General features: G+C 66.0%; 210 protein-coding genes, 2 tRNA genes, 1 other RNA gene and 1 riboswitch (2 of these 214 cut by a window edge). Of the genes, 91 read left to right on the top strand and 122 right to left on the bottom strand.

Going from position 1 to position 225,252, the window contains the following annotated elements; genetic code table 11:
* Window positions 1-2,919 carry the 3' portion of a DNA translocase FtsK gene (locus HWW87_RS37240; RefSeq protein WP_175822319.1) on the top strand. The gene continues 1,638 nt to the left of window position 1, outside the view, so the window shows 2,919 of its 4,557 coding nt (coding positions 1,639-4,557); its start codon lies beyond the left edge, outside the window; the stop codon is at window positions 2,917-2,919.
* A gap of 121 nt (window positions 2,920-3,040) precedes the next feature.
* Here the strand turns inward: HWW87_RS37240 and HWW87_RS23215 are convergent, their stop codons facing one another.
* Window positions 3,041-4,288: a lactonase family protein gene (locus HWW87_RS23215; RefSeq protein ID WP_175822318.1), complete on the bottom strand. Its 1,248-nt coding sequence runs from the start codon at window positions 4,286-4,288 to the stop codon at window positions 3,041-3,043.
* Window positions 4,289-4,454: 166 nt separating this feature from the next.
* On the opposite strand from HWW87_RS23215, the gene HWW87_RS23210 reads away from it, so the two are divergent.
* Window positions 4,455-6,284, top strand: coding sequence for a glycoside hydrolase family 15 protein (locus tag HWW87_RS23210; protein WP_174433025.1), 1,830 nt, complete (start codon window positions 4,455-4,457; stop codon window positions 6,282-6,284).
* A 212-nt stretch (window positions 6,285-6,496) separates the two neighbouring features.
* Complete coding sequence (phaZ, locus tag HWW87_RS23205; RefSeq protein ID WP_175822317.1) at window positions 6,497-7,987, top strand: polyhydroxyalkanoate depolymerase; 1,491 nt, start codon at window positions 6,497-6,499, stop codon at window positions 7,985-7,987.
* Window positions 7,988-8,096: 109 nt separating this feature from the next.
* On the opposite strand, the gene HWW87_RS23200 is transcribed toward phaZ, so the two are convergent.
* Window positions 8,097-8,729 (bottom strand): TetR family transcriptional regulator, encoded by a 633-nt coding sequence (locus HWW87_RS23200; protein WP_006478198.1) that lies wholly within the window; start codon window positions 8,727-8,729, stop codon window positions 8,097-8,099.
* Window positions 8,730-8,992: 263 nt separating this feature from the next.
* Between HWW87_RS23200 and rsxB the strand changes: the two genes are divergently transcribed.
* Window positions 8,993-9,898 (top strand): electron transport complex subunit RsxB, encoded by a 906-nt coding sequence (rsxB, locus tag HWW87_RS23195; RefSeq protein WP_175822316.1) that lies wholly within the window; start codon window positions 8,993-8,995, stop codon window positions 9,896-9,898.
* Complete coding sequence (gene nth, locus HWW87_RS23190; protein ID WP_006478196.1) at window positions 9,895-10,539, top strand: endonuclease III; 645 nt, start codon at window positions 9,895-9,897, stop codon at window positions 10,537-10,539. The genes rsxB and nth overlap by 4 nt, the downstream gene beginning before the upstream one ends.
* A 73-nt stretch (window positions 10,540-10,612) precedes the next feature.
* On the opposite strand, the gene HWW87_RS23185 is transcribed toward nth, so the two are convergent.
* A complete protein-coding gene (locus HWW87_RS23185; RefSeq protein ID WP_175822315.1) occupies window positions 10,613-11,542 on the bottom strand; it encodes a DMT family transporter in 930 nt (309 codons plus the stop codon).
* Between the two features lie 204 nt (window positions 11,543-11,746).
* Here HWW87_RS23185 and HWW87_RS23180 point away from each other — a divergent pair, with 204 nt between their 5' ends.
* Window positions 11,747-12,181, top strand: a complete 435-nt coding sequence (locus HWW87_RS23180) for a DUF1841 family protein (protein WP_174389113.1) — start codon at window positions 11,747-11,749, stop codon at window positions 12,179-12,181.
* Between the two features lie 100 nt (window positions 12,182-12,281).
* Here HWW87_RS23180 and HWW87_RS23175 read toward each other — a convergent pair whose 3' ends face one another.
* Both HWW87_RS23175 and HWW87_RS23170 read right to left on the bottom strand, forming a co-directional pair.
* Window positions 12,282-12,641, bottom strand: a complete 360-nt coding sequence (locus HWW87_RS23175) for a cytochrome c (protein ID WP_006490657.1) — start codon at window positions 12,639-12,641, stop codon at window positions 12,282-12,284.
* Window positions 12,642-12,681: 40 nt separating this feature from the next.
* The gene (locus HWW87_RS23170) at window positions 12,682-13,041 is read right to left on the bottom strand and encodes a cytochrome c (RefSeq protein WP_006478192.1); all 360 of its coding nucleotides are present in this window, start codon (window positions 13,039-13,041) and stop codon (window positions 12,682-12,684) included.
* Window positions 13,042-13,286: 245 nt separating this feature from the next.
* On the opposite strand from HWW87_RS23170, the gene HWW87_RS23165 reads away from it, so the two are divergent.
* The 5 genes from HWW87_RS23165 (at window position 13,287) to HWW87_RS23145 (ending at window position 18,414) form a co-directional block, all read left to right on the top strand.
* Window positions 13,287-14,129 (top strand): MoxR family ATPase, encoded by an 843-nt coding sequence (locus HWW87_RS23165; RefSeq protein ID WP_174433021.1) that lies wholly within the window; start codon window positions 13,287-13,289, stop codon window positions 14,127-14,129.
* A gap of 21 nt (window positions 14,130-14,150) precedes the next feature.
* Window positions 14,151-15,326, top strand: a complete 1,176-nt coding sequence (locus tag HWW87_RS23160) for a VWA domain-containing protein (RefSeq protein ID WP_175822314.1) — start codon at window positions 14,151-14,153, stop codon at window positions 15,324-15,326.
* 57 nt (window positions 15,327-15,383) lie between these two features.
* Window positions 15,384-16,595, top strand: a complete 1,212-nt coding sequence (locus tag HWW87_RS23155; protein ID WP_175822313.1) for a benzoate/H(+) symporter BenE family transporter — start codon at window positions 15,384-15,386, stop codon at window positions 16,593-16,595.
* Window positions 16,596-16,763: 168 nt separating this feature from the next.
* Window positions 16,764-17,717 carry a transaldolase gene (gene tal / locus HWW87_RS23150; protein ID WP_174389117.1) on the top strand — a complete coding sequence of 318 codons (954 nt, stop codon included), beginning with the start codon at window positions 16,764-16,766 and terminating at the stop codon, window positions 17,715-17,717.
* A 241-nt stretch (window positions 17,718-17,958) separates the two neighbouring features.
* Window positions 17,959-18,414 (top strand): VOC family protein, encoded by a 456-nt coding sequence (locus HWW87_RS23145; protein ID WP_175822312.1) that lies wholly within the window; start codon window positions 17,959-17,961, stop codon window positions 18,412-18,414.
* A gap of 88 nt (window positions 18,415-18,502) precedes the next feature.
* Here HWW87_RS23145 and HWW87_RS23140 read toward each other — a convergent pair whose 3' ends face one another.
* The 3 genes from HWW87_RS23140 to HWW87_RS23130 form a co-directional block, all read right to left on the bottom strand.
* Complete coding sequence (locus HWW87_RS23140; protein WP_175822311.1) at window positions 18,503-20,053, bottom strand: sodium:solute symporter family protein; 1,551 nt, start codon at window positions 20,051-20,053, stop codon at window positions 18,503-18,505.
* Window positions 20,050-20,292: a DUF3311 domain-containing protein gene (locus HWW87_RS23135; protein WP_175822310.1), complete on the bottom strand. Its 243-nt coding sequence runs from the start codon at window positions 20,290-20,292 to the stop codon at window positions 20,050-20,052. Before HWW87_RS23135 ends, HWW87_RS23140 begins: the two co-directional genes overlap by 4 nt.
* Window positions 20,293-20,491: 199 nt before the next feature.
* The gene (locus tag HWW87_RS23130; RefSeq protein WP_175822309.1) at window positions 20,492-21,409 is read right to left on the bottom strand and encodes a spermidine synthase; all 918 of its coding nucleotides are present in this window, start codon (window positions 21,407-21,409) and stop codon (window positions 20,492-20,494) included.
* Between the two features lie 145 nt (window positions 21,410-21,554).
* Between HWW87_RS23130 and HWW87_RS23125 the strand changes: the two genes are divergently transcribed.
* From HWW87_RS23125 to HWW87_RS23110, 4 genes are all read left to right on the top strand, one after another.
* Window positions 21,555-21,809: a hypothetical protein gene (locus tag HWW87_RS23125; RefSeq protein ID WP_175822308.1), complete on the top strand. Its 255-nt coding sequence runs from the start codon at window positions 21,555-21,557 to the stop codon at window positions 21,807-21,809.
* A gap of 229 nt (window positions 21,810-22,038) precedes the next feature.
* On the top strand, window positions 22,039-23,301 hold the full coding sequence (locus HWW87_RS23120) for a glycosyltransferase family 87 protein (protein WP_244107325.1): 1,263 nt from the start codon (window positions 22,039-22,041) through the stop codon (window positions 23,299-23,301).
* Between the two features lie 203 nt (window positions 23,302-23,504).
* Complete coding sequence (locus HWW87_RS23115) at window positions 23,505-24,200, top strand: mobilization protein (protein WP_011545877.1); 696 nt, start codon at window positions 23,505-23,507, stop codon at window positions 24,198-24,200.
* A 75-nt stretch (window positions 24,201-24,275) separates the two neighbouring features.
* Window positions 24,276-25,079: a hypothetical protein gene (locus tag HWW87_RS23110; RefSeq protein WP_175822307.1), complete on the top strand. Its 804-nt coding sequence runs from the start codon at window positions 24,276-24,278 to the stop codon at window positions 25,077-25,079.
* 109 nt (window positions 25,080-25,188) lie between these two features.
* Here the strand turns inward: HWW87_RS23110 and HWW87_RS23105 are convergent, their stop codons facing one another.
* The 4 genes from HWW87_RS23105 to HWW87_RS23090 form a co-directional block, all read right to left on the bottom strand.
* Window positions 25,189-25,665: a DNA-deoxyinosine glycosylase gene (locus HWW87_RS23105; RefSeq protein ID WP_175822306.1), complete on the bottom strand. Its 477-nt coding sequence runs from the start codon at window positions 25,663-25,665 to the stop codon at window positions 25,189-25,191.
* Entirely contained in the window at window positions 25,665-26,261 is a 597-nt protein-coding gene (locus tag HWW87_RS23100; RefSeq protein WP_175822389.1) for a chorismate lyase, read from the bottom strand. The genes HWW87_RS23105 and HWW87_RS23100 overlap by 1 nt, the downstream gene beginning before the upstream one ends.
* Window positions 26,262-26,269: 8 nt before the next feature.
* Complete coding sequence (gene htpG, locus HWW87_RS23095) at window positions 26,270-28,168, bottom strand: molecular chaperone HtpG (RefSeq protein ID WP_175822305.1); 1,899 nt, start codon at window positions 28,166-28,168, stop codon at window positions 26,270-26,272.
* A gap of 184 nt (window positions 28,169-28,352) precedes the next feature.
* The gene (locus HWW87_RS23090; protein ID WP_027806654.1) at window positions 28,353-29,813 is read right to left on the bottom strand and encodes a PLP-dependent aminotransferase family protein; all 1,461 of its coding nucleotides are present in this window, start codon (window positions 29,811-29,813) and stop codon (window positions 28,353-28,355) included.
* A gap of 230 nt (window positions 29,814-30,043) precedes the next feature.
* On the opposite strand from HWW87_RS23090, the gene HWW87_RS23085 reads away from it, so the two are divergent.
* From HWW87_RS23085 to HWW87_RS23055, 7 genes are all read left to right on the top strand, one after another.
* Entirely contained in the window at window positions 30,044-30,736 is a 693-nt protein-coding gene (locus tag HWW87_RS23085; protein WP_175822304.1) for a VOC family protein, read from the top strand.
* Window positions 30,737-30,790: 54 nt separating this feature from the next.
* The gene (locus tag HWW87_RS23080; protein ID WP_175822303.1) at window positions 30,791-31,699 is read left to right on the top strand and encodes a DMT family transporter; all 909 of its coding nucleotides are present in this window, start codon (window positions 30,791-30,793) and stop codon (window positions 31,697-31,699) included.
* A 166-nt stretch (window positions 31,700-31,865) separates the two neighbouring features.
* Window positions 31,866-33,047: a PLP-dependent aminotransferase family protein gene (locus HWW87_RS23075; protein ID WP_175822302.1), complete on the top strand. Its 1,182-nt coding sequence runs from the start codon at window positions 31,866-31,868 to the stop codon at window positions 33,045-33,047.
* A gap of 42 nt (window positions 33,048-33,089) precedes the next feature.
* Window positions 33,090-33,548 (top strand): RidA family protein, encoded by a 459-nt coding sequence (locus HWW87_RS23070; protein ID WP_006478174.1) that lies wholly within the window; start codon window positions 33,090-33,092, stop codon window positions 33,546-33,548.
* A gap of 13 nt (window positions 33,549-33,561) precedes the next feature.
* Window positions 33,562-34,446 carry a PhzF family phenazine biosynthesis protein gene (locus tag HWW87_RS23065; protein WP_175822301.1) on the top strand — a complete coding sequence of 295 codons (885 nt, stop codon included), beginning with the start codon at window positions 33,562-33,564 and terminating at the stop codon, window positions 34,444-34,446.
* Between the two features lie 216 nt (window positions 34,447-34,662).
* The gene (locus tag HWW87_RS23060; RefSeq protein WP_175822300.1) at window positions 34,663-37,002 is read left to right on the top strand and encodes an EAL domain-containing protein; all 2,340 of its coding nucleotides are present in this window, start codon (window positions 34,663-34,665) and stop codon (window positions 37,000-37,002) included.
* A 202-nt stretch (window positions 37,003-37,204) separates the two neighbouring features.
* On the top strand, window positions 37,205-38,413 hold the full coding sequence (locus tag HWW87_RS23055) for a chromate transporter (protein WP_175822299.1): 1,209 nt from the start codon (window positions 37,205-37,207) through the stop codon (window positions 38,411-38,413).
* A gap of 45 nt (window positions 38,414-38,458) precedes the next feature.
* On the opposite strand, the gene HWW87_RS23050 is transcribed toward HWW87_RS23055, so the two are convergent.
* A complete protein-coding gene (locus HWW87_RS23050) occupies window positions 38,459-38,905 on the bottom strand; it encodes a multidrug/biocide efflux PACE transporter (RefSeq protein WP_175822298.1) in 447 nt (148 codons plus the stop codon).
* A gap of 112 nt (window positions 38,906-39,017) precedes the next feature.
* Here HWW87_RS23050 and HWW87_RS23045 point away from each other — a divergent pair, with 112 nt between their 5' ends.
* The gene (locus tag HWW87_RS23045; RefSeq protein WP_027785082.1) at window positions 39,018-39,902 is read left to right on the top strand and encodes a LysR family transcriptional regulator; all 885 of its coding nucleotides are present in this window, start codon (window positions 39,018-39,020) and stop codon (window positions 39,900-39,902) included.
* Window positions 39,903-39,941: 39 nt separating this feature from the next.
* Here HWW87_RS23045 and HWW87_RS23040 read toward each other — a convergent pair whose 3' ends face one another.
* From HWW87_RS23040 to HWW87_RS23020, 5 genes are all read right to left on the bottom strand, one after another.
* Complete coding sequence (locus HWW87_RS23040) at window positions 39,942-40,400, bottom strand: CopD family protein (protein ID WP_006487629.1); 459 nt, start codon at window positions 40,398-40,400, stop codon at window positions 39,942-39,944.
* 247 nt (window positions 40,401-40,647) lie between these two features.
* Window positions 40,648-42,969, bottom strand: a complete 2,322-nt coding sequence (gene parC / locus HWW87_RS23035) for a DNA topoisomerase IV subunit A (protein WP_175822297.1) — start codon at window positions 42,967-42,969, stop codon at window positions 40,648-40,650.
* Between the two features lie 70 nt (window positions 42,970-43,039).
* Complete coding sequence (locus tag HWW87_RS23030; RefSeq protein WP_175822296.1) at window positions 43,040-45,022, bottom strand: DNA topoisomerase IV subunit B; 1,983 nt, start codon at window positions 45,020-45,022, stop codon at window positions 43,040-43,042.
* Window positions 45,023-45,242: 220 nt separating this feature from the next.
* Window positions 45,243-47,228, bottom strand: coding sequence for an ATP-binding cassette domain-containing protein (locus HWW87_RS23025; protein ID WP_175822295.1), 1,986 nt, complete (start codon window positions 47,226-47,228; stop codon window positions 45,243-45,245).
* 232 nt (window positions 47,229-47,460) lie between these two features.
* Window positions 47,461-47,865, bottom strand: coding sequence for a DUF4399 domain-containing protein (locus HWW87_RS23020; RefSeq protein ID WP_175822294.1), 405 nt, complete (start codon window positions 47,863-47,865; stop codon window positions 47,461-47,463).
* A 199-nt stretch (window positions 47,866-48,064) separates the two neighbouring features.
* Here HWW87_RS23020 and HWW87_RS23015 point away from each other — a divergent pair, with 199 nt between their 5' ends.
* Entirely contained in the window at window positions 48,065-48,247 is a 183-nt protein-coding gene (locus tag HWW87_RS23015; RefSeq protein ID WP_034190709.1) for a rubredoxin, read from the top strand.
* Between the two features lie 150 nt (window positions 48,248-48,397).
* Window positions 48,398-48,472 (top strand) — tRNA-Arg (locus HWW87_RS23010).
* Window positions 48,473-48,512: 40 nt separating this feature from the next.
* Here the strand turns inward: HWW87_RS23010 and HWW87_RS23005 are convergent.
* The 4 genes from HWW87_RS23005 to HWW87_RS22990 all read right to left on the bottom strand — a co-directional run bounded on the left by HWW87_RS23005 (window position 48,513) and on the right by HWW87_RS22990 (window position 50,538).
* A complete protein-coding gene (locus tag HWW87_RS23005; RefSeq protein WP_175822293.1) occupies window positions 48,513-49,229 on the bottom strand; it encodes a class I SAM-dependent methyltransferase in 717 nt (238 codons plus the stop codon).
* Window positions 49,230-49,336: 107 nt separating this feature from the next.
* Window positions 49,337-49,633, bottom strand: coding sequence for a 4Fe-4S dicluster domain-containing protein (locus tag HWW87_RS23000; protein ID WP_175822292.1), 297 nt, complete (start codon window positions 49,631-49,633; stop codon window positions 49,337-49,339).
* Between the two features lie 2 nt (window positions 49,634-49,635).
* On the bottom strand, window positions 49,636-49,944 hold the full coding sequence (locus HWW87_RS22995; protein WP_175822291.1) for a hypothetical protein: 309 nt from the start codon (window positions 49,942-49,944) through the stop codon (window positions 49,636-49,638).
* Between the two features lie 12 nt (window positions 49,945-49,956).
* Entirely contained in the window at window positions 49,957-50,538 is a 582-nt protein-coding gene (locus HWW87_RS22990) for a sigma-70 family RNA polymerase sigma factor (protein ID WP_175822290.1), read from the bottom strand.
* Window positions 50,539-50,712: 174 nt separating this feature from the next.
* Here HWW87_RS22990 and HWW87_RS22985 point away from each other — a divergent pair.
* Window positions 50,713-50,789 (top strand) — tRNA-Met (locus tag HWW87_RS22985).
* Window positions 50,790-51,006: 217 nt separating this feature from the next.
* On the top strand, window positions 51,007-51,339 hold the full coding sequence (locus HWW87_RS22980) for a hypothetical protein (RefSeq protein WP_175822289.1): 333 nt from the start codon (window positions 51,007-51,009) through the stop codon (window positions 51,337-51,339).
* A 53-nt stretch (window positions 51,340-51,392) separates the two neighbouring features.
* On the opposite strand, the gene HWW87_RS22975 is transcribed toward HWW87_RS22980, so the two are convergent.
* On the bottom strand, window positions 51,393-52,133 hold the full coding sequence (locus HWW87_RS22975) for an SDR family NAD(P)-dependent oxidoreductase (RefSeq protein WP_175822288.1): 741 nt from the start codon (window positions 52,131-52,133) through the stop codon (window positions 51,393-51,395).
* 116 nt (window positions 52,134-52,249) lie between these two features.
* Between HWW87_RS22975 and HWW87_RS22970 the strand changes: the two genes are divergently transcribed.
* Complete coding sequence (locus tag HWW87_RS22970; RefSeq protein WP_175822287.1) at window positions 52,250-52,864, top strand: TetR/AcrR family transcriptional regulator; 615 nt, start codon at window positions 52,250-52,252, stop codon at window positions 52,862-52,864.
* A 39-nt stretch (window positions 52,865-52,903) separates the two neighbouring features.
* Here HWW87_RS22970 and eco read toward each other — a convergent pair whose 3' ends face one another.
* On the bottom strand, window positions 52,904-53,404 hold the full coding sequence (gene eco, locus HWW87_RS22965) for a serine protease inhibitor ecotin (protein ID WP_175822286.1): 501 nt from the start codon (window positions 53,402-53,404) through the stop codon (window positions 52,904-52,906).
* 144 nt (window positions 53,405-53,548) lie between these two features.
* On the opposite strand from eco, the gene HWW87_RS22960 reads away from it, so the two are divergent.
* Window positions 53,549-53,917, top strand: coding sequence for a hypothetical protein (locus HWW87_RS22960; protein ID WP_175822285.1), 369 nt, complete (start codon window positions 53,549-53,551; stop codon window positions 53,915-53,917).
* Window positions 53,918-54,099: 182 nt separating this feature from the next.
* Here the strand turns inward: HWW87_RS22960 and HWW87_RS22955 are convergent, their stop codons facing one another.
* Window positions 54,100-54,504: a hypothetical protein gene (locus HWW87_RS22955; protein ID WP_175822284.1), complete on the bottom strand. Its 405-nt coding sequence runs from the start codon at window positions 54,502-54,504 to the stop codon at window positions 54,100-54,102.
* Window positions 54,505-54,621: 117 nt separating this feature from the next.
* On the opposite strand from HWW87_RS22955, the gene HWW87_RS22950 reads away from it, so the two are divergent.
* Complete coding sequence (locus tag HWW87_RS22950) at window positions 54,622-55,002, top strand: DUF5594 family protein (RefSeq protein WP_175822283.1); 381 nt, start codon at window positions 54,622-54,624, stop codon at window positions 55,000-55,002.
* A gap of 185 nt (window positions 55,003-55,187) precedes the next feature.
* Window positions 55,188-56,555: an MFS transporter gene (locus HWW87_RS22945; protein WP_175822282.1), complete on the top strand. Its 1,368-nt coding sequence runs from the start codon at window positions 55,188-55,190 to the stop codon at window positions 56,553-56,555.
* A 30-nt stretch (window positions 56,556-56,585) separates the two neighbouring features.
* Here HWW87_RS22945 and HWW87_RS22940 read toward each other — a convergent pair whose 3' ends face one another.
* The 3 genes from HWW87_RS22940 to HWW87_RS22930 all read right to left on the bottom strand — a co-directional run bounded on the left by HWW87_RS22940 (window position 56,586) and on the right by HWW87_RS22930 (window position 58,944).
* Window positions 56,586-57,182, bottom strand: a complete 597-nt coding sequence (locus HWW87_RS22940; RefSeq protein ID WP_175822281.1) for an AAA family ATPase — start codon at window positions 57,180-57,182, stop codon at window positions 56,586-56,588.
* On the bottom strand, window positions 57,175-58,596 hold the full coding sequence (gene otsA / locus HWW87_RS22935) for an alpha,alpha-trehalose-phosphate synthase (UDP-forming) (RefSeq protein ID WP_174387999.1): 1,422 nt from the start codon (window positions 58,594-58,596) through the stop codon (window positions 57,175-57,177). Before otsA ends, HWW87_RS22940 begins: the two co-directional genes overlap by 8 nt.
* Window positions 58,597-58,734: 138 nt before the next feature.
* Window positions 58,735-58,944 (bottom strand): hypothetical protein, encoded by a 210-nt coding sequence (locus HWW87_RS22930; RefSeq protein WP_082742018.1) that lies wholly within the window; start codon window positions 58,942-58,944, stop codon window positions 58,735-58,737.
* Window positions 58,945-59,232: 288 nt separating this feature from the next.
* On the opposite strand from HWW87_RS22930, the gene HWW87_RS22925 reads away from it, so the two are divergent.
* Window positions 59,233-59,784: a hypothetical protein gene (locus HWW87_RS22925; RefSeq protein ID WP_174429179.1), complete on the top strand. Its 552-nt coding sequence runs from the start codon at window positions 59,233-59,235 to the stop codon at window positions 59,782-59,784.
* Window positions 59,781-60,275, top strand: a complete 495-nt coding sequence (locus HWW87_RS22920; RefSeq protein ID WP_175822280.1) for a hypothetical protein — start codon at window positions 59,781-59,783, stop codon at window positions 60,273-60,275. The genes HWW87_RS22925 and HWW87_RS22920 overlap by 4 nt, the downstream gene beginning before the upstream one ends.
* Window positions 60,276-60,343: 68 nt before the next feature.
* Here the strand turns inward: HWW87_RS22920 and HWW87_RS22915 are convergent, their stop codons facing one another.
* The 4 genes from HWW87_RS22915 to HWW87_RS22900 form a co-directional block, all read right to left on the bottom strand.
* Window positions 60,344-61,030, bottom strand: a complete 687-nt coding sequence (locus HWW87_RS22915; RefSeq protein WP_175822279.1) for a hypothetical protein — start codon at window positions 61,028-61,030, stop codon at window positions 60,344-60,346.
* Between the two features lie 73 nt (window positions 61,031-61,103).
* Window positions 61,104-61,586 carry a tetratricopeptide repeat protein gene (locus tag HWW87_RS22910; protein WP_175822278.1) on the bottom strand — a complete coding sequence of 161 codons (483 nt, stop codon included), beginning with the start codon at window positions 61,584-61,586 and terminating at the stop codon, window positions 61,104-61,106.
* Between the two features lie 37 nt (window positions 61,587-61,623).
* Complete coding sequence (locus HWW87_RS22905) at window positions 61,624-62,961, bottom strand: nitrate/sulfonate/bicarbonate ABC transporter ATP-binding protein (protein ID WP_006497149.1); 1,338 nt, start codon at window positions 62,959-62,961, stop codon at window positions 61,624-61,626.
* A gap of 22 nt (window positions 62,962-62,983) precedes the next feature.
* Window positions 62,984-64,741, bottom strand: a complete 1,758-nt coding sequence (locus HWW87_RS22900; RefSeq protein ID WP_175822277.1) for an ABC transporter permease subunit — start codon at window positions 64,739-64,741, stop codon at window positions 62,984-62,986.
* A 505-nt stretch (window positions 64,742-65,246) separates the two neighbouring features.
* On the opposite strand from HWW87_RS22900, the gene HWW87_RS22895 reads away from it, so the two are divergent.
* Entirely contained in the window at window positions 65,247-65,513 is a 267-nt protein-coding gene (locus tag HWW87_RS22895; RefSeq protein ID WP_175822276.1) for a hypothetical protein, read from the top strand.
* Between the two features lie 42 nt (window positions 65,514-65,555).
* On the opposite strand, the gene HWW87_RS22890 is transcribed toward HWW87_RS22895, so the two are convergent.
* Entirely contained in the window at window positions 65,556-66,872 is a 1,317-nt protein-coding gene (locus HWW87_RS22890; protein WP_175822275.1) for an ATP-binding protein, read from the bottom strand.
* Entirely contained in the window at window positions 66,856-67,581 is a 726-nt protein-coding gene (locus tag HWW87_RS22885; protein ID WP_006493394.1) for a response regulator, read from the bottom strand. The genes HWW87_RS22890 and HWW87_RS22885 overlap by 17 nt, the downstream gene beginning before the upstream one ends.
* Window positions 67,582-67,805: 224 nt before the next feature.
* Here HWW87_RS22885 and HWW87_RS22880 point away from each other — a divergent pair, with 224 nt between their 5' ends.
* Entirely contained in the window at window positions 67,806-68,360 is a 555-nt protein-coding gene (locus HWW87_RS22880) for a periplasmic heavy metal sensor (protein ID WP_175822274.1), read from the top strand.
* A gap of 69 nt (window positions 68,361-68,429) precedes the next feature.
* Here the strand turns inward: HWW87_RS22880 and HWW87_RS22875 are convergent, their stop codons facing one another.
* Window positions 68,430-69,134 carry a pirin family protein gene (locus HWW87_RS22875; protein ID WP_175822273.1) on the bottom strand — a complete coding sequence of 235 codons (705 nt, stop codon included), beginning with the start codon at window positions 69,132-69,134 and terminating at the stop codon, window positions 68,430-68,432.
* A 366-nt stretch (window positions 69,135-69,500) separates the two neighbouring features.
* On the opposite strand from HWW87_RS22875, the gene HWW87_RS22870 reads away from it, so the two are divergent.
* The 4 genes from HWW87_RS22870 to HWW87_RS22855 all read left to right on the top strand — a co-directional run bounded on the left by HWW87_RS22870 (window position 69,501) and on the right by HWW87_RS22855 (window position 72,710).
* Entirely contained in the window at window positions 69,501-70,283 is a 783-nt protein-coding gene (locus HWW87_RS22870) for an ABC transporter substrate-binding protein (RefSeq protein ID WP_175822272.1), read from the top strand.
* A gap of 229 nt (window positions 70,284-70,512) precedes the next feature.
* Window positions 70,513-71,202: a histidine ABC transporter permease HisQ gene (hisQ, locus tag HWW87_RS22865; RefSeq protein ID WP_174389127.1), complete on the top strand. Its 690-nt coding sequence runs from the start codon at window positions 70,513-70,515 to the stop codon at window positions 71,200-71,202.
* Complete coding sequence (locus tag HWW87_RS22860; RefSeq protein ID WP_175822271.1) at window positions 71,199-71,912, top strand: ABC transporter permease; 714 nt, start codon at window positions 71,199-71,201, stop codon at window positions 71,910-71,912. The genes hisQ and HWW87_RS22860 overlap by 4 nt, the downstream gene beginning before the upstream one ends.
* Before the next feature lie 18 nt (window positions 71,913-71,930).
* A complete protein-coding gene (locus HWW87_RS22855) occupies window positions 71,931-72,710 on the top strand; it encodes an ABC transporter ATP-binding protein (protein ID WP_175822270.1) in 780 nt (259 codons plus the stop codon).
* Between the two features lie 64 nt (window positions 72,711-72,774).
* On the opposite strand, the gene HWW87_RS22850 is transcribed toward HWW87_RS22855, so the two are convergent.
* Window positions 72,775-73,272, bottom strand: a complete 498-nt coding sequence (locus tag HWW87_RS22850) for a GNAT family N-acetyltransferase (protein WP_175822269.1) — start codon at window positions 73,270-73,272, stop codon at window positions 72,775-72,777.
* A gap of 114 nt (window positions 73,273-73,386) precedes the next feature.
* Between HWW87_RS22850 and HWW87_RS22845 the strand changes: the two genes are divergently transcribed.
* Together HWW87_RS22845 and HWW87_RS22840 are read left to right on the top strand one after the other, a co-directional pair.
* Complete coding sequence (locus tag HWW87_RS22845) at window positions 73,387-74,340, top strand: LysR family transcriptional regulator (protein WP_175822268.1); 954 nt, start codon at window positions 73,387-73,389, stop codon at window positions 74,338-74,340.
* 552 nt (window positions 74,341-74,892) lie between these two features.
* Window positions 74,893-75,972, top strand: a complete 1,080-nt coding sequence (locus HWW87_RS22840; protein WP_174389131.1) for a porin — start codon at window positions 74,893-74,895, stop codon at window positions 75,970-75,972.
* 176 nt (window positions 75,973-76,148) lie between these two features.
* On the opposite strand, the gene HWW87_RS22835 is transcribed toward HWW87_RS22840, so the two are convergent.
* Window positions 76,149-76,487: a P-II family nitrogen regulator gene (locus tag HWW87_RS22835; RefSeq protein ID WP_006398637.1), complete on the bottom strand. Its 339-nt coding sequence runs from the start codon at window positions 76,485-76,487 to the stop codon at window positions 76,149-76,151.
* An 83-nt stretch (window positions 76,488-76,570) separates the two neighbouring features.
* Complete coding sequence (locus HWW87_RS22830; protein ID WP_175822267.1) at window positions 76,571-78,301, bottom strand: NAD+ synthase; 1,731 nt, start codon at window positions 78,299-78,301, stop codon at window positions 76,571-76,573.
* 109 nt (window positions 78,302-78,410) lie between these two features.
* On the opposite strand from HWW87_RS22830, the gene HWW87_RS22825 reads away from it, so the two are divergent.
* Window positions 78,411-79,589: a GNAT family N-acetyltransferase gene (locus tag HWW87_RS22825; RefSeq protein WP_175822266.1), complete on the top strand. Its 1,179-nt coding sequence runs from the start codon at window positions 78,411-78,413 to the stop codon at window positions 79,587-79,589.
* Between the two features lie 71 nt (window positions 79,590-79,660).
* On the opposite strand, the gene HWW87_RS22820 is transcribed toward HWW87_RS22825, so the two are convergent.
* On the bottom strand, window positions 79,661-81,916 hold the full coding sequence (locus HWW87_RS22820) for a glycoside hydrolase family 3 C-terminal domain-containing protein (RefSeq protein ID WP_175822265.1): 2,256 nt from the start codon (window positions 81,914-81,916) through the stop codon (window positions 79,661-79,663).
* Window positions 81,917-82,354: 438 nt separating this feature from the next.
* Here HWW87_RS22820 and HWW87_RS22815 point away from each other — a divergent pair, with 438 nt between their 5' ends.
* Together HWW87_RS22815 and HWW87_RS22810 are read left to right on the top strand one after the other, a co-directional pair.
* A complete protein-coding gene (locus HWW87_RS22815) occupies window positions 82,355-83,389 on the top strand; it encodes an AraC family transcriptional regulator (protein WP_175822264.1) in 1,035 nt (344 codons plus the stop codon).
* A gap of 49 nt (window positions 83,390-83,438) precedes the next feature.
* Window positions 83,439-84,284, top strand: coding sequence for a GIY-YIG nuclease family protein (locus HWW87_RS22810; RefSeq protein WP_175822263.1), 846 nt, complete (start codon window positions 83,439-83,441; stop codon window positions 84,282-84,284).
* A gap of 54 nt (window positions 84,285-84,338) precedes the next feature.
* On the opposite strand, the gene ppa is transcribed toward HWW87_RS22810, so the two are convergent.
* Window positions 84,339-84,866: an inorganic diphosphatase gene (gene ppa, locus HWW87_RS22805; RefSeq protein WP_011352863.1), complete on the bottom strand. Its 528-nt coding sequence runs from the start codon at window positions 84,864-84,866 to the stop codon at window positions 84,339-84,341.
* Between the two features lie 339 nt (window positions 84,867-85,205).
* Between ppa and HWW87_RS22800 the strand changes: the two genes are divergently transcribed.
* From HWW87_RS22800 to HWW87_RS22790, 3 genes are all read left to right on the top strand, one after another.
* Window positions 85,206-86,645 carry an aldehyde dehydrogenase family protein gene (locus tag HWW87_RS22800; RefSeq protein ID WP_175822262.1) on the top strand — a complete coding sequence of 480 codons (1,440 nt, stop codon included), beginning with the start codon at window positions 85,206-85,208 and terminating at the stop codon, window positions 86,643-86,645.
* An 85-nt stretch (window positions 86,646-86,730) separates the two neighbouring features.
* Window positions 86,731-87,489 carry an SDR family oxidoreductase gene (locus tag HWW87_RS22795; protein ID WP_027785122.1) on the top strand — a complete coding sequence of 253 codons (759 nt, stop codon included), beginning with the start codon at window positions 86,731-86,733 and terminating at the stop codon, window positions 87,487-87,489.
* A gap of 202 nt (window positions 87,490-87,691) precedes the next feature.
* Window positions 87,692-88,996 (top strand): MFS transporter, encoded by a 1,305-nt coding sequence (locus tag HWW87_RS22790; RefSeq protein ID WP_175822261.1) that lies wholly within the window; start codon window positions 87,692-87,694, stop codon window positions 88,994-88,996.
* A gap of 250 nt (window positions 88,997-89,246) precedes the next feature.
* Here the strand turns inward: HWW87_RS22790 and HWW87_RS22785 are convergent, their stop codons facing one another.
* The 3 genes from HWW87_RS22785 to hemC are packed head-to-tail and all read right to left on the bottom strand — an operon-like array spanning window position 89,247 to window position 93,411.
* Window positions 89,247-90,434, bottom strand: coding sequence for a heme biosynthesis protein HemY (locus HWW87_RS22785; protein WP_175822260.1), 1,188 nt, complete (start codon window positions 90,432-90,434; stop codon window positions 89,247-89,249).
* A gap of 2 nt (window positions 90,435-90,436) precedes the next feature.
* Window positions 90,437-92,407, bottom strand: coding sequence for a fused uroporphyrinogen-III synthase HemD/membrane protein HemX (gene hemDX / locus HWW87_RS22780; protein WP_175822259.1), 1,971 nt, complete (start codon window positions 92,405-92,407; stop codon window positions 90,437-90,439).
* The gene (hemC, locus tag HWW87_RS22775) at window positions 92,407-93,411 is read right to left on the bottom strand and encodes a hydroxymethylbilane synthase (protein ID WP_174429199.1); all 1,005 of its coding nucleotides are present in this window, start codon (window positions 93,409-93,411) and stop codon (window positions 92,407-92,409) included. Before hemC ends, hemDX begins: the two co-directional genes overlap by 1 nt.
* Before the next feature lie 207 nt (window positions 93,412-93,618).
* On the opposite strand from hemC, the gene ppc reads away from it, so the two are divergent.
* The gene (gene ppc, locus HWW87_RS22770; protein ID WP_175822258.1) at window positions 93,619-96,648 is read left to right on the top strand and encodes a phosphoenolpyruvate carboxylase; all 3,030 of its coding nucleotides are present in this window, start codon (window positions 93,619-93,621) and stop codon (window positions 96,646-96,648) included.
* 134 nt (window positions 96,649-96,782) lie between these two features.
* Here the strand turns inward: ppc and HWW87_RS22765 are convergent, their stop codons facing one another.
* Entirely contained in the window at window positions 96,783-97,535 is a 753-nt protein-coding gene (locus HWW87_RS22765; RefSeq protein ID WP_175822257.1) for a class I SAM-dependent methyltransferase, read from the bottom strand.
* A 216-nt stretch (window positions 97,536-97,751) separates the two neighbouring features.
* On the opposite strand from HWW87_RS22765, the gene HWW87_RS22760 reads away from it, so the two are divergent.
* The 3 genes from HWW87_RS22760 (at window position 97,752) to HWW87_RS22750 (ending at window position 100,854) form a co-directional block, all read left to right on the top strand.
* On the top strand, window positions 97,752-98,561 hold the full coding sequence (locus tag HWW87_RS22760; RefSeq protein WP_175822256.1) for a helix-turn-helix transcriptional regulator: 810 nt from the start codon (window positions 97,752-97,754) through the stop codon (window positions 98,559-98,561).
* Between the two features lie 105 nt (window positions 98,562-98,666).
* The gene (argH, locus tag HWW87_RS22755; RefSeq protein ID WP_175822255.1) at window positions 98,667-100,076 is read left to right on the top strand and encodes an argininosuccinate lyase; all 1,410 of its coding nucleotides are present in this window, start codon (window positions 98,667-98,669) and stop codon (window positions 100,074-100,076) included.
* A 94-nt stretch (window positions 100,077-100,170) separates the two neighbouring features.
* Window positions 100,171-100,854 (top strand): HAD family phosphatase, encoded by a 684-nt coding sequence (locus tag HWW87_RS22750; protein ID WP_175822254.1) that lies wholly within the window; start codon window positions 100,171-100,173, stop codon window positions 100,852-100,854.
* Between the two features lie 89 nt (window positions 100,855-100,943).
* On the opposite strand, the gene HWW87_RS22745 is transcribed toward HWW87_RS22750, so the two are convergent.
* The 5 genes from HWW87_RS22745 to apbC form a co-directional block, all read right to left on the bottom strand.
* On the bottom strand, window positions 100,944-101,759 hold the full coding sequence (locus HWW87_RS22745) for a lysozyme inhibitor LprI family protein (protein ID WP_175822253.1): 816 nt from the start codon (window positions 101,757-101,759) through the stop codon (window positions 100,944-100,946).
* Window positions 101,759-104,038 (bottom strand): arginine/lysine/ornithine decarboxylase, encoded by a 2,280-nt coding sequence (locus HWW87_RS22740; protein ID WP_175822252.1) that lies wholly within the window; start codon window positions 104,036-104,038, stop codon window positions 101,759-101,761. The genes HWW87_RS22745 and HWW87_RS22740 overlap by 1 nt, the downstream gene beginning before the upstream one ends.
* Before the next feature lie 81 nt (window positions 104,039-104,119).
* Window positions 104,120-104,689, bottom strand: a complete 570-nt coding sequence (gene dcd / locus HWW87_RS22735; RefSeq protein WP_006398615.1) for a dCTP deaminase — start codon at window positions 104,687-104,689, stop codon at window positions 104,120-104,122.
* A gap of 112 nt (window positions 104,690-104,801) precedes the next feature.
* A complete protein-coding gene (gene sodC, locus HWW87_RS22730; RefSeq protein WP_175822251.1) occupies window positions 104,802-105,338 on the bottom strand; it encodes a superoxide dismutase [Cu-Zn] in 537 nt (178 codons plus the stop codon).
* Window positions 105,339-105,471: 133 nt separating this feature from the next.
* Complete coding sequence (gene apbC, locus HWW87_RS22725; RefSeq protein WP_175822250.1) at window positions 105,472-106,563, bottom strand: iron-sulfur cluster carrier protein ApbC; 1,092 nt, start codon at window positions 106,561-106,563, stop codon at window positions 105,472-105,474.
* 352 nt (window positions 106,564-106,915) lie between these two features.
* Here apbC and HWW87_RS22720 point away from each other — a divergent pair, with 352 nt between their 5' ends.
* On the top strand, window positions 106,916-107,563 hold the full coding sequence (locus tag HWW87_RS22720; RefSeq protein ID WP_050012048.1) for an OmpA family protein: 648 nt from the start codon (window positions 106,916-106,918) through the stop codon (window positions 107,561-107,563).
* Between the two features lie 377 nt (window positions 107,564-107,940).
* Complete coding sequence (metG, locus tag HWW87_RS22715) at window positions 107,941-110,097, top strand: methionine--tRNA ligase (protein ID WP_175822249.1); 2,157 nt, start codon at window positions 107,941-107,943, stop codon at window positions 110,095-110,097.
* Window positions 110,098-110,186: 89 nt separating this feature from the next.
* Here metG and HWW87_RS22710 read toward each other — a convergent pair whose 3' ends face one another.
* Together HWW87_RS22710 and HWW87_RS22705 are read right to left on the bottom strand one after the other, a co-directional pair.
* Window positions 110,187-114,230, bottom strand: coding sequence for a translocation/assembly module TamB domain-containing protein (locus tag HWW87_RS22710; RefSeq protein ID WP_175822248.1), 4,044 nt, complete (start codon window positions 114,228-114,230; stop codon window positions 110,187-110,189).
* 40 nt (window positions 114,231-114,270) lie between these two features.
* The gene (locus tag HWW87_RS22705) at window positions 114,271-116,085 is read right to left on the bottom strand and encodes an autotransporter assembly complex family protein (protein ID WP_175822247.1); all 1,815 of its coding nucleotides are present in this window, start codon (window positions 116,083-116,085) and stop codon (window positions 114,271-114,273) included.
* Between the two features lie 248 nt (window positions 116,086-116,333).
* On the opposite strand from HWW87_RS22705, the gene HWW87_RS22700 reads away from it, so the two are divergent.
* The 4 genes from HWW87_RS22700 (at window position 116,334) to panD (ending at window position 118,931) form a co-directional block, all read left to right on the top strand.
* Window positions 116,334-116,522, top strand: coding sequence for a DUF3460 family protein (locus tag HWW87_RS22700; RefSeq protein ID WP_006478107.1), 189 nt, complete (start codon window positions 116,334-116,336; stop codon window positions 116,520-116,522).
* Between the two features lie 4 nt (window positions 116,523-116,526).
* Window positions 116,527-117,399, top strand: coding sequence for a ScpA family protein (locus HWW87_RS22695; RefSeq protein ID WP_175822246.1), 873 nt, complete (start codon window positions 116,527-116,529; stop codon window positions 117,397-117,399).
* Between the two features lie 261 nt (window positions 117,400-117,660).
* On the top strand, window positions 117,661-118,500 hold the full coding sequence (gene panC, locus HWW87_RS22690; RefSeq protein ID WP_175822245.1) for a pantoate--beta-alanine ligase: 840 nt from the start codon (window positions 117,661-117,663) through the stop codon (window positions 118,498-118,500).
* A gap of 44 nt (window positions 118,501-118,544) precedes the next feature.
* On the top strand, window positions 118,545-118,931 hold the full coding sequence (gene panD / locus HWW87_RS22685; protein ID WP_011545962.1) for an aspartate 1-decarboxylase: 387 nt from the start codon (window positions 118,545-118,547) through the stop codon (window positions 118,929-118,931).
* 195 nt (window positions 118,932-119,126) lie between these two features.
* Here the strand turns inward: panD and HWW87_RS22680 are convergent, their stop codons facing one another.
* The 4 genes from HWW87_RS22680 to HWW87_RS22665 form a co-directional block, all read right to left on the bottom strand.
* A complete protein-coding gene (locus tag HWW87_RS22680; protein WP_175822244.1) occupies window positions 119,127-119,786 on the bottom strand; it encodes a ParA family protein in 660 nt (219 codons plus the stop codon).
* Between the two features lie 147 nt (window positions 119,787-119,933).
* Window positions 119,934-120,347, bottom strand: a complete 414-nt coding sequence (locus HWW87_RS22675; RefSeq protein ID WP_175822243.1) for a DoxX family protein — start codon at window positions 120,345-120,347, stop codon at window positions 119,934-119,936.
* A 147-nt stretch (window positions 120,348-120,494) separates the two neighbouring features.
* Window positions 120,495-120,632 carry a hypothetical protein gene (locus tag HWW87_RS22670; protein WP_162838115.1) on the bottom strand — a complete coding sequence of 46 codons (138 nt, stop codon included), beginning with the start codon at window positions 120,630-120,632 and terminating at the stop codon, window positions 120,495-120,497.
* An 82-nt stretch (window positions 120,633-120,714) separates the two neighbouring features.
* Entirely contained in the window at window positions 120,715-122,217 is a 1,503-nt protein-coding gene (locus tag HWW87_RS22665) for a cobyric acid synthase (RefSeq protein ID WP_175822242.1), read from the bottom strand.
* Between the two features lie 75 nt (window positions 122,218-122,292).
* Between HWW87_RS22665 and cobU the strand changes: the two genes are divergently transcribed.
* Genes cobU through HWW87_RS22645 form a run of 4 tightly spaced genes read left to right on the top strand, consistent with a single transcriptional unit; the run spans window position 122,293 to window position 125,711 of the window.
* Entirely contained in the window at window positions 122,293-122,847 is a 555-nt protein-coding gene (gene cobU / locus HWW87_RS22660; protein WP_175822241.1) for a bifunctional adenosylcobinamide kinase/adenosylcobinamide-phosphate guanylyltransferase, read from the top strand.
* Entirely contained in the window at window positions 122,841-123,785 is a 945-nt protein-coding gene (gene cbiB / locus HWW87_RS22655; RefSeq protein ID WP_175822240.1) for an adenosylcobinamide-phosphate synthase CbiB, read from the top strand. The genes cobU and cbiB overlap by 7 nt, the downstream gene beginning before the upstream one ends.
* Window positions 123,778-124,797, top strand: a complete 1,020-nt coding sequence (gene cobD / locus HWW87_RS22650; protein ID WP_175822239.1) for a threonine-phosphate decarboxylase CobD — start codon at window positions 123,778-123,780, stop codon at window positions 124,795-124,797. The genes cbiB and cobD overlap by 8 nt, the downstream gene beginning before the upstream one ends.
* Window positions 124,794-125,711, top strand: a complete 918-nt coding sequence (locus tag HWW87_RS22645) for a cobalamin-binding protein (protein ID WP_175822238.1) — start codon at window positions 124,794-124,796, stop codon at window positions 125,709-125,711. The genes cobD and HWW87_RS22645 overlap by 4 nt, the downstream gene beginning before the upstream one ends.
* Window positions 125,712-125,819: 108 nt before the next feature.
* Here the strand turns inward: HWW87_RS22645 and cobC are convergent, their stop codons facing one another.
* From cobC to HWW87_RS22620, 5 genes are all read right to left on the bottom strand, one after another.
* Complete coding sequence (gene cobC / locus HWW87_RS22640; RefSeq protein WP_175822237.1) at window positions 125,820-126,404, bottom strand: alpha-ribazole phosphatase; 585 nt, start codon at window positions 126,402-126,404, stop codon at window positions 125,820-125,822.
* Window positions 126,389-127,141, bottom strand: coding sequence for an adenosylcobinamide-GDP ribazoletransferase (locus HWW87_RS22635; protein ID WP_175822236.1), 753 nt, complete (start codon window positions 127,139-127,141; stop codon window positions 126,389-126,391). Before HWW87_RS22635 ends, cobC begins: the two co-directional genes overlap by 16 nt.
* A 13-nt stretch (window positions 127,142-127,154) precedes the next feature.
* Window positions 127,155-128,210: a nicotinate-nucleotide--dimethylbenzimidazole phosphoribosyltransferase gene (gene cobT, locus HWW87_RS22630; RefSeq protein ID WP_175822235.1), complete on the bottom strand. Its 1,056-nt coding sequence runs from the start codon at window positions 128,208-128,210 to the stop codon at window positions 127,155-127,157.
* Window positions 128,211-128,271: 61 nt separating this feature from the next.
* Window positions 128,272-129,090 (bottom strand): ABC transporter ATP-binding protein, encoded by an 819-nt coding sequence (locus HWW87_RS22625; RefSeq protein WP_175822234.1) that lies wholly within the window; start codon window positions 129,088-129,090, stop codon window positions 128,272-128,274.
* Window positions 129,087-130,202 carry an iron ABC transporter permease gene (locus HWW87_RS22620; RefSeq protein WP_175822233.1) on the bottom strand — a complete coding sequence of 372 codons (1,116 nt, stop codon included), beginning with the start codon at window positions 130,200-130,202 and terminating at the stop codon, window positions 129,087-129,089. The genes HWW87_RS22625 and HWW87_RS22620 overlap by 4 nt, the downstream gene beginning before the upstream one ends.
* Window positions 130,203-130,243: 41 nt before the next feature.
* A riboswitch (cobalamin riboswitch) is annotated at window positions 130,244-130,493 on the bottom strand.
* Window positions 130,494-130,647: 154 nt separating this feature from the next.
* On the opposite strand from HWW87_RS22620, the gene HWW87_RS22615 reads away from it, so the two are divergent.
* From HWW87_RS22615 to HWW87_RS22595, 5 genes are all read left to right on the top strand, one after another.
* Window positions 130,648-130,998 carry an ATPase gene (locus tag HWW87_RS22615; protein WP_175822232.1) on the top strand — a complete coding sequence of 117 codons (351 nt, stop codon included), beginning with the start codon at window positions 130,648-130,650 and terminating at the stop codon, window positions 130,996-130,998.
* Complete coding sequence (locus tag HWW87_RS22610) at window positions 130,995-131,309, top strand: cell division protein ZapA (RefSeq protein ID WP_006478091.1); 315 nt, start codon at window positions 130,995-130,997, stop codon at window positions 131,307-131,309. Before HWW87_RS22615 ends, HWW87_RS22610 begins: the two co-directional genes overlap by 4 nt.
* Before the next feature lie 81 nt (window positions 131,310-131,390).
* Window positions 131,391-131,572: non-coding RNA, 6S RNA (gene ssrS / locus HWW87_RS22605), on the top strand.
* A gap of 111 nt (window positions 131,573-131,683) precedes the next feature.
* On the top strand, window positions 131,684-132,145 hold the full coding sequence (locus HWW87_RS22600) for an EVE domain-containing protein (RefSeq protein ID WP_124827290.1): 462 nt from the start codon (window positions 131,684-131,686) through the stop codon (window positions 132,143-132,145).
* Window positions 132,146-132,325: 180 nt separating this feature from the next.
* Complete coding sequence (locus HWW87_RS22595; RefSeq protein WP_175822231.1) at window positions 132,326-133,066, top strand: SIMPL domain-containing protein; 741 nt, start codon at window positions 132,326-132,328, stop codon at window positions 133,064-133,066.
* Between the two features lie 111 nt (window positions 133,067-133,177).
* Here the strand turns inward: HWW87_RS22595 and lgt are convergent, their stop codons facing one another.
* Both lgt and HWW87_RS22585 read right to left on the bottom strand, forming a co-directional pair.
* Window positions 133,178-134,074: a prolipoprotein diacylglyceryl transferase gene (gene lgt, locus HWW87_RS22590; protein WP_174429230.1), complete on the bottom strand. Its 897-nt coding sequence runs from the start codon at window positions 134,072-134,074 to the stop codon at window positions 133,178-133,180.
* Between the two features lie 89 nt (window positions 134,075-134,163).
* Window positions 134,164-135,081, bottom strand: coding sequence for a LysR substrate-binding domain-containing protein (locus HWW87_RS22585; protein ID WP_175822230.1), 918 nt, complete (start codon window positions 135,079-135,081; stop codon window positions 134,164-134,166).
* A gap of 134 nt (window positions 135,082-135,215) precedes the next feature.
* Here HWW87_RS22585 and ilvD point away from each other — a divergent pair, with 134 nt between their 5' ends.
* Together ilvD and HWW87_RS22575 are read left to right on the top strand one after the other, a co-directional pair.
* Window positions 135,216-136,889, top strand: a complete 1,674-nt coding sequence (gene ilvD / locus HWW87_RS22580; RefSeq protein WP_175822229.1) for a dihydroxy-acid dehydratase — start codon at window positions 135,216-135,218, stop codon at window positions 136,887-136,889.
* Window positions 136,890-137,017: 128 nt separating this feature from the next.
* Complete coding sequence (locus HWW87_RS22575; protein ID WP_175822228.1) at window positions 137,018-137,344, top strand: c-type cytochrome; 327 nt, start codon at window positions 137,018-137,020, stop codon at window positions 137,342-137,344.
* 145 nt (window positions 137,345-137,489) lie between these two features.
* Here HWW87_RS22575 and HWW87_RS22570 read toward each other — a convergent pair whose 3' ends face one another.
* The 3 genes from HWW87_RS22570 to HWW87_RS22560 are packed head-to-tail and all read right to left on the bottom strand — an operon-like array spanning window position 137,490 to window position 140,233.
* Entirely contained in the window at window positions 137,490-138,245 is a 756-nt protein-coding gene (locus tag HWW87_RS22570; RefSeq protein ID WP_175822227.1) for a DUF2486 family protein, read from the bottom strand.
* 25 nt (window positions 138,246-138,270) lie between these two features.
* Entirely contained in the window at window positions 138,271-138,687 is a 417-nt protein-coding gene (locus HWW87_RS22565) for a DNA polymerase III subunit chi (RefSeq protein WP_006484796.1), read from the bottom strand.
* A gap of 34 nt (window positions 138,688-138,721) precedes the next feature.
* Entirely contained in the window at window positions 138,722-140,233 is a 1,512-nt protein-coding gene (locus tag HWW87_RS22560; protein WP_175822226.1) for a leucyl aminopeptidase, read from the bottom strand.
* Window positions 140,234-140,355: 122 nt separating this feature from the next.
* Here HWW87_RS22560 and lptF point away from each other — a divergent pair, with 122 nt between their 5' ends.
* Genes lptF through HWW87_RS22545 form a run of 3 tightly spaced genes read left to right on the top strand, consistent with a single transcriptional unit; the run spans window position 140,356 to window position 143,013 of the window.
* Window positions 140,356-141,450, top strand: coding sequence for an LPS export ABC transporter permease LptF (lptF, locus tag HWW87_RS22555; RefSeq protein WP_175822225.1), 1,095 nt, complete (start codon window positions 140,356-140,358; stop codon window positions 141,448-141,450).
* A gap of 3 nt (window positions 141,451-141,453) precedes the next feature.
* Window positions 141,454-142,602, top strand: a complete 1,149-nt coding sequence (gene lptG, locus HWW87_RS22550; RefSeq protein ID WP_034208149.1) for an LPS export ABC transporter permease LptG — start codon at window positions 141,454-141,456, stop codon at window positions 142,600-142,602.
* Between the two features lie 27 nt (window positions 142,603-142,629).
* Entirely contained in the window at window positions 142,630-143,013 is a 384-nt protein-coding gene (locus HWW87_RS22545; protein ID WP_175822224.1) for a CbiX/SirB N-terminal domain-containing protein, read from the top strand.
* A 112-nt stretch (window positions 143,014-143,125) separates the two neighbouring features.
* On the opposite strand, the gene cobA is transcribed toward HWW87_RS22545, so the two are convergent.
* The 6 genes from cobA to HWW87_RS22515 all read right to left on the bottom strand — a co-directional run bounded on the left by cobA (window position 143,126) and on the right by HWW87_RS22515 (window position 149,325).
* Entirely contained in the window at window positions 143,126-143,878 is a 753-nt protein-coding gene (cobA, locus tag HWW87_RS22540) for a uroporphyrinogen-III C-methyltransferase (RefSeq protein WP_175822223.1), read from the bottom strand.
* Between the two features lie 60 nt (window positions 143,879-143,938).
* A complete protein-coding gene (locus HWW87_RS22535) occupies window positions 143,939-145,255 on the bottom strand; it encodes a sulfate adenylyltransferase subunit 1 (protein ID WP_175822222.1) in 1,317 nt (438 codons plus the stop codon).
* 22 nt (window positions 145,256-145,277) lie between these two features.
* Window positions 145,278-146,240 carry a sulfate adenylyltransferase subunit CysD gene (gene cysD / locus HWW87_RS22530; RefSeq protein WP_175822221.1) on the bottom strand — a complete coding sequence of 321 codons (963 nt, stop codon included), beginning with the start codon at window positions 146,238-146,240 and terminating at the stop codon, window positions 145,278-145,280.
* A gap of 76 nt (window positions 146,241-146,316) precedes the next feature.
* Window positions 146,317-147,066 (bottom strand): phosphoadenylyl-sulfate reductase, encoded by a 750-nt coding sequence (locus HWW87_RS22525; RefSeq protein ID WP_175822220.1) that lies wholly within the window; start codon window positions 147,064-147,066, stop codon window positions 146,317-146,319.
* The gene (locus HWW87_RS22520) at window positions 147,063-147,620 is read right to left on the bottom strand and encodes a DUF934 domain-containing protein (protein ID WP_175822219.1); all 558 of its coding nucleotides are present in this window, start codon (window positions 147,618-147,620) and stop codon (window positions 147,063-147,065) included. Before HWW87_RS22520 ends, HWW87_RS22525 begins: the two co-directional genes overlap by 4 nt.
* Window positions 147,621-147,645: 25 nt before the next feature.
* A complete protein-coding gene (locus HWW87_RS22515) occupies window positions 147,646-149,325 on the bottom strand; it encodes a nitrite/sulfite reductase (protein WP_175822218.1) in 1,680 nt (559 codons plus the stop codon).
* A gap of 216 nt (window positions 149,326-149,541) precedes the next feature.
* Between HWW87_RS22515 and HWW87_RS22510 the strand changes: the two genes are divergently transcribed.
* A complete protein-coding gene (locus HWW87_RS22510; protein WP_174432512.1) occupies window positions 149,542-150,483 on the top strand; it encodes a CysB family HTH-type transcriptional regulator in 942 nt (313 codons plus the stop codon).
* Window positions 150,484-150,616: 133 nt separating this feature from the next.
* Window positions 150,617-151,774 (top strand): ABC transporter substrate-binding protein, encoded by a 1,158-nt coding sequence (locus HWW87_RS22505; protein ID WP_175822217.1) that lies wholly within the window; start codon window positions 150,617-150,619, stop codon window positions 151,772-151,774.
* A 932-nt stretch (window positions 151,775-152,706) separates the two neighbouring features.
* On the opposite strand, the gene HWW87_RS22500 is transcribed toward HWW87_RS22505, so the two are convergent.
* The 22 genes from HWW87_RS22500 to HWW87_RS22395 form a co-directional block, all read right to left on the bottom strand.
* Window positions 152,707-153,423, bottom strand: a complete 717-nt coding sequence (locus tag HWW87_RS22500; protein ID WP_175822216.1) for a SprT family zinc-dependent metalloprotease — start codon at window positions 153,421-153,423, stop codon at window positions 152,707-152,709.
* On the bottom strand, window positions 153,423-156,575 hold the full coding sequence (locus HWW87_RS22495; RefSeq protein ID WP_175822215.1) for an HsdR family type I site-specific deoxyribonuclease: 3,153 nt from the start codon (window positions 156,573-156,575) through the stop codon (window positions 153,423-153,425). Before HWW87_RS22495 ends, HWW87_RS22500 begins: the two co-directional genes overlap by 1 nt.
* A gap of 28 nt (window positions 156,576-156,603) precedes the next feature.
* Window positions 156,604-158,283 (bottom strand): restriction endonuclease subunit S, encoded by a 1,680-nt coding sequence (locus HWW87_RS37235; protein ID WP_244107324.1) that lies wholly within the window; start codon window positions 158,281-158,283, stop codon window positions 156,604-156,606.
* A complete protein-coding gene (locus HWW87_RS22485; protein ID WP_175822214.1) occupies window positions 158,280-160,787 on the bottom strand; it encodes a type I restriction-modification system subunit M in 2,508 nt (835 codons plus the stop codon). The genes HWW87_RS37235 and HWW87_RS22485 overlap by 4 nt, the downstream gene beginning before the upstream one ends.
* Window positions 160,788-160,857: 70 nt before the next feature.
* Window positions 160,858-161,259 carry a helix-turn-helix transcriptional regulator gene (locus HWW87_RS22480; RefSeq protein WP_175822213.1) on the bottom strand — a complete coding sequence of 134 codons (402 nt, stop codon included), beginning with the start codon at window positions 161,257-161,259 and terminating at the stop codon, window positions 160,858-160,860.
* Between the two features lie 78 nt (window positions 161,260-161,337).
* Window positions 161,338-161,556 carry a DUF2274 domain-containing protein gene (locus tag HWW87_RS22475; protein ID WP_175822212.1) on the bottom strand — a complete coding sequence of 73 codons (219 nt, stop codon included), beginning with the start codon at window positions 161,554-161,556 and terminating at the stop codon, window positions 161,338-161,340.
* Window positions 161,553-162,842 (bottom strand): TrbI/VirB10 family protein, encoded by a 1,290-nt coding sequence (locus HWW87_RS22470; RefSeq protein WP_175822211.1) that lies wholly within the window; start codon window positions 162,840-162,842, stop codon window positions 161,553-161,555. The genes HWW87_RS22475 and HWW87_RS22470 overlap by 4 nt, the downstream gene beginning before the upstream one ends.
* A 2-nt stretch (window positions 162,843-162,844) precedes the next feature.
* Window positions 162,845-163,834: a P-type conjugative transfer protein TrbG gene (gene trbG, locus HWW87_RS22465; RefSeq protein WP_175822210.1), complete on the bottom strand. Its 990-nt coding sequence runs from the start codon at window positions 163,832-163,834 to the stop codon at window positions 162,845-162,847.
* Entirely contained in the window at window positions 163,831-164,535 is a 705-nt protein-coding gene (gene trbF, locus HWW87_RS22460; RefSeq protein WP_175822209.1) for a conjugal transfer protein TrbF, read from the bottom strand. The genes trbG and trbF overlap by 4 nt, the downstream gene beginning before the upstream one ends.
* A 23-nt stretch (window positions 164,536-164,558) precedes the next feature.
* Window positions 164,559-165,935: a P-type conjugative transfer protein TrbL gene (gene trbL / locus HWW87_RS22455; RefSeq protein WP_175822208.1), complete on the bottom strand. Its 1,377-nt coding sequence runs from the start codon at window positions 165,933-165,935 to the stop codon at window positions 164,559-164,561.
* Window positions 165,932-166,225, bottom strand: coding sequence for a hypothetical protein (locus tag HWW87_RS22450; RefSeq protein WP_175822207.1), 294 nt, complete (start codon window positions 166,223-166,225; stop codon window positions 165,932-165,934). The genes trbL and HWW87_RS22450 overlap by 4 nt, the downstream gene beginning before the upstream one ends.
* Before the next feature lie 11 nt (window positions 166,226-166,236).
* The gene (gene trbJ, locus HWW87_RS22445) at window positions 166,237-166,965 is read right to left on the bottom strand and encodes a P-type conjugative transfer protein TrbJ (RefSeq protein WP_175822206.1); all 729 of its coding nucleotides are present in this window, start codon (window positions 166,963-166,965) and stop codon (window positions 166,237-166,239) included.
* The gene (trbE, locus tag HWW87_RS22440; RefSeq protein ID WP_175822205.1) at window positions 166,962-169,412 is read right to left on the bottom strand and encodes a conjugal transfer protein TrbE; all 2,451 of its coding nucleotides are present in this window, start codon (window positions 169,410-169,412) and stop codon (window positions 166,962-166,964) included. Before trbE ends, trbJ begins: the two co-directional genes overlap by 4 nt.
* A 15-nt stretch (window positions 169,413-169,427) precedes the next feature.
* On the bottom strand, window positions 169,428-169,697 hold the full coding sequence (locus tag HWW87_RS22435) for a VirB3 family type IV secretion system protein (protein WP_175822204.1): 270 nt from the start codon (window positions 169,695-169,697) through the stop codon (window positions 169,428-169,430).
* A complete protein-coding gene (locus HWW87_RS22430) occupies window positions 169,694-170,077 on the bottom strand; it encodes a TrbC/VirB2 family protein (protein WP_175822203.1) in 384 nt (127 codons plus the stop codon). Before HWW87_RS22430 ends, HWW87_RS22435 begins: the two co-directional genes overlap by 4 nt.
* The gene (trbB, locus tag HWW87_RS22425) at window positions 170,074-171,102 is read right to left on the bottom strand and encodes a P-type conjugative transfer ATPase TrbB (RefSeq protein WP_175822202.1); all 1,029 of its coding nucleotides are present in this window, start codon (window positions 171,100-171,102) and stop codon (window positions 170,074-170,076) included. The genes HWW87_RS22430 and trbB overlap by 4 nt, the downstream gene beginning before the upstream one ends.
* Window positions 171,099-171,563, bottom strand: a complete 465-nt coding sequence (locus HWW87_RS22420; RefSeq protein ID WP_175822201.1) for a ribbon-helix-helix protein, CopG family — start codon at window positions 171,561-171,563, stop codon at window positions 171,099-171,101. Before HWW87_RS22420 ends, trbB begins: the two co-directional genes overlap by 4 nt.
* Window positions 171,560-173,560, bottom strand: coding sequence for a conjugal transfer protein TraG (locus HWW87_RS22415; RefSeq protein WP_175822200.1), 2,001 nt, complete (start codon window positions 173,558-173,560; stop codon window positions 171,560-171,562). Before HWW87_RS22415 ends, HWW87_RS22420 begins: the two co-directional genes overlap by 4 nt.
* A 221-nt stretch (window positions 173,561-173,781) precedes the next feature.
* Window positions 173,782-174,033 (bottom strand): EexN family lipoprotein, encoded by a 252-nt coding sequence (locus tag HWW87_RS22410; protein ID WP_175822199.1) that lies wholly within the window; start codon window positions 174,031-174,033, stop codon window positions 173,782-173,784.
* Window positions 174,030-174,974 (bottom strand): LysR family transcriptional regulator, encoded by a 945-nt coding sequence (locus HWW87_RS22405; protein ID WP_175822387.1) that lies wholly within the window; start codon window positions 174,972-174,974, stop codon window positions 174,030-174,032. The genes HWW87_RS22410 and HWW87_RS22405 overlap by 4 nt, the downstream gene beginning before the upstream one ends.
* Before the next feature lie 22 nt (window positions 174,975-174,996).
* Window positions 174,997-175,932 carry an alpha/beta hydrolase gene (locus tag HWW87_RS22400; protein ID WP_175822198.1) on the bottom strand — a complete coding sequence of 312 codons (936 nt, stop codon included), beginning with the start codon at window positions 175,930-175,932 and terminating at the stop codon, window positions 174,997-174,999.
* A gap of 11 nt (window positions 175,933-175,943) precedes the next feature.
* Window positions 175,944-177,131, bottom strand: a complete 1,188-nt coding sequence (locus tag HWW87_RS22395; protein ID WP_175822197.1) for an MFS transporter — start codon at window positions 177,129-177,131, stop codon at window positions 175,944-175,946.
* A gap of 23 nt (window positions 177,132-177,154) precedes the next feature.
* On the opposite strand from HWW87_RS22395, the gene HWW87_RS22390 reads away from it, so the two are divergent.
* The gene (locus HWW87_RS22390) at window positions 177,155-178,198 is read left to right on the top strand and encodes a LysR family transcriptional regulator (protein ID WP_244107323.1); all 1,044 of its coding nucleotides are present in this window, start codon (window positions 177,155-177,157) and stop codon (window positions 178,196-178,198) included.
* A 97-nt stretch (window positions 178,199-178,295) separates the two neighbouring features.
* On the opposite strand, the gene HWW87_RS22385 is transcribed toward HWW87_RS22390, so the two are convergent.
* Both HWW87_RS22385 and HWW87_RS22380 read right to left on the bottom strand, forming a co-directional pair.
* On the bottom strand, window positions 178,296-179,477 hold the full coding sequence (locus HWW87_RS22385; protein WP_244107322.1) for an MFS transporter: 1,182 nt from the start codon (window positions 179,475-179,477) through the stop codon (window positions 178,296-178,298).
* Window positions 179,478-179,492: 15 nt separating this feature from the next.
* Window positions 179,493-180,197 (bottom strand): type 1 glutamine amidotransferase domain-containing protein, encoded by a 705-nt coding sequence (locus HWW87_RS22380; protein WP_175822195.1) that lies wholly within the window; start codon window positions 180,195-180,197, stop codon window positions 179,493-179,495.
* Between the two features lie 154 nt (window positions 180,198-180,351).
* On the opposite strand from HWW87_RS22380, the gene HWW87_RS22375 reads away from it, so the two are divergent.
* Complete coding sequence (locus tag HWW87_RS22375; RefSeq protein ID WP_175822194.1) at window positions 180,352-181,260, top strand: LysR family transcriptional regulator; 909 nt, start codon at window positions 180,352-180,354, stop codon at window positions 181,258-181,260.
* 45 nt (window positions 181,261-181,305) lie between these two features.
* On the opposite strand, the gene HWW87_RS22370 is transcribed toward HWW87_RS22375, so the two are convergent.
* Genes HWW87_RS22370 through HWW87_RS22360 form a run of 3 tightly spaced genes read right to left on the bottom strand, consistent with a single transcriptional unit; the run spans window position 181,306 to window position 183,046 of the window.
* A complete protein-coding gene (locus HWW87_RS22370) occupies window positions 181,306-182,145 on the bottom strand; it encodes an MBL fold metallo-hydrolase (protein WP_175822193.1) in 840 nt (279 codons plus the stop codon).
* Between the two features lie 21 nt (window positions 182,146-182,166).
* The gene (locus HWW87_RS22365; RefSeq protein WP_175822192.1) at window positions 182,167-182,493 is read right to left on the bottom strand and encodes a hypothetical protein; all 327 of its coding nucleotides are present in this window, start codon (window positions 182,491-182,493) and stop codon (window positions 182,167-182,169) included.
* Window positions 182,486-183,046 carry a sugar ABC transporter gene (locus HWW87_RS22360; RefSeq protein ID WP_175822191.1) on the bottom strand — a complete coding sequence of 187 codons (561 nt, stop codon included), beginning with the start codon at window positions 183,044-183,046 and terminating at the stop codon, window positions 182,486-182,488. The genes HWW87_RS22365 and HWW87_RS22360 overlap by 8 nt, the downstream gene beginning before the upstream one ends.
* A gap of 158 nt (window positions 183,047-183,204) precedes the next feature.
* Between HWW87_RS22360 and HWW87_RS22355 the strand changes: the two genes are divergently transcribed.
* The gene (locus tag HWW87_RS22355; protein WP_175822190.1) at window positions 183,205-184,098 is read left to right on the top strand and encodes a LysR substrate-binding domain-containing protein; all 894 of its coding nucleotides are present in this window, start codon (window positions 183,205-183,207) and stop codon (window positions 184,096-184,098) included.
* A 30-nt stretch (window positions 184,099-184,128) separates the two neighbouring features.
* Here HWW87_RS22355 and HWW87_RS22350 read toward each other — a convergent pair whose 3' ends face one another.
* The 9 genes from HWW87_RS22350 to HWW87_RS22310 form a co-directional block, all read right to left on the bottom strand.
* Complete coding sequence (locus HWW87_RS22350; protein ID WP_175822189.1) at window positions 184,129-186,120, bottom strand: relaxase/mobilization nuclease and DUF3363 domain-containing protein; 1,992 nt, start codon at window positions 186,118-186,120, stop codon at window positions 184,129-184,131.
* A gap of 460 nt (window positions 186,121-186,580) precedes the next feature.
* Window positions 186,581-187,168 carry a S26 family signal peptidase gene (locus HWW87_RS22345; RefSeq protein WP_175822188.1) on the bottom strand — a complete coding sequence of 196 codons (588 nt, stop codon included), beginning with the start codon at window positions 187,166-187,168 and terminating at the stop codon, window positions 186,581-186,583.
* Complete coding sequence (locus tag HWW87_RS22340; RefSeq protein WP_175822187.1) at window positions 187,165-187,698, bottom strand: DUF2840 domain-containing protein; 534 nt, start codon at window positions 187,696-187,698, stop codon at window positions 187,165-187,167. The genes HWW87_RS22345 and HWW87_RS22340 overlap by 4 nt, the downstream gene beginning before the upstream one ends.
* Entirely contained in the window at window positions 187,695-187,946 is a 252-nt protein-coding gene (locus HWW87_RS22335) for a chromosome partitioning protein ParB (protein WP_175822186.1), read from the bottom strand. The genes HWW87_RS22340 and HWW87_RS22335 overlap by 4 nt, the downstream gene beginning before the upstream one ends.
* On the bottom strand, window positions 187,943-188,581 hold the full coding sequence (gene parA, locus HWW87_RS22330) for a ParA family partition ATPase (RefSeq protein ID WP_175822185.1): 639 nt from the start codon (window positions 188,579-188,581) through the stop codon (window positions 187,943-187,945). The genes HWW87_RS22335 and parA overlap by 4 nt, the downstream gene beginning before the upstream one ends.
* Before the next feature lie 253 nt (window positions 188,582-188,834).
* Window positions 188,835-189,668 (bottom strand): replication initiator protein A, encoded by an 834-nt coding sequence (locus tag HWW87_RS22325; protein ID WP_175822385.1) that lies wholly within the window; start codon window positions 189,666-189,668, stop codon window positions 188,835-188,837.
* A gap of 26 nt (window positions 189,669-189,694) precedes the next feature.
* Window positions 189,695-189,976, bottom strand: coding sequence for a helix-turn-helix domain-containing protein (locus HWW87_RS22320; protein ID WP_208449957.1), 282 nt, complete (start codon window positions 189,974-189,976; stop codon window positions 189,695-189,697).
* A gap of 125 nt (window positions 189,977-190,101) precedes the next feature.
* Complete coding sequence (locus HWW87_RS22315) at window positions 190,102-190,851, bottom strand: DUF2285 domain-containing protein (protein WP_175822183.1); 750 nt, start codon at window positions 190,849-190,851, stop codon at window positions 190,102-190,104.
* A 326-nt stretch (window positions 190,852-191,177) separates the two neighbouring features.
* On the bottom strand, window positions 191,178-191,528 hold the full coding sequence (locus HWW87_RS22310; RefSeq protein WP_175822182.1) for a DUF2958 domain-containing protein: 351 nt from the start codon (window positions 191,526-191,528) through the stop codon (window positions 191,178-191,180).
* A gap of 299 nt (window positions 191,529-191,827) precedes the next feature.
* Between HWW87_RS22310 and HWW87_RS22305 the strand changes: the two genes are divergently transcribed.
* Window positions 191,828-192,118, top strand: coding sequence for a helix-turn-helix transcriptional regulator (locus HWW87_RS22305; RefSeq protein WP_175822181.1), 291 nt, complete (start codon window positions 191,828-191,830; stop codon window positions 192,116-192,118).
* Window positions 192,119-192,167: 49 nt separating this feature from the next.
* Here the strand turns inward: HWW87_RS22305 and HWW87_RS22300 are convergent, their stop codons facing one another.
* From HWW87_RS22300 to HWW87_RS22290, 3 genes are all read right to left on the bottom strand, one after another.
* Entirely contained in the window at window positions 192,168-192,485 is a 318-nt protein-coding gene (locus tag HWW87_RS22300; RefSeq protein ID WP_175822180.1) for a DUF736 domain-containing protein, read from the bottom strand.
* Window positions 192,486-193,246: 761 nt separating this feature from the next.
* Window positions 193,247-195,409, bottom strand: coding sequence for a ParB/RepB/Spo0J family partition protein (locus HWW87_RS22295; RefSeq protein ID WP_175822179.1), 2,163 nt, complete (start codon window positions 195,407-195,409; stop codon window positions 193,247-193,249).
* A gap of 78 nt (window positions 195,410-195,487) precedes the next feature.
* Complete coding sequence (locus tag HWW87_RS22290; protein WP_175822384.1) at window positions 195,488-196,312, bottom strand: DUF932 domain-containing protein; 825 nt, start codon at window positions 196,310-196,312, stop codon at window positions 195,488-195,490.
* 739 nt (window positions 196,313-197,051) lie between these two features.
* Between HWW87_RS22290 and HWW87_RS22285 the strand changes: the two genes are divergently transcribed.
* From HWW87_RS22285 to HWW87_RS22270, 4 genes are read left to right on the top strand one after another with little or no spacing between them, the layout of a single operon-like run.
* Window positions 197,052-198,275, top strand: coding sequence for an ABC-three component system protein (locus tag HWW87_RS22285; protein ID WP_175822178.1), 1,224 nt, complete (start codon window positions 197,052-197,054; stop codon window positions 198,273-198,275).
* A complete protein-coding gene (locus tag HWW87_RS22280; RefSeq protein WP_175822177.1) occupies window positions 198,272-198,760 on the top strand; it encodes a three component ABC system middle component in 489 nt (162 codons plus the stop codon). Before HWW87_RS22285 ends, HWW87_RS22280 begins: the two co-directional genes overlap by 4 nt.
* Window positions 198,757-200,718: a DUF3732 domain-containing protein gene (locus HWW87_RS22275; RefSeq protein ID WP_175822176.1), complete on the top strand. Its 1,962-nt coding sequence runs from the start codon at window positions 198,757-198,759 to the stop codon at window positions 200,716-200,718. Before HWW87_RS22280 ends, HWW87_RS22275 begins: the two co-directional genes overlap by 4 nt.
* Before the next feature lie 19 nt (window positions 200,719-200,737).
* The gene (locus HWW87_RS22270) at window positions 200,738-201,550 is read left to right on the top strand and encodes an abortive infection family protein (RefSeq protein WP_175822175.1); all 813 of its coding nucleotides are present in this window, start codon (window positions 200,738-200,740) and stop codon (window positions 201,548-201,550) included.
* A 188-nt stretch (window positions 201,551-201,738) separates the two neighbouring features.
* Here the strand turns inward: HWW87_RS22270 and HWW87_RS22265 are convergent, their stop codons facing one another.
* The 4 genes from HWW87_RS22265 to HWW87_RS22250 all read right to left on the bottom strand — a co-directional run bounded on the left by HWW87_RS22265 (window position 201,739) and on the right by HWW87_RS22250 (window position 205,044).
* Window positions 201,739-202,857: a hypothetical protein gene (locus HWW87_RS22265; RefSeq protein ID WP_175822174.1), complete on the bottom strand. Its 1,119-nt coding sequence runs from the start codon at window positions 202,855-202,857 to the stop codon at window positions 201,739-201,741.
* A gap of 92 nt (window positions 202,858-202,949) precedes the next feature.
* The gene (locus HWW87_RS22260; protein WP_175822173.1) at window positions 202,950-203,270 is read right to left on the bottom strand and encodes a helix-turn-helix transcriptional regulator; all 321 of its coding nucleotides are present in this window, start codon (window positions 203,268-203,270) and stop codon (window positions 202,950-202,952) included.
* Window positions 203,270-203,632, bottom strand: a complete 363-nt coding sequence (locus tag HWW87_RS22255; RefSeq protein ID WP_175822172.1) for a type II toxin-antitoxin system RelE/ParE family toxin — start codon at window positions 203,630-203,632, stop codon at window positions 203,270-203,272. The genes HWW87_RS22260 and HWW87_RS22255 overlap by 1 nt, the downstream gene beginning before the upstream one ends.
* 35 nt (window positions 203,633-203,667) lie before the next feature.
* Window positions 203,668-205,044: a site-specific integrase gene (locus tag HWW87_RS22250; RefSeq protein WP_175822171.1), complete on the bottom strand. Its 1,377-nt coding sequence runs from the start codon at window positions 205,042-205,044 to the stop codon at window positions 203,668-203,670.
* Window positions 205,045-205,446: 402 nt separating this feature from the next.
* Between HWW87_RS22250 and HWW87_RS22245 the strand changes: the two genes are divergently transcribed.
* Window positions 205,447-206,661: an integrase arm-type DNA-binding domain-containing protein gene (locus HWW87_RS22245; RefSeq protein WP_138847304.1), complete on the top strand. Its 1,215-nt coding sequence runs from the start codon at window positions 205,447-205,449 to the stop codon at window positions 206,659-206,661.
* Window positions 206,662-207,275: 614 nt separating this feature from the next.
* Here HWW87_RS22245 and HWW87_RS22240 read toward each other — a convergent pair.
* The 7 genes from HWW87_RS22240 to HWW87_RS22210 form a co-directional block, all read right to left on the bottom strand.
* A complete protein-coding gene (locus HWW87_RS22240; RefSeq protein ID WP_175822170.1) occupies window positions 207,276-210,137 on the bottom strand; it encodes a DUF927 domain-containing protein in 2,862 nt (953 codons plus the stop codon).
* Window positions 210,138-210,264: 127 nt separating this feature from the next.
* A complete protein-coding gene (locus HWW87_RS22235) occupies window positions 210,265-210,591 on the bottom strand; it encodes a hypothetical protein (protein WP_175822169.1) in 327 nt (108 codons plus the stop codon).
* Window positions 210,592-210,600: 9 nt separating this feature from the next.
* Entirely contained in the window at window positions 210,601-210,948 is a 348-nt protein-coding gene (locus tag HWW87_RS22230) for a hypothetical protein (RefSeq protein WP_009908645.1), read from the bottom strand.
* Window positions 210,941-211,153, bottom strand: coding sequence for a hypothetical protein (locus HWW87_RS22225; protein ID WP_175822168.1), 213 nt, complete (start codon window positions 211,151-211,153; stop codon window positions 210,941-210,943). The genes HWW87_RS22230 and HWW87_RS22225 overlap by 8 nt, the downstream gene beginning before the upstream one ends.
* A complete protein-coding gene (locus HWW87_RS22220) occupies window positions 211,146-211,322 on the bottom strand; it encodes a hypothetical protein (RefSeq protein WP_175822167.1) in 177 nt (58 codons plus the stop codon). Before HWW87_RS22220 ends, HWW87_RS22225 begins: the two co-directional genes overlap by 8 nt.
* A gap of 329 nt (window positions 211,323-211,651) precedes the next feature.
* Entirely contained in the window at window positions 211,652-212,176 is a 525-nt protein-coding gene (locus HWW87_RS22215) for a hypothetical protein (protein WP_175822166.1), read from the bottom strand.
* Window positions 212,173-212,364 (bottom strand): AlpA family phage regulatory protein, encoded by a 192-nt coding sequence (locus tag HWW87_RS22210; RefSeq protein WP_175822165.1) that lies wholly within the window; start codon window positions 212,362-212,364, stop codon window positions 212,173-212,175. The genes HWW87_RS22215 and HWW87_RS22210 overlap by 4 nt, the downstream gene beginning before the upstream one ends.
* 765 nt (window positions 212,365-213,129) lie before the next feature.
* Between HWW87_RS22210 and HWW87_RS22205 the strand changes: the two genes are divergently transcribed.
* The 8 genes from HWW87_RS22205 (at window position 213,130) to tssF (ending at window position 223,926) form a co-directional block, all read left to right on the top strand.
* Entirely contained in the window at window positions 213,130-215,601 is a 2,472-nt protein-coding gene (locus HWW87_RS22205) for a type VI secretion system Vgr family protein (protein ID WP_175822164.1), read from the top strand.
* Between the two features lie 11 nt (window positions 215,602-215,612).
* Entirely contained in the window at window positions 215,613-216,365 is a 753-nt protein-coding gene (locus HWW87_RS22200; RefSeq protein ID WP_244107321.1) for a DUF4123 domain-containing protein, read from the top strand.
* A gap of 40 nt (window positions 216,366-216,405) precedes the next feature.
* Window positions 216,406-218,973 (top strand): T6SS effector BTH_I2691 family protein, encoded by a 2,568-nt coding sequence (locus HWW87_RS22195; protein WP_175822163.1) that lies wholly within the window; start codon window positions 216,406-216,408, stop codon window positions 218,971-218,973.
* Between the two features lie 3 nt (window positions 218,974-218,976).
* Window positions 218,977-220,062 (top strand): DUF6708 domain-containing protein, encoded by a 1,086-nt coding sequence (locus HWW87_RS22190; RefSeq protein ID WP_175822162.1) that lies wholly within the window; start codon window positions 218,977-218,979, stop codon window positions 220,060-220,062.
* A 9-nt stretch (window positions 220,063-220,071) separates the two neighbouring features.
* The gene (locus tag HWW87_RS22185; RefSeq protein ID WP_175822161.1) at window positions 220,072-220,563 is read left to right on the top strand and encodes a hypothetical protein; all 492 of its coding nucleotides are present in this window, start codon (window positions 220,072-220,074) and stop codon (window positions 220,561-220,563) included.
* Between the two features lie 69 nt (window positions 220,564-220,632).
* Window positions 220,633-220,893, top strand: a complete 261-nt coding sequence (locus tag HWW87_RS22180) for a PAAR domain-containing protein (RefSeq protein WP_175822160.1) — start codon at window positions 220,633-220,635, stop codon at window positions 220,891-220,893.
* Between the two features lie 11 nt (window positions 220,894-220,904).
* Window positions 220,905-222,044 (top strand): hypothetical protein, encoded by a 1,140-nt coding sequence (locus HWW87_RS22175; protein ID WP_175822159.1) that lies wholly within the window; start codon window positions 220,905-220,907, stop codon window positions 222,042-222,044.
* Window positions 222,045-222,048: 4 nt separating this feature from the next.
* Window positions 222,049-223,926: a type VI secretion system baseplate subunit TssF gene (tssF, locus tag HWW87_RS22170; protein ID WP_175822158.1), complete on the top strand. Its 1,878-nt coding sequence runs from the start codon at window positions 222,049-222,051 to the stop codon at window positions 223,924-223,926.
* A gap of 86 nt (window positions 223,927-224,012) precedes the next feature.
* Here the strand turns inward: tssF and HWW87_RS22165 are convergent, their stop codons facing one another.
* Window positions 224,013-224,345, bottom strand: coding sequence for a hypothetical protein (locus tag HWW87_RS22165; RefSeq protein WP_175822157.1), 333 nt, complete (start codon window positions 224,343-224,345; stop codon window positions 224,013-224,015).
* Window positions 224,346-224,871: 526 nt separating this feature from the next.
* Between HWW87_RS22165 and HWW87_RS22160 the strand changes: the two genes are divergently transcribed.
* Window positions 224,872-225,252 carry the 5' portion of a recombinase family protein gene (locus HWW87_RS22160; RefSeq protein WP_089468220.1) on the top strand. Its footprint extends 195 nt past the window's final position, so 381 of the gene's 576 nt are visible here — the first part of the coding sequence; it begins with the start codon at window positions 224,872-224,874; its stop codon lies off the right edge, out of view.

Below are 225,252 nucleotides of genomic sequence, written 5' to 3'. Positions count from 1 at the left end.
GGCGATGCAGCGGTTCGCGACCTCGGCACCAGCAAGCCGACCGGGTCCGTCGATATCGACGACGAGAACGACGCGCAACCTGCGGCTGCAATCGATCGCGCCGCACCGGCCTACTTGCGTCAAGAGGCTGCCGATGCGCACGCCGACGTGAAGCCGCCGGCCGACAGCATCGTTCCGTTCGCTGCCCTGCCCTCTTCGTCGATCGCCGGAGCGTCTGTGCGCGCACTTCCGGAGACCTCGTCGATTGCTGCGACCTCCGCACCGGCCGTATCGCCTCTCGCACCGGAAGCCGGCAAACCGGTCGAGGCGCAACCTGCGGCACCGCTGCCGGCCATCGCTCAAGGCGCGATGCCTGCCGCCACGTATTGGACACCTTCGACGGTGCAGCCCGCAGCGACACAGACAACCGTCGCCGCGGAATTGCCGAAATCGCCGACGGTTCAGCCGTTTGCCGCAGCATCGACGGCTTCGGCCGTCGCTGCATCGCCTCTGGCCGGCACGGCTCCTGATTCGACTGCCTCCGCATCGAGCATCGCACCCGTCGCCGCCGCAGTTTCGCCGGTCGGCGTAACCGGCACGGCGTCCGCTTCGCCGTCGCAACCGGCCGCATCGGCACCACCCGTTACTTCCGCCGCGTCGGCATCGCCGGCCGATGTCACGGGCATGACTGACGGTTCGCTGTCCCGCGCTTCGACGCCCGCATCGACCGATGCACCCGCCGTGACGCCATCGACGACCGGCGCGGCGGGTTCGACGTTCGGTTCGACTGCGCAGGCGCCGGTAACGCCGGCACCGGCCACCGCAACACCCGCGACTTTCACGTCCGCGCCCATCACTGCATCGTCTTCCGCGCCGGCACCGACGCTGCCAACCGACACAGCAACCACGTCGGCCGGTACGACGACCTTCGCTACTTCCGGCTCATCGGGCGCAGTCGCTCCGCAGCCGGCAATCAGCGTGCCCGTGTCGCCAACCGCGTCCGCCTCGGCGTCACCGTCCTTCACCGCGATCGCGCCGACGACCACGACCGCGGCCACTCCGACTCACCCGATCGCCGGCGCGCCTGCCGCTGCAGCCGGATCGCTGACGTTCATCGGTGCGGCCGCTGCGACGCAGGCTCCGTCGATCGCGTCCGTCCCTGCCGCAGTCGCAACCCAGACGTTCATGACACAGCCCGCCCCTGCCGCGTCGTCGGCGAGCGGGTCCATGTCGTATGACGTGAGCGCAACGCCGACCGCAGCACTGCCGGCAACCACCTTCCCCGGCGCAAACCTGCCGCCCACACCGGCAGCCGCCGTTTCCGCGCCGGCATCGCCCGCTACCCCGCCAATCGGCGCACCGGCCAGCGAGGCAATCGAGGCAACCGAACCGGCCCCAGTCGACACCCCCGCCCGCCCGCCGCGCCCGAACGCGTTCGAATTCCACGCACCCGCGTCGTTCAGCGTCGAACTGCCGACGCTCGACCTGCTCGAGCCCGCATCCGACGACGTCGAAACGATCACCGAGGAACACCTCGCGCAAACCGCGCAGGTGATCGAACAGCGGCTGCAGGAATTCAAGGTGCCGGTGACGGTGGTCGGCGCATCGGCCGGCCCCGTGATCACGCGCTTCGAGATCGAACCCGCGCTCGGCGTGCGCGGCAGCCAGATCGTCGGGCTGATGAAAGACCTGTCGCGCGGCCTCGGCCTCACGTCGGTCCGCGTCGTCGAGACGATTCCCGGCAAGACCTGCATGGGCCTCGAGCTGCCGAACGCGAAGCGCCAGATGATCCGCCTGTCGGAAATTCTTGCCTCGCGCGAGTACCAGCATTCGCCGTCGCAACTGACGATCGCGATGGGCAAGGACATCACCGGCCACCCGGTCGTCACCGATCTCGCGAAGGCGCCGCACATGCTGGTCGCGGGCACGACGGGTTCGGGCAAATCGGTCGCGATCAACGCGATGATCCTGTCGCTGCTGTACAAGGCGACGCCGGAAGACGTGCGGCTCATCATGATCGACCCGAAGATGCTGGAGCTGTCGGTCTACGAAGGCATCCCGCACCTGCTCGCGCCGGTCGTCACCGACATGAAGCTCGCGGCGAACGCGCTGAACTGGTGCGTCGGCGAAATGGAGAAGCGCTACCGGCTGATGTCGGCCGTCGGCGTGCGCAACCTCGCGGGCTTCAACCAGAAGATCCGCGACGCGGAGGCGAAGGAAAAGAAGATCGGCAACCCGTTCTCGCTGACGCCCGAGGACCCGGAGCCGCTGTCGAAGCTGCCGCTGATCGTCGTCGTGATCGACGAGCTGGCCGACCTGATGATGGTCGCCGGCAAGAAGATCGAGGAGCTGATCGCCCGCCTCGCGCAGAAGGCACGCGCGGCCGGCATCCACCTGATCCTCGCGACCCAGCGGCCGTCCGTCGACGTGATCACCGGCCTCATCAAGGCGAACATCCCGACGCGGGTCGCGTTCCAGGTGTCGTCGAAGATCGACTCGCGCACGATCCTCGACCAGATGGGTGCGGAGTCGCTGCTCGGGATGGGCGACATGCTGTTCCTGCCGCCGGGCACGGGTTACCCGCAGCGCGTGCACGGCGCGTTCGTCGCCGACGAGGAAGTGCACCGGATCGTCGAATATCTGAAGCAGTTCGGCGAGCCGCAGTACGAGGAAGGCATCCTCGACGGCCCGGCCGCCGACGGCGCGACGCAGGACCTGTTCGGCGATGCGCCGGATGCGGAAGCCGATCCGCTGTACGACGAAGCCGTCGCGTTCGTCGTGCGCACGCGGCGCGCGTCGATCTCGTCGGTGCAGCGGCAGTTGCGCATCGGCTACAACCGCGCGGCGCGCCTCGTCGAGCAGATGGAAGCGGCCGGCCTCGTGTCGGCGATGGGCATCAACGGCAGCCGCGAGGTGCTCGTGCCGGCCGCGGCCGACTGAGGCCGGCGGCCCGCCGGCCGCGATTCATCGATACGGGTACGCCGCGCAACCGGCCGCCTGAAAGACGAAGGGCGCTGCATCGGCAGCGCCCTTCTCGCATCGACCGGGAATCGACCGGGAGTTACTGCGCGACCGGCACCAGCTTGAAGTCGACCGGCTTGCCGACCGCGACCTTCTGCGGATTCGCGCCGAGCTGCCCCGTTTCGACATCGCGGCTGAACACGTAGAACGTGTCACTGTCCTGGTTGCCGACGATCAGCCACTTGCCGGTCGGATCGATCAGGAACTCGCGCGGCGTCTTGCCGAGGCTCGACTGGCGGCCGACGTGCTTCAGCCGGCCGTCGGCCTTGTTCACCGCGTAGATCACGAGGTCGTTCGCGTCGCCGCGGTTGCTCACGTACAGGAAGCGCCCGTCCGGCGACAGGTGGATCGCGCCGCCGCCGACCTTGCCCTTGAAGCCCGGCGCCGTCATCGGCACCGTTTCGACCGGCGTCAGCTTGCCGTCGTGATAGCCGAACACCTCGACCGACGCGTTGAGCTCGCTCGTCACGTACGCGAAGCGGCCGTCGGCGCCGAACACCATGTGACGCGGGCCCGAGCCGGCCTTCACCGGCGTGTAGCGCGTGTCGGTCGGGCCGATCAGCCCGCGGCTGCCGTCCACCGTGTAGCGGTAGCCGTAGATCTTGTCCGCGCCGAGATCCTGCACGAACAGGTAGCGGCCGTCCGGCGAAAACACCGTCGAATGCACGTGTGCGCCATCCTGGCGGCCCTTCACGGGCCCGGTGCCTTCGTGGTGGACCGTCAGCACGGCCGGGTCAACGGCGCCGCCGTCGCGGATCGGGAGCACCGCGAAGCTGCCCCCCGGATCGGCCGCGACCGAGTAGTTGGCGGTGACGAGGTACTTGCCGTCCGGCGACAGCGCGAGATAGCAAGGATCGTTCCCTTCCGACGACACGCGGTCGATGAACGTGAGCGCGCCCGTCTTCGCGTCGAAGCCGAACGCGCTGACACCGCCGCGCTGCGTCGCCGGTCTGTCGTCGCCGGGCAGTTCGTTGACCGCGTAGACGGTGCGACCGTCGCGGCTCGGCAACAGGTAGGACGGGTTCACGGTCTTCGCCGACGACACCGGCGCGACGCTGCCGGTCTTGGTATCGAAGCGGTAAACGTAGATCCCGTCGCTGCCGCCGCCCGTATAGGTGCCGACGAGCAGGTTGTAGACGCCGTCGGCCGGGGCGGACGATTGCTGCGCGAATGCGTGGGTCGCGGACAGGGAAAGCACGATCGCGAAACCTTTCATCCAGTGAGCGAACCTAAGCGGGAACCCTCGTGTCGAAGCGCGTGCGTCACGCTCCCGTAAACGGTTGGGCATTGAATCCTCCTTGCATCGAGTCGCTTCAAGTGTTGAGATAGGACGAAACGCCGGCCGTTCATGCGCTCCGCCGCCCGGCCGAGTATACGGGGCGCGGCGCCCGGGCGTGAAGTCCGGGCCGCCGACGTCCGCATTGTGAACTCGAATATCCAAGGATCGCCTGCCCATGCCCGCCCTGATCGAAGACTACGCCCTCGTCGGCGACGGCCACACGGCCGCGCTGGTTTCAAAAGACGGCTCCGTCGACTGGCTGTGCTGGCCCCGCTTCGATTCGGGCGCCTGCTTCGCGGCGCTGCTCGGCACGCCCGAGCACGGCCGCTGGCTGCTTGCTCCGGCCGCCGACGCCGCGATCACGCACACCACGCGCCGCTATCGCGGCGACACGCTGATTCTCGAAACCGATTACGAAAGCGCCGATGGCGCCGTCACCGTGATCGACTTCATGCCGCCCGGCAACGGCTGGTCCGAACTGGTGCGGATCGTCGTCGGCCGCCACGGCAAGATGAAGATGCGCATGGAGCTCGTGTTGCGCTTCGACTACGGTTTCTCGATTCCGTGGGTCACGCAACTGACCCGCGAGGACGGCATGAAGGCCATCGCCGGCCCGGATACCGTCGTGCTGCGCACGCCGGTGCCGCTCGCCGGCAAGAACCTCCATACGCTCGCGGAATTCACGGTCAGCGCCGACGAGCGCGTGCCGTTCTCGCTCGGCTACGCGGCGTCGCACATGCGGCTGCCGCCGGCGCGCGACCCGCTGTCGATGCTCGCGCGCACCGAGAACTACTGGCTCGAATGGTCGGGCCGCTGCCAGGTGCAGGGCCGCTACGCGGCCGCCGTGCGCCGCTCGCTGATCACGCTGAAGGCGCTCGCGTACGAACCGACCGGCGGCATCGTCGCCGCGCCGACCACGTCGCTGCCCGAGAAGATCGGCGGCAACCGCAACTGGGACTACCGCTACTGCTGGCTGCGCGACGCGACGATCACGCTGCTCGCGCTGATGCGCGGCGGCTACTACGACGAGGCGCGTGCATGGCGCACGTGGCTCGGCCGCGTGATGGCCGGCTCGCCCGAGCAGATCCAGATCATGTACGGGATCGCCGGCGAGCGCCGGCTGCCGGAAATGGAGCTCGACTGGCTGCCCGGCTACCAGGATTCGCAGCCGGTACGCGTCGGCAACGGCGCCGCGAACCAGCTTCAGCTCGACGTGTTCGGCGAGGTGATGGCCGCGCTGCACCTCGCGCGCGTGGGCGGCCTGCAGGCCGACGACACGGTCTGGTCCGTGCAGTGCGCGCTGCTCGACCACCTCGAGAAAATCTGGCAGGAACCCGACGAAGGGATCTGGGAAACGCGCGGCGGCCGTCGCCATTTCACGTTCTCGAAGGTGATGGCGTGGGTCGCGTTCGACCGCGCGATCAAGTCGGCGGAAATGTTCCGGCTGCCCGGCTCGCTCGACCGCTGGCGCGCGCTGCGCGAGCAGATCCATGCGGACGTCTGCGCCAACGCGTGGCACGAAGGCAAGCAGGCGTTCGCGCAGAGCTACGGCAGCGACGAGCTCGACGCGAGCGTGCTGCTGCTGCCGCAACTCGGCTTCCTGCCGCCGGAAGACCCGCGCGTCGTCGGCACGGTCGCCGCGATCGAACGGGAATTGCTGCACGACGGGCTCGTGATGCGCTACCGCACGACCGAATACGACGACGGCCTGCCGCCGGGCGAAGGCACGTTTCTCGCATGCAGCTTCTGGCTGGTCGACAGCTACGCGCTGCTCGGCCGGATCGACGACGCGCATCGGCTCTTCAGCCGCCTGCTCTCGCTGTCGAACGACCTGGGGCTGCTCGCGGAGGAATACGACCCGGTCGCCGGGCGGCTCGTCGGCAACTTCCCGCAGGCGTTCTCGCACGTGGCGCTCGTGCATACCGCGATGAACCTGATGCACCATGAAGACGCGATGGCGCGCGCGGCCGGCCAGCCGGCGCCGGCCGTGGCGACCGGGCGCTGAGCGGCAGCGCGAACCCTTGTTCATAGATCGTCAAATCGCAAAGATTTGATGAAAAAACCGGGAAATGTTGCATTGCACAACCGATCGTTGTCCGATATGATCGATGAGATTGTCCGGCTGCAATGCAACATGGCCGGCCGCTGACCCACACGGCACGCCGCGACGCCTCACGCCGCCCTTGCGCACCGTCCCCCCACGCGGGAGTAGCCTGCATGCTTTACCAACTGCACGAATTCCAGCGGGCAATGCTGAGCCCGCTCACGGCCTGGGCCCAGGCCGCCTCGAAGTCGTTCGCGAATCCGTCCAGCCCGTTCTCGCTGATGCCCGGCGCGCCGCGCATGGCAGCCGCCTATGAGCTGATGTATCGGCTCGGCAAGGATTACGAAAAGCCGGAATTCAACCTTCATCAGATCGTCAAGGACGGCCACAACATCCCGATCGTCGAGCAGACGATCATCGAGAAGCCGTTCTGCCGGCTGCTGCGCTTCAAGCGCTATTCGGACGACGCCGATGCCGTCACGCAACTGAAGGACGAGCCGGTCGTGCTGGTGTGCGCGCCGCTGTCGGGCCACCACTCGACGCTGCTGCGCGACACGGTGCGCACGCTGCTGCAGGATCACAAGGTCTACATCACCGACTGGATCGACGCGCGGATGGTGCCGGTCGAGACCGGCCCGTTCCACCTGCACGACTACATCGCGTACATCCAGGAATTCATCCGTCACATCGGCGCGCGCAACCTGCACGTGATCTCGGTATGCCAGCCGACGGTGCCGGTGCTCGCGGCGATTTCGCTGATGGCGAGCCGCGGCGAGGACACGCCGCTCACGATGACGATGATGGGCGGCCCGATCGACGCGCGCCGCAGCCCGACTTCCGTGAACTCGCTCGCGACGCAGCACTCGACCGCGTGGTTCGAGAACAACGTGATCCACACGGTGCCCGCGAACTATCCGGGCGAAGGCCGCCAGGTGTATCCGGGCTTCCTGCAGCACACGGGCTTCGTCGCGATGAACCCGGAGCGGCACGCGCAATCGCACTGGGATTTCTACCAGAGCCTGCTGCGCGGCGACGAGGACGACGCCGAAGCGCACCGCCGCTTCTACGACGAATACAACGCGGTGCTCGACATGGCCGCCGAGTATTACCTCGAGACGATCCGTGTCGTGTTCCAGGAATTCCGGCTCGCGGAAGGTACGTGGGACGTCGAAGGCGAGCGCGTGCGGCCGCAGGACATCAAGCACACCGCCCTGATGACGATCGAGGGCGAACTCGACGACATCTCGGGCAGCGGCCAGACGCACGTCGCGCACGAGCTGTGCACGGGCATCCCGCAAGACGATCGCCGCAGCCTGACCGCCGAGAAGTGCGGCCACTACGGGATCTTCTCGGGCCGCCGCTGGCGCACGATCATCTATCCGCAACTGCGCGACTTCATCCGCGAGCATGCGCTGGAGCCCAAGCCCGGCGCGACGAAGTTGCCCGTCGATGCCCAGGATGCGACCACGATCGGCCTCGTGCCGGCCGCCAAGCCCCAGCCGGAAACGACGGTGCGCGTCACCGCCGCGAAACGCACGCGCGCGAAGGCGCCGGCCGTGACGGTCGCGCCCGCCAGGACGCCCGCCTCGAAGGCCACGCCCGCCGCGAAACGCGCGGCAGGCAGCCCGCGCGCCAAAACCGTGCGGGCCCGCAAGGCCGCCTGACGCGCCGCGTTCCGACGCAAAAACGCCGCCGTTGCTTGGCGCACGGCGGCGTTTTCTTATCCGGCCGCGGCCGCGAGCGGCCGGCTCATCGGCCCGACCATTCGGCGCGTCAGCGCCGCAGCAGATACGCGAGCAGCACCTCGGTGTTCATCCGGACCATCTCCGCGCGCTCGTCGGTGTCGGTGAAGTCGCGGCCGAGCGTCGCCGCGAGCGTGAAGCGGTTCGACACGATGTAGTAGCCGAGCCCCGACAGCGTCACGTAGAAGCGCAGCGGATCGACGTCGCCGCGGAACAGCCCGGCCTTCTGGCCGCGCATCAGCACGTTGCCGAGCTTCGCGACGATCGGCGACATCATCTCGCGGATCCGCGTCGACTTGTGCAGGTAGCGCGCTTCGTGCAGGTTCTCGTTGTTGATGAGCCTGAGCAGCTCCGGATGGTCGCGGTAGTAGTCCCAAACGAAATGCGCGAGCCGCGTGACGGCTTCGACCGGCGCAACGCCGTCGAGATCCAGCACGCGCTCGGCCTCGGTCAGCGCGGAAAACGCGTGTTCGAGCACCGCCGTGAAGAGCTGCTCCTTGCTGCCGAAATAGTAATAGAGCATGCGCTCGTTCGTTTCAGCCCGGCGCGCGATCTGATCGACGCGCGCGCCGAACAGCCCTCCATTCGCGAACTCTTCGGCTGCCGCCATCAGGATGCGGCGGCGGGTACCTTCAGGATCTCTTTTGATTTTTGGCTGATTCATGGTGGCGTTTTGCTATGTGAGCCGCTTGATCCGGACCGGCACCCCCACCGCCTCGGCGCCGGCCGCCCTGGAACGGGCGCCCCGCGGACGGCCGCCCTCCTGCTGAGCCCCTGCAAAAAAGCGGTTCGATTATGCGCATAGACGGCGTCCAGCGCAATGCGGGAAATCGGCGATAATTGAGCTTTGGCATACCTTTCCGGCCGCACGCGACGCAGCCGAGAGCCATTCGGCGCCGCTGCGCCTGTTGTCAGCCTGTTGTCACCGTGACCGACTCCAAAACACTCGCGGATCGCATCGAAGATCTGCTTCCCCAGACGCAATGCACGAAGTGCGGCTATAACGGCTGCCGTCCGTACGCCGAGGCGATCGCCGCCGGCGACGCGAACTACAACCAGTGCCCGCCCGGCGGCGCCGAAGGCATCGCGCGTCTCGCGAACCTGCTCGGCAAGCCGGTGATTCCGCTGAACCCCGTCAACGGCAGCGAGCATCCGCGCGCGGTCGCGTTCATCGACGAAAACCTGTGCATCGGCTGCACGCTGTGCATGCAGGCGTGCCCGGTCGACGCGATCGTCGGCGCGCCGAAGCAGATGCACACGATCGTCGCGTCGCTGTGCACGGGCTGCGATTTGTGCGTGCCGCCGTGTCCGGTCGACTGCATCGCGATGCTGCCGGTGACCGGCGATCGCACGGGCTGGGATGCGTGGTCGCAGGAACAGGCTGACGCCGCGCGCGAACGCCACGACCTGCGGCTCGCGCGCCAGCGTCGCGAGCGCGAGGCCGCCGAAGCGCGCGCCGCCGCCCGCCGCGCGGCCAGCACCGCGAAACCGGCTGCGGAACCCTCCGCCGCGCAGCCAGATGCGCCAGCCGCCGCGCCGGCCGCCGACGACGCCGAAGCGAAGAAACGCGCGATCATCGCCGCCGCGCTCGAACGCGCGCGCAAGAAGAAGGAAGAGCTGTCCGGGCAAGGCGCCGGGCCGCAGAACACCGAAGGCGTGAGCGCGGCCGTCCAGGCGCAGATCGACGCAGCCGAGGCCCGCCGCAAGCGGCTCGCCGAACAGCAGGCACAGCGCGACGCCGAAGCGGCATCGGGCAACCACGACCACGACAACGACGCAGGCAACGACGATCCGGACGGCCCGTCCGCGCCGCCCGACCAGAACGCTCCATGAACGCCAGCAAACGACGCGCGATCTACGAAACGCTGCAGAGCCTCAATCCGCATCCGACCACCGAGCTCGAATACTCGACGCCGTTCGAACTGCTGATCGCCGTGATGCTGTCCGCGCAGGCGACCGACGTGTCGGTCAACAAGGCGATGCGGAAAATGTTTCCGGTCGCGAACACCCCGCGACAAATCGTCGCGCTTGGCGAGGAAGGCGTCACCGAGTACATCAAGACGATCGGTCTCTATCGCACCAAGGCGAAGAACGTGGTCGCGACGTGCCGGATCCTGCTCGAGCGCTACGACGGCGAGGTGCCGGCCGATCGCGAAGCGCTCGAAGGCTTGCCGGGCGTCGGCCGCAAGACCGCGAACGTCGTGCTGAACACCGCGTTCGGCCAGCCGACGATCGCGGTCGACACGCATATCTTCCGCGTCGCGAATCGCACCGGGCTCGCGCCGGGCAAGGACGTGCGGGCCGTCGAGGCCGCACTCGAGAAGTTCACGCCGAAGGAATTCCTGCAGGACGCGCATCACTGGCTGATCCTGCACGGGCGCTACGTGTGCAAGGCGCGCCGCCCCGAATGCTGGCACTGCGCGATCGAACCGCTGTGCGAATTCCGGCCGAAGACGCCGCCGCCCAACGAATAAGCGTCAGGCACGACAGACGCGCAGCGCGGGCCGGCTCCGCACGCGCCATCGCGACGCCTGCTTCCCTTTCCGACTACGCGTTGGATGTCGCCGTCGCGTCGTCCGCGGCCGCGCCGCCCGCGCGCACGAGCGCCAGCACGGCCGCGAGAATCGCGACACCGCCCGCCCACTGCAGCGGCGACAACGCTTCCCCGAACAGCAGCGCCGCGAGCGCGACCGTCACGACCGGTTCGAGCGTCGACAGCATCGACGTGCGCGCGGCCCCGAGCCGCTCGAGCCCGGCGAAGAACGCGAGCATGGCCGCGACCGTCGACACCAGCGCGATCGCGAGCATCGACGCCCAGCCGCCGGCCGTCGCGGGCCAGCGCGGCGGCGCGCCGAACGCAGCCGTTCGCACGACGGCGATCGCGACGAGCGTCGCGGTGGCCGACAGGCAGATGATCGCGGTGGTCGCGAGCGGATCGACGCCGCGCGTCGCCCGGGTGCCGCCGACGATGTACAACGAATAGATCACCGCGGCGGCCAGCGCGAGCGCGATCCCGAGCGGCTCGCCGTGCCCGCCGCCGACCATCAGCGCCGAACCCGCGACGCACAGCACCAGCGCGACGGCCTTCGCCCGCGTCAGGCGCTCGCCGAGCCACCACGCGGCCAGCAGCGTGACGAACGCCGGATACAGGTACAGCAGCAGCGCGACGAGGCTCGCCTGCGCGTGCTGCAGCGCGCTGAAATAGCAGAACGACTGCCCGACGTAGCCGAGCGCGCCCATCGCCACCAGCGGCGCGAGCGCCCGCCCACGCGGCCATGCGACGCGGCGGTGCCGTGCGATCGCGGCGAGCACCGCACCGCCGATCGCGAAGCGCACGATCAGCAACCCGAGCACGTCGACGCCGGCCGCATACGCGTAGCGGCCGAAAATCGCCATCGCGCCAAACGCGGCGGCGGACAACGCGACGTAGAGCGCGCCCTGCAGGGCAGCGGACGAGGGGCGAACGGTGGCGGTCATGATGAAACGGGCGAACCAGGCGCCGTGACGGAATCGTCGGAGTGTAGCGGCGCGGCGGCGGCGAGCCTAGCCCGCGCTTACCCGTTCCGCGGCAGGCGGCCGCAATGACCCGCACCGCGCCGCCCGCCGCCAGCGCCGCACGCCGCTCCGGCGTACAATGCGCGACGCGGCATGACGCCGCCCGAATCACGACGTTTCCCCACCATGTTCAATCCAAGCCGCGACGAAGTGCGTCGCTTTTTCACCGAGACCTGGCGCAAGCAGCGCGCGGGCGAGATCCTGACGCCGCTGGAAGCGATCGCAGCCGACTGGATCGTCGAGCATCCCGAATACCACGACGAACTGGCCGACGCCGACGGCGCGGCCGCGCGCAACTACACGCCGGAAGAAGGCCGGACCAACCCGTTCCTGCACCTGTCGATGCACCTCGCGATCAGCGAGCAGTTGTCGATCGACCAGCCGCCGGGTATCCGCGCCGCGCACGACAAGCTGGCCGCGAAGCTCGACTCGACCCACGACGCGCAGCACGCGATCATGGAATGCCTCGGCGAGACGATCTGGGAAGCGCAGCGCACGAACACGCCGCCCGATACCGACGCATACTTGCAGCGCATCCTGCGCCGCGCGTCGCGCGACTGAGCGCCCGGCCCGGCACACTCGTCTGCGCCGGCCGCGGCCAAAAAAATACCCCGCCGAGGCGGGGCATTCTTGCTGCGCGAGCCCGTGAGGCCCGTCGCGCTTACTTCTTGAACACGAGGTCGGTTTCCTTCAGCGACTCGATGTAGGACGCGATGTCCTTCATGTCGCTGACCGACAGGTTCTGTACCTGCGCCTGCATGATCGCGTTGTTGCGGCCGAGCAGCGGGTTCGTCAGCCCCATCTGGTACTGGCGCATCGCCCACACGAGGTAGTCGGCGTGCTGGCCGGCGAGGCGCGGGTACTCCGCGTTGATCGGCTTGTTCAGCTGCGCGCCGTGGCAGGCCGCGCAGTTGTGCGATTCGACCAGTTCCTTGCCCTTCGAGATGTCCGCGGCGTGCGCGGTACCGATCGCGAGGCCGGCCGCCAGTGCCACCGCCGCCGTCTTGAATGCGTTGTTCATGAATGCTCCTGTCCCGCCGGAGAGATCGGCGGCGCGCGCTTTACTTGTAGGGGTTGTCCTTCGTGTCGGCCTTCTGGGCGGCGTAGTACGCCGACAGATCCGCGATGTCCTGGTCGGTCAGCGAACCGGCGATCGCATTCATCGACGGGAAGTGACGATCCTTCTTGCGGTAGGCCTTCAGCGCGTTCTCGAGGTATTGCTGGTTCTGGCCGCCGAGGACAGGCACCCGGTAGACCTCCGGGTACGCCGCGCGGTAGTCCTGGATGCCGTGGCAACCGATGCACATGGCGGCCTTGCTCGCCCCGTCCTTCGGGTTGCCGACCACACCGGCCGCCTGCGCGCTGCCCGCGAGCGCCACGAGCGCTGCGACAACGACGTGTTTGCCGACGAATTTGTTCATAGCTCTTGTAACCTAGCTTGAGGGGAAACTGGCGCCGAAGCGGCAACGGCCCGCGCCGTTGTGCTTATCGGATCGCCACGCAGGCCAAAAAAAACGGCCAGATTGTACCGCGTCGGCGGGGAACGCGTCCATACGGCGCCCCCGGTTCGCCCCGCCGCAGCCCCGCAACGATACGCGGGCGCGGCCCAACCGGACAGCCCTTCTGACTTATACTGGGTTTTTTCCCGATGAAGAAGAGCGCCGCCATGCGTTTCGAAGGGTCCTCGCAGTACGTCGCCACCGACGATCTGAAGCTCGCGGTCAATGCCGCACTGACGCTGCAACGCCCGCTGCTGATCAAGGGCGAGCCCGGCACCGGCAAGACCATGCTCGCCGAGGAAGTGGCCGCCGCGCTCGACATGCCGCTGCTGCAGTGGCACATCAAGTCGACCACCAAGGCGCAGCAGGGCCTGTACGAATACGACGCCGTGTCGCGGCTGCGCGATTCGCAGCTCGGCGATGAGCGCGTGAAGGACATCTCGAACTACATCGTCAAGGGCGTGCTGTGGCAGGCGTTCGACGCCGAGCAGCCGAGCGTGCTGCTGATCGACGAGATCGACAAGGCCGACATCGAATTCCCGAACGACCTGCTTCGCGAGCTTGACCGGATGGAGTTCCACGTGTACGAGACGCGCGAGACGGTCCGCGCGAAGCACCGCCCGCTCGTCATCATCACGTCGAACAACGAGAAGGAGCTGCCCGACGCGTTCCTGCGCCGCTGCTTCTTCCACTACATCCAGTTTCCCGATGCGTCGACGATGCAGAAGATCGTCGCGGTCCACTTCCCGAACATCCGCGAGGAGTTGCTGCGCGCGGCGCTCGAGAGTTTCTTCGAACTGCGCGGCGTGTCGGGCCTGAAGAAGAAGCCGTCGACGTCCGAGCTGCTCGACTGGCTGAAGCTGCTGCTCGCCGAGAACATCCCGGCCGACGCGCTGCGCGGCGCGGACGCGAAGCAGATCGTGCCGCCGCTCGCGGGCGCGCTGCTGAAGAACGAGCAGGATCTGAGCCTGCTCGAACGGCTCGTCTACATGAACCGGCACAACCGGTAACCCATCCGCGAAGGCCCGGCCATGCTGCTCAATTTCTTCTACGCGCTGCGCGCAGCCAAGCTGCCCGTCTCGGTGAAGGAATACCTGACGCTGCTCGAATCGCTGAAGGCCGGGCTGATCTCGCCGTCGATCGACGCGTTCTACTTCCTCGCGCGGATGACGCTGGTCAAGGACGAGCAGTACTTCGACAAGTTCGACCAGGCGTTCGGCGCGTATTTCCACGGCGTGTCCGCGCTGCCGTCCGAGGCGTTCGACATTCCGCTCGACTGGCTCGAGAAGCGCCTCGAGCGTGAGCTATCGCCGGAGGAGAAGGCGCAGATCGACGCGATGGGCGGGCTCGACAAGCTGATGGAGCGTTTGAAGGCGCTGCTCGACGAGCAGAAGGAACGCCACGAAGGCGGCAACAAGTGGATCGGCACCGGCGGCACGTCGCCGTTCGGGCACGGCGGCTACAACCCGGAAGGCGTGCGCATCGGCGGCCCGTCGAACGGCAACCGCACCGCGGTGAAGGTGTGGGAGGCGCGCGCGTACCGCGACTACGACGATTCGGTCGAGATCGGCACGCGCAACATCAAGGTCGCGCTGCGGCGGCTGCGCCGTTTCGCGCGCGAAGGCGCGGCCGAGGAGCTCGACCTGCCCGGCACGATCCGCAGCACGGCCGCGAACGCCGGCTGGCTCGACCTGCGGATGGTGCCCGAGCGCCACAACAACGTGAAGGTGCTGATGCTGCTCGACGTCGGCGGCTCGATGGACGACCACATCAAGCGCACCGAAGAGCTGTTCTCGGCCGCGAAGGCCGAATTCAAGCACCTCGAATTCTTCTACTTCCACAACTGCGTGTACGACCACCTGTGGAAGAACAACCGCCGCCGCCACTCGGAACGCGCCGCGACGTGGGACGTGCTGCACAAGTTCACGCCCGACTACAAGCTGATCTTCGTCGGCGACGCGACGATGAGCCCGTACGAAGTGCTGCAGCCCGGCGGCTCGGTCGAATACAACAACCCGGAAGCCGGCGCCGTGTGGCTGCGCCGCCTCGCCGACCAGTTCCCCCATCATGCGTGGCTGAACCCCGAGCCCGAGCGGCTATGGGAGTACCGGCAGTCGGTCGCGGTGATCCGCGACCTGCTCGGCCAGCGCATGTATCCGCTGACGCTCGCGGGCCTCGAAACCGCGATGCGCGCACTCAGCAAGTAACGAAACCCACCCGCAGACACGAAGGCCGCATCCGAGCGGCCTCCCCCCGAAGATAGCATGAACCCTTCGCCCACCGCGAGCGCTGGCCGCGCCGGCGGCCGCCGCTTTTTCGCCGATACGTCCGTGTCCGCGCTCGTCGCCGGCTTCGTCGCGATGATGACCGGCTACACGAGCTCGCTCGTGCTGATGTTCCAGGCCGGCCGCGCCGCCCACCTCACCGACGCGCAGATCTCGTCGTGGATCTGGGCGCTGTCGATCGGCATGGCGCTGACGACCATCGGCCTGTCGCTGCGCTTTCGCGCGCCCGTCGTCGTCGCGTGGTCGACGCCCGGCGCAGCGCTCTTGATCGCGTCGCTGCCCGGTGTGCCCTACCCCGAGGCGATCGGCGCGTTCGTCGTATGCGCGCTGCTGTTGACGGCCGTCGGCGTGAGCGGGCTGTTCGACACGCTGATGAAGCGCATTCCGGCCGGCATCGCGGCTGCGCTGCTCGCGGGCATCCTGTTCGAGATCGGCATCGAGATCTTCCGCGCCGCGCAGTTCCAGACCGCGCTCGTGCTCGCGATGTTCTTCACCTACCTGATCGTGAAACGCCTCGCGCCGCGCTATGCGATCGTCACGACGCTGATCGTCGGCACGGCGGTGGCCGGCGGCCTCGGACTGCTCGACTTCAGCCGCTTCCACATCGCGCTCGCGCAACCCGTGTTCACGATGCCCGCGTTGTCGATCGCGTCGATCGTCAGCATCGGCATTCCGCTGTTCGTCGTCGCGATGGCGTCGCAGAACGTGCCGGGCATTGCGGTGCTGCGCGCGGACGGCTATTCGACGCCGTCGTCGCCGCTGATCGCGACCACCGGCCTCGCATCGCTGCTGCTCGCGCCGTTCGGCTCGCACGGCGTGAACCTCGCGGCGATCACGGCCGCGATCTGTACCGGCCCCGAAGCGCACGAGGATCATGCGAAGCGCTACACGGCAGCCGTGTGGTGCGGCACGTTCTACCTGATCGCCGGCATCTTCGGCGCGACGATCGCCGCACTGTTCGCGGCGCTGCCGAAGGCGCTCGTCGTATCGGTCGCGGCGCTCGCGCTGTTCGGCTCGATCATGAGCGGGCTCGCGAACGCGATGCAGGACGTGAAGCAGCGCGAAGCCGCGCTCGTCACGTTCATGGTGACCGCGTCGGGCCTCACGCTGCTGTCGATCGGCTCGGCGTTCTGGGGGCTCGTCGCGGGAATCGTCACGCAGGTGATCCTGAACGCGCGGCGCCCCGCGTGACGCGGCTCGCCGGCCGCCGCGGCGCACGCCCGGCACGCCAAAACGTGCTCGACACGAATCGGGCCTAAAATGATGGATCGGAAGCGGCGCCCGGCGCCGCTTCGCTTCGCCGCCGCGCTCGCGCGGCCCGTGAGAACCCGGCGCCCCGCGCGCTTCTTCCGAATCGCCATGACTACCGCACTCGACCAGTTGAAGCAGTACACGACCGTCGTCGCCGACACGGGCGACTTCCAGCAGCTTGCGCAATACAAGCCGCAGGACGCGACCACGAACCCGTCGCTGATCCTGAAGGCCGTCCAGAAGGATGCGTACAAGCCGATCCTCGAGAAAACCGTCCGCGATCATCGCAACGAAAGCACCGATTTCATCATCGACCGCCTGCTGATCGCATTCGGCACCGAAATCCTGAAGCTGATCCCCGGCCGCGTGTCGACCGAGGTCGACGCACGCCTGTCGTTCGACACGCAGCGCTCGATCGACAAGGGCCGCGAGCTCATCAAGCTGTACGAAGCGGCCGGCGTCGGCCGCGAGCGCATCCTGATCAAGCTCGCGTCGACGTGGGAAGGCATCCGCGCGGCCGAGGTGCTGCAGAAGGAAGGGATCAAGTGCAACATGACCCTGCTTTTCTCGCTCGTGCAGGCCGCCGCGTGCGCGGAAGCCGGCGCGCAGCTGATCTCGCCGTTCGTCGGCCGCATCTACGACTGGTACAAGAAGCAGGCCGGCGCGGAATGGAACGAAGCGAAGGACGGCGGCGCGAATGACCCGGGCGTGCAATCGGTGCGCCGCATCTATACGTACTACAAGACGTTCGGCTACAAGACCGAAGTGATGGGCGCGAGCTTCCGCACGACCAGCCAGATCACCGAGCTCGCCGGCTGCGACCTGCTGACGATCAGTCCCGATTTGCTGCAGAAGCTGCAGGAGAGCAACGAGACGGTCGCCCGCAAGCTGTCGCCGGAATCGCTGCAGGACAAGCCGGCCGAGCGCGTCGCGATCGACGAGTCGTCGTTCCGCTTCCAGCTGAACGACGAAGCGATGGCGACCGAAAAGCTCGCCGAAGGCATCCGCGTGTTCGCCGCTGACGCGGTGAAACTCGAGAAGCTGATCGACGCGCTGCGCTGAGCCACGCTGCGCGTCAGCGGCTGTCAGCAAGACTGACAATAGGCGTCAGCACGCACGCTGCAAACGGTCGCGAACGTGATGTTCGCGGCCGTTTTTATTTTCATTCCATCGTCAAGCACGCGCACTACAATCCACGTCACGGGTGCGACGGCCGCCTCCCGATGCGCCCTTTCCCCAGTCAAACTTGAACGACGCCACGCCAGCGCCGACGCGCCGGCACGGCTCATCCCAGGAGACAACGATGCAAGTCCAACCGTACCTGACATTCTACGGTCGTACCGACGAAGCCCTTCAGTTCTACGAAAAGGCACTCGGCGCGAAGACCATGTTCAAGATGCACTTCAAGGACGCACCGCCGAATCCCGATTACCCGATGTCGCCGGAGATGAGCGACAAGGTGATGCACGCGAGCTTCACGATCGGCGAGTCGATGATCATGTGCTCGGACGGCGATTGCAGCCAGCCGGCCGGCGCCGCGCACGCCGGCTATTCGCTGTCGCTGAACCCGGCGACGGTCGAGGAAGGCCAGAAGCTGTTCAATGCGCTCGCCGACGGCGGCGAAGTGACGATGCCGTTCGGCAAGACGTTCTGGGCGCTCGGCTTCGGGATGGCGAAGGATCGCTTCGGCGTGCACTGGATGGTCAACGTCGAGGATCTGTCGCAGCGCGAGGATCTCGCGAAACGCGCGCAGGGCTGACGCAAAAGAAACGCCCGCCACCTTGCGGTGGCGGACGTTTTCGTTGCTGCGCGGCGCGTGTGCGGCACACTGCCGCGCACGGCCCGTATCAGCCCTCGACGACGTCGAAATAATCCTCCGGCCGCGTGCGATCCTCGGCATGCGCCATGCCCATCACGCGCACCAGCACGCTCACCGCCACCGACACCACCAGGTTCACGATCAGCGACCACACGGCCGCATAGCCGGGAATCGCGAGACCGAACAGGTGGATCGTGAAGATGGAGCTCGCCAGCTTCAGCGAGATCGCCATCCACGTGCCGCACACGATGCCGGCCGCCCAGCCGGCCAGCAAGCCGCGATGGTCGAGCACACGCGTGTACAGGCCGAGCACGATCGCCGGCAGCGTCTGGATGATCCAGATCCCGCCGAGCAGTTGCAACTGGATCGCGTAGGTCAGCGGCAGCCCGAGGATGAACGCCACCGCGCCGACCTTCACGATCAGCGACACGAGCTTCGCGACGTGCGTCTCCTGGTCGTGCGACATGTTGCGGTTCACGAACTCGCGGTGGATGTTGCGCGTGTACAGGTTCGCGGCCGCGATCGACATGATCGCCGCCGGCACCAGCGCGCCGATGCCGATCGCCGCGAACGCGACGCCGACGAACCACGACGGGAAGTACTCGAGGAACAGCGCGGGCACCGCGAAGTTCGGGCCGAACGCCTTGAAGTACGGCGCGTACTGCGGCATGTCCTTCACGCCGGAGGCGAGCGCCATGTAGCCGAGCAACGCCAGCAGGCCGAGCACGAACGAGTACGCGGGCAGCATCGCCATGTTGCGGCGGATCGAGTTGCCCGACGACGACGACAGGATCGCCGTGACCGAGTGCGGATACAGGAACAGCGCGAGCGCCGAGCCGATCGCGAGCGTCGCATACGCGCTGTAGCCGTTCAGGCTCGCCGCGTCGGGCGCCTTCAGCAGCAGCTTCGCGGGCGGCACCGCGGCGAAGATGTGCCCGAAGCCGCCGAGCTTCGCGGGGATCACGATGACCGCGGCGGCGATCGTGACGTAGATCAGCACGTCCTTCACGATCGCGATCATCGCGGGCGCGCGCAGCCCCGACGTGTACGTGTACGCGGCGAGGATCGCGAACGCGATGATCAGCGGCAGGTCGCCGACGAAGCCGGTCGTGTCGAAGCCGAGCGCGCCGATTACCACCTCGATGCCGACCAGCTGCAGCGCGATGTACGGCATCGTCGCGAGGATGCCCGTCACCGCGATCGCGAGTGCGAGCATCCGGCTGCCGTAGCGTGCGTTGACGAAATCGGCGGCCGTCACGTAGCCGTGCCGCTTCGCGATGCTCCACAGCTTCGGGAACACGACGAACGCGAACGGATAGATCAGGATCGTGTACGGCAGCGCGAAGAAGCCCATCGCGCCGGCGCCGAACACGAGCGCGGGCACCGCGACGAACGTGTAGGCCGTGTAGAGGTCGCCGCCGAGCAGGAACCACGTGACGATCGTGCCGAAGCGGCGTCCGCCGAGGCCCCATTCGTCGAGATGGGCGAGATCGCCGCGCCGCCAGTTCGCGGCCAGGAAACCGATGATCGTGACGCCGATGAACAGCAGGACGAAGACGAAGGTCGCGCCGAGATTCATTGCGCACCTCCTTGCGTGCCGCTCGCCTTCCACGCGTTCTTGGTCTTGAGATACACGAACGCGGTGATCACCGCGCTGATGAAGACCCAAAGCAACTGGTACCAGTAGAAAAACGGAAAACCGAACCATTGCGGTTCGATCTTGCTGTACGACGGCACCCAGACCATTGCGATCAGCGGCAGTACCAGCAGCCAGAGCCAGCGCTTGGCGGCCCGGTTGGCGTCGGCATCGTGAGCCATGACGTCTCCTCTTCTATCCCGGTTATCGATCTTGTTGAGCGGGTACGGCACCGAGAGGAGCGGCAAAACGGGTAGGCCGCGGCTCCCCTGGCTTCGCGCCAGTATAGGAGCCGCGAGCACGCGGTCAAGCAGGGGCGAACCCGAGGTGATCCGCCCCTTGTCGCGGGGTTGCACCGGCCTGCCGCCGGTGCATCCGGCGTCAGATCGCGAACGCGGCGTCGCGTGCGCCGGTCGTTGCTTTCAAAGCTTTCACCCACTTGCGCGCGGGCAGCTTCAGCGTGTCCTCGATCAGCTTCGCGCGGGCGTCGAGCTGCGCGAACGGCACGTCGAGCGCGGGGCCGGAAAACGCGATCGCGATCCGGTTGCCGTCGTGCACTTCGGGCAGCGCGATCACGCGGTGATCGAATGCCGCGTTCAGGTGCTTCATGTTGCGCACGAAGCTCGGATGATCGCCGAACAGGTTGATCGTCGCGATGCCGGCGTCGGCGAGGCAGCCGCGCACAGCGCGGTAGAACGCGACGCTGTCGAGCACGGGGCCGCGCGCGGTCGCGTCGTACAGGTCGATCTGGATCGCGCCCGTCGTGCCGCGGTTGGCCGGGTCGTTGACGAAGTCCCATGCGTCGGCTTCGTGCACGACGAGGCGCGCGTCGTCGGGCGGCAGCGCGAACATCGTGCGCGCGGCGACGATCACGGCCGGGTTCAGCTCGACGGCCTCGACCTTCGCGTGCGGCAGGAAACGATGCGAGAACTTGGTCAGCGCGCCGGTGCCGAGCCCGAGCTGGACGACCCGCTCGGGCGTTTCGAGGAACAGCAGCCACGCCATCATCTGCTGCGCGTATTCGAGCTCGATATGCAGCGGTTTCGAGATCCGCATCGCGCCCTGCACCCACTCGGTACCGAAATGCAGGAAGCGCACGCCGCCTTCTTCGGAGAACGTAACGGGCGCGAAACGCGGCTTGCGCGGCGCTTCGAGCACCGGCACGTCGTCGTGTTCGTCGATGTCCGGGCGGCGCTTCACGCGCGGCGGCTGGAGTTTTTCGGAGCCGTTGTAGGCGGACGGCTTGCGTTGCTTGAACGCGCGTGCCTCGGCGGACGCGCGCTTGATCAGTCGGGTCATGATGGTTGAATCTCGCTGGGTGAGGCTGGATGAGCGGACGAGAGGATAGCATTGGTGGGAGGCGGAGGCCGCGACGCGAGTCCGGCCACGCGTGACGCCGAATCCCGTCGGCGCTACGCTGCAGTCGCGGATCACAGGAGCGCGCATGACTTCGAACGACAAGAAGATCTGGTTTCCAGCGAAGCGCTACGGCTGGGGATGGGGGTTGCCGGTGGCGTGGCAGGGCTGGGTCGTGCTGCTGCTGTTCGCGCTCGGCATCATCGTGAGTGCGTGGCTGCTGCCGCCGCAACGCTCGCCGGTTGCATACGGCGCGTGCATCGTGGCGCTGGTCGCGCTGCCGACCGCGGTGTGCTGGATCAAGGGCGAGAAACCGCGGTGGCGATGGGGCAAGGACGATTGAGCGTCGCAAGCGACAAAGCGCAACGGGCACCCTACACCGCAACGGCCGGTACGCCCCAAGGGCCCGGCCCATTCGACTGCTGATACGACGACCATCGAAATCCGCGAACCCCGCCGCCCGCCTGATCCGGGTACATACCGGTCATTGACTTCCTTGCAAATAAAAAGCCCGTTCGGTCGACCGAACCTATGCCAAACTGAAACGGCATTCGGGGAGGCTCGCAGCGGCCATGACTCATACAACGACGGACCACGCACCGCCAGATCGCCAGGGATGGCTCTCCAGGGAGCGGCTCGTCCTGTACAGCGCGGCGATCCTGTTGTTTCAGCTCGTGTTGCTGGGTATCTGGGCATTTTCGTACTGGGTGCTGCATCTCCCCGGCGTGCCGCCCCCGGGTATCGACTTCCGGGTTTTCTGGAGCGCGTCTTTCGTTTCCCTCCACAGCGGGCCGCTCGCCGCCTTCGACCTCCACCAGATGTTCGCGGCGGAAGCTCGATTGCTGCCGGATTTCCCGCCCGCGCAGATTTCCGCACCGTGGGTTTATCCGCCGACCTTCCAGTTGCTGGTTTATCCGCTGGCGTTGCTGCCCTACGCCGCTTCGTACGGCCTGTTCGTCAGCATCGGCATCGCAAGCGCGTTGGCGGCGTGCACGCTCGCGATGAAGGATCGCCCCCTGCCGTGGATCGCGCTCGTCGCGTTCCCCGGCATCTGGGTCGTGACGATCTGCGGCCAGAACTCCTTGCTGACCCTGGCGTTCGCTGCCGGCGCACTGGGATGGCTCGAACGACGTCCGGTCGTCGCCGGCGTATGCGCCGGCATGCTCGTCATCAAACCGCAGCTGGCGCTCCTGTTTCCCGTGCTGTTCCTCTGCGGCGGACATTTCCGCGCGGTTGGCGCGATGGCCGTCACGGCCGCGCTGTTCTGCGCGGTCAGCGCACTGGTGTTCGGCGTGCCGCTGTGGATGCGCTTTTTCGACACGCTGTCGTGGTTCAGCCACTTGATCCTGATGAACAATGCAGGCGGAATCTGGAACGCGATGCCGACGCCGTTCGCGATGTCGCGACGGCTGGGCGCCAGCCTGCCGACCGCCTTTGCCGTTCAGGCGGCCATCGCGATACCGGCCGTGATTGCGACCGCGAGTCTATGGGCGAGGAAGAAGCATGCCGACTTATGCGCGGCAGCGGCAATCGTCGCGACGCTGCTGACCCAGCCGTACCTCATCTACTACGATCTCGCGTGGCTGCTTCTCGCGATCATTTACGTATGCAAATACGACCGGACAACCCGCGCGCTCGGGTGGGCGGACCATGCGGTCATGGCGTTGGCGTGGGTGCTGCCGGGGCTCTCGTTTTTCCTCGTGTTCAAGCCCGCGATGGGACAACCCGGCGCCGTCCTGTTGCCGATCTTCCTGATGCTGATCGTCTACCGCGCATCGCGTCATCGCGCGGCTGACGCAAGCACATCGGTTGCCGCACGGCAATCGCCCGGCTAGCGCGGCGGCACGCCGAGCATCGCGCCAAGCAGCCGCCAGAACGGATTGCCATTTTGTTCAGTTTGACACCGGCGTTGATCAGACAGCATGCTGCTGCGGCGCATGCATTTTCTTTCGACGTGCCCGGTTGTACCGTAACGTCATCGAAGCCTGCCAACATCCGCTCCAGCCATACCTGTTCCATCACACGGGATTTCGTAAGCATGAGTCACATCCACTTCATTGGCGGGGAAAAAGGCGGCGTCGGCAAATCGCTCGCGGCCCGCGTGCTGGCCCAGTATTTCATCGATCGGAGCATGCCCTTCGTGGGCTTCGATACCGACCGATCGCACGGCGCGCTCCTGCGGTTCTATGCCGATTTTGCCGCGCCTGCCGTGCTCGACCAGCATGACAGCCTCGATCCGGTCATGGAATCGGCGCTCGAAGATCCGCAGCGGCGCATACTGGTCGACCTCGCGGCCCAGACGCGGCAGTCGCTCGCCAAGTGGCTCGACGATTCGGACGTAGTCGATTTTGCGGAAGAACACGGCCTCACGTTGACGTGGTGGCACGTGATGGACACGGGACGCGATTCGGTCGATCTGCTGCGGCAATGGCTGGACGAATTCGGCGGACGAATCAAGCTGGTGCTGGTGCTGAACGAAGTCCGCGGCGATCGCTTCGAGATTCTGGAGGCATCCGGCGAACGCGAGCGGGCCGAAGCCCTTGGTGCGAGCGTGATTACGCTGCGCCGCCTGCCCGATACGACGATGCAGAAGATCGATCGACAAAGCGCGAGCTTCTGGGCGGCGGTCAATCATCCCGACCGCGCCGCCACGGGGCTCGGCTTGCTGGAACGGCAGCGCGTCAAGGTCTGGCTGCATCGTACTTATGAGGAGTTGGGCACGCTCGCCTTGTAGCGCGGGCCCCCGCGACGGTGCGGAGGATGCGGCGAGTGGCTGGAATGGCTCATACCGGGAAAACTTGGAGGTTCAATGGCCGATCACGACAGACTGCATCCTCTACGTCCGTTCCTGAAAAACTGGATTTGGGAGCACGGTCGAATCGGGACGCGCTATCTCGACTGCGTCGATGGCGAAATCAAGTTCGACGAAGGCAAGAAATCGCATTTCGCTGCCGAGAAATATACCTACGTGCCCCTGGGCAAGGACGCTGACGACGACGCATCGGCGGAGGGTCCTGCGATCCACGAGGCGGGACTTGCCCGCTTTTTGCGGGCTGCGCAGTTGGGCACGCCCGGGGAAGCCGGTTCCGTGGCGGAGGTTCAGCGCGCCGTGCAGGATTGCCTGGAGATCGGCCTGTTCAGCGCGTATCAATGGGAGGCTCGACAGGCATTGGCCCGCTACGCGCAGGAACCCATGTTCGAGGACGAGATCCGCGCGGCGGTTGTCGACGACATCCGGCGAATTTACGTCGGCATGCGAGAGCAGCTGGCGCTGTACGATTTCAGCGTGCTCTACGGCTTGCCCACGCCGCTGCTGATCAGCGAGACACCCTTCATCGACTGGCGCGTGATCGCCAGCCCGGCACTTCCGTTCGTATCGCTTCCGCTGGGACCTTACTGCCTGCTGGTAGGCGCGCCGTCGGGCAGGAGTAGCCGAATCGGCCCGGTGGTCTGGAAGGCCGCTGCCGCGATGGGGCCGTTGAAGGACCACAACCGTCGGATCGAGGAGCATGCACGTCTGTGGCTGGTGGCGACCACCGACGATCAACTCGTCGCTGCACAAAGTCGCATGACCTCGGCCACGGGCGCCAGGCAAGGCGACGCGAAGCCCTGACCGGTGGAGTCGAGTGGCGGCGCAGTATCGTTGAAACTGCCTCTCGACTTGAACACCTGCTGCCGCCCACCCGATACCGCTTCACCGAATACTCGGAATCCAACGCGTCTCAGGCGCGAAGTGCGCGCCAGAGCACCAGTTTCTGTTCGAACGACAACGTCGCATTCGCCGGACTCGACGAAGGCAACACGAGCGTCTCGTATCCGGCCTGGCCGATCACGTCGGCGAACCGCCCCGCCGTCTTGCCGTTGAAGCACACGCGCTTCAGCAACGGCGCATGCTCGCGCAGCGAATCGAAGTCGTTCGGCTTGGCATTGCGGATCGCCGAATCGAGACTGCCCTGGCGATGACACGCATCGAGGACGTCCCAGATGCCGATGCCGTGCGACAGCACGCGCGACAGCCGCGCGTCGTACGGCAGTTCATGCAGCGTCGGCTCGCCGAGCACCGCACCGAGCAGCCGCCAGAACTGGTTGCGCGGATGCGCGTAGTACTGCGCGGCGTCGAGCGACGCCTCGCCCGGAAAGCTGCCGAGAATCATCGTGTGCGTATCCGGCGCGACGACCGGCGGAAAGCCTTGCAACATCACGCGTCTCCGTGCGGCTCGACGGATCGCGGCCCGTCGCCGTGCGCGGCGAGATGACGCCACAGCGCCGGCAGCATGCACTCGGTGACCATCAGCGGCTTGCCGTGACGCTGGAACACCGAGCGCCGCGCGGCAAACGCATGCGGCGCGCGCGCGCCCTGCAACGCATGGCTCGCGAGCGCATACAGCGGATGACCGGCGATCACGCGGCGGCTCACGAGCGCCGAGCGCTCGACCTGCGGATCGCTGTACAGCAGCTCCGCGAGCGGCCGCGTGCGCAGCTTCCGCATCGCCTGCCACACGCCCTTGCTGGCCGCGAGCGGCGCGATGCTGTGCGCGGCGACGTACGGCGTGCCGTCGACCGACAGGATCACCTCGCGCACCCACATCGGCGCGCGCGGCGAACTGACGAGCGCGTCCGGCTCGTCGAACCACGGCGCGTCGACGGCCTCGCGCGTCACGCGCACGTTCACGCGGCCGAGCCGCGCGAGATGCGCGGTCAGCGATCCGCCGCGCGTCAGCCAGTCGCGCTGGTCGAGCGTGCAACCGGGCCGGGGCGTTTCGCGCCAGCCCGCCTGTGCGGCGTCGAATCGCAGCCGTGCGTTCACGCGGCCCGCGACAGCAGCAGCGTGTTGGTCCGCTTCACGAAGCTCGCCGGATCGTCGAGCATGCCGCCTTCGGCCAGGAGCGCCTGATCGAACAGCAGATGGCACCAGTCGCCGAAATCGGCGCTGTCGGCGTTCAGCTGCTTCACGAGCGCGTGCTCCGGGTTGATCTCGAGGATCGGCTGCATCGCCGGCGCGTTCTGGCCGGCCGCCTTCAGCATCCGCTGCAGGTAGCCGCTCATGTCGTTGTCGTCCGCGACGAGGCACGACGGCGAATCGGTCAGGCGGAACGTGACACGCACTTCCTTCACCTTGTCGCCGAGCGCTTCCTTCATCTTGTCGACCACCGGCTTGATCGCCTCGCCGGCCTGCTCCTGCGCCTTCTTCTCCTCGTCGTTCAGCTCGCCGAGATCGAGATCGCCGCGGGCCACGCTCGCGAGCGGCTTGCCGTCGAATTCGTGCAGGAACGACAGCATCCATTCGTCGACGCGGTCGGTCAGCAACAGCACCTCGACGCCCTTCTTGCGGAACACTTCCAGATGCGGGCTGTTCTTCGCGGCCAGCCACGTATCGGCGGTCACGTAGTAGATCTTGCTCTGCTCGGGCTTCATGCGCGACACGTAGTCGGCGAGCGACACGTCCTGCGCGTCGGTGTCGCCGTGCGTCGACGCGAAGCGCAGCAGCTTCGCGATGCGCTCGCGGTTCGCATGATCCTCGCCGAGGCCTTCCTTCAGCACCTGGCCGAACGCGCCCCAGAACGTCTTGTACTTCTCCTTGCCGCCATCCTCTTCCGCGTTCGCGAGCTCCTCGAGCATCGACAGCGCGCGCTTGGTCACGCCTTCGCGGATCGCCTTCACGTCGCGGCTTTCCTGCAGGATTTCACGCGACACGTTCAGCGGCAGGTCGGCCGAATCGACCACCCCCTTCACGAAGCGCAGGTATTGCGGCAGCAGCTGTTCGGCGTCGTCCATGATGAACACGCGCTTCACGTACAGCTTCAGGCCACCGCGGTACTCGCGGTTCCACAGGTCGAACGGCGCGTGCGCCGGCACGAACAGCAGCTGCGTGTATTCGCTGCGGCCCTCGACGCGGTTATGCGTCCACGTGAGCGGATCCTGGTGATCGTGCGCGATGTGCTGGTAGAACTGCGTGTACTGCTCGTCGGTGACGTCGCTCTTCGAACGCGTCCACAGCGCGCTTGCCTGGTTGACGGTTTCGTCCTCGTCCTTCAGGACCATCTCGCCCTTTTCCTGATCCCACTCTTCCTTCTGCATCAGGATCGGCAGCGCGATGTGGTCGGAGTACTTCTGGATGATCGACTTCAGGCGGTGCGACGACAGCAGGTCGTCCTCGCCTTCGCGCAGGTGCAGCGTGATCGTCGTGCCGCGCTGCGTGCGCTCGATCGCGTCGATCGTGAAATCGCCCTCGCCGGCGCTTTCCCAGCGCACGGCTTCGTTCGCCGGCAGGCCGGCGCGGCGCGTTTCGACGGTGATCTTGTCCGCGACGATGAAGCCCGAGTAGAAGCCCACGCCGAACTGGCCGATCAGCGCCGCATCCTTCTGCTGGTCGCCCGACAGCTTCGTGAAGAATTCCTTGGTGCCCGAACGCGCGATCGTGCCGAGGTTCGCGATCGCCTCGTCGCGGCTCATGCCGATGCCGTTGTCGTCGATCGTGATCGTGCGCGCGGCCTTGTCGTAGCCGATGCGGATGCGCAGGTTCGGATCGTTCTCGTACAGCGCGTTGTTCGCGAGCCCTTCGAAACGCAGCTTGTCGGCTGCGTCGGACGCATTCGACACCAGTTCGCGCAGGAAGATTTCCTTGTTGCTGTAGAGCGAATGGATCATCAGGTGGAGGAGTTGCTTGACCTCTGCCTGAAAGCTCATCGTTTCGTGTGCCATGGATGCTGTTTCCTCTTACTTGAACTGAAAAGGGGTGACGCCGGCGCCCGGCGCGCGATGCCGGCGGACCCGTGAAGGACGGCCCGTGTGGGACGGCCTGCGGGACGACCGCCTGGCGCCAGCGGTTTGCGCGCGTATCTGGGGACGGCGCGCGGCATTTCAAGAGCCGGCCAGCCGCGCCGCGTCACGACGCGCGCCGCACCGCCGAGTCGATGTAGCCGGCAAGCAGCCCCGGCAGCGCCGGATCGCCACAGTTCGCAACATTGAAGCGCATCCACGTGGACGGCGATTGCTGCGGCGAGAACAGGCTGCCCGGCGTCAGCAGGAAGCCGGCTTCGTGCGCGACCGCCGCGAGCGCGTCCGAATCGACGCCCGTGTCGGCCCACAGGAACATCCCGGCCGCCGGCATCGTGAAGAGCCCGAGCCCCGTGCGCTCGAGCATCCGCGCGGTCTTGTCGCGCACGCCGTCGAGCCGCGCGCGCAGCCGCTCGACGTGGCGCCGGTAATGCCCTTCGGTCAGGATCTTGTACAGCACGCGCTCGTTGAGCTCGGGCGTGGTCATCCCGACCAGCATCTTCTGGTCGGTGATCGCCTTCGCGATCTCCGGCGCGCAGGCCACGTACCCGACCCGCAGGTTCGCCGCGAGCGTCTTCGAATAGCTGCCGAGATAGATCACGCGCTTCAACTGGTCGAGGCTCGCGAGGCGCGTGGCCGGATAGCTCGGCGGGCACAGATCGCCGTACACGTCGTCCTCGACGACGAGGAAATCGTAGGCCTCCGCGAGCTTCAGGATCCGGAACGCCTGCGCGGCCGACAGCGACGTGCCGGTCGGGTTCTGCAACACCGAGTTGATCACGAGCATCTTCGGCCGCCACATCTGCACCAGGGTTTCGAGCGCGTCGAGGTCGGGGCCGTCGGGCGTGTACGGCATCCCGACGAGCTGCGCGCCCTGCGCCGCGAAACGGCCGAACATCTGGAACCACGCGGGATCGCCGACGATCACCGCATCGCCCGGCCGCATGTAGATCCGCGAGATCAGGTCGATCGCCTGCGTGATGCCGGAAACCAGCACGATCTGTTCGGGCTTCGCGCCGATCTCGACTTCGGCGAGGCGCGTCTGCAGTTGCTGGCGCAGCGGCAGGAAGCCCTGCGCGGTGCCGAAGCCGAGCATCTGCGCGCCCGACTGGCGCCCGAGCGCGCGCAGCGCGCCGGTGATCAGCTCGCCGTCGAGCCAGCGGCCCGGCAGGTAGCCGAGGCCCGGGCCCTTCTCCGGGCTGACGGTGTGCAGCATGTTGCGCAGCAGCCAGACGACGTCGATCGTGTTGTGCACGGGCGCGGCCTCGGCCACGCGCGCGACGCCGTCGGCCGGCTGCGGGCCGGCGCCCGTGCGCTCGCGCACGTAGAAGCCGGAGCCGCGCCGCGAGTCGAGGTAGCCCTGCGCGACGAGGCGCTCGTAGGCCTCGACGACGGTGAAGCGCGACACGCTCTTGTCGAGCGCGAGCTTGCGGATCGACGGCATGCGCATGCCGGGACGGAACACGCGTTCGTCGATACGCCGCCGCGCCCACTGGACCAGCTGGTCGACGAGCGTGAGCGTGGCCGTGTCGTGCGGCGCGGGAATCTGGGCGAGTGGGACGGTGGACATGGGCGGCAGCTCCAACTGTACCGAAGGCTATCGCGCCGATTGTACCGTTACTGTGCCGGTAGCGACGATTACAGTTGACCGGAATGGCGATCGTGCGGCCGCCGCTCGGGCCCTGCCGCATCTGGCGCTGCGCCCGCCGGCCCGCCTCGCGGCCGGTACGCCGGCCGGTCCGGCCCCCGCCCGGCTCCTCGCCCGCTTACCATGACACTTTCGCTTCCCGACCCACGCTCATGCCAGCCCGCTCCCTGACACTCGACCACCTCGTGATTGCCGCGCGCACCCTCGACGAAGGCGTGCGCCATGTCGCCGACGCACTCGGCATCGAACCGGCCGGCGGCGGCCGCCATCCGCTGATGCGGACCCACAATGCGCTGTTCGGCGCGTGGGGCGGCCTCTACCTCGAAGTGATCGCGATCGACCCCGACGCACCCGCGCCGGACGACGGCGCAAAGCCGCCGCGCGCGCGGCTGTTCGGGCTCGACGATCCGGCGATCCACGCGCGGCTCGCGCAGGGCCCGTTTCTCGCGCACTGGGTCGCGCGCGTCGACCGCCCGCGCCAGCTTGCGCTGTGGCAGCGCCAGTATCCGGCCCGCATCGCGCCCGTCGTCGCGATGCGGCGCGGCGACCTGAGCTGGGGCCTCACAGTGCCCGACGACGGCAGCTTCCCCGCCTGGCAGGGTGCGGGCGACGGCCTCGTGCCGTCGCTGATCCAGTGGGACAACCCGCGCCATCCGGCCGAATCGCTGCCGGGCGACGGCGTCGCGCTGAAGGCGCTCAAGGGCGCGCACCCGCGCGCGGATACGATCCGCGAGCAGCTCGACTGGCTCGGCGCCGCCCACCTGCTCGACGTCGAATCCACCGACGGTCCGCCGGTGCTCGTCGCCGAATTCGACACGCCGGAGGGCGTGCGCACGCTGCGCTGAACGCCTGCCGACCCTTCGATTACATCAACCCTGCAAGACGGAGACACCCACGACATGAATTCGCGCGAAACCCGGGGCATGCTGCTCGGCCTCATCGGCGTGATGATCTTCAGCCTGACACTGCCGATGACGCGGATCGTCGTATCCGAACTCAACCCGCTGCTCAACGGGCTCGGCCGCGCGCTCGCCGCCGCCGTGCCGGCCGGCCTGCTGCTGTGGTGGCGCCGCGAACCGCTGCCGACCCGCGCGCAGCTGAAAAGCCTCGCGATCACGTCGGCCGGCGTGATCATCGCGTATCCGGTGTTCTCGGCGTGGGCGATGAAATCGGTGCCGGCGTCGCACGGCGCGGTGGTCAACGGGCTGCAGCCGTTGTTCGTCGCGCTGTACGCGGCATGGCTGTCGCACGAGCGGCCGTCGAAGGCGTTCTGGGCCAGCGCGGTGGCCGGCAGCGCGCTCGTGATCGCGTTCGCGCTGCGCGACGGCGGCGGCACCGTCCAGGCCGGCGACGCGCTGATGCTCGTCGCGGTCGGCATCGGCGCGCTCGGCTATGCGGAAGGCGCGCGCCTCGCGCGCCAGATCGGCGGCTGGCAGGTGATCTGCTGGGCGCTCGTCGTGTCGGCGCCGTTCCTCGTGCTGCCGGTCGGCTGGCTCGCGTGGATGCAGCACGCCGCGCATCCGGGCCCGCTCGCGCTGCGCACGTGGCTCGCGTTCGGCTACGTGACCCTCTTTTCGCAATTCATCGGCTTTTTCGCGTGGTACGCGGGGCTCGCGATGGGCGGCATCGCGCGCGTCGGCCAGGTGCAACTGCTGCAGATTTTCTTCACGATCGCCTTTTCCGCACTGCTGTTCGGCGAAACGGTCACGTCGACGACCTGGCTGTTCGCAGCCGCCGTGATCGCGACCGTGATGCTCGGGCGCCGCTCGGCGGTCGCCACGGCGCCGCGTCCCGCTCGCGCCGGCTGATGAGCTGCGCCATAATGGACGTTTTGCCTGATCGGTTTTGCCAGACTGGCCGTGCCTACCCAGCCGCGACGGCACGATCGCGCTCCCGCCCGCCCACCCGGCTGCGTCGACGCGCTCGGCCTGATCGACCTTTCTTGACTGACCACGCTATCCGAACGAGGAGACTATGAATCCGAGCGACCTGCATCCGCCGCACTGGCAGCTTTCCGAACGCGCCCGCAAGCTGACAAGCTCTGCGATCCGCGAGATCCTGAAGGTCACGGAACGCCCCGAGGTCATCTCGTTCGCCGGCGGCCTGCCTGCCCCCGCGACGTTCCCGGCCGAGCGCATGCGCGCCGCCGCCGATCGCGTGCTGCGCGACGCGCCGGCCGCCGCGCTCCAGTACAGCGCGACCGAAGGCTACCTGCCGCTGCGCGAATGGATCGCCGAGCGCTACAGCGTGCGCGTGTCGCAGGTGCTGATCACGACCGGCTCGCAGCAGGCGCTCGACCTGCTCGGCAAGGCGCTGATCGACCCGAACAGCCCGATCCTCGTCGAAACGCCGACCTACCTCGGCGCGCTGCAGTCGTTCTCGCTGTACGAGCCGCGCTACGTGCAGGTGCCGACCGACGAGCAGGGCCTGCTGCCGGAAGGCCTCACGCCCGAACTCACGCAAGGCGCGCGCCTGCTGTACGCGCAGCCGAACTTCCAGAACCCGACCGGCCGCCGCCTGCCCGTCGAGCGCCGCCGCGCGCTCGCCGCGTTCGCGCAGTCGAGCCCGTTCCCGGTGCTGGAAGACGATCCGTACGGCGCGCTGAACTACCAGGGCGAGCCGCTGCCGACGATGCTGTCGATGGCGCCCGACCACGTCGTGCACCTCGGCACGTTCTCGAAGGTGCTCGCGCCGGGCCTGCGGATCGGCTACATCATCGCGCCCGAAGAACTCCACTTCAAGCTCGTGCAGGCCAAGCAGGCCACCGACCTGCACACGCCGACGCTCACGCAGCGCATCGCGCACGAAGTGATCAAGGACGGCTTCCTCGACGAGCACATCCCGACGATCCGCGAGCTGTACAGCGCGCAGTGCGACTCGATGCTCGGCGCGCTCACGCGCCACATGCCGGAAGGCGTCACGTGGAACCGCCCGGAAGGCGGGATGTTCATCTGGGTGAACCTGCCCGCGCAGATCGACAGCATGAAGCTGCTCGCCGCGGCCGTCGACAATCACGTCGCCTTCGTGCCGGGCGCGCCGTTCTTCGCGGAGAACGCGCAGCAGAACACGCTGCGCCTGTCGTTCGTGACGGTACCGCCCGAGAAGATCGAGGAAGGCGTCGCGCGCCTCGGCAAGCTGCTGCGCGAGCGCCTCTGATCCCCTTTTTCCTGTCACGACTCTCTACGAGGAATCGAACGCATGGCTAACGTCTACGACAAACTGAAGTCGCTCGGCATCGAGCTCCCGACCGCCGGCGCCCCGGCCGCCGCCTACGTGATGAGCGCGCAAAGCGGCAACACGGTCTACCTGTCGGGCCACATCGCGAAGAAGGACGGCAAGGTCTGGGCCGGCAAGCTCGGCGCGGATCTGCAAACGGAAGACGGCAAGGCGGCCGCCCGCTCGATCGCGATCGACCTGCTCGCGACGCTGCACGCGCACACCGGCGACCTGAACAAGGTCACGCGCATCGTCAAGCTGATGAGCCTCGTCAACTCGACGCTCGACTTCACCGAACAGCACGTCGTGACGAACGGCGCGTCGGAGCTGATCGCCGAAGTATTCGGCGACGCGGGCAAGCATGCGCGCTCGGCGTTCGGCGTCGCGCAGATCCCGCTCGGCGCATGCGTCGAGATCGAACTGATCGCCGAAGTCGCGTAACGGGCGCATCGCGATGCCAGCCCGTCTCGTTCGCTTCAAGCAGGTCGACGTGTTCACGTCGGTGCCGTTCAAGGGCAATCCGCTTGCCGTGGTGTTCGACGCCGATTCGCTCGGCGACGACGCCATGCTCGAGATCGCCCGCTGGACGAACCTGTCGGAAACGACGTTCCTCTGCACGCCGACCGATCCGCAAGCCGACTATCGCGTGCGGATCTTCACGACGGGCGGCGAACTGCCGTTCGCCGGCCACCCGACGCTCGGCACCGCGCATGCGTTCCTGGAAAGCGGCGCGCGGCCGCGCACGCCGGGCCGGCTGATCCAGCAGTGCGGGGTCGGCCGGGTCGCGCTGCGCGAGCAGGACGGCGGCTGGGCGTTCGCCGCGCCGCCGGCACGCGTCACGCCGCTCGACCGTTCGGACTACGCGGTACTGGCCGCCGCGCTGCGCAGCGACGCGCTCGACCTGGACGCCGAGCCGTGCGCGGTGGACAACGGCGCGCCGTGGCTGGTCGTGCGGCTGAAGTCGGCCGACGCGTGCATCGGCCTGTCGCCCGACCCGGCCGCGCTTGCGGCGCTGACCCACCGCTACGGCGTGGACGGCCTTGCCGCCTACGCGCCGCACGCCGAAGGCGGCCCCGCGACGTTCGAGATCCGCTGCCTGATGACGGGCGGCAAGTTCGGCACCCCCGGCGAGGATCCCGTCACCGGCAGCGCGAACGCCGCGCTGGCCGGGCTGCTGACGCGGCAGGAACGCCGCCCCGGCCCGTCGTACACGGCCCGCCAGGGCACGGCGATCGGCCGCGACGGCCGCATCTTCGTCAGCTATGACGAAGACGGCACGACCTGGATCGGCGGCCACGTCGTCACGGTCGTCGACGGCACGTTCCGGTCACCCGACTGACATTTCGCGATGTGCGATGGCGCCGGCTCGTCCGGCGCCCCACGCTTTGCCCAACTATCGCAAAAACGTTCCAGACAGTAATATCGGGCCTAATCCGTTGTTTCGGAGGTCTGTCCATGGTTGCGCGTCCCGCGAACGAACAGACGTCGGGACAATCCGAACCATAGCCGGCCATCCAGACGGATGGCGCACGCGAGCAGGACGCCGCCCTCTTCGATGAGCTCCGCCCGGTCCAACCACACGCCGCCGAACCGACCGCTGCGCGCGCCGCGCAAATCGCGCCGGCGGGCGCTGTTTGCCATCCCGCTGCTCGGGATGCTGGCGCTCGCGCTGCTGTGGGCCGTGATCATCGCGCGTCTGTCCGTTGAAAAGGACAGCGCGTACAAGGAAGCGGCGGCCTCCGCGGCGATCCTGTCGTCCGCGCTCGAGCAACATACGGTCAAGGCGATCCACCAGGTCGACCAGATCACCCGCTTCGTCAAGTTCGAATTCGAGAAGTCGCCGGCGCGCTTCAATCTCGCGAGCGCCGTCGAGAAAGGCGTCGTGCCGAGCGACACGCTGATCCAGGTGTCGCTCGTCAACGCGAAGGGCATCCTGTTCGCGAACACCGCCGAACTCCATCCGCAGCCGATCAACCTGTCCGACCGCGAGCACTTCAAGGTCCACCTCGCGCACAACGACGACCGCCTCTTCATCAGCAAGCCCGTGCTCGGCCGCGTGTCGAGCCACTGGACGCTGCAGATGACGCGGCGCCTGAACAATCCGGACGGCAGTTTCGCGGGCATCGTCGTGGTGTCGGAAGACCCGAGCTACTTCACGAACGATTTCTACAACAACGCAGCCATCGGCAAGGAAGGCGTGATCGCGGTCGTGTCCGACACGGGCGCGGTGCTCGCGCGGCGCACGGGCTCGGTGAGCAACGCGCCGGGCGCGTTTTCGGCCTCGGGCGTCTACCCGATCGCGGAGCGCGTGACGGGCACGATCATCGATCCGATCGACGGCGTGACGCGCATCGTGTCGTACCGCCACCTCGACGGCTATCCGCTCGCGGTGATGGTCGGGCTGTCGCAGACGGAAGAGTTCGCGGACTACACCCATACGCGCAACGTCTACCTGCTGATGACGAGCTTCATCACGCTCGCGATGCTCGCGTTCTTCGGCGTCGCGACGGGCCTGATCGGCAAGCTGCTCGGCCGCGAGCGCGAAATGACGCAGCTCGCCGAATACGACCTGCTCACCGGCCTCGCGAACCGCTATGCAACGCTGCGCGGGCTGCGCAACGACGTATCGATGCCCGCGAGCCTGTCGCGGCTCGGCCTGCTGTTCATCGATCTCGACAACTTCAAGACCGTCAACGATACGCTCGGCCACAACGCCGGCGACATCGTGCTGCAGATGACCGCGTCGCGCCTGGCCGATGCGGTCGAGGACGAAGGCTCGCTCGCGCGCATCGGCGGCGACGAGTTCGTCGTCGTGATGAAGGGCGACGACGTCGAGCGGCGCGCGGTGCGGCTCGCGGAAGCGATCATCCAGATGTTCAGCGAGCCGTTCGACGTGCGCGGCAGTTCGTTCGTGCTGCACGCGAGCATCGGCATCGCGCTGCACACCGTCGCGAACGAAAGCGAGATCGACCTGCTGAAAAAGGCCGACCTCGCGATGTACAGCGCGAAGGACGCCGGCAAGAACTGCTACCAGTTCTATGCGCCGCACCTGTCGCACCGCGCCGACCACCTGATGCGCTGGGAACAGCAATTGCGTGTCGCGCTCGCCGAGGGGCAGCTGTTCCTCGCGTACCAGCCGAAGATCGACCTCACGCACCGCACGATCACCGGCTTCGAGGCACTCGCACGCTGGGACCACCCCGAGCACGGCGTCATCTCCGCGAACGAATTCATTTCGATCGCCGAATCGACCGGCCTGATCGTGCCGATCGGCGACTTCGTGATCCGCACCGCGTGCGAGCAGATCGCGCGCTGGCGCGATGAGGGCCACGACACGCTGACGCTCGCCGTCAACATCTCGCCCGTGCAGTTCTGGCGCGGCGACCTGATCGAGACGATCTCGCAGGCGCTGCAGGACACCGGCATCGACGCGAACCGGCTCGAGATCGAGATCACCGAAACCGCGATGATGGAATATCCGGAACTCGTGTCCGAGAAGATCGTCGCGCTGAAAAAGCTCGGCATCCGGATCGCGCTCGACGATTTCGGCACCGGCTATTCGTCGCTGTCGTACCTGCACCGCTTCTCCGTCGACACGCTGAAGGTCGACCGCTCGTTCGTGCAGGCGATTCCGACCGATCGCAGCGTGTGCGTGATGGTGTCGTCGATCGTGCATCTCGCGCGCTCGCTCGGGCTGACCGTCGTCGTCGAGGGCACGGAGACCGAGGAACAGATCACGTGGCTGTCCGCGCTCGGCGAAATCGAGGCGCAGGGCTTCCTGTTCTCGCGCCCGGTGCCGGCCGATGCAATTCCCGCGCTGATCGCACGCTTCGGCGTGCGCGGCGATCATCCGAACGTCGTCGCGCATCGCGCGACCGGCAGCACGGGCACCTGAGCGCCGCACCACGCAACCGTGGCGCGCGTTGCGCGCCGCCGCAATTATTACGTTTTCCGATCCGTTCGTTTAGTTCATTAACTAGCGTTTTCGCGCATGGCAGTGTCACGATGCGCGGCGGACAATCGGGAGGGCCTACGTGTCGGCGGGCCGCCGGCACAGCCATACGCGAGAGATCCGGCCCTGCGCCAACCACACAATCATGACAACCGTCGAAGTCGAAGCGACCGCTCGTGTCGAAGAGGCACCGGCATCCCTCTGGGCCTTGTTCAAGGTCGTCGCCGGCATTTCGGCCGTCTCGTGGGGCGGGCTTTCGATGATGGCGCAACTCGAACGCCATTACGTGGAGCGGCTGCAGCGCATCGAGCCGCACGTCTTCGGCGATCTCGTCGCGCTCGCGTGGCTCGTACCGGGCCCCGTCGGCTGCAATGTCGCCGTGCAGGTCGGCCAAGTGCTGCATGGTCGTGCGGGCGCATGGGTCGCCGGCATGGCGAGCGTGCTGCCGTTCTCGATCCTGATGACGCTGTTCGCGATCTTCTATCAGACGCCGCTCGTGCGCTCGCTTGCCGCGCCGATGCTGATCAATCACTTCGGGATGGTGCTCGCCGCGCTGATCGGCGTCACGTGGGTCAAGCAGGTGCGCTCGCTCGCGTGCACGCGGCTCGAACAGGCGATCGCCGCGCTATCGACGATTCTGCTCGCTTTCGCACATAGTCCGGCCGCTTTCGTCGGGATTCTGTTCGCTGCGTTTGCAGCGGGCTGGCTGACGGGGCCGTCGCAACGTGACGCGGTCGATTTCACGCTGTCGAAGCGCGACCGCAGCCTGCTCGTGCTGCTCGGCGTGCTCGTCCTGCTGTTCGCGGTGCCGCTGCCCGGCGATTACCAGGCGGAGCTGCTATGGCCGCGCCTCGCGGGCGCCGGCATGACGCTGTTCGGCGGCGGCTTCTCCGCGCTGCCGGTACTCAAGACGCTGTTCGTCTCGCCGGCGACCGGCATCTCCGATCACGACTTCACGCTGGCGTTCGCGCTGTCGCCGGTCGCGCCGGGGCCGTTGCTGAACGTCGTGCCGTTTCTCGGCTACCTGACCGACGGCTGGGTCGGCGCGCTGCTCGCCACGGCCGCGCTGTTCATTCCGTCGGGATGCCTCGTGGTGTTCGCGCAGAACCACCTGTCCCGGCTCAAGCGCCATTCGCGCTTCGAGTACGGGATGCGCCTGCTGCGCGCGGCGACGACGGGTTTTCTCGTGGTCGCCGTCGCGAAGATCCTGCATCGCGAGCCGGCCGACCCGGTTTACTGGCTGACGGGCGCCTTCGCGACGCTGTGCTTCACGCGCTTCAAGGTGCCCGTCTATGCCGTCTACGGCACGGTCGCCGTGGCGTGCAGCGTGTGGCTGTGGGCCGCCGCGCGCTGACGGGCGGCAGCCGCCGCCCCGCTTGAGTTAGCCTGCCTTACCGCCTCAACCTGCCTGCACCGCGACCCGGCGCGCCATCCAGCGGACGCGCAGCGCGTCGTATGCGAGGTTGAAGCAGAATGTGTAAGGCAGGAAGAACAGCACGATGCCGAGGTCGAGCAGCAGCGCCTCGACGAGGCTCACGTTCAGCCACCACGCGGCCACCGGCACCACCATCGCGACGAGGCCGAGCTCGAACATCACCGCGTGCGCGACCCGCATGCCGAGCGTGCGCGACAACCCGGCCCGCCGCTCGAAGCGATCGAACAGCGCGTTGAAGGTCATGTTCCACGCCATCGCGATCAGCGACACCATCACCGTCAGCACGCCGACGTGCGACACCGGCATGTCGAGCAGCCACGCGCCGATCGGCGCGCACAGCGCGATCGCCACCAGTTCGAACGTCAGCGCGTGCAGCAGGCGTTCCGTCACCGTTTTATTCATCTGTTTCATGATTCGCTCCAATGCATTACCTGATCCATGCCGGCCATTCTGATCGGCGATACCAGCTGAATCCAGTTTGATACCATCGGTTTTACCGATATAACGCCGCCAGGAGTACTGCATGCACCACGCTCCCGAAGCCCTGCTCGCATTCGCCGAAGCGGCGCTGCTCGGCTCGTTTACGGCCGCCGCACGCAAGCTCGGCAAGCGTCAGTCGACCGTGTCGGAGGCGATTGCGAACCTCGAAATCGATCTCGGCGTGCAGTTGTTCGATCGCTCGACACGCACGCCGACGCTCACCGATGCCGGCCGTGCGCTGCTGCCGCAGGTGCAGCGCGCGCTCGAAGCCAGCGCGGCGATCGACCGCACGGCCGCCCGGCTCGCGCACGGCGAGGAAGCGCGGCTCACGCTCGTCGTGTCGGATACGTACCAGTCGAAGCGCTACGAGGAGACGTTGATGGCGCTCGAACGGCGCTTTCCGGCGCTCGAGCTCGAATGCCAGATCGCCGAGCACGACGACGTGCTCGACCTGATCCAGCAGGGCCGCGCGCAACTCGGGCTGATGGCCGCGCGCGCGACCTACCCGGCCGATATCGGCGCGGCGACGGTGGCGGAGGAATCGGAGATCGGGCTGTTCGTCGGCCGCACGCACGCGCTCGCCGAATACGGCGACGCCGAGGTGCCGCACGCGGCGCTGCGCGACGTGCGCGAACTGCGCCTCAATACCTACGTGAAGACGGAAGGCCGCGGGACCGACGACCGGATCGTCGTCGGCACGCAGCACTGGCTCGCGCCGAGCTACCTGATGCTGCTGGAGATGGCCGTACTGGGGTTCGGCTGGGCGGAACTGCCGCGCTGGATGGTCGAGCACTTCGCGCGCGACCGCCTGTGCGAGCTGCGCTCGCGCGGCTGGCCGCGCCGCGTGCGGGTGGATGCGGTCTGGTCGCGCAACCGGCCGCTCGGACCGGCCGGTTCATGGCTGCTCGACGCGATGCTGGCCGCGTAGCGGCGCGTGCAGCCAGGCGTGCGGCCGAGGGCCGGCCGGTCAGAAACCGCGCGACAGCACGGCCGCGCCGATCGTGACGACGCCGAGCACGAGGTTCACGACGACGAGCAGGCGCACCGCGTTCACCGCGCGCGCGCCGTCCGGCCAGTTCTGCGCCTGCACCGCACGACGAATGCGCGGGAACAGCGCGAAGCGGATGTGCCCGAAGATCAGCATCATCACGACGCCGAGCCCGGCCATCGCATGCAGCGACCACGTCGCGTGCGCGCCGCCGAAGCTCGTCAGCAGGAAGCCGCCGGACAGCAGGATCACGATCACGGCCCCCGACACCCAGTTGAAGAAGCGGCCGAACACGCCTTCGATCAGCGGCAAGCGGAGTTGCGGCGACAGGTCGGACAGCGCCGGGCGCAGGCAGAAGTGCGCGAAGACCATCCCGCCCACCCACACGGCGACGGCCAGCAGGTGAAGAAACAGCGCGACGGCAACGGCGTGGGACATGGGGACGATCCTGTGATGAGTGAGGTGCAGCGAACGGCCGCGTCGCACGCGGCATCAAGCGACGTTCGACCCGCCAGCCGCGCCGCGGTTCAGGCCCTCGGCGCGATTTCACATTATTTTGCAAGTTCCGGGTGACAACGCCACGCTTGCTTACCCGAATCCCCACGCCAGAAAGAAAAAGCCGCACGCCCGCCGAAGCGGACGTGCGGCCTTCGATCGCGGCCGAACCGGGCGACCGCGCGCGGCGTCAGCCGAGCAGCGGACGCAGCTCGTTGACGACCTTGAGCTTCGTGTCCGGCGCGCGGCCCTTGCGTGCGCGCTTGCCGATGTGCGGCGCGAGCCCGGCATACGACAGCGTGTCGTCCTGCGCCTTGCCGCCGCGACCGGTGCCGATCAGCACGACGCCGGCCGGATCGATCGCCAGCGCCTGCACGAGCGTTTCCTTGTCGTCGAGCGCCATCAGGATCACGCCGCGCCCGCCGCCGGACAGCGTCTTCATCTCGTCCATCCCGAACACGAGCAAGCGCCCGCCGCTCGACAGGCACGCGACCTGCGTCGCGTTCGGCAGCACCGGCATCGGCGCGAGCGGCACCGCGCCCGCATCGATGGTCATGAACGACTTGCCGGCCTTCACGCGGCTCACCATGTCGCCGACCTTCGCGAGGAAGCCGAAGCCGTTGCTCGACGCGAGCAGCAGTGGCTGGTCGGCCGGCGCCGCGTAGTAGTGCATCAGGTGCGAGCCCGATTCGAGCTCGATCAGCGACGTGACCGGCACGCCGTCGCCGCGCCCGCCCGGCAGCACCGACACGTCGACCGAGTACACGCGCCCACTGCTGCCCCACGCGATCAGGCGATCCGGCGTGCGACACTGGAACGCCGCGTACAGGTGGTCGCCCGCCTTGAACGTGAAGCCGGCCGGGTCGAGCCCGTGGCCCTTCAGCGCACGCACCCAGCCCTTCTGCGACACGACCACCGTCACCGGCTCGTCGACCACCTTCGCCTCGAACGTCGCGCGCTTTTCCTGCTGGATCAGCGTGCGGCGATCGTCGCCGTACTGCTTCGCATCGGCCTCGATCTCCTTGATCATCAGCCGCTTCATCGCGCTTTCGTTCGCGAGCAGTTCCTCGAGCTTCGCCTTCTCGTCGCGCAGCGCTTCGAGTTCCTTCTCGATCTTGATCTTCTCGAGCCGCGCGAGCTGGCGCAGGCGGATTTCAAGAATGTCCTCGGCCTGCCGCTCGCTGAGGCCGAACGCGCTCATCAGCGCGGCCTTCGGCTCGTCCGCCTCGCGGATGATGCGGATCACCTCGTCGATGTTCAGGAAGACGATCATCCGCCCTTCGAGGATGTGGATGCGGTCGTCGACCTTCGCGAGGCGATGGCGGCACCGGCGCGTCATCGTCAGCTGGCGGAACTTCACCCATTCGTCGAGGATCGTCAGCAGGCCCTTCTGGCCCGGCCGGCCGTCGGCGCCGATCATCACGAGGTTCAGCGTCGCGTTCGATTCGAGGCTCGTGTACGCGAGCAGCGTGTTCACGAATTCCGTCTGGTCGATCGTGCGCGACTTCGGCTCGAACACGAGCCGCACCGCCGCTTCCTTGCCCGACTCGTCGCGCACAGCGTCGAGCAGGTCGAGCATCGCCTTCTTCGTGTTGAGCTGCTCGGGCGTCAGCGTCTTCTTGCCGAGCTTGAGCTTCGGGTTGGTCAGTTCCTCGATTTCCTCGAGCACCTTCTGGCCCGACGTGCTCGGCGGCAGCTCGGTCACGACGAGCTGCCACTGGCCGCGCGCGAGCTCCTCGATCTTCCATTTCGCGCGCACCTTCAAGCTGCCGCGGCCCGTTTCGTACGCGGCCGCGATTTCGGCGTCGCTCGAGATGATCTGGCCGCCACCCGGGAAATCCGGGCCGGGGATCAGGTTCATCAGCTCCGCGTGCGTGAGCTTCGGATTGCGGATCAGCGTGACCGCCGCGGCTGCGACCTCGCGCAGGTTGTGCGACGGGATTTCGGTCGCGAGGCCGACCGCGATGCCCGACGCGCCGTTCAGCAGCACGAACGGCATGCGGCTCGGCAGCGTCTTCGGCTCTTCGAACGAGCCGTCGTAGTTCGGCATGAAGTCGACCGTGCCCTGGTCGATCTCGTCGAGCAGCAGCTTCGCGATCGGCGTGAGGCGCGCTTCCGTGTAACGCATTGCCGCCGCGCCGTCGCCGTCGCGCGAGCCGAAGTTGCCCTGGCCGTCGATCAGCGGATAGCGCAGCGAGAAATCCTGCGCGAGACGCACGAGCGCGTCGTACGCCGACTGGTCGCCGTGCGGATGGTATTTACCGAGCACGTCGCCGACCACGCGCGCCGACTTCACCGGCTTCGCGTCGGGGCCGAGGCCCATTTCGTTCATCGCGAACAGGATCCGGCGCTGCACCGGCTTCTGGCCGTCGCACACGTCGGGCAGCGCGCGGCTCTTCACGACGCTGACCGCGTAGCTGAGATACGCCTGCTCCGCGTAGTTGCCGAGCGTCAGCGCGTCGCTCTCGGGCGCGTCGGGGCTGGCAAAGAGATCGGAAGTATTGTCGTCCATCTGAATTCCGTATTCGTAAGTGGCGTGAGGCCGGGCCGGGCGTCATGCCCGGCCGCGCGGAACGCTCCGCTTAAATGTCCGCTTCGACGTCGTTGCCCTTTTCCTCGAGCCAGCCGCGCCGCGCGGCTGCCTCGCCCTTGCCCATCAGCATCGTCATGCGCGCGACGGTCGCCTCGTAGTCGAGCTCGCCGAGCTTCACCGGCATCAGGCGGCGCGTATCGGGATTCATCGTCGTATCCCACAGCTGCTCGGCGCTCATTTCGCCGAGGCCCTTGAAGCGGCTGATGCTCCACTGCGTGTCGCGCACGCCGTCCTTGCGCAGCTTGTCGAGGATCGCTTCGAGCTCGCCGTCGTCGAGCGCATAGAGCTTCTGCGCGGCCTTCTTGCCGCGCGCGGGCGCGTCGACGCGGAACAGCGGCGGCCGCGCGACGCATACATGGCCGCGCTCGATCAGCTGCGGGAAATGCTTGAAGAACAGCGTGAGCAGCAGCACCTGGATGTGCGAGCCGTCGACGTCCGCGTCCGACAGGATGCAGATCTTGCCGTAGCGCAGGTTCGACAGGTCGACGGTGTCGTCCGGGCTGTGCGGATCGACGCCGATCGCGACCGAGATGTCGTGCACCTCGTTGTTCGCGAACAGGCGGTCGCGCTCGGTTTCCCACGTGTTCAGCACCTTGCCGCGCAGCGGCAGGATCGCCTGGTATTCCTTGTCGCGGCCCATCTTCGCGGAGCCGCCCGCCGAGTCGCCCTCGACCAGGAACAGTTCGTTGCGCGCGATATCTTCCGTCTCGCAGTCGGTCAGCTTGCCCGGCAGCACCGCGACGCCCGAGCTCTTGCGCTTCTCGACCTTCTGGCCGGCGCGCGTACGCGCCTGCGCCTGCTTGATCACGAGTTCCGCGAGCTTCTTGCCGTGCTCGACGTGCTGGTTCAGCCACAGTTCGAGCGCCGGACGCGAGAACGACGACACGAGCTTCACCGCGTCGCGGCTGTTCAGCCGTTCCTTGATCTGCCCCTGGAACTGCGGATCGAGCACCTTCGCGGACAGCACGAACGACACGCGCGCGAACACGTCTTCCGCGAGCAGCTTCACGCCCTTCGGCTGCAGGTTGTGCAGCTCGACGAAGCTCTTCACCGCCTGGTACAGGCCGTCGCGCAGGCCCGACTCGTGCGTGCCGCCGGCCGGCGTCGGGATCAGGTTCACGTACGACTCGCGCACCAGCGAGCCTTCCTCGCTCCATGCGACGACCCACGATGCGCCCTCGCCCTCGGCGAAGGTGTCGTCGCCCGAACGCGAATCGGCGAAGCGCTCGCCTTCGAACAGCGGGATCAGCAGCTCGCTGCCGTTCATTTCGTCGAGCAGGTAGCCGCGCAGGCCGTCTTCATACTTCCACGTCTGACGCTCGCCGGTCTTTTCGTTGACGAGCACGACCTCGACGCCCGGCAGCAGCACGGCCTTCGAGCGCAGCAGGCGCTGCAGCTCGCCGAGCGGCAGGTTCGGCGAATCGAAGTATTTCGGATTCGGCCACACCTGCACGCGCGTGCCGGATTTCTTCTCGCCGCGGCCTGCGCCTTGCGTCGACAGCGGCTTCACGACGTCGCCGTCGGCGAAGCCGAGCTCGGCGATCTTGCCGTCGCGCCACACCGTCACGTCGAGACGCGTCGCGAGTGCGTTCGTCACCGACACGCCAACGCCGTGCAGGCCGCCCGAGAACGTGTACGCACCGCCCGCGGCCTTGTCGAACTTGCCGCCCGCATGCAGGCGCGTGAACACAATCTCGACGACCGGCACGCCTTCTTCGGGGTGCATGCCGAACGGGATGCCGCGGCCGTCGTCTTCGACCGAGACCGACTGGTCGGTGTGCAGCGTGACCGTGATCTGCTTGCCGTAGCCGCCGAGCGCCTCGTCGGACGCGTTGTCGATGACTTCCTGGATGATGTGCAGCGGATTTTCGGTACGGGTGTACATGCCGGGCCGCTGCTTGACCGGCTCGAGACCCTTGAGCACCTTGATCGATGCTTCGCTATAGGCCGCGCTGGGTTTCTTTGTTGACATAGGCGCTGAATTTCGTCATTCATCGGGACGTTGTCCACACCTCGTGTGGATAACGTCGTGGACAAAACGTTGAGTTCCGTAAAAAAGCGAATCGAAACAACGGTGTGCTTGGACTGCTCCGAAAGCGGGCGCGCGGCGTGCGCTGCGCGACCCTGAACGCGCGGTATTCTACTGGTTCCGCGTGGCGCGCCAATCGCGGGATCGGCGCGCGCCGCACGCGTCATGCCGGCTTGCGCTTCGCCTCGAGCGTTTCCCACCGTTCGAGCGCGGCGAGCAGTTCGTCGTCGATCGCCGCGAACCGCTCGGTCAGGCGCGTGCCTTCCTGCGGATCCTTCGCGAAAATCGCGCCGTCCTCGAGCTGCGCATTGATCGTCTTCTGCTCCGCTTCGAGCGCGGCGATCTTCTCCGGCAGCGAATCGAGTTCGCGCTGCTCGTTGAACGACAGCTTCACCGTGCGCTGCGCGTTGCGGCCGGCCGCGCTCTTCGCCGGTTCATCCTTCGCGGGCGCCGCCTCCTTGACCGCGCGCTTCGCCGCTTCCTGCTGCGCGAGCTGCTCCGAGCGCTCGCTCTGGATCTGCCAGTCGGTGAAGCCGCCGACGTATTCGCGCCACTTGCCGTCGCCCTCGGCCGCGATCACCGACGTCACGACGTTGTCGAGGAACGCACGATCGTGGCTGACGAGCAGCACCGTGCCGTCGTAGTCGGCCAGCAGCTCTTCGAGCAGTTCGAGCGTCGGGATGTCGAGGTCGTTGGTCGGTTCGTCGAGCACCAGCACGTTGGCCGGGCGCGCGAACAGGCGCGCGAGCAGCAGCCGGTTGCGCTCGCCGCCCGACAGCGACTTCACCGGCGAACGCGCGCGTTCCGGCGCGAACAGGAAATCGCCGAGATAGCTCATCACGTGCTTGCGCACGCCGCCGATCTCGACCCATTCGCTGCCGGGGCTGATCGTATCCGCGAGGCTCTTCTCCTGGTCGAGCTGCGCGCGCATCTGGTCGAAATACGCGACCTGCAGGTTCGTGCCGGTGCGCACCGTGCCTTCGTCGGGCTTCAGGTCGCCGAGGATCAGCTTCAGCAACGTCGTCTTGCCGGCGCCGTTCGGGCCGACGAAGCCGATCTTGTCGCCGCGCATGACCGTCGTCGAGAAGCGGTCGACCACCGTGCGGCCGCCGTAGCGCTTCGTCACGTCGGTCAGCTCCGCGACGATCTTGCCGGACTTCTCGCCCTGCGCGACGTCGAGCTTCACGTTGCCCTGCGCATTGCGGCGCTCCGCGCGTTCGTCGCGCATCTGCACGAGCCGCGCGATGCGGCCGACGCTGCGCGTGCGGCGCGCTTCGACACCCTTGCGGATCCACACTTCTTCCTGCGCGAGCAGCTTGTCGAACTTCTCGTTCTCCACGCGCTCGACTTCGAGCTGCTGCGCCTTGCGCGTCTGGTACGCGGAGAAATTGCCCGGATACGACAGCAGCCGGCCGCGATCGAGCTCGACGATGCGCGTCGCGACGCGGTCGAGGAACGCGCGATCGTGGGTGATGAACAGCAGGCCCGCGCGCTGCGCGACGAGCAGCTCTTCGAGCCAGCGGATGCCGTCGAAATCGAGGTGGTTGGTCGGCTCGTCGAGCAGCAGCACGTCGGGCTGCAGCACCAGCGCCCGCGCCAGCGCGACGCGCTTCTGCATCCCGCCCGACAGCGCGTCGACGCTGGCGTCGCCGTCCGTCAGGCCGATCTGCGCGAGCGTCATCGCCACGCGCGTGCGCCAGTTCCACGCGTCGTGCGCATCGAGTGACGACTGCAGCGCGTTCATCCGCGCGAGCAGCGCATCGTGCTCGGCGCCCTCCGGTATCTCCGCGAGGCGGTGCGCGATCGAATCGTATTCTTCGAGCAGTTCGCGCGTATGCCCGAGCCCCGACGCGACCGCGTCGAACACCGTCGCGCCCGGCTCGAATTCGGGCTCCTGCGGCACGTAGACGGTCACGAGCTCCTGCTGGCGCGTGATCAGCCCGTCGTCGGGCTTCGCGAGATCGGCGACGATCTTCAGCAGCGACGACTTGCCCGCGCCGTTGCGGCCGATCAGGCCGACCCGCTCGCCGGCTTCCAGCGAGAAATCCGCGTGATCGAGCAACGCGACGTGACCGAACGCGAGCTGCGCGCCGGTAATGGAATAGAGCGACATGGGGAGACGGCGAAGAGAGAAATCGGAAGCGCCCATTGTACCGGGCGCGGCGGCCGGCATCGGCTCGGCTGGACGGACGAGTGCCGCGGGGTGCTCCTGGCGGGCGCCGACGCGGTATCGTGGACGCGGTGTGGCCGACCTCCGGTTTTCGGATGCCGGCTACGGTTTGCGTGCCCGCATGAGCACGCGAATGCCGGCCGGATGCCCGGGGCCGGCCGATCGGTAGATCCCGCGCGCGGCGCATCGGGCGCCGGCGCGGGATGCACGGTTATTTCACGTTGACCGTGATCGTCGAGCTCAGTTCGGAACCGTACGAACGGTGCGCGCCGTCACCGAATTGCAGCGTCAGCGTGTGCTGCCCGGGCGGCAGCTTGATGTCGGTTTCGTTCTGGGCCTTGCCGAAGTGCAGCGAACGCTCGCTCGCGGGAATCACGTCGCCCTTCGGTACCGGCTTGCCGTCGATCAGCAGGTGATGGTGACCGGTATTCGGGGTCATGTCGCCGGCCGGCTTCAGCGCCATGCCTTCGAGACCGAACTTCACATGCACCGGATTCGACACCGTCGCACCGTCGCTCGGCGCTTCGAAATACACGCGCGCCTCGGCCCGCGCGATCGTCGACACGGCCATCGCCGCGACGCATACCGCACCTGCGATCCACTTTCTGTTCAGCATCGCATTCTCCTTATGATTGGACAGCCTCGGAAGCATACACCGCACGAACAGCGGGCGTGTTTCAGTTGCGTTGTTCGCGATGCGTACGTTTAAAACGACGTTGCGCAGGCGTTCGGCGAAATTCCGGTACCATTGCGCCTTTCGTCCGCCGGCCAGGCCGCGGACGGCATCGCCGAATTTTCATTATCCCGAGCGCAACATGAGCGAAGTAACCGAATACCAGAGCTGGGTCTGCCTGATTTGCGGGTGGGTCTACAACGAGGCGGAAGGACTGCCCGACGAAGGCATCGCGGCCGGCACGCGTTTCGCCGACATTCCCGCCGACTGGCGCTGCCCGCTGTGCGACGTGGGCAAGGAAGATTTCGTCGTCGTCGATTTCTGATTTTCTGTTCCGATCGCGGTTGATTACGCGATACGCGCGTTGGGGCGGCGCATTCCGCCCCGCCGACGCGTCGCGCGTTTGCTATACTCTGCGCGCTGTCCACACCGCCGTCCGGCTCGCGTTTTTTCGCGCGATTGCCCGGACTTGGCTCTCCCCGTAGTTCAATGGATAGAACAAGCGCCTCCTAAGCGCTAGATACAGGTTCGATTCCTGTCGGGGGGACCAGCCAAGCTCTATGCCTCCCCGGATTCACGAGAAACTCCCCTCAAGCAACAACAACCGTAAACTCGACCCCCGACTCAAAATCCAGCGTCGTGGTCGAAAACCGCGGATCCTCGTCGAGGTAGTGCTTGTACGGTCGAACGGCGTCCTCGGCCGTATACATGTTGTCGGCAAGCACGACCGATCCTGGGCGTAGCAGGCCCTCGATCTGCTTGAACAGCTTCAGATAGGCGTCGGCCCATACGTCGATAAACACCATGTCGACAGTCCCGTCCAGTTCGGCAACCGTCTCGAATACATCGCCCTCCCGCAAATCGACATAGGCGTCGAGGCCGGCTGTTTCGACGTGGCCGCGCAAACGCGCGCACTTGAGCGCATCGCCTTCCGTCGCGATGACCACGCCACGGCCCAACGTACGCAGCGCGTCGGCGAAATACAGGGTCGACACGCCGCAGGAACTGCCGAGCTCAAGGATTCTGGCCGGCCGTTGCGACAGCACCATGTTGCGCAAGAATCTTCCCGTTTCCGCCGACACGGCTAACGATAGAGCACTGCCTTCCGAGGACTCGAAATCGTCGCTGAAGAGGCCGAACGTTTCGAGAAAACGCCCTCGCAGCCTCGGGGCGAGCGCTTCGTATTCGTCGACGAGCGTCGGAAACGCCTCGTTGGGCCCCTGGAACTGCGCGCGGGCGCGGGCGATGATTTCGCTCCGGCTTTCTTCATGAAGCCGTTGCAGAAGAACATGAGTAGTTGAAGTCAAGTGCGTTCCCTGATGAAGTTGATCACTTGGACGGCGTATCCAGCGACTGCCAATCCGTCGTCAGGCTTCCTGCGCTGCCGCTCCATCATCGGCGAGCACTGACGACGCTATGCCCTTCGGGCAAGCGTGATTGCGCGTTCAGGACACGCCGTCACGCAAAGCCCGCAGGACCGGCACGCGTCCGCATTCGGCGTGTACGCGACTTTCATTCCATGCACACGCAGCTTCAGGCGATGCATCAGACCAAGATCAAGATAATCGACCTGATCGATGCGCCGGACCTCGAACACGTTTTCAGGGCAAACGGCGACGCAATCCCCCTTGCCTTCGCAACGTTTCAGATCGACGACCGGCGCAATCACGCCCGCCTTCTGCTTGCAGTCGGCCGTTGATTTCTCGCGCATGTTCATTCCTCCGTGGGCCGCTTGCCGCGCGATCGCCATGCGGCCCGGAAATGCTCGCGCTCTTCGGGTGTCATGGCTTCCCACTTGCGCCAGTGGCGCCGGCCGTGCCAGCCGCGGTGTCCGCGGAATCCACCGAACAGGATGCGGCTCAACACGAGCAGCCCCAGCGCATGGGCGAAGTCGATCGTCCGCGCGCCGACGAATAGCGCCGGAATCACCCAGTTCCACAGCGTCATGACGACCCATCCGAGCACGCCGATGGCGACCACCACGAGCAGCGCTTTGCCCGCACATCTGATTCGAAAATTCATCCGTCGACTCCTCTAGATATCCAGTTCGTCATAAATCGGTTGCAGTCGGGCGCGCAGATGCAGGACCGCATAGCGTTTGCGCGCGAGCAGCGTATTGAGCGTGACACCGCTCTGCATGGCCATCTCCTTGAAGGACAGCCCTTCGAGTTCGTGCGCGATAAAAACCTCGCGCTGATTCGCCGGCAACTCGTCGAGCGCATCCTGCAACGCCTTGAGCAACAGCGTGCGAGCGTAGAGCGCCTCGGGGCCGGCATCGTGTGCCGGTAGCGCGAGATCCAGGCGATACTCGCTATCCGCTTCGTCGTCGGCATCGAGCAGATCGGTCAGCGGCTGCTCCTTCTTCTTGCGAAAACGATCGATGATGCGGTTGCGCGCGGTACGGAACAGCCACGCGCTCGCCTGTTCGATTGGCGCAGGAAGTCGATAAGCCTGTACGAATTCGTGAAACACATCCTGCAGAACGTCCTCGGCATCGTCCGGGTCGCGGATCCGGCGCCGAATAAAATTCCCTAGCCTCGTTCGTTCACGCATCACAGTCGCAGTGATGTCGCGGTCTGAGTCGGTCATCGTTTGCGAAGTGGGTGGCGGTTCCATGCGTCTGAAGACGTTTCAGGCGCGCGAATATTGTGGCGAGTGCGAAAAATTTGCGGCTGTACGCGTCGGCTTCACTGCGTTGCAGTCGTTTCAAGGAACCGGCCCGATATGGCATCGAACCGTCTTCGCACGAATCGATTGACTCTCAGCATCAACCCGAAGTACACTTCGCGCCGCGGGGTGGAGCAGTCTGGCAGCTCGTCGGGCTCATAACCCGAAGGTCGTAGGTTCAAATCCTACCCCCGCAACCAAATGCCGAAGCCCGCTTTGCGAAAGCAAGCGGGCTTTTTGTTGTCCAGGAGATGTTGCTTGCGCGTGCAGCGCAGCTGCAGCATACGAACGGCGATGCAATCGCGCGTTCACCACGACGTGCGACACGCGACCGCACCTCGCCCATTCGCCGCAGACATGCGCCGAACGTTGCGTAGAATTCCGAACCTTCTTCGGTTCAGCACACGGACTTCACCAATGATTCGAACGATCGCGGCGCTCGCCACCCTTTCGGCGATGACCGGCACGGCCAATGCCGCCGACACCGGCACGGCCTCCACCAAGCAACGCTACGTCAGCCCGGGCATCGCCAACGTCACTGCCTCGGCAGCCCCGCGCCCGGAAAGCACTGCCTCTAATGCCCGCTGCCGGGAACTAGCCGCCGGCATCGACGCAGTCACGCATTCGCCCGACCGCGGCCAGAAGGTCGTGCGCGGAATGGGCCCGGACGGCAAGCCGCGCAACGAACTGCGCGCCTACGACAAACGGGCCGACCTGGAAGCCGAGCATCAGCGCCTCGGCTGCCAGTAACGAACAAACGAACACGCACCTCCACCCGGTCAACTCACGCCGGGCATCGGCCTTTAAGCATTCGCCCCGCCGTCGATCGTCAACCCCGTCCCGTTGATCGACCGCCCTTCCGGCCCGACGACGAACGCCACGAGCGCGGCCACGTCATCGGCCTTGCCGTACTGCTGAATCGCCATCCGCGAACGCTGCGCATCGGCGTGCTCGCCATCAGCCGGGTTCATATCGGTATCGGTGGAACCCGGATGCACGATGTTGACCGTGATGCCGCGCGAGCCGAGATCGCGCGCGAGCCCCTGCGTCCAGCCGATCAGCGCGGCCTTGCTCGCCGCATAGAGGCTCATCCCCGCATCGGGCACGCGCGTCGCGAGGCAACTGCCGGTCGACACGATGCGTCCGCCCTCCCCGAGATGCCGCGCCGCCGCCTGCGACGCGACGATCACCGCGCGCACGTTCACGTTCAGCGTCGCGTCGATATCGTCGAGCGTGAGGTCGTCCAGTGCACCGGCCCGGAAAATCCCCGCGTTGTTGACGAGAATGTCGAGGCCGCCGAGTGCTTCCGCCGCACGATCGACCGCGTTGCGCACGGCAACCGGATCGGCGCTGTCGGCCTGGATTGCAATGGCTCTGCGGCCCAGCGCCTCGATGTCGGCGACGACGGCCTGCGCGCGCTCCGCCGATTTCTCGTAAGTGATCGCGACGTCCGCGCCGTCCGCCGCCAGCCGTTTCGCAATGGCCGCGCCGATGCCGCGACTGCCGCCCGTGACGAGTGCGCGCTTGCCCTGAAGTCGATTCATGAAAGCTCCTTTTGGTCATTTATGTAACGACCGACACAGAATGTGGCAGGTTGCGCGGCGCTGTCAATTGAATTATTTTATCGATCGATACAGATATCGACGAAGGAACGAACGTCATGGCTGAACGGGGCCGACCGAGAAGCTTCGACAAGGAAGCGGCGCTGGATCGCGCGATGGAGGTGTTCTGGCGCCTCGGCTACGAGGGGGCGTCGATGGCCGACCTGACGGCCGCGATGGGAATTGCATCGCCGAGCCTGTATGCGGCGTACGGCAGCAAGGAAGCGTTGTTCCGGCAGGCGATCGAGCACTACCGCGAAACGGAGGGGCGCGAGATCTGGGACGGCGTCGAACAGGCCGCCAGTGCGCACGACGCCGTCGAGAATTACCTGATGCAGACCGCGCGCGTGTTCACGCGCCGGTCGAAACCGGCCGGCTGCCTGATCGTGCTGTCGGCGCTGCATCCGGCCGAGCGGTCCGACACGGTCCGGCAAACGCTGATCGCGATGCGCGAGCAAACGGTCGCCGCGCTGCGCGCGCGGCTCGCCCAGGGCGTTGCAACCGGCGAAATCTCCGCGCGCGCGAACCTCGACGCAATCGCGCGCTACTACGTGACGGTGCAACAGGGGATGTCGATTCAGGCGCGCGACGGCGCGAGCCGTCGCGATCTGGAAGCGGTCGCGCAAGCCGCGCTGGCCGCGTGGCCGGCGCTCGCGGGCGCGAGCGGCGGATAACGGCGCAACGCGGAAAACCCGCGCACGTGCGCCGCTGCCTTACTGCGTCACGGCGTGCTGCACGTCCTTCGACGCATGCCACACGCGGTAGCGCACGTCGAAGCCGTCCGGCACGTACACGACGAGCGGCAGACGGCTGTTGTAGCGCAGCAGCTGGCCATCGCCGCGCACCTGCACGAATCGCTGCTGCGGCGCCTGGCCCGGGCAGGCCATCAGCGTCGATGCCGGCCCCTTCACGTCGGTCAGCCGATAGTACGGATAGCCCCAGCCCTTCACGTCCTCGGCGGTCAGTTCGCCGCCGAACCATTGCTGGTTGCAATCGGTCTGCAGTGTCTTGCCGATCATCAGTTCGACGCGTGCGTCGCCTTCATTCTCGAGCGCGGGCAGCGCGATCACGGCGCGCTGCTGGCCGGCCGCCGGCTGCGGGAACATCTTGATCGACTCGGCCGGCACGGCGGGCGCCGATGCAGGCCCTGCCGCGCAGGCGGCGGCGGTCGTCACGCAACAGGCGGCCAGGACGGCCCGGATCGCGAATTTCATCGATATGCTCCCGATAAACAAAATAGGCTCTGGATGCTAACACTTTCGTCGCAAGACCTTACGACGCTGTAATTTGACGACACAATTGCAAACAGCCGGCAATCCCCGCGCGCGGTACTTATATGGGAATCAACGGAGAACATCATGCTGAAGCTCATTGCGGCCGCCGGCGTCGCCACGCTGCTGGCCGGTTGCGTCGTCGGTCCGGACGCCGGATACGGCTACGGATCGACCTACTATTCCGATCCGGGCTACGCGTATGGCCCGGCCTACGCGCCGTCGCCGGTGTACGGCACGGTCAATATCTGGGGCGGTGGCGGCGGGCGCGACTGGGACCGTGGGCGCCGCGATTGGGATCGCCGCGGCTGGGATCACGACCGCGGCGGCTGGGATCGCGACCGCAGCGAGCGCGCCCGTCACGGCGGCTGGGGCCGCGGCGACGGACGCCGCGCCGACTGGAACGACGGCGGCGGCGGACGGGGCCAGGGCAACGGCGGCGGTCATCGCCATTGACGCAATTGCAACCGTTTGTATCCGCGTACGGTTCATACGCGATCGGTACGAACCGATAGACGACCGCCAAAAGACCAAGGCCCTCGCATCACCGCGAGGGCCTTTTGTCGTCCGCCCTACCGGGAGTCAGGCAGGTTCGCCGATGCAATGGCTAACCTGCCCACTCGTTATACGCGTGCCGCTTACCACCCGGCCGGCTGCGCATAGCCGCGCGACACGGGCGCTCCGCACACGTACGCGCGCTGATAACGGTCGTAGCAATAGTTCGGGCCATCGTCGTCCTGGTACTGCGCCTGCTGGTAGGTCGGATAAGCCGGCTGCTGATAGGCCGGTGCCTGGTAGTACGTCGGCGGCTGATAGGCCGGTGCCTGATACACGGGCGCCTGATACGCGACGGGCGGATTCATCGCCGACGTCACGATCGCGCCCAGCACCGCGCCGCCGATCAATGCGCCGATGACAGCGCCGCCGTCGCGGCCATGCGCCGACGCCGGGCCCGCGACCGCGAGCGAACCGGCAAGGACACACACTGCGGCAATCTTTTTCATGATGGACTCCCACGCGAAGTGGTACTGGATGAGATGCATTGTGGCGGTCCGCGGCCGTAATAGATGCAGCAAGTGGTAACGCGCGATTACCGGTATCGCACCCGTCGAAACGCGTCGTCGCCGTGCTACGATTTTCGGCATACAGGAGACGCCTTCATGCAGCCCGAAACCGCCCGCCGTTTCGATACCGAATTCGCGCCGCGCATCGCGCAGGCGATCGCCGCGGTCTTCGCCGATCACGTGCAGACCGATGTCGTCCCCTATGGCGGGCACGGGCACCCGACGCGCGTGCAGATCCGCAGCACACCGCACGAACACGTGAGCGGCTTCGTGCATCCGCTGAATCTCGAACTGACGTGGGACACCGACGAGATAGAGCGGCTGATGGAGCCGGACGGCCCGCAGCGCTTCGAGCACTACCTCGCCGCGTTGCCGAAAAAGCTCGGCGCATGGCAGGCCGCGCGCGACATCGATCTCGCGTCGCGCACGCAGGCCGACCCGCTCGTGCGGCTCGGCGGCCTGGACTTCGAAGGCTGAATGCACCCGCCGGCCGCCGGCCGGGCGCGCCGGCGTCGCGCGATGCGGCCCGGTGATACACTCGACCGGCCCCGTGCCGGTGCAGCCTCGCCGGCCGGGCCGTTCATCGCCGCCGCCACCCTTGCACATGGTTGCGCACGCAACCGGCAAGCGGGCACACGGACAACCACGCTCTCGCTCCCGTCATGAACGCCGATACCGGCCTGCCGCTTCCGCAACGCTACTGGGCGATCGTCTGCGTCGCCCTGGGCATCACGCTCGCCGTGCTCGACGGCGCCATCGCGAACGTCGCATTGCCGACCATCGCGCGCGACCTGCACGCGTCCGACGCCGCGTCGATCTGGATCGTCAACGCGTACCAGCTCGCGGTCACGATCACGCTGCTGCCGCTCGCGTCGCTCGGCGAACGCATCGGCTATCGCCGCATCTACATCGCCGGGCTCGCCCTCTTCACCGCGGCGTCGCTCGGCTGCGCGCTGGCCGGCTCGCTGCCGATGCTGGCCGTGATGCGCGTGATCCAGGGGTTCGGCGCGGCCGGCATCATGAGCGTCAACGCGGCGCTCGTGCGGATGATCTACCCGTCGTCGCTGCTCGGGCGCGGGCTGTCGATCAACGCGATGGTGGTCGCGTTGTCGTCGGCGATCGGGCCGACGGTCGCGTCCGCGATCCTGTCGTTCGCGTCGTGGCCGTGGCTCTTCGCGGTCAACGTGCCGATCGGCATCGCGGCCGTGCTCGGCAGCCTGCGCGCGCTGCCGGCCAACCCGCTGCACGATGCGCCGTACGACTTCCCGAGCGCGCTGATGAACGCGTGCGTGTTCGGCCTGCTGATCACGGCCGTCGACGGGCTCGGTCACGGCGAAGGTCATGCGTACGTCGTGGCCGAACTGGCGGTCGCGTTCGTCGTCGGCTACTTCTTCGTGAAGCGTCAGTTGTCGCAGCCGGCGCCGCTCCTGCCGGTCGACCTGATGCGCATCCCGATGTTCGCGCTGTCGGTCTACACGTCGACGGCGTCGTTCACGTCGCAGATGCTCGCGTTCGTCGCGCTGCCGTTCTGGCTGCAGCATTCGCTCGGTTTCTCGCAGGTCGAGACGGGCCTCTACATGACGCCGTGGCCGCTCGTGATCGTGTTCGCCGCGCCGCTCGCGGGCGTGTTGTCGGACCGCTATTCGGCCGGCGTTCTCGGCGGGATCGGGCTTGCGCTGTTTGCCGCCGGGCTGCTGTCGCTCGCAACGATCGGCGCGCACCCGGGCACGGTCGACATCGTGTGGCGGATGGCGCTGTGCGGCGCAGGCTTCGGGCTGTTCCAATCGCCGAACAACCGCGCGATGCTGTCGTCGGCGCCGCGCGAGCGCAGCGGCGGCGCCGGCGGCATGCTGAGCACCGCGCGCCTGACGGGCCAGACGCTCGGCGCCGCGCTCGTCGCGCTGATTTTCGGGCTCGCGCCCGACCGCGGGCCGACGATCGCACTCTATGTCGCCACGGTGTTCGCGGCGGTGGCCGCGGTCGTCAGCCTGCTGCGCATCGCGTCGCCGCAGCCGGACACGGCGGCCTGACACCGTCGCGCGCCGCACACGCGGCAGGCGTCATGCGGCGTCGAGCGTATCCATCACGAAGCGCACGCGCGCCTTCACGCTCACGCGCGGCAACTCGATCAGCCGATAGCCATACGACGTATAGCAATCGACCATCGCGTCATAGGTCCGCACCGCTTCCGCGAAATCCTGCCGGCGCTCGGTGTCCTGCGCATAGATGTCGGGCCACGGCGGCGCGATGAACACGCGCCGGTGATAACGGAAACGCCGCGCCGCGGCTTCCGCGTGTGCGGGTACCGCCAACCCGGTCAGCTTCAGATAGCCGATCACGTCCGGCACGCCGCGGTCGAAGAACACGGGCCCGCGCGCCTGCCGCGCGAGATGGTAGGACCGCATCTCCCAGCTCAGCATCAGCTCGGCGAACGCAGCCGGGTCGCGCCACGGCAGCGCAGGTCCGTCGACGGCCGCCTGGTCGCGGATCACGCCGCGCCCCGCCTCCTGCGAGCGAGCGAACCCGGCGCGCTCGAGCGCATCGAGCAACGTGCTCTTGCCCGAACCCGGGCCGCCCGTCACGACGAAGAAGCGGCCGGTCGTGTCGTCGGCCGCTTCGTCGTCGCTACCGGCGGCACCCGGCGCGCACTCACGCATGCGCAGCCCGCCGGCCCGCGCGCTGCGTGACCGACGCCGCCGCCGCGACGCTGCGCAAGTCGGCGACGAACGTATCGCGCCAGACCGACAGGTCGTTCTCGCGCAGCCGCGCGAGGTTCTCGTCGTGACGCGCCTGCCGCTCCGCGAGCGGCATCGACAGCGCGCGTTCGAGCGCCTCGGCCATCTGCGACAGGTCGTACGGATTGACGAGGAGCGCGCCGGTCAGCTCGGCCGCCGCGCCCGCGAACTCCGACAGCACGAGCACGCCCGGATCGGCCGGATCCTGCGACGCGACGTATTCCTTCGCGACGAGATTCATCCCGTCGCGCAGCGGCGTCACGTAGCCGACCTGCGACATCCGGAAGAACGCCATCAGCAGGTTGCGCTCGTACTTGCGGTTCAGGTACTGGATCGGCGTCCAGTCGAGCTGCGAGAAGCGGCCGTTGATGCGGCCGGCCTCGCCTTCGAGCGTTTCGCGGATGTGCTGATAGGTCTGCACGTCGGAACGCGTCGGCGGCGCGATCTGCAGGAGCGACACGCGCCCCTGCCAGCCCGGCGCATTCGCGAGCATCCGCTCGAACGACTGGAAGCGCTCGACGAGCCCCTTCGAGTAATCGAGGCGGTCGACGCTCATCACCAGCTTGCGATCGCCCAGCGCCTCGCGCAGCATCTTCACCGGCTTGCGCGTGCCGTACTGGACGGCCGCCTGCGCGATCGCGTCGGGATGCACGCCGATCGGATAGGCGGCGACCTTCACGACGCGGCCGTGCGCATGCAGCATCCCGTCGTCGCTCGCCGCGCCGATGCCGCGCCGCTCGATGTAGTCGGTGAACGCCTGCTTGTCGGTCTCGGTCTGGAAACCCGCGACGTCGTACGCGCACATGAACTTCACGAGCTCCTCGTGCGGCGGCACGAGACGCAGCATGTCGGGCGACGGAAACGGGATGTGCAGGAAGAAGCCGATCGGGTTCTTCACGCCGAGCTCGCGCAGGCAGTGCGCGAACGGCAGCAGATGGTAGTCGTGCACCCAGATCAGGTCGTCCGGACGCAGCAGCGCGGCGAGCTGCTTCGCGAGCATCGCGTTCACGCGTAGATAACCGGCGTACTCCTGCCGATCGAAGCGCGCGAGATCGCCGCGGTAATGGAATACCGGCCACAGCGTCGCGTTCGAGAAGCCGCGGTAGTACTGGTCGTAGTCGCGCCGGGTCAGGCCGACCGTCGCGTAGGTCACGTTGCCGTCCCGCTGGATCGCGGGTTCGGCATCCGGCGCACCGACGATCTCGCCGTTCCAGCCGAACCAGACGCCGCCCGTTTCCTTCAGCGCGTCCATCACGCCGACGGCCAGGCCGCCCGCGCTCGGGCGCGTGTCCTCGCCGGCGGCGACACGATTCGATACCACGATCAATCTGCTCATGCGACTTCCCCTCCTCGATTCGATTGGCTGGCGCGCGACGCGCGCCGAAGCAGGCGCGGCGGCCCGAAGGCGGCCGCGCGGCGATTCAGTTCCGAGAATTGCAATGAAATACGGCGGTGGAATGCGGCGACGACCGTATCAAGCGTCCTGCTCCTGACCGAGGTCGCGTTGATAGTCGAGCCCTTCCGGGCGAGCCCCACCCTGGTTGTGATCGCCGTCCGACGGCGTCTCGTCCGGCGCGCCCGCAGGCGGTGCCGAGGGCGCGTCGGTCTGCGGACGCGGGCGGTCTTCCGGATGGCCGGCCGCCGCGTCAGGCGGCCGGTGTGACAACCGTTTCGAACGGCGCATGGCTGGGTGTCTCATATGCGGCGCGGCTCGAGGCCGTCGTAGAAACATTCCATAACAAAACAGTCTAGGTCGCTTGGTCGCATCCGAAGGTAACAATTACCTTCAATTTGTAACGTTTCGACCCCTCGTCAATCATCTATCCGACAATAACGCCGCCCGCGCGCACGCGGCCTGCCGCACGGCGATTTGTCAAAGCTTTGCAGTTTTCCTATGACAATTGCGAAACAATGATGCGGCATCAGGGCGTGCACGCGTCGCCGCTCACCCAGACAGGACTTGCACTCAGGGATGAACATTCGTTTCGAATCGCCGCGCCGGGCCACGCCGGCGCGCGTCGTGCTGGCCGTGATCGCCACGGCCGCACTGCTGTCCGGCTGCAATTCGCTGTACAGCGAAGGCTCGACAGCCGGCGCCGGTATCGCGGGCGCCGCGATCGCCTCCAAGGTCACCAACAACGCCGCCGTCGCGACGGGCATCGGCCTCGGCGCCGTCGCCGGCGCGCGGGCTGGCGTCCAGTACACGCAACGCGTCGCGCACCGCTACACGCAGGAGCAGATCGCGAAGGCGGCCGGCCCGCTCGACGTCGGCGGCGTCGCGCCGTGGTCGACGCATCATTCGTTCCCGATCGAGGACGACGAGCAGGGCCGCGTGACGGTCAGCCGGATGATCAGCGTCGGTCCGCTCGACTGCAAGGAAATCGTGTTTGCCGTCGACACGCCGGCGAAGGGCGACAAAGCCGCACAGTCGGCGTTCTACGTCGCCACCATCTGCCGCGACGGGCCCGCATGGAAATGGGCGTCGGCCGAACCGGCAACTGAACGCTGGGGCGCGCTGCAATGAGCGTCGCGATCCGTATCGCGGCGGTCGGCGCGCTGTGCACGGCGACGGTCGCGCTGTCGGGCTGCGGTTCGGTCGGCGCGGCGAGCGGCGCGCTGGCCGGCGCGGCGACCGGCCTCGTCACGGCGAACCCGGCGGTCGGCGTCGGCGTCGGGATTGCCGTCCAGGCCGCGACCGACGAAGCCGTCAACCGCACGATGAAGCAGCTCCATCAGAACCAGCAGGACGCGATCGCGAAGACGGCCGGCGGTCTCGCCGTCGGCGAAGTGAAGCCGTGGAAGGTGAAGAACACGCTGCCGCTCGAAAACGGCGAAGGCGAAGTGCGCGTCACGCGCGCGTACTCGTCGGCGCTCGCGCTGTGCAAGGAATTCGCGTTCTCGGTGAAGGACGGCGACAAGGCCGACTGGTATTTCGCGAATGCGTGCCAGCAAGGCACGCACTGGAAGTGGGCTTCGGCGGAACCGGCCGTCGATCGGTGGGGGAATTTGCAGTAATCGCGCCATACGCCGCGCATCGGTCAATCAATGCGCGTCGCGCATCGGGCACACTGGTGGCCGGGCGATCAGATCGATGCGCCTGTACGTCGATTGAACGCAGCCCGCATGACATCCGGGGCGATCATTTCCATTCGACTCAGCTCGGCAAGCACCGCCGCAAGCATGCCATCGACATCAGGATCCACCGCCCTCATCTGCTTCAACAATGCAGGCCGGAAGGCTTCGTCTTCGTTGATACCCGACTCCCCCGTCTGGCGTCGCGCACGATACAGCACGCCCACCCAATAACGAGTGCGCTCGATTGCGCTCCATCCCGCATACGTATTCGGGAACTTCGCTCGTTCGATCGCCTGCCGAACGACCGTCTCGGGTTCGTCCGGAAACCGCACAAAGAACATCTGTTCGCCGACTGCAAGCTTCGACGACGTCACAGGATCGTATACGGTATAGGTTTCGTAGCGAACGTCGGTGTCGGCCTCGAGCCTATTGCCTACGTGCACGCGGATCCCGTCTTGCAGCACCATCTGACGCTCCGGCGGAAATTGCGCTTCGCGCTCGCCGCGCGACAGCAGACGCCCTAGCCTCGGCGAAAACTCGATTTCGTGCTGACGACCGATTTGCTCGTCCGAGTACCAAACGATGACCGTTTGCGACTCGGCATTCTCGAACGCCTTCAGAAAAACTGTCTCGGGGATCAGCGCTGCCAACGATAACGGCAGCGCGGAATACGGCAAGCTGTCCCGCGTCAACATCACAACTCCCCCAAGCCATTCGCCCGGATTCTTCCGGGCCGGGTGCCGCACATCTCACCTCCGGAGACAGCCGTTACAGACGCGCGCGAAGCTGCGCCACCCTTTCCTTGATCTTCGCGGACAGCGCATCGTCCGGGTTGTAAGTCAGGCAGCGCTCCAGATCGGCAATCGACGCCTTGATATCGCCCAGCGTCTCGTATGCCCTGGCGCGATTGAAATAGACGAAAGGCTGGTCGGGATTGAGCTTCAGCGCCTGGTCGAAGTAATCGAGCGACTTCTGGTAGGCACCGCCTTCGAGGTAAATCGTCGCGAGCGTGCAATACGCCGACGGATCCGTGTAGCCCAGCTCGATGGCCCGGTTCAGATCGTTCAGCGCGAGATCCGTCTTCTTGATCATCGCGAAGGTCGTGCCGCGATCGGCATACGTCGCCGCGTCTTCCGGCGCAACTTTCAGGATGTCGCCGTACAACCCGAGCGCGTCCTCGATGCGCCCCTGCGACACGAATCCGCGTGCCCGCATGCGCATCGGTGAAAAATCGGGATTCTTATCGGTCATTCAATTCAGTTCCAGGAACCTCGCCGTTCCATCAATTTCAGGACTCGACATCCTCCAGGCTGAAAATCTCGGTCTGATCGTTGTACGAAAAGATCTCGCCGTACCGCCCCCAGTCGATCACCGCGTCGAGCGTTTCCTCGGCCGCGCCGTCCGACAGGAAATCCTCGAGCTCCTGCTCGAAGCGCACGCGCGGCGCGCGGTGGCCCGGACGCTCGTTCAGCACCTTCTTGATCCGCGCGGCGAGCGGTACGTGCTTCAGCAGGTGATCGGCGAACATCAGCTTGCGCTCCTGCGTGCCGAATTCCGCGAACACGCGCCCCGGCGGCGTCAGGAACACGTCGCCTTCACGCACGTCCGCGAAGCCGAGGTACTGCAGCACTTCCGCGATCGGGAACAGGTCGTCGACCTCGAGGTGCAGCGTGCGCGCGATTTCCGGCATGTCGGCGCGGCCGTGGTACGGCGCCATCGCGAGCGTCTCGATCAGGCCGGCCATCAGGTTGGTCGACACCTGCGGCAGCCAGCTGCCGAGCTCGAGCCCCTTCTTCGTCGCTTCGCCGGTCTGACGCGCGGTCATCTTCGCGTAGATGTCGTCGACCAGCTTGCGGAATGCCGGGTCGAGACGATTGCGCGGATGCTTGAACGGCACCTTGATCTCGGCGATCACGCGGCCCGGGTTCGACGACAGCACGAGAATCCGGTCGCACATGAACACCGCTTCCTCGATGTTGTGCGTGACGATCAGCACCGACTTGATCGGCATGCGGCCCTGCGTCCACAGATCGAGCAGGTCGGTACGCAGCGTCTCGGCAGTCAGCACGTCGAGCGCGGAGAACGGCTCGTCCATCAGCAGGATCGTCGGATCGACGACGAGCGCGCGCGCAAAACCGACGCGCTGGCGCATCCCGCCCGACAGCTCGCGCGGATATGCGTTCTCGAAGCCGTCGAGACCGATCAGGTCGATCGCGGCCAGCGCGCGTTCGCGCCGCTCGCGCGCGCCGACGCCGAGCGCTTCGAGCCCGGCTTCCACGTTCTGCAACACGGTGAGCCACGGGAACAGCGCGAAGGTCTGGAACACCATCGCGACGCCTTCGGCCGGGCCGCGCAGCGGCTGGCCGAGATAGGTCACTTCGCCGCCGGTCGGCTCGATCAGGCCGGCAATGATCCGCAGCAGCGTCGACTTGCCCGAGCCCGAGCGGCCGAGCAGGCCGACGATCTCGCCTTCGCGCAGCGACAGGTTCGCGTCGTCGAGCACGAGCAACTCGCCCTGCGTCTTGTTGAAGCCGCGGCAGACGTGATCGACGCGCAGGATCTCTTCACCGAGGCGCGGCGGCTGGGACGTCTGGACGGGGGCGTTTACAGCATTCGGATTGTGCATCGCGTTTCGCTCTCAATCGGTCTCAGTCGAGCCGCAGCTTCGCTTCGGCGAAGGCATACAGCGGGCGCCACAGCAGGCGGTTGAACAGGGTGACGAACAGGGACATCACGGCGATGCCCAGGATGATCTTCGGAAAATCGCCGGCGGCGGTGGTCCGCGCGATGTAGGCGCCGAGGCCGTGCGCCTCGATCCGGGTGTTGCCCCACTGCACGGCTTCCGACACGATGCTCGCGTTCCACGCGCCGCCCGATGCGGTGATCGCGCCGGTCACGTAGTACGGGAAGATGCCGGGCAGGATCGCCTGACGCCACCACTGCCAGCCGCGGATGCGGAAGTTGGTCGCCGCTTCGCGATAGTCGTTCGGGTAGGACGTTGCACCGGCGATCACGTTGAACAGGATATACCACTGCGTGCCGAGCACGATCAGCGGCGACAGCCAGATGTCCGCGTTCAGGTGGAAGCGCGCGATCACGATCACGAACACCGGGAACAGCAGGTTCGCCGGGAACGCGGCGAGAAACTGCGCGAGCGGCTGCAGCTTCTCGGCCAGCTTCGGGCGCAGCCCGACCCACACGCCGATCGGCACCCAGATCACGGAGGCGATCGAGATCAGCACGACCACGCGCAGCAGCGTGATGAGGCCGAGCACGAGCACGTGGCCGACCTCGGCCATCGTCACGCCGGTCGCGACGAAGCTGACGACGCGCCACACGATATAGGCCGTGCCGAGCAGCACGAGCCCCGCCCACACGATGTCGACCGTGCGCGACCCCTTCTTCTCGACGCGCGGCAGCGTGAAGCGCATCGCGCCCGACAGCGGCAGGCGCAGCGGGATCCGCGCGGCCTTCGCGAAGAACCAGCCGGCCGGCACGAGCAGCTGATGGATCAGCCGCGTGCGGCGCACGAGGTCGAGCAGCCACGATTGCGGCGCATCGCCCGATGCGGTGTTCTCCATCCGGAACTTGTCGGCCCACGCGATGAGCGGGCGGAACAGCAACTGGTCATACGCGAGGATCACGACCGTCATCGTCAGGATCACCCAGCCGATCGCACCGAAGTTCTTGTCCGAGATCGCCTGCGCGAGATACGCGCCGATGCCCGGCAGCGTGATCGTCTGGTTGCCGACGGTGATCGCCTCCGACGCGACGACGAAGAACCAGCCGCCCGACATCGACATCATCATGTTCCAGATCAGGCCCGGCATCGAGAACGGTACCTCGAGCTTCCAGAAGCGCTGCCACGACGTCAGGTGGAAGCTCCGCGCCACTTCGTCCAGGTCGCGCGGCACCGTGCGCAGCGACTGGTAGAAGCTGAACGTCATGTTCCACGCCTGGCTCGTGAAGATCGCGAAGATCGCGGCCAGCTCGGCGCCGAGCACGCGGCTCGGGAACAGCGCGAGGAAGAACGTGACCGTAAACGAGATGAAGCCGAGCACCGGCACCGACTGCAGGATGTCGAGGATCGGGATCAGCACCATGCCCGCGCGGCGGCTCTTGGCCGCGAGCGTGCCGTAGACAAGCGTGAACGCGAGCGACGCGACCATCGCGGCGAGCATCCGCAGCGTGGTGCGCAACGCGTATTCGGGCAGGTTCGACGGATCGAGCGAGATCTTCTGCGTCTGCAGCACGCCGATCGGCGCCATCGTTTCGTGAAAGCCGACCACCGCCATCGCGATCAGGCAGATGATCAGCGGAAATGCGATGAAGTCCCACCGGTTCGGCAACACGCGCCACGCGGATGCGTTGGCGGTCCGGTTCGGATTGAAGAATCCGACGTTCATCAGGCGCCCTCCCCGGTAAGGCCGATCGAAGCCGGCAGTCGATGTTGATTCATGGCAAAGCGCACGGGCGCGGTAATTCGATTGACTGGCGATCTCGCGCACACGCGGCGCGCCGTGCGCGCATGCGCTGCCGCGGCCGGTCGAGCCGGACCGCGACGGCACGACACTACACCAACCTGTATTTCAGGTACAACCGTCCGGGGACGGCGCAGGCAGCGCATGGATCGTGCCCGGCGCATGGGCGAATGGCGGGCGCGCGGTACGGAATAGCCCGGCCGCGGTCCTGCGGCCGGTACGCAGGCCCGAATTATGCCGTGATCCGGCCCGGCCGTGAACCCGCCACCCGCACGCGGGCACAAACCGTGTCCGGCATCAGCAGCCGGATACGGCGAAGCAGGTATGATCGGGGCTAGCCCCCGGGGTTCGTTTCGGCCGTGTCGCGGCAATGCGCACGCGCCCTGTGTCAACCGGCCCCGGGGATCGACCGACGAGCGGGAGGAAGGGAATGGCAGGAAACTTGGTGATCGTCTGTCGCGATCAGGATGCCGACGCGTTCTATGAACTCATGCAGGAGTACGGGTCGTTCCAGGTGCGGCTGTCGTCTACGGCGTGGTACCTGAACATGAACGTCGTGCCGGAATCGCTGCAGGAGGAAATCCTGGAGCGGCTCGGCCGGTATACGACCGTCTACATCTTCGAGGCCACCACGGTGACCTACAACACGATCGACAGCAACGCGGCCGAGACGCTCGGCACGCTGTTCGGCGAATGACGCCGCGCGGCGGCTGCCCGGCCGGGCAGGCGCCGCAACCGCTCATGCGGCCTGTGCGTGAGGTTCGTCCTTCGGCACGGCCTCGAACGGGAACGTCATCGACACACGCAGGCCGCCTTCGGGCCGATTGCCGATGTCGCACGTGCCCCCCAGCCTGAGCACGAGCCGCTCGACGATCGCGAGCCCGAGCCCGCTGTGGCCGTTCCCGCCGCGCGCGGGGTCGAGCCGCACGAACGGCCGCGTGGCGGCGGCGAGATCGCGCGGCGCGATCCCGCCGCCGCTGTCGCTGACCGACAGCACGTAGCCGGCCGGCGTACGCGCCGTCTCGACGAACACGGGCGGCGCGCCATACGCATGCGCGTTGTCCAGCAGGTTCGACAGGATCCGGTCGAGCGTCGCCGTCGGCAGCCGGAAGCCGGGATCGGCCTCCAGCCGCGTCTGGACCGTCGGCGCGTTCGGCGCGACCGCACGATAGCTGCGCGCGATCCGCTCGCACGCGTGGTCGACCGGCACCGGCTCGCTGCGGTCGGCCCCGCCATGCGCAAACACCAGGAACTGGTCGACGATGTGCGACATCGAGTCGACGTCGCGCACGACGCCGTCGCGCAGCCGCGCGTCGTCCATCATTTCCGCCCGCAGGCGCATCCGGGCGAGCGGCGTGCGCAGGTCGTGCGCGACACCGGCCAGCATTACCGCGCGATCGCTCTCGGCCTGCGACACCTGCTCCACCATCTGGTTGAAGCCGTGCGTGAGCTGGCGCAGCTCGCGCGGCCCGCGTTCGCGCAGCGGCGGCACCGGCTGCCCGCGGCCGAAACGCGCGACCGCGCGCGCGAGCGAGCGCAGCGGCTGCTGCAACTGCCAGGCCGCGAACAGCGCGGCGATCACGCCGGCCGAGAAGATCGTGCCGAGCCACAGCAGCATCCGGTCGAGCGAGCGCGGCGGCCGCAGCGGCTGCACGGGCACCACGATCCAGTTGCGGTCGGCCGGCTCCTTCACCCACAGCACGGGCGGATGGCCGGGCGTGCCGATCTCGACCTGCGTGCCGGGCGGCATGCGGTCGCTCACGTCGTCGCGGAACCGCTTCAGCGGCGGCGGCAGCCCCGAATCGCCGCCCTTCGGCACGTCGGCACTGTCCGGCGACACGAGCCGCACGCGCGACGGCAGCGGCTGGTCGGGCGTGCGCGCGACGTGCTGGCGCACCGCGTCGACGAGGAACGCGGCCTCCTCGACCGCATAACGCGTCTGCATCTGGTTGCGCTCGAGCCGCATCGCGAAGAACCACGCGAAGTGCGACAGGAGCAGGACGCCGACGACGAGCAGCGCCAGCCGCCCGAACAGTGAATCAATGGGTTTGCGCATGGGCCTCGCCGTCGGGCACGAACACGTAGCCGCGCCCGCGGACCGTCTGGATGAAGCGCGGCGTCGACGGATCCGTTTCGAGGATGCGGCGCAGGCGCCACACCTGGACGTCGATGCCGCGGTCGGTGCCGTCGTACTCGGGCCCGTGCAGCAGCTCGAGCAGCCGCTCGCGCGTGAGCGTGCGCAGCGCATGGTTCACGAAGATCTTCAGCAGCGCGAATTCGCTGCTCGACAGCGTGGCCGGCTTGCCGTCGACCGACAGCGTGCGCGCCTGGAAGTCGAGCAGGAAGCGGCCGAACGCGAACGGCTCGCGCTGCTCGGGCGCGGCCGCCGACGGCGTCGCGCGGCGGCGGCGCAGCACGGCCTGCACGCGCGCGAGCAGCTCGCGCGGGTTGAACGGCTTGCCGAGGTAGTCGTCCGCGCCGAGCTCGAGCCCGACGATGCGGTCGACGTCATCCGCCCGCGCGGTCAGCATGATCACGGGGATGTCGTCGCCGGCCGCGCGCAACTGGCGCAACGCGGTCAGGCCGTCCACGCCCGGCATCATCAGGTCCAGCACGATCAGGTCGGGCCGCTCGCGCTCGAGGCGCTTCTCGAGCGTCGCCGCGTCGTGCAGCACGGACACTTCCATCCCCTGGCGCACGAGATAGTCGCGCAGCAGGTCTCGGAGTTCTTGGTCGTCGTCGACGATGAGGATCTGGGTAGTCATGGCTCGAAGTTTACCGCGCGAGGGCGGAGTCGAAGAACGAAACAAAGGGACGAAAGGGTTACTGCGGGTTACCGCGCAAGGGAACTGTAATGCGCGGTAACCGGGCCGCCACCCCGCGTAACACCCGCCGCGGCCTGCATCGCTAACCTGCGTCTTACCGGATGCGGTACCCGACTTTCCCGGCGCCGCATCGCCGGACCCTTTGGATACAAGGAGTTTCTGAAATGTATAAGAAGACTTCCCGCGTGGCCATCGCGGCCGCCACCGTGCTCGCTCTCGCATTCGGCGCCGCGCATGCCGCGCAGCCCGACGACATGCCGCCGCCGGGCGGCCCCGGCATGCACCGGATGCATGACGGGCACGAAGGCGGCCCGTTCGGCGCAATCATGAAACTGCACGACCAGCTGAAGCTCAACGCGTCGCAGGAACAGCAATGGCAGGCGGCCGTCAACACGATGAAGCAGAACCGTGACGCGATGCGCAAGAGCCACGAGCAGATGCGCGAGCAGTTCAAGGCGCAGCAGAACCAGCCGATCCTCGACCTGAGCGCGATGCATTCGGCACGCCAGCAGGCGGAGGCGCAGAACGCGCAACTGCGCGAGCAGACGTCCGCCGCGTGGCTCACGTTCTACAACGGGCTGAACGACCAGCAGAAGACGATGGTCAGCACGGCGCTCAAACAGCAGTTCGCGAAGATGGAACAGCGCCACGAGAAGATGAAGGAGCGCTGGGAGCAGCATCGCGCGGCTGCCAAGGGCGCGTCGGCGCCGGCGCAGTAAGCCGGCGGGCCGCTCCCGCAGCGGCATCGAAGGGGGATGCAGGCACCGGCCTGCGTCCCCTTTTTCGTTTCAGGCGACGTCGAACAGCAGCACCTCTGCCGTGCGGCCTCGCGCGAACGCCACCGCGTCCACGCCGCCGATCCGCGCGCCGTCGCCGGCCGCCAGCGCGCGGCCGTTGACCTCGACCTCGCCGCGCGCCACGTGCACGTAGAGGCTGCGTCCGGCCGGCACGTCGAACGCCGTCGTCTCGTCGCCGTCGATCAGCCCCGCGAAGATGCGGGCGTCGGCCCGCATCGACAGCGCGCCGTCGCCGCCGTCGGGCGCCGCGACAAGCTTCAACCGGCCGCGCTTCTCGTCGTCGGCGAAGCGCCGTTCCTCATAGCCGGGCCGCCCGCCCCGCTCGGCCGGCTGCAGCCAGATCTGCAGCAGATGCAGCGGCCGGTCGCGCGACGCGTTGGTTTCGCTGTGCATGAGCCCCGTGCCGGCGCTCACTCGCTGGATGCCGCCGGTCCGGACGATTGCGCCGCAGCCGAGGCTGTCGCGGTGCGCGAGCGCGCCATCCAGCACGTACGTGACGATCTCCACGTCGCGGCGCGGCTGCATCCCGAAACCGCGGGTCGGCGCGATCAGATCCTCGCTCAGCACGCACAGCGCACCGACGGGCGGACGCACCGGCGCATGCGCGGCGTGGCAGGCAGACGAAAAACTGTGACTCGATTCGAGCCAGCCGTGACGCGTGTGCCAGCGGTCTTCGGCGCGCAGGATCTGGAACATTGGGGTGGACGCTCGGGGGCGCAGATGTTCTGTTCGGGTTTACCTCCACTGTAAGGGGAGGCCGACAGCGCCACAATCCGCCGCCCGCGCACCGCATCGTTGCACCCGCGCAACCAATTGCCGAAATATTTGTTGCGAATACCACGATTGCCGCAACAGCCGAATCGAGGAATCGGTCGACCGTGCCGGATTGCCGTTTTCCGGGTATCGCGTTCGGGTAAAATACCGCCCTTTTGGCGTTCGCCGTTCCGGCGGCCGTCAACGCCAGAGCGCCGATCGGCGATTTTTGGCCGTCTAGAATACGCCGCGGCGCCCGGTCCGACCGGCCGCGAGCGCCCCCGGAAAGTCAGCAACAGAAGGATGGAAATGAAGAAGGCCGCCCTGTGCGCCGCCCTCGCCCTCGTGGCGGGCAGCGCCTTCGCGAAGGAGTGGAAGACCGTGCGGATCGGCGTCGACGCCAGCTACCCGCCGTTCGAGTCGACCGCGCCGAGCGGCGAGATCGTCGGTTTCGACGTCGATCTCACCAAGGAAATCTGCAAGCGGATCAACGTGAAATGCGTGTGGGTGGCGCAGGATCTCGACGGGATCATTCCGGCACTGAAGGCGAAGAAGTACGACGTCATCGTGTCGTCGCTGACCGTCACGGACAAGCGCCGCGAGCAGATCGACTTCTCCGACAAGGTGTACGACGCGCCCGCGCGGATGATCGCGAAGACCGGCTCGCCGCTGCTGCCGACGGTCGCGTCGCTGAAAGGCAAGCGCGTCGGCGTCGAGCAGGGCTCGACGCAGGAAACCTACGCGAAGGCTTACTGGGAACCGCAGGGCGTGACGATCGTTCCTTACCAGAACCAGGACCAGGTCTATACCGATCTCGGCTCGGGCCGCCTCGACGCGACGCTGCAGGACGAGCTGCAGGCCGACTACGGCTTCCTGCGCACGCCGCGCGGCAAGGGCTTCGCGTTCGCCGGGCCGGAAGTGAAGGATCCGAAGACGATCGGCGACGGCACCGCGATCGGCCTGCGCAAGGAAGACACCGACCTGAAGCTCAGGATCAATCAGGCGCTGGCCGACATGCACAAGGACGGCACGTACGACCGGCTGTCGCACAAGTACTTCTCGTTCAGCGTCTATTCGGCGGCGGCCCGCTGAACGCCGACAAGCAGCAGCAGCGGATGCGGGGGCGGCCCCGCGTCCGGGCAGTACAGGCAGTCAACCACGCGCCGCCCGCTCCCTTGCCCGCCGCTCGCGCGACGGGCGGGCCCGGCCCCGTTGCCGGGGCGGACGGTCATGATACGCACGGGGCGTTCCGCGCAGCTTGGCGGGCGCGTCTTTCGCGGCGCACTGCGTGCGCCCTCAGGGACCACACCAGGGACCCCATATGTTTCTACAAGGCTACGGCCCGCTGATCCTCGCCGGCACCTGGCAAACCGTCAAGCTGGCGGTGCTTTCGCTTGCGCTGTCGTTCCTGCTGGGGTTGCTCGGCGCCGGCGCGAAGCTGTCGCGCAACCGCGTGACGCACGGCGTCGGCACCGTCTACACGACGCTGATCCGCGGCGTACCCGATCTCGTGCTGATGCTGCTGCTGTTCTACAGCCTGCAGATCTGGCTGAACATGGCGACCGACGCGCTCGGCTGGGACCAGATCGACATCGACCCGTTCCTCGCCGGCGTGCTCGTGCTCGGCTTCATCTACGGCGCGTACTTCACCGAGACGTTCCGCGGTGCGTTCCTGTCCGTGCCGCGCGGCCAGCTCGAAGCCGGCAGCGCCTACGGGATGACGAACTGGCAGGTGTTCACGCGGATCATGTTCCCGCAGATGATGCGCTTCGCGCTGCCGGGCATCGGCAACAACTGGCAGGTGCTCGTGAAGTCGACCGCGCTCGTGTCGATCATCGGCCTGGCCGACGTCGTGAAGGCGTCGCAGGACGCCGGCAAGGGCACGCTGCGGTTCTTCTTCTTCACGCTGATCGCGGGAGCGGTCTACCTCGCCATCACGACGATCTCGAACTTCGTGCTGATGTGGCTCGAAAAGCGCTACTCGACCGGTGTCCGCAAGGCTGACCTATGATCGAACTCATCCAAGAATACTGGCGCAACTATCTCTACACCGACGGCTATCGCATCACCGGTGTCGCGATCACGCTGTGGCTGCTGGTCGTGTCGATCGGCCTCGGCTTCTGCCTGTCGGTGCCGCTCGCCGTGGCGCGCGTGTCGAAGAAGAAGTGGCTGTCGGGCGCCGTGTGGCTGTACACGTACGTGTTCCGCGGCACGCCGCTCTACGTGCAGCTGCTGCTCTGCTACACGGGCCTCTACAGCCTGCAGGCCGTGCGCGGCACGCCGATGCTCGATGCGTTCTTCCGCGACGGGATGCACTGCACGCTGCTCGCGTTCACGCTGAACACCTGCGCGTACACCACCGAAATCTTCGCGGGTGCGATCAAGGCGACGTCGTACGGCGAGATCGAAGCCGCGCGCGCATACGGGATGTCCTCGTTCACGATGTATCGCCGCGTGATCCTGCCGTCGGCGCTGCGCCGCGCGCTGCCGCTGTACAGCAACGAAGTGATCCTGATGCTGCACGCGACGACGGTGGCCTTCACCGCGACCGTGCCGGACATCCTGAAGATCGCGCGCGACGTGAACTCGGCCACCTACATGTCGTTCCACGCGTTCGGCATCGCCGCCCTGCTCTACCTCGTGATCTCGTTCACGCTCGTGTGGCTGTTCCGCCAGGCCGAGCGCCGCTGGCTCGCGTATCTGCGCCCGCAAGGCAAGTAAGTTTTCGCAGGAATATTGATGAATTCCCAGACCCAGAAGCTTTTCGTCGACGATCTCCACAAGCGGTACGGCGACAACGAGGTGCTCAAAGGCGTGTCGCTGAGGGCGAACTCGGGCGACGTGATCAGCGTGATCGGCTCGTCCGGCTCCGGCAAGAGCACGATGCTGCGCTGTATCAACTTCCTCGAGCAGCCGAACGCGGGCCGCATCTTCGTCGACGGCGAGGAAGTGCGCACCGCGCTCGACAAGGCGGGCGCGCTGCGCGCGGCCGATCCGAAGCAGCTTCAGCGCGTGCGCACCAAGCTGTCGATGGTGTTCCAGCACTTCAACCTCTGGTCGCACATGAACGTGATCGAGAACGTGATGGAAGCGCCGGTGAACGTGCTCGGCATCCCGAAGAAGGAAGCCGAGGACCGTGCGCGCGAATACCTCGAGAAGGTCGGCCTCGCGCCGCGCGTCGAGAAGCAGTATCCGTCGCATCTGTCCGGCGGCCAGCAGCAGCGCGTGGCGATCGCGCGTGCGCTCGCGATGCATCCGGACGTGATGCTGTTCGACGAGCCGACCTCCGCGCTCGACCCGGAACTCGTCGGCGAAGTGCTGAAGGTGATGCAGAAGCTGGCCGAGGAAGGCCGCACGATGATCGTCGTCACACACGAGATGGGCTTCGCGCGCAACGTGTCGAATCACGTGATGTTCCTGCACCAGGGACGCGTCGAGGAACAAGGCGTGCCGGCCGAGGTATTCGCGAACCCGAAGAGCGAGCGCCTGCGCGGCTTCCTGTCGGGCAGCCTCAAGTAACGCCCGTCACCCGCCATACTCGAACGGGCGCCCCGCGGTTCGCCGCGCGGCGCCCGTTTTGCGTTTACGCGGCGCTCACCGGTGCGCCGTCGGCGAACGCGTGCAGCTCGTCGCCCGCCAGCCGGTAACGCACCCATTCGCTCTGCGGCGCCGCGCCGACGTTCTCGTAGAAGCGGATCGCCGGCTCGTTCCAGTCGAGCACGCTCCATTCGAAACGCCCGCAGCCCGACTCGACCGCGATCCGCGCGAGCGCCTTCAGCAGCCGCAGCCCCGCGCCGGCGCCGCGAAAACGCGGCGATACGTACAGATCCTCGAGATACAGCCCCTGCCGCGCGAGCCACGTCGAATACGAGAAGAAATACACGGCGAAGCCGGCCGGCTCGCCGTCGACCTCGCACATCAGCGCACGCGCCGGCGAGCCTTCGCCAAACAGGCTGCGCTCGAGCGATTCGGACGTCGCGACGACTTCGTGCTCCGCCTTCTCGTAGACGGCCAGTTCGGTGATGAAGCGCAGGATCAGCGGCACGTCGGCGACGGTGGCGGAACGGATATCGATTTGCACGGTGGGGAGCCCTCCTTCGGCCCGGACGGAAAATGGAATACGGCGCCCGCGCTCTCCTCTCGCACCTGGCGTCGGTCAGATCGACATGCTACGTTCACGACACAACTGCAGGAAGTGCAGTTTCTTCATTCGGACCTGAATATCATGCATCCCGACCTGCGCCGCCTCGACCTGAACCTGCTGCTCGTGTTCGACGCGCTGTACCGTCACCGGTCGGTCGTGGCGGCCGCGCATGAGCTCGCGCTGAGCCCGTCGGCGTTGAGCCATGCGCTCGCCCGGCTGCGCGACGCGATCGGCGATGCGCTGTTCGTGCGCCTCGGCAACGAGATGCAGCCGACCGTACGCGCCGACGACATCGCCACGTGGGCCGGCGATGCGCTCGACGCGATGTCGAAGGGGCTCGCCCGCGCGCGCCGCTTCGATCCCGCGCAAAGCGACCGTACGTTCGTGTTCGCCGCGACCGACTACACGGCGTTCGCGGTGCTGCCGGCGTTCCTGGCCCGCATCCAGCACGTGGCGCCGCACCTGCGGATCCGCGTCGTCCATTCGGACCGCAAGATTTCCGTCGACGAGCTCGCGGCCGGCCGTATCGACTTCGCGCTCGGCTACCACGAGGAATCGGCGGCCGACGCGCCGGGCATCGAGGATTTCGACTGGTTCTCCGACGACTACGTCGTGATCGCGAGCGCCACGCATCCGGCCATCCGCCGGCGGCTGACGCTCGACCAGTACCTGGCGGCCCGCCACGTGGTCGTCACGCCGTGGAACGAGTCGCGCGGCGTCGTCGACCACGTGCTCGACCGGCTCGGCCTTGCGCGGCATGTGGCCGTGCAATTGCCGACCGTGCTGGCCGCGCCGTTCGTGATCGCGGAGTCGGCACTCCTGATGACCGTGCCGAACCGCGCCGCGCAGGCGCTGCGGCACGCGGCGCCGATCCGCCTCTTCCCGGCACCGTTCGAGATCCCGCGCTACACGGTGAAGGTCTACTCGCATGCGAAGCATGCGCGCACCGATGCGCATCGCTGGATTCGCGCCCAGTTGCTCGACGCACGACCGAGCCCGGATTAACCCGGACTACGCGCGGCGCGTTGCAGGACGGGCGTTTCAGGCGTCGACCAGCGATCGCGGCAATCGCCCGAATCATTACGAAATACTTACTAATTTCGCGACTTTCGCGCTTACGCCGGCGCCCCGGCAACGTCAATAGTGGCAATCCTTGACCCATGCCCGTGGAATCCATGTCTCCCTTGCGGGACAAGGGTTTTCCGGTAATCGAGAACCCTTGGTGCCCCTGTTGCGCACCGTGTTGCATGGCAATTTGGCGACAGCGGTTAGTCAAACAACGATTTCCATCGCCACAAAATTGTATTTTTGCTAAATTAGTAACCAAAGTAGCAAAACGAAGTTCGTGAAATGTAGTTTAGCTTCACGACACAACAAGGAGACCCCGCAGGCCGACCCGGCTGCGCGGGACCGCTCAACGGTTTTCCGTCTGCTTGCCCGCGTGCCGCGCTTACCGGCCCTGCACGAGGTCTCCCTGGTTATCCCGCTTTTGCCCGGCGCTCGCGCTCCGGGCATCTCGTGCAGTCTGGGTTGACTTTTTGACAGGGTATGGAGGAGATGATGAAGAAAGCTTTGGTCGCGGCCGCGCTGATGGCTGCTGGGGTGGTGACGGCGCACGCGCAGAGCAGCGTCACGCTGTATGGCCGCCTGGATGCAGGCATCGAGTACATGAACGGCCTGCAAAACGGCCACCAAGTGCGCGCGGAAAGCGGCGACTGGGGCACGAGCCTGTGGGGCTTGAAGGGTAGCGAGGACATCGGCGGCGGCAACAAGGTCCTGTTCCACATCGAAGGCGCGTTCAACACGATGACGGGCGGCTTCAGCGGCTCGATCTGGGATCGTTTCGCGACCGTCGGTATCTCGAACGACCGCTACGGTACGCTGCTGCTGGGTCGCGAACTCGCGATCGCCAACGGCGTGTGGGACTTCGACCCGTTCGGCCAGTCGGCCTGGTCGACGGCCTCGCTGGTGCGCGGCCGTAACTGGAACAAGACCAGCAACAACGTGTCGTACCAGTCGCCGTCGCTCTACGGCCTCGACTTCTACGGCCAGTTCTCGTTCTCGAACTCGACCAGCTTCAACGGCAACACGACGGCCGGCCAACCGGGCCGTGCAATGGGCGGTCAGGTCACCTACACGAACTCGCTGTTCCAGTTGCGCGGCATCTACGACGAAACGCGCGACAGCAATGGCCGCTTCTCGGACGTGTTCAACTACTCGCGTGAATACTTCGCGGGCGTGAACGTGTTCCTCGGCCAGTTCAAGGTTCAGGCGGCCTACCAGGCATCGCGCGCCGACGGCAGCGGTGGCCCGGCGGTGAACGCCGGCGTGACGGGTACGCAACAGGTATGGGGTGGCGTGACGTGGCAGGCCACGCCGGCAGCGGCGCTGATCGCAGCCGTGTATCACGTGAACGCGAACCACGGCGGCGGCAACGCGAACATCTACACGATCGGCGGCACGTACAACATCTCGAAGCGCACGCTGTTCGACCTGCAAGCCGCGACGGTGCGCAACAGCTCGTCGGCCAACTTCGGTCTGAACGCGAACGGTGCAGGCACCGCCGTGTCGACCGGCAACCCGCATCCGGGCGGCAGCCAGACCGGCGTCTACGCCGGCATCCAGCACCTGTTCTGATCAGGCGCCGTCAACCAACGATTCGACAACACTTTCCACGCTGCTGCGAGAGGCGCGTATCGGTGCGGTACCCAACCGGGTATCCGCACCGTTTTTTCTTGGGCGGCGGGTTCGTGCGACCCGTGGCCCGAGCGGCCGAAGCTGCCGGGATTGACCGAATGGCGCGGACGCGGCGCTCAGACGGCCGCTTCGTTCTCTTCGCCGGTGCGGATGCGGATCACGCGCTCGACGTCCGACACGAAGATCTTGCCGTCGCCGATCTTGCCGGTGCGCGCCGCACCGATCACCGCGTCGATCACCTGATCGACCTGCGCTTCCGCGACGACCACCTCGATCTTCATCTTCGGCAGGAAGTCGACGACATACTCGGCGCCGCGATACAGCTCGGTATGCCCCTTCTGGCGGCCGAAACCCTTCACTTCCGTCACGGTCAGGCCCGTGAGACCCACTTCGGCGAGCGCTTCGCGGACTTCGTCCAGCTTGAACGGCTTGATGATGGCGGTGATGCGTTTCATGGTGGTTGTCCCCCAGTGCTCGTTTGGATGAAAAATCGCGATCCCGATTGTAAGCCGGCGGGCCGCATCCGGCCCAGCACCGCTCAATCGAGCCGTTCGGTGAAACGTGACGTGATCGGGTAGCGCCAGTCGCGCCCGAATGCGCGATGCGTGACGCGGATGCCGATCGGCGCCTGGCGGCGCTTGTATTCGTTGATCTTGATGAGCCGCGTCACACGCTCGACGTCGGCCTGCGCGTAGCCGGCCGCGACGATCTCGGCGAGCGGCCGGTCTTCTTCCATGTACATCCGCATGATCGCGTCAAGCACGTCGTACGGCGGCAGGCTGTCCTGGTCGGTCTGGTTCTCGCGCAGCTCGGCGGACGGCGCGCGCGTCAGGATCCGCTCGGGAATCACGTCGCGCAGCGCGTAGTCGTTCGTTTCGTTGCGATAGCGGCACAGCCGGTACACGAGCGTCTTCGCGATGTCCTTGATCACCGCGAAACCGCCGGCCATGTCGCCGTACAGCGTGCAGTAGCCGACCGCCATCTCGCTCTTGTTGCCGGTCGTCAGCACGATCGAGCCGAACTTGTTCGACAGCGCCATCAGCAGCGTGCCGCGGATGCGCGCCTGGATGTTCTCCTCCGTCGCGTCTTCCGCGCGGCCCGCGAATTCGCTTGCGAGCGCGGCGCGGAATGCATCGAACATCGGCGCGATCGCGATCTCGTCGTAGCGCACGCCGACGCGCCGCGCCATCTCCGCCGCGTCGGTGGTCGAGATGTCGGCCGTGAAGCGCGACGGCATCATCACCGCGCGCACGCGCTCGGGCCCGAGCGCATCGCACGCGACGGCCAGCACCAGCGCCGAATCGACGCCGCCCGACAGCCCGATCAGCACGCCGGGAAAGCCGTTCTTGCCGATGTAGTCGCGCACGCCGGTCACGAGCGCGCGGTACACCTGCGCGTGCGTCGACAGCTCGGGCGCGATCGCGCCGGGCAGCGGCCGCGCGCCGTCGAATTCGACGATCGCGTGCCCTTCGTCGAACTGCGGCATCTTCGCGACGAGCGCGCCCTGCGCGTCGAGCACGAACGAACCGCCGTCGAACACGAGTTCGTCCTGGCCGCCGACGAGGTTCACGTAGACCATCGGCAGCCCGGTCTCGCGAATCCGCGCGCGCAGGATGTCGATGCGCACCGCTTCCTTGTTCATGTGATACGGCGAGCCGTTCGGGATCAGCAGCACCTGCGCGCCGGCCGCTTTCGCGATCTGCGCGGCCGACGCATGCCACGCGTCCTCGCAGATGATCACGCCGTATTTCACGCCGTTCAGCTCGAACACGAGCGGCTCGGCGTCGGTCGCGAAGTAGCGTTTCTCGTCGAACACCTCGGCGTTCGGCAGATCCTGCTTGCGGTAGGTGCCGACGATCTCGCCGCCGACGATCAGCGACACCGCGTTGAAGGTGTCGGTGGGCGGCACGCCGCGCTCGATCGGGCGGTTTGCATTACCATCGACGGCTGACGCGCGCGCATCGCTGCCCGGACCGCTGCCCGCACCCCTGCCCGGACCGCGCAACGGATGGCCGACCAGCACCGCGAGCCCGTCGAACGCCTTCAGCGCGTCGGCGAGCGCATCGAGTGCGGCGGCCGCCGCCGCGTAGAACGCGGGCCGCAGCAGCAGGTCTTCGGGCGGATAGCCGGACAGCGCGAGTTCGGGTGCGACCATCAGTTGCGCACCATCGTTGTGCGCGGCGCGCGCGGCCGCGACGATTCGCGCGACGTTGCCGGCGAAATCGCCGACGGTGACGTTGATCTGGGCGAGAGCGAGTCGGGTCTTCATGGCGGGATCGGCGCAACCCGGCGGCGCGCCTTGAACGGCTGACGAAATCGATCCGGGCGCGGGCCACGGCGGCCCGCCTCCGGCAACATCCAACGGTACGGATTCACGCTTGAAACACGAACGCATCGATTATCGCACGGGCATCCTGTCGTCCCCCGCCGAGGTGCCGGCCGACGAATGGAATGCGCTGCTCGCACGCGACGCGCAGCCCACGCCGTTCCTGCGCCACGAATTCCTCGACGCGCTGCACGTCGCGCGCTGCGCGGTGGACGACACCGGCTGGTCGCCGCACTTCGTCACGCTGACCGACCCACGCACCGGCCGCCTCGCGGCGGCCGCCCCCGTCTACGCGAAACAGCATTCGTACGGCGAATACGTGTTCGACTGGGCATGGGCCGATGCGTACCAGCGCAACGACCTGCCCTATTACCCGAAGCTGCTGTGCGCGGTGCCGTTCACGCCGGTGCAGGGCACGCGGCTGCTCGCGGCCGACGACGACGCGCGCCGCCGGCTCGCGGCCACGCTGCTCGCGTTCGCCGAGCAGAGCGACGTGTCGTCGCTGCACGTGCTGTTCCCGACCGGCGACGAAGCGCGGCTGCTCGAATCGATGGGGATGATGCTGCGCGAAGGCGTGCAGTTCCACTGGCTCAACGACGGCTACCGCCACTTCGACGATTTCCTCGCCACGCTCGAGCAGAAGAAGCGCAAGAACATCCGCGCGGAGCGGCGCAAGGTGCACGACGCGGGCGTGACCTTCCGGCGGCTGACCGGCGATCGAATCACCGACGCCGACTGGCGCTTCTTCTCGCGCTGCTACCGGCAGACCTACCGCGAGCACTTTTCGAGCCCGTACCTGAACCTCGACTTCTTCCGCACGATCGGCGCGACGATGCCCGAAAACCTGCTGCTCGTGATCGCGGAAGCCGACGGCCGGCCGATCGCGAGCGCGCTCGCCGTGTACCGGCGCGGCGAGCACGGCGGCGGCACGCTGTACGGCCGCTACTGGGGCGCGCTCGAGCACGTGCCCTGCCTGCATTTCGAAACGGCCTACTACCAGTTGCTCGAATTCTGCATCGAGGCCGGGCTCGATACGTTCGAAGGCGGCGCGCAGGGCGAGCACAAGCTCGCGCGCGGTTTCCTGCCGACCGTCACGCATTCCGCGCACTGGCTCGCGCATCCGGCGTTTTCCGATGCGGTCGCGCGCTTTCTCGAACGCGAGACCGAGCATATCCACGCGTACGTCGACGAACTGCGCGAACACAATCCGTTCCGGCGCGGCACCGGCTAGCGTCATCCGGCGCACCGGCATGCGGCGAAGCCATGCGTGGCCTCGCCGCAAGCCGCACGGCCGCCGCCGGTTCAGTGCGCGGCGAGCGTCACCGTCTGCGACAGCGCCTGCGGGTCGCGCGACGACGCGGCCGCCGACAGCCCGTAGCTGCCCGCGCCGATCCGCCATGCATGCGCATTCGCATCCCACACCGCGAAGCGCTGCGCGGGCACCGCGACGCTGACCGTGCGCGCCTCGCCCGGCTGCAGCGCGACCTTGGTCCAGCCGACGAGCCGCTTCGGCGGCTCGCCGAGCGATGCGGGCAGCGCCGCGTAGATCTGCACCGTATGCGTACCGGCGCGCGTGCCCGTGTTCGTCACCGTCACGCCGACCGTCACGTTGCCCGCCGCGTCGGCCTGCGCGGACATCGCCGACAATGCATACGTCGTGTACGACAGCCCGTAGCCGAACGGGAACAACGGCTCGATCGCCTTCGCGTCGAACCAGCGATAGCCGTACGCGAGCCCTTCCGCATAGACGTTCCGCAGATTCGACGGATCGATCGTCGGCTGCGGCAGGTCGGCCTCCTGCTTCGGGAACGTCAGCGGCAGCCGGCCCGACGGATTCGCGTCGCCGAACAGCAGGTCGGCGATCGCCTGGCCGCCCTGCGCGCCCGGATACCACGCGTCCAGCACGCCGTGCACGTTCGCGAGCCACGGCATCAGCACGGGGCTGCCGTTCTCGAGCACGACGATCACGCGCTTCGCCTTCGCGGCGACCGCGGCGATCAGCGCGTTCTGGTCGTATTGCTGGTTGTACGGGTCCGCCTTCGCATCGGGCAGCGACAGGCTCGCGAGGTCGAGCCCCTCCGTCTGCCACTGCGTGGCGAACACGATCGCGACATCGGCCTGCGCCGCTGCGGTGGCCGCCGCGTTCGCGTCGGTGCCGTCGAGATAGCTGACCGACGCGTTCGGCGCCTTCGCGCGGATCGCCGCGAGCGGCGCGGACTTGTACCAGGTCGCGCACCCGCCGAACAGCATGTCGGCCGGTTGCTGGCAGGACGTCACCGCGTTGCCGTCGATCGCCGGCACCGCGCCCGAGCCGCCGCCCGACAGCACGCCCGCGTCCGCATGCCCGCCGATCACGACGACCGACTTGAGCGAACCCGCGGCCAGCGGCAGCACCGGCTGCGCGTCGCCCGGCGCGGCCGCGTTCTTCAGCAGCACCGCCGCTTGCCGCGCGATCGCGAGCGCGTCGGCATTGCCCGCGGCTTCGTCGATCGCGCCGCCCGGCTTCGGCGGCGCGTCCATCACGCCGATGCGGATCAGCGTGCGCAGCTTGCGCTGCACCATGTCGTTCAGCCGCGCGACCGACACGCTGCCGGCCTGCAGCGCCGCGCGCAGCTTCGAATTGAAGTACGAGCCGAGCGGCGCGTTGCCGTCGTCGGCCGCGCCCGGCTGCTCCTCGTCGAGCCCGGCCTGCACGGCCGCGACCGTCGAATGCGTCGCGCCCCAGTCGGACTGCACGACGCCCTTGAAGCCCCACTCGTTCTTCAGCACCGTCGTCAGCAGAGTCGGGTTCTCGCACGCATACACGCCGTTCAGCTTGTTGTACGAGCACATCACGTTGCCCGGCTGGCCGTCCTTCACACCGATCTCGAACGCGAGCAGTTCGGCCTCGCGCATGGTCCGCTCGTCGACGACCGAATCGACCGTCATCCGGTTGGTTTCCTGGTCGTTGAACGCGAAATGCTTGATCGTCGCGATCACCTTCTGCGCCTGCGTGGCCTGCGTGCGCGTGGCGCTCAGCGTGCCCGCGAGCACCGGGTCCTCGCCCATGTATTCGAAGGTGCGGCCGTTGCGCGGCTCGCGCGCAAGGTTCACGCCGCCGCCGAGCCCTTCCGCGAAACCGAGCGCGCGCAACTCGAGCGCGATACGCGTGCCGTAGGTGCCCGCGAGCGCCGGGTCCCACGTCGCCGCAAGCGCGACCGGTGCGGGCAGCGCGGTCACGCGCGCATGCTTCACGTTCACGCCGCCCGCCGAATCGGCGCTGCTGACCGCCGGAATGCCGAGCCGCGGCACGCCCGGGATGTAGCTTGCGCCGTTCAGCGCGTCGGCCGGGAACGGGCCGCCCAGGCTGAGCGCGGGCATGCCGGTGCCATGCACGAGCTGCAGCTTCTCGTCGGTCGTCAGTTGCGCGACGAGCGCGGCCGCGCGCTGGTCGGCTGCCGCGTCGGGGTCGGCCGGCGAGACCGGCGCATGGATGTCGTCGCCGCCGCACGACGCGAGCAGCACCGTGAGCGCACACGCGGACGCAATCGTCGAACACCGGAACAGCGAAGTTTTCATTGATCCTCCAGAATCGTTCTGTTGTAGTACTTGTCGCCTCACTCTAGGGTCTGTTTCCACATGGAACACACACGCGAATGCCCGAAATCGCGCGTAGGGCAAGAAGTGAGGAGCGCCGTTTGGCCGCGCCAAACAAGCGACGAGCGACGCCGCCATACGGGCGATTTCGGGCATTCCCGTGGAATGATTTTTTAATTTGGGGTTGCCACGAGAACGGCCGCTCGCCGCGTTGCGCTCCTTGCGAATACGCCAGTATTCGCGGCGTCGCGCGCCTCGCGAGCGGCCGTTCTCGTGGCAACGCATGCGCGTTCCATGTGGAAACAGACCCTAGCGTCCGAGTCTAAAAATTGACCGGTCACCACGCTTGACCGGCAGGAGCATGCGTTGACCTCTCGCAGCGGGGACAAACCCGAACGGCATGACGACAGGGAGACAGACATGGAGTTGCAACAGAAATCGGTATCCGTCCGGATCTACCGCTGGCTGTGCGAAGACGCGCGCGCGAACGGCATCGATCCCGCACCGCTTTACGAGACGCTCGGCATCGGGCCGGCCGAGCTCGCCGACGACACGCGCCGCATCGCGGGCGATCGGCACGTCGCCGCGATGCGGCTGACGAGCGGCTGGCCGCTGTCGTGGCATCGCCCGCCGCCGCAGGTCGTGCCGTGGCTCGTACCGTTTCCCGAGCTCGCCGGCATCACGTGCAACGCGGCGACGCTGCGCGACGCGCTGCACGGCTACCTGCACTATCGCGAGCTGATCGGCAACGTCGACTGGGTCTTCGCGCACGAGAACGGCGACGCGATCGCGCTCGAGTACGTGAACGAAGGAGACGGCCGGCACGCGGGCAGCGCGTTCGCGAACCTCGCGATCCTCGCGGCGCTCACACGCCTGTACGACCCGCACGTGCGCATCGACGACGCCGCATTCGCCGGCCGCGCGTTCGCGCCCGTTGCCGCGCTACGCGACATGCTCGGCGCACCGCTCTCGTTCGATGCCGCGCACAACCGCATCGTGCTGCGCTCCGCGCACTTCGACACGCCGTTCGAGCGCTACAACGCACCGCTCGCCGGCATCCAGCGTCATGCCGCCGACGCCGCCCGCGAGCGCGTGCGCGCCCGCTCAACGTTCGGCTCGTCGGTCGAGCAATGCGTGCGCGACTGGCTGCGCACGTCCGACGACGCCGACGTGCCGACCGATACGCTGATGCAGCATGTGTGCACGCGCTTCGCGATGTCGCGCTGGACGCTGCGCCGGCGGCTGCATCGCGAAGCGGTCGGTTTCCATGCGCTCGTCGCGCAGGCGCGGCTCGGCGAGGCGCGCGACCTGCTGCTCAATACGCAGTTGCCGATCGGCGAGATCGGCGTGCGCGTCGGCTTCCGTTCGACGAGCGCGTTCACGCGTTTCTTCACGCGCGAACTCGGCGCGGCGCCGAGCCGCTTCCGCGACGGGCACGGCGACCGGTGGCGTTGACGCCCGTTTTTTCTGAGACACTGGCGGCTTCGCATCCCGCCGCCCTGCCATGTCCTGGTTTCTGTATCTGATCGAATGCGCCGACGACAGCGTCTACACGGGCATCACCACCGATGTCGCCGCGCGCTTCGACGAACACGCGTCCGGCAAGGGCGCGCGCTACACGCGCTCGCGCAAGCCGCGCGCGGTGCTCGCGTCGTTTCCGCTGCCCGACCGGTCGAGCGCGTCGCGCGCCGAATACTGGGTGAAGCGGCTCACGCCCGCGAAAAAGCGCGAGCTGGCGGCCGGGTTGCGGACGCTGGAATCGGTGTTGCCGGTGGTGGTGGTAGCGCTCGACGAAAGCGGCGACACGGCCGGGACGAAGGCGACGGCGCGCGGGCGGAAGAAGGGGAAGGCGGAAAATGTCGACGATGCGGCGGAAACGGCTGCAACGGAACAGGTTGCCGGGAAAAAGGTGAAGGCCGGGAAAGCTGCCGGGTCTGCAAAGGCCGCGAAGACGGCGAAGCCTGCGAAAGACAAACAAGCGTCGAAGTCGATGAAGGCAAATCAAGCCGCACCGAACGCGAAACGTGCAAAAGCCGACGGCGATGCAGCCGCAAAAAAGACCTCGTCGCGTAGCAAACCGGTAGAGAAAACCGGCTCGCCCCACTCCGCGCCGTCAAACAGGAAGGCACCGGCCGCCGGCAAACCCGCCGCGAACGTACGCGAAGACGCCGCTTCCGCACCGGCCCAGCGCCGTCCATCGGCCACGAAAACCGCCGAAGCGACCGCTCCGTCCGTTGCCCCGCCCCGCGCGAAACGCGCGAAGCAAGCACCTGCCGCCCCGCCCCCGTCTGCTTCCCTGTCCGCTCGCCGGAAAACCGTGCGCGCAAAACAAAACCGCGCGGCCTCCTGAGGAGACACGCGCGGTTTGCGTTCCGTACGAACCGGCCGGCGGCCGGCACGCCGCTTACTTCTTGTAGTTCGCGGCGCCGTCGGTGATTTCCTTGTGCGCGGCTTCGATGCCGGCCCAGCCTTCGACCTTCACCCACTTGCCCTTCTCGAGCGCCTTGTATTGCTCGAAGAAGTGCTTGATCTGATCCTTCAGGTATTCGGGCACGTCGTCGATCGACTTCAGGTTCGCCGTCATCGGGCAGACCTTGTCGTGCGGCACCGCGACCAGCTTCGCGTCGACGCCCGACTCGTCGGTCATCTGCAGCATGCCGAGCACGCGCGAACGCACGATCGAGCCGGCCAGCAGCGGGAACGGCGTGATCACCAGCACGTCGACCGGATCGCCGTCGCCCGACAGCGTCTGCGGGATATAGCCGTAGTTCACCGGGTAGCGCATGCCCGTGCCGATGAAGCGGTCGACGACGAGAAGGCCCAGTTCCTTGTCCGCCTCGTACTTCACCGGATCGCTTTGCGCGGGAATCTCGATGATCACGTTGAAATCTTGCGGCAGGTCCTTGCCGGCCGGAACATGATTGAAGCTCATGAGCACTCTCTGTAGGTCGATGGGAATTCGGGACAGGGCGCCGCGGCCGATGCACCGCCGCGGGCGTCCCCCAAAAGGAATGCGCCATTATAGCCAATCGACCGGTGGCGTCCGGATGACGATCGGCGCGATAATCGTTCCGGATGTCCGGCCGTCGAACCGGCGGCGGCGTTGCACGTCGACTACAAGGCAGGGATCCGAGCAAGCGTCAAAGCGCCAACCCGGGTCGACCGTGATGCATGGGACCCAAGTAACCGCCAAAGCACTAACTTGGATCGACCGCTATGCATGGGACCCAAGTAAGCGCTAAAGCGCTAACTTGGGTCGACAGGAGCAGACATGGAAGAGGCGAAGCACTTCATCGCGGGCGAATGGACGTTGCCCGCGCAACTGGAAACCATCGCGGTCGTCGATCCGTCCGACGGCCAGCCGTTCGCGACGATCGCGCGCGGCACCGCGCCCGACATCGAGCGCGCGGTCGCCGCGGCCCGCGACGCATTCGCGGGCCCGTGGGGCGCCGCGAGCGCCGCCGAACGCGGCCGCGTGCTGATGCGGCTGTCGGCGCGTGTGGCCGATTCGATCGAGGAACTCGCCGCGATCGAGGCGCGCGACACCGGCAAGCCGCTGAAGCAGGCGCGCGCCGACGCAGCCGCGCTCGCGCGCTACTTCGAGTTCTACGCAGGCGCCGCCGACAAGCTGCACGGCGAGACCCTCCCCTACCAGGCCGGCTACACGGTGCTGACGGTGCGCGAGCCGCATGGCGTCACGGGCCATATCGTGCCGTGGAACTACCCGATGCAGATCTTCGGGCGCAGCGTCGGCGCGGCGCTCGCGGCCGGCAACGCGTGCGTGGTCAAGCCGGCCGAGGACGCATGCCTGTCCGTGCTGCGCGTCGCCGAGCTGGCCGTCGAGGCCGGGCTGCCGGCCGGCGCGCTCAACGTCGTCACCGGCTACGGCCATGAAGCGGGCGCCGCGCTCGCGCGCCATCCGGGCATCGACCACATCTCGTTTACGGGTTCGCCGGCCACCGGCAAGCTGGTCACGCAGATGGCGGCCGAGAACCACGTGCCGGTCACGCTCGAGCTCGGCGGCAAGTCGCCGCAAATCGTGTTCGCCGACGCCGATCTCGACGCGGCGCTGCCCGTGCTCGTGTCCGCGATCGTGCAGAACGGCGGGCAGACCTGCTCGGCCGGCAGCCGCGTGCTGATCGAGCGCGCGGTGTACGAGCCGCTCGTCGAGCGCCTCGCCACCGCGTTCAACGGGCTGCGCGTCGGCCCGAGCCGCGCCGATCTCGACTGCGGCCCGCTGATCAACGCGAAGCAGCAGCAACGCGTGTGGGATTTCCTGTCCGACGCGCAGCACGACGGCATTCCGATGGCCGCGCACGGGCAGGTCGTCGCCGACGCGCCCGAAACCGGCTTCTACCAGGCGCCCGCGCTGTTGCGCGACGTGCCGCCGTCGCACCGGCTCGCGCAGGAGGAAGTGTTCGGTCCCGTGCTCGCGGCGATGCGTTTCGTCGACGAGGACGAAGCCGTCGCGCTCGCGAACGGCACGCCGTACGGCCTCGTCGCGGGCATCTGGACACGCGACGGCGCACGCCAGATGCGGCTGGCGCGGCGTTTGCGCGCGGGCCAGGTATTCATCAACAACTATGGCGCGGGCGGCGGCGTCGAGCTGCCGTTCGGCGGCGTCGGCCATTCGGGCCATGGCCGCGAGAAAGGCTTCGAGGCACTGTATGGCTTCACCGCGCTGAAGACGATCGCGATCCGGCACGGCTGATCGCACGGCACGCGGCAGGCGGCCGGCAGCGCCCGGCCGCCTGTCGACACACGACGACTCTCATAACCAGCACAGGAGACACACCATGCGGTTGAGCGGCAAGACGGCCATCGTCACGGGCGGCGGCTCGGGGTTCGGCGAAGGCATCGCGAAGACGTATGCGCGCGAAGGCGCGAACGTCGTCGTCAACGACCTGAACGGTGCGGCGGCCGAGCGCGTCGCGAGCGAGATCGCGCTCGCGGGCGGCAAGGCGATCGCGGTGGCCGGCGACGTGTCGAAAGAGGACGACTGGCGCGCGCTGCTGCAGGCCGCGCTCGACGATTTCCATTCGGTGCAGATCGTCGTGAACAACGCGGGCACCACGCACCGCAACAAGCCCGTGCTCGACGTGACGGAAGCCGAATTCGACCGCGTGTACGCGGTCAACATGAAGAGCCTGTTCTGGTGCGTGCAGACCTTCGTGCCGTACTTCCGCGCACAGGGCGGCGGCGTGTTCGTGAACGTCGCGTCGACGGCCGGCGTGCGGCCGCGCCCGGGCCTCGTCTGGTACAACAGCACGAAGGGCGCGATGATCACCGCGAGCAAGTCGCTCGCGGCCGAGCTCGGCGCCGATCGCATCCGCGTGAACTGCATCAACCCGGTACTCGGGGAAACCGCGCTGATGACCGAGTTCATGGGCTGTGAGGACACCCCGGAAAATCGCCGCCGCTTCCTCGCGACGATCCCGCTCGGCCGCTTCTCGACGCCGCAGGACATCGCGAACGCCGCGCTGTACCTTGCGTCCGACGAAGCCGAATTCATCACCGGCGTCTGCCTCGAAGTCGACGGCGGGCGCTGCATCTAGCCGTACCAGGCCGCACGATTACCTTACCGCTTCTTGCTTCACCCGAAACCGGATCGGACGCGCCGCTGCGTCTGCGCCGGCCAACTACAACGACAGTGGTGCATCGGATCCAGGTAACCGCTCAAGCGCTCACCCGGATCGACCGCAAAGCATGGGATCCAAGTAAGCGCTAAAGCGCTAACCTGGATCGACAGGAGACAACATGGCAACATCGACGCAGTCGCTGCCGGGCTCGTCCGGCGCATTCGAGGAAGCAACCTACCGCAAGGTGTCGTGGCGGCTCGTGCCGCTCCTGCTGCTGTGCTACGTGGTCGCCTATCTCGACCGCGTGAACGTCGGGTTCGCGAAGCTGCAGATGGCGAGCGACCTGAACCTGAGCGATACCGTGTACGGGCTCGGCGCCGGGATCTTCTTCTTCGGCTATTTCCTGTTCGAGGTGCCGAGCAACATCATCCTGCACCGGGTGGGCGCCCGCGTGTGGATCGCCCGCATCATGGCGACGTGGGGCGTGATCTCGATCCTGACGATGTTCGTCACGACGCCCACGATGTTCTACGTGATGCGCTTCCTGCTCGGCGTCGCCGAAGCGGGCTTCTTCCCCGGCGTGATCCTCTACCTCACCTACTGGTATCCCGCGCACCGGCGCGGCCGGATGACGACGTTCTTCATGACGGCCGTCGCGCTGTCCGGCGTGATCGGCGGACCGATCTCGGGCTTCATCCTGAAGGCGTTCGACGGCGTGAGCGGCTGGCACGGCTGGCAATGGCTGTTCCTGCTCGAAGGCATCCCGTCGGTGCTCGCCGGCGTGCTCGTATTCTTCGCGCTCGACGAGCGGATCGCGAAGGCGACGTGGCTCACGGACGAGGAAAAGGCGCTGCTCGCCCGCAACGTCGACGCGGAAGAAGCCACCAAGGAAGACCTGCCGCTCGGCGCGGTGATGTCGAGCCCGCGCGTCTGGCTGATGGCGCTGATCTATTTCTCGTTCGTGATGGGGCTCTACGGCGTCGGCTTCTGGCTGCCGACGATCATCAAGGCGACGGGCGTGACCGATACGATCATGATCGGCCTGCTGTCCGCGATTCCGTATGCGGCCGCGGTGGTCGCGATGATCCTGATCGCGCGCAGCGCGGACAAGCGCCGCGAACGCCGCTGGCACCTCGCGATTCCGGCCGCGATCGGCGCGCTCGGCCTCGTGCTGTCGGTGATCTGGGCGCACCAGACCGCGCTCGCGATGCTCGGCCTCACGCTCGCGACGATCGGCATCCTGACGACGCTGCCGCTGTTCTGGAGCCTGCCGACCGCGTTCCTCGGCGGCACGGCCGCGGCCGCCGGCATCGCGATGATCAACTCGATCGGCAACCTCGCCGGCTTCCTGAGCCCGTACCTGATGGGCTGGCTCAAGCAGGTGACGGGCGCCAACGATGCGGGTATGTACATGCTGGCCGGGTTCCTCGTGCTCGGCGGGCTGCTTGCGCTGTCGGTGCCGAAGCGGCTGGTCGACAAGTGATGCGCGGCGCGTAAAAGCGCACCGCACACCGGTCGACGGCCGGCCCCACGAAACGCCCCGACGCCCGGCATTGCCCGGCCGCCGGGGCGTTTTCAATTTCGAACAGGCAAAACCCGCACCGGCCGGATGCTTCGCCAAGCGGGTGCTTCGCCGACCGGATGAAGGCACCACGCGTCCCGACTGCCCCGCAACGGACGAAAAAAAGCCCCGAAGGCCGATCGGCGTTCGGGGCTTTTACCGCGGCGCCGCGTCAGACCACGGTGATCGCGAGCGCGCTTTCGCGGTAGTGCTTCGCGGCCTTGTCGGTTTCGCCAAGATGCTCGAACAGGCGGGCGAGCGCACGATGCGCACGCACCTTCAGCGCCTCGTTGTCGGCCAGCTTCAGCGCCGCTTCGAGGAACGACTGCGCCTTGCCCCACAGCTGCTGCTGCTGGCAGAGGCGGCCGAGTGCGAACAGCAGGTCGGCATCTTCCGGATGATCCTTCTTCCAGCCTTCGGCCTTCTGGATCAGCGGCAGCGCATCGGCGCCGGCCGTGTCCGGGTAGCGGCGCAGCAGGCGCGCATCCCAGTTGTGCGCGAGCGCGTCCTCGACGATGCGGCGCGCTTCGTTGCGGCGCTCGAGCGGCACGAGCAGCTCGGCCGCGAGATCGGCCAGACGCGGCGACTGGCGCTCGACCGACGACAGCGACTGCCACACTTCGAGCAGCGCGTCCGGGTCGTGCCGGCGTTCGCGCAGCAGGTTTTCCGCCGCCTGCTGGCGCAGCCGCACGGCCGCGGCCGGATGCAGCGCCTCGCGCTTTTCGAGCGCCTTCGCGAGCTTCAGCACCTCGGCCCAGTTCTTCAGTTGCTGCTGCGCACGCAGCGCGACCTGCTGCGCATGAATGCGCTTACCGCCAGCCTGCATGTCGGCCAGCGCGGCGAGCGCACCGTCGGCGTCGCGGGCGTCCGCGCGCATGTCGGCCGCGGCGAGCAGCCGTGCATCCTGCCATTCGGGCGCGTCGACCTTCGACAGCCAGTCGTCGCGGCGCGTGTACTCGTGCATCCGGTGCGCGGCCGTAGCCGCGACGAGACTCGCGGCGCCCAGGTTCGCATCGACCGACAGCGCGTCACGCGCGGCCTTCTCCGCGCGCGAGAAGCGGCCCGCGTACAGGTTCGAGATCGCATCGCGCAGCGACGCCTGCGCCTTCTCGTTGCGCGAACGCGCCCGATACGCGGCGACCCGCTGCGGCATGCGCCAGATGTTGCGCACGATGCGCAGCAGCGCATACACGACGATGAACAGCACGACGATGGCGATCACGAACAGGTTCAGCGACACGTCGATCCGGTACGGCGGATAGACGAGCAGCACCTGCCCCGCGTCGAAACGGCCGACGGTGGCGAGCGCGGCGGCGATCGCGAACAGGACCGCGAGCCAGACGATTCCTCGAAGCGTCATCGTTACCCCCGGCTCTTGAACTGCTGAACGGCGTTCAGGCTGGTGTTCAGGTTCGGCACCGCGACCGTCAGCGATGCGCCGTCAACCTGCTTGAGCAGATCCTCGACGGTCTGCGTGTCCTTCGACGCCTGATCGAAATACTTGCCGAGCGACGCCTGGGCGGCGTGCAGGTCGGCCTTCATCGCGCTGTCGTTGCGCGCCAGCAGCGACAGCCGCGCGGTGAGCAGGCGCAGCTTCACGTTCTCGCGCACGAAGTAGCCCTGGTCGGGCGACGCGAGCATCGCGTCCGCGTTGTCGATCCGGCGCACCTGCACGAGGCCCTTCAGCTGCTGGCCGAGGCCGGCCGAGAAGTCGTGCCACCACACCTTCCAGCGCGGCTCGCCGGCGGCGACCGACGATGCGGTGTCGGCCGGCGCGGCCTTCGGCGCCGCGTGCGGCACGATCGCCTCGCCGGACAGCGGCAGCGCGTCGATCTTCGCGATCGCGTCGTCGAGCTTGATCGCGAGGCCGGTGAGATCGGCTGCCGGCGCGGCCTTCAGCTTCTCGATGTCCAGCGCGAGCGCCTTGCGCACCGTGACGGCCTGCGCGCTCTGCGACGTCGCGAGACGCGCGTCGGCGTTCTGCAGCGCGATCAGCGCGAGCTGCGTGTTGCCGGTCAGTTGAAGCTGCTGGCTCGCGCTCGACAACATCTGGTCGACTTCCTCGAGCATCCACGCATCGCGGTTGCGCGACAGGTCCTTGTATTGCTGCTGCAGCGCCTGCTGCGCGCTCTGCGCATCGGCAAGCTTGCCGTCGAGCTGCGCGAGCTGCGTGTCGACCTGGTGGGTGCCGGCGAGCGCCTGCTCGGTCTTCATCCGCGTTTCGGCCGCTTGCGCGTCGAGCGCCTTCTGGCGCGCGACGAACGTGCCGTCGAGCCGGTCGATCTTGCGGTTCAGCGCGTAGCCGCCGACACCCGCCGCACAGCCGAGCACGACGACGACGAACCACAGCACCGCGCTGCCGCCGCGGCGCGCACGCGGCTCGGGCGCGAGATAAGGAGGGCTGGACGGCGGTGCGGATGCAGCGGCCGGCTGGGAAGCGACGCTTTTGGAATCGTTGGTATCTGTCATGCGTTTAGTCACCGGTGCGGCTGTCGCCGGTTGGACGGCCTCGTCGGCCATCGTTCGAAACGCGCGGACGATGCGCTCATCGCCCGCGCCGGTCAGCGTAATCCTATCAAAACCCAATGCGCGCGCGGTCTGCTCGATCCGCGGGTGCGGCGTGACGAGCGGCGCATGCTTCAGCGCGTCGATCTCGGCATCGTTCAGGTGGGCCCGCGCGAGCTCGTGCAGGTTGCGCACGCCTTCCGAGCTCGTGACCAGCCACGCGTGCGGCTGGCCGTCGAGCAGCGTGTGCACGCGCTCCCACGCGCCGACGCGCGGCTCCGGCACGACGCGCCGGTACGCGGCGACGAGCGTGACGTCCGCACCGGCCTCGCGCAGACGCTCGGCGAGCCATTCGCGCCCGCCGTCGCCGCGCACGATCAGCACGCGCTTGCCCGCCAGCGCCTGCGCGCCGCCGAACGCGGCCTCGATGCTCGCGAACAGGCTTTCCGAATCGTAATGGGGCACGCCGCCGTCGGCCGGCGCCTGCGGCGCGATCACGCGATGCGCGGGCGCCGCGATGCCGTGACGCTCGAGCGCCGCGACGCTGCCGGGCCCGACCACGCCGACCGGCAGCGCATTCGGCCAGATCGCGCCGTACCGCGCGAGCGCGCGGTCGATCGCGTTCGGCGACACGAAGATCACCAGCGCGTAGTCGGCCAGCGCCGCGAACGCGGCGTCGAGCGGCGCCGGATCGTCGACCGGCGCGATATCGATCAGCGGGAATTCGAGCACGTCGCAACCGGCGTCGGCCAGTTGCGACGCAAGCGCGTCGGACTGGCCGTCCGGACGCGTCAGGACAGCGGTGAACGCGCGCGCGCCGCCCGCCATCAGGCGTCGCCCTTGCCCGCGGCCTGCGAGCTCGCGAGCAGCGCCTGGACGATGTCGAGCGCGCCTTGCGCCTCGAGCTCGTCGGACACCGCGCGGCCGAGCGCGAGCGCATCGGCGACGGTCATGACCGCGCCGCACGCTTCGGCCGTCAGCACGCGCTTGCCGTCGGTGGTCGACACGCGGCCCGTCAGGTACAGTTCGCCCGCGCGCCACACCGCGTGCGCGGCGAGCGGCACCTCGCAACTGCCGCCCAGCGCGCGCGACACCATCCGCTCGGCCTCGACCGCGAGCGCGGTCTGCGGGTCGTGCAGCGGCGCGAGCCACGCGGCGACGTCGTCGCGGTGCGCGGCGATCTCGATGCCGAGCGCACCCTGGCCGGCCGCGGGCGGGCTGGCCTCGACGTCGAGCAGCGCGCGGATCCGCGCTTCGAGGCCGAGGCGCTTCAGGCCGGCCGCCGCAAGGATGATCGCCGCGTAGTCGCCGCGGTCGAGTTTCGCGAGACGCGTGTCGAGGTTGCCGCGCAGCGGCAGGACCTCGAGATGCGGATAACGCGAGCGCAGCATCGCTTCGCGACGCAGGCTCGACGTGCCGACGACCGCGCCGGCCGGCAGCGCGTCGAGCGACGCGTAGTCGTTCGACACGAAGGCATCGCGCGGGTCTTCGCGCTCCATGATCGCGGCGAGCGAGAAACCGTCGGGCAGCGCCATCGGCACGTCCTTCAGCGAATGCACGGCGAGATCGGCGCGGCCGTCGGCCAGCGCCGCCTCCAGCTCCTTCACGAACAGGCCCTTGCCGCCGACCTTCGACAGCGTGCGATCGAGAATCTGATCGCCGCGCGTCGTCATCCCGAGGATTTTCACGTCACAAGCTGGATATAATTTGCGCAGCGCATCACGCACATGTTCGGCTTGCCACATCGCCAGGCGGCTCTCGCGCGAAGCAATCGTCAACGTCGCGGGCGGCTGAGCCTGTTGCGGCCCGGCCGCGGGGGTCTCGGAATTCATTGCTGGAACATCGAAGGACGGGATTGAAGACCGAACAATGGTAGCACGCACGCCCCGGCCGCCCGAGCCCGGAGCCTGCGCCCGGCCTGCTTCCGTGCGGGTCGCGGCGCCGTTGTGCGGATGGGCCGCACGTAGCTGGTTGCTTGACCGCAGTTCCCGCAGTTTCCGCAGTTCCTTTTGACTCGAGCTTTCCCAAGGAAACCCATCGTGAAGTCTTCCGGATCGGCGCGTACGGCGCGCCGCAATGCTGCCTTGCCCTCCTCCGACGCCCCGACGGGCACGCTCGCCACCGCCGCGAACGGCCGTGCGAAAACGGCAACGAAACCCACGGCAACGAAACCGAAAGACCCGATACGTCAGACAAAACGCACGACGCAAACCGCCGGCCCCGCCGCCCGCCAGGCCGTCGCGCCGAAGGCCGGCACCCGCACGCGCGACGACAAGGACGGCCCGCTGTTCGAGGACATCCGCTTCCTCGGCCGCCTGCTCGGCGACGTCGTGCGCGAACAGGAAGGCGATACGGTGTTCGACGTGGTCGAGACGATCCGCCAGACCGCGGTCAAGTTCCGCCGCGAGGACGACAGCGAGGCCGCGCAGACGCTCGAGAAGAAGCTGCGCAAGCTGACGCCCGAACAGACGGTAAGCGTCGTACGCGCGTTCAGCTATTTCTCGCACCTCGCGAACATCGCGGAAGACCGCCACCACAACCGCCGCCGCCGCATCCACGCGCTGGCCGGCTCCGCGCCGCAGCCCGGCACGGTCGCGTACGCGCTCGACCAGCTGAAAACCACCGGCAACGCGTCGAAGCGCCTGCTGCAGCGCTTCTTCGACGATGCGCTGATCGTGCCGGTGCTGACCGCTCACCCGACCGAAGTGCAGCGCAAGAGCATCCTCGACGCGCAGCACGACATCGCGCGCCTGCTCGCCGAGCGCGACCAGGAGCTGACCGCGCGCGAGCGCCAGTACAACGAAGCGATGCTGCGCGCGCGCGTGACCGCGCTGTGGCAGACGCGCATGCTGCGCGACTCGCGCCTGACGGTCGGCGACGAGATCGAGAACGCGCTGTCGTACTACCGCGCGACGTTCCTCGACGAGCTGCCCGCGCTGTACGGCGACATCGAGGCCGCGCTCGCCGAGCACGGCCTGTCCGCCCGCGTGCCCGCGTTCTTCCAGATGGGCAGCTGGATCGGCGGCGATCGCGACGGCAACCCGAACGTGACCGCCACGACGCTCGACGAGGCGATCAACCGCCAGGCCGCGGTGATCCTCGAGCACTACCTGGAACAGGTGCACAAGCTCGGCGCCGAGCTGTCGGTATCGAACCTGCTGGTCGGCGCGAACGACGCGGTGAAGGCGCTGGCAGCCGCGTCGCCCGACCAGTCGCCGCACCGCGTCGACGAACCGTATCGCCGCGCGCTGATCGGCATCTACACGCGGCTCGCCGCGAGCGCGCGCGTGCGCCTCGGCGAAGGCACGGTGCCCGTGCGCAGCGCGGGCCGCGGCGCGCCGCCGGTGCGCGCGGTTCCGTACGAGGATTCCGAAGCGTTCGTCGCCGATCTGAAGGTGCTGACCGCGTCGCTCGACGAACACCACGGCACGTCGCTCGCCGCGCCGCGCCTCGCGCCGCTCGTGCGCGCGGCCGAAGTGTTCGGCTTCCATCTCGCGAGCATCGACCTGCGCCAGAGTTCCGACATCCACGAAGCGGTGGTCGCCGAGCTGTTCGCGCGCGCGGGCGTCGAGGCCGACTATGCGGCGCTCGCCGAGGAAGACAAGCTGCGCGTGCTGCTCGCCGCGCTCGCCGATCCGCGCCCGCTGCGCTCGCCGTACCTCGAATACTCGGCGCTCGCGCAGAGCGAGCTCGGCGTGTTCGAGAAGGCGCGCGAGGTCCGCGCGCAATTCGGTGCGCGTGCGGTGCGCAACTACATCATTTCGCACACGGAAACCGTCAGCGACCTCGTCGAAGTCCTGCTGCTGCAGAAGGAGACGGGCTTGCTCGAAGGCACGCTCGGCGTGCCGGGCAGCAGCGCGCGGAACAGCCTGATGGTGATCCCGCTGTTCGAGACGATCCCCGACCTGCGCGACGCATCGCGCATCATGCGCGAATACTTCGCGCTGCCGGGCATCGACGCGCTGATCGCGCACCAGGGCGCCGAACAGGAAGTGATGCTCGGCTACTCCGACAGCAACAAGGACGGCGGCTTCCTCACGTCGAACTGGGAGCTGTATCGCGCGGAACTCGCGCTCGTCGACGTGTTCCGCGAGCGCAAGATCACGCTGCGGCTGTTCCACGGCCGCGGCGGCACGGTCGGCCGCGGGGGCGGCCCGACCTACCAGGCGATCCTGTCGCAGCCGCCGGGCACCGTGAACGGCCAGATCCGCCTGACCGAACAGGGCGAGGTGATCGCGAGCAAGTTCTCGAACCCGGCGATCGGCCGGCGTAACCTCGAGACGGTCGTCGCCGCGACGCTCGAGGCGTCGCTGCTGCCGCAGTCGAACGCACCGGCGCAGCTGCCCGCGTTCGAAGCCGCAATGCAGACGCTGTCCGACTCGGCGATGGCCGCGTACCGCGCGCTCGTCTACGAAACCCCGGGCTTCACCGACTACTTCTTCTCGTCGACGCCGATCACCGAGATCGCCGAGCTGAACATCGGCAGCCGCCCGGCGTCGCGCAAGCTGCAGGATCCGAAGCAGCGCAAGATCGAGGATCTGCGCGCGATTCCGTGGGGCTTCTCGTGGGGCCAGTGCCGGCTGCTGCTGACCGGCTGGTACGGCTTCGGCAGCGCGGTGAGCGCGTATCTCGACGGCGCGTCCGACGACGCCGAACGCGCGAAACGCGTCACGCTGCTGAAGAAGATGAACAAGACCTGGCCGTTCTTCTCGAACCTGCTGTCGAACATGGACATGGTGCTCGCGAAGACCGATCTCGCGGTCGCGTCGCGCTATGCGCAGCTCGTGTCCGACCGCAAGCTGCGCAAGCACGTGTTCGAGCGGATCGTCGCGGAATGGGAACGCACGTCGCAGGCGCTCGCGGAAATCACCGGGCAGGAAGGCCGCCTCGCGACCAACCCGCTGCTCGCGCGCTCGATCAAGAACCGCTTCCCGTATCTCGATCCGCTGAACCACCTGCAGGTCGAGCTGATCAAGCGTCACCGCGCGGGCGACACGAACGCGCGGCTGCGCCGCGGGATTCACCTGACGATCAACGGGATCGCGGCCGGCTTGCGCAACACCGGCTGATCCGCGGGCGGCGCGGGCGCCGGGCGTGTTCGGCGCCGGCCGGGATAACGAAAGCCGCGATACGCGTTCATGCGTATCGCGGCTTTTTTCATGCGGCGACGAAATGGCGAAATGGCGCAGCGCGCGCCGCACGCTCAGTGCGCGTCGATCAGCAATGCGTCGTGCTCGAACGAACCATCGGCCTGCACCGCGTAATAGCCGCGCACCTCGTCCGGCGCATGCGCCCACAGCGCGCGAATGCCGGCCACGCTGTCGGCCGGCGTGCGGATGCGCGCGACCCACGTGTCGAAATCGATCGGCAGCCGCCAGCGGCTGTGCACCTGCGCGTCGAAACCGGCTGCGCGGAACATCGCGAGCCATTCGTCCGCGCGGTAGTCGCGCACGTGCGACGCGTCGCGCAGCACTTCTGCGGCCTGCAGGTACGTATCGAGAAGCGGATGGTCGTTGCCGGCGATGTCGATCATCAGCACGCGGCCGCCCGGCTTCAGCACGCGGCGCACCTCGGCGAGCGCCGCGCGCATGTCGTGCCAGTGGTGGGCGCTCATCCGGCTCACGACCCAGTCGAACGTCGCGGTGTCGAACGGCAGTTGCTCGGCCGGGCCCTGCTGCGTGCGGACGTTCGCGAGCCCGCGCTCGCGCGCGGCCGCGTCGACGGTCGCGAGCATCGGCGCGGCGAGATCGTACGCGACCACGTCGCGCACGTGCGGCGCGACCGCGAAGCTCGCATGGCCGGCGCCGCAACCGAGATCGAGCACCGCGGCGTCGGGCGTCGCACTCACTGCGTCGGCGAGCGTCTGCAGGTCGGTGCCCGTCGCATGAACCGTGCTCGTCAGATAGGCGGCAGCCGTCGTGCCGAATGCGTCGGCGACCTGGTCGTGGTGTTTCATCGTTCGCTCCTTTCCTTGATGCAGTCGGCCGAACCCGGCGCTTCAGCGCGCGAGCCGGCCCCATGCAACGTTTTGTGGGACGCCCGCTGCCCTGCCAGCGTGCGAGCCGCTACAATAGGCCTGCACGTGTACCAGTACAAGTTAAGCAGTTATTCTGGTATTCGATCCACCTGTCTGATTATTGCCGCGTCTTCGTCTCCACTTCGCCGTTTCCGCATGAACCAGCCGTCCTCCGCCCCCGTCCCGCCGCTCGACGCCACGCCCGCCCGCGCGCTCGGCGAATTCATCCGCGCCCACCGCGAGCGGCTGTCGCCGCAGGCCGTCGGCCTGCCGCCCGGCCCGCGCCGCCGCACGCCGGGGCTGCGGCGCGAGGAAGTCGCGCAACTGTGCGGCGTCAGCCCAACCTGGTACACGTGGATCGAACAGGGCCGGCCCGTGTCGGCCTCGGCCGACGCGCTCGCCCGGATCGCCGTCGCGCTGCAACTGTCGAAGGCCGAGCGCGCGTACCTGTTCGAGCTGGCCGCGCAGCGCGACCCGGCCGAGCCCGACATTGCGGGCGGCGACCTGCCGCCGACGCTCGCCGCGACCGTCGCGGCAATCGCGACGCCCGCCTACGTGCTCGACCGCCAATGGAACGCGCTCGCGTGGAATGCGCCGGCCGCCGCGCTCTTTTCGGGCTGGCTCGACGGCGAGCACGACCGCAACCTGCTGCGCTTCACGTTCATGTCGCCGGCCGCACGCACGCTGATCGTCGACTGGGAAACCCGCGCGCGGCGGCTCGCGGCCGAATTCCGCGCCGATGCGATCCGCCACCTGACCGATGCGCCGACGCGCGCGCTGATCGACGCGCTGACGGCCGGCAGCGACGCGTTCGCGCAGTACTGGGCGTCACAGGACGTGTTCGAGCGCGAAGGCGGGCTGCGCGAATTCGACCATCCGGCCGACGGCCGTCTCGTGTACCAGCAGATCACGCTGAAGCCCGCGCACCGCGAGGACCTGAAGCTCGTCGTGCTGGTGCGCGACTGAGCATCGGCCGCGCCGGCAAAGGCCGGTGGGCCGGCCCGCGAATGTTAGAATCGCGGGATTCCCTCGGCGGCGCACAGCCGCCCAACTCCCCTTCGAAGAATCGCCATGACGTCCCAACTGCACAAAAAGGGCGAGGCCTGGTCGGCCCGCTTCTCGGAACCGATGTCGGAGCTGGTCAAGCGCTACACGTCGTCGGTGTTTTTCGACAAGCGCCTCGCGCTCGTCGACATCGCCGGCTCGCTCGCGCACGCGAGCATGCTTGCGGCGCAGAAGATCATCAGCGCCGACGACCTCGCCGCGATCGAACGCGGGATGGCGCAGATCAAGGGCGAGATCGAGCGCGGCGAATTCGAATGGCAGCTCGACCTGGAAGACGTCCACCTGAACATCGAGGCGCGCCTGACCGCGCTGATCGGCGATGCCGGCAAGCGCCTGCACACGGGCCGCTCGCGCAACGACCAGGTCGCGACCGACATCCGCCTGTGGCTGCGCGGCGAGATCGACCGCATCGGCGGCCTGCTGAACGACCTGCGCGGCGCGCTGATCGACCTCGCGGAACAGAACGCCGACACGATCATGCCGGGCTTCACGCACCTGCAGGTCGCGCAGCCGGTCACGTTCGGCCACCACCTGCTCGCGTACGTCGAGATGTTCTCGCGCGACGCGGAACGCATGCGCGACTGCCGCACCCGCGTGAACCGTCTGCCGCTCGGCGCGGCCGCGCTCGCGGGCACGAGCTACCCGATCGACCGCCATGCGGTCGCGAAGACGCTCGGTTTCGACGGCATCTGCGCGAACTCGCTCGACGCGGTGTCGGATCGCGACTTCGCGATCGAATTCACGGCGGCGTCCGCACTCGTGATGACGCACGTGTCGCGCTTCTCCGAAGAGCTCGTGCTGTGGATGAGCCCGCGCGTCGGCTTCATCGACATCGCCGACCGCTTCTGCACCGGCAGCTCGATCATGCCGCAGAAGAAGAACCCGGACGTGCCCGAACTCGCGCGCGGCAAGACCGGCCGCGTCAACGGCCACCTGATGGCGCTCCTCACGCTGATGAAGGGCCAGCCGCTCGCGTACAACAAGGACAACCAGGAAGACAAGGAACCGCTGTTCGACACGGTCGACACCGTCGCCGACACGCTGCGGATCTTCGCCGAGATGGTCGCCGGCATCACCGTGAAGCCGGACGCGATGCGCGCGGCCGCACTGCAGGGCTTCTCGACCGCCACCGACCTCGCCGACTACCTGGTCAAGCGCGGCCTGCCGTTCCGCGACGCGCACGAAGCCGTCGCGCACGCGGTGAAGATCTGCGACGACCGCGGGATCGACCTCGCCGACCTGACGCTCGACGAAATGAAGCAGGAGCTGCCGAACGTCGCGCACCTGATCGGTGACGACGTGTTCGGCTACCTGACGCTCGAAGGGTCGGTCGCGAGCCGCAACCATCCGGGCGGCACCGCGCCCGACCAGGTGCGCGCGGCCGTCAAGGCTGCCCGCGCCGCGCTGGGCAAGTAACGGCCAGCAGTTCCCGACGGACGCCTTCGGCGTCCGTTTTTCATTCGGGCGGCCATCGCCGCCCGTCGCCTTCCCCGCTTCACGGATGCCCCCGATGACCTTTTCCGCCGCGCTCTTCGACATGGACGGCCTGCTCGTCGATTCCGAGCGGACCATCATGAACACGTGGATCGACGTGTCGAACGCGCACGGCGTCGTGCTGACCGAGATCGATTACCTGCAGATCGTCGGCCGCTCGTTCGCCGAAGGCCAGGTGATCCTCGCGCGGCTGATCGGCGACCCCGACACGTTCGACGCGGTGCGCATCCGCGTGCGCGAGCAACTCGCCGCACCTGAACCCCATCCGAAGTTTCCGCTGAAGTCGGGCGCGCTTGCGCTGCTCGACACGCTCGCGCAGGCCGGCATTCCGTGCGCGGTCGCGTCGTCGTCCGCGCGCGACGTGATCCGCGCGCGGCTCGACGCGGTCGGCGTGCTGCCGTTCTTCCGCGCGATCGCGGGCGGCGACGAAGTCGCGCGCGGCAAGCCCGACCCGGCCGTCTACCGGCTCGCGGCCGAGCGCCTCGGCGTGCCGGCCCAGGCGTGCGTCGCGTTCGAGGACAGCGATTTCGGCGCGCAGTCGGCCGCCGGCGCGGGCGCTGCGGTCGTCACCGTGCCCGACCTGAAGCCGCCGACGCCCGACATCGTTGCGCTGAGCCTGCACGTGCTCGCGTCGCTCGACGACGCGGTCGCGCTCGTGCCGTCGTGGTTCGGCCGTCTGGACACGCAGCAGCCCGCGTAAGCGGCGCACGCGGCCCCCCAATGCAAAACGGGCACCCGAGGGTGCCCGTTTTGCATTGCCGCGCCGGATCACCGGCATCGCGGCGATGCCTACCGGTTGCCGGCCGTCTCCGACAGCCGCTTCATCGTCGCGATACGCGCGCCGATCAGGTCGACGCGCCCATCCTCGCCGACGAGCGGCGCCGTCGCATCGCGGAACGCCACCCACGCGCGCTGCGCACGCACGAGCGTCGCGGCCGAATGCGCGGGCATCTTGCGGCGCAGCTTCTGGTAATAGCGGTTCAGGTCGAACAGCGCGTGTTCGCACGCAGCGTCCTGCGCGCACGGCCGCACGCGGCGGATCGCCGGATCGCGCGGCGCGTTCGCCGGCTTGGCGCCGGCCGGCGCGGCCCCCGCACCGCCCTGCGCACCGCTCGTCGCCGCGACCGGCACGGCGGCAGGCGGCGGCGCATAGCGATCGGCCGCCCCGCGCAGCGCCAGCGCGCGATCGCGCACCGGCTGCAACTGCAGGTCGGCGCTCGACATCGCATACGCGGTGCCGCGCGTCGTGTCGTACACGGCCTTCAGCAGAAGCACTTCGTCCTTGCGCCACGTGAGCCAGCGGTGCTGGCTGTCCTGCCAGCCGCGCTTCGCGTCGGCCGGCGCATCCTTCAACAGGCGCTGGTACGCGCCGTCCATCACTGCCTGCCACTGCTGCTGCGCTTCGCCCATGCACTGGATCTGCCCGGCCGGCGACGACCGGTCGCGCCGCGCGAGGCATTGCCGCATCGCGACGTCGATCGGGTCGGCCGCCGCGACTTCCGCATGGACGACACCCGCGCCTGCGAGCCCCGTCAATCCTGCCGCCCAGACGACGAGCGCGGCCAGCGCCGCGCGCATCGTCCGGAATCGTCCGTGCGTCGCCATCAGTCGCGCACGCAGTCGACGAAGTACTCGACGCGGCCGTTCACTTCTTCCGCGACGAGGCCGTGGATATCGGTGTGGAAGCCCGGGAAACGCTCGTTGAAGTCGCGCGCGAACCGCAGGTAGTTCACGATCGTCTTGTTGAAGCGCTCGCCCGGAATCAGCAGCGGAATGCCCGGCGGGTACGGCGTCAGCAGGATGCTCGTCACGCGGCCTTCGAGCTCGTCGAGCGGCACGCGGTCGATCTTGCGGTGCGCGAGCTTCGCGAACGCGTCCGACGGCTTCATCGCCGGCTCCATGTCCGACAGGTACATCTCCGTCGTCAGGCGGGCGATGTCGTTCGCGCGGTACACGTCGTGGATCTGCGTGCACAGGTCGCGCAGGCCGACGCGCTCGTAGCGCGGATGCTGCGCGACGAATTCCGGCAGCACGCGCCACAGCGGCTGGTTGTTGTCGTAGTCGTCCTTGAACTGCTGCAGCTCGGTCACCATCGAGTTCCAGCGGCCCTTCGTGATGCCGATCGTGAACATGATGAAGAACGAGTACAGGCCGGTCTTCTCGACGATGATCCCGTGCTCGGCCAGGTACTTCGTGACGATCGCGGCCGGAATGCCGGTCTCGCCGAACTCGCCGTCGACGTCGAGCCCCGGCGTGATGATCGTCGCCTTGATCGGGTCGAGCATGTTGAAGCCTTCCGCGAGCGGGCCGAAGCCGTGCCAGTGGTCGTTCGGCTTCAGCATCCAGTCGTCGCGCGAACCGATGCCTTCCTCGGACAGGTTGTCCGGGCCCCACACGCTGAAGAACCAGTCGTCGCCGTATTCGGCATCGACCTTGCGCATCGCGCGGCGGAAGTCGATCGCCTCGGCGATCGACTCCTCGACCAGCGCAGTGCCGCCCGGCGGCTCCATCATCGCGGCCGCGACGTCGCACGACGCGATGATCGCGTACTGCGGGCTCGTCGACGTATGCATCAGGTACGCCTCGTTGAAGCGGTGCTTGTCGAATGTGCGGTTCTCCGAATCCTGCACGACGATCTGCGACGCCTGCGAGATGCCGGCGAGCAGCTTGTGCGTCGAGTGCGTCGCGAACACGAGCGCGCCCGTGCGCGGACGGCCGTCGCCGATCGCGTGCATGTCGCGGTAGAAGTCGTGGAACGTCGCGTGCGGCAGCCACGCTTCGTCGAAGTGCAGCGTGTCGAGCAGGTCGCCGAGCAGGTCCTTGATCATCTCGACGTTGTAGACGACGCCGTCGTACGTGCTCTGCGTGATCGTCAGGATGCGCGGCTTCATGTCCGGGTTCTCGCGCAGCGCCTCGCGCGCGAACGGGTTCGCCTCGATCTTCTTGCGGATGTTCTCCGGCTTGAATTCGTCGCGCGGGATCGGCCCGATGATGCCGAAATGGTTGCGCGTCGGCGTGAGGAACACGGGGATCGCGCCCGTCATCGTGATCGCGTGCAGGATCGACTTGTGGCAGTTGCGGTCGACCAGCACGATGTCGCCGGGCGCGACCGTCGCGTGCCAGACGATCTTGTTCGACGTCGACGTGCCGTTGGTCACGAAGAACAGGTGGTCCGCGCTGAAGATGCGCGCCGCATTGCGCTCGGACGCCGCGACCGGGCCGGTGTGGTCGAGCAACTGGCCGAGTTCGTCCACCGCGTTGCAGACGTCCGCACGCAGCATGTTCTCGCCGAAGAACTGGTGGAACATCTGGCCGAGCGGGTTCTTCAGGAACGCGACGCCGCCCGAGTGACCCGGGCAGTGCCACGAGTACGAGCCTTCGTCCGCGTACTTGACGAGTTCCTTGAAGAACGGCGGCGCGAGCGAATCGAGATAGACCTTCGCCTCGCGGATGATGTGGCGCGCGACGAACTCCGGCGTGTCCTCGAACATGTGGATGAAGCCGTGCAGCTCGCGCAGGATGTCGTTCGGCAGATGGCGCGACGTGCGCGTCTCGCCGTACAGGAAGATCGGGATGTCCGCGTTGCGGCGGCGCACTTCGGTGACGAACGCGCGCAGCTCGATGATCGCGGTCGCGAGCTCGGGCAGGTCGCCGTCCGGGCCGGTTTCGCCGAGCATGAGTTCGTCGTCGTCGATCGACAGGATGAAGCACGACGCGCGGCTCGATTGCTGCGCGAACGACGTCAGATCGCCGTAGCTCGTGAGGCCGAGGACTTCGACGCCCTCCTTCTCGATCGCTTCGGCCAACGCCCGGATGCCGGAGCCCGAGATGTTCTCGGAGCGGAAATCTTCGTCGATGATGACGACGGGGAAACGAAACTTCATGGGCGATTCTCCAAAAAGAACGACCGCGGCGCGTCACGCGCAGCGGTCACCCGGAAACTGGTGAGACGTTATGCAACCAGATCAGGTTTTCGGCAGCGTGACACCGCGCTGTCCCTGATACTTGCCGCCGCGATCGGCGTACGACACGTCGCACACCTCGTCGCTTTCGAAGAAGAGCACCTGCGCGACGCCTTCGTTCGCGTAGATCTTCGCGGGCAACGGCGTGGTGTTCGAGAATTCCAGCGTGACGTAGCCTTCCCACTCGGGTTCGAACGGCGTCACGTTGACGATGATCCCGCAGCGCGCGTAGGTCGACTTGCCGAGGCAGACGGTCAGCACGGTGCGCGGGATGCGGAAATATTCGACGGTGCGGGCCAGCGCGAACGAATTCGGCGGGATGATGCACACGTCGCCCTTGAAATCGACAAACGAACCCTCGTCGAAGTTCTTCGGATCGACGATCGTCGAGTTGATGTTCGTGAAGATCTTGAATTCATCCGCGCAGCGGATGTCGTAGCCGTAGCTCGACGTGCCGTAGCTGACGATCCGGCGGCCGTCCTCGGACGCGCGGACCTGATCGGGCACGAACGGCTCGATCATCTTGTGCTCTTCGGCCATGCGCCGAATCCATTTGTCGGACTTGATGCTCATATCGGGGCGCCTGGAAACGCTGCGTGACAGTCGGTGGGGGCCATACCCGCGAAGCGGCGGCCGGGAAAGGCGCACATTTTACGCGATCATCGGCTCACGCACGCGGCGGCCGTCAACGGATCACGCCGCAGGCCAGCGCGGGCCCCGCGCCATGCTGCGGAAACACCGGGTCGCTCGACTCGCGGTGCACCAGCGCCGCGCGGTTCAGCGCCGAGCGCACGCCATCGAGGGCCAGATCGGGCGCGACGATGAAGCCGGCCGCGACGCCGTTCGCATCCGCGTGGATGTTGCCGAGATCGCCGGCGACGCGCGCGCCCGCGCGCAGCCGGTCGGCGGCCGGCGCGAACACCTGGCCGGCGCTCGAGCCGTCGCCCGCGTTGCAGTCGCCGCGTTCGTGCACCTGCAGCGCGTGATCGCTGTTCGGCGGCAGGCCGACCAGGTTGTAGGTGACCTGCACGCCGTCCGGGCGCTCGACGAACGTCACCGCACCGCGCGTCTGCGAGCCGACCGTCGGCTGCAGTTGCGCGTCGGCCCGTTTTTCGTGCGACGAGGAAAAGGAGGTACAGCCGGCCAGCAGGCCCAGCGCGGCGGCGGCCAGCAGCGCGCGCCGCGCGCGGCCGGCGCGCACGCCGTGATGTCGTTGTTTCATTCGATCCTCATGCCGGCTGGCGGCCGTTTGAGACGACGGCCGCGCCGGGCGGGTAAAGGGACCCGGGAAAAGTCGCCATGATACCGCGCCTCGCGGCGCCGTAAACAGCGTGAGGCCCCGCCCCGCAAGGGTTTTACGTATTTTGAACAACGATCGACGGGAACTTCGACGTCATGTCGCGCGATCGCTCGGCAATCGCCAGCGCCACGCCGCGCGCGATATCGCGGTAGCGACGCGCGAGCGCGCCGTCCGGCTCGGCCGCGACCGTCGGCGTGCCGCTGTCGGCGCGCTCGCGGATCGCGATATCGAGCGGCAGGCTGCCGAGCACGTTCACGTCGTAATCCTTCGCCATCCGCTCCGCGCCGCCCGCGCCGAAGATGTGCTCCTCGTGGCCGCAGTTCGAGCAGACGTGGATGCTCATGTTCTCGACGATGCCGAGGATCGGGATCCCGACCTTCTCGAACATCTTCAGCCCCTTCTTCGCGTCGAGCAGCGCGATGTCCTGCGGCGTCGTGACGATCACCGCGCCGGTGACGGGCACGCGCTGCGCGAGCGTGAGCTGGATATCGCCCGTACCGGGCGGCATGTCGACGATCAGGTAGTCGAGCTCGCGCCAGTTGGTCTGGCGCAGCAGCTGCTCGAGCGCGGACGTCGCCATCGGGCCGCGCCACACCATCGGGTTGTCTTCCTCGATCAGGAAGCCGATCGAGTTCGCCTGCAGCCCGTGGCCGACGAGCGGGTTCATCGACTGGTTGTCCGGCGACTCGGGGCGCTGGCCGTGGATGCCGAGCATCGTCGGCAGCGACGGGCCATAGATGTCGGCGTCGAGAATGCCGACAGACGCGCCTTCCGCCGCGAGCGCGAGCGCGAGGTTCACGGCCGTCGTGCTCTTGCCGACGCCGCCCTTGCCCGACGCGACCGCGACGATGTTCTTCACATTCGGCAACAACTTCACGCCGCGCTGCACCGTATGCGCGACGATCTCCTGCGACACGGCGACGCGCGCGTCGCGCACGCCCGGCACGGCCTGCAGCGCCGCGGCGACGCGCGCGCGCACGTCGTCGTGCTGGCTGCGCGCCGGATAACCGAGCACCACGTCGAGCGCCACGACATCGCCGTCGATTGCGACGTTGCGCACGCCCTTGTTCGCCGCGTACGGGCGGCCGGTATTGGGGTCGACGACTGCCGCCAAAGCGGCGTCGACTTGTGCCCGGTCAATGCTCATCGAAACTCCGTGAAAACGTTTTTCTCGCGCGCAAACGTCAAAAAATATCAAATTACGCTGCGAAAAGCGGGAAAAGTGAAAGAATCTGTTGCACGCCATTGCGCGAACGCGCGACCCGGCGCACTCTTCGCGTGCGGCACGCTATAGGGCCAAATCGGCCACTTACCGCCTATATTGTAGAGGCTGACGCGTCGCGCTGCCCGAACAGCCACGCTGACGGACAGGGCATGCGACCGCCTCGGCGGCTGCCGCGAGCGCAGGCCGGCCTTCCTTTTTCGGACGGCCCGCGCAGGGAGCCGTAACTGTTGTTTGTCGTCGTTGTCGACTCGTTCAACCAAGAGAGGAATTCAAGATGAACATGAAAATCGCGACTCGCCTGTCCGTCTTCGCACTCGCCGGCGCGCTGCTGGCAGGCTGCGCCACGCAGCAAGGCAACAATACGGCCGTCGGCACCGGCACGGGTGCGGCGCTGGGCGCAGGGATCGGCGCACTGGCCGGTGGCGGCAAGGGCGCGGCGATCGGCGCGGGCGTCGGTGCACTGGTCGGCGGCGTGACGGGGTACAACTGGCAAGCGATCAAGAACAAGCTCGCACCGTCGGCAGCGCAGACGGGCACGCAGGTCACCGAACAGCCGGACGGCTCGCTGAAGCTGAACGTGCCGAGCTCGGTCACGTTCGCGACGAACCAGTACGCGATCACGCCGGCATTCACGCCGCTGCTGAACGACCTGGCGACGACGCTGAACCAGAACCCGCAAGTGACGGCCTCGATCGTCGGCTACACGGACAGCACGGGCTCGGCGCAGTTGAACCAGACGCTGTCGCAGAACCGTGCGCAAAGCGTCGTGAACGCGCTCGTGCAGCGCGGCGTGAATGGCGGCCGCCTGTCGGCACAGGGCATGGGCCCGTCGAACCCGATCGCGGACAACGCGACCGAAGCCGGCCGCGCACAGAACCGCCGCGTCGAGATCTACCTGCGCGCGCCGCAACAGCATCAGTAAGCACGACCACGAGAGGAAACGTGCGGGCGCCCTGCCCGCACAGCCCCGCCCGACAAGGCTTTCGGCGGGGCCGGTAACAAATCGAAAAAATTTTCGAACTTCTGTCGCAGGCCGCGGTCAGTATTTACGGTACGTGGCTGGTGTTGCCGGCGCGTCACCATTCTCCTCTTGTCGTTGTTGCTCCGGGGCCGTATCCGCCCCGGTTTTTTTTGCCCGCAGAATTCGTGTTGCGTTGCAGCACAATGCCGTCGGGCACGCCGCTCGTGCGGCCCCGCCCCTTCCGGCGTCGGTCCGCGGCGCCTGCCCGCCGCACTGGCCCGCGCCCCTGCTAGAATCGCAGTTTCCCGTCGTTTTCCCGCTGTTCTTCTCCAGACCCTATGTCCGCATCCGACCTCACTTCCGTGCAGGCTGCGGCGCCGCAAGGCAGCCGCCAGATCCTCGTTACGTCCGCACTGCCCTATGCCAACGGGCAGATCCACATCGGCCACCTGGTCGAGTACATCCAGACCGACATCTGGGTGCGGGCGCTGCGAATGCATGGCCATGAGGTCTACTACATCGGCGCCGACGATACGCACGGCACGCCGGTCATGCTGCGCGCGGAGAAGGAAGGCCTGACCCCGAAGCAGCTGATCGACCGTGTGTGGACCGAGCACAAGCGCGACTTCGACAGCTTCGGCGTGTCGTTCGACAACTTCTACTCGACCGATTCGGACGAGAACCGCGTGCTGAGCGAGAAGATCTATCTCGCGCTGCAGGAAGCCGGCCTGATCGCCGAACGCGAAATCGAGCAGGCCTACGATCCGGTCAAGGAAATGTTCCTGCCGGACCGCTTCATCAAGGGCGAGTGTCCGAAGTGCCATGCGAAGGACCAGTACGGCGACAGCTGCGAGGTGTGCGGCTCGACCTACCTGCCGACCGAACTGCTGAACCCGTATTCGGTCGTGTCCGGCGCGACGCCGGTGCGCAAGACCTCGAAGCACTACTTCTTCCGCCTGTCCGACCCGCGCTGCGAATCGTTCCTGCGCGAATGGGTGAGCGGCCTCGCGCAGCCCGAAGCGACCAACAAGATGCGCGAATGGCTCGGCGACGCCGGCGAATCCAAGCTCGCCGACTGGGACATCTCGCGCGACGCGCCGTACTTCGGCTTCGAGATTCCGGGCGCGCCCGGCAAGTATTTCTACGTGTGGCTCGACGCGCCGGTCGGCTACTACGCGAGCTTCAAGAACCTGTGCGACCGCAACGGCATCGATTTCGATGCGTGGATCCGTCCGGGTTCGAAGGCCGAGCAGTATCACTTCATCGGCAAGGACATCCTGTACTTCCACACGCTGTTCTGGCCCGCGATGCTCGAGTTCTCGGGCCACCGCACGCCGACCAACGTGTTCGCGCACGGCTTCCTGACGGTCGACGGCGCGAAGATGTCGAAATCGCGCGGCACGTTCATCACCGCGCAGAGCTACATCGACACGGGCCTGAACCCGGAGTGGCTGCGCTACTACTACGCCGCGAAGCTGAACGCGACGATGGAAGACATCGACCTGAACCTCGACGACTTCCAGGCGCGCGTGAACAGCGATCTCGTCGGCAAGTACGTGAACATCGCGAGCCGCGCGGCCGGCTTCCTGATCAAGCGTTTCGACGGCCGCGTGCAGGACAGCGCGATGAATCATCCGCTCGTCGCGAAGCTGCGCGACGCGATTCCGCAGATCGCCGCGAGCTACGAAGCACGCGAATACGGCCGCGCGCTGCGCCACACGATGGAGCTCGCGGACGAAGTGAACGCGTACGTCGACGGCGCGAAGCCGTGGGATCTCGCGAAGGATCCGGCCAACGCGGTCGCGCTGCACGAAACCTGCAGCGTGAGCCTCGAGGCCTTCCGCCTGCTGTCGCTCGCGCTGAAGCCGGTGATGCCGCGCGTGGCCGTTGCGGTCGAGGCGTTCTTCGGGATCGCTCCGCTTGCGTGGGCCGATGCCGCGAAGCCGCTGTCGTCGGCGCAGCCGATCAAGGCGTACCAGCACCTGATGACGCGCGTCGATGCGAAGCAGATCGAAGCGCTGCTCGCCGCGAACCGCGATTCGCTGCAGGCCGAAGCAACGGGTGCGGCCGCCGCGAGCGCGAACGCCGCGAAGAATGCGAAGAGCAACGCCAAGGCGAACGCGAAGCCGGCCGTCGTGAACGGCGCCGACGACGCACCGATCTCGATCGACGATTTCGCGAAGATCGACCTGCGCATCGCGAAGATCGTCGCGTGCCAGGCCGTCGAAGGCTCGGACAAGCTGCTGCAGCTCACGCTCGACGTCGGCGAGGAAAAGACCCGCAACGTGTTCTCGGGCATCAAGTCGGCGTACCAGCCCGAGGAACTCGTCGGCAAGCTGACGGTGATGGTCGCGAACCTCGCGCCGCGCAAGATGAAGTTCGGCCTGTCCGAAGGGATGGTGCTCGCCGCGTCGGCCACCGACGAGAAGGCGGAGCCGGGCCTCTACATCCTCGAACCGCACAGCGGCGCGAAGCCCGGCATGCGCGTGAAGTAAGCGCACGCGCTGCTGCTGGCGCAAAAAAGCCCCGCACGATCCAAATCGTGCGGGGCTTTTTTATCGCTGCCCGGTAAGCCGCGCCGCCGTCACCGCTGCCCGAACCAGCGATCGAAGCGACGCGTGTAGTTCAGGTCGACGCCCTGGAACGTGCCGCCGTAAGCGGATACCGACCAGAAGCGCGTCAGGTTGATCGTCGCCTTGAACGCATTGCTCGCCGATTGCAGCCCCTGCTCGAAACCGAGCACGAACCGCTCGTTGATCGCCTTCGACACCAGCACGACCTGCGGATCGGTCAGGCCGACTTCGCTGCGGCCGACCGAGACCTCGTCGAGACCGAAAGTCTGCGCGACGCGCTTGCCGGTCACGCTACCGAGCAGCCCGAGCGCCGCCGTCATCGCCCCCTGCTGGCCGACGTTGTTGCCCTGGTCGGTACCGTGCCCGAACAGCAGCCACGACAGCTTTTCGTTGTCCGTGACGTTCGGCTCCGACACGAGCTTGACCGTCGGCGCCTGGATCGTGCCCGTCACCTGCACGCCGGCCTCGACCTCCTGGTTGCGCCGCATCGCGAGGATGTTGACGCCCGGGTTCGACACCGGGCCGTTGAACGTGAAGAAGCCGTTCTCGACCGCGAGCTTGCGGCCGAACGTCGTGTACGTCGAACCTTCGGTCACGCGCACGTTGCCGACCGCACGCAGCGGCACGCCCGGCGCGCTCATCACGGTGATCGTGCCGCGCAGCCCGAGATCCGCGCCGTGGCCCTTGAAGCGGAAGTTGTTGCCGAGCCCCACGTCGATGTTCGCGCGCGGCGCCAGCGACGGCGCAGGCTTGTTTTCGACCGGCTTCGGCTTTGCAACCGCGGTGCCGGTCGGCGTCTCGCCGCGCACCGTGCCGTCCGGCTGCACGATCACGACGTCGTCGGACAGGTGTGGCGCCGCTTGCTCGGGCAGGTCGAACAGCGCGCGGTCGACCACGAACTTGCCGTCGATCGACAGCGCGCCGCGCGGCCCGTCGTTCGCGACGGTGGCCTTGCCCGACAGCGACAGCTTGCGGTCCGGCGCCGCGAACAGCTCGAGCTTGTCCGCGACGATGCTGGCGGTCAGGTCGGGCGCCTCGCCGTCGAGGCGCACGCGGCCGAGCGCGCGCAGCGTGCCGTCGCCGCCGTGAAACTCGACCTGCTGGAATTCGACGAGGTTGTCCGACAGCTTCACGCGCACGATGCCGTCCTTCAGCTGCACGCCCTGGTCGATCAGCGTCGCGGACAGATCGTCGCCCGTCAGCGTCCCCGACAGATTCGGTTTCACCGGCGTGCCGGAAACCGTCAGCTTCAGCGCCGCGCGCCCGCCGAGCAGGTAGCTCGGCCCGAACAGGTTGCCGGTGGTCTTCAGCGCCGGGATGTCGGCATCGATGCGGCCCGACAGCGGACCGTCGTCGACGATGCCGAACACGCCGTCGCGCAACGCGAACGGCACCGTGACGTTCGCGTCGAGCGTGCCGATCCGGCTCGCCTTCGCGAGCGCCGTCACGTTGAGCCGGTTGCCGGGCGCGAAGCTCGCGCGGGCGGACAGATCGGTCAGGCCGAGCGACGCGATGCCGCGCCCGGTCTCGATCGTCACGTCGCCGCCGCGGCGCTTCACCTGCACGTAACCCGTTGCGTTCGCACCGAGCGAGAAATCCCAGTCGGCATCGAGCACGACGTCGGTCCGCACCGGCGGCCGCTGGCCGGTCAGTGCCTGGCGCACCTCGAAGAAGCGCGCGACCGACGCGCCGGTCACGGTGCCCGCCGAGCGCATCTGGCCGCGATCGAACACGAACGCTTTCAGGTCGATCGCCGCGCCTTCGAGCGTGAGCCGCGTCGCGCCGAGCGTCACGCGGCCGGCGCCGGCCGATATCGTCAGCGGCGCCTGCAGCGCGAGCGCCGGCGTGCCGCGATTCGCGAGACGGGTGACGGTGCCGTCCCAGCGCATGCCGTCGCGGTTCTCGACCACGCCGCCGTTCGCCGCGAGCGTCAGGTCGATCACGCGGCCGCCGGCCGCCCCGAGCGCCGATGCGTCGAGCGTGTGCTTCGCGCGCGTGCCGTCGAGGTTCGCGCGCAACGATTTCAGCTTGAGCGAGCCGAGCGCGATGTCGGCCGCGTCGGCCGTGAACACGAGCGCGCCGTGCGCGCCGTCGCGGATGTCCGCGCGGCCCTGGGCGGTGCCGATCCGGTTCGAACCGACGACGACGTGCTCGGCCTTGTAGGTGGCCGTCACGTTCGGATGCGCGAAGCTTCCGGTCAGGTCGCCCTGCGCCTGCACGAGCCCTTCGACGCCGAAGCCGAGCCGGTCGAGCTGCGGCGCGTCGACGACGAAGCGCAGCCGGTCGCCGGGCGCGCCGAAGCTGCCGCGCAGGTCGACGTGGTTGCCGGCGATCGACAGGTTCGCGTTGCTCGGCAGGATCCGCGAGCCGGCAAGCTGCACGACGCCGGCACCGGTCAGCGGCACGCCGTCGTACAGGCTATCGGCGAGCTTGAAGGTCGCCTTCGTCGAAACCTGCGGCGCGAACGCGCCCGACGCGGTCAGCGTGCCCGACACGCGCGTCTCGCCGCGCCTGGCCGGCGCCTTGGCGGCCTTCGCAGGCGCCTTGCCGCCGCCCGCCTTCGGTGCGCTCATCGCGGCCAGCAGCAGCGGATCGAACGCGGTCAGCGTCGCCTTCGCGTCATAGCTCGAATGCGCGTCGTGGCGGAACACGCCCGTCAGGTCGATGCGCCCCTTGCCGGCCGTCACGCGCGTGTCGGTCAGCACGGTCTGCTGCTGCGTCAGCGCAACCTTGGCGCGCGCGCCGAGCGCGAGCTTCGGGTCGTTCAGGTTGAAATCGACGGTCGTCGCGTCGCCCGCGAGCGTCACGCCGAGCGGGCCGCCGAGGCGCATCGGCCGCAGCTCGGCGACGAACGCGTTCAAGTCGAGGTTCGCGACCTTCAGGTCGAAGCGGCCCTTGCCGCCCGCGAGCGTGCCGCCGCCGGTCACGCTGCCGTCGCGGATCAGCTTCAGCGCGAGACCGTCGATCCGCTGCGCGTGCGCGTCGAGATGCACGTTCGCGTGCGCGTCGATCACCGGCAGCAGATGGTCGCCGAGCGTGCCCGGCTTCGCGTTGACGATCGATACCGGGCCCGTCACCGCAAACCCCTTCGCGGGCGCCGAGCCTGCCGGCGCGCTCACCGGTGCGAGTTCCGCGCGCACCGCCAGATCGGCCGCGGGTGCGCCGGGCGAGAGCGCCTGCGGGTTCACGTGGTCGAACGCGAGCGACGCACGCGTGAGCGGCACGGCGCCGAACGGCGCGGCCTCGACGTGCGCGCGCCCGTTCAGCTTCATCCCGCTCGCATCGACCTCGGCGACGAGCGCCTCGAGCGAGCCCGACACGCGGGCCCGCGCGTCGACCGCTTCGTCGGACAGCTTGCCGGCGTAGGTGGCTTCGCCCGTCAGCGCGAAGGGCTTCACGCCGTCGAGCTTCGCACGCGCGGTCAGCGCGCCGTACGGAGTATCGACGCCGTCGAGCACGAGTTCATGGTGACGGCCGTCGCTGCGGCCGTTCAGCGCGAGATGATCGAGCTGCGTCGTCGAGCCGCCTTCGTGAATGGCGAGGCGATCGACGCGCAGGTCGTCGATCCGCACCTGCAGCGGCAGGCTCAGGTCCTGCGGCGTCGTACTCGGCGTCGACGGCCCCGGCGCGATCCGCACGTCGATCGTGCCGGCGCGCAGATAGGCGACGGACAGCCGCCACGGCGCGCGCGTCAGTGCCCAGCGGCCGTCGAGCCGGTCGATGCGAACCTCGGTGCCGGTGCCGTCGGGGCTGGTCCACGCGAACCCGCGCAAGCGCACGCCGGTGGCGAGCGAGCCGCCGTCGAGCGTGCCCGCGAGCCGCGTGCCGAGCACCTTGCCGGCCGCCTGCCACGCGAGCCGCGTCCCGCGCTCGGTCGTCACCGCGCCCAGCACGAGCCCCGCCGCCAGCACGACGAGCAGCACGACCGTCGCGAGCGTCCACGCGACGACACGCCACGCGCGGCCGCGGCGCGGCGCGCGCGGCGGCGTGTCGGGCGCGCCGTCGGGCGAATCCGGATCGTGAGGCGGCGGCGTGTCGTTCGGGTCCTTCGTCATGCGGTTCGTCGTGCGGGTCGTCGTCAATAGGACGGCAGGTTCAGAAAGCGATGCCGAGCGTCAGGTACGGGCGCACGCTGTGGTTGCGCAACCCGTACGCGACGTCGACGTTGATCGGGCCGACCGGGCTGCGCCAGCGCGCACCGACGCCCACGCCCGGGTAAAACACGCGCTCGCCCCACGCATCGGTCGCGGTGCCGATGTCGAAGAACGCCGCGGCGCCCCAGTCGCGGTTGAACCAGTGCTGGTATTCGGCCGTGCCCGTCATCAGGTACTTGGTCGGCAGAACGGAGCCGTCGACGCTGTTGCCGATGCTCTGGTAGCCGTAACCGCGCACCGAGTTCGAGCCGCCGGCGCGGAACAGCAGCGACGCCGGCACGCCGGTCGAGCTGCCGCTCGTAAACACGCCGCCGAGCTCCGCGCGGAACACGAACAGGTCGCGCTTGCCGATCGGCAGGTACTGCTGCCCGCGCGCGTAGCCGCGGATGAAGGTTTCGTCGGCCAGCACGTGCTTGACCGCGAAGCCGGCCTCCGCGTGAATCAGGTTGCCCGAGCGCGGGAACAGCGGATCGTCGACGTTGCGGCGGGTCCACGCCCACTGCGGCACCAGCGCGCGGCTCGTGGTCGGCCCCGCGCCGTTCTGGTCGAGCCGATCCTGGTAGTACATCAGCGAATACGCATAGTCGATGAACTGGCCGGTGCGCGTGCGCTGCACGCCGACCCGCGCGCTGTAGATGCGCGTATCCGACACGTTGGTGTTCGTGTACGACGCGAGCACGCTGTTGGTCCAGCCCTTCTCGCCCGGCGGCATCGACAGCTGGACCTGCCCGTACTGCTGGATCTGGTCGAGCCGGCCCGACACGGTCAGCGGCCACGCGGCGCCAAAGGTGTCGAGATACGTATAGGAACCCTGCACGTGCGGCCCGGTATCGGTGGCGAAGCCGACGCCGCCGCGGATGTTGTTGTACGGGAACTCGCTGACCTTCACGTGCACGGGCGTGCGCTCGGGCTTCGACGTATCGTCGCCGACGTCGATCGCGACGCTCGCGTAGTACGGCGTGTTCTGCAACTGCCGCTGCAATTCGGTGATCCGCCGCACGTCGTAGATCTCGCCTTCCGACAGCGGATTGACGTTCGTGACGATTCTTTCCGGATAACGGCGCACGCCGTCGACATCGACCTTGCCGATCGTGAACGTCGGGCCGCTGTCGAACGTGACCGCGAGCGTCGCGCGCTGCGTGCGCGGGTCGACGCGCGCCTCGGACGACACGATCTTCGCGCCGAGATAGCGGCGCGCCTGCAGTTGCCGGAGCGCCGCGCCCTTCGCGTCGTCCCAGTCGGACTGCGTGAACGGGTCGCCCGGCTTCATCGAGAACGCGAAACGGGTGGCGGTCTCCTGCTTCGGATCCTCGGTTTCGACGGGCCCCTTGAACGCCAGGTCGACCGTCGACACGACGGTCTGCTTGCCCGGATCGACCGCGATGCGCACGTCGCGCTTGCCGTCGCGGGTGCGCACGTCGGTGCGCACGACCGGCGAGAAATAGCCGGCCGTCGCGGCCAGGTCGCGCACCTGCTGCGGCGTGGCGGTCACGAGGAAGTCGAACTGGTCGTCGCTGATGTCGTCGCGCTTCGCGAAGCGGGCGATATCGAGATGCGCCTTGAGGAGCTTGCGGATCGAGCGCGGCGCGTCGATGTCGACGTCGTACTTCGCGTGGGCCGGCAGCGCGAAGCACGCGGCCAGGCAACCCGCGAGGGCCGCCCGCGCGACACGGGCCGCGGCGCGGGCGCGATCGCGTGCCGCGCGCGGGCCCGCGTCATGCGCCGTGTGTGCTTGCTGGTTCGACTGCCCCGCCAAATATGACCTCGCCGTCCTGGATTGTTACGGTTACATGGAAAACCCTGTATTTGACCACAGGGCGCGGGCGTCACAGCCAAACGATTGTGAAAGAGTGCTAGGCCCCGACAGGGCCGCCGCCCAATGCCCGCCGGCACCGGCCCGCGGATTCGACGCGCGATTGGCGCCGGCTGTTCCCCGCGATGCGGTAAAATCCCGCCATCGCGAATCCGGCGCATCGTGCGCCGCCCGAAACGGAAGATCCAGCCATGCCGTACCAGTCCGACGTCACGCAGTTCCTGAACCAGCTCAAGCAGCAGAAGCCGACGCTCGAAGAAGAGCAGCGCAAGGGCCGTTCCCTGCTGTGGGACAAGCAGCCGATCGATCTCGAAGAGCGCGCCGAGCAGCAGGAATCGCGCGTGAAGCAAACGTCGTACGTCTACTACCAGAACTTCTGACGACGTGAGCGCCGCCGACGAGGCCAGCGCCGCCCGGCAGGACGACGCGATCGCCGCGCCCGCGGGCGCCGATTCGACGCCCGACACGGTCGACGGTGTCGCGGCCTTCGCTCGCCTGTACGGCGAGCCGCTGTTCAAGCTGCCGCAGGATCTCTACATCCCGCCCGATGCGCTCGAGGTGTTCCTCGAGACGTTCGAAGGCCCGCTCGACCTGCTGCTGTACCTGATCCGCAAGCAGAACTTCAACGTGCTCGACATCCCGATGGCGCAGGTCACCGCGCAATATCTGGGCTACGTCGACCAGATCCGCACGTCGAATCTCGAGCTGGCGGCCGAGTACCTGCTGATGGCCGCGATGCTGATCGAAATCAAGTCGCGGATGCTGCTGCCGGTCAAGAAGGCCGACACCGGCGACGAAGCCGAGGATCCGCGCGCCGAACTCGTGCGCCGGCTGCTCGAGTACGAGCAGATGAAGCTCGCCGCGCAGCGGCTCGACCAGTTGCCGCAGCTCGGCCGCGATTTCCTGCGCGCCGAGGTGTACATCGAGCAGAGCGTCACGCCGCGCTTTCCCGACGTGAATTCGGACGACCTGCGCGCCGCGTGGGCCGACGTGCTCAAGCGCGCGAAGCTCGTCCAGCACCACAAGATCTCCCGCGAGGAGCTGTCGGTGCGCGAACACATGAGCCTGATCCTGCGCCGGCTGCAGAACGCGCGCTTCATGGAATTCGCCGACCTGTTCGACACGTCGCGCGGCGTGCCGGTCGTCGTCGTGAACTTCATCGCGATGCTCGAACTCGCGCGCGAATCGCTGCTCGAGATCACGCAGGCCGAGCCGTTCGCGCCGATCTACGTGCGCCTCGCGTACCTGCCCGCGTAAGGGCCGCCGCCCGCCGCTTCCCGTTTCCCGGTTCGTTCCGACGCTCGCCGCTTCGCCGCGGCGAAGGGCCGTCCGGCGGGTGTCCGGCGCGTCCCAATATAAAGTGAACGATCGTTCTTTTATCGATGCGTCGCGCGGCCAAATCCTCTACAATCCGCCGACGCCCGATGCGCCGCCCGCGCGCCGGCGTTCTCCGCTTCGACCCCGACGCCGCTGCCGCGGCGTCAACGCGCGCCTGCGCGAGGAACCCGCTACCCGATCATGAAAGTCATCAGCTCGATCCAGGAACTGCGCGACCAGCTGCGCGGACAGAACCGCACGGCGTTCGTGCCGACGATGGGCAACCTGCACGAAGGGCACCTGTCGCTGATGCGCCTCGCGCGCCAGCACGGCGACCCGGTCGTGGCGAGCATCTTCGTCAACCGGCTGCAATTCGGCCCGAACGAGGATTTCGACAAGTATCCGCGCACGCTCCAGGACGATATCGAGAAGCTGCAGCAGGAAAACGTGTACGTGCTGTTCGCGCCGACCGAGCGCGACATGTACCCTGAGCCGCAGGAATACCGCGTGCTGCCGCCGGACGACCTCGGCGGGATTCTCGAAGGCGAGTTCCGGCCCGGCTTCTTCACCGGCGTGTGCACGGTCGTGTCGAAGCTGATGGCGTGCGTGCAGCCGCGCGTCGCCGTGTTCGGCAAGAAGGATTACCAGCAGTTGATGATCGTGCGCCGGATGTGCCAGCAGCTCGCGCTGCCGGTCGACATCATCGCCGCCGAAACCGTGCGTGACGAGGACGGCCTCGCGCTGTCGTCGCGCAACCGCTACCTGTCGGTCGACGAGCGCAAGGAAGCGCCGGAACTCGCGAAGACGCTGCAGCGCGTGCGCGACAGCGTGCTCGCCGGCGAGCACGATCTCGGCAAGCTCGAACAGCAGGCCCGCACGCACCTGGCCGATCGCGGCTGGGTGCCCGACTACCTGTCGATCCGCCGCCGCGCGAACCTGATCGCCCCGAGCGCCGCCGAACTCGAAGCCGGCGAACCGCTCGTCGTGCTCGCGGCCGCGAAGCTCGGCGCGACGCGCCTCATCGACAACCTGGAAATCTGACGGGCGGCCCGCCCGCGCCTCTCACGACGCATCACGGAGACACCATGCAGCGCCACATGCTCAAATCGAAGATCCACCGTGCGGCGGTCACGCACTGCGAACTGCACTACGAAGGTTCGTGCGCGATCGACGAAGACCTGCTCGAAGCGGCCGGCCTGATCGAAAACGAACGGATCGACATCTGGAACATCAACAACGGCGAGCGCTTCTCGACGTACGCGATCAAGGGCGAGCGCGGCAGCGGGATGATCTCGCTGAACGGCTCGGCCGCGCGCCGCGCGCAGCTCGGCGACCTTGTGATCATCGCCGCGTTCGCGATGGTCGACGAAGCCGAACTGCAGGCCGGCTGGAAGCCGAAGCTCGTGTTCATCGACGACGGCAACAAGATCAAGGGCCACCGCGATCACGTGCCGACGCAGAACTGGACGTAATGCGGCCGCCCGCCCGCGCGTGTCACGGCACGCCGGGTGGCCGTCCCGGCGCCGCGCGCGTCGCGACGGTCGAAACTGCATACAAAGAAAGGGCCTGATCCGGCGCGATGCCGGATCAGGCCCTTTGTCATTCGCCCCTGCCTTGCTCGGCCGCAACCGGCCGCCCGGCATCGCCCGAGTTCAGCCCAGCGGCGCTCAGGACGCCTTGGCGGCCTTCTCGGCCTTCGGCGCGCGACGCTCCGCCCATTCGACGATCGGCCGCCACTGTTCGAGATCCTTCTCGACCCGGCTTTTCGCGACGTCCCACAGCGTCAGGCCGTGCGCGGCGATCTGCACGTAGTTCTGCGTGTCGCGCACGTAGCCGAGCACCGGCAGGCCGAGCCCTTCGACGAACCGGTGCAGCTGGTCGGACGAGCGCGTGCGCGCGTCGACCCGCATCCCGACGATCCCGACCTCGACGCTGCCCTTGCGCACGGCCTTCTCGCCGGCGAGGCGCTCCAGAAACTGCTGGGTCGCGAGAATATCGAACATCGACGGCTGCAGCGGCACGATCACCTTGTCGGCCAGTTGCAGCGCGACGTTGAGCCGCGTGCCGTGCAGGCCGGCCGGCGTATCGATCACCGCATATTCGAGGCCGCGCGGCGGCTTCGACGGCGCCTCCGGGTCGAGATCCCACGCCTCGATCGCCGGCAAGCCGGCCGGCCGCAGGTCGAGCCACGCATGCGCGGACTGCTGCCGGTCCAGGTCGGCCAGCGCAACCCACGCGCCCTGCGCCGCGAAATAGCCGGCTAGATTGGTGGACAGCGTGCTCTTCCCCACGCCGCCCTTCGGATTCGCCACCACGATGACCGTCATGAATTTCCCCGAAAAAGCCGCGCGGCGCCGGCCGCATGGCAGGCGCCGCTCGATTGCGGATACAGGGAGCGATGATATCGGCAAACGGGGTGTCACCGGAACCGGTCGCACCGAACCGCGTGGCGCTTTCGTCTGCTTTCCTTCACGTCACGCGCGCCGGGCCGCGGCCTCCCGCGCGCCGATCGCGAGCGCGCCGCCGCCCAGCAGGGCCTGCACGGCCAGCGTGACGGCCCAAAACGCCGGATATTCCCAGCCGCCGTGCGGCGACGCGAAGCTCCAGCCGTTCGGCAGATGCGCGGCGACCGCGCCGAGCATGAACGGCAGCAGCACCAGCGCGGCGATGCGCACGCGGAACCCCGCGAGCAGCGCCAGGCCGCCCGCCAGTTCGACGAACGTGGTCAGGTACGCGAGCCAGGCCGGCAGGCCGATCGACGCGAAGAACTGCGCGGTGCCGGGCAGCGTGAAGACGAATACTTTCTGCGCGACGTGCGCGAGGTACAGCACGCCGAGGGCGACGCGCAGCAGCGTCGCGGCGAAATCGTTCAGGCGGTTGGCGTTCATGACGAATTCCTTCGTGAGTGGATGGGAATGGATCGCACTCTATTCGAATCGATTCCGCCGATAAACACACCATTCAGCTTAAATTGATTCCACCCGGGAACGAATTGAAGCAAAAAAGGGCATGACCGATCATGCCCTGCATCCTGCTCAGTAACCGCTCTTGCCTTGCGTGGCGTCGCCGCCGGACTGGCCGCCGCCCGGCGCATACGAATCGCACGCATGCGCAGCCGCGGACGCGCCCAGCAGCGCCGCAAGCAGCACGCTCCACCACCATCGAGCCCTCATCGTCGCCCTCCTTCGGGCGGACCTCCGCCCTCCTCTGTTGTACGCGATCGGGCGGAAAAAGCGAGGGCGGACCGGCGCGGTCTCACCGAAACTCGGCGTACAGCGCGTCGAGGTCGAGATGCTCGGCGAACGTGTCGGCCAGCCGCTCGAGCGACGCCTCGCGCAGCGCCGGGTAGTCGATGCGGGCCGCGCCGTCGAGGCCCGCCCACGCGAGCAGCGCCGCGCAGGCGTCGGGCGCGTCGAACAGCCCGTGCACGTAGGTCGCGAGGATCTGGCCGTCGGCCGACCTCGCGCCGTCGGCACGCGTGCCATCCTGCGCGGCATCGGCGGCCAGCGTCAGCGCGGGCGTCGCGAGCGCCGGCCCGCGCGTGTCGCCCATGTGGATCTCGTAGCCGCGCACGGCGGGCTCGCCCGGCAGCGCGAGTTGCCCGGTCACGTTCTTCAGCGTCTTGTCGGGTTGCAGCGTCGTGTCGAAATCGAGCAGCCCGAACCCCGGCACGCTGCCGGGCGCACCTTCGAGGCCGAGCGGATCGTCGAGCGTGCGGCCGAGCATCTGCATGCCGCCGCAGATGCCGATCACCTTGCCGCCGTAGCGCAGGTGGCGCCGGATCAGCGCGTCCCAGCCCGCGTCGCGCAGCCACGCGAGGTCGCGCTGCACGCTCTTCGAGCCGGGCAGGATCAGCAGGTCGGCGTCGGGCACGGGGCCGCTCTTCCAGTACGTGAATTCGACCTGCGGATGCGCGCGCAGCGGGTCGAAATCGGTGTGGTTGCTGATGCGCGGCAGCGCGGGCACGACGACGCGCAACACGCCGGCATCGCCGCGCACGGCGGCGCTGCGCGCCTGCGCGGGCAGCATGTCCTCCGCGTCGAGCAGCAGCCCGTGCAGGTACGGCAGCACGCCGAACACCGGCTTGCCCGTCTGTGCGCGCAGCCAGTCGAGCCCCGGTTCGAGCAGCTTGAGGTCGCCGCGGAAGCGGTTGATCACGAAGCCGCGCACGCGCGCCCGCTCGCTGTCCGACAGGCAGGCGAGCGTGCCGACCAGATGCGCGAACACGCCGCCACGATCGATGTCGGCCACCAGCACGACCGGGCAGTCGACGCGCTCGGCAAACCCCATGTTCGCGATGTCGCCGTCGCGCAGGTTGATCTCGGCCGGGCTGCCGGCGCCTTCGACGATCACCGTGTCGTAACCGGCGCGCAGGCGCGCATACGACTCGAGTACCGCGTCGAACGCGACCGGCTTGTAGTCGTGATACGCCCGCGCGTCGAGGTTCATGCGCGCCTTGCCGTGAATGATCACCTGCGCGCCGCGGTCGCTCGTCGGCTTCAGCAGCACCGGATTGAAATCCGTATGCGGTGCGACGCCGGCGGCCAGCGCCTGCAACGCCTGCGCGCGGCCGATCTCGCCGCCGTCGACCGTCACCGCGCTGTTGAGCGCCATGTTCTGCGGCTTGAACGGCGCCACGCGCGCGCCGCCGCGGCGCGCGAGGCGGCACAGGCCCGCGACGAGCGTGCTCTTGCCCGCGTCGGACGTCGTGCCCTGGATCATCAGCGTGCCGCGCGGCCGCGGCTCGGGTGCATTCATCGTGTAAAAGGTCGTCGCGAAGCAAAGGCGGCATTATCGCCCGCGGCGGGTCGCCCGCCCCGTTACAATCACGCGATGATTCCGCACGACCTTACCTTCGTCCTCGGCGGCGCGCGCTCGGGCAAGAGCGCGCATGCCGAGCGGCTCGCCGCCGACAGCGGCCGCCCCGTCACCTACATCGCGACCGCAACCGCCGCCGATGCCGAATTCGCGCAGCGCATCGCGCATCACCGCGCGCGCCGGCCGGCCGACTGGGGGTTCGCCGACGCGCCCGTCGATCTCGCGGGCACGCTCGCGCGGCTCGACGATCCGCACGCGTGCCTGCTCGTCGACTGCCTGACGCTGTGGCTCACGAACCTGCTGTGCCCCGCCGACGGCGAACCGCTCGACGACGCGCAGTACGCGACGCAGGTCGAGCGGCTCGAGCACGCGTTGCGCGGCGCGCGCGCAAAGGTGATCGTCGTCAGCAACGAGATCGGGCTCGGCGTCGTGCCGCTCGGGTCGGTCACGCGCCGCTACGTCGACGAGCTCGGGCGCCTGAACCAGCGCGTCGCCGCGCTCGCGACGCGCGTCACGCTGCTGGTGGCCGGGCTGCCGCTCGACCTCAAGGCGGGCGCGCCGTCATGCTGATGCTATCGCTGCCCGTCGTCGCGATGCTCGCGGTCGCGGCCGCGATCGTCGACCGCGCCATCGGCGAGCCGGCCGGCTGGCATCCGCTCGTCGCGTTCGGCCGCTTCGCCGCGCGCATCGAAGCCGCGCTGAACACGGGCCGGCGCGGCCGCGTGGTCGGCGTCGCCGCGTGGCTCGCGGCGGTCGTGCCGCCGGTGGCCGTCGCGGCATGGCTCGTCGCCGTGCTGCCGTGGCCGTTCGCTGCTGCGCTGCACGTCGCGCTGCTGTGGTTCGCGCTCGGCGCGAAGAGCCTCGCCGACCACGTCGCGCCGATCGCCGCCGCGCTGCTGCGGCGCGACCTCGACGCGGCGCGCGCGCTGACCGCACGCATCGTGTCGCGCGACACCAGCAGCGCGGACGAAGGTGCGCTGTCGCGCGCCGCCGTCGAATCGGCGCTCGAAAACGGCAACGACGCGATCTTCGGCGCACTCTTCTGGTTCGTCGTCGCGGGCGGCCCCGGCGCGTTGCTGTTCCGGCTCGCGAACACGCTCGACGCGATGTGGGGCTACCGCACGCCGCGCTTCCTGACCTTCGGCTGGGCCGCCGCGCGCATCGACGATGCGCTGAACTGGATACCCGCGCGCCTCACCGCCGCAAGCTATGCGCTGCTCGGCGACACGGCCGCCGCGTGGCGCTGCTGGCGCACGCAGGCGCGCCACTGGGACAGCCCGAACGCGGGCCCCGTCATGGCCGCGGGCGCCGGCAGCCTGAACGTGCAGCTCGGCGGCCCTGCCGTCTATCACGGCGAGATCGAGGATCGGCCGGCGCTCGGCACCGGCGCCACGGCCACCGCCCTTCACATCGTCGCCGCGCTGTCGCTCGTCACGCGCACGCTCGCGCTGTGGCTCGCGCTGCTGGTCGCGAGCGGCGCACTCGTCATGGCCACCCAACATGTCTGATTCATCCATCGCGCACGGCGGCAACCTGCATGAAGCCGCCCGCCGCCACGGCATTCCGTACGACGCGTGGCTCGACCTGTCGACCGGCATCAATCCGGCGGGCTTCCCGGTGCCGCCCGTGCCGGCCGACACATGGCGCCGGCTGCCCGACGACGGCGACGGCCTCGCGGCCTGCGCCGCGCGGTACTACGACGCGCCCGATGCCGCGCACGTGCTGCCGGTCGCCGGCAGCCAGGCCGCGATCCGTGCGTTGCCGGCATTGCTGCCGACCGGCGACGCCGGCGTCGCGGCGCTCGCGTACGGCGAATACGCGCCCGCGTTCGCGCGCCACGGCCATCGCGTCGTCGCGCTCGACATCCGCGCGGATGCGCTGCCCGCGACACTGCGCCACGTCATCGTCGGGAATCCGAATAATCCGACTGCCGAGTTCGTGCCGACCAAGCGCCTGCTCGGCTGGCATGCGCAACTGGCGGCACGCGGCGGCACGCTGATCGTCGATGAAGCGTTCGCCGATACGGGCGCCGCGCCATCGCTCGCGCCGCAGGTCGATCGTCCGGGGCTCGTCGTGCTGCGCTCGGTCGGCAAGTTCTTCGGGCTCGCCGGAATCCGCGCGGGCTTCGTGCTCGCATGCCCCGACGAAATCGTCGCGTTGCGCGACCGGCTCGGCGCGTGGACGGTCGGCGGCCCCGCGCGCCACGCGGTCGCCGCGGCGTTCGCCGATCGTGCGTGGCAAGCGGCTACCCGCGAGCGGCTCGCGGCCGACGGCGAACGACTGGCCGCGCTGCTACGCGCGCACGGCTTCGCGGTTCATGCCACACCACTCTTCAGCTGGACCGACGACCCGCGCGCCGCGGCGCTGCATGCGGCGCTCGCGGCGCGCGGCATCTGGACGCGGCACTTCCCGACCCCGTCGAGCGTGCGCGTCGGCCTGCCGGGCAACGAAGCCGAATGGCAGCGCCTCGGCGATGCGCTCGCGCATTGCGTGCCGCTGCTGCAGCGGGCCCCGGCATGAGTCCACGCCTGTTCCGCCGACTCGCGCCGGCCGCGCTGCTGGCCGCGCTCGCTCACGCGCCGCTCGTCCACGCCGATGTCACGACGCGCGACGACGCCGGCAATACGGTCACGCTGCCCGCGCCCGCGCAGCGCGTGATCAGCCTCGCGCCGCACGCGACCGAGCTCGTCTACGCGGCGGGCGGCGGCGCGAAGCTCGTCGGCACCGTCACGTACAGCGACTATCCGGCCGCCGCGCAAGCGGTGCCGCGCGTCGGCGACAACAAGGCGCTCGATCTCGAACGCATCGCCGCGCTGAAGCCCGACCTGATCGTCGTCTGGCGGCACGGCAACGCCGAGCGGCAGACCGACGCGCTGCGCGCGCTGCACATCCCGCTGTTCTTCAGCGAACCGAAGCATCTCGACGACGTGTCGTCGTCGCTGCGCCGGCTCGGCACGCTGCTCGGCACGCAACCGACTGCCGATGCCGCCGCGGCCGCCTTGACGCGCGACATCGCGGCACTACGCGCACGCTACGCGGCACGCCCGCCCGTCACGCTGTTCTTCCAGGTGTGGGATCGCCCGCTGACGACGCTCAACGGCACGCACTTGATCAACGAAGTGTTCGAACTCTGCGGCGGCCGCAACGTGTTCGCGTCGCTCAAGCCGCTCGCGCCCGCCGTGACCGACGAGGCCGTGCTCGCGGCGAATCCGGAAGCGATCGTGACGACGAGTGCCGGTGCGACCCGTTCGAGCGAACCGCTGCCGAGCCTCGCGCGCTGGCGCGCGTGGCCCGCGCTGACGGCCGTGGCGCGCCACAACCTGTTCGCGATCGACGGCGATCTGCTGACGCGGCCGTCGCCGCGGATCGCGCAGGGCGCGGCCGCGCTGTGCGAGGATCTGGATGCCGCGCGTGCGCGGCGGCCGGCGCGCTGATTATTTCCAGCGGCTGGCGAGTGCATCGCGCGCTGATGCCGGATGCGTCCGGCGGCTGAGACAGATCGATCTGTGCGCAGCGTCATTCACCTGCAGACGCACGTGCGCCTATGCGTCCCAGTGCACGACTTCCCATGCTTGCGCGTCACCCTCCGCGCGCAGCCAGACGGCTCCGCCCGTCGGCACCGGCCGCGACAACAACGTATCGAGCGGCACGCGCAAGACATGCGACGCGAATGCGCGGATCACGCCCGCATGCGTGACGACCCATTGCGGCCCGTCGAACTCCGCAAGCGCATCGGCCTGCCGTGCAACCCGCGCGACGAATCGCGCGACGCTTTCTCCGCCGTGCGCGCAGGCATGCATCAGGTCGGCCGCCCACGCATCGAGTGCCGCGCGGTCGATATCGTCCCAGCGCTGCATTTCCCACGCGCCGAAATCCATTTCCTGCCAGTCGGCATCGCGCCGCAGCGGCACGTCGCATGCCCGCGCGAGCCACTCGGCAACCGACGCGCAGCGCGTCAGCGGGCTCGTCCAGACCTGGTCGGGCAACGGCGCGCCGAGTGTCGACAGATGCGCACGCACGGCTTGCGCACCGCGATCGGCCGATTCGGCGAGCGGCACGTCGCTGCACCCGTAGCAGATGCCAGGCTCGATGCCGACGGCCGGATGGCGGATCAGGACGACGTCCATCCGAGCACCACGAGATAGATCGCCAGTTCGCCCAGTTGCTGCGTGAAGCCGAGACAGTCGCCCGTATAACCGCCGATCCGCTTCACGAAATAGCGGGCCGCCCACGCGCGCACGAGCACGAGCGCCACGCATGCGGCAACGCCCATGCGCCAGTCCGGCCAGAACAGCCACGGCAGTCCGAACACCGCCGCGACGCACGCCGCGCGTGCGCCCATCCGTTGCGCAACCGGCTTCGCCTTGCCTTCGGGCCGCACGTAGTCGAGCGACATCAGCAGGCTCACGGCCATCGCGCGGCTCGCCGCATGCGCGGCGATCATCGTCCATGCGGCGCGCAGCGGCAGCATCGACGTCAGCGCCTGCCATTTCAAGCCGAGCGCGATCACGAGCGCGACCGCGCCGAACGTGCCGATCCGCGAATCGTGCATGATGCGCAGCACGTCGTCGCGCGTGTAACCGCCGCCGAACGCATCGCAACTGTCGGCGAGGCCGTCTTCGTGAAATGCGCCGGTCGCGAGCAGCGTCGCGGCCATCGACAGCCCGACCGCGATCGATGGGGGCAGCGCACGCAGCGCGACGAGATAGACCAGCGCGCCCCATGCGCCCATGCACGCGCCGACGAGCGGGAAATAGCGCGCGGCCTGGTCGAGATCGCCGGCCGCATAGCCGATCGAGCGCGGCACGGGCACGCGCGTGAAATAGCCGAGCGCGACGAAGAAGTAGCGCAGTTCGTCCCGCATGCCGCGCGTGCGCTCAGGCGTCACGATTGTCGACGCCGGCGGACTCGAAGCTCGCCATTTCGCTGAGGAACGCGGCCGCCGCGCGCACCAGCGGCAGCGCGAGCGCGGCGCCGGTGCCTTCACCGAGCCGCAGGTCGAGCGCGAGCAGCGGCTTCGCGCCGAAATGCTCGAGCATGCGCCGGTGGCCGGCCTCGTGCGACGTATGCGAGAACACGCAGTAGTCGCGCACGCCGGGCGCGATGCGCTCGGCGACGAGCAGCGCGGCGGTCGCGATGAAGCCGTCGATGAGGATCGTCATCCGTTCGCTCGCGGCCGCGAGGTACGCGCCCGTCATCATCGCGATCTCGAAGCCGCCGAACGTCGCGAGCACGTCGAGCGGCGCGATCGCATGCGAGTGCTTGACGAGCGCGCGGCCGAGCACCGCGCGCTTGTGCGCGAGGCCCTGGTCGTCGAGGCCCGTGCCGCGGCCGACGCATGCGTCGATCGGCACGTCGAGCAGGCGGCTCATCAGGCAGGCGGCCGACGACGTGTTCGCGATCCCCATCTCGCCGAAGCCGATCACGTTCGTGCCGAGCGACGCGTGCAGGCGGACGCGCGCCGCGCCGGCGGCCAGCGCCGTCATCGCCTCTTCACGCGTCATCGCCGGTTCCGCCGCGAAGTTGCGCGTGCCGCGCGCGACCGGCAGCGACACCAGCCGGTCCGACAGTGGCAGCGGTGACGCAACGCCCGCATCGACGATCTCGAGCGTGCTCTGCGCGACGCCCGAGAACGCGTTGATCGCCGCACCGCCGGCCAGGAAGTTCGCGACCATCTGCGCGGTCACCGCCTGCGGATAAGGGCTGACGCCCTCGGCCGCGATTCCGTGGTCGCCCGCGAACACGATCGTCACCGGACGCTGCACGACCGGCCGCTCGGTGCGCTGGATCAGGCCGAGCTGCAGCGCGAGCGCCTCGAGCTGGCCGAGGCTGCCGGGCGGCTTGGTCTTGTGGTCGATCACACGCTGCAGGCGCTTGCGCAATGCGTCGTCGAGCGGCGCGATCGCGGGCGGGAAATGGGTCGAAGTGGTCATCGAGGAGCCGTGTCGTGCGCGCGGCAGGCGCCGCGCATCGGAAAAATCGGAACAGGAAGGGTCATTGTCGCGCAGGCCATGCCGGCAGCAGCGCATCGCGGCCGTTCTCGCGGATCAGCACGAGCGGATAGCCGAACGCGTCGCTCGCGCGCTCGGGCGTCAGCACGTCGTGCACGAGGCCGGCCCACGCATGGCCGCGGCCGTCGAGCAACAGCGCATGCGTCGCGAAACGCCGCGCGAGGTTCAGGTCGTGACACGAAAACATCACCGTGCGCGGGCCTGCCGCGAGCCAGGCGGTCAGCGCGGTCAGGCAGTCGATCTGGTGATGCAGGTCGAGATGCGCGAGCGGTTCGTCGAGCAGCATCAGCGGCGCGTCCTGGCACAGCGTCGCGGCCAGCGCGACGCGCTGCCGCTCGCCGCCCGACAGCGACATCACGTCGCGCGACGCGAGCGCGGTCAGGTCGAACGTCGCGAGCGCGTCGCGCGCGGCCGTGCGGTCGCCGTCGCGCTCCCAGCCCCAGCCGCCGAGATACGGAAAGCGGTTCAGCAGCACCGTGTCGAACACGGTCGCGCTGAACGCATCGTGCAATTGCTGCGGCATCAGCGCGCGGCGCTGCGCGAGTTGCTCGGGGCGCCACGCGGCAAGCGGCCGGCCATCGATCTCGACGTGTCCGCCGGCCGGCGGCTGCAATCCCGCGAGCGTGGCGAGCAGCGTCGTCTTGCCCGCGCCGTTCGGGCCGGCGACGCACCAGATCTCGCCGGGGCGGAACGCCTGCGTGAAGCGGTCGAGCAGCGTGCGTGCGCCGGCCTTCAGCGTCAGATCGACGCCCATGTAGTGCATGTCGCCGGCAGCGGCGTGCAGTGCTGCGGTGCCCGTCATCGCATCGGCCTCCTCAGCAACATCCACAGGAACACCGGCACGCCGATCAGCGCGGTCATCACGCCCACCGGCAATTGCGCGGGTGCGATCGCGGTGCGCGCGAGCAGGTCGGCCGCCATCACGCCGCCGCCGCCCGCGAGCATCGCGGCCGGCAGCAGCATCCGCTGGTCGTTGCCGAACGCGAGCCGCAACGCATGCGGCACGACGAGCCCGACGAAGCCGATCGTGCCGGCCGTCGTCACGGCGGCCGCGGCGGCCAGCGACGCGACGAGATAGATCCACACGCGCAGGCGCGCGACCGGCACGCCGAGTGCCTGTGCGGTCGCGTCGCCGCGCAGCAGCACGTTCAGTTGCGGCGCGGCCGGCAGCGCGACGCATGCGCTCAGCAACAGCGCGCCCCACGCGAACCACGGCGCCGTCGCGCCGTTCAGGTCGCCCGTCAGCCAGAAGATGATGCCGCGCAGCCGCGCGTCGGGCGCGAGCGACAGCAACAGCGTGACGAGCGCGCCCCACCCCGCCGCGATCACGACGCCGGTGAGCAGCAGCCGCGGCGATGCGTCGCGCGATTCGCCGCGCCACAGCTCGCGCCTCGCGAGACCGAGCACGAGTGCGACCGAGACGAGCGAACCGGCGAACGCCGACGCATCGACGAGCCACCATGCGCCGCCCGCGATCATCGCGACGAGCGCAAAGCCGGCCGCGCCGCCGGACACACCCAGCACGTACGGCTCCGCGAGCGGATTGCGCAGCAGCACCTGCAACAACGCGCCGGCCAGTGCGAGCAGCGCGCCGCACGCGAAACCCGCGAGCGCGCGCGGCAGGCGCAGCGTCCGGACGATATCGGCAAACAGGCTATCGCCGCCGTGCGGCACGAGCGACGCAAGCGCTTGCCACGGCGACATCGGCACGCTGCCGATCGACAGCGACGCGACGAACAGCAGCGCGACCACGGCGGCCAGCGCGGCCCAGATCACGGCGGCGCGCGCGGCGCTCATGCCGCGCACGGCCGCGCGCACGACGCGCGGCGCATCCGCTTGCGGGAGCCGGCCGGGCGCGACAGGGGCGCGTGGCGGACGATTGGGGTCGGCATCGAAGAACATTCCGTGAAACATTGCGCGCCCCGCTTCCCCGCAGGCCGCGCGTCATGGAGCCCGTGCGGGCTCCCCGTCTCGGCCGGTATCCGGGCTGGCGGCGGTCCGGCTCGCCTTCCCGCGCCATGACGCGCAGTGGCCCGCGCCCGCATGCGACCTGCACGCGGAACGCGCCCGAGCCGGCCTGCGTCACGCGACGCGGCCGCTTACCGTTGCGGGGGCAGCGCAGGTTGGCGCGCTCGTGGAACCCGCACCCTGCTTCCCGTTTAACCGCGCGTCCTGCGCGCGAGCACCGAGGCGGCGCCAGTTTAGGAGCCGGTCGCACGAGCGTCAAGGAAGCGTCCGGAGCCGCACGGGACGCGCTTATTCGCGGCAAGAAGCAGGGGTGTTACGACTGGAAACGTTACAGATGTCGGATTGCACGTTATTCCGCGCTAAAATGCTGGGTCTTTAGAGGACGCAGCAAATGCTCAACGAACTCGAAACTTTATCTCAAAATATTGGCCGTCTGATTTCGCTGAACAAGCGCTATCACTCGGAACGGCTCGCGCTCGAGGAGCAGGTCGCGCAATTGCGCGCGGAAGCGGACACGGTCCGCGCGGAACTCGCGCAGCTGCGCGACGAACGCAATGCGCTCGCGGCCGAGCGTGACACGCTGTCGGCGAAGATCGACGACGCCCAGGTGAAACTGAACGCGATTCTCGAAAAGCTGCCGCGCTCGAAGAGCACGGAGCAAGCCGACAACCAGCTCGACCTGCTCGATGCGCAGGCGCGCACGGATGGCGATGACGCGGCCAGCCACGGAGAACATGCATGAGCACCAAGCAGATCGAAGTCTCGATTCTCGGTCAGCCCTATCGGCTCGCCTGTTCGGCCGAGACCGAAGCGGCACTGCTCGAAGCGGTCGCGCGCGTCGACGCCGAGATGTCGAAAATCCGCTCGAACAGCTCGGTGCGCGGCACCGATCGCATCGCTGTGATGGCGGCGCTGTCGCTTGCATCGGAATTGCTGCGGCTGCAAACGAGCGTGCGGCACGGTGAAGCATTTCCGGCGGAGGAAATCCGTCGTACAATGCACCAGATGAACGAACAGCTCGGCGCGGTGCTCGCACAGCACGAGACGCAGTAACGTTTTAATCGATACGTCGATTCCCCTTGATCTCGACGGTCAACGGTGGTCAAATTGGCGCATCGAAACACAGTTCAGTCAGCTTCCCTGCCTGGTTCGCCAAGGTCATATATTCCTTGAACCAATGCCATGTGCACGGTTGCGGAAATTTGTAGCACGGGCGCGCGCGTCACTCTGTCTGATGTACCCGAAGTGCTGCTAACTGCGACCAATTCTGAACCTCAGGTTCAGGATGCCGGCCTAGCGGCCAAGGCGGGGGCCTATCCAACGGCATCGGGCAAGTCCCGGTGCCGTTTTCTTTTTCAGGGTCTGTTTGCATGCGGAACGCGCACGCAAACAGACGCTCATGCCTCTTTCTGCATCGATCACGATCCATGCAATACTGGCTGATGAAGTCCGAACCGGACGAAGCAAGCATCGACGATCTCGCCAACGCACCGCAGCGCTCGCTGCCGTGGACCGGCGTGCGCAACTATCAGGCGCGCAATTTCATGCGCGACACGATGAAGATCGGCGACGGCGTGCTGTTCTATCACTCGAGCTGCCCCGAGCCGGGCATCGCCGGCCTCGCCGAAGTATCGTCGACACCCTACCCCGATCCCACGCAGTTCGATCCGAAAAGCCCCTATTACGACCCGAAATCGACGCAGGAAACACCACGGTGGCTGCTCGTCGACGTGCGCTTCGTGAAGAAGTCGCCGCTCGTGCCGCTCGCCGCGCTGCGCGAGCACGACGAGCTCGCCGACATGCGCGTGCTCGCCCGCGGCAACCGGCTGTCGATCACGCCCGTCACGCGTGCGGAATGGCGATTCATCACCGAAAAGTTGATGAAGTAGGCGCGCGCCAAACGTCAAATCCGGTCAGTACGCCTGCCGTAACGGAACTCGCGGCGCTTTCGCGCAGCCTAAGCAACCGCTGTCGGCCGATCGGGCCGGCCGTCGTTTTTTTCGTCGCGCGGTACGCCCGCGTCGCGCACGCGTGATCCGCCTGCGCGCCCTCGCACAAGGAGTCCAACAATGACCAAGAAATCCGCACTCGCGCTGTCGCTCGCCCTCGCCGCCGCCGTTCCCGTCGCGCTGACGCTCGCGTCGCCCGCCGCGCACGCCCAGGCGGCGAACCCGCACTTTCCGGAGCCGGCGGGTGTGCTGTCGCTGTCGTCGCAGGCCAGCGCCGACGTGCCGCAGGACATCATCCACATCACGCTGTTCTACGAGCAGCAGGCCAAGGATCCGGGCAGCCTCACCGCGCAGTTGAATCAGCGCGCGGACGCGGCCCTGTCGCAGGCGAAGGGCGTGTCGGGCGTCACCGCACACACGGGTGCATTCTCCGTGTATCCGAGCACCGATCGCGACGGGAAGATCTCCGCATGGCGCGGCCGCACCGAGGTCGCGCTCGAATCGCGCGATTTCGCGGCGGCGTCGAAGCTGGCAGGCCAGTTGTCGAACCTGATGCAGGTCGCGAACGTCGAGTTCTCGCTGTCGCCGGAAGCGCAGCGCGCGGCCGAGCAGAAGCTCACGACCGAAGCGATCAAGTCGTTCCGCGCCCGCGCGGATGAAGCCGCGAAGGCGTTCGGCTACGGCAGCTACACGATCCGCGACGTGAACGTCGGCAGCGGCCGCAACGTGCAGCCGTACACGCGCATGATGGCGATGGCCGCGGCGCCGATGGACAGCGCGAAAATGAGCGCGCCGATCGCGGTCGAAGGCGGCAAGGCCACCGTAACGGTCACCGTCAACGGCTCCGTGCAGATGAAGTAACGCGCATCGCGCGACTGTCGGAAACGCAAAACGCCGGCCCGAGGGCCGGCGTTTTTTATGTCCATCCGGGTAGCCGATGCACGCGCCGATCACGCGTACATCGATACCGCGTCATGCAGCCGCATTCGCGTTCGCCGCGCGGCGGCGATACGCCCAGACCAGCAAAGCGATACCCGCGAGGATCATCGGCAGCGACAGCCACTGCCCCATCGACAGGCCGAGCGCGAGCAGGCCGAGGAAGTCGTCGGGCTCGCGCGCGAACTCGACCGTGAAACGTGCGAGGCCATAACCGATCAGGAACAGCGCGGATATCGCGCCCATCGGCCGCGGCTTGCGCGCGAACAGGAACAGCACGAAGAACAGCGCGATCCCCTCGAGCGCGATTTCATAGAGCTGCGAAGGATGGCGCGGCAGCATCTGGTATTGCATGAACACGTCGGCGAGATGCCACTTCTCGATGAGCGCCGGATGTTTCGGCAGCCATGCCGCATCGTCGCGCATCGCGCCCGGGAACAGCATCGCCCACGGCGCCGCCGGATCGGTCACGCGGCCCCACAGTTCGCCGTTGATGAAGTTGCCGAGCCGGCCGGCAGCAAGCCCCGTCGGCACCATCGGCGCGACGAAATCGGTGACCTGCAGCCAGTGCCGCTTGCGCTGCCACGCGAACAGCATCATCGCGAGCGTCACGCCGAGAAAGCCGCCGTGAAACGACATGCCGCCTTCCCATACCTTGAACACGTCGAGCGGATGCGAGAAGTAGAAATCGGCCTTGTAGAACAGCACATAGCCGAGCCGGCCGCCGAGCACGGTGCCGAGCACGCCGTAGAACATCATGTCGTCGATGTCCTTCGCGGTCCAGCCCTGCGCCGCGACGTACGGCAGCTTCAGGCGGATCCGGCCGACGACGATCGCCGCGATGAAGGCGACGAGATACATGAGGCCGTACCAGCGCACGGCCAGCGGCCCGAGATGGATCGCAACGGGGTCGAAATTCGGGTGAATGATCATGGGTTAGCGAAGAAGTTTTCGAATACGGTACGGCCGTCGCACGCGCGCAGCACCGCGCGTTGGACGGCGCCCGCGCGCCATCGTTCACGTCACGCGGCAAGCCCCTGCGCACGCACGACGTCGATGAAGCCGGCGAGCACGGGGCTCACGTCGCCGGTGCGCCACACGAGGCCCGTCTCGACGACCGGTGCGTGACCAGCGAGCGGCCGGTAGACCACGCCGGTGCGCCGCAGGTTACGCAGCGATTGCGGCACCAGTGCGACGCCCATGCCGGCCGACACGAGGCTGACGATCGTCTGCATCTGGATCGCCTCCTGGCCGATGCGCGGAGTTTCCCCCGCCGCGCCGTAGCAGCCCGTAATGATGTCATAAAAGCCGGGCGCCAAACGGCGCGGAAAGATCACGAGCGGCAACGCGGCGATATCGGCGAGCTGTACGGGCTCGTCCTCGGGCGCATCGGGCGCCGCGCCCGCGGGCATCGCGACCACCAGCGGCTCGCGCACGACGGGCAGGTACGACAGCCCGGCCGCGTGACGCGGCGGCACGGGCGGAATCACGAGCCCCGCATCGATGCGGCCCGCGACGAGTTCGTCGATCTGCACGTCGCTCGTCGCTTCCGCGAGCTGCAGCCGCACCTGCGGATAGCGCGCGCCGAACGCGCGCAGCAACGACGGCAACAGCCCGTAATCGGCGGTCGACACGAACGCGAGCGACAGCGAGCCGGCTTCGCCGCGCGCGAGCCGCCGCGCCAGCGGCGGCAGCGCATCGGCCGACGCCAGCAGCCGGCGCACGTCGGGCAGCAGCGCCGCGCCGACCGCCGTCAGCGCCACCGAGCGCTTGGTGCGCACGAACAGCGCGACGCCCAGCGCGTCCTCGAGCGCGCGGATCGCCTGCGACAGCGGCGGCTGCGTCATCGACAGGCGCTCGGCCGCGCGGCCGAAATGGCGCTCGTCGGCGACGGTCGCGAAATAGCGCCACTGGCGCAGGTCGGGGATCGGATCGGCCATGTTCGACTCATTTGCAAAACGACTTAATAGTCGACAAATAATATATTGGACATCCCAATCGGGAAACTCCATGCTTGTTCGATCCGAACCGGCGCGCCCGCACGAGCGACGCCCCCACAACGATGGAGTCCCCCATGCCGTACAACCGTCGCTCGAAGCACATCACGCAAGGCGTGGCCCGTTCGCCGAACCGCTCGATGTATTACGCCCTCGGCTACCAGAAGGACGATTTCGACAAGCCGATGGTCGGCATCGCGAACGGCCATTCGACCATCACGCCGTGCAATTCCGGTTTGCAGCGCCTGTCGGACGCGGCCGTCGACGCCGTCAAGGCGGCCGGCGCGAACCCGCAGATCTTCGGCACGCCGACGATTTCGGACGGCATGTCGATGGGCACCGAAGGGATGAAGTACTCGCTCGTGTCGCGCGAAGTGATCGCCGATTGCATCGAGACCTGCGTGCAGGGCCAGTGGATGGACGGCGTGGTGGTGGTCGGCGGCTGCGACAAGAACATGCCCGGCGGCATGATCGCGCTCGCGCGCCTGAACGTGCCGGGCATCTACGTGTACGGCGGCACGATCCGCCCCGGCAACTGGAAAGGCCGCGACCTGACGATCGTGTCGTCGTTCGAGGCCGTCGGCGAATTCACCGCGGGCCGGATGTCGCAGGAGGATTTCGAAGGCGTCGAGAAAAACGCGTGTCCGACGTCGGGTTCGTGCGGCGGCATGTACACCGCGAATACGATGAGTTCGTCGTTCGAGGCGCTCGGGATGTCGCTGCTGTATTCGTCGACGATGGCGAACCCCGACCAGGAGAAAGTCGAGTCGGCCGCCGAATCGGCGCGCGTGCTGGTCGAGGCCGTGAAGCGCGATCTGAAGCCGCGCGACATCATCACGAAGGAATCGATCGAGAACGCGGTGTCGGTAATCATGGCCACCGGCGGCTCGACCAACGCGGTGCTGCACTATCTCGCGATCGCGCACGCGGCCGAGGTCGACTGGACGATCGACGACTTCGAGCGCATCCGCAAGCGCGTGCCGGTGATCTGCGACCTGAAGCCGTCGGGACAGTACGTCGCGACCGACCTGCACCGGGCCGGCGGGATTCCGCAGGTGCTGAAGATCCTGCTCGATGCGGGGCTGCTGCACGGCGACTGCATGACGATCACCGGTCGCACGATCGCCGACGAGCTGAAGGACGTGCCGAGTACGCCGCGCGCGGACCAGGACGTGATCTTCCCGATCGACCACGCACTGTACAAGGAAGGCCACCTCGCGATCCTGAAGGGCAATCTCGCGGAAGACGGCGCGGTCGCGAAGATCACCGGCCTGAAGAACCCGGTGATCACGGGCCCGGCGCGCGTGTTCGACGACGAGCAGAGCGCGATGGACGCGATCCTCGGCGACCGGATCCGCGCGGGCGACATCCTCGTGCTGCGCTACCTCGGCCCGCAAGGCGGCCCCGGCATGCCGGAAATGCTCGCGCCGACTTCCGCGATCATCGGCAAGGGGCTCGGCGAATCGGTCGGCTTCATCACGGACGGCCGCTTCTCGGGCGGCACCTGGGGCATGGTGGTCGGCCACGTCGCGCCGGAGGCGTTCGTCGGCGGCACGATCGCACTGGTGCAGGAAGGCGATTCGATCACGATCGACGCGCACCGGCTGCTGCTGCAGCTGAACGTCGACGACGCGGAACTCGCGCGCCGCCGCGCCGCGTGGCAGCAGCCCGCGCCGCGCTATACGCGCGGGGTGCTCGCGAAATTCGCGGCGCTCGTGCGACCGGCGAACCAGGGGGCGGTCACGGGTTGAGGCAGAGGCGCCATGGCATGCGACCCCGATAACCGGGGCCGCCGGGGGGAACGCGCAAAACGTGGTTCCCCTTTGCTTCTATAATGCGCGGACCATGAAGCCGGCCGTCCCCGCCGGCGGAGAACCGCATGAAACAGAAGATATTGCGCGTGCTGCTCGCCACGCTGCTGACCGGCAGCGCGGCGGCGGTGCGCGCCGACCAGGCCGACGGGCTGGCGCTGGCGCAGCGCAAGAACTGCATGGCCTGCCACGCGATCGGCAAGCCGCTGATGGGCCCGTCGTTCCGCGACATCGCCGGCAAGTACGCGGCGCGCGGCGACGCCGGCGATTACCTGGCGCAATCGATCGTGAAAGGCAGCGTCGGCGTATGGGGCGGCGTGCCGATGCCCGCCAATACGCAACTGACGAGCACCGAGGCCCACACGCTCGCCCAGTGGGTGCTGTCGGTCCGCTGAAGCGGATACCCGCGCGGCGCATCCACGTTGTGTGCAGGGCGTCGCAAGAGGACGGCCCTGTACTGACCAGCGCGCCTCCCCGGCGGCTTCGCAGGCGCTTACTGAACCTGCATCCTCTTTTTCGCCACCGCGAACGATTGATCGTTCAGCCGGAATGACCGGCGCGACGACGGGCGATCTCTTCATCGACCGCATCGCGCACCCAGTCCATCACCTCGATTTCCAGCGCGAGTGCGACTTCGCGCGTGACCTGGCCGACCAGCCAGGCCGAATGCTCATGCAGCGCATCGCGACAACGCGCTTCGATGGCCTCGCGCCCTGCGCCGGTCAGATAATTCGTCACACGATTGCGAAGCCGTTCGGCGATGTGCTGCGCATCTTCCGGCGTCAGCGCGACTGCGGCCAGCGCATCCGGCTGCGGCGCGGCGCTCGGCAGGCTCGCTTCCGGCGTCGCCGTGTCGGGCGCGTGCGCGGCCGCTTCGCGTGCAATCGCGGCGAACGTGTGCTGCGGCAGGTCGTCATCGACCAGCGACGAGCGCAGCGGCGCCGTCATCGCGGCCGCGTCCTCGGCGACCACGTGCTCCGCGGCGCCGGGTTCGGCCGGCGCATCGGTCTCGCCCGCGGCGGCGGCTGTCGCCACGCCGCCCGGCAACTCGACGGCCGGCACGTGCGGCGTCGGCACGGGTTCGACCACGACGGAATCGGGGTCGGCTTCGGTTTGATGGGATTCAGCCGGCGCCGCACCGGCGGCGGCCGGCGCGATCACGTCGGTGAGCACCGGAATCGCCGCGCTGTCGTGCGGCCGGGAGGCGTCGGACGCGGGCGAGCGCGCCGGCGCCGGCTTGCCCGGCACCAGCACGTCGGTCAGCGTCGGGATCGAGGATGAATCGGCTTCTGTCACGGGAACACTCCGTCGACGGTTGCGGCTAGCCGCCCTGCTTGTAGTTGTTCAGCGCGTAGCCGCGGTCGCGGTAGAACCGGTAGCGGTCGCGGCCAGCGGCCAGCTCGTCCGGCGCATTGCCGACCACCTCGAGCAGGCGCTCGAAGCGGGCGAACTGCGCGGGCACGGTCGCGCCGAGGTTCAGCAGCACGTGATGATGCGGCGCGCGGTCGAGATCGGCGGCCAGCACGATCGGCGTGCCGGCTGCGTGCTCGCTGTCGACGCCGCAATGCGGGATGAAATCGAGCGGCGAGAACGTCCAGAGCCGCTCGTCGAGCGCGCGCAGGCGCGCGGGCTCGGCGAGCACGACGACCGGCTGCCCGGCCTGATAGGCCTTGCGCAGCAACCGGCACGCGTACGCGAGCGAATCGCCGACGTTCGAGTGGAAATCGATCCGCGTCATTGCCCGCGCACCCGCAGCGTCGTCAGCCCCGCCATCACTGGCCGGCGCGGTCGATCAGGAACTGCGCGAGCAACGGCACCGGACGGCCCGTCGCGCCCTTCGCGGCACCGCCCTTCCATGCGGTGCCCGCGATGTCGAGGTGGGCCCACGGATAGCTGTCGGTGAAGCGCGACAGGAAGCACGCGGCCGTCACGGCGCCGGCCGGGCGCCCGCCGATGTTCGCGAGATCCGCGAAATTCGACTTCAGCTGATCCTGGTACTCGTCGTCGAGCGGCATGCGCCATGCCGGGTCGTTCGCCTCGCGCGACGCGTCGAGCAGTTCGCCCGCGAGCGCGTCGTTCGTCGAGAACAGCCCGCTGTTGTGACCGCCCAGCGCGATCACGCACGCGCCCGTCAGCGTCGCGACGTCGATCACGGCGGCCGGCTTGAAGCGCTCGGCATAGGTGAGTGCGTCGCACAGGATCAGGCGGCCTTCCGCGTCGGTGTTCAGCACCTCGATCGTCAGCCCCTTCATGCTGGTGACGATGTCGCCCGGCTTCGTCGCGTTGCCGCCCGGCATGTTCTCGCAGGTCGGCACGATCGCGACGACGTTGATCTTCAGGCCCATCTCGGCGACCGCGCGGATCGTGCCGAGCACCGAGCCCGCGCCGCACATGTCGTACTTCATCTCGTCCATGCCCTCGCCCGGCTTCAGCGAGATGCCGCCCGTATCGAACGTGATGCCCTTGCCGACCAGCACGACCGGCGCGGCCTTCGCGGCGGCGCCCTGGTAGTGCAGCACGATGAATTGCGGCGGCTCGACCGACGCGCGCGCGACCGACAGGAACGACCCCATCTTCAGCGCCTGGATCTGTTTGAGCCCGAGGACTTCGGCCTTCAGGCCCCAATCCTTCGCGATCTTCTTCGCGGTGTTGCCGAGATAGGTCGGCGTGCAGACGTTGCCCGGCAGGTTGCCGAGGTCGCGGGTCAGATCCATCCCGTTCGCGAGCGCGACGGCCTGCTTGACCGCGACCTTCGCGGCCTTTTCGTCGGCCGGATCGACGCTGAACACGACGCGCTTGAGCGTGTGCGACGCCGGTTCCGGCTTGCTCTTCATCTGCGTGAAGCGGTAGGTCTCGTTGCGCAGCGCGAGGATCGCGGCGCGCACGCCCCAGTCGGAGCTGCGCTCGTCGACCGGCAGTTGCGCGAGCGAGAACGTGACCTGGACGACCTTGGTCGCCAGCAGCGCGCGCCACGCGGCCGTCACGGCGTCGTTATAGGCTTTCTGATTGAAAGCATCCTGCTTGCCGAGCCCGACGAGCAGCACGCGCGACGCGCCGATGCCCGACACTTCGTGCAGGAACAGCGTCTTGCCGCGCTTGCCGTCCATGTCGCCGGCCTTCACCACGCGCGAGATCAGTCCCTTGGTGGCCGTGTCGATGTCGAGCGCCGCGCCCGACAGGGTCTGCGCCTCGAAGATGCCGAGCACGATGCAGTCGGACTTCCCGGTCAGGAACCCCTTGGCCTCGCCTTTGCTCCAATCACAGCCTTTTATGCTAAAGTCCATCGCGCTTGTCCTCGGATAAAATCTGGGCTAAGGATGAAAGCCGCAATTATCCGCTATTTTTCCCGTGGCGGCGCGAGCGCTCCACCACGCGTGCGCCGCCTCCCGCCCTCTTCTCATCAAGAATGATCTTCGAACGCTCCCTCCAGCGCGAGCTTGCGTATACGGCTGGCGCCGTGTTCATGGTGCTGCTCACGATCATGCTCACGACGATGATGATTCGCATCGTCGGCTACGCCGCGTCCGGCGAAATCGATCCGCGGGACGTGCTCGTGCTGATCGGCCTGACCGTGATCGGCTACCTCGCCGTGATGCTCGTCGTCACGCTGTTCGTGTCGATCCTGTTCGTGCTGACCCGGTGGTACCGGGACTCCGAAATGGTGGTGTGGCTCGCGTCGGGCGTGAGCCTCACGCGCCTCATCAAGCCGATCGGCATGTTCGCCACGCCGATCATCCTGCTGATCACCTTCTTCGCGTTCGTCGGCTGGCCGTGGTCGAACCAGCAGAGCAAGATGATCCGCGCGCGCTTCCAGCAGCGCGACGAGATCTCGCTGCTCGCACCCGGCCAGTTCCGCGAATCGGCCGCGAACCATCGCGTGTTCTTCATCGAGAAGATGTCGCCCGACCAGAGCAAGGTGCAGAACGTATTCGTCACGTCGACGGAAAACGGCAAGCTCAACGTGGTCGTGTCGCAGACGGGCCATACGGAAACCTCGAAGGACGGCGATCGTTTCGTCGTCCTCGAAGACGGCCGCCGCTACGACGGCACGCCCGGCCAGCCGAACTTCAAGATCATGGAGTTCGAGCGCTACGGCGTGAAGATCACCAGCAAGCCGGTCGTCAACGTTCAGACCACCAACAGCACGCCCACGCCCGACCTGCTGCACAACCCGACGCGCGACAACCTCGCGGAATTCGCGTGGCGCGCGGGCCTGCCGCTGATCGCGCTGAACCTGATGGTGCTCGGCATCCCGCTCGCGTACCAGAACCCGCGCCGCAGCCGCACGATCAACCTCGTGATGGCCGTGCTGATCTACCTCACGTACTCGAACCTGCTGAACGTCGTGCAAGCGCAGATCGAGCAGGGCAAGATGTCGTTCGGCGTGGGTCTCGTCGGGCTGCACGTGCTCGTCGCGGCGATCGTCGCGTTCATTTTCTGGTTGCGCGTGCGCAATCGTCCGTTGTTGACACGCGCGCTGTTCGGCCGCTCGGGAGCATGATCGATGCGGCTCTATGAAAAGTACTTCGCGCGGCAGATCTACATCACGTTCATCTTCATCCTGTTCGCGTTCTCCGGTCTGTTCTTCTTCTTCGACCTGATCAGCGAACTGAATTCCGTCGGGCACGGCAACTACAAGTTCGGCTACGCGGTGCTGCGCGTCGCGCTGCAGACGCCGTCGCGCTTCTACGAGATCATCCCGGTCGCCGCGCTGATCAGTGCGATCTACGTGTTCGCGCAGATGGCCGCGAACTCGGAATTCACGATCTTCCGCGTGTCGGGCCTCGCGACCAACCAGGCGCTGCGCTCGCTGCTGAAGATCGGCGTGCCGCTCGTGATCGTCACCTACCTGATCGGCGAATTCGTCGGCCCGTACGCCGACCAGCTGTCCGAACGCGTGCGGCTGCAGGCGCTCGGCGCGTCCGTGTCGTCGAACTTCCAGTCGGGCGTGTGGGTGAAGGACACGCTCGCGGCCCGCGAGAACGGCGAGCAGGTCACGCGCTTCGTCAACGTCGGCAGCCTGTCGCCCGACTCGACGATCAGCAACGTGCGCATCTACGAATTCGACTCGAAATTCCAGCTGCAGAACGTGCGGATCGCGCAAACCGGCCGCTACGAGCCGCCCGGCCACTGGCTGCTGAAGGGCGTCACCGAGACGGAGCTGACGCCGATCAAGCCGGTCAGCGGCCAGCCGGCCGATGCGCTGAACCCCGTGTACCGGTCGCAGCAGGTGTCGCTGCCCGAATACCGGCTGCGGTCCGACCTGACGCCGCAGATCCTGTCGGTGCTGCTCGTGTCGCCGGAGCGCATGTCGATCATCAACCTGTTCCGCTACATCCAGCACTTGCGCGAGAATCAGCAGGACACGCAGCGCTACGACATCGCGCTGTGGCGCAAGCTGCTGTATCCGTTCGCGGTGTTCGTGATGCTCGTGCTGTCGCTGCCGTTCGCGTACCTGCACACGCGGGCCGGCGTGGTCGGCGTGAAGGTGTTCGGCGGCATCATGCTCGGCATGAGCTTCCAGCTGCTCAACACGCTGTTCTCGCACATCGGTACGCTGAACACGTGGCCCGCGCCGCTCACTGCGGCGACGCCGGGCCTGATCTATCTCGCGCTCGGCCTGTTTGCGCTCAAATGGGTCGACCGGCACTGAGCGCCGCGTCGCGACGGAGGCTTCGACATGCATTCGCACGGTATCGTCCTGTTCGGCCACGGCGCCCGCGACCCGCGTTGGGCCGAACCGTTCGAGCGGCTCGCCGCGCGGCTGCGCGGCGCCGGCTCCCCTGCCGCGCAGGTGTCGCTCGCGTTCCTCGAACTGATGACGCCGTCGCTCGCTGAGGCCGTGGCCGCGCAAGTCGCGGCCGGCTGCACGCGCATCACCGTGGTGCCCGTGTTCTTCGGCCAGGGCGGCCATGTCCGCCGCGACCTGCCGCAGCTCGTCGACGCATGCCGCGCCGCGCATCCGGGCGTCGAGATCCGCTGCGCGACGGCCGTCGGCGAAAACGACGGCGTGCTCGACGCGGTCGCGCGCTATTGCATCGATCAGGTCGGTCGCGACGCGTAAGCGAAGCGATGGCCCCAAATAAAAAAACGCTGGCTTCGGAAGCCAGCGTTTTTTTTGCCCACGGTCCAGCGGCATGCGATGCGCCGCTCGCCGCGCAGGCCGCTACATCGACTCAAGCCGCATTGCGCAACGCATCGCCCTCTTTCGCCGCGAGCTGCGTGCGTTCGGCGAAGGCATCGCCGATCATCAGTAGGCTCGGTTCCGCGGGATCGAGCCACGCCTGCGCGTCGCCGGCCGCCATCTGCGCGAGCGTCAGCGTCAGCGTGCGTTCGCGCGCGGTGCTGCATGCCTCGACGATCGCCACCGGCGTCGCCGGCGCACGGCCGGCGTCGATCAGTTCCTGCGCGATGCCGGGCGCGCTGTCGCGGCCCATGTAGTAGACGATCGAATCGGCGCGCGCGGCTTCGCGGATCTCGTCGCTGCCCGGTGCGCGGCTGTGCGTCGCGAACGCGACGCTGCGCGACACGCCGCGCAACGTGAGCGAACGCTTCAGCGTCGCCGCGCCGGCCAGCGCCGCGGTGATGCCCGGCACGACCTCGTAGTCGATGCCGGCCGCCTCGAGCGCACGCATTTCCTCTTCGGCGCGGCCGAACAGCATCGGGTCGCCGCCCTTCAGCCGCACGACGCACGCATGCTCGCGCGCCGCATCGACGATCTGCTTGTTGATGAAATGCTGCGCGGTCGAGCGCTGCCCGCAGCGCTTGCCGACCGCGATCTTCCGCGCGTTCGGCGCATAGTCGAGCATCGCGGGCTCGACCAGCGCGTCGTGCAGCACGACGTCGGCCTGCTCGAGCAGCCGCATGCCGCGCACCGTGATGAGGTCCGCGGCGCCTGGCCCTGCTCCGATCAGATATACCTTGCCCATGTTTGTCGCTTCGCTAGGGTCCTGCCGCGGCGGCCGGTTCGCCGCCGCGCAGATTGACGATTACGCCGAGAACGCGCGGATCATGCCCGCGGCGACCGTGTGATGCGTCGCCTCGTCGATCAGCACGAACGCGCCCGTACCGGGGTGCGCATCGTACGTGTCGCAGACGATCGGCTTCTGCAGCGTCAGCGCCACGCGGCCGATGTCGTTCATCTTCAGATCCTGGCGGTCGGTCGCGTGCGACAGCGTATGCACGTCGAGCACCTGCTTGACCGCGCCGATCTTCGCGAACACCGTGCTGGTGGTCTGCTTCAGCAGGTACTTGCGCTGCGGCGACAGCGGCGTCTCGTCGAACCAGCACAGGTCGGCCTCGAGCTTCTTGGCCGGCTCGACCGGCTCGGCGGTCGTGACGAACATGTCGCCGCGCGACACGTCGACGTCCTGTTCGAGACGGATCGTCACCGTCTGGCCCGCGAACGCGTGCGCGACCGATGCGGTGCCGCCCGGCACCGGCGCGACGATCTCGGCGATCGTCGCGGTGCGGTTCGACGGCAGCACGATGATTTCATCGCCGACCTTCACCTCGCCCGACTCGATCCGGCCCATGTAGCCGCGGAAATCGTCGGCCGAGCTGCCGTCCTGGCGCGCGACCCACTGCACCGGGAAGCGCAGCGCGTCGTGCGCCTGCGTCTCGACCGGCAGCGACTCGAGCACGTCGAGGAGCGGCTCGCCCGCATACCACGGCATGCGCTCGCTCGCGCCGACGATGTTGTCGCCCTTCAGCGCCGATACCGGCACGAAGCGCACGTCGGTCAGGCCGAGCTGCTTCGCGAGCGCGACGTACGCATCGCGGATCTCGTTGAAGCGCGCCTCGCTGTAGTCGACGAGGTCCATCTTGTTGATCGCGACGATCACATGCTGCAGCCCGAGCAGCTTGACGATCGCGCTGTGGCGCTTGGTCTGCGGCAGGAGGTGCACGACGCCGTTCTCGACCGTGATGCGGGTCGCGTCGATCAGCACGATCGCCGCGTGCGCGGTCGACGCGCCCGTCACCATGTTGCGCGTGTACTGCTCGTGGCCCGGCGTGTCGGCGATGATGAACTTGCGCTTCGCGGTCGCGAAGTAGCGGTACGCGACGTCGATCGTGATGCCCTGCTCGCGCTCAGCTTCCAGCCCGTCGGTCAGCAGCGCGAGGTCGAGCTCGTCGCCGACCGTGCGCTTGTTCTTCGCACGCGACAGCGCGGACAACTGGTCGGACAGCACGGCCTTGCTGTCGTACAGCAGGCGGCCGATCAGCGTGCTCTTGCCGTCGTCGACGCTGCCCGCGGTGATGAAGCGCAACACGCCGAGGTCTTCGGTGTTCTCGATGATGCTCATGATGTGAATGTCCTCGTGTGCTTCAGAAATAACCTTGCTTCTTGCGCTGTTCCATTGCGGCTTCGGACGCCTGGTCGTCCATCCGGGTCGCGCCGCGCTCGGTGATCTCGGTCACCGCCGTCTCGGCGATGATCTTCTCGACGTCGTCCGCGTCGCTCTCGACCGGGCACGTGCAGCTGATGTCGCCGACCGTGCGGAAGCGCACCTGCGCCAGCTCGCTCGTCTCGCCGTCACGCATCGGCGTGAGCGGCGTGACCGGCACGAGCAGCCCGTTGCGGCGCACGATCTCGCGCTCGTGAGCGTAGTAGATCGACGGCAGTTCGAGGTTCTCGCGCGCGATGTACTGCCACACGTCGAGCTCGGTCCAGTTCGAGATCGGGAACACGCGCAGATGCTCGCCCTTGTGCAGGCGGGCGTTGTACAGGCTCCACAGTTCCGGGCGCTGCGCCTTCGGATCCCACTGGCCGAATTCGTCGCGGAACGAGAAGATCCGCTCCTTCGCGCGCGCCTTCTCTTCGTCGCGGCGCGCGCCGCCGATCAGCGCCGTGTAGCCGTGCTGTTCGATCGTCTCGAGCAGCGTGACGGCCTGCGCGGCGTTGCGCGAATCGGTCTCGCGGCGCAGCACGACCGTGCCGCGCTTGATCGAATCCTCGACGTGGCCGACCACCAGCTCGGCGCCGAGCTCTTGTGCACGGCGGTCGCGGAAGTCGATCACTTCCTCGTAGTTGTGGCCCGTGTCGATATGCACGAGCGGGAACGGCAGCGTCGTCTTGCGGTTCGCGCCGAGGCCGAACGCCTTCAGCGCCAGATGCAGCACGACGACCGAATCCTTGCCGCCCGAGAACAACAGCGCCGGCTTGCTGCATTCGGCAACGAGTTCACGCAGGATGTGGATCGACTCGGCTTCAAGCCAGTCGAGGTGGCCCATGCGGCTGTCGGCGCCGGTGGGCGGGGCAAAGGCGGATTGCTCGAGCGTCGTGCTCATGATTTCAGTCCTTCTCTTCTGGGTTCGTGCCGCCCGCTGTCGCGGGCGGCGCAATATTCAGTTTCTTGTCGGGCGTTCAGTGCGCGGCGCCGGCTTCGGCGCTCGCGGGAATCGGCGTGATCGTGATGTGCAGCCCGCATTCCTTCGTGTCGCGCGACTCCCACCACCAGCGGCCCGCGCGGCTGTCCTCGCCGGGACGGATCGCGCGCGTACACGGCTCGCAGCCGATGCTCGGATAGCCGCGCGCATGCAGCGGGTTGACCGGCACGTCAAACGCGTTAAGGTACGCCCACACGTCGGCTTCCGTCCAGTCGGCGAGCGGGTTGTACTTCGCGATCCCGCGCGCGTCGTCCTGTTCTTCCTCGTGCAGCTCTGCGCGCGTGACCGACTGTTCGCGGCGCTGGCCCGTCACCCACGCGCCGACATCCGCCAGCGCGCGGTTCAGCGGCTCGACCTTGCGGATGTGGCAACACGACTTGCGCAGCTCGACGCTCTCGTAGAACGCGTTCAGGCCGTGCTCGGCAACGTATTGGTCGACCGCGGCCTGCTGCGGGTGGAACTGCTCGATCTCGTAGCCGTAGCGCTCGCGCACGCGGTCGATCATGCCCAGCGTTTCCGCGTGCAGGCGGCCCGTGTTCAGCGAGAAGATGCCGATCGACACGCCCTTCGACAGGATCGCGTGCGTGAGCAGCATGTCTTCCGCGGCGAGGCTGCTCGCGAATTTCACCTTGTCATGACGGGCGCCGATCTGCGCGAGCAGCGCGTCGAGGCGCTCGACCTTCGCGGCGAGTTCCGGCGTCAGTTCGGTGGCGGTCGCGGTGCTCATGCGCTCACCTTGACGTCGGGCGTCGCTACGTCGGCCGCATCGGCGCGGCGGCGGAACAGCGGCGCCGGCTCGTCGAACGCACCCTGGTAACGCTGCGTGAATTCCGTGAACGCATTCAACGCGTCGTGGATGTCCTTGTCGGCACGCACCGCGAATGCGTCGAAGCCGCAACGCGACATGTACAGCAACTGGTCGCGCAGCACGTCGCCGATCGCGCGCAGCTCGCCGGTCCAGCCATGACGTTCGCGCAGCAGGCGCGCGATGCTGTAGCCGCGGCCGTCCGCGAAGCGCGGGAAGTCGACCGCGATCAGCGAGATCGCGCCGAAGTCGGTCACGAGATCGGCCGGCTCGCTGTCCGGCACGAGCCACACGCCGAGTTCGTCCTTCGTCTTCGCGGCGACGAGCGCCGCACGCTCGGCCTGCCACAACGCGAACGGCACCAGCACCTTGCCGGCCGGCAATGCGTCGACCGCGGGCAGCGCGCCGTCTTCCGCCGCGCGCACGACCTGCCATGCGTCGTCGATCACTGCGCGATTCTTGATAATCGAAGCCATCTGCAAATTCCTTCTACCCGGTTGGTTACGCGTTCACTGCTTGGCGCGCCGCATACACGCGCTCCTTGAACGGCGCGATGCCGATGCGATCGTACGTGTCGACGAAGCGCTCGCCGTCGATGCGCGCATCGACGAACGTGTCGATCAGCTTTGCGATCACGTCAGGCACTTGTTCCGCCGAGAACGACGGCCCGATCACGCGGCCGAGGCGCGCGCCGTTGCGGCCCGTGCCCTGCTCGCCGCCGAGCGACACCTGGTACCACTCTGCGCCGTCCTTGTCGACGCCCAGGATGCCGATGTTGCCGACGTGGTGATGACCGCACGAGTTCATGCAACCGGAAATGTTCAGCGACAGGTCGCCGAGGTCGTACACGTAGTCCAGATCGTCGAAACGCTGCTGGATCGCGAGCGCGATCGGGATCGACTTCGCGTTCGCGAGCGAGCAGAAGTCGCCGCCCGGGCACGCAATGATGTCGGTCAGGAGGCCGATGTTCGGCGTCGCGAAACTGGCCGCCTTCGCCTTTTCCCACAACGCGAACAGGTCGCGCTTCTTCACGTTCGCGAGAATCAGGTTCTGCTCGTGCGACACGCGCAGTTCGCCGAGCGAGTACGCGTCGGCCCAGTCGGCGACCAGATCCATCTGCGCGTCGGTCGCGTCGCCCGGGGCCACGCGGTGATCCTTCAGCGACAGCGTGACGGCGGCATAGCCCGCCACCTTGTGCGGCGCGACGTTACGCTCGACCCAGCGCGCGAACGCCTTGTTCTCGAGCAGGTGCTGTTCGAACGACGCGTCGGTGTCGGCCAGCTTCTCGTAGACGGGCGGCTGGAAGTACTGCGACACGCGGTCGATTTCGGCCTGCGTGAGCGTCGACGGGCCGTCCTTCAGGTGCTGCCACTCCTCCTCGACCTGCTGCGCGAACTTCGCCGGCGACAGCGCCTTCACGAGGATCTTGATGCGCGCCTTGTACAGGTTGTCGCGGCGGCCATAACGGTTGTACACGCGCAGCACGGCTTCGCAGTACGTGAGCAGGTGCTGCCACGGCAGGTCTTCCTTGATCACCGCGCCGACGATCGGCGTACGGCCGAGGCCGCCGCCCGCGAGGATGCTCGCGACCACGTCGCCCTGCGCGTTCTTCTTCAGGCACACGCCGAGGTCGTGGATCTGCACGGCCGCGCGGTCATGCTTCGACCCCGACACGGCGATCTTGAACTTGCGCGGCAGCCACGCGAATTCGGGATGGAACGTCGACCACTGGCGCAGGATCTCGGCCCACGGGCGCGGATCGATCTCTTCGTCCTGCGCGACGCCGGCGAACTGGTCAGCGGTGATGTTGCGGATGCAGTTGCCCGACGTCTGGATGCCATGCATCTGCACCGACGCGAGCTTCGCGAGGATCTCGGGCGTGTCTTCCAGCTCGATCCAGTTGAACTGGATGTTCGAGCGGGTCGAGAAGTGGCCGTAGCCGCGGTCGTGTTCGCGGGCGATGCGGGCCAGCATCCGGAGCTGGTCGCTGCGCAGGTTGCCGTACGGAATCGCGATGCGGTGCATGTACGCGTGGCGCTGCATGTACAGGCCGTTCTGCAGGCGCAGCGGACGGAACTCGTCTTCGCTCAACTCACCCGACAGGCGGCGGCGCACCTGATCGCGGTATTGGGCAACACGCTCGTCGACGATCGTCTGATCGTACTGGTCGTACTGGTACATTCGGGGACCCCAGGGTTTTCGTGGTGACCGCGCGACGTCCTAGCCACGCCGCGCTCGAATCTCCGTTTCGCCGCCATCGCCGGCCATCCGCTGCGTGGCTGGATTGCTAATGACGAAAACAGATATCCATATTTGAAAAACTCCGGTGAATCGTAATAAACTCGCCTTATATTTCAAACGACTAAAAAATTCTGTTGATATGCGAAAGGGTTATAAATGAACCTGCACCAATTTCGCTTCGTGCGCGAGGCCGTCCGGCAGAATTTCAACCTCACCGAGGCCGCCAAGGCGCTCTACACGTCGCAACCGGGGGTATCGAAGGCGATCATCGAGCTCGAGGACGAGCTGGGCGTCGAGATCTTCACGCGGCACGGCAAGCGCGTGCGTTCGCTCACCGAGCCGGGCCGGATCATCCTCGCGTCGGTCGAGCGGATTCTTCAGGAGGTTGAAAGCCTCAAAAGGGTCGGAAAAGATTACGCGGCGCAGGATCAGGGCAACCTGACCATCGCGGCGACCCACACACAGGCCCGCTACTCGCTGCCGGCCGCGATCGCCGAGTTCAAGAAGCGCTTCCCGAAGGTGCACCTGTCGATCCTGCAAGGCAGCCCGACGCAGGTGGCCGAGATGGTGATCCACGACCAGGCAGATCTCGCGATCGCGACCGAGGCGATCTCCGACTACAAGGAGCTCGTGTCGCTGCCCTGCTTCCAGTGGCACCACGCGGCCGTGGTGCCGCCCGACCATCCGCTGCTCGAACGCAAGCCGGTCACGCTGGACGATCTTGCGCAATACCCGCTGATCACGTACGACGACGCGTTCGCGGGCCGCAAGAAGATCAACCATGCGTTCGCGCTGCGCGGGCTGTCGCCGGACATCGTGCTCGAGGCGATCGACGCCGACGTGATCAAGACCTATGTCGAACTCGGCCTCGGCGTCGGCATCATGGCCGACATCGCGTTCAATCCCGAGCGCGATCGCGGCCTGCGGCTGATCCCGGTCGGCCACCTGTTCGGCAGCAACGTGACGCGCGTCGCGCTCAAGCAGGGCGCCTACCTGCGCAGCTATGTGTATACGCTGGTCGAACTGCTGTCGCCGACGCTGAACCGCAAGCTGATCGAGCAGGCGCTCAAGGGCGAATCCGAATCGTACGAGCTGTAAGCGCCCCCAGAGCTGCGCCAGGCCCCCGAGAGGGCCTGGAAATTTGGCGCGGCCCGGCGTTTTCTTGAGCCCGCGTGTATAAACCCAGGGGCGCCTATCGCGCCCCTTTTTGTTGCCCGACGGAGATTCCCGCATGACGCTTCCCGCCCTGCTGCGCCGCGCCGCCGGCGCCGCTCTCGTGCTGGCCTGCGCGGCCGCGCATGCCGACCTGAAGGTCGGCGTCGACCTGTCGTCAACCGGCCCGGCCGCCACGATCGGCATCACGAGCAAGAACGCGATCCTGATGTGGCCGAAGACGATCGCCGGGCAACCCGTGCAGGTCACGGTGCTCGACGACGCGTCCGACCCGGGCGCCGCGGTACGCAACATCCGCAAGCTGGTCGACGAGGATCACGTCGACGTCGTGGTCGGGCCGAACATCACGCCGGCCGCGCTCGCGGCGCTCGACGCGGTGGCCGCCGCGCAGACGCCGATGATCACGCTGGTCGGCTCGGGCGCGATCGTCGAGCCGCAGGAAGGCGCGCGGACCTGGGCGTTCAAGATGGCGCAGAGCGACCGCGCGATGGCCGACGTGATGACGCGCTACATGGCCAACCACGGCGTGAAGACGGTCGGCTTCATCGGCTTCGCGGACAGCTACGGCGACAGCTGGCTCAACGAATTCACGCGCTTCGCGGAGCTGCGCAAGATCCGCGTGGTCGCGACCGAGCGCTTCAACCGCACCGACGCGAGCGTGACGGGCCAGGCACTGAAGCTGATCGCGGCGAAACCCGATGCGATCCTGATCGCGGGCTCGGGCACGCCGGCCGTGCTGCCGCAGCGCACGCTGATCGAGCGCGGCTACAAGGGTGCGGTCTACCAGACGCACGGGATCGCGACGCCGGAATTCATCAAGCTCGGCGGCAAGGACGTCGACGGGACGCTGTTCCCGACCCAGCCGGTGGTCGTCGCGCGCACGCTGCCGGCCGACCACCCGGCCCGCAAGGCCGCGCTCGCGTTCGTCGATGCGTACGAGGCGAAGTACGGCACCGGCACGGTCACGCAGTTCGCGGGCGATGCGGCGGGCGTCTATCCGCGCCTCGCCGACGCGGTCGGCCGCGCGCTGAAAGCCGCGCAGCCCGGCACGCCCGCGTTCCGCGCGGCGCTACGGCGCGAGCTCGAACGCGCGCACGAGCTCGTCGTGCCGAACGGCGTCGTCAATACGAGCGACAAGGATCACGTGGGGCTCGACCAGCGCGCGAGCGTGATGGGAATCGTGAAACAGGGCCGGTTCGTGTACCTGAGCCAGTGACGAACGGTCGGACGGCTTGCCCGGTCCCTCGTTTTCAGCCATAATCCGCGTTTCGCCGCGCACGACCACGTGCGCAGCCAGAAACAAGCCCAGGTGGTGAAATTGGTAGACGCAGGGGACTCAAAAATAGGTACTTGTACCTATGGTTAGGTTGGGTTCATCGTCCGTCGAGCCGCATCAGGCAAGGATTTGGAAGGAAATCAGGCAGTTGGCCGAAAAGCTCGCTTTTCAGCCCAAGATCCAGCTAGGAGCCAGGCCGACGCAGGTTGGCTCTTAGTAGGTAGTAGAAAGATTGCGTCACGCCCGAGTGGTGAAATTGGTAGACGCAGGGGACTCAGACCAAATTTGAGCCCTCTCGAAGAAATTCTTGAGGTGAAGCCCGTCAAACTCGGCGAAGGCCCTGGACGTAGTAAGTCCGAGCTAATACCGAGCCAAGCCCTCGGATCGAAAGATCCAAGGGAAGGTGTAGAGAGCAGACGGCGGGCACCTAAGGCAAAGCCGTAACACGCGGAGCTATGGTGAAGGCGTGCTCCAGACCACGAACGCCGCTTCTTCGGAAGCGTCGGCGGCGAAAGCCGAAGTGGGAAGAAAATCCCCCGCCGCAAGGCGTGCCGGTTCGATTCCGGCCTCGGGCACCAATTCAAAAGCCGCCTCTGTTCAACCAGGGGCGGCTTTTTCATTCATGCAGTTTCAAAATCGCTCCACTCGATCATCAACAGCTCACGCAAGTCCCCGTGGTTAAAGGGATTTGCAGTGATCGACATGGGCCTTTACCGTCGCCTCTACCGTCAGAAACGCACATCTTTTGCTCGCGCGGGAGATGAGCAATTTGCTGGGCGACGACTCTGGTGACACCACTATCAATCAAATCAAATGGTACCTAACGCAGGGGACAACACCAAGGTGTTTCCCGCCAACGACAACAACCATTGTCAGTAGTCCCATGCTTCATGTCTAACCGGCAGCCGGTTCAGTTCACGCCGTCGCTCCTCCCACTCCGGTAGGAACGTGCGCATAAGCGCCTTGAAGCGCTCGTTGTGGGTGGGCTCCAACAAATGTACGAGTTCATGCACCACGATGTATTCAAGACATCCGGGGGGTTTCTTGGCCAGCTCCGTGTTGAGGCGTATCGATCTGCGGACCGGCGAACAGCTTCCCCACTTCGTCTTCATGTGTTGGACATGGACGCGGGGGGCATCCAGCCCGAGGGTACGGCTCCACTCGGCGACCAGTGTTGCGGCGCGCAATCTGACCTGATCCCTGTACCACCGCGCCAGCAGAGCATCTTTGGTTTCTGCGTCAGCGTTCGGTCGTATCGTGAGCACCAGCGTTCTATGGCGAAGGTCGACCGACGGGGTCGCATCCATCTCAATCAACTTCAGCAAGTAGCGACGCCCCCAGACATAGTGGCTCTCGCGCTCTAGATACTCGCGTGGGGCCTCTCTCTCCTGGGCCACCATATTCTCGCGCTGCGCCTTGATCCAGGCGAGTTTGGATAGCGCGAAAACACGGACCGTATCGAGTGCCATGTATCGTGGCGCCGAAATGCGAACCCGACCCTTGGGCGGCAACACCGTCAGATGCACATTGCGGATGTCCTTGAATACGACATCCGCTTCGATCTCCCCCAAAGTGATGCGGGATGGCATCAGTACTCGCCCTGCGCCTTGACGATCAGAAAGATTCGCTCGACCTGCTCGGCCTCCTGCAGTAATGCAAAGAGAGCTGCTTTGATCGCGTTTTCCTTGGCAGGATTCCCCCGCCACCCATCCGGCCGAACGGCCTTGACGATCTGGTCGATACGCAACGCCAGCGCCAACGCGGGATCGGCGGTCCCGGCGCCATAAGGCGACGTCGGCTCAGCCCCATGCTGCACAGATTTCGCCGCCAGCCAAGGCTGCAGGTTGTTGTAAAGCGCCCGCCGCCCAGGTGTCGTCAGTTCGATAGGCGAGTCCTCTGCTTTGCCCTCCTCCACCTGCTGCACCAATTTCGCGATGTGCTGTAGGTACTGTTCGTATTCCTCCGCCTTCTCCTTGCGCTGCTTGATGATGCTGTCTAGCAATGCCGACATGCGCTCGTAGAACGCCGGGTCGTTCAGGTGCTCCCTGACGATCTTGCTGCGCACGTTGTTCTCGATCGTCTCCGCAATCGCGTCGCGGTTGCCCTTCAGTTCACCCAGCTTGGCAGCGATCGCATTAGCGATGCCCGTCTTAACGATCAAGTCCAGCAGCCCAACCCCCTCGAATGGCGAGATCTGCCGTGGCTCATCGGCCTCGATGTAGGTGTCGATCAGGTGTCGCATATCAGCCTCGTAAGGCTTCAGGTCCAGCGTCTCACCGCTGGCCTTGCGTACGATCTCGCGCAGCTTCACGTAATGGTCCAGCAGCCCACGCAGACGGGAAGCATCGGCTTCGGAGTAGCCCGCCGCCCCCAACTCATCGGCTACGTTCGCCCAGGCACGCAGCAGCGCAACCACGCCCTTGTAGAGCATCACGCGCTGCGGCTCGTGGGCTGACAGGTCAGCCGCAATTTCGGTGTTGCCGCAAAAGTAGCGGATGTGCTCCAACTCGCCGCGCGGTGGCGCCACGGGTTCGCACAACAGGGCCAGGGCCTCCACCGCGTCGTCCAGCCGCTTGCGACCGGTGTCCAGCCTGGCCTTCATCATCACCTCGGGATCGGCGCCGCCCGCGCTATGATCCAACTCCGAGGTATAGACGGCGATGGCCTTCTCCACCTTCTTGAACAGGTCCTTGTAGTCGACGATGAAGCCGAACTCCTTGTCCTCGCCGTCCAGTCGGTTGGTGCGGCAGATGGCCTGAAATAGACCATGGTCCTGCATGGACTTGTCGATGTAGAGGTAGGTGCACGGCGGCGCGTCGAAGCCGGTGAGTAGTTTGTCCACCACCACTAGCAGCTTCATGTTGGCCGGCTCCTTGGCGAACAGGGCCTTGGCCCATTCCTCGTAGGTCTCGGTGGCGTTCATGCCCGGCTTGGCTTCCACGTCCTTCAACAGCTCGGTATAGGTGTTGAAGATGAACTGCTTGTCGCTTTCGGTATTGGCACCCACCTCTTCGGTGGTCACGTCCTTGGCCAGCGGGTTGTACGAAGTGACGATGGCGCACTTGCCCTTGAAGCCGGTGCCGGCCGCATTGAACAGCGTGAAGTACTTGCAGGCCTCGTAAATGCTGGAGGCCACCAGGATGGCGTTACCCCGTCCGCTGGACAGCCGGGGCTTGCCGAACTTAGTGACACTGAAGTCGAACTTGATGTCGTCCACTACGCGCTGCATACGCGAGCGAGAACTGAGCACATGTTGCATCGTGCCCCACTTAGCTTTGAGCTCGTTCTTCTGCCAGGGATTCAGGTCTTCGGTCGCCGCGTCGAACCAGGCGTCGATCTTCGCGGGAGAACCCAGCCGCTGGTCGATGTCGCGCGCCTCGTACACCAGGTCCAGCACCACCTCGTCTTCCACCGCCTCGCTGAACTTGTAGGTGTGGATATAGCCGCCGAACACCTCCAGGCTGGACTGCTTGTCGGCCTTGAGCAGCGGTGTGCCGGTGAAGCCTATGAACACCGCCTCGGGCATCAGCGCCTTCATCACCCGGTGCAGCCGGCCACTCTGGGTGCGGTGACATTCGTCCACGAACACAAACAGCTCGCCCACAGCCGCTGCGGGCTGCGCCTCCAGTTCCTTGATGAAGGCCTCGAACTCGCGCTTGTCGCGACCCCGGGCCTCCACGCCGAACTTGTGCACCAGCGAGCACAGCAGGCGCGGCGCGGGCTGCGCCAGTTGGGTCATCAGGTCACGCCCGCTGCGGCTGCGGTGCAGCTTCTCGCCTGAGTCGGTGAACACGCGCTGGATCTGCTTGTCCAGTTCGTCCCGGTCGGTCACGATCACCACTCGCGCCTGCGGCCGGTGCTCAAGAATCCAACGCGCAAGCAGCACCATCACAATGCTCTTGCCGCTGCCTTGCGTGTGCCACAGAATGCCGCCCTTTTGCTCCCTCACATGGGCCTGCGCCGCCTTGATGCCGAAGTACTGGTGCACACGCGGCAGCTTCTTCACGCCGCCGTCGAACAGCACGAAGTCGTGCATCAGTTCAACCAGACGCGTCTTGTCGCACAACTTCATCAGGTACTTGTCCAGCTTGAAGCGGTTGTTGTCGGACTCGTCTTCCTTCCATTTCAGGAACATTTTCTCCGACGTGCCAACAGTGCCGTAGCGCAGCCCCTCCGAATCGTTGCCAGCAAAGACGAACTGCACCGTGCTGAAAAAGGCTTCATGGAACATCGGTAACTGGTTCGAGAGACATTGACGGATGCCGTCGCCCACCGACACGCGGCTGTTCTTCAGCTCGATCACGCCGATGGCGATGCCATTGGTGTACAGAACCAGATCGGGCCGGCGCGTGCGATCGCCCTTGAGCGTCACCTCTTCGGCGAAGGCAAAGTCGTTCGCTTCCGGGTTCTGCCAGTCGATCAATTGCACCGTCTCGGTCGGCGCACCAGCCGCAGTCTTCACCGGTACGCCGTAGCGCAACAGGCCGTATACGGCCTGGTTGTTTGCATACAGTGTGCGGTGGTAATTGCCGGCTTCGGCGCGAATGCGCAGCAGTGCGGCGCTGATCTGCGTGGGCGTGGCGCCGCGCTGATGCAGCCAAGGCGAAAGCAAGTTCTCTTCGATATTTGTGTTGCCTTCGCGGTCCGACCAGTCGCCGAGGTAGCGCCAGCCCAGTTGATCGCGAAATAGCGCCACTACTCGGTTCTGGGTAGCACGTTCCACTTGTCCGATCGTTGTCATGCTGGGGCTCCTCCTTGGCAACGGCCGATCAGCTGCTGAGCAGCACCTGGCACTCGGCAATGGCGATCGCGATGTTGTTGTCCGAAAACAGTTCGCGAGACAGCTTGGGTATCCATTCCGGATGCGCGGCGATGACGCGCTTAACGCTGGCGACGTCGGCTGGCTGACCCTCTGCAGCTAGGTCCACCATCGCCATGTCCACCGTCGCCAGCAGTTCCAGGTCGTCGGTCTTGCGGTAGTGGACCTGCTCCAGCCAATCAAGCACAGTCGTGCCGTACCACTGCTCGAAATAGTGCTGCGCCTGCTCGATCTTGTCGCCAGCGACAAAGCCCTCGTATTTGTCGTTGCGCAGCGCCCGTACATAGCCGTTCTTAAGCGCAATCGCTTCCGGACCCTTGTACTTGGTGTTCGGATCGTAGGGACCTGCGGCCTTCTTCAGATAGCCCCCGGCGCGGCCTTCGGCGTGGCGGTGCAGCAGATACATCAGCTTCACACGGCGCTTGCGGGGCAACGGGAATTGCTCGCTGCCGAAACGCTTTGCCAGTACGCCGATGACCACGGCTTCGTTGATCTGCCAGTTGTGGGCTGACCGAGGCGAGGACGGCCTGGCGTTCGCAGCCTTAGCTGACGACAGAGGAATGACATTGGAGACAGGTCGCACCAGACGAATACGGCCAGTCAGCAGTTCTTGCATCATCCCTTGCTTGATGTGCCGAACTTTCTCGATCCGGGCCTCGACATCATCGATCTCAGCATCCATGGCGGAGAGTGCATCAGCAATCGCCTGCTGCTCATCTCGCTCTGGATGATCAATCTCAATCGAGTCAATGACTTTAGCGCTCAAGCTAGGCACGCCGGACGCCTCGTTGTGGCGCATCCAGTCAATTAAACAAAATCTGTAGAACAGAAACTTCGCGACGTTCGGATGATGAACTTCCGTATAGAACAACGTATCGACGGACCAAAAAGGGGTCTCCATGTATTGTGGCTGATCAATCGTTCCTTTTCGACCGATTAACACCGAGGGCTTGTCATGTAGAAACTGCCTTGCCCAGCCAATTTGGCCGCCAGATGCCAAGATCGGGTACTCACCAGATTCGCACTCGACCAACTTCTGGCTGCGTCCATGTCGAACCGATAAAAGTTTCCCGAGGGGATTTCGCTTCCAGGGGGCCAGAAACCCCGGCAGGCGCGTCTGGCCCGTGAGCAGTTCCTGCATGGCGCCCTTTCTGATCTGGCGCTTCTTGTCCAACAGCAGCGTCAGAGATTCGATGAGGGCGTCTGCATCGGAGAGCGCTCCGGCGATGGCCTCTTGCTCGGCATTGCTGGACGGAAGCGACACAGATAGCTCGTGCAGATCATTTCTGTTTACTCCGGGTACGCCACTCTTTCCGCTGTGACTTGCATAATCAATAGTGCGGAGTAGATACGAAACAAATCGAACATCGTTTCCATGAAAATCACGCACATAGAGCGTGGTATTGAGTGGCCAAAAATCCTGTTGTACCAAAAACACTGCCCCGATCGTCCCGTAGCGACCGGTTACCACTCCTGGGCCGCTCACTTTAGCCTCTGAGTGAAACTCTTCAATGCCTGAAGACGTCACGATGGGAACCTCGCCTGGTAGCCTTAAGCGATGAGGCAGATCGAAGCCGCGCTGTAGCGTCACGATGTTTCCCAGGCGATCGATTTTCCAAGGCAAACTCACGATGCGAACCCCATCTTCTCAAGTTGCCGGTTCACCCGCGCCTCCAGTTCCGCCACGCGCTTAGTCAAGCGCGGCAGTGGCACCTCATACCTCGCCGCCAGTTCCTTGACCCGCGCGGTGAGCTGCTGGCTCAGACGGTCCATCTCACCGTGCACTGCCGCGTCCAATGTGGCGAGCCATTTGTCGTCCACCACCAACGCCTGCACTTCTGCCTCGGTAAGTTTGGGGTACTGGGAATAGGCCGCCCCATCCAGCGCGGCATCAGCTTCTTTCACCCGCTTCTTCAACGCCGACTCTTCGGCAGCCAGCTTCAGCCAGTCCAGCAGCACGCGCAGTTCGTCACTGATGGCGTCATCGGGTTCGTTGGCTGCTGTAACCCCACGTTTTCCAAGCTTGGCAGCCTTGATCTCGACCTTGAGTTCGTCTTCGATCTCGCGCAGCCGGTCCTTCACCGCCACCGCGTTGATCTTGTCGAAGCTGCCGAAGGCTGCGTCCTCCTCGCCGTGCTCTTCTTCCAGTTCAGCGAGCTTGGCGCTCACGCCTTCCTGCTCGGCCTGCAGGGCATCCAGCACGGCCTGCTCTTTGGCGAAGTAGCGTGCCACGATAAGCGCCTTGGGCACCAAGTCGCAGGCCCATCCCTTGTCTTTCTGCCGGCCCTTTTTGTCGGTTTCGATGACACGGTAGGTCTGGGCCTTCCAACCATCGGACGCGATCAGGTAGCAGTCGTCCTGCATCGTCCGCGCCCAGTAGTCCATCAGGTGCTGATAGACGGCGTAGGCATCGATCAGCGGCTGGCCCTGATAGTGGGCGAGCAAGCTTTCGGAGAGTTCGGTAATCACCTGTTTCGGCTTACAGCCAGGGTGCAGGGCCTTGAGCGCTTTCGTCTGCACGCTGCGCCAGTCGGCGAAATGCGCGTTCATCCGGTCGATGAAACCTGCAAACTGGGGATGCCCGTGAATAGTGGCCTTGATCGCGGCTTTTTCCACGGCCAGATCCAGATAACCGGGGCGGTTGGGCTTGAACAACGCGCGTTCGAGTTGCGGGCACACGGCCCAGTAGCGGCTAACCAGGCTATCGGGCGCGGTCACGTCGGCTTCGGGAATACCGCCGCGCAGATGGCCTTCGATGTCCTGCCGGTCTTCGGGCACCTGGCTTTCGATGTAACGCGCCAGGTTGAGGTTGTGCTCGTTCTTCTCGATCTCTTCCAGGCTGACCTGCCGGGCATAACGCGGCACTGTCTGGCGGCGCTGGAAAGCATCGACGATGCGGTGGAGGTCGCGCTCGCGCAGGCGGTTTTTAGGCCCGTCTTTCATGAAACCCTGGCTTGCGTCGATTATGAAGATGCCGGCACCAGCGGCCACGCGCTCGGCGGCGCGTGACTTGTCGATGACGACGATGCAGGCGGGGATGCCGGTGCCGTAGAACAGGTTGGCCGGCAGGCCGATGACAGCTTCGATGTAGCCCTTGCGAATCAGCGCGCGACGGATGTCGGCCTCGGCATTGCCGCGGAACAGCACGCCGTGCGGCAGGATGCACGCTGCACGGCCAGTGCTTTTGAGCGAGCGCACGATGTGCAGCAGATAGGCGTAGTCGCCCTGCTTGGCCGGCGGCACACCGAAGGCCTCGAAGCGCTGCCAGGGGTCGTATAGCGGGTCGACGCCCGTGCTCCAGCGCTTGTCGGAAAACGGCGGATTGGCCACCACGTAATCGAAAACTTTGAGGCTTTCGTTTCCAGCCTTGCCTTCGCGGAACTTGGGGTCAGCCAGGGTGTTGCCCTGCCTGATCTCTGCCGTGGGATTGTCGTGCAGGATCATGTTCATGCGCGCCAGGCCGCTGGTAGCGGAATCTTTCTCCTGCCCGTAGAGCGTGAGCTTGCTGTGTGCAGCGTCGGCCACCTTGAGCAGCAGCGAGCCCGAGCCGCAGGTCGGGTCGTACACGGTGGTGTCGGGCGTGGTCTTCACGCTGCCGATGCCTAGTACCTGAGCAATCACGCGGCTGACCTCGGCCGGCGTGTAGAACTGTCCCTTGCTCTTGCCACTCTCGGTGGCAAAGTGCTGCATCAGGTATTCGTAGGCATCGCCGAGGATATCGTCGCCGTCGGCACGGTTCTTCGAGAAATCCAGCGCCTTGCTCTCGAAAATGGCTACGAGGTCGGTTAGCCGATCCACCATCTCCTTGCCGGTACCGAGCTTGGTGGCGTCGTTGAAGTCCGGAAAATCGGACAGCGAGAGCTGCTCGTTTTCTTTGACCAGCGGGGCGATGATCTTCTTGTTGATCTTGTCGCCGATCTCTTTGTCGCCCTTGAGCCCCACCATGTCGGCGAAACTCGCGCCGGACGGGATAGTGAGAGGTTGGTACGGCTTGCCAGCGTACTTGTCACTGACGTACTTGATGAACAGCAGCACCAATACGTAGTCCTTGTACTGGCTGGCGTCCATGCCGCCGCGCAGAGCATCACAGCTCTGCCACAGCGATGAATAGAGTTCAGATTTCTTAAGAGCCATCAATTCTTTCCACAGCAGAAGACGAGCGCATGTGCGACTCTCTTAGCGTTAGTCGCCACCAGGCATACGATCACTTGAGGGGCCGTCCCGCCGACACGCGCGAAACCTTGCCTCCCCTTGCGCCACTCGTTCCCTTAAAGCGCGATTCGGAGCCAACCGACAGGCTGTCGCTACCTCGCCCCCTTTTTGGCAAGTTCGCATCTTGAACCTGCCTTCCCAAGGGGTCGTCCATCACCAGCAGATCCAGGTCACCATCGACCCCTAGTACCTGCATGACCGCCAGGTACGCCCCTATTGTCACTCCGGCATTACCTCTCTCAAGATTGCGCAGCGTTACTGCCGTCATTCCTGAGCGCTCCGCAAGATGTTTGGCGGTAAGGCGCCGCCGCAGCCGCGCCATACGCAAACGCTCGCCGAATTGCTGAATACGCAATTCGGCGACCTGTCCCAGAGCGGTAACTTTTTTGGCCATGGATGAAATTATTGCACGGCCATTGACGAAATAGAGAAAGAATAATATCTCTTTTCGATAGGGCTACGGGAGGCCTAGCTACCGCGCCCCCTTCCGAAACCCCCGATCCCCCGCCATGAACGTCTCGAGCATGTGCGGGATCAGCGTCGCCGCATCGACCGTCTTGCCGTAGGTCTGCGCGTGTAGCGCGGCATAGCGATCCAGTTCGGCTTTCAGGCTGGCCGGACATGCGAAGGTTAGCTTGATGCTCTCGGTCTTGGGCAGCGGCCCGAGCCGCAGCTTGCGCGTCGTGCTCATCGTGATGTCTCCCGGTTGAAGAACAGCGGTTGGTACGGCCGCAGCACTAGATCGCGGTTGACGATGATGCGAACCGGCAGGCCCGGCCGTTCGGTCAAGGTCGGCTGGATGTTTAGGTTGCGCCGGGTCATCTCTTGACCCGCCTGGTTCACGCTGTCCTGCAAGCTGTCTCGCCCAGCGATGATGACGCGATCGCCGTTCTGGCGGTTCTCGGGTGCGGCCAGTTCGGCGCCAACGCCCAATAGCGTGGTCAGCGCCGCACCGGCAAAGATGCGATCCCAATGCCAATCGACACCATCCTCCAGGCCGGCGTAGCCGGCCGGATCGGTGCCGGCTAGGTTGTCCAGGGTGAGCGAAGACGTGTCCGGCAGGATGACGCGATTCCACACCACCTGGACGCGGCTCTGCCCATAGGCGACCTGGCTGTTGTACTTGCCGAAGATGCGCGACCCTTGTGGGATCAGCAGATAGCGGCCGGTCGCCGTGTCATACACCGGCTCCGTCACCGTGCCGATCACGTCGCCCGGCAGGTCGGACTTGATACCTGTCACCAGCGCCGCCGCGATCACCGTCCCGGCCATCACCTGATACGGCGAGGTCGGCATTTGCAGGTTGCCGGAATTACGGGTTTCCGTGGTTCCGGTTTGCTGGAACGCCTCTTTCTGGTCCTGCCGGTTCTGCACAGCCGTCGGGTCGGCAGGCTGTGGCGCAGTCGAGGCCGGCCCGGCGGCCTGCGGGTCGAAGCCCGCTAGGCCGAGAGCCGGGGCGGCCGAAGCGGTCTGCGCCGGCGCAGCCGCAGCCTCAGCCCGCTGGTTGCTTGAGCGGAAGAACACCGACGATCCCGCGGCCGCTTCCGCCTCCTTACGCAGCGCATCGCGCTCGGCAGCCGCCGCATCCTGGCCAGGTGACGTGTAGCTGGCTACTGCCGGCTGCTGCGACTTCACGATGGCCGGCCCCAAGTCGCCAGGCAACGGCGGCCCGAGCTCCGGCACCTTCGGCGGCAGCTTGGAGTAGTCGGCGGGAAGCTGGTCGAGCCCTTCGGAGCGCGAGACGCGATCGACATTGTAAAGCTCGGCCGGTTCATTGCCGCCGCGCCGATGCGTCGGCTGCAACGACCACATCGTTGCGCCCAGCACGGCGACGCCCAGGCCGCCGGTCAACAGCGCCAGCGTGCGTCGATTCAGGCGCGTGACCGGCCGTGGCTGTGCCCGCAGAGCCACATTCTCCGGCGCGATCTTCGGCGCGGCATCAGGGATGGGCACGTCCGGGGTTTCGTCCTGGCTCATGGTCAGTTCCCCCGCGTGGCATCTGTGCGCTCAATACGGACCACGTCGCCCTTGTCACCGCCCAGGCGCAGTTCGGCCGCGCCGAACAGTCGATCCACGATGTAGTACGGCGAGCGGAAGCGGTAGTTCACCAGTTGCCCGTCACCCTGCGCGCCAATGACGAACAACGGCGGCAGCTCGCCTTGTGCGATGCCCGGCGGAAACTGGACATAGACCTTCTCGCCATCGTCAAAGGCGCGCAGCGGCTTCCACGGCGGGTTGCTGCCGCTGACCGCGTAGCGAAAGCGGATCTTCTCCAGCGACAGACCGGTATCGACCGGCGCGGCGGCTTGGGCGGCCCGATCCTGACGCTGCAACGCGAGCATCTGGTCTTTCGGGTACTCCCACGACACCGACGCCATCCATGCCTTGTCCGTCGAGGTCAGCTCGATCAGGTAGGTGCGCCGGCTAGTGGTGATGACCAGGTTCGTCTTGAGGCCCGAGCGAATGGGCTTCACCAGCACGCTCACGTGTAGCGCGTTGCCGGCACCGCTGGACGTGTCGCCGACGATCCAGCGCACGGTGTCGCCAGCGGCGACCGTCACCAGTTCCTCGCCGGGCTGGAGCGAAATCACGGTCACGCGCCCCGGTGCGGCATAGACCTGATACAGCGCGCCATCGGTGAAGGGCCAGACTTGGATCGCGTTGACGTAGCCCTCGCGCGTGGGCGCTATGCGCGCCTCGGTGTTGGCGCGCGACACGCGCACGGTTTCGTCAGCCGGCTCCGGCACGGGCTTGGCCTCGTCCGCCTCAGGGAGCGGCTTCATCTGCGCGGGCATCGGCGGCACCTTCGGCACCTCCACCACTTCGACCGGCTTGGGCGGTTCGGGCAGCGGCTGCGCCTGCACCGGCTCATCGAGCGAGATGCGCGGCGGCGGCATACCCTGCGAGGCGCAGCCCGACAGGACTGCCACGGTCAGAACGGAAACGTAGATACGGAAATGCGGGTTCATGGCTTGGCTCCTTCGGACGCATCGAGTTCGCGGCTCCACGACAGGCCGTTGGCGTAGATGCCCAGCGGGTTCTTGCGCAGGCGTTGCTCGGTGCGCGGGGTTTGCAAGACGATGGACACCACGGCGTTCCAGCGTTCGGTGCCAGCCGGTGCGCCGTTGACGAATCGCTGCTCGGTCCAGCGCACGTTGAACGACGAGTCGCTGGCGCGAACGACGCTGGTGATCTGCACCGTCACCGACTCCTTGCCGACGCGGGCGAACGGATCGTTCTTGCTGGCGTAGTCGTTGAGCACGGCCGCGCCGCGGTCGGTGGTGTAGTCGTAGGCGTTGAGCCAGTTCTGCCGCACCACGATCGGGTCGATGGAGAGCGAGCGAACGAGCGTGATGAAGTTCGCCAGGTGGTAGGCGATCTGCGCATCGGCGGGCCGGTACGGTGTGGCGGCTTCGCCGACCGCGCGCACCTGGCCGGTTTTATCCACTTCCACCACGTAAGGCGTGACGATGGACTGCGCCGAGCGCCAGACCAGGCCGCCAGCCATCAGCAGCGCGAGCACGAGGCAGCCGAAGGCCATCAACCGCCAGTTCTTCGCCTGCACGCGGGCCGAGCCGATGCGCTCGTCCCACACCTGCGCGGCGGCTTGATACGGAGTGGCAGGCTGCGGCGTGTCGGCGTAGCGCACCTGAGGTCGCTTGAATCGCATGGTTGGTTCTCCTCAAGAATCGCTCATTCGTCTGATTGGCCCAGGCTTGGGCCTTGTGCCGAGCCGCCGCCATCGCCACCGCGCAACGTGTGCGCAGCGGTGGTCGCGGCATGGCTGATCTGCTGGCGGCGATGCAGCCGCTTGGCCCAGGCGGGTTGCGATTGGTCGGTGGTGTTGGCGGCGGCTTCACCGGATGCAGCAGCACCGGGCGCTGCACCACCGCTACCGGATGCGGCGCTGTCCGCGCCGTCCGAACGGAAAGCGGCGGCAGCACGTTGGCCGAAGGCGCGCGCGCCATCGGCGGCCTTTTGGCCGACTGCCTGTGCGCCGGTCTTGGCGACGTTGCCCAGGCCCGCCATCGCGCCTTTCGCACCGCCGCCGGCTGCGGCAGAACCGGCCTGGAATGCCGAGCCAGCACTGCCCGCCGTGGATGCCGCCATGCGCGCGCCCTTGCCGAGCGCACTGGCGGCGGCTGGCGCAATACGCGCCCCAGCCACGACCGCACCGCCGACGCCCGTAGCTGCCGCGCCGATAGCGACAGCGGTGCCGGCTGCGCCCACGGCGGCACCGGCCATCGCGCCCGCGCCGAGCTGCGGTGCGCCGGACACGAGGCCCGTCGCGATGCCCGGCCCGTAGATGCCAAGCGCGAGCAACGCGAGTGAGGCCAGCATCACGACCAGCGCATGGTCGATGGACGGCTCGGCCGGCGTCGTCGGGAACTCCGCGAACAGGCCCGTGCCGATGCCGACGATGACGGCCAGCACCAGTACCTTGATGCCCGCCGACACCACATTGCCGAGCACTTTTTCGGCAAGGAACGCGGTCTTGTTCCAGAGCGCGAACGGCACCAGCACGAAGCCGGCGAGCGTGGTCAGCTTGAACTCGATGAGCGTGATGAAAAGCTGCACCGCCAGCACGAAGAAGCAGACGATGACGGTCAGCCAGGCGAGGAACATCACGACGATGGGCGTGATGTTGATGAACACCTCGGGGAAGCCGGCCATGTCGCTGATCTGTTCGAGGATCGGCATACCGGCGTCGATGCCGGTCTTGGCGAGATGCCCCGGTTGCAGGAACGTCTCCATGCTCACGGCCGAGCCGGTGGCCGTCAGGCCCAGGCCGGCGAACGAGCGAAAAACGACGCCGGACAGTATGTTGAAGTTGCCGATGATGTAGGCGAAGGCGCCGACGTAGAGCACCTTGCGGATGAGCTTCGCCATCACGTCTTCACCCTGGCCGGTGGCGTGCCCCAGTGCCCAATAGAGGCCGGCCAGCGTCATGTCGATGACCACCAGCGTCGCGGTCAGAAATCCCACTTCACCGCGCAACAGACCCAAGCCCGAGTCGATGTACGTCGAGAAGACGTTGAGGAAATGGTCAATGATCGAAACGTCGTTCATGGCCGTTGCTCCGTCGATTCGCTGGGGCCGTCGAAGCTGGCCGGAATGGGCGGCAGGTCGGCGAGCGTCTGGTATTCGTCAGGCTGGGCCTGCCCGGAGAGGAAGCGGCGCAGGTCGGCTTCCGCGACCCGCGCGCAGAACGCCGCGTCATGCTCACCACGCCGGCATTGCGCGCGCAGCGCATGCAGCCGCCCCGGGTCGGCGGCCAGCACATCGACCGACAGCGCCTGCGGCCGGTCGCAACCGGCCAGCAGGCACGCGAAGGTGAACAAAGCGGGAGCGCGTTTCATGGCCGTGTCCGTCAGTTGCCGTAGAAGTTCACGGTCTGCGGCGTGTACGGTGTGCCGGTGCCGAGGAACCGTTGCGTGATGACGCGGCCCTGTTCGACGGCGGCAGCCTGCCGCGCTAGTTCCAGTGCCGTTGCGCGCCCCTGCGTGAGCTGGAGCTGCTGCGTCTGGATCGACTGCTTGGCCTGCAAGGCCAGAAGCTGATTGGTCGCCTGCTGGGCCTGCAAGGCGCCGGTGGCCGATTGGCTCTGGCTCACGAGATCGGTCAGCACGCCTTCGTCGCTGGTCACGTTCTGCGATACCTGCGCCTGCATCTGCATCGTGGTCTGCAAGCCGTTGAGCGTGTTCTGCCAACGCTGATGTGCGTCCTGGTACATCTGATTGCCGCTCACGGTTGCTGCGTACTGCTGCGGGTACAACTGCGCGAACTGCTGATCCATGCTCTGCACCTGGAACGCCAGCCCTTGTGCCTGCGTGATGAGCTGCTGCGTGGTCGCCAGGTTCGTACGCAACTGGCTGACCACGTTGAACGGCAGGCTCTCCAAGTTGCGAGCCTGATTTATCAGCGACTGCGCCTGGTTCTGGAGTTGCCTGACCTGGTTGTTGATCTGTTCCAGCGTGCGCGCGGCCGTCATCGTGTTCTGCACGAGGTTGGTCGCGTCGATGACGGCCCATTGAGCGTGTGCGGCCGGCATGACGCCGACGAACGCCGCGACAGCAAGGGCAAGCAGGCGAATTTTCACGGCGAAACCTCCAGCGGTTGAGGAGCGAGGAAGGACGCGGCGGATGGCGCGGACGGCAACAGGTCGGCCGCCCAATCGAGGCCGCGATGACGCAGCCACGCGCCGGCGAAGCCGGGAGTGCCGGCTTGCGTCAGCACACGGTCGATGTCGCGTTGGTCTTGCGGTGTGGATGCGCCAGCGAACGCGAGCGTGACCGGCCCCAGGTCGAGGTCGAACAGGCGATTGCCTGCGCGGGATTGGTAGTAGTAATCGCGCTTGGGCTGTGCGGTGGCGACGATTTCGATTTGGCGGCTGTTGAGGCCGAAGCCTTCGTAGATCGTCCGAATCTGCGGCTCGGTCGCCTGCGGGTTCGGCAAGAAGATGCGACTGGCGCAGCTCTCGATGATCGCGGGCGCGATGCTCGAATCCTTGATGTCGGCGAGCGACTGCGTGGCGAAGATGACGCTGACGTTCTTCTTGCGCAGCGTCTTGAGCCACTGGCGGATGCGCGCGGCGAACACCGGGTCATCGAGGAACAGCCAGGATTCGTCGAGGATCAGCAGCGTCGGCGCACCATCGAACCACTCATCGAAGCGCGCGAACAGATAGCCCAGCACGGCCAGAACGGCGGCCTTGCTGTGCATCAGTTCCTCCATCTCGAAACACTGCACGTCGGCGGAACCGAGCCGGTCGTGATCGGCGTCGAGCAGCTTGCCGTGCGCGCCACCGAGCACATAGGGCGCGAGCGCCTGCCGAAGCGCGTTCGATTGCAGCAGTACCGACAGGCCGGTGAGCGTGCGCTGTTCGAGCGGCGCGCCGGCAAGGCTACCGAGCGCCGACCAGATGGATGCCTTCTCGTCCGGGCCGATGGCGATGCCTTCGTGCAGCAATCGGCCTTCGACCCATTCGGCCGCCCAGGTGCGATAGCTCTCCTGATCGATACGTGCGAGCGGCTGAAACGCGATCGCGCCATCAGCGCCGAGGTCGTAATACTCACCATCCAGGCCCAGCGCCGTCGCCCGCATCGAGCGGCCCATGTCGAAGGCGAAGATGCGCGAGCCGGGATAGCGGCGGAACTGCATCGCCAGCGTGGCGAGCAGGACGGACTTGCCCATGCCGGTCGGGCCGGCAATCAGTGTGTGTCCCACGTCGCCGATGTGCGTCACCAGCCGGAACGGCGTGGCGCCTTCGGTGCGGGTAACGATCAGCGGCGGGCCGCCGAGATGCTCGTTCTTCTCCGGCCCGGCCCATACCGCCGACACCGGCATCAGGTGCGCGAGGTTCAGCGTCGAGACGATGGGCTGGCGCACGTTGGCGTAGGCATTGCCCGGCACCGACGACAGCCACGCCTCCACCGAATTGAGGGTTTCGGGGATCGTCACGAAGCCGCGGCTCTGAATCACGCGCTCCACCATGCGCAGCTTTTCGTCGGCTGTATCGGCGTCGGTATCGAGCACGGTCACGGTTGCGGTGACGAAACCGAAGGCGACCTGATCGCTACCGAGTTCCTGCATCGCGGCGTCCGCATCGGCCGACTTGTTGCTGGCGTCGGTATCGACCAGCGGGCTTTCCTGCTGGAAGATCGTTTCGCGCAGCAAGGCGAGCACGTTCTTGCGCTTGGCGAACCACTGGCGGCGCAGGCGGCCCAACTCCTTCTCGGCCTCGGCTTTGTCGAGGCAAAGGAACCGGGTTGACCAGCGGTAGGCGAAACCGAGCCGGTTGAGGTCGTCCAGAATCCCCGGCCAGGTCGAGGTCGGGAACCCGCGCACCGTGACGACGCGCAGGTGCTGGTCGCCCAGCATCGGCGCGAGGCCACCGACCAGCGGCATGTCGGCCAGCAGTGCGTCGAGATGGAATGGCACTTCCGGCACACCGATGCGGTAGCGCCGTGTCGAGACGGTCGCGTGCAGGTAGGTCAGCGTTTCGGCGTCATCGAGCCAGTCGATTTCCGGCATCACGCCGTCGAGCAGATCGAAGACACGCGCGGTTTCCGCGACGAACGCGGTCAGGCGTTCGCGCCAGTTCACGCCGGACGTAGGCGTGTTTTCGTACAGCAGTTTTGCGGCGCGTGCGCGCGATTCCTCCGGTGGCAGGTATTGCAGCGTGAGGTGATAGCCGCTCTCGAAGTGGTTGCTCGATTCCTCGAAGGTCGCTCGGCGTTCCTCGTCCACCAGCCAGGACAGCGGTTCGGGAAAATCCGAGTGCGGATAGTCCGCCGCCGGCCGGCGTTCGGCTTCGACGAACAGCGCCCAGCCAGCACCGAGCCGACGCAGCGCGTTGTTCAAGCGCGCAGTAGTAGCGATCAGTTCGCCTTGCGTCGCGCTGTCCAGATCAGGGCCACGGAATCGCGCCGTGCGCTGGAAACTGCCGTCCTTGTTCAAGACGACACCCGGCGCGACGAGGCCGGCCCACGGCAGCCAGTCCGCAAGCAGCGCGGGACGATGGCGGTATTCGGCGAGGTTGAGCATCGCGGCGTTCTCCCGTCACACGTCCAGCAGTGGTTTGTGCCGGAGGTGTCGGGCGAACACCTGCATGAACTGCGCGTCCACGCGCGCGCCCCACATGGCAAGCGAATGGCCGACGATCCAGAGCGCGACACCGGGAATCCAGAGTTGCAGGCCAAGCCCGACCGCACCGGAGAGAGTGCCGTTGGCAATCGCTACGGTGCGCGGTGCGCCGCCCATCAGAATCGGCTCGGTCAGCGAGCGATGCAGTGGCACCTCGAAGCCCGGAAGATCATTGGCCGTGCTCATACGACGGCCCCGCCGGAGAAGCTGAAGAACGAGAGGAAGAAGCTCGATGCGGCGAACGCGATGGACAGGCCGAACACGATCTGGATGAGCTTGCGAAAGCCGCCGCTGGTATCGCCGAAGGCCAGTGCCAGGCCGGTCGAAATGATGATGAGCACCGCAACGATCTTGGCGACCGGCCCCTGGATCGAATCGAGGATGGATTGCAGCGGCGTTTCCCACGGCATCGACGAACCGGACGCCTTCGCCGTGCCGGCCGCCATCACCATGACGGCGGCCGACAGCAGGCCGTGGTGCGCCGGCGCGGCCAGACGGCGCAGGCGCGCGAGGATGGAAACCGGATTTACGGAAAAACGGAAAGCAGCGGCGTGCATCTGCATCATGGCAGTTCTCCAGCGTGGTCAGGGGATGGGAAAGACAGCGGCAGCTCGGGATGTGGCAGCGGCTCCAGTGCGTCCGCGAGGCGGTAGCCCATGCCATCGAAACCGACGACGCGGGCGATGCTCTCGATGCGGCGCTTGCGGCCGCGGCCGGCGATGTGGATGACGACGTTGACTGCCTCGGCGATGAGCGCACGCGGCGGATTCACGGCCACTTCGAGAATCAGTTGTTCGAGGCGCAGCAGCGCGCCCACGGCCGAGCCGGCGTGAATCGTGGCGATGCCGCCGGGGTGGCCCGTGCCCCACACCTTGATGAGATCCAGCGCCTCGCCGCCACGCACCTCGCCGACGATCACGCGGTCGGGGCGCAGGCGCATCGTGGCGCGCACCAGCTCGGTCATCGACACGACGCCGACGCGGGTGCGCAGCGGTACGTGATCGCGTGCCGCGCATTGCAGTTCGACGGTGTCTTCGAGTACCAGCACGCGGTCGCCCGTGGCGGCGATTTCCGCGAGCAAGGCATTGGCGAGCGTGGTCTTGCCGGTGCTGGTGCCGCCAGCGATGAGAATGTTCTGCCGGTCGCGCACAGCGGCGCACAGGAACGTGGCCTGTTCGGCGGTCATCATTCCGTCGGCGACGTAGCGATCCAGCGGAATGACGCCGACCGCGCGCTTGCGTAGCGCGAAGGCCGGGCCAGGAGCCGCCGGCGGCAGGATGCCCTCGAAGCGTTCGCCGGTTTCCGGCAGTTCGGCGGTCAGGAGCGGCCGGCCGTGATGCACTTCCGCGCCGACATGGGCCGCGACCAGGCGGATGATGCGTTCGCCGTCTTCTTCCGACAGTTCCGCGCCCATCGGCGCGCGGCCGGTGGACAACCGATCCACCCATAGGGAGTGGTCGGGGTTGAGCATGATTTCCACCACGTCCGGGTCTTCGAGCGCGGCGGCGATCAGCGGCCCCATCGCCGTGCGCAACATGCGGATGCGTCGGTCGAGCGACGTGGCTACAAAGGACTGCGGCACGGCGCTCATGAAGCACGCTCCTGCGCTTCGGCCAGTGCCGCCGCGTCATCGAGCCGCGCAGGGTCGGGGTTCAGTTCTTCCACCACGTCGCGCACCAAGCTGCGCCCGCGCATCAGGTGGCGGCCGAGCTGTTCGACGAACTGTTCGAAGCGCGCCTTGCCCTGTGCGCGGGCCGCTTCCTGATGGGCTTCGGGAACCGGCGTGCTGACCGTCAGGAAGTAGCGAACAAATAGCGCCAGCGTTTCGATCTCGATGTTCTGGTCGCGCTCCAGCCGCTCGAACTGGCGCGTCAGCCGGTCGAGGCGCCTGGCAATCGCCGCCTCGCGCTGGTCGCCGGCGTCGGGCGACAGCCAGGATGCGAGCGCCGCCGCGACGATGCTGGATTTCGAGACACCTTTCTTCGTCGCTAGCTCATCGAGGCGCTTGGCGTGCTCGCGCGGAATGAACAGGTTGAGGCGGTACTGGCTCATAGCTCGATCCCATCTTGTTGGTCGAGGGACGCCAGCCGGGCCGTGCGTTGCATGGCCGGGTCGAGCTGGCGGGGAAGCGGCAACGGCAGGTCGTCGTCATCGAGCAGCGCCAGGTCGTTGTCGGCCGGTTGCGGTTCGGGGCTGTATTCGGCGACTTCGGAAAGTTCTGGTTGCCGGCGCGGGCCGCCGTCGTCGGTGCAGGCATCGCCGCCCGCGAAGCCGACAGCAGCGGGCGCGACCGGAGCGGCTGGAATCGCCAGCCCACTCCAGTCGTCGGGCCGCGATGGTGGCGTATCCACATAGCGCCCAGCGACGAGCGCGGGCGGCGGCAGCACGCGGCGCTTGAAATTGGCGTCGGTGTAGTAGCGCAGCTTCTTCGCCTTGATCGGCGCGACGCTGGACACCATCACCACTTCGTCGTCGGGCGGGAGCTGCATCACTTCGCCCGGCGTCAGCAGCGGGCGTGCGGTTTCCTGACGCGACACCATCAGGTGTCCGAGCCACGGCGCGAGCCGGTGCCCAGCGTAGTTGCGCTGTGCGCGCAGTTCGGTCGCGGTGCCGAGCGTTTCGGAGATGCGCTTGGCGGTGCGTTCGTCGTTGGTGGCGAACGTCACGCGCACATGGCAGTTGTCGAGGATGGAATGGTTCTGGCCGTAGGCTTTGTCGATCTGGTTGAGCGACTGCGCGATGAGGAAGCTGCGGATGCCATAGCCGGCCATGAACGCCAGCGCCGTCTCGAAGAAATCGAGCCGGCCCAGCGCCGGGAATTCGTCGAGCATCAACAGCAGCTTGTGGCGACGTGCGATGCCATCGCTGCCGTCGAGCGATTCGGTCAGACGCCGACCAATCTGGTTGAGGATCAAGCGCACCAGTGGCTTCGTGCGGCTGATGTCCGAAGGTGGCACGACGAGGTACAGCGAGACGGGATGCTCGGACGCAATCAGGTCAGCGATGCGCCAGTCGCAGCGCGAGGTGACTTCCGCCACCGTGGGATCGCGGTACAGGCCGAGGAACGACATGGCCGTGGACAGCACGCCCGAACGCTCGTTGTCCGATTTGTTGAGCACTTCGCGCGCGGCGGAGGCGACAACAGGATGGGGCGTATCGCCGAGATGCCGCGTCGTCATCATTCGGTGCAGCGTCAGCTCGAACGGACACGCCGGATCGGACAGGAAGTTGGCGACGCCGCGCAGCGTCTTGTCCTCGCCCGCATAAAGCACATGCAGGATCGCTCCGACCAGCAGCGCGTGCGAAGTCTTCTCCCAATGGTTGCGGCGTTCGAGCGCGCCTTCGGGATCGACGAGAATGTCTGCGATGTTCTGCACGTCGCGCACTTCATGCGCACCACGCCGGACTTCGAGCAGCGGGTTGTACGCGGCCGACTTCGGATCGGTCGGGTTGAACAGCAGACAGTGCGAGAAGCGCGAACGCCAGCCGGCGGTGATCTGCCAGTTCTCACCCTTGATGTCGTGGATGACGGCAGACGCCGGCCAGCTCAACAGCGTCGGCACCACGAGGCCAACGCCCTTGCCCGAGCGCGTCGGCGCGAAAGTCAGGACGTGTTCCGGGCCTTCATGCCGCAGGTATTGCCCGCGATGCAGGCCGAGGAACACGCCGGCCGGTTTATCGAGGCCGGCCTTGTGAATGTCGGCGACTTCTGCCCAGCGCGCCGAACCATAGGTCGTGACGAGCTTCGACTGCCGTGAACGCCACACCGACATGGTGATGGCGACCAGCACGGCCACCAGGCCGCCGCCTGCCGCGATGGCACCGCCTATGCTGAAGATGCGCGGCGCATAGCCGTCGTAGAGGAACCACCACCCGAACAGCCGCCACGGGTGATAGACCGGCGTGCCGAAGAAATCGAACCAGGGCGAGCCAAGGCGTAGCTGGAAGCCCAGGGCGGCGGCTGTCCATTGTGTGGCTGCCCACACGCCGGTGAACACGATACCGAATACGACGGCAATCTGCCCGAACAGCACGCCTTGACCCTGCATCTCGGCCTCCGCTTTCTCCTGCGCAACACGCGGCACAAAGGCGTGCCGTAGTTACGAGGATTGACGTCAGGTCAAGGGACGGTCAAAGACCGTTATCGGCAGAAATATCGAGAAAAAAGCAAGATTTCGCGCAGAGGCGAACAAAAGAAAAACGCCGTAAGCAAAGGCGCATTACGGCGTATCGAGTTAGGAAATCGAAGTTTCGTGCGCATCGGCAACAATCAGAACTTCGGTGCTTCCTTCGGTGGGTTGTAGGGCGTCTTGCCGTCCCCGAGGAAACGGCGGTTCGTCGCTTCGGCCACGCGATTGCAGAGTTCGTCACCGAGCTTGGCGCGATCTGTCTTGCACTGCTGGCGCAGTTCATTCAGGCGTTCGGGGTTGGCAGCGAGCGATTTCACCGTCTCGGTCGGTTGCGATGATGGCCCACAACCTGCGAGCACTACGGCGAGCAAAAGCGGCATGGTCTTGTTCATGGCTCGATCTCCTCCGTGGTATGAGGCTTGGGATACGTGATGCGTTTGCTGATGTCGGGCGATTCGATGTCGCCAACTCGATCCATGAAATGGTTCAGGGTCTCGGAAGGCTCTTCGTTCAGACGCAGCAGGTAGGTCATGAGCATCGGCGAGCGTCCCGCGAAGGGGCGGGCTACGATGCCCTGCTCGCGGTTGGTGGCGATCTGTGATGCGCCTGCCAGTCCCAAGGCAAAGCCCGCTGCCACCAGCGCCATCATCAAGTCGAAGGATGTGACCTGTTCGGCCACTAACGGCTCTCGATCCACTGCACGTAGCACGCGGGCTACCTGCCGCGCATGTCCTTCGCATACTATCGGATCGCACAACACCAGCGGATAACGCAACACCTCATCGAGTGGGATACGCTTGTGGGTCAACAGTGGATGCCGCGTCGGCACCGCAACCATCAGCGGATCAGACCAGACCGGCACCGCCAAGATTCCATCGCCAACCTCGTCGGACTGTGCCAGCCCCACGTCGTAGAGGTCGTCGTGTAGTCCCTTGATCTGTTGCGACAGCGGCACCTCGAACAGACGGATTTCAACCTCGGGCTCCTCCTGTCGGCACAACGCAAGCAAAGCCGACAAGCGCGAAGGGGTGATGCCGTCTGACAAAGCGATGCGCAACTGACCGTGGTAGCCATTGGCCGCCGCCCTCACGCTATCGCGAGCCTGCTGCAAGGCGGCAAAGATACGGGGCACGTGCTCAAGGAACAGCTTGCCGGCTCGGGTTAGCCGCGTGCTTCGCGTCGTGCGAACAAACAACTGCACACCAAGGTCTTCCTCCAGTTCTTTGATCGCGCGGGACAACGGCGACTGCTCGATATGCAGTTTCTCGGCGGCACGAGCGAAGTGCAGTTCTTCGGCTACGGCAAGGAAACAGCGGAGGTGCCGTAGTTCCATCATTTAACCTCCGCCCTGGCGGTCATTCGGTGTGCAACGCCCGATACAGGGCATCACCGGCCTCGCACAGGGCCGTTTCTGCTTCAGCTACATGCTCGGCCATCAAGGTAAAGTCGTGAATCTGGCCAGCCCAACGCTTGAGTCGAACAGGTACGCCGGCCTGTTCCAGCGCCTGGGCATAGGCTTCGCCTTCGTCGCGCAACACGTCGTACTCGGCGGTGAAGACGGTGGCCGGCGCGAGCGCGGTTAGATCGGTTTCGAGAAGGGGCGATGAGCGCGGGTCGCTTGCGAAGTCGGCGGCAGGCAAGTAGTGCCGCCAGAACCAGCGCATCATGTCCGCCGTCAGGAAATAGCCGTCTGCGAACGTGGAATACGAAGAAGCCTCTCGGCTCCCATCCGTAACCGGGAACAGCAATAGCTGATGGCGCAACGAAATGCCTTGGTAGCGTGCCCATTGCGCCACGACGGCCGCGAAGTTCGCGCCGGAGCTGTTTCCCGCCACGGCAAGCCGCGCGGCATCTGCACCGAAGGTGGCCGCATGCTGGATGACCCAACGCAGGCTATCTTGCGCGTCCTCCACGCCGGCCGGAAACGGTGCCTCTGGCGCCAGTCGGTAATCCACCGATGCCACAACGCTGCGTGAGCGGATTGCGAGGCTTCGGCACAGGCTATTCGTGGTATCCAGGTCGCCGATGCAGAAGCCTCCACCGTGGAAGAACACGGTGATCGGTGCGGGTTCAGACGTTGACGGGATGTACAGGCGCAAGCCGATTTTCCCGGAACGTACCGCGATGCATTGTTCCTCGATCCGCAGCGACTGCGTACCCGAGGGTGTAGCACTCGCTGGGATGGCAAAACATGAGCGCAATTCGGGCGCCGTGATGCGCGTGTAGTCGATATGCGGATCGACCCGATTCCGCTCATCAAGGAAGGCCTGGACTTGAGGATGCAATGGCATGGGGGCGCTCCTTATTCCGCTGCCACGGGGCCATCGAACCGCATGGCGGGCACGCCCCGCTGCCACAGCAATGCGAGAACGGCCAGCACCGCGATGCCCAGCCCGACCCAGGCCAAGCTGGACAGTCCCCAGCTCGCCAGCGCGGCCGCGCCCAGCATCGAACCCACCACTACGCCAGCATTGAAGGCGGCGATGTTCAAGCCGGAGGCCACATCGAGCGCCTGCGGCCGGTGCCGATGCGCGAGTGCCAGGATGCGCGACTGCAAGGGCGGAATGGCGCCGTAGGTCGTCAGTCCCAGCGCCATGACCAACACCACCATCGCCGGAAAGCTGGCCTGGCCGACACCGATCAAGGCCAGCACCGCAGCGATACCGACCAACAGCCAGAGCGAGGCGCGATCCATACCCAAGCGATCGGTCATCCGTCCGCCCACGACATTGCCGATCGCTGCACCCACGCCATAGGCCAGCAGCATCACGCTTGCACCTCGAATATCGGTGCGGGTGACTTGTAGAAGCAACGGCGTGATGAAGGTATAGAGCGCGAAAGAACCGGTGTAGGACAGCAGCGGCAAGCTGGCGCCGGCAAGCAACCGTCGATCGAATAGCACCGGCAACTGCCGCCAGCCCGTGCCTGCCACGTCCAGGTCCCCCGCACCGGCCGGCATCCACCAGGCCAACCCCAGCGCGCCGATGAGTCCGCAACCGGCGATCAAGGCGAAGATCCACTGCCATGGAAGCACGCTGCCCAGCCAGGTGCCCGCCGGAACGCCCAAGGCCATGGCCACCGTGACGCCGCCGAACACCAGGGCTAGTGCCGCACCGGCGCGTTGCGGCGCCACCAATCGCGTCGCCACGCTGGACGCCACCGCGAAGAACACCCCATGCGCCAGCCCCGATAGCAAGCGAGCCACTAACAGCAGCGGTAGATGCATGGCGCACGCCGCCAGCAGATTGCCTGCGGTGAACGCCAGCATGGCGACCAGCAGCAGCCGCTTGCGTGACCAACTGGCCGCCAGTGCGGTCAATACCGGGGCGCCGACTACAACGCCGAGTGCGTAGAAGGTCACGGCTAGGCCCGCTTGGGACACGCTGGCATGCAGATCGGCCGCCAGGGCTGATGCCAGACCGATGCTTATGAATTCGGTGAAGCCGATGGCGAAAGCGCAAAGCGTGAAGATGTAGATGACGACTGGCATCGGGAAACTCCAGAGTGCGGCCTATGGCGGGGGAACCGCCGCAGGCGCAGAAAGACAAGGCGATGAGCCTTCATTCTGAGCATCCCATTTATTTCCAGAAACGAGTAAATTGGAAGAACACTTATGGCGAAATGGATCAACTCATGCAGTTGCGCAATCTTGACGATCTCGCGGTCTTCCTGAAGGTCGTGGAATGCGAGGGGTTCTCGTCCGCCGCGCGGGCGCTGGACCTGGCCCCGGCCACGGTAAGCAAGCAGATTGCGCGGCTGGAACAAGCACTGGGCGCCCGCCTGTTCGAGCGCAACACGCGGCACTTGCGCATCACTGACGAAGGCCGCGCCGTCGCCGAGCGTGCCCGCCCGGCCTTGGCCTTGCTCGAAGAGGCCGCCGACGTGGCCCGGCAGGGCGCGCAGACGTTGACGGGCATATTGCGCGTGACGGCGCCGGTGCCCCTGGGAGTGCGTTACTTGGCGACGGTCATCGCGGCCTTCCGCGAGCGTCATCCCCGGCTGGGCTTCGATTTGCAGTTGAGCGACCATGTGGTCGATCTGTACGGCGGCGATATTGACCTGGCAGTGCGAGTCGGCCAGCTCGCCGACTCCCGGCTGGTCAGCCGCAAGCTGGCCGACAGTCGGCGCATTCTGGTGGCGGCGCCGGCCTATCTGCGAGACATGGGCGCTCCTTCGCATCCCCGCGAGTTGCATCAGCACCAATGCCTGCTGTTTGCCTATCCAGGCTTGCGACAGAACCGTTGGACGCTCAAGCACAGCGTCTGCGGCGGCAGAACCGAGGTGGCGGAAGTCATGGGCGACCTGCGCAGCGACAACGGCGATGCGCTGCGCGCCTGGAGCGTTGCCGGGATGGGGATTTCGCTGCGCGAGACCTGGGATGTCGCCGATGAACTGCGCAGCGGTGCCCTGATGCGCGTCCTGCCCGAATGGGCGGAACCTGCGACGCCCATCCAAGCAGTGCGCGTCCAGCGCGACCCTGTGCCGCGCCGGATCGGCGCTTTCGTGGAGTTCTTGGCCGAACAATGGCGGGAGGCGCCGTGGGATGCAGGACAGTGACGGTTGAAGCCAACGCTGGACGGCCGCCTGAGCGAAGTGAAGTTCCTCGCCTACGGCCCGAAAGCAACGCAGTTGACGAAGCTCCATCGCTATACCCTCATCCAGGCACTTCGGTGCGTTGAGCACAGTTCTCTCGCATCTGCCAGAGCATCCAGACGATTCCCAGGCCGACGGCCACCGCACCGACCCAAGCCGTGCTGGTTAGCCCCATCGCTTCCAGGCTGGCCCCGCCTAGCAGCGAACCCAGCGCGATGCCGCCATTGAAGCCGGCGATGTTCAGTCCAGCCGCCACCGCTGGCGCCTGCGGCGCGTGGATGTGCGACAGCCCGATCACCCGCGCCTGCAAGGCCGGCACCGCCGCATAGGTCAGAGCACCCAGCAGGCCCGTCAGCAACACCATCAATGGCAACGACGACGCCGATGCCCAAATCGCCAGCAGCACCACGGCCAAGCCCACCAGTACGAGCATCACTGCGAAGTCCGCACCCTTGCGGTCGGTCAGCCGCCCGCCCCATACATTGCCGATGGCGGCCATCACGCCGTAGCCCAGCATCAAAAGGCTCGCTGTGCTTGCACTGACGTTCGTCACTTGCAGCAGGATCGGCGAAATGTAGGTGTAGACCGCGAAGGACCCCGCATACGCCAACACGGTGATGCCGGCTCCGGCCAGCAGACGTGGATTGAACATGGCTTTCAGGCCATCCATCGCATTGGCCTGCGCAGAGGTATCGTTCCGATCTGTCGGCATCAGGGCCAGCAGGCCGACGAACCCAATGGCACCACTTGCGGCCACTGCCATGAAGATGACCTGCCAGCTCAACACGCTGCCCAGGTAGGTGCCGAGCGGTACGCCCAGCGCCAGTGCCAGCGTCAGGCCGCCGAACACCACAGCCACCGCCGCGCCGGCACGATGCCGGCCCGCCAATTGGGTTGCCACGCTGGATGCTACGGCGAGAAATACCCCATGCCCCAGCCCGGAGGCGAAGCGGGCCACAAGCATGGGCGTCAGTGCATCGGACAGGCTGACCACCGCATTGCCCAGCGTGAACAGCCCCATCGCCACCAGCAGCAGCCGCTTGCGCGGCCAGCGCGTGGCGAGCGCCGTCAGGCCCGGCGCACCGATCACAGCGCCCAGCGCATAGGCTGTGACCGCCGTGCCGACCTGCGCGACGCTGGCATGCAGGTGAGCGGAAATGGTGGACACCAGCCCGATGGTGACGAACTCGGTGAAGCCCAGGGCGAACGCGCAAAGCGCGAAGACATAGATGACGAAAGGCATGCGCTCTCTCATGGCTCAGGCCCGATCCACGGAAGCTGCCACCAGCAGCGGCAGCATCGCCTCGGCCACACCCTTGGCAGAAGCCGGGTTCTGGCCCGTCACCAGCCGCTCGCTCACGACCACCTGCGCCTGGAAGTTCGGCGCGGGCACATGCCGGGCACCGCGTTTCTGCAGGGCATCGGCCAATAGGAACGGCACCGTGTCGTACAGGCCGACCGCACGCTCCTCCTCGTTGGTGAAGGCCGACACGTCCTTACCCGCTACCAGATAGCCGCCATCGGACAACTTGAGGTTTACCAGCCCGGCCGGCCCGTGGCACACCGCCGCGACCACGCCGCCACGCTCGTAGATGAACGCCGCAATGGCCGCCAGTTCGGCGTTGTCCGGGAAGTCCCACATCGTCGCGTGGCCGCCGGCGTAGAAGATCGCGGCGTAGGCATCGGGATCGACCTGCGTGGGTGCCATGGTGTTCTCGGTGGCGCTTCTTAGCGTCGCATCGTTCCAGAACGCGGCATTGATCGGATCGTCCAGATCGAGTCCATCGACGTGCGTCTTGCCGCCCTTGGGGCTGACGAAATCGACCGCATGGCCGGCGTCGGCCAGCACCCGATGCGGATGCGTGACCTCGGACAGATAGAAACCGCTGGGCGCTGCATCGGCGGCGCCGGCCGGTCCCTTGCGGTCGTGGCTGGTCAAGACGAAAAGAATGCGTTGGGTCATCGGAGGCTCCTGCAAGCGAGTCGAGCACACCGCCGATCGCCTCCGGCGGAGGCGTGCGCGTTGCGGCATGCGAAGTAAGGAACCTCATTCTGGTGAATCCGGTATATCCTTTGAACGACCAAAATAGACAAACACTTTCCCCGGAATGACCCAAATGGCCCTGCGCAACCTCGATGACCTGGCGGTGTTCGTGCATGTGGTGGAGCGCCAAAGCTTTTCCGCCGCCGCACGCGACCTGCACCTCGCGCCCAAGACGGTCAGCAAGCAGATCGCCCGGCTGGAACAGGCGCTGGGCACCACGCTGTTCGAGCGCAACACCCGCAACCTGCGCATCACCGGCGAGGGCCGCGCCATCGCCGAGCGCGCGCGGGTGGCCCTGGCGGTGCTTGAAGAAGTACAGGAACTGGCGACCGGCGGCAGCCAGGAACTGAGCGGCATCATCCGCCTGACCGCGCCCATGCCGTTCGGGCGCAAGTTCGTGGCCCCGGCAATCCACGATTTCTGCCGCCTGCATCCCAGGGTCGGTTTCGACTTGCGCCTGTCCGATCAGGTGCAGGATCTGTATAGCGGCGACCTCGACCTGGCGATCCGCATGGGCGAGTTGGCCGATTCGCGTTTGGTGGCGCGGCGCGTGGCCGACAACCGGCGCATCCTGGCGGCGTCTCCCGCCTACCTGAAAGCGCATGGCAGTCCCGCGCAGCCGGAAGAACTGGAACGGCACAACTGCCTGGTGTTCGCCTATCCGGGCCTGCTGCAAAGCACCTGGCCGCTGCACAAGGGCCACCGGGAGAAGCCTGTCGCGGTCAGCGGTACGCTGTGCAGCGACAACGGCGACGTGCTACATGCGTGGTGCCTGACCGGGTTGGGTATCTCGCTGCGCGAGACCTGGGACATTCACGAGGAACTGCGCGACGGGAGGCTGGTGCGCGTGTTGCCAGAATGGGAAGCCACGCCCTCGAAGATCAGCATCGTGCGGGCGCGGCGCGAACCAGTGCCGCGCCGGCTGACGGCGTTCAGCGATTTTCTGTTCGACCGCTGGCAGGAGGCGCCGTGGGATCAATGACCTCATTCGCCGCAGCCGACGCATCGTAGGCATCTCGAACAGCCGCTAAGTTTCGTAGGAAATTTTGTAGGTCTTGCCTATCCGCTCGACATGTGCAAATCCGAGTTCGCCAAGGTGCATACCAGCGATAAGAATCTTATCCGAGCTAACAACATTCAATAGTTTGGATCGTGTTTCGGCGGAAAGAAGCGGATCTTGGTCGAATGCAATGGATACGTCGGGACGAGCAATCTGAATTTGGGGGAAATGAACGATATCCCCCCAAACCAGCAGGCTACGACCATCGGATTCGATGCGATAACCGGAATGTCCTGCGGTATGTCCTGGAAGGGGCATGGCATTAATGCCAGCGAGAACTTCGCTATCAGTAAACGTGCGCATCTTCTCCCGATACTGATCGAACACCTTCCGAGCAAACAGAAAGTTGCCACGAGCCCGCTCACTCGCTCGGCTGAGGTTGCCATCATCCTTCCAAAAAGAAACCTCACGCTGGTGGATGACTAACTCTGCATCGGGAAAGGCAGCTTCCCCTGACGAGTCAAGCAGCCCCCCAACATGGTCGGGATGTGCATGGGTCAGAAGAATGGTGTCAATGTCGGAGGGCTGCACACCAGCAAGTGCGAGATTCGCTATCAACTTTCCACCCCATTGCTTGAACCCACCAGCTCCCGCGTCGATGAGGATCGTGCGACCCCTTCCACGCACCAGGTAACAGTTGATGTGGATCGAGGATGGGTCGCTCACGCCTGCGTCCTGCTGCAACTTGGACGCCTCCATAGAATCGATATTGGAGAGAAGATCTAGACTTGCGGAAAGGTATCCGTCACTGATGGCCGTGATCGAAAACTCGCCGATCTGCTGGCCTGGAAATTTGATTTTGTTCATTGCGGCGCTCCTTGCGCGTCATCAGTTCCGCGCGTAGATGGCAGGGGCCGGATAGCCGAAGCAACGGATGCGCGCCGTTAGCCCCGTATGGCGCTTTATGGCCTCATCCAGTCGCGCCATGAAGGCGTCCATGACCGATGGCGTTCTGAGCGGTTCGAGGCGGTACTTGATTTCCGCGTAAGCAGGATGCCCGCGCCCCTTGCGAGCAGCGACATAGATGACATGCACGTTGTCCAGCGCAGCCTGGAGGACGTCCGTGCAAAGCCGAGTGCATCGTTCGGTGAGTTCCGCCAGATTCGCCTCGGGCGGCATCTTTTCCGCCTGGATGAAGATCGTCAGGTTAGGCATGTCGGTTCTGCCCCTGCGTCTGGGGCACTGCGCCATTGCCACTCGTCAATTGCGTAGTCATCGGGGCATAGAGATGCACGTCCTTCGGAAGGGTTTCCACACGGAGACTGATGGAGCTATCCAGCTTCGCCAGCCACCTGTTTTCAGGAAATTTCTCCAATGCGACGGCCCGCATCAGATCAGGCTTGAGCCCCATCTCGATGAGCAGCTCGGGACCGGCTGCGCTCACGATCAGATGGTCTCCTTCACCGATGGCAGGCGCGCGTTCAAGGCCGCCATAAAGATTGCGGTGCCAATCGGTGATGTGCTGCTGCCAGCGTGCGAAGTTGCCGCCACCTTTCTGGCGGTACTCATCGCCCTCAAGCACGGCCAGACCGTCGATCGAGTGCATGGCAAGGTAGACGGGGCAACCAGAGCTCAACGCTTTGAAGCGCTGCGAAGTATGGAATCCGCTCACTGAAATGAGCGCGGGCAGCTTTTCCAGGCTGTAGAAATCATTCCACTCTGCTTCGCTGGCTGGGTCGGCAAAGCTGCATTCGACGGTATAGATCATGGATCACTCGCTACCGGACCTCTTGTGCATCCGGCCCTCGTTGTTGACGTTCCATCATGTTATGGCTCTGGTCTCAGCGCATAAAACGATTTATCAGTATGCTTCAGTGACAAAAGATCAAGCTTGGCTGAATCGCCATACCCGAACCGAGAACGTTTATGCGAAGGAAGATTCCCAGCAGCACGGCACTGACGGCATTTGAGGCGGCTGCGCGCCACGGCAGCTTTGCGCGCGCGGCAGAGGAACTGTCTTTGACTGAAGGAGCCATCAGTCGCCAGATTGGCCGGCTGGAAGCCTTCCTTGGGGTCACGCTGTTCGAGCGGGTCGGCAATCGTGTACGCCTCCTGCCCAACGGGGAACGCTATGCGGCCCAAGTTCGGGAATCGCTTGACCGACTGGATCGGGACAGTCAGTACTTAATGGGGCAGCCGAACGATGGCGCGAGCCTGGACATCGCCACCATCCCGACGTTCGCGATGCGATGGCTCATTCCTCGCCTGGCACGATTCCAGCAAAAGCATCCGAACATCACTGTGCATCTTGCCGAGCGCATGGAACCCTTCGTCCTGGCCGGAAGTGGATTCGATGCCGCCATCCATTTCGAGCACCCAGCGTGGACGGGAATGCAGACTCACCAGCTTTTGCATGAAGTGCTGGTTCCGGTTTGCCATCCTGAACTTCTGACGGGACGCAAACGAAAAACCGCACTGGACGAATTACCGCGCCTGCACCGACGACAGAACCCCGAAGCTTGGCTTCAGTATTCCCAGGAGACGGGAACCCCGCTAACCAATCCTGCAATTGGAGCACGCTATGATCTCCATGGGATGTTGATAGAAGCCGCATTGGCTGGCCTCGGTGTTGCGCTAGTGCCGCGCCTCTACGTTGAAACCGAACTTGCGCTAGGAAATCTGGTGGCCCCGTGGCCAGAGGGGAAAACCATTTCCAAAACCTTCTGCCTCATCCTCCCCGAGCCCATCGGATTGAGCAGAGAGCCAATACAAGCGTTTGCTCAATGGCTACTCGACGAAGCGAAGCGGAACAACGGTTGACTCGTAGGAAATATCCTTTCTCTATTGTTATCAGATAGACGTGCCACGTTGCCGCCCAATCTCCCAAGACACACCGCCGCCGCGCACCGTCGCGGCAAGCTGCTGCCCGAGCCGCTGCTCTATCACCGGCCGCCACGGCACCAGGCTGAATCCCATACCATCGTCCAGCATTGCGTAGCGCCCGCTGGCGAGCATGACGGAGCGCCGGTAGATGCCGGCCACGCGCTGCCCGTCCGCTGTCGGGCGATGTTCCAGGCCGGTTTCGGCGGCAATGTCCTTGGCGACCTGCGCCAGCTCCCGATTGCGTAGCGTTCCCAGCAGGTTCCGGGCGAGAATCACGCGCTGTCCCCGCCGCTCGGCCAGCCCCTGCTCGGCGAGGAAGTCGGCGCGCTGCTGCATGGCCTGCTTGGCATCGCCGCCAAAGCCCAGGTCGCCCAATCCTCGGCCGCCTCCGATCAGTTGTTGGTCGAGCCAGGTCGCGCCGATCACCCGCGCCTGCCGCTCGATCGGCAGATGCGATTTCAGCTCCACGGTAACGCCGCCCAGCCGTTGTGCGTCGTACGGGCGGACACGTTCGGCCAAGTCGTCTGGCACCTTCCATAGCCCCTCGGCCACGCGCTCCACGATGCCGGCCCGGCGCAGGGCTTCCAGTCGCCGAACATGGGCCGCAACGACTTCCTGCGGGTCGCGTCCAGGCTTGGCCCGGCCCTGCTCGATCGCCAGGTGATGATCGGTGCGATACAAGCCATCGCTCGCCAGCGCGGCGATGTTCTTGTCGGCCGCCCGTACCTCGGCGGAACCGCGCACCTCCACCACCGAGCCTGCGGGGTAGTTCGCCGGCTCGTCGCGGACGTTGAGTACGACGTAATGGGCCTTGCCATCCACCCCGTCGATGACCAGATAGCCGCGGTCGTGCAGCTCGTCGGCCAGCCCCTTGGCGGCCACGCGGCCAACAATTGTGCGGCCGTCGTCGCCCGGCTCGAACACCGCCAGCTCGCGCGGCTGGCCGCTCATGGCGCGCTGCATGGTGCGGATGATGTCGCCACGCTCGCCCAAGGCGCGCAAAGTCTTCTCGGTGTCCGCATAAATGGCCCAGGTGCCGGGCTGCATCTCGTCGGCCAGGCCCAGGCGTTGCAAGCGTTGCAGACGGCCGATCAGCAACAGGCGCTGGCGTTGCAGCCGGGGTTCGTTGAAGCGTTCGATCTGCACCCGGCCATCGTCGCCAGCCTCGCGTTGCAGCGTGCGGTCGAGACTCGTCCACCGCTCCTGCTCAACCTCGCGCTGCATGGTCTGCTGGATCTCCAGTTCGGTGCGCGGCCCCAGCCATTCCGTCGCTAACTCGGCAGCGCGATGGCGAAAGCCGTGGGCGATGTAGTCGCCCGCGATGATGAGGTCTTTGCCGGTGTCGTCGCGTCCGCGCACGATCAGGTGGGTGTGCGGGTTGTCGGTGTTCCAGTGATCGACCGCCACCCAATCCAGTCGCGTGCCTAGGTCGGCTTCCATGCGGCCCATCAAGTGCCGGGTATAGGCGCGCAGTTCGTCCAACTCGGCGCCGTCCTCGGGCGAGACGATGAAGCGGAAATGGTGCCTATCGTCCTGGCACCGTTCCTTGAAGGCATCGAGGTCGGCTTCGTTGGCCTGCGGCCCATAGGCCCGGCCCGGTTCACCATCGCGGCCGGCGCCGTCACGTTCGATGTAGCGCAGGTGCTTGGCGAGGGACTGCGGGCTGGCGTTGCGCTGATTGACCAGCAGCGTCTTGATCGTCACGCGCCGCGACATGGGTGTGAGTTTCGCCCCGGCGAAGCGCGCCGCCGTATGGCCGCGCCCAAGCCGTGAGCCGGGCCGCTGGACTGGGCGTGCGCCGCTGCCACCGGCTGCGGAATTGCGCATCGAGGACTTGCCACCGCTGGCCTTGCCGGCCTGCTTGAGCACCTTGGACACGAAGCTCTGGCCCTGGCCCTCGCCCCGGTTTTTCGGGGCGCTGGGACGCACGCGGAAATCGTCGGCGCGGCGGTCGGTCATGGCTGCGCTCCCAGCAAGCTCCGGCGTGCCTTGTCGAGCGAAGCACGCGGACATGCCTGCATTGGCGCGAGCCTCGCGCCCCACACGGCACGTCGGCCAAGCCGCTGCGTGCCGCGCCACCCCCACGTGCAGAGAGGCTTTCGACGCGGCCCGGTGCCGCGACCTTTTGTCTTGCCTTCCGCCTTTGCCCTGCGCTGTCGCTCCGGGCGTCGGCGGTCCGGCGGCGCTGCGCTGCATGTAGCCAGCGCGCCGGCGAACGCGACCACGGCCGTAGGCCGGGCGCGTTCAAAGCAGGACGCCTGGACGTGGGAAAGCGGCGCCGGAGGTTGCGCGGCGTGCGGCGCCTGATACGCAGGATCGACGCTCGCACGACACGCGCGACGACACGGCGACGGCCAGCAGGACGACACCCCGGATGGCACGATCGAATGCACAACGCCATGCAATGAATCGGCGACCATCATCGGCGTGTCTCCAGCCAGACCGGACGCGCGACACCGATCACGGTGGACGCAGCAACCGGGCCGAAATACCGGCTGTCGAACGACGCCGAATTGGTCACGCTCAACAGGAACAGTTCGCCCGGTTCAAGGCGGCGACACTGCGGCCACGATGACAACCGACGGCCCAGCCGGTCGGCGCGCAGCACGGCGGCCGAGGGCACGCCGTCGATGCGGACGATCCCGCCCACGATGCACACCTCCTGCGGCGCGACGGCACCGATGCGTTTGAGCAGCGGCACGCGCGTCGGCAGGTAGCCGCGCTGCGACGCCAGCGCGGCAGCCTCGGCCGGCAACGGGACGAGCACAATGCTGTCCACGGACAACGGACGTGGCAGCGAGCCGGCCCGATGGTCGAGCGGGTCGATCCGATACCAGCCGACCGCCACGCTGTCGGACGGGTTGTAGGTCAGGAGCGGCAGCGGCGACGCGAAGGACGCCCAGGCCAGCGCAGCAAAGCCCCAGGCGGACAGGCCCGCCAGCACGATACGAGCGCGCAGGCGCGAGCGAGGATGCGACGCGGCGCCGGACGTGGAAATGATGGTCATGGCAGCGTCCTCCCGGCCAACCAGGCGGCGTGACGCTCGGTGGTGTACGCGGGCAACGGCAAGCGCGCAGCGAGCCGGTTGCCGAGCGTCCGCCAGTACGCCGGCGACACGTCGGTCGGCGCGATGCCTTGCGACTCGATGGCATCGAGTTGCGCCAGCACGGCGCGCACGGCGGGTTCGCCCTCGCCGTGCAGCAGCAGGCGAGCGCCGGGCAGCACGCCGGGGATGCGCTGCGCTGCGTCCAGCGACGTGCAAGCCTGCATCACCATAAGTTGCCAGCGGATCGTGCCGTAGTCGTTGGCGTGCCAGCGAATGCGGCAGAACAGCGCACCCGACAGGAACACCGCGACACGCCGCCAGCGGTCAAGCCGGACGATGCGAGCCGGTTCGCCGAAGCGCAGGTACAGGTCGATGCGCTGCTCGATGTAGGCAAGCGAAACGCGCGTCAGTGGCGCGATGCCGGCCTGGCCGGCGAGCACCGCGAGCGACGGCGGCGGCGCAGCCGTGGCCGCCAGAGTGGATGTGTTCATGGGGTCTTCTCCGGGAACTCGTGTTCCAGCAGCGCGCGCAGCAGCTCGGCGACGGTCACGCCTTGCGTGAACGCCGACACCTTGATGCGCGCCCGCATCGCGGGCGTGATGTCGAGGGTCAGGCGCGCGGTGTAGAGGTCGCCTTTCCGGATACCATCGGCGTCGCCCTGGCGAACCCACGCCTCGGCGTGCGGGTTCGCCGGCGGACGTGCGCCGATACCGACGCGCTTGCCGTTGCTCTGGCTCATGTTGGCCACCGCAGCAGCTCGTCGGTGAGCGCCGCGATCTCGCGCGCGGCGGCGCTGTCAGGCGCCGTCTCGCGTGCGAGCCGGCCAGCGGCCACACTGTCGGCGAACACGATGCGCTGATGCACGTCCGAGCGCAGCGCCGACAACGGCTGGTCGGCGAGCGCGTTGTGCGCCTCGCGGCCGATGACGGTGGTACTGACACGCCTATTGACGACGAAGGCCGCGCGTAGCGCAGGCCGGAAAACCTGCGCTTCACGGATTAGTGCCACCATCTCCGCCGAGGCCCACAAGTCGTAGGGGCTGGGCTGCACGGGAATCAGCACGCGCTCGGCCGCCAGCAGCGCGGAGCGCGCCAAGGCGGCGATGCGCGGCGGGCCGTCGATGACGACGTGATCGGCGCGGCGGGCCAACTCCGGCGCTTCCTGGTGCAGCGTCTCGCGGGCGAGGCCCACGGCACTGAACAGCCGCGGCAAGCCTTGTTGGCTTCTACGCTGCGTCCAGTCCAACGCAGAGCCTTGTGGATCGGCATCGAGCAGGATGACGTGTGAGCCACGCATCGCCAGCTCGCCGGCAATGTGGGTGGCAAGCGTGGTCTTGCCCACACCGCCTTTCTGGTTGAGCAGCGCAACGATCATGGCGCGGCCCTCCGTGTTGGAAAGCCGGGCTTTCGCGGTTGCGTGTGGTGGCGTTTGGCGGTTGTCCACCGAAGCGGCGTGCTCTTACTACCAGTTAGAGCTTTTAAGTTAGATAAGTTAGAGAGCGCCGAAACCCGCGCCGTTATTGGCTTTCCGGCGATTTCGCACGCCTGATAGCACGATAGGGACACGCCTGATAGCACGATACCCGGCACGCCTGATAGCACGAGGCCGTCCACACGTTGTCCCCGAGTTATCCCCGTGCCGTCGGCGGCACGGGCCGGAAGGTCAGCAATTCGGTTCCGTCGTCCGGCATCCGCTCGATGCCGAGCACGTAGCCGGGCAGCGACTGCCGCGCGACCAGCGCGCGCAGGTCGCAGGCGAAGTCGTAGGGCTTCGCCGTACTGCCCGATTTGCGGTGCAGGTGCCGGAAGTCGAATTGCCAGCCGTGCGGCTGCTTGCCGCCGTGCTTGCGCACGAGCCGATACAGCCATCGCTCGATGCCGCCGGTCAGCCGGAAATATGCCGGATCGATGGTCAGCACCAGGGCGGCGTCGAGCACGCCGGCATAGAACCAGTCCGGCAGGATCAACTCGATGCCCAGCGGCGTGCCGCAGGCGTCGGCCAGCTCCTTCCATTCGTTGATCCAGGAAAATCGGTGCAAGCGCCGCCCGGTCGTCTCGCGGATGGACGTGGCCACGGTGGTCGATTGCAGCCGGTCGAGCGCCGCTTTGAGGCGCTGGTAGTCGCGCAGCGACACGCCGCGCCCGATGAAGCGCAGGATCTCGTAGGGCGTCGCCTGCATCAGCCGCGATGGGCGCAGGCCCGCGTCGCGCGCTTCCACGATCTGCGAGGCTGCCCAGATCAACACGTCCGCATCCCAAATCGTGGCTATGCCGTGCTCCTGCGTCCCCTCCACGCGGATCGTGACGTTCCCGCTGCGGAAGTCGATCGGCGCCGTGCGCCGCGACTTCGCCAGCGAAAAGAATGGAAAGGCCATCAAGTCCTGGGCGTCGCGCGGCACCATGTCGCCCGGCAGGGCGCGGAACAGGTCGAGCTGTTCCCCCTGCCGCGATGGACTGGGCATGGCGATGGCCACCGGCGAGCCATCCGTCAGCGCGCACGGTTGTCGGCCGAGTGATGCTCGGCGTATTCGGGATCGGACGTGGTTTCGTAGCTGCGCTGGTCGGCCCAAGCATCGAGGTCGGCCACCGCATACATGACGCGCCGGCCAAACTTTCGGAACTTCGGCCCATTGCCGATCACGCGCTGCTTTTCGAGCGTACGCGGCGACAGCCGCAGGTACTCGGCGGCTTCGTCGTTGGTGAGGTAGCGTTGGGGTTGCGGGGTCGTAGCGACGGCAGCGGCGGCAGGCCGCAAGGGAGCGGGACGCATCGGATGAGCCTCCATCGGTCAGGAACGCCCGGCCACACAACGCGACCGGATGGAGGCAGTCTTGGGAAAGTGATGCGTTGCGCGGAGGGTCGTTTTGCGGTGCAGGCAAAACGACCCTCCACAGGTCAATCAAGCTGTGCAAGGTGGCGGTAGCCGCCGTGCATCAGCGATTGGCCGCGTCGTACCAGGCGGCGCACGCGTGAGCGCAGGCCGCCGTCGGTGTACCAGCCAGCGGCCACGGCTTCGGCGCCGAACAGTCCAACGGCGGTTTCACGCAAGGACGCGCCCGCGAGGGCTGCGTCGAGCGCCTGCAAGGTGTGCAGTTCCAGCAGCGCGGCCGGCGTAGGCCGCGAGCGGGCCGCTGCCGCAGGCAAAGCCGCATCCACTATTGCCAGCTTGTGCAGCTCGGACGTGATCGTGCGGTAGCTCGCGCAGGGCGCGGCGCACGCACGGACGGCATAGAGGTAGGCCATGCCATCGGCTAGGCCCGGTGCCAGTGCGAGCCGCACGCAGCAGCCGGGCCAGCTTGCCGTCAACACGAGGCGTTTGCCATCGTGGAGCAGATGCTTGTGGCCGGGGATGCGCCAGAACTCGAAGGCATTGGTCTCCAGCGGTGGGTCGGCATCCGGGTAGAGCTGGAGCACGCCATCATGGTCGCGAAACCAGGCTGGATGTGCGTCGCGCGCATCGAGTGCCGGGTCTTCCAGCAGGCGCAGACCCCAGGCGTGCGCCGCCTCCGGCCGGCGGCGCAGCCAGTCGCGCCGGTAGTCGGGATGGCGGCGCAGGTACTCCCAAGCTAGTGCCGGGCCGTCGAGATGCAACACGTACAGGTACGCAGCAGTGGGATACCACGCATCAGTGCTTCGATTAGCCATGACGTTACCTCCTGTCGAACAGGAACGTCACCACGGGCGTCGAACATGGGAGCTACGGCATTAGCAACATCAAAGCGCCATCAACGAAGGCGTAAATTCAAACTGTAACGAAGGGTGTCAAGACCGATTGGCTCCGAAACCTTGCATGGGTCGTCCGAGTGCGACGGCTGTGCACACGAGAACGGCGCGCAGCACCGGATACCCTGCCGCAAGCTGCACTGGGCATCATGTCTCTTTCGGCCAGGGTCGCACCCGTCTGGTGCAAGAATGCCGATCAAGACCATATTCGTCTGACATTAGACCGGAAAAGACACAATGCGCCTCGTTTAGTCGGGAATGGAGCCGTCACGCTGCGCCAGCCTGACGTACTCCGATAGCAGCCGAACGGCGTGGAAATACAGGTCGCGCAGGACAGGCCACTGCTGCGGCCCGACGATGCTGTCCAGGTCGGACAGCCTGACCGTCCCAAGCGCCGGCATCCCGATACCGAGGTCGATCAGCCCCCACGCCGTATCGTCATCGACCGGATCAAGCGCCGCCAGCAGCCAGGTCGCGTGCGCGTCTGGCGTGAACAAACGTACTGCCGGCAGCGGGTCAATGCTTTGACCCGCTGCGCGCGCCGCACCAACGGCGAGCAGTTGTGCCCGTTGTTCGGCAGTAACGAGCGGCTCGGTCATGGCCGGGAACCTCACGAAACCGACGATGCACGGAGTCGCTTTGCCGCCAAGACGCGGAAGCGTCGAAGCGGATGCGTGCTTTCGTGCAGAAGCACGAAAGCACAAGCAATCGAATCCGTACAGACACGGAAACGTGAAAGCGGGATTGTGCAGATCAGGAAAGGCACGAATGTGACTCTCTGGTTCAGTCGGAATCCGCCGATGTGGATTTCAGTAAAAACACAGAGGCGGACCAAATTTCCACCAGTGAGTTAAAGATAACGTGGTTTTAATTGTCCCTCGACCGGACGCTTCTGTCCATGCAGAAGCGATCTATCCAGCCCGGCCGACCGGCCGGTGCCACCACCTTCGATGCCGAGCTGGCGCAAGCCTTCGGTGCGGCGGTGCGCGCACTGCGAACGGAACGCGGAGTTGCGCAGGAATCGCTGGCAAACCTGGCCGGCATCGAGCGCTCCCACATGGGCAAGGTCGAGCGCGGCGAGCACATGCCCACGCTGGCGATCATTTTCAAGATCGCCAGCGCGCTCGGATGCAGTACGGCTGTGGTGATGGTCGAAACGGAACGCCAACTCGCGGCGTCCGAAGCATAAACATCTCGGAATACGCCCCGTCGCAAGAGACGGGGCGCGGTGGGCGGCGTCAGTCCGCCTGCTGTGGCTTGCTGCGCGACCAGATCAGGTCGTGCGTGCCGTCCTCGTTCTCGATCAGGCGGGCGTAGACCGTGGCCGGGAACGAAGGATCGTCCAGGGTCACGGACACGTAGGGCCGTTCGGCCTTGCTGACTTTCTTCCACGCCGCACCGATGTCGTGGCCTGCCGCCTGCACGCGGAAGTCGGGGGCGCTCTCGCTGTCGCCCTTGTCGTTGGGAACCAGCTTGACCTTGACGTTGAGCGTCAGGGTGCGGAGCGTGCCGGTGAAGCCGTCTTTCTCTGCGGTGAAGGTGCCGATGTTAGCCATGATGTTTCTCCGTTCGGTGAACCAAGGTCGCGCCAGTGCGTCCTTGTTGTGATCCGGCCGGCGGGGGATGGGCGGGTCGCACCGCGCAGCGGTCGCAACAGCGTGGAGAAACTGAAAGCGAAAAGAATTTGTCCCGCGAGGAAGCCGCGTAACGGCGGGGAAATTGTTTTCGCTGGAAGGTTGCGGCCATGAAGCCCAAGGCGCAGCCGTGCCCCCGCCAGGATTCACGACAAGCCAAGGACGCACAGGCCGCCCGCTCCCGAAAGGAGACGTGGCCGACCTCGGCATTCCCGCGTGACGGCTTTACTGGTTTGCGCCCTGACCCGGGCAAGGACAACCGCCAGCGACAAGGCAAGAACCATCCCTTGCCGCCAGCAGGCGGCCATCGTCGTTGAGGCGTGGCGTGGAAGCTCCATAGCAAGGCCGGACGGCATGTCGGTGAACCGCCCTTCGTGACGTACAGGCCGCGAACCGTCAGCGTCGAGGACGGCACGTTTTGGCACAACCTGCCGCAGCAAGCTGGGGCGTAGCCCCACAAGCCCTGTCCCTTGCGGCGGGGCGTCGTCAAACTCTTGCCCGCGCCAGCGGGCACCGATTCGCTGTACCGCGCGCAAGGCAATTGCGCGCCCGCCGCGTCGCCGCCTGGTCAAAGGCGGCGACGCGGCGATTTTGCTGTGGACGTTGAAACCGGGCGCGGCTGACCTGCCGCGCCCGGTTCGGGTGAAAATCCCGGCGCGATGCGCCAGGGTCATGCTGCAGCCTCACGCGGCCAGCGCGTGCGCTTCCTCTACCTCGGCGGTATCGCCCGGCGCATCCGCTTCGTCCTCCGCCTTGGGCGCACCTTCCGGTTCGGTGTGGTGGTCGATCTGGAACACGGCGGGCATCCAGCCGGTGCCGTCCGCCAGCCGTTCCGCTTCGCTGGCCATGTCGCCCTTCTTCAACTTCGCCAGCCGGGTGACGTTCGACGGCGCGAACACGCCCACGGCTTCCAGAATCGCGGGCTTAGCGATGTGGCTGAAATAGCCCTCGGCGGTCGGCTTCCACCATGCCGCCATGTCCAGCCCCACGGCCTGCGCCAACTCCGCGCCGGGTTGCTGCTGCGAAGCGCGAGGTATCACCACGTCCACGGTGGACGCCACGCACACGGCCAGCAGGCGCACCAGCTCGTCTTGCGACTTCGCCTGCAACGTGGCGAACAGTTCGGCGCTGTCCTGCGGCAACGCTTCGCCCGCGACCTCCTTCAACTCGCGCAGCGCCACGGCGGCTGGCGATTCCGGCACGTCCGGGGCGATGCCTTCCAGCCGGTCTTGCGCTTTGAGGCTCACGCCGAGCGGCAAGCCGTCGCGGTAAGTATGCGGCTGCAATACAGCCCGCACCATGCCATGCACCAGCGCGGCCAGCGCGATATGCGGATGCCGTGCGACTTCGATTTGCAGCGCCGCCGTGCGGTGCGCGCTCAACCGCTGCGCCAGCCGGTCGGGGACGTTCGCCGCCTTGGGCGCTTCGTCGGCGGCTTCGCCTTCGTCCTCGGTCGTGGCTCCACCGTCCGCGAAACCCTGCCGCAGTCGTTGCAGCGTGCGCAGCGCCTTGGCCTCGGCTTCGCGCAGCAGGCCACGATAAATCACGATTTCGCCTTCGTCCTCGGTCGTGGCTCCACCGTCCGCGAAACCCTGCCGCAGTCGTTGCAGCGTGCGCAGCGCCTTGGCCTCGGCTTCGCGCAGCAGGCCACGATAAATCACGATTTCGCCTTCGTGGTCGAGCGTGACGATGGCGCCGGCGACGGCGCGCACGTCCGGGGTGTAGTCGCGCAAGGCATTTTCGATGGCTTGCAGTTCCTCGGCCACCTGTTCGCGCCGTTCTTCCAGCGTTGCCACTTTGTCCTCGTTCTCGGTGTCGTAGGCTTCTTCGAGTTCGGCATCGAGCTTGTCGAGGCGGGCTTGCAGCGAAGCGATGCGGCGGGCTTCACGGGCGTTCGGTTCGCGGCGCTGGCGCGGCGCGTTCTGGAACTCCTGTCGTTCGGCATGGCTCACATGCGGCACGGCTTCCACCCACGCCCAGCCTTCGGCGCGTACTTCCTCGGCCAGCACATCCAGCTTGCTGCGCACCAGCGATTCCAGCAGCGCGGCGTCGGTCAGGTAGGTTCCGGCATCGCCTTCCGCGAACAGGTCGCGGCGGATGCCGCCGCCTGCCTGCGTGTAGGCGTCCAGCCCGACGAAATGCACCAGCGGATGCGTGGCGGTGATTTCACGCTCGGTCAGGCGGTCGCGCAGCGCGGATGCGCCGCGCTGCCATTCGGGCGCACCGTAGTACGCGGCTTCCTGCGCAGTGTGGTCGTCGGTGATAGTCAAGGCCATCAACTGTTCCAGCGTTGCGGTTCCGGCGCGGTAGTCGGCCATCAGGCGCGGCGAGACGTTGGCGAGCTTGAGACGGCGCTGCACCACCAGCGGGGACACGCCGAAGTCTGCGGCAATGTCTTCGATGGGACGGCCTTCCTTGACCAGTGCAGCGAAGGCCGCGAACTGGTCGGCGGGGTGCATGGCCTCGCGCTGCACGTTCTCCGCGAGGCTCACGGTACGCGCCGAAGCGTCGGCCACCAGCAGGCACGGCACTTCGTAGTCAGCGGTGATGCGCCTCTTCTTCGCCAGCAGCTTCAACGCGGTCAAGCGGCGGTCGCCCGCGACGACTTCGTATTGCGCGCCATCGGCGGCGAGGATGACGATGAGGTTTTGCAGCAGGCCGACGCGGGCGATGCTCGCGGCCAGTTCGGGGATGGACTGGCGCGGGGTCGTGCGGACGTTGCGCTTGGAACGGCGCGGCAACAGTTGCGACAGCGGAACCAGAATCAGGTTCCTGGTCGGGTCGGCCACTTCCAGCGGCGCGGCGGTTTCGAGGGCGATGGCTTCGGTTTTGGTAACGGCGTTCATGATGACAACTCCTAGCGGTTGGGATGCAGCAGCGAAGAAAGCGGCAAGGGCTGCTGCCTGCCCCTGCCGCGAGGGGAATCAGGCTTTCAACTGGCGCAGGCCATCGGCCAGCAGCCACAAGGCACGATTGAGGCGGATGCCGTTGTCGATGCCCTGCACCGGGCGCGTGGTCTGGCGGCGACCGTTCGCAGCGCGAGCGGACAGGCCGCCTTTGATGAGGTTTTCCTGCGTGCGGTTGAACACGCTCCACAGATCGCGGCGGCTGTCGTCGTGACGGCGCGGCATCAGAATTTGTGATTCCGTGATGGGTGCGGGCGTGGCTTCGTCGTACTTCAACGCCAGCGCGGCGCGGGCGAACACTTCCGATTCCCCCGCGTCCAGCGTGATCGCTTGCATGGCGTCGCGGGATTCCTGCGCGCGGTCGAAACCGTGCAAGACTTCGTAAGCGCCTTCGATGACGTGCCCGGCTACGTCGCCCTTGTGGGGTACGCGCACGTCCGCCACGGTGTCGCCGCAAACGAGGCCGTTCTGGCACACGAAGCGAAACATCCCGGCCAGCATCTGATAGCTGCTCGTGCCGTCATGCGAGTTCAGCAGGATGATTTCGTTAGCTTCACGGCCGTTGATCTGGCTGGCGTGGCGTAGCCGGATCATGTGCTTGGTGTAGTCGCGGCGGTCGTCGTGGCGCACGCGGGTCTGGCACACCATGAAAGGCTCGAAGCCTTCGCCGCGCAGCTCTTGCAGCACGGTCGCGGTGGGGATGTAGCTGTACAGCTCGGAACGGCTTTCGTGCGGAGCGTCCGCGAAGATGGAAGGCGCTACGGCGCGAATCTGGTCATCCGACAGCGGAGAGTCGGAACGCAGCACCGGCGAACGGGACGCGAAACGGGAAGCGAGTTGCATGGCATTTCTCCTGACAAAGAAGGGTTTGCTGTTCACCGCAACCGGATTCCTAGATTCGGAAGCCCAGCCTTTCGGCTGTTCGGTGCGGTCGGCACGAAGAACCCGGTTGGCCTCGTTGCCACCGTCTTTCCTGAGTTCATCGCCCGCGACGGTCAGGAGCGCGCGGACGGGGGCCGTCAAGGAGACAAGCGCAGGGTTGGTGCGGCCCGCAGGCGCAGCCGAGGACACGGCCCTGCGCGCCTTGACGACGCACGGACGCGGGCTACAGTCGCGGACAAGGTGATGAAGTCAGGGGAGACGGCTGGACAGGCAACGGCCATCCATTTGTGCCGACTGCACGCAAGCGAAGCGCGCAGGCCCGGATCAGGGAATTCGGGCCGTAGGCGTCAGCGATGGAAGCCCGAAGGGGGCGAGACTCGCGCAGCGAGGCTCGATGCGAAGCACGACAGCGCGATCCGGCCATGCTTTGTGGGCCGGGGACGCGCAGGACTAGGTAGCCATAGGACACACTCATCTTCGGCGAGAAAAGATCAGCGAGCCAGTCTCGTTCAAATTATCCGAAGCTATTTGTTACTATTCTGGAAAAATGGTCGCTATGACAATGGCTGGCAGGCAAGACTCCGGGGGAACACATGGGAATATCGTTAGCCGATATTGAATCGCTGTTACGGATGCCGTCCCTATTCGTTGCACGCAGCGTGGCGTTCCGGCTGCGGACAATCGATGTGAGGACCTGAGCATGGCAGAGTCCTCCACCGATCAGTATTCCGCTGGCGAGCAGGGCCTTGGGTATATCTATCAGCCACGCTTCGCCTTACTCAAACTCTTGCAGCTCCCGGAAAGCACGTCCGTCTTGATTGAGAAGGACGACGACCTTGATTTCATCGACACGAACGGCACCAAAACGCTGGCTTCCCTCAAGCACAAGGGAGTCGATGATCGCCTGACGGACCTTTCCACAGACTTCTGGAAATCGGTCCGAATCTGGCTAGCCCGCTACAACCGTGATGGTCGAAGCGAGGCCAACCTTCGCTTCTTTCTGTTTTCGACTGGCACTGTTTCAAATACCTCGTTCTTACGGCGCTTCCTGCTCGAACCGCCGCCAGAAAACGAAGAGGCTGCATCGCTGTCTCAGATTGCAGCCGATGTTCTTGCCAAGTCCGAATCGAAACTCATCGGTGAAATCGCCGCCGAGTTCCATAAACTCAACGACGCCGAGAAAGATGATTTTCTCTCGCGCATTGTGATATTTGATGGCGGACCGCGCATCCAGGATGTGCCTTCAATTATTAAAGACCAGCACATGCGCAGCATTCGGCGCGACAACCGGGACGCCATCTTCGAGCGCCTAGAAGGTTGGTGGAATGACACCATCGTCAACCTGTTGGTCGGAAAGCGCACTGATGCAATCTTCGGCTACGAAATCTCGGACAAACTTTCCGCATTTGCCGAGGAGTACAAATCAGACAACCTCCCGATCACATTCAGTGGCAAGGTGCCCGCTGGAGAAATCGATGCAGACAATGATCCACGCCTTTTCGTTGTGCAACTGCGAGAAATTGGCATCGCCTCTAATCGCATCCGCAACGCCATCCTGGACTATTACCGGGCGTTCGAACAGCGGTCTTCCTGGGCTCGTGAAAGCCTCCTGATTTCGGGAGAGATGGAAGAGTACGAAGACCGCCTCGTTGACGAGTGGAGTCGCTATCGAGACGTGGTCTTCGAGGAACTCGACGAGGAAAGTGCAGACGCAGTTCTTTTGGAAGCGGGCAAGGCGTTGTACCGATGGGTTGACTTGGAGAGTGGCAATAGCAGCACGCTTCGCATTCGGGAGCGTGTGACCGAACCCTATGTTGTGCGAGGAGGATTTCATATTCTTGCGAACAACCGGCCGCTTCCAAGGGTTTACTGGCACCCTCGTTTCCTTGACCGTGTCGGTCAGTTGTTGGGGGTCGCAGCATGAAGCGATGGGATCAACGACCATTCGAAGTCAAGAATCTTTTCAATCCCGCTTTTTGCGGCCTGGTGCTGTTCAGGGCATTGCAAGGCTACGAAGAGGAGAACTCGGAGGGCATGCCGTTCTCTCTTGCACTGCTGGTCCTCCCGCTGTGTTTGCAGAAGGACTCTCGCGAAGTGATCGCGAGTAGTTCTCGCAGCTATCTTCTGAAGACCGTCGAGAAGAACCCCCAGTTACTGGTGGGTTTCGCTGACCGCGCCAGCGACATGCTGCCATTTGCGCTCGAAGCTTTCGGGCTGCTGATGGAACGCGGATGCTTTGTCGTATCGCAGGATGGCCGATTGAAAACCGTGGCGAGCCGTGTTCGAAAATCCGTGACAGGAACCGACGAATCCGTCGCTTGCCAGCGCGTCGCGCGCATCGTTGGAAAAGAATTTGCCCGCATCGCAGACCGCGTGACGGTATATACGACCTTTGGAATACGTCCATGAAAATCAAGTCGATCCATATCTACAGTCACGACGGTCAGCGCCGAGATTTGCAATTCAAAGTGGACGGCTTGAACGTAATCACCGGTCGCTCATCCACCGGGAAATCGGCACTCTCCGAGATCATCGAATATTGTATGGGGCGCTCGACCTTCAATGTTCCGGAGGGCATCATTCGCGACAAGGTTGCGTGGTTCGCCGTGATTTATCAATTCCCTCAGGAACAGGTATTGATCGCAAAGCCCACGCCAACCGCTAGCGGTACAAGCTGTAGTACTGCGATGCAGCGACGGGGGAGTCAATTGACAGTCCCTGACTTCAAGGAACTAGTGGTCAATACTGATGACGATGCAGTGGTAGCGCTGCTGTCGCGATTGCTAGGAATCCCGGAGAACCGCACCGATGTTGCGATGGAGCATAGCCGGGAGAGCTATGACGCGAACGTCAAGCATACCTACTACTACCTATTTCAGAAGCAAGGCATTGTCGCCAACAAGGATCAACTTTTCTATCGCCAGAATGAAGGATTTCAGCCACAAGCGATCCGCGATACGCTGCCGATTCTCCTCGGCATTTCTTCCAATGATCGGTACGAACTGGAAGCAAAACTGCGCGCGGCACAACGAGAGCTAAAGCTCAACGCAAAGCTCCTCGAACAGGCCCGTGACGCCATTGATACATCCCAGCAGAAGGGTATCGGACTCTTCTCGGAGGCCAAGACAGTTGGCATCATTGCGCCGGAGCATCAGCAGGCTGGAGCGGATGGCGTGATTGATGCATTGCGCACTGCCCTGCAATGGAAGCCGACCTCGGTCCCGGAGGATGACGGTCACAGAATATCCCGGCTTGAGGAAGAGATTAGCCAGCTACGCAAGGACCGGCGCGACATCCAATCCAGAGTCGACGCGGCCCGCCAGTTCTCCAAGCAGGCCGGTGGTTTTGAAAGCGAAGCGCAGGAGCAAAAAGATCGGCTCGCTTCCATCAAGGCCCTACCCAAAAACCCTGAGACGGGAGAATGGCAGTGGCCATTTTGCGAAGCGAATCTGGCTTTGGAGTCTCCTGTCGCGAAAATGCTCCTCAACGAATTGGCAACACTCGATGAGGAGATGAGTATCGTCGCTGGTCAACGCCCCAAACTGGAAGCATACCTAGCCGAACAGGATGAAAAGGTGCGGGAGGTCGTGGTCGCGATAAAGAGCAAGGAGGCGGAGCTTTCCGCAGCGATCGCTGCAAATGAAGTCATTGCTCAAATGGGAACGCGCAACAATGCAGCGGCGCGGGTTGTTGGTCGCATCAGCTTGTTCCTGGAGAATCTGATTCCCAATGCGGAGTTGGTCTCGCGCGAGGCAGAGCACCGTCGCCTGAAGTTCAAAGTCGAGGAACTGGAGAAGAAAGTCGGCGCCGACGACAGCCACGAACGGCTGACTTCGATTCTGAATAACATTTCAGCGCAGGTGTCGCAGTACATCCAGACCTTCGAGGCGGAGTTCAGCGCCTTCCCTGCACGACTCGACCTAAGCCATCTCACCATCGTTTTCGACCGTCCGGATCGTCCGGTTCCGATGAGCCGAACCGGCGGTGGTGAGAACCATCTGGCGTACCATCTTTCAGCATTGTTAGCACTACACCTTTTCGCCTCGAAAAACAACTGCCCGATTCCCCAGTTCCTGCTCATCGATCAGCCGACTCAAGTCTATTTCCCCTCGGAGAAAATTTACCAAGAAGCGGATGGAACTGTCCAAAAGACGGAAGCAGACGCCGACCTGGCAGCTGTCCGTCGATTGTTCGAACTATTGCTGAATTTCACGAAAAAGGATGTCCCGGGTTTCCAACTCATCGTGACAGAACACGCTAATCTTCGAGACCAGTGGTTCCAAGATGCTTTGGTTGAGCAGCCATGGACCAAGCCGCCGGCACTGGTACCGGAAGAGTGGCCTTTGATGTCTCGGTCATCTTCGTGATCAGAGAAACGGAAGAACCATGGCCAGCAAGATTCCGAACTCCGTTATTGGCGCCGTATCGTCTGTTCTTGCCGAGTATTACTACAGTCATTCAACACTGAACTCTTTGTTCATGGAGAGCGGGGCTCCAGGGGACGTGCCCGAAGGAAACTGCGAAACGAAGTGCAGTCGTTGGCTTAGTCGTTGCAACGATGATCCGACCGTCGACCCACTGCAAGTGCTCGGACAGGTCATCCAGAAGTTCATGGATCTGGAGCCCGACGACTGGAACCAGAAGATTGGCCCTGGGCAAGAGCGCATCCGAGCAAGCCTGGGCAAGAACCAGTTGACTTACCAGATGAATGGGTTCATCACCTTAGCAGGAGCGAGTCCCGCTGCGAAGTCACTTGCAGACTACTTTAAGGCTGGTGACTTTTCGTCTATCGAAGCGGAGTTCGGACGCGCGATATCACACGTTGATCGCGACCCGCATGCCGCGATCACCGCTGCGAGCGCCATCATTGAAGCCTTGTGCAAGACTTACATTGAGATGCACGAACTGGAGATGCCATCCAAGCAGACGATCGGCCCGCTGTGGAAGATCGTGCAGCAGCATCTTGGCCTCAATGTCGATCCTACGCTGGAGGATGATCAGAGGCGAATATTGGGAGGACTCGCGTCTGTCGTGGATGGCGTGGGGGCCTATCGCACACATATTGGCTCGGCACATGGCCGCGGCATCGAGCCTCCGAAACTCGTCCCATCAGAGGCTCGTTTGGCCGTTCATGCGTCACACACCGTGGTTATTTTTGTGATGGAACGATGGCTCGGCACGACACCGCGACTGAATTAGTTGCATGAACATAGGGACAGCCTCAACACGTTCAGTCTCACACCGATCGAGCCGCATCTAATTTGGTGGTGAGTGCTCGTCTTCCCGATTTCTGCGTTCCTCAATTGCGGAGCCGGGCTGTAGGCGTCAGGAATCAAGGCCGAATGACCGCGACTCTGCACGGCGCGCGGGGGCGCAGCCCACGAGGGCTAGGTCATCGTCACGACTCGCAAGATCTTGCCTGCGGGCATGAACTCAAGGGCTACCGTCACCCGCTCGGGTTCTCCACGTTCACGCGGAAACTCTAACATGATGTTGAAGTAGCTTCCCTTGTAGCCGGCTGATTCGGCCGTGGCTGGTACATCTCTCCAATCCAAACTGTAGAGATAGTTCGACCTTATCTTGAGGCGGATGGCTTCTGCCAGTTCGCTCTTGGTCATGTGGCCCACACCAGCCAATGCGAGCTTGCCGTCTTTTGCGGTGGTTAGGTACTCAAATTTCTTATCCTCGATCAACACATTGCAGTCGATCAACGGTGCTGCCTCCGTGGACATGGCACGGATGGCGATTTCAAGGTCATCGTCCGTCTCGTCCAAGATCAATTGCTCGGGCTTGTAGGAAAGGAATACTCCGAAATACATGGACTGAATGCTGCGAATCTCTAGCCCCAATGCCGCGTAGTCGTGAAGGTGCAGATTGCAGTTCTCATTATTGGGCCTGTCGTCCTCGTGACCAAGGATTACGATGTTCCCGCGCTTGATGGCCAAGTTCACCAAGCCCATCGTCACGAAGGTTTTGGTCAGGCTGGCATACGTGCAAGGCACATAGCCCAGGTAGCCCGAGTGCGTCTGCAAACCTTGATGGATTGCAACCAGGGCTTTGCTGGAAAGGTTGTTCACGTAGAGGACATAGCAGAAGCACGGATGCCTGAAATTCAGGTCTTTGGCGACAATGGCCTTCTCGGCCAGGAGTCTGCGAGCAATCTTGTCCTTGTCGTCACCAACTAATTCACCGCCAAGAATGCTATGTGTGGTTTTAGCTGGCAGCAGCTTGAATAGGGCATCGGCTGCATCCACACCGGGGGCAATGCAGTCAGGGTTGCAACGATCCTCATCAAAAAGGAATGCTGCCTCGTGTTTGGCAGTCTGTGGGATCAGCGCCGTTCGTAGCTCGTCGTAGTTAATCCTCTTTCCACTCAAGATCTGCAGGAAGTCTTGATGGAACCGCTGTACCTCTTTGAAAGTTTGCTCGTCCGTCCAAGAGTAGTGGTTCCTGATAGCTGCAAGCATCACATTGCCGCGGGCATTGAGAGTGTGTATACGGCTCATGTTCTTGAAGATTATTACCTAGTGCCCGCCCAAGCGATGAGCTTGTCGCAGTTTGGTTTCTTTGTCTTCCATACGAAGCCTCCAGAGTAGGTTTAGGCCGCAACGGTAATGCCGTGCGCATGGGTCTGCTTAGCAGGACGCACCACGATTTCAACGTGCTGATCCAGCGACACAAGCGCCTGCATCAGTCGCTCCAGCGAAATGTTCTGGAGCTTGTAGCGGCGAACCTGCGATACCTTGGGCTGAGTCATGCCGGTGATAGCCGCCGCTTCGGTCTGGCTCAAACCGCGCTGGTTGATCAGTTCGTTGAGTTTGAGCGCAAGCGCCGCCTTCGCCGACAGTTCTTCGGCGTCGTCAAAACCGAGATCCAGCAACACGTTGTCGGTGCCTTGCGGATTGCCTTTGCGAGCCATCACGTTCTCCCGCTCGCCCCATAGCGGGCAAGCACTATTTTCAGCCGCTTCTCGATCAATGCCACGTCCGGTTGCGGCGTAGCGATACCGGACTTGGATTTTTTCTGAAACGCATGGAGCACATGCACTGCGTCGCCGAGCCGCACGGTATAGACCGCGCGGAAGGTGTCGCCCCGGTGGTCTTCCACCAGTTCGTACACGCCAGAGCCAAGCCCCTTCCAGAGCTTTGCCGAATCCGGCGTGCCGCCCAGCTGTACGACGAACAGCGCCACGCCCATATCCTTCTGCACGTCGATCGGGAACTCCTTGAAGTCCTTTTTCGACGAACCTTCCCAATACAGCAGTTTGCGTTTCTGATTCATCGATTATACCCGTTCGGATATATATGGCAAGCGGTTCAGGGAGTAGCTTCGGCCAGTGCCTCCGGCGCGGGCGTGGCTATAGCCTGGTTGGCCCGCTTCGTGCCGAGTGGCACGGTGCGCGTCTCGTTCTTTCGGTGGCGATAAGGGCGGTAGTTGCCTTGGCTGGTGCGGGTTTTGTCGTCATCCGCGATGACGGAAGCTGAGGCCGGCGACGGCGCGGCTGGCGCAGCCGGTGCCCGGCTGTCGATGGTGTCACGCCGCAGGTTGGCGACCTTATCGGCGGCGGCCCGAACCGGGTCGTCCTCCGTATGCACATACGTCATGAACATGGTGACGGTCTTGTGTGCCGTCAGCGCCATGCCGACCTTGATGGGAACACCAGAGTTGGCAATATCGGTGGCCGCACGGTGGCGGATGCCATGCGTGCCGACATGCGGCACCTTCGCGCGTTCCAGGATGCGTTTCCAGGCGTTGTAGTAGGTGCCCTCGGGCAACGGCTCCTTGCTGTCGAAGATCGCCGGGCACACGTAGGGCGAATCGTCGATGCGGGGCGCGTTGGATAGCAGTTGGTACGCCGCTTCGCTCATCGGCTTGGAAATGTCGCCGGTCTTGCTGTCCGGCCAGACGATGCGGCGGTTCTCGAAATCGACCCAGGCCCATTCGAGCTTGCGGATTTCCGACATGCGCGCCGAGAACTCGAATTGCAGGCGAACCGCCAGCGTCAAGGTCGGATGCTCCAGCCCTTCGGCATCCGCGCGGTCGAGATAGGCGTAGAGGCGCCCCAGCTCGTCGTTGACGATGTACCGCGTTTCGCCGTCCTCGCGGTACTTGGGAACGTGGCGGCAAGGATTGGAGCCGTCAGGCCGATAACCCCATACCTCGGCCATGTTGAACATCTTGCGCAGGCAGGCCATTACCCGATTGGCCGTGACGGCAATCCTTGCCAAGTCTCGCATCAGCGCCGTGATGTGCGCCCGCGTCACGTCGGGCACTTTGAGCTTGCCCAGCGCTGGGATGATGTAGCGGTCGATTTGGCCTTGGTAAGTATCGACCGTGCTGGGCTTGTTGCGCGGTTTGGAGTATTCCTCGATGAACTGCCCGCACAACTCCTTGACTGTGGGAGCCATGCGCGCGGCCAGCTTGGCGGCACTGGGGTCGTTGCCCCTGCGCACGTCGGCCAGCCAGTCCTGCGCGATCGAGCGGGCCTGCTCGACGGTCAGCTCGCCGAACTGGCCGATCTTCGGCTTGCGGCGTTCGCCCCAGTTCGTCCGGTACTGGAGCATGAAGACCTTGCGGCCGTGGGCGGTGACTTTACAGAGGAATCCGGGGACAATGGTGTCCCGCAGTTCGTAGTCGTTGCCAGTGATTTCGGCTGCATCGACGGTGGATTTGGTGAGCTTGATCTTAGCCATGACGCCTCCTAGTTCGGGATCGAACGCAGGAACCAGCCAGGAGCCACGGCATTGGAAAGTGTGCCGCAATCGGTCTGGTCAAGGCGTAAGGTTAGACGGGACTAACCTCTTGGAAAACCAAGCCCAGCAAGGCTTGGCGGGTTCCAGCGTAGCGCCATACTATTCTCAGTAAAGAAACTCAAAATCCCCCGCCGCAAGGCGTGCCGGTTCGATTCCGGCCCTGGGCACCATGACATAGTTCCGGGAAATTCCCGGAAGTCCCAAAACCCGCGACAGCACAAGGCTTCGCGGGTTTTTTCATTCCGGCAAAGTGCCGTGTGGTGCGTAGACAGCCGGGGGCAAGCGGGGGCAACATTGGGGGCAACCCATCCGAAATTGCCTTACATGTCAGGAGTTGCCCCCGTGCCATTAACCGACACAGCCATCCGGAACGCCAAGCCTGCCGACAAGCCCGTGCGCCTGTTCGACGGAGGCGGCCTCTATCTAGAAATCGCCCCGAGCGGGGGCAAGTGGTGGCGCCTCAAATACCGGTTTGGGGGCAAGGAAAAACGCTACTCGCTCGGCGTCTATCCGGAAGTTACATTGGCGACCGCACGGAAGAAGCGCGACGAAGCCCGTGAAAAGCTCGCTGCCGGCATCGATCCGGGTGAAGCGAAGAAGGCAGAAAAAAGAGCCAGCCTGCTCGCGGCCGCCAATTCGTTTGAGGTTGTCGCTCGCGGCTGGATGGACGAGCGCAAGACGACTGTAGAGCCAGCGCAGCATGACAAGACGCTCGCCCGCATGGAGAACGATGTATTCCCATGGCTCGGCAAGCGCCCTATCGCTGAAATCGACGCCCCGGAGATACTGGTTGTACTGAAGCGCGTAGACGGGCGCGGAGCGAGATTTACCTCCCATCGCATCCGCAGCGAGATAAGCCGGGTATTCCGCTACGGCATCAAAGAGGGGCACTGCAAGACCGATCCAGCTCGTGATTTGGTAGATGCCATTCCGCCCGCCCAGACAACGCACTTTGCCTCGATCACCGAGCCCGAGAAAGTTGGCGAGATGCTTCGCGCGTTCGACGGCTTCACGGGTACATTCCCGGTTCTCTGCGCGCTCAGACTAGCCCCGATGCTGTTCGTCCGCCCCGGCGAATTACGCAAGGCGCAGTGGTCACAATTCGAGCTCGACAGGGGCGAGTGGCGCTATTTCGTCAACAAAACGAAAACGGATCACCTTGTTCCGCTGGCTACACAGGCGGTTGCGATTCTGCGCGAGCTTCACGCCCTGACTGGCGAAGGCGTCTACGTGTTCCCCGGTGCTCGCGACCGAAACCGGCCGATGAGCGAGGCCGCTATCAATGCAGCCCTTCGTCGGCTTGGCTACGACACACGCACCGAGATTACCGGTCACGGCTTCCGGGCAATGGCACGGACGATCCTGCATGAAGAGTTGGAGGAAAAGCCGGAAGTGATCGAGCACCAACTAGCGCATACCGTCCCTGACAGCCTTGGGCGGGCGTACAACCGAACAAAATTCATCAAGGCCCGACGTTCGATGATGCAACAGTGGGCGGACTACCTCGACAAGCTCAAGGCCGGAGCGGAAATCATCCCGATCGCGGCGGCAAGATAGACCCGTGCCGCCACACGTATGACCCCCTTGCCGCGCGCCTCCCACCGATTTCTCAGGATTGGCATTGCACTGCCGCCCCCTGCACTTCGGTATGAATATGACCCCCCTTAGGCGGCCCGGGAGTAGGAAAAACACGCGGGTGTGAGCCCCCGCGTCTTTGCCCTAGACGCAGGGTCCCCCGCTTTCCGGCCACCCCGACACTTGCCACGGGCGCAACAATGCCGGATCGGTGCGCGTCGCGGACACCCCCTCAAAAACACGTCTCCGACACCCGTCAAATCCCGGAGAGCCGCGCCCCGCTTTGCTTCGAGGTCGACGGAGTCGGTCAACGTCTGCCCGCTCAGTGCAAAACGAGTTGGAGATTTGGAGATAAATGTCCGAATCGGCCGCAAAGCCTTATGGGGTAAGGCTTCGCGTGTCTCCAAACGATTTGGAGAACGCTGGAGATACTGGAGATAAACCGGGCTGGATTGTTACGGTTGCGGCAATATTCGCGGCAATCGCCCGCCCGGTTCCGTCTGGCACGTACCGCTCAAAGTAACTTTGACGCGCGGGCCAAAAATGCCGCGCAAAGGAATGCCCGCCACCGCCCTACCGGACGGCGGCGGCGTCTTTCACAGTTCGAGCGTGAAGATCGACGGCAGCACGCGATAGACCATGAACTTGCCGTGGCCGGGGATGTACTCCTGCCGGTACGGATAGCCGTCACTACGCGGCATCAGCACACCCCGCTTCATCAATGCCTTGGCGACGATCTTGTGATCGAAGCCGGCGCACACGTCCTTGCGAAACACGGCCGCTTCGATCAGGTATTCCGTCTCGACGCTTTCGGCATCGTCGGCGCTCATCTTGCCGCCGAACTCGGCGTAATACTCGCGATCGGATGCGATGGGCGTGCGGCGGTCGTCGCGCTTCACGTGCTGCTTGAAGCCCGCTCGATGCGGCACGTTCGGCCGATGGTCGTCCTGCGCCCGGTTCATCCATACGAAACGGTTGTCGCCGTGTGCGGCGAGGAAATGCTGTACCTGCCGCACGGCTTCGGCTTCGTCCGAGTTACCGGTGCCGCCGCGCAGTTCGAGCCAGCCTTCGAAGCAGCGACGTGCGGCCTCGACCGCTTCGCCCTCCGGCCAGCCGGTCAGGCCGTGCGCCGTCGCCAGCTCCCCGGCCACCGCAACGAGGCAGAACCGCTTGGCGACGCGTGCGACCTGCGAATGCGAGCCGTCCGGCACCCATTGCCCGACCAGCTCGTCGACGCGCACACGCAGATGCTCGGCCAGCTCGCCGGCCTGCGACGACGCCCACTCGATGAACGCAGGGCCGGCCGTGCCGTAGTGCATGCCGGCGTGCCGCTCTAGATGCTCGATCAGCGCGGCCGGCGTCGGGAAGCCGTGCAGCCTCTCCACGACGCCCATTTCGCCGACCTCGGCCGGAATCGCGGGCAAGCGCACCTCGATACCGCCTTTCATCGGCTTGTTGCCCTCGGCCATCAGCGCTGACACGCTCTTTTCGCCGTTCGACAGGAACAGCAGTCGCCACGTGAGCACGGGTTTGGCCGAGCCGCTACGCGAGGCGCGAGCCTTGCCCGACTCGTTCGCGAGCATGTAGATCACATCGCCGACCAAGCGCGGCTCGACCTGCCCGATTTCGTCGAGGATCAGCAGCGCGTCGCTATGCTGCGTGGCCACGGCTTCGAGCGCGTTGTCGGTCGCCTTCCAGCTCCGCACATAGTCCGGCGAGCCGAACACGGACGCGGCGATGACGCCGCCCGTCGACTTGCCCTTGGACGTCGTGCCGAGCAAGTGAAAGCCGCCCGACTGGAGCCCGGAGAAGTGCAGCAGCGGACCAGCGAAGGCGGTAGCGACGCAGAACAGCAGCCGGCTATTGCCGACGCAGTAGGCCGCGACCTCGCGTTGCCATTCCTCCAGAGTGCCGCGCTCCTTAAACTGGCTCTGGATCGGCGTATCGGCCTGATAGATCAGCGCCTCTTTGCCGGTGCCGATGACGCGATCCGGCAGCACGAACGCGCCGTGATGCCAGCCGACACGCGGCACGCAGCGCACGCGCTCGTCGGGCTGCGCCATCTGCACATAGTTCGCGATCTGCGTGCGGGCGATCTGCGTCACGCCGAGCTTCACGCCCATGTCGAGCAGCATGCGGCGCAGCTCCGTGCCGTCGCCGGCAAAGAGGCCAGCCGGCACCGCCCACCGTTTCAGGATGCCGTCGCGGTCCGTGAATTCGAGCAGGTAGCCCCACTCGCTGTTCATCTCGTTCCGGGTCTCGGCAATCACGTCGATTCGCGTGCTGACCCAATGCGGCGGGAGCGGATCGCCCTGATTGTTGAAGCCGTGAAACCACACGCCCTTGTCGTCGACGACGAACCGCGACTTGCCGTCCTGCGCGCGGGCCGTTTTCGGGCGCTTGGCGGGCTTCGCGGCGGCTGGTGCAGCCTTGCCCTTGCCGGCGTCAGCCGAGCCGGCCGGCGCGAGCGCAGCGCGCACGGCGGCAGCCACCGCTTCCGGGCCGAGGTGCGCAGCCAGGTCGTTGAAGTCGGTCCCGGCCGCAGGGCGATTCGAACCGAAGTCGGGCACGGCGACGATGCCGGCGACGGCCTCGGCCGCCGCGCGGGCCTTCGTCACACCCGGATTGCCCTTCGTCGCGTGGTCGTCGTCGGCGCACACGACGATGCGGGCGTCCGGATACCGCCCGCGCAGCGCCGTCGCAACCGCGTGCAGGTTGCCGGCATCGAACGCGACGGCAGCCGGATAGCCGGTCGCGGCCGCGAGCGTCGCGCACGTTGCGTAACCCTCGCCAATCAGCAGCGTGGACGGCGCGGAAGATAGCGGGCCGCCGATCAACGAGAAGCAGCCCGCCTTGCGGCCGTTCGGCAGATAGCGTTTCTGGCCGTCCGTCAGGACGAACTCCAGCGTCCACAGCTTGCCGTCCACGTCGCGGGCCGGGATGACGAGAGCGCCGTCGCATGCGGCCGTGCCGATGCACAAGCCGCCGCGATAGACGCGCAGCGCATCGACCGGGATGCGCTTGCGAACGAGGTACGGGTGATCGGCCGGCGCGGGCTCGGCCGCCGACCAGATCGATTCGGCGAGCGCCGACGCGGCTTGCTGTTTCTCGGTCACTTCGGCCAGCTCGACCGCTTCGCGGGCCGCGCGCTCGGCCTTCTGCCGCTCGCGTTCCGCTGGATCGACCGGCTTCGCCCGATGCGCGCGCGGATCGAAGCCGCCAAGCTTGGCGAGGTGAAACAGCGTGTTGATGGTGATCTTGCCGCCCTTGAACGACTTCCACACATCGCGCGCGTCCTTGCCGTTGTAGTTCTGCGCGCCTTGGCTCCATTCGTTCCAGAGGGCGAAGCCCTCCTCGCCAAACTCGGCCTTGAGCGCCATCCCCACCTGACTCCACGTGTCGCGGTCGTCGGGCGGAACATAGCCGAGCGCGACTCTCGCCCGCTCGAATTCGGACATGGGTGCGTTACTCATAGGTTCCCACTGGACGCGCGTCCGTCGCCTTCCGATTAGTAGTCCATATCGGGTAAGCAGCTACCCGACGCGCGAAGAATTGAATGATTCGATGACGCCTAGCGGCGCAGCGTCAGCCGGCCGCGCGAGGCACCGACAGAACCGCACCGCCCGCCGTGACGTCGTTGCTGTAGACGTAGCGGCCGAGCCGCGACTCGCCAAGGGCGTCGTTGGCTGCCTCCAGCGCCGCACCGATCGACGGCAGGGATGCGCGGAACAGGCTCAGCACAAGCCAGTAGTCGTCATCGGACATGGCCTTGTCGGCCGCCCAATGCAGGCTGTCCAGCAGCTCCATTGCATCGCTGATCCGCGTGCCGATGCGGTTGCGATCGGGGCGGTTCACCTCGGCCACGAAGTGCGCAGCGAGCGGTTGCACGGCGTTCTTGTTCGTCTTTGCCATGACCGCCCCTCAGTGCGTCGTGCGCGGTTCGCGCGTGACGAGGCCGAGCGCCGCGAACAGGTGTTGCTGCACGCGCCCCATCAGCCCGGCCGCGAACGCTTGGCGGCTGATCGTCACGCGATGCGCGTCGACGTCGCCTGCGTCCTGCATGGCGGCTTCCATGCCGCGCGCGAACGCAGCGGCCTGATGCGCAGCGTAGTCGTGCAGCCGCACGTCGCCTTTCAGGTCGAGCCATGCGTCGGCGCAGATCGCGCCCAGGTCAACGGCGAATTGCAGCTCGATCGGAGCGCCGGTATCGAGTGGCGGTGCGTTGTCGAATCCGTCGACAACCGCGGTTCGGATGCGCTGGTCAGTCATGGCGCACCTCCGGCTGCGACAGGCGGCGCATGCTGGCCGAGTACTGGCTCGCCACGTCGCGGCCCATCTCGACCAGCGAACGCTCGTAGGTGAACTCGTCAAGATGCTGACGAACGGCGTCAAACAAGGCTTCGAGATTGGCGAATTGATCGGCCGCACACAGGGCGATCATGGAGGCTTCTTGCAACAGACGCTGATCAGCCATGTTGCACCTCCGCACGGACGAGCGCCGCGATGGCGGCCAGCGCTGCGCCGGTTGCATCGAGTGCGGACTGATACGTGTCGGCGGTTGCCGCGTCACGCAAGGCGCGACGGATAATCGACTGGATGATTTGGGATGGATGCCCCGTGGGGGCGTGCGTGGACTGGCGCATAAAGCGGCCTCCGACGTTAGCGTTTCGGAAGCCCGCTCCCCACTTCCAATTGGGGTGGGCGGGCTGATGGCAGGGTTGGAAGACCGGAACGTCGGCACCGGCAGGCCGAAGCCTCCCCACCATCGCCCACCCATTGAAAAAGGCGTGCAAAGGCACACGGACGTAAAAAAACCGCGCATTGGCGGTCGTCCGCCGACATTTTCCGGGCTTCCAAACCCGGTTCGCTGCTGTTTCAGCGACACGCACAGGATACCGCGCGGTGCCAGACGACGCAAATCGCGACGCCCCTCGCCGCGCGTTGCCGACTACAAAGTGACTTTGAGCGAGCATTAGACGGCCTTCCCCTTGAGCACGGCGGTTGCCAGCTTGAGCCGTTCGATATCCAGTTGCTCGCTGCCTTGCGTCAGCGATTGACCGAGCGCGACGCCCCGCAGCAGGGCGCTGACTTCCAAGCGGCGCGTTACGTCCGTGCAGTGCGCATCGATGTCGTCGTAAAGCGCACGATAGGCTTTCCGCAGTTGTCGATACTGCCGACGACGGTAGCCGGCGGCATCCTGTTCGGCAACGGCAATCGCCTGCACGAACTTCTCGCAGGCGGTGCCAAGTTGCTTTGTTGTCAGGTGCGGGGTTTCGAGCGCCAGTGTCGACGCGAGCGTGACGGCGATCGCCACCAGCTTGCCGGCGTCGTCGCCACGATTCCAGAAGCACCCCTCGATGTCATCGAGGATGCCGGCGAGCTTGCGCAGTCGAGCGTCGCGGCAACGCACGAACGCGGCGTCGCGGGCCGTGACGGCCGCGCCCATCGCGCGACCATACGGGCCGCCGCGACTGATCAGCGGGGCGTGCGCGCTCATTTTTGCCCCCGCGTGGATTGACGGGATTCGACCCAGTTCTGGACGTCCGTCGCGCGCCAGCCGACGCTACGACTCCCTAACTGGACCGGTGCTGGAAATTTGCCTTCGCGAATCCAGCGATACAGCGTTGTTTTCTTGACGCCGACGGTATCGAGCACGCCGACAAGACGAAGCAGTTTGAAAACCATTTTCTACCTAGAAAATGGCCTGCCACGAGGGAGGAACCGACGATAGACCTGTATAAAATCACAGTACTATCGACAAATCGTAGGCGATGAAAATCCACGCATGGCGCGCGCAAGGGCTTGACGCGGCGCGCCTGCCCCCTTATTGTTCGCATCGACTACAGTGCTTCACTATCTTCCACAATGATGTGATAGCTGTGGCGTTCCCTCCACGGAACAGGCTCCCAAGCCAAAAAAAATCGCCGGGGGTTGTGTTGGTAGCACGCTCCCGGCACCTCTTCTGTCGGCTTGGCGCAGTCTGCTTGAACCAAGCTTCTCCCGCGCTTTTTACCCCCAAACGTATAGCCCATAAGGGCCGCAGGCGTTCGTTCGAGTGCCGACAAGGGCGTAATTATATCGAAAGGGGTGCGCCCCTAAAAGCACTCTTTCGGTACGATTGACCGGGCGCTGTCTGGGTCATGGCGACGTTGCGTCCCGTTAAGTTCGTTGAGGTGCCGTGTGGTGTCGGGCACGGATTCAACTTTTCTGTTTTCGATGGCATCCGAAATCGCACAAACCCGCCAATCGCATCACTCGGCCCCCGCCAGTCGTTTTCAACATCACTGACAATTCTCCGCGTGGGCCTTCGAGGGGCTTTGTGGTATACGTCTGAGCTTATCGCTGCACGTCGGGATGGGCACAAGCACGTACAGTCCCACTTTGCACGCGTATTTCAGGGCGCACGGGCGGCCCGGTGGCATTTTGCGCTCGGATCGAGGGACAAGAACAATGCAGAACACGGCACAAGCCCTGAGAGACCTTGCGCTGGGCCCGCAGCACAACCGGCAAGTCCAAATCAGCTTTCCGGACGATAACGCGCCTTACAAAATCCTGCTGCCTAATGCGTTCGAGGCGGTTGAGGCGTTATCGAAGGATTTCGCGTACAAGATCGAACTCCTGTCGGATAACGACCATCTCGATCCGAAGGATTTCATCGGCAAGCGCGTGACAGCCAGTTTGGCGCGTGGCGACGGCAGTCAGCGATACTTCAACGGTCATATCTTCGCGTTTCGGCACGTTCGCACGGACGGCGGCTGGGTGTTCTATGAGGCGCACGTAGGCCCGTGGCTGCACTACCTGAAGTACAGCCAGCACAATCGCCTGTTCCTCGATCAGAACCTGCACGATCAGACCGCGACGGTCTTTCAGGACTATGGCGTGTTGCCCGACTGGGCGTGGCAGGTCGGCGAAGACGATCCGCGCATGACGATGGCGTGTCAGTTTGACGAAGACGACCACAATTACGTGCATCGTCGCTGGGAACACGCAGGCTATCTGTACTGGTACGAACACACTGCCACGTCACACAAGCTGACCGTGTCCGACCCGACGCGTCCTGCGCCCGCGATCGACGGCCGTGTTCACGAAATCCGCTTCCACAATGGCATGGGTGCGGAGGAATCGGACAGCGTTCTGAGCTGGTCCCCGTTCCAGCAGACCACGTCGACGCATGCGGAATTGTCCCGTTTTGACTTCAAGACCCCGACGCCGACCCACGTCCAAACGAGCCTGTCGAGCCCCGAAGCGGCGTTGCCGCAACTCGAATGGAACGAGTACGTCGGCGCGTACGGCTACCGGAACATGGAGCACGGCTATCAGATCGTCAATCGCCGGATGGAGGAAATCGAGGCGACGATCAAGCGGTTCGATGCGACGGGCAACAATCGCTTCGTGCAACCGGGCCGTTGGTTCCGACTGACGGACCGTTACGGCTCGGCACTGAGCCGCGACCCGAGCGACGACGAATACCTGATCGTCTCGGTTCGGCACGTGGCTACCAACAACTATCTGCAGGACACGGGCGTGCTGGCGGAATACCGCAACGAGTTCACGTGTGTCCCGAAGGCCACGCCGTGGCGGCCAGGGCGCGGCTTCAATAGCGTCGACACGAAGATTCTCGCGCCGCAGACAGCAACCGTCGTCGGCCAGTCCGGCACGAGCATCCACACCGACGAACACGGCCGCGTCCTGATCCAATTCCACTGGGATCGCGACGGCAAGTATTCGACGTGGGTGCGGGTCGCCAGCGGCTGGGCGGGGGGCGGCCAGGGAATGGCGGCGCTGCCGCGCATCGGCTCCGAAGTCATTGTGCAATGGCTCGACGGCAATCCGGATCATCCGATCATCACGGGCCGCGTGATGAACGCGCGCAACGTGCCGTCGTGGAAGCTGCCCGACGAGCATGCGCTGATGGGCATTCGCAGCCGGGAACTGAACGGTGCGGACGGCAACGCGTCGTCCGGCCGCAGCAATCACCTGATTTTCGACGATACGGCGAACGCCATTCAGGCGCAGTTGCGCTCCGACCATGCGGCAAGCCAGCTGTCGCTTGGCAAGATCACCCGCATCGAGGACTGGCAGGGGCGCAAGGATGCTCGCGGCGAGGGCTTCGAGCTGCGTACCGACGAGGTCGGCGCGATTCGCACCGGCAAGGGCATGGTGATCAGCACCGAGGTGCGCCCTTCCGCGCAAGGGCATCTCTCGGACGTGAGCGAACCGGCCTCGCGGTTGACCAAGGCGCAAACGCTGCACGGGCAGCTCGGCAAGCTCGCGCAACACTATCAAGCCCAGGACAGCGGTGCCGGCCAGACGCCGATTGCCGACGCGCTGAAATCGCAGGTGGATGGTATCCAGGGCGCGGGCGCGACCGGTGGCACCGGGAAGGGAGACTTCCCGGAACTCAACGAAGCGCACCTGCTGCTGGCCGGCGCGGCCGGCATCGCCGTCACGACGCCCGCGACGGCGCACGTGACGGGCGGGCAGCACGTGGCGGTCACAGCGGGCGATAGCGTGTCGGTTGCAACAGGCAAGTCGTTTTTTGCCAGCGTGTCGGACAGGTTCTCACTGTTCGTGCACAAGATGGGGATGAAGCTGATCGCGGCGAGCGGCAAGGTGCAGGTGCATGCGGAAAACGACGAGCTGGAACTGCTGGCGAAGAAAGTCTTGTCGATCATCAGCACAACGGACTGGATCAACCTCACCGCGAAGCAGGGCATTCGCTTGACGGCCGGCAACAGCCAGTTCGAAGTCAGCGCGAAAGGCATAGTCGGTTATACGCCCGGCGAAAACAGGATTCATGCGGGCAGTCACGATACGGTGGGGCCGCAGAGCATGCCGGCGCAGTTCCCTGGTTCGGACTTGTGCTCGCAATTGACCGACGGTGCCGCACAAACCGGCCAAGCGTCGATCGCGCTCGCATAATGGATGACCGAATGAAAACGCCCACGCCTCCGATGCAGGCTGTACCGGATGATCAGGAACTGATGACGACTGGGTTCCTGTTGGTGGAACCTGCGACCCTCGCGCACGTGCCTGATCTAGCCGCGCTCGACATGCGTGCCTGCACGCCACGCGTGCTGGCACATCGCGAAGAACTGATGCCACGGTTGATCGACCTCGCCGGGCTCGATTTGGAAGGGCGACGGATTGCGACCGCACGATGGCAAGAAGAACCGGAGGTGGAGCGCCCCCCCGCAATTTGCGCGTGGATCGACAGCGCCGTGGATGCCGATGTGCTCGTCGAACACATCGCGCGGTATCTGGTCGGTCCCGGCGAGGGCGGGCAGCCAGTGTTCTGGCGGTACTACGATCCGCGTGTCTTGAGCCTAACGTTGGCGGTGTTAGACCCGACCCAGCGGCTGGCCCTCTTGGGCCCCGTCCACGAATGGCGCTTCGCTTGGGGCGGCCATCGCTGGCGTAGCGCTGGCCTAGGTGCCGAAATCGTGCAGGCGGACGATCAACCGTCCGGCTGGCCTCGCCCGGACCAGTGGCCACGCATCAACCACAGCGAGATCGTCGACCAGATTCGCCGGCGGCTACCGGTACTGCCGGTCGATCAGGCAGCGCAGTTGCCGGCTGCGCTCGATCAGGTCTTGTGCTCGGCAGGCGGACAGGACGCGATGACTACCGATGCGCTCGTCAACGATGCTGTTCAGCGTATGCGGCACGCTTTCCCGACCGAATAAAGGCTGACACTTCATACCATGAAATTCCGAGGATCAACCCATGCCGACCACTAAAGGCTGTCCGCTTTGCGATCGCCAGTCGCTGCTGATCTATCCCGTCCGATACGCCATCGCGTGCCCACGTGGCGCGTCCAAAGCGCCGGCCCTGTCCGGCAATTTTCGGATCGACGGGCGCGCCCCTCAGGCCGTTGCCACCGCCAAGTATACGCTGCGCGCATTGCGCCCTGGCTATCTGTACACGTACGACGAGAAGCGGAAGAAGCTGGCCGCCTATATGGTTCTTGACGACGGGATCATGTGGAATTTCCCTCCGGACGTGGCACCGCCGCCGGGCGACGCGGAGAACGCGCTTACTCAAGGCTGCGCGATGAACGGAGACTTGGCTTTCGAATCGTTTGGCCGTTGTGTGAGCGTCGAGCACACGCCCGGAAGTGACGAAGCGACCAACCTCTGGATTGGCTGGTCGAATGTGCGATGGACCAAGGACCTCGTACACAACAAAATCAATGATGCCGCTTGGCGCAAGCAGCATATGCAGTGCATCAACGTTCCCGCGATGCTGGCCGGAGACGCGACCGATACGGGCGAATTTCAAGCCACCCAGAGCAAGATCGCACATTTCGCGATGGACGCTCAGGCGATGAAGGCCGCGTTTGGCTTTAGCAACCGCGCGCCCAAGGACGAGATTCGCTTACGTCAGCGCAACGTCGCCAAACGGATCGGTGACGCGATGGCGGAGTCTCCAAACAAGAAAGGCTTTGTGGTCGCGGTCAACGACCCAGTCGGCCTCACTAACGACCTTGCGGAACTGACGGTTCCCAACCTGAACAACGGTTTCGACGAGCAGGTGTATTGGAAGTGGACGTCGGCGCAACTGCTCGAACGCGCTGAAGCCGGAATCCGAGCGAATGCGAAGGCCGTTACCGGACTGACCTATGGAACGTCGAAAACCATCGCGGACGCCAATGCCGTCAATATGAAGGTCGGCGCACCAATCGCGCCGGATGCGATTGGTTTTTTCCACGTGATGCGCTCCTGGATTAGAACGGGAAGTCTTGAGCAGGCGATGAAGGAGGAAGACCGAAAGACCGAGAACGTTCCCGCAACACAGGAAGAGGCAGCGAACGAGGCATGGGAGGACGCAGCGTTCAAGGTCGGTCCCGATGGCAAGCGAACCAGCGTGCTCGATGAAGAGGCGTTGAAACGCTTCCCGCAGGAGTATCAGCAAGCGCTCGAAGCCTTCAAGCCGAAGTGGCAGCCGCTAGTGCAAGCGCATGCGGATTGGCTCAAATCGCAGTTGCTCGCCGAATGGATGGTTGGTGTTCACGATTCGCAGGATCTTCGGAGCGGCTACGCGTACAGTGAGTCGTGCGCACAGGCCATTGGTGCCGCTGTCGGCACCGAGGCTTGCAAGAAAGTACTCGATGACTGGCTGAACGGTCAGGCTTCAAATATCCGCAATCTGTACGTGCGCGCTCTGATGTTCAATCAGGACACGCTGATGAAAGCGGCGGATGCACAGGTGCACGGTTCTGATATCCAGTACGAGAACTTCCTGAATCTCTACAAGGAAGCGTTCCAGAAGATCGAAAAACTTGGCAACGCGGCCAACCTTCGCGATCGGCTCATCGTGACGACCGCAAATCAGATCGTCGGCGTACTCACGAAGACTACGCGGGGTGCTGCACTCGGCTTCGTGACGATTCGTCTTGCGATTCAGTCCGGCGTTCGACTCAAACCGTCACAAGTCAGCAAGCTCGCCATTCGCGACTGGGCTTTACAGCAAGCCCGAGAGTTGGGTGTCAAACTGGACGGCAACCGGACCGAACAGCGCGCGTCGGCGACCCAAGTCGGGAAGCAGGTCCTGAGGACGGCACCACCGAGTGATCCGAATATCGTCGCCTATGAGATGGACGTCGACGCTCTGGTCCGGGACGGGAAGCTGGAGGCAAGCGCGATCAAGGCCGTTAAAGTTCCGGGAGTAGACTCAGCAAAGAAGTGGCTCAATTCGTCGACTGAGTTCAATTTGGGCGTCGTGACTGTAATCTTCCAGATGACGACGCTCACGTTTGCTGCCCTAGACTGGAAAGATCGAGATCAGTTCAATCAGACCGAAACCACTCTGAAGAGCATTGGTGCTGTTGTTGCTATCGTGGGTACCCTCGTTGAATATTCGTCGGAGACCGTCGTGAAAACGCCGGCTCATCCATTGTCAGCGTATCTCATGAAAGCGTGGGGCGTCTCCAAGGAAGGCGCTGAGGTCGGCGTAAAGTTTGGCAGAGGACTCGGCGCGGCCGCAGGCATCTTCTTGGCCGGGTATGACATTTTCAAGAATATGCCTGAGGCCTGGAGCAACGGCGAAAAGAATCTCGCCAAACTTTATTTGGCAAGTGGAATTTTGGGGGCATATGTAGCCGCCGCAGCGCTCTTCAGTCTGCCCCTCTTCTGGCCTGTTTTGATTCTGTCGATTATGGTTGGTATCGCGATCGCGATTTTCAAGGCATCAGCACTGAAGGACTGGGTATCACGCTGTAAATTCAGCAAGGGCGAGCACTACGATTCTCTTGAGGCAGAGCTCAAGGCATTCACCTCGGCCGCAGGAGGTTGATATATGGACGAGCGCGTCATGAAGAAATGCGTTGGGAAGCGGATACCAGAGTGGGATTTGGCGCATCGCTTGCCGATTAATCGTTCTGTTGGTCCGGATCTTCAGGATTTCGGTTCGACATTCAGCGTCAATTCAACCTACATGGACGTGATTGAGCCGTCATTTCTCGAAAAACAGTGGTTCGTCACTGGCGTCGTGTTCGCTTTCCTGTGCATCGGGATCGGACCGTATGTCTACGTTCTTACTCATTCAAATGGAGCGTCAGGCGACTTCGTAATGAACTGCCTGGCGATAGCGGCGATGGTTCTTTTCGGTTCGATAGTCTGGAAGCTCGGGCGCGGCCTGTTCTTTGGTCTCCGCTATCGTCCTATCCGCTTTCATCGTGACGCCCGCAAGCTTTTTGCGATTCGCGCTCGCCGCTTCTTTGCGAAGCCCGGCGAGGGCGACGTCGTTTGGGAAGCACCGTGGACGGAAGATTCGATCTATTGTCTACACCGAGAAGACACGTCTTTCGGCACGATCTTCCACATCCGACACTATACGGTCGACGACCGCGGCAATGTCACTCGCGTGTTCTCGATCGGCCGGGAATGGACCGGCAAGGGGCAGGTGGAAATGGCGCTCGCGCAGTGGAACTACTGGTGCGCGTATATGAACGATGGTCCGAACAGTTTGCCCAAGCCGATGCTGTTTCACACGCAGAGCGAGACGCCGCGCGAGTCGTTCCTGTTTTCGCTGTATGGCTTCGGAATGCGTGCGTCGGTCTTTATTCGTCTGTTGATGATGCCGCTGATTCTGGTTTTCACCGTCATGCGAATCCTTGCGAATGCAACGTGCCGTGAACCCGTTTGGCCTGCCGCGATCGAGCAAATCTCCGCGATCGCGCCCGACGATCTTTATGCGGAACCCCGCTCCGGAACACCTGTCGGATGGGGTGATACCGTGCTGGCCCAACAGCGCGGCGAGTACCCGAATGATCCGAAAGCACGGGTCGAAGACTGGGTGGGAGAACCCGATGGCAGAATGTTCGCGGCCGCTTGGCTCGAGAATCCTGGTGCCAACATGATGCATGCGGCGGCCCGTAGCTAACGGTGACTGATGATGAGGGTTTCCGGCATGACAGAAAGGCGAATCGCAGCGACGCTAGCCACCGCGCTTGCATTGTTCGTCGGATGCACGCCAAGTGCGCTTGCAAAATACGATGCTGCGGAAAAAGCGGTTCGGGCAGCACTGTCCGATGACAGGGACATCGAGTTTTTCGACTTATACGAAAACACTCCCGATTTGCATGGAATAAGTCAAACGCCGAACTACAAGCGCACGTTCGTTTGTGGATACGCCACCTACAAGAAACAGGATGACAAACCAAGTCGAGTGCGCTTTATCTATGTGGCCGATTCGGATGATCCGTCTCTCGCCGACTATGGCCCGCTCAACCTGGAGAAGCCTGAGTTGAATTACGGGATTCGTGATGAAAGTAGTGGAGGCAGGTACGCGACCGCGTTCGAATTCTCCGGATGGAATCGAGTTTGCGCCAACGCTCAGCATCCGAAAACTTTTAGCGGAGTCGCTCCGAAGAGCGGCGGATGAGCTGGATACAGGACCGATCAGGTCTCGCTTGCTCAGCAGCATGACCATGTAGACGATGCGGAAAGAATGATGAAGGATGAAAACGGACGCGGCGTGATCCGCCTGTACGACAAGACGACCCACGGTGGCGAAGTGATCACCGCAAGCGATGATCTGACGGCGCTGGGCGTTCCGGTTGCGCTGAAGGATCACCTGACATGGTGTCCGAAGTGCGGCGGCCAGTTCCGGATCATTCCACAGAACAGTACCCGCAACCATCACGGTACGCCGGTCGCCTTTCACGACGATCTGACGGAATGCGGGGCGCGACTGATTTCGTCGCTTGAGTAGAGGTATCGCGCATGAGCGGTTCGGTAGGTCGGATGGAGAAAGTAACTTTGACGGGCGCGTCGTCTCACAACACCGTCTTGATATCCGATGCTCAACGTGAAGCGCTGCGCGCCGATATTCGACAGCGACTCGTTACCGCGCTGATGCGCTCGGGCGACGCGGTCACCGATCCGAAGCTTGCCCGCCTGCCCGGGCCGGTTCGCTACCGGGTCACGGGCGCGCTCGCCGCGTGGGACGCATTGCGAGTCGCAACAGACCGCGTGGCGTCGCCGACGCTGACCGAGATGCTGCGATCGCACGGCATCCTGCGCCTGACGCGCTATTTCGATCGCTTCACGCGGGACCTTCTGCCGCACGGTGCTGAGGGCCGCTCGGCCGACGCGCTCGCCGGGGTGGCCCAGTACAGTGCCGTGTGGTTGGCGTTCGAGGTTCGACAAGGTGCTTTTTATGAGCCGACTCCGCCGCTGCATCGCCTGCTCGACGCCGCCTATATTGCGGAGGATGTGCCGATCGGCATGCTGAAGATGCCGACCGATACGCTTTGCATCATTCCCGAACCCACTCGCTGGAAACAAGCCGGCGACATCGAGGCGATCGCGATCTTCAAGAACGACCGGTCGATCGGGTTTGCGACATGGTTAATGACGGGCGGCCCCAGCGAGGGTGCGGCAATGGATTCGATTACGCTGCCGCTTGAGGACCCCGACAAGACGATCCGTGAACTGGTGGATGAGTTGTTCCAGCAGCCCCCGGCTGACGGATTGCCCGACCTGCCCGATTCTCAGCAGTTCTGGCGCAACGCCTTGGACTACGCGATCAAGATGTTGCTGTACCTCAACGCGCGCGACGCGCAGGTCGTGCACGACCGCGCCTATTCGAACGCGCCGCGACACTTTCCGGGGCTCGGTAAGCGCAAGCGCATGGAACGGCTCGCGGAAATCGAACAGCTCTATGATCGACACGTCGTCGGCCCTGCGATTCTCGACGCCGAGACGGCCGGATCGGTCCCGTCGGACGGCGTACAGCGCGAAATAAGCGGTCACTGGCGGCGACCGCACTTCCGGATGCAACCGTACGGCCCACAGGCGGCATTGCGCAAACTTATCTTCGTCGGCCCGACTCTCGTGCGCCCCGACCGGCTGGGGCTGTAGCTGAATGGATCACCTGCTGTCGCATTACGAATACGAACTTGGATTGTTCGCGCGAGCGCTGAGCGATTTCGCGATCCGCTATCCGAAGATCGCCGCCCGGCTCGGCATCCAGAGCGGCCGAAGCGACGATCCGCATGTGACGCGCCTGATTCAGACCTTTTCGTTTCTTGCCGCCCACCTCGATTCCAAGCTGGCCGACGATTATCCCGAGTTCACCGAAGCGTTGCTCGAAGTCGTCCACCCGCACTATCTGCGAACCGTGCCATCGTGCGCGATCGCTCGATTCGAGCCACGGGCGATCGTCGGTCAACTGACAGAGCCGATCGTCGTACGGCGTGGCGTGGAGTTGAATGCACGCACAGCCCCGGTGCGATTCCGGTCGGCCTACGACGTGACCATCTCGCCGTTGCAAATCCGGTCCGCACGGTATACACCGACGACGCTGGCACCATCGGCCGTGAGATTGCCCGCCGACGCAACCGGCGTGCTGTCGATCAGTTTCACGTCGGCCGCCGGCCCGATCACGGCGGCCATTACTAATGGCCCCATACGTGTCTACCTTTCTGGCGAGCGGCCGTTAGTCTCGTCGCTGCTGGATGCTTTGCTGCTGCATGCAGCCGGCGCGTATGTTGAGGTCGATCAATGTGGGCGCTGGCGGGCCATATCGAAGGTGCCGTTTGAACTGGTCGGTTTTGCTGATGACGATCGCCTGCTGCCGGGCAGCCGAACCACCAGCCGAACCTCAAGCACCTACCGCTACTTGCTGGAATACTTCGCGTTTCCCGAGCTGTTCGATTTCGTCGATCTCGACATGGGACGCATGCAGCGTGCAGCAAGCGCCCCTGACGCGCGAGAACTCACTCTGCATGTCGTACTGCGCGATACGCCCGCCGACTCGATCGCCGCGCAGGTGCTCGCGTCACTCGACGCAACGACGTTCAAATTGTTCTGCACGCCGGTTGTGAATCTGTTCTCACAGCCGGCACAACCCATCGTGTTGAAGGGGCAGGACGCCTATCCCGTTGAACCCGTGCGACTGACGAAGCATTCAGCGCTCGGCGTGTATTCGATCGACGCGGTCTATCTGGGCGAACTGTCCAAGAAGAAGGACAAAGACGAGGACGTGTCGCTCGACAGTGATCGGCCTAGAACCCTGGTGCGACCCTATCAAGCGCTGGGTCACGATCCACTCCCTGATTCGGCGACGGTCTACTGGGTCGCATTTCGTGATCGAGATGCGGGCGCACCCGGTCGTCAAACCACGATGCTGTCGCTGATCGGACTGGACGGAAAGTCGGCCCAACCGAAGCTGCCGCAAATCGATGTGATGACGACGGTGACAAATCGCGACTTGCCGGCGCGCTTGTCGATCGGCAGTTCGGTGGGTGACTTGCTGCTCGAAAGCAAGGCGCTGGATTGTCCGATTCAGTTGATCACTCGACCGACATTGACGGCCGAGCTACCGCGCGGCCACGGCGCGTTGTGGCGGGTGCTGTCGACGTTATCACCGCATCCGTTGGACCTGACGCGGGAAGGGCTGCCGGGGCTCAAAGCATTCCTGCGGCTCCACGCGGTACGCACGACGCCGCTCGCACAGCGCTGCATCGACGCGATTACCGATCTGGACTACAAGCCGGCAATGAAATGGATGTCGCTGGATAATCAGTTCCCGTCGTTCGTGCGCGGCATCGAAATCATGTTGTCGCTTGACGAGACCGCGCTGCGCGAAGTCAGCTTGGTCGTGTTCACGAAGCTGCTCGAACGGTTCTTCACGCCGTACGGGCCGACGAACAGTTATGTCCAACTGGTGGTCCGTTCGGCGCAGACCGGCCAGGAACTGACGCGAGGCGCAGCGACGTCCGGCACGCAGCCCCTGATCTGAGCGTAAGCCGGTCTGATCACAACCGGATAAAGGTGTGAAGTGGAGGCGACATCAAATCGCAGTCGCCCCCGCCCGGTGTCGAAGATTCAGTGCCGCGCCGAACGTTTCGCGTCGCCGCCGTACCGGGCCAGCCAGTATCGCGAAGCTGTCAAGCGCAGCGAGTCGTGTCGCCGCTGCAAGTCTTCTTCTCCCAGCTCGGTTAGTTCGCGTATCGCTTGCAACACATAGCGTCGATCCTCGTCGCCCATTTCGACGTGTAGCGCGAAGCGAGCGATTGCGGTCAATCGGGAGTAGTGTGTCGCGACGTGCTGGAACGACTCCAGAGCGGACTGCACCGCGCTTTCGAGTACCGCGATGTCGCGGGGAAGCATGGGGTCGCGCGCGTTGGGCGCGGTAGGAAAGTTGTCTTCAGGTGTCACGTTTGGCCCGCCCTCTTGTTGGGGATAAGCCCGCGCCAACCGCAATGGAGGAATGGGGTGGGCGGGCACGATAACGAGGTTGGCAGACCGGCCCTGTAACCACTAACCGGCAGGCCCGAAGGCCTCCCCGCCACGGCCCGCCCATGGAAAAAGGACGTGCAGAAGCAGACGCACGGCCTGCCGAAGCAGGCGTGCGGGTTACAGGGTTATCGAGCTGCCAAGCTCGTACTACCGCTGTTTTGGTAGCACGTTGACTCTAGCATGCGCTCCTGTCGACGTACAGATCGATTCGTCCGATGAAACAGGGGGCGCGATTGAAGCAAATCAAAGCGGGGAGCGTTCACAGTGACGTACCGCCGAAGTTGCGCCGTATCGCTTTGGCGATCGTGCCCGCAATGCGATTTGCGTGTCCGAAACCGATCCCTTTCGGACAACCCCTTTCCGCCCTGTCCAAAAATAAGGGTTGAAGTATTTTGGACAGGCATCTATATTCGGACATCTATTTCGTACAGATTGAGCGCCCGATATGTCCCGAACCTTCGCTTATGCCCGCGTCAGCACGTCCGACCAGACCACCGCGAACCAGTTACGCGAGATTGAGGCGGCCGGCTTCTCCGTCGACAAGCGCCGCGTCGTATCGGAAAGCATCTCAGGGAGCGTGAGCGCCGATCAGCGGCCGGGCTTCGCAAAGTTACTTGACCGGATGGAAGAAGGCGATGTGCTGATCGTGACGAAACTCGATCGGCTCGGCCGCAATGCAATGGACGTGCGGGCCACGGTCGAGGGTTTGGCCGAACGCGGTATCCGGGTTCATTGTCTCGCCTTGGGCGGCGTCGATCTGACGAGTGCGGCCGGCCGGATGACGATGCAGGTGTTGAACGCGGTGGCCGAGTTCGAACGCGATCTG

Origin of the sequence: Burkholderia sp. BCC0419, assembly GCF_902830285.1 — a bacterium.
Lineage (GTDB): Bacteria > Pseudomonadota > Gammaproteobacteria > Burkholderiales > Burkholderiaceae > Burkholderia.
The sequence above is the reverse complement of the archived record's forward strand: the minus strand, read 5'-3'. Positions and strand labels throughout refer to the sequence as shown.

Excerpts from the sequence above, each read along its gene's own strand:
- HWW87_RS23215 (WP_175822318.1), bottom strand. The coding sequence starts at position 4,288 with ATGCCCAACCGTTTACGGGAGCGTGACGCACGCGCTTCGACACGAGGG.
- HWW87_RS23210 (WP_174433025.1), top strand. The coding sequence starts at position 4,455 with ATGCCCGCCCTGATCGAAGACTACGCCCTCGTCGGCGACGGCCACACG.
- phaZ (WP_175822317.1), top strand. The coding sequence starts at position 6,497 with ATGCTTTACCAACTGCACGAATTCCAGCGGGCAATGCTGAGCCCGCTC.
- HWW87_RS23200 (WP_006478198.1), bottom strand. The coding sequence starts at position 8,729 with ATGAATCAGCCAAAAATCAAAAGAGATCCTGAAGGTACCCGCCGCCGC.
- nth (WP_006478196.1), top strand. The coding sequence starts at position 9,895 with ATGAACGCCAGCAAACGACGCGCGATCTACGAAACGCTGCAGAGCCTC.
- HWW87_RS23185 (WP_175822315.1), bottom strand. The coding sequence starts at position 11,542 with ATGACCGCCACCGTTCGCCCCTCGTCCGCTGCCCTGCAGGGCGCGCTC.
- HWW87_RS23180 (WP_174389113.1), top strand. The coding sequence starts at position 11,747 with ATGTTCAATCCAAGCCGCGACGAAGTGCGTCGCTTTTTCACCGAGACC.
- HWW87_RS23175 (WP_006490657.1), bottom strand. The coding sequence starts at position 12,641 with ATGAACAACGCATTCAAGACGGCGGCGGTGGCACTGGCGGCCGGCCTC.
- HWW87_RS23170 (WP_006478192.1), bottom strand. The coding sequence starts at position 13,041 with ATGAACAAATTCGTCGGCAAACACGTCGTTGTCGCAGCGCTCGTGGCG.
- HWW87_RS23165 (WP_174433021.1), top strand. The coding sequence starts at position 13,287 with ATGCGTTTCGAAGGGTCCTCGCAGTACGTCGCCACCGACGATCTGAAG.
- HWW87_RS23160 (WP_175822314.1), top strand. The coding sequence starts at position 14,151 with ATGCTGCTCAATTTCTTCTACGCGCTGCGCGCAGCCAAGCTGCCCGTC.
- HWW87_RS23155 (WP_175822313.1), top strand. The coding sequence starts at position 15,384 with ATGAACCCTTCGCCCACCGCGAGCGCTGGCCGCGCCGGCGGCCGCCGC.
- tal (WP_174389117.1), top strand. The coding sequence starts at position 16,764 with ATGACTACCGCACTCGACCAGTTGAAGCAGTACACGACCGTCGTCGCC.
- HWW87_RS23145 (WP_175822312.1), top strand. The coding sequence starts at position 17,959 with ATGCAAGTCCAACCGTACCTGACATTCTACGGTCGTACCGACGAAGCC.
- HWW87_RS23140 (WP_175822311.1), bottom strand. The coding sequence starts at position 20,053 with ATGAATCTCGGCGCGACCTTCGTCTTCGTCCTGCTGTTCATCGGCGTC.
- HWW87_RS23135 (WP_175822310.1), bottom strand. The coding sequence starts at position 20,292 with ATGGCTCACGATGCCGACGCCAACCGGGCCGCCAAGCGCTGGCTCTGG.
- HWW87_RS23130 (WP_175822309.1), bottom strand. The coding sequence starts at position 21,409 with ATGACCCGACTGATCAAGCGCGCGTCCGCCGAGGCACGCGCGTTCAAG.
- HWW87_RS23125 (WP_175822308.1), top strand. The coding sequence starts at position 21,555 with ATGACTTCGAACGACAAGAAGATCTGGTTTCCAGCGAAGCGCTACGGC.
- HWW87_RS23120 (WP_244107325.1), top strand. The coding sequence starts at position 22,039 with ATGACTCATACAACGACGGACCACGCACCGCCAGATCGCCAGGGATGG.
- HWW87_RS23115 (WP_011545877.1), top strand. The coding sequence starts at position 23,505 with ATGAGTCACATCCACTTCATTGGCGGGGAAAAAGGCGGCGTCGGCAAA.
- HWW87_RS23110 (WP_175822307.1), top strand. The coding sequence starts at position 24,276 with ATGGCCGATCACGACAGACTGCATCCTCTACGTCCGTTCCTGAAAAAC.
- HWW87_RS23105 (WP_175822306.1), bottom strand. The coding sequence starts at position 25,665 with ATGTTGCAAGGCTTTCCGCCGGTCGTCGCGCCGGATACGCACACGATG.
- htpG (WP_175822305.1), bottom strand. The coding sequence starts at position 28,168 with ATGGCACACGAAACGATGAGCTTTCAGGCAGAGGTCAAGCAACTCCTC.
- HWW87_RS23090 (WP_027806654.1), bottom strand. The coding sequence starts at position 29,813 with ATGTCCACCGTCCCACTCGCCCAGATTCCCGCGCCGCACGACACGGCC.
- HWW87_RS23085 (WP_175822304.1), top strand. The coding sequence starts at position 30,044 with ATGCCAGCCCGCTCCCTGACACTCGACCACCTCGTGATTGCCGCGCGC.
- HWW87_RS23080 (WP_175822303.1), top strand. The coding sequence starts at position 30,791 with ATGAATTCGCGCGAAACCCGGGGCATGCTGCTCGGCCTCATCGGCGTG.
- HWW87_RS23075 (WP_175822302.1), top strand. The coding sequence starts at position 31,866 with ATGAATCCGAGCGACCTGCATCCGCCGCACTGGCAGCTTTCCGAACGC.
- HWW87_RS23070 (WP_006478174.1), top strand. The coding sequence starts at position 33,090 with ATGGCTAACGTCTACGACAAACTGAAGTCGCTCGGCATCGAGCTCCCG.
- HWW87_RS23065 (WP_175822301.1), top strand. The coding sequence starts at position 33,562 with ATGCCAGCCCGTCTCGTTCGCTTCAAGCAGGTCGACGTGTTCACGTCG.
- HWW87_RS23060 (WP_175822300.1), top strand. The coding sequence starts at position 34,663 with ATGAGCTCCGCCCGGTCCAACCACACGCCGCCGAACCGACCGCTGCGC.
- HWW87_RS23055 (WP_175822299.1), top strand. The coding sequence starts at position 37,205 with ATGACAACCGTCGAAGTCGAAGCGACCGCTCGTGTCGAAGAGGCACCG.
- HWW87_RS23050 (WP_175822298.1), bottom strand. The coding sequence starts at position 38,905 with ATGAAACAGATGAATAAAACGGTGACGGAACGCCTGCTGCACGCGCTG.
- HWW87_RS23045 (WP_027785082.1), top strand. The coding sequence starts at position 39,018 with ATGCACCACGCTCCCGAAGCCCTGCTCGCATTCGCCGAAGCGGCGCTG.
- HWW87_RS23040 (WP_006487629.1), bottom strand. The coding sequence starts at position 40,400 with ATGTCCCACGCCGTTGCCGTCGCGCTGTTTCTTCACCTGCTGGCCGTC.
- parC (WP_175822297.1), bottom strand. The coding sequence starts at position 42,969 with ATGGACGACAATACTTCCGATCTCTTTGCCAGCCCCGACGCGCCCGAG.
- HWW87_RS23030 (WP_175822296.1), bottom strand. The coding sequence starts at position 45,022 with ATGTCAACAAAGAAACCCAGCGCGGCCTATAGCGAAGCATCGATCAAG.
- HWW87_RS23025 (WP_175822295.1), bottom strand. The coding sequence starts at position 47,228 with ATGGGCGCTTCCGATTTCTCTCTTCGCCGTCTCCCCATGTCGCTCTAT.
- HWW87_RS23020 (WP_175822294.1), bottom strand. The coding sequence starts at position 47,865 with ATGCTGAACAGAAAGTGGATCGCAGGTGCGGTATGCGTCGCGGCGATG.
- HWW87_RS23015 (WP_034190709.1), top strand. The coding sequence starts at position 48,065 with ATGAGCGAAGTAACCGAATACCAGAGCTGGGTCTGCCTGATTTGCGGG.
- HWW87_RS23000 (WP_175822292.1), bottom strand. The coding sequence starts at position 49,633 with ATGCGCGAGAAATCAACGGCCGACTGCAAGCAGAAGGCGGGCGTGATT.
- HWW87_RS22995 (WP_175822291.1), bottom strand. The coding sequence starts at position 49,944 with ATGAATTTTCGAATCAGATGTGCGGGCAAAGCGCTGCTCGTGGTGGTC.
- HWW87_RS22990 (WP_175822290.1), bottom strand. The coding sequence starts at position 50,538 with ATGGAACCGCCACCCACTTCGCAAACGATGACCGACTCAGACCGCGAC.
- HWW87_RS22980 (WP_175822289.1), top strand. The coding sequence starts at position 51,007 with ATGATTCGAACGATCGCGGCGCTCGCCACCCTTTCGGCGATGACCGGC.
- HWW87_RS22975 (WP_175822288.1), bottom strand. The coding sequence starts at position 52,133 with ATGAATCGACTTCAGGGCAAGCGCGCACTCGTCACGGGCGGCAGTCGC.
- HWW87_RS22970 (WP_175822287.1), top strand. The coding sequence starts at position 52,250 with ATGGCTGAACGGGGCCGACCGAGAAGCTTCGACAAGGAAGCGGCGCTG.
- eco (WP_175822286.1), bottom strand. The coding sequence starts at position 53,404 with ATGAAATTCGCGATCCGGGCCGTCCTGGCCGCCTGTTGCGTGACGACC.
- HWW87_RS22960 (WP_175822285.1), top strand. The coding sequence starts at position 53,549 with ATGCTGAAGCTCATTGCGGCCGCCGGCGTCGCCACGCTGCTGGCCGGT.
- HWW87_RS22955 (WP_175822284.1), bottom strand. The coding sequence starts at position 54,504 with ATGCATCTCATCCAGTACCACTTCGCGTGGGAGTCCATCATGAAAAAG.
- HWW87_RS22950 (WP_175822283.1), top strand. The coding sequence starts at position 54,622 with ATGCAGCCCGAAACCGCCCGCCGTTTCGATACCGAATTCGCGCCGCGC.
- HWW87_RS22945 (WP_175822282.1), top strand. The coding sequence starts at position 55,188 with ATGAACGCCGATACCGGCCTGCCGCTTCCGCAACGCTACTGGGCGATC.
- HWW87_RS22940 (WP_175822281.1), bottom strand. The coding sequence starts at position 57,182 with ATGCGTGAGTGCGCGCCGGGTGCCGCCGGTAGCGACGACGAAGCGGCC.
- otsA (WP_174387999.1), bottom strand. The coding sequence starts at position 58,596 with ATGAGCAGATTGATCGTGGTATCGAATCGTGTCGCCGCCGGCGAGGAC.
- HWW87_RS22930 (WP_082742018.1), bottom strand. The coding sequence starts at position 58,944 with ATGCGCCGTTCGAAACGGTTGTCACACCGGCCGCCTGACGCGGCGGCC.
- HWW87_RS22925 (WP_174429179.1), top strand. The coding sequence starts at position 59,233 with ATGAACATTCGTTTCGAATCGCCGCGCCGGGCCACGCCGGCGCGCGTC.
- HWW87_RS22920 (WP_175822280.1), top strand. The coding sequence starts at position 59,781 with ATGAGCGTCGCGATCCGTATCGCGGCGGTCGGCGCGCTGTGCACGGCG.
- HWW87_RS22915 (WP_175822279.1), bottom strand. The coding sequence starts at position 61,030 with ATGTTGACGCGGGACAGCTTGCCGTATTCCGCGCTGCCGTTATCGTTG.
- HWW87_RS22910 (WP_175822278.1), bottom strand. The coding sequence starts at position 61,586 with ATGACCGATAAGAATCCCGATTTTTCACCGATGCGCATGCGGGCACGC.
- HWW87_RS22905 (WP_006497149.1), bottom strand. The coding sequence starts at position 62,961 with ATGCACAATCCGAATGCTGTAAACGCCCCCGTCCAGACGTCCCAGCCG.
- HWW87_RS22900 (WP_175822277.1), bottom strand. The coding sequence starts at position 64,741 with ATGAACGTCGGATTCTTCAATCCGAACCGGACCGCCAACGCATCCGCG.
- HWW87_RS22895 (WP_175822276.1), top strand. The coding sequence starts at position 65,247 with ATGGCAGGAAACTTGGTGATCGTCTGTCGCGATCAGGATGCCGACGCG.
- HWW87_RS22890 (WP_175822275.1), bottom strand. The coding sequence starts at position 66,872 with ATGCGCAAACCCATTGATTCACTGTTCGGGCGGCTGGCGCTGCTCGTC.
- HWW87_RS22885 (WP_006493394.1), bottom strand. The coding sequence starts at position 67,581 with ATGACTACCCAGATCCTCATCGTCGACGACGACCAAGAACTCCGAGAC.
- HWW87_RS22880 (WP_175822274.1), top strand. The coding sequence starts at position 67,806 with ATGTATAAGAAGACTTCCCGCGTGGCCATCGCGGCCGCCACCGTGCTC.
- HWW87_RS22875 (WP_175822273.1), bottom strand. The coding sequence starts at position 69,134 with ATGTTCCAGATCCTGCGCGCCGAAGACCGCTGGCACACGCGTCACGGC.
- HWW87_RS22870 (WP_175822272.1), top strand. The coding sequence starts at position 69,501 with ATGAAGAAGGCCGCCCTGTGCGCCGCCCTCGCCCTCGTGGCGGGCAGC.
- hisQ (WP_174389127.1), top strand. The coding sequence starts at position 70,513 with ATGTTTCTACAAGGCTACGGCCCGCTGATCCTCGCCGGCACCTGGCAA.
- HWW87_RS22860 (WP_175822271.1), top strand. The coding sequence starts at position 71,199 with ATGATCGAACTCATCCAAGAATACTGGCGCAACTATCTCTACACCGAC.
- HWW87_RS22855 (WP_175822270.1), top strand. The coding sequence starts at position 71,931 with ATGAATTCCCAGACCCAGAAGCTTTTCGTCGACGATCTCCACAAGCGG.
- HWW87_RS22840 (WP_174389131.1), top strand. The coding sequence starts at position 74,893 with ATGATGAAGAAAGCTTTGGTCGCGGCCGCGCTGATGGCTGCTGGGGTG.
- HWW87_RS22835 (WP_006398637.1), bottom strand. The coding sequence starts at position 76,487 with ATGAAACGCATCACCGCCATCATCAAGCCGTTCAAGCTGGACGAAGTC.
- HWW87_RS22830 (WP_175822267.1), bottom strand. The coding sequence starts at position 78,301 with ATGAAGACCCGACTCGCTCTCGCCCAGATCAACGTCACCGTCGGCGAT.
- HWW87_RS22820 (WP_175822265.1), bottom strand. The coding sequence starts at position 81,916 with ATGAAAACTTCGCTGTTCCGGTGTTCGACGATTGCGTCCGCGTGTGCG.
- HWW87_RS22815 (WP_175822264.1), top strand. The coding sequence starts at position 82,355 with ATGGAGTTGCAACAGAAATCGGTATCCGTCCGGATCTACCGCTGGCTG.
- HWW87_RS22810 (WP_175822263.1), top strand. The coding sequence starts at position 83,439 with ATGTCCTGGTTTCTGTATCTGATCGAATGCGCCGACGACAGCGTCTAC.
- ppa (WP_011352863.1), bottom strand. The coding sequence starts at position 84,866 with ATGAGCTTCAATCATGTTCCGGCCGGCAAGGACCTGCCGCAAGATTTC.
- HWW87_RS22800 (WP_175822262.1), top strand. The coding sequence starts at position 85,206 with ATGGAAGAGGCGAAGCACTTCATCGCGGGCGAATGGACGTTGCCCGCG.
- HWW87_RS22795 (WP_027785122.1), top strand. The coding sequence starts at position 86,731 with ATGCGGTTGAGCGGCAAGACGGCCATCGTCACGGGCGGCGGCTCGGGG.
- HWW87_RS22790 (WP_175822261.1), top strand. The coding sequence starts at position 87,692 with ATGGCAACATCGACGCAGTCGCTGCCGGGCTCGTCCGGCGCATTCGAG.
- HWW87_RS22785 (WP_175822260.1), bottom strand. The coding sequence starts at position 90,434 with ATGACGCTTCGAGGAATCGTCTGGCTCGCGGTCCTGTTCGCGATCGCC.
- hemDX (WP_175822259.1), bottom strand. The coding sequence starts at position 92,407 with ATGGCGGGCGGCGCGCGCGCGTTCACCGCTGTCCTGACGCGTCCGGAC.
- hemC (WP_174429199.1), bottom strand. The coding sequence starts at position 93,411 with ATGAATTCCGAGACCCCCGCGGCCGGGCCGCAACAGGCTCAGCCGCCC.
- HWW87_RS22765 (WP_175822257.1), bottom strand. The coding sequence starts at position 97,535 with ATGAAACACCACGACCAGGTCGCCGACGCATTCGGCACGACGGCTGCC.
- HWW87_RS22760 (WP_175822256.1), top strand. The coding sequence starts at position 97,752 with ATGAACCAGCCGTCCTCCGCCCCCGTCCCGCCGCTCGACGCCACGCCC.
- argH (WP_175822255.1), top strand. The coding sequence starts at position 98,667 with ATGACGTCCCAACTGCACAAAAAGGGCGAGGCCTGGTCGGCCCGCTTC.
- HWW87_RS22750 (WP_175822254.1), top strand. The coding sequence starts at position 100,171 with ATGACCTTTTCCGCCGCGCTCTTCGACATGGACGGCCTGCTCGTCGAT.
- HWW87_RS22745 (WP_175822253.1), bottom strand. The coding sequence starts at position 101,759 with ATGGCGACGCACGGACGATTCCGGACGATGCGCGCGGCGCTGGCCGCG.
- HWW87_RS22740 (WP_175822252.1), bottom strand. The coding sequence starts at position 104,038 with ATGAAGTTTCGTTTCCCCGTCGTCATCATCGACGAAGATTTCCGCTCC.
- dcd (WP_006398615.1), bottom strand. The coding sequence starts at position 104,689 with ATGAGCATCAAGTCCGACAAATGGATTCGGCGCATGGCCGAAGAGCAC.
- sodC (WP_175822251.1), bottom strand. The coding sequence starts at position 105,338 with ATGAAACAACGACATCACGGCGTGCGCGCCGGCCGCGCGCGGCGCGCG.
- apbC (WP_175822250.1), bottom strand. The coding sequence starts at position 106,563 with ATGAGCATTGACCGGGCACAAGTCGACGCCGCTTTGGCGGCAGTCGTC.
- HWW87_RS22720 (WP_050012048.1), top strand. The coding sequence starts at position 106,916 with ATGAACATGAAAATCGCGACTCGCCTGTCCGTCTTCGCACTCGCCGGC.
- metG (WP_175822249.1), top strand. The coding sequence starts at position 107,941 with ATGTCCGCATCCGACCTCACTTCCGTGCAGGCTGCGGCGCCGCAAGGC.
- HWW87_RS22710 (WP_175822248.1), bottom strand. The coding sequence starts at position 114,230 with ATGACGAAGGACCCGAACGACACGCCGCCGCCTCACGATCCGGATTCG.
- HWW87_RS22700 (WP_006478107.1), top strand. The coding sequence starts at position 116,334 with ATGCCGTACCAGTCCGACGTCACGCAGTTCCTGAACCAGCTCAAGCAG.
- panC (WP_175822245.1), top strand. The coding sequence starts at position 117,661 with ATGAAAGTCATCAGCTCGATCCAGGAACTGCGCGACCAGCTGCGCGGA.
- panD (WP_011545962.1), top strand. The coding sequence starts at position 118,545 with ATGCAGCGCCACATGCTCAAATCGAAGATCCACCGTGCGGCGGTCACG.
- HWW87_RS22680 (WP_175822244.1), bottom strand. The coding sequence starts at position 119,786 with ATGACGGTCATCGTGGTGGCGAATCCGAAGGGCGGCGTGGGGAAGAGC.
- HWW87_RS22675 (WP_175822243.1), bottom strand. The coding sequence starts at position 120,347 with ATGAACGCCAACCGCCTGAACGATTTCGCCGCGACGCTGCTGCGCGTC.
- HWW87_RS22670 (WP_162838115.1), bottom strand. The coding sequence starts at position 120,632 with ATGAGGGCTCGATGGTGGTGGAGCGTGCTGCTTGCGGCGCTGCTGGGC.
- HWW87_RS22665 (WP_175822242.1), bottom strand. The coding sequence starts at position 122,217 with ATGAATGCACCCGAGCCGCGGCCGCGCGGCACGCTGATGATCCAGGGC.
- cobU (WP_175822241.1), top strand. The coding sequence starts at position 122,293 with ATGATTCCGCACGACCTTACCTTCGTCCTCGGCGGCGCGCGCTCGGGC.
- cbiB (WP_175822240.1), top strand. The coding sequence starts at position 122,841 with ATGCTGATGCTATCGCTGCCCGTCGTCGCGATGCTCGCGGTCGCGGCC.
- cobD (WP_175822239.1), top strand. The coding sequence starts at position 123,778 with ATGTCTGATTCATCCATCGCGCACGGCGGCAACCTGCATGAAGCCGCC.
- HWW87_RS22645 (WP_175822238.1), top strand. The coding sequence starts at position 124,794 with ATGAGTCCACGCCTGTTCCGCCGACTCGCGCCGGCCGCGCTGCTGGCC.
- cobC (WP_175822237.1), bottom strand. The coding sequence starts at position 126,404 with ATGGACGTCGTCCTGATCCGCCATCCGGCCGTCGGCATCGAGCCTGGC.
- HWW87_RS22635 (WP_175822236.1), bottom strand. The coding sequence starts at position 127,141 with ATGCGGGACGAACTGCGCTACTTCTTCGTCGCGCTCGGCTATTTCACG.
- cobT (WP_175822235.1), bottom strand. The coding sequence starts at position 128,210 with ATGACCACTTCGACCCATTTCCCGCCCGCGATCGCGCCGCTCGACGAC.
- HWW87_RS22625 (WP_175822234.1), bottom strand. The coding sequence starts at position 129,090 with ATGACGGGCACCGCAGCACTGCACGCCGCTGCCGGCGACATGCACTAC.
- HWW87_RS22620 (WP_175822233.1), bottom strand. The coding sequence starts at position 130,202 with ATGTTTCACGGAATGTTCTTCGATGCCGACCCCAATCGTCCGCCACGC.
- HWW87_RS22615 (WP_175822232.1), top strand. The coding sequence starts at position 130,648 with ATGCTCAACGAACTCGAAACTTTATCTCAAAATATTGGCCGTCTGATT.
- HWW87_RS22610 (WP_006478091.1), top strand. The coding sequence starts at position 130,995 with ATGAGCACCAAGCAGATCGAAGTCTCGATTCTCGGTCAGCCCTATCGG.
- HWW87_RS22600 (WP_124827290.1), top strand. The coding sequence starts at position 131,684 with ATGCAATACTGGCTGATGAAGTCCGAACCGGACGAAGCAAGCATCGAC.
- HWW87_RS22595 (WP_175822231.1), top strand. The coding sequence starts at position 132,326 with ATGACCAAGAAATCCGCACTCGCGCTGTCGCTCGCCCTCGCCGCCGCC.
- lgt (WP_174429230.1), bottom strand. The coding sequence starts at position 134,074 with ATGATCATTCACCCGAATTTCGACCCCGTTGCGATCCATCTCGGGCCG.
- HWW87_RS22585 (WP_175822230.1), bottom strand. The coding sequence starts at position 135,081 with ATGGCCGATCCGATCCCCGACCTGCGCCAGTGGCGCTATTTCGCGACC.
- ilvD (WP_175822229.1), top strand. The coding sequence starts at position 135,216 with ATGCCGTACAACCGTCGCTCGAAGCACATCACGCAAGGCGTGGCCCGT.
- HWW87_RS22575 (WP_175822228.1), top strand. The coding sequence starts at position 137,018 with ATGAAACAGAAGATATTGCGCGTGCTGCTCGCCACGCTGCTGACCGGC.
- HWW87_RS22565 (WP_006484796.1), bottom strand. The coding sequence starts at position 138,687 with ATGACGCGGATCGATTTCCACTCGAACGTCGGCGATTCGCTCGCGTAC.
- HWW87_RS22560 (WP_175822226.1), bottom strand. The coding sequence starts at position 140,233 with ATGGACTTTAGCATAAAAGGCTGTGATTGGAGCAAAGGCGAGGCCAAG.
- lptF (WP_175822225.1), top strand. The coding sequence starts at position 140,356 with ATGATCTTCGAACGCTCCCTCCAGCGCGAGCTTGCGTATACGGCTGGC.
- lptG (WP_034208149.1), top strand. The coding sequence starts at position 141,454 with ATGCGGCTCTATGAAAAGTACTTCGCGCGGCAGATCTACATCACGTTC.
- HWW87_RS22545 (WP_175822224.1), top strand. The coding sequence starts at position 142,630 with ATGCATTCGCACGGTATCGTCCTGTTCGGCCACGGCGCCCGCGACCCG.
- cobA (WP_175822223.1), bottom strand. The coding sequence starts at position 143,878 with ATGGGCAAGGTATATCTGATCGGAGCAGGGCCAGGCGCCGCGGACCTC.
- HWW87_RS22535 (WP_175822222.1), bottom strand. The coding sequence starts at position 145,255 with ATGAGCATCATCGAGAACACCGAAGACCTCGGCGTGTTGCGCTTCATC.
- cysD (WP_175822221.1), bottom strand. The coding sequence starts at position 146,240 with ATGAGCACGACGCTCGAGCAATCCGCCTTTGCCCCGCCCACCGGCGCC.
- HWW87_RS22525 (WP_175822220.1), bottom strand. The coding sequence starts at position 147,066 with ATGAGCACCGCGACCGCCACCGAACTGACGCCGGAACTCGCCGCGAAG.
- HWW87_RS22520 (WP_175822219.1), bottom strand. The coding sequence starts at position 147,620 with ATGGCTTCGATTATCAAGAATCGCGCAGTGATCGACGACGCATGGCAG.
- HWW87_RS22515 (WP_175822218.1), bottom strand. The coding sequence starts at position 149,325 with ATGTACCAGTACGACCAGTACGATCAGACGATCGTCGACGAGCGTGTT.
- HWW87_RS22510 (WP_174432512.1), top strand. The coding sequence starts at position 149,542 with ATGAACCTGCACCAATTTCGCTTCGTGCGCGAGGCCGTCCGGCAGAAT.
- HWW87_RS22505 (WP_175822217.1), top strand. The coding sequence starts at position 150,617 with ATGACGCTTCCCGCCCTGCTGCGCCGCGCCGCCGGCGCCGCTCTCGTG.
- HWW87_RS22500 (WP_175822216.1), bottom strand. The coding sequence starts at position 153,423 with ATGCCATCCCGCATCACTTTGGGGGAGATCGAAGCGGATGTCGTATTC.
- HWW87_RS22495 (WP_175822215.1), bottom strand. The coding sequence starts at position 156,575 with ATGACAACGATCGGACAAGTGGAACGTGCTACCCAGAACCGAGTAGTG.
- HWW87_RS22485 (WP_175822214.1), bottom strand. The coding sequence starts at position 160,787 with ATGGCTCTTAAGAAATCTGAACTCTATTCATCGCTGTGGCAGAGCTGT.
- HWW87_RS22480 (WP_175822213.1), bottom strand. The coding sequence starts at position 161,259 with ATGGCCAAAAAAGTTACCGCTCTGGGACAGGTCGCCGAATTGCGTATT.
- HWW87_RS22475 (WP_175822212.1), bottom strand. The coding sequence starts at position 161,556 with ATGAGCACGACGCGCAAGCTGCGGCTCGGGCCGCTGCCCAAGACCGAG.
- HWW87_RS22470 (WP_175822211.1), bottom strand. The coding sequence starts at position 162,842 with ATGAGCCAGGACGAAACCCCGGACGTGCCCATCCCTGATGCCGCGCCG.
- trbG (WP_175822210.1), bottom strand. The coding sequence starts at position 163,834 with ATGAACCCGCATTTCCGTATCTACGTTTCCGTTCTGACCGTGGCAGTC.
- trbF (WP_175822209.1), bottom strand. The coding sequence starts at position 164,535 with ATGCGATTCAAGCGACCTCAGGTGCGCTACGCCGACACGCCGCAGCCT.
- trbL (WP_175822208.1), bottom strand. The coding sequence starts at position 165,935 with ATGAACGACGTTTCGATCATTGACCATTTCCTCAACGTCTTCTCGACG.
- HWW87_RS22450 (WP_175822207.1), bottom strand. The coding sequence starts at position 166,225 with ATGAAACGCGCTCCCGCTTTGTTCACCTTCGCGTGCCTGCTGGCCGGT.
- trbE (WP_175822205.1), bottom strand. The coding sequence starts at position 169,412 with ATGCTCAACCTCGCCGAATACCGCCATCGTCCCGCGCTGCTTGCGGAC.
- HWW87_RS22435 (WP_175822204.1), bottom strand. The coding sequence starts at position 169,697 with ATGAGCACGGCCAATGATCTTCCGGGCTTCGAGGTGCCACTGCATCGC.
- HWW87_RS22430 (WP_175822203.1), bottom strand. The coding sequence starts at position 170,077 with ATGATGCAGATGCACGCCGCTGCTTTCCGTTTTTCCGTAAATCCGGTT.
- trbB (WP_175822202.1), bottom strand. The coding sequence starts at position 171,102 with ATGAGCGCCGTGCCGCAGTCCTTTGTAGCCACGTCGCTCGACCGACGC.
- HWW87_RS22420 (WP_175822201.1), bottom strand. The coding sequence starts at position 171,563 with ATGAGCCAGTACCGCCTCAACCTGTTCATTCCGCGCGAGCACGCCAAG.
- HWW87_RS22415 (WP_175822200.1), bottom strand. The coding sequence starts at position 173,560 with ATGCAGGGTCAAGGCGTGCTGTTCGGGCAGATTGCCGTCGTATTCGGT.
- HWW87_RS22410 (WP_175822199.1), bottom strand. The coding sequence starts at position 174,033 with ATGAACAAGACCATGCCGCTTTTGCTCGCCGTAGTGCTCGCAGGTTGT.
- HWW87_RS22405 (WP_175822387.1), bottom strand. The coding sequence starts at position 174,974 with ATGGAACTACGGCACCTCCGCTGTTTCCTTGCCGTAGCCGAAGAACTG.
- HWW87_RS22400 (WP_175822198.1), bottom strand. The coding sequence starts at position 175,932 with ATGCCATTGCATCCTCAAGTCCAGGCCTTCCTTGATGAGCGGAATCGG.
- HWW87_RS22395 (WP_175822197.1), bottom strand. The coding sequence starts at position 177,131 with ATGCCAGTCGTCATCTACATCTTCACGCTTTGCGCTTTCGCCATCGGC.
- HWW87_RS22390 (WP_244107323.1), top strand. The coding sequence starts at position 177,155 with ATGGCGGGGGAACCGCCGCAGGCGCAGAAAGACAAGGCGATGAGCCTT.
- HWW87_RS22385 (WP_244107322.1), bottom strand. The coding sequence starts at position 179,477 with ATGCCTTTCGTCATCTATGTCTTCGCGCTTTGCGCGTTCGCCCTGGGC.
- HWW87_RS22380 (WP_175822195.1), bottom strand. The coding sequence starts at position 180,197 with ATGACCCAACGCATTCTTTTCGTCTTGACCAGCCACGACCGCAAGGGA.
- HWW87_RS22375 (WP_175822194.1), top strand. The coding sequence starts at position 180,352 with ATGGCCCTGCGCAACCTCGATGACCTGGCGGTGTTCGTGCATGTGGTG.
- HWW87_RS22370 (WP_175822193.1), bottom strand. The coding sequence starts at position 182,145 with ATGAACAAAATCAAATTTCCAGGCCAGCAGATCGGCGAGTTTTCGATC.
- HWW87_RS22365 (WP_175822192.1), bottom strand. The coding sequence starts at position 182,493 with ATGCCTAACCTGACGATCTTCATCCAGGCGGAAAAGATGCCGCCCGAG.
- HWW87_RS22360 (WP_175822191.1), bottom strand. The coding sequence starts at position 183,046 with ATGATCTATACCGTCGAATGCAGCTTTGCCGACCCAGCCAGCGAAGCA.
- HWW87_RS22355 (WP_175822190.1), top strand. The coding sequence starts at position 183,205 with ATGCGAAGGAAGATTCCCAGCAGCACGGCACTGACGGCATTTGAGGCG.
- HWW87_RS22350 (WP_175822189.1), bottom strand. The coding sequence starts at position 186,120 with ATGACCGACCGCCGCGCCGACGATTTCCGCGTGCGTCCCAGCGCCCCG.
- HWW87_RS22345 (WP_175822188.1), bottom strand. The coding sequence starts at position 187,168 with ATGACCATCATTTCCACGTCCGGCGCCGCGTCGCATCCTCGCTCGCGC.
- HWW87_RS22340 (WP_175822187.1), bottom strand. The coding sequence starts at position 187,698 with ATGAACACATCCACTCTGGCGGCCACGGCTGCGCCGCCGCCGTCGCTC.
- HWW87_RS22335 (WP_175822186.1), bottom strand. The coding sequence starts at position 187,946 with ATGAGCCAGAGCAACGGCAAGCGCGTCGGTATCGGCGCACGTCCGCCG.
- parA (WP_175822185.1), bottom strand. The coding sequence starts at position 188,581 with ATGATCGTTGCGCTGCTCAACCAGAAAGGCGGTGTGGGCAAGACCACG.
- HWW87_RS22325 (WP_175822385.1), bottom strand. The coding sequence starts at position 189,668 with ATGCCCAGTCCATCGCGGCAGGGGGAACAGCTCGACCTGTTCCGCGCC.
- HWW87_RS22320 (WP_208449957.1), bottom strand. The coding sequence starts at position 189,976 with ATGCGTCCCGCTCCCTTGCGGCCTGCCGCCGCTGCCGTCGCTACGACC.
- HWW87_RS22315 (WP_175822183.1), bottom strand. The coding sequence starts at position 190,851 with ATGGCTAATCGAAGCACTGATGCGTGGTATCCCACTGCTGCGTACCTG.
- HWW87_RS22310 (WP_175822182.1), bottom strand. The coding sequence starts at position 191,528 with ATGACCGAGCCGCTCGTTACTGCCGAACAACGGGCACAACTGCTCGCC.
- HWW87_RS22305 (WP_175822181.1), top strand. The coding sequence starts at position 191,828 with ATGCAGAAGCGATCTATCCAGCCCGGCCGACCGGCCGGTGCCACCACC.
- HWW87_RS22300 (WP_175822180.1), bottom strand. The coding sequence starts at position 192,485 with ATGGCTAACATCGGCACCTTCACCGCAGAGAAAGACGGCTTCACCGGC.
- HWW87_RS22295 (WP_175822179.1), bottom strand. The coding sequence starts at position 195,409 with ATGAACGCCGTTACCAAAACCGAAGCCATCGCCCTCGAAACCGCCGCG.
- HWW87_RS22290 (WP_175822384.1), bottom strand. The coding sequence starts at position 196,312 with ATGCAACTCGCTTCCCGTTTCGCGTCCCGTTCGCCGGTGCTGCGTTCC.
- HWW87_RS22285 (WP_175822178.1), top strand. The coding sequence starts at position 197,052 with ATGGCAGAGTCCTCCACCGATCAGTATTCCGCTGGCGAGCAGGGCCTT.
- HWW87_RS22280 (WP_175822177.1), top strand. The coding sequence starts at position 198,272 with ATGAAGCGATGGGATCAACGACCATTCGAAGTCAAGAATCTTTTCAAT.
- HWW87_RS22275 (WP_175822176.1), top strand. The coding sequence starts at position 198,757 with ATGAAAATCAAGTCGATCCATATCTACAGTCACGACGGTCAGCGCCGA.
- HWW87_RS22270 (WP_175822175.1), top strand. The coding sequence starts at position 200,738 with ATGGCCAGCAAGATTCCGAACTCCGTTATTGGCGCCGTATCGTCTGTT.
- HWW87_RS22265 (WP_175822174.1), bottom strand. The coding sequence starts at position 202,857 with ATGAGCCGTATACACACTCTCAATGCCCGCGGCAATGTGATGCTTGCA.
- HWW87_RS22260 (WP_175822173.1), bottom strand. The coding sequence starts at position 203,270 with ATGGCTCGCAAAGGCAATCCGCAAGGCACCGACAACGTGTTGCTGGAT.
- HWW87_RS22255 (WP_175822172.1), bottom strand. The coding sequence starts at position 203,632 with ATGAATCAGAAACGCAAACTGCTGTATTGGGAAGGTTCGTCGAAAAAG.
- HWW87_RS22250 (WP_175822171.1), bottom strand. The coding sequence starts at position 205,044 with ATGGCTAAGATCAAGCTCACCAAATCCACCGTCGATGCAGCCGAAATC.
- HWW87_RS22240 (WP_175822170.1), bottom strand. The coding sequence starts at position 210,137 with ATGTCCGAATTCGAGCGGGCGAGAGTCGCGCTCGGCTATGTTCCGCCC.
- HWW87_RS22235 (WP_175822169.1), bottom strand. The coding sequence starts at position 210,591 with ATGGCAAAGACGAACAAGAACGCCGTGCAACCGCTCGCTGCGCACTTC.
- HWW87_RS22230 (WP_009908645.1), bottom strand. The coding sequence starts at position 210,948 with ATGACTGACCAGCGCATCCGAACCGCGGTTGTCGACGGATTCGACAAC.
- HWW87_RS22225 (WP_175822168.1), bottom strand. The coding sequence starts at position 211,153 with ATGGCTGATCAGCGTCTGTTGCAAGAAGCCTCCATGATCGCCCTGTGT.
- HWW87_RS22220 (WP_175822167.1), bottom strand. The coding sequence starts at position 211,322 with ATGCGCCAGTCCACGCACGCCCCCACGGGGCATCCATCCCAAATCATC.
- HWW87_RS22215 (WP_175822166.1), bottom strand. The coding sequence starts at position 212,176 with ATGAGCGCGCACGCCCCGCTGATCAGTCGCGGCGGCCCGTATGGTCGC.
- HWW87_RS22210 (WP_175822165.1), bottom strand. The coding sequence starts at position 212,364 with ATGGTTTTCAAACTGCTTCGTCTTGTCGGCGTGCTCGATACCGTCGGC.
- HWW87_RS22205 (WP_175822164.1), top strand. The coding sequence starts at position 213,130 with ATGCAGAACACGGCACAAGCCCTGAGAGACCTTGCGCTGGGCCCGCAG.
- HWW87_RS22200 (WP_244107321.1), top strand. The coding sequence starts at position 215,613 with ATGAAAACGCCCACGCCTCCGATGCAGGCTGTACCGGATGATCAGGAA.
- HWW87_RS22195 (WP_175822163.1), top strand. The coding sequence starts at position 216,406 with ATGCCGACCACTAAAGGCTGTCCGCTTTGCGATCGCCAGTCGCTGCTG.
- HWW87_RS22190 (WP_175822162.1), top strand. The coding sequence starts at position 218,977 with ATGGACGAGCGCGTCATGAAGAAATGCGTTGGGAAGCGGATACCAGAG.
- HWW87_RS22185 (WP_175822161.1), top strand. The coding sequence starts at position 220,072 with ATGATGAGGGTTTCCGGCATGACAGAAAGGCGAATCGCAGCGACGCTA.
- HWW87_RS22180 (WP_175822160.1), top strand. The coding sequence starts at position 220,633 with ATGAAGGATGAAAACGGACGCGGCGTGATCCGCCTGTACGACAAGACG.
- HWW87_RS22175 (WP_175822159.1), top strand. The coding sequence starts at position 220,905 with ATGAGCGGTTCGGTAGGTCGGATGGAGAAAGTAACTTTGACGGGCGCG.
- tssF (WP_175822158.1), top strand. The coding sequence starts at position 222,049 with ATGGATCACCTGCTGTCGCATTACGAATACGAACTTGGATTGTTCGCG.